The sequence below is a fragment of the Niastella populi genome (assembly GCF_002078015.1).
GTDB classification, from domain to species: Bacteria; Bacteroidota; Bacteroidia; order Chitinophagales; family Chitinophagaceae; genus Niastella; species Niastella populi.
Genome location: NZ_LWBP01000002.1, coordinates 1 through 230,686, shown reverse-complemented (window position 1 = coordinate 230,686; position 230,686 = coordinate 1). Strand labels below are relative to the sequence as shown.

The window sequence follows — 230,686 nt, the reverse complement described above, 5'->3', positions numbered from 1 at the left end:
CGATGAACAGGAGTTAAAAACCTGGATGCAGCAATTGCTTACCGAAAGACAGCAGGAAACGAGAATGCCGTTCACGGTGATCGACAAACATACACATGAAGTGTGCGGCGGTACCAGTTTTCTCAATATCTCATTTTACGATAAACGGCTTGAAATAGGCAGTACCTGGCTGGGCACGCCATTCATAGGCACCGGCGTGAACCGCGAGGCTAAATTTGCATTGTTGTCCTTTGCATTTGATGTAATGAAAATGGAAAGGGTTGAAGTAAAGACCGACAATTTAAACGAGCGCGCCAAGGCGGCCCTGCTTAAAGTTGGGATGAAACCCGAGGGCGTATTGCGCAGCCATATGCAAATGCATAGTAACCGGCGAAGGGATTCAATTTTTTTCAGCATTATCAGAAGTGAATGGCAGGAAAGAAAACAGCATTTTTTTTCTGAAATGTTGTAGGCTACTCCATATCGAGCTCCAGCTGGGAAGAAGTACATTGGAACGAGCGGCGGTGATAAGGTGTTAAACCAAACGCTTCGATGGCTTTACGATGCTCTTTGGTGCCATACCCTTTGTTGGTGATCCATTTATATGCCGGGAATTCGGGGTGCAGGTTGCGCATAAAATCGTCGCGGTAGGTTTTCGCCAGAATGCTGGCGGCCGCAATAGAGGCGTAATGTGCGTCGCCCTGTATAATGCACGCATGGGGAATGCGTTTGTATTTGGTGAACCGGTTCCCGTCAATGATCAGGAACTGGGCTTTCTTTTTTAATTTTTCAATGGCCAGGTGCATGGCCTTGAAAGAAGCGTTGAGGATATTGATGCGGTCAATTTCTTCATGATCTACCATGGCCACCTGGTAACAAATGGCATTTTCTTCAATATAGCCCCTCAATTCGTACCGGTCTTCTTCGGTAACCTGTTTCGAATCGTTCAGTTTTTCGTGGTAAAACCCTTCGGGAAGAATAACTGCTGCTGCAAACACGGGTCCGGCCAAACAGCCGCGCCCTGCTTCATCGCAGCCGGCTTCAACGAGTTCAGTCTGGTAAAATAGTTTCAGCAAAGGGAGGTTGGTTTGTCGGCCCAAAAATAAGGGATGCCCGTATTTAAATTTTATTTATCAACTTTGTTTTTTTACACATCACATTCCCAATATGGAAATAAGCACAATACCCCAGCTATTCCCGGCTTTTGAAAAGGAACTGCAGCGTGAGATCGAGGAGCAGGGTGAGATCCGTTCGTTCAAAACCGATGAGCAGCTGATGCGCACCGGCCAGTATTTCCGTTCAACCATGTTAATCCTTAACGGATTGGTTAAAATATACCGGGAAGACGATGACGGCAATGAATTTTTCATGTATTACCTGCAACCCGGCCAGGCATGTGCATTATCGATGGTGTGCGCAGCCGAACATAAACGAAGTGCCATTATGGCAAAGGCGGTAAAGGATACCGAAATCATAGCCATTCCTCTTCATTTAATGGAAGAATGGATGGGAAAATACAGAAGCTGGAGTTATTTCGTGATCACTACATACAGGGCGCGTTTCGAAGAATTATTAAGCACCATCGATCATATTGCCTTTCGCGGCATGGATGAACGGCTGGAGTTCTATTTAAAAAAACACCAGGAAACCATGCGTACCAACCATATTACCATCAATCACCAGGAAATTGCCAATGAATTGAATTCTTCGCGTGAGGTTATTTCGCGCCTGTTGAAAAAAATGGAGCAGTTCGGAAAGTTGAAGCTGCACCGCAATGCTATTGAAATTATTCAATTATAGCCGAAGAATATTAAACACTATTGACAATAATGCCGGTTGTTTTAATGCAACTGCTGTTTATTGTTGAAAGCATTAGAAATGCTGTTGCCGCCTTTTGCCTGCGAAAACATTTTTGACCACAATCATGCTTATTGTGACCTTCGTCACCTACCGGAGTTATAATTTCCCGCACCTTCACCTTATGATTGCATGGTTCAGTATGCCAATACCCGGTTAACTGTTACATGATCATTAAAACTTGTCTGTAGTTGTTTTACCGAATTATTTATTATTAAATGGAAATAGCCGGTTATTTATCAGCCGTATTGATTGGCGTATCGCTAGGTTTAATAGGTGGAGGAGGATCGATACTTACTGTGCCCGTATTTGTGTACCTGCTGCATGTGCAGCCGGTGTTGGCAACAACGTATTCACTTTTTGTAGTAGGCAGTTGCAGTTTAGTCGGCGGCGCCCGCGCATATTTTAAAAGATTGATCGATTTCCACGTAGTGCTTTATTTCGGCCTGCCTTCGCTGTTATCGGTTTTTGCGGTTCGCCGGTTCGTTTTACCGGTGATACCCGAACATTTATTCACCATAGGCAATTTGATAGTAACAAAAGGTGTTTTCCTGATGGTGCTGTTTGCCATGTTAATGCTGGCTGCAGCTGTTTCAATGATACGTTCGGAAAGTAAAACGCCCGTGCCTGCAATTGGCAAAGAACGAAGAGGCGGATTGTTAATACAGGGTTTACTGATTGGCGCAATTACCGGTTTACTGGGCGCAGGCGGCGGATTTTTGATCATTCCCGCATTAGTGCTCATCAGCAGGCTGCCCATGAAAATAGCGGTTGGCACTTCACTGACCATTATGGCCCTCAGTTCTTTTTTTGGGTTTTTCAGCACCCTGTCGCATTATACCATTAACTGGGCGCAGTTACTGTCATTTACCGGCATTGCCGTATTGGGCATTTTTGTGGGAACCGCTTTTTCTGATAAGATACCGGGAATGTTGTTGAAGAAAGGATTTGGCTGGTTTGTGATGGCAATAGGGTTGTTTATTCTGATACATGAATTATGTTGTATTTAACAGGCACTGCTTATTATTAGCCTGTTCTGTGATAAATGTCATATTCTTTTAAAACCATTATTCAGAAATTACGTTGATTATTAAACTAGACAGACAATGAAGATTGAACAAATTTATACCGGTTGCCTCGCGCAGGGCGCTTATTATGTAGAAAGTGAAGGTGAAGCTGTGGTAATTGACCCTTTGCGCGAAATAGACCCATATGTACAAAAAGCTACGCGTAATGGCGCCACTATAAAATACGTTTTTGAAACCCATTTTCATGCCGATTTTGTATCGGGTCACGTCGACTTGGCTAAAGCAACCGGTGCAGGCATTGTATATGGCCCTACTGCTACGCCTTCATTCGATGCGCATATTGCCACCGATGGCGAAGTATTTAAACTGGGTAAAATAACGTTCACGGTATTGCATACCCCGGGGCATACCATGGAAAGCACCTGTTACCTGCTCAAAGACGAACAGGGAAAAGAAGTAGCATTGTTCAGCGGCGATACGCTGTTCATTGGCGACGTTGGCCGTCCCGACCTGGCTCAAAAAGCTGCGCATCTTACCCAGGAAGACCTGGCCGGTTTGTTGTTCGATTCATTGCGTAATAAGATAATGCCACTGCCCGATTCGGTAACTGTGTACCCTGCCCATGGAGCAGGCAGCGCCTGTGGTAAGAACATGAGCAAGGAAACAACCGATACTTTAGGCCATCAGAAAGAAACGAATTATGCGCTGCGGGCGAATATGACCAAAGATGAGTTTGTGAAAGAAGTGACAACCGGCCTGATGGCCCCGCCTCAATATTTCCCTTTGAATGTGCAGCTGAACAAACAGGGTTATGAAAGTATAAATGAAGTGATCAGGAAAGGCACACACCCACTGGGCGTTGAAGCCTTTGAAGCGGCAGCCAATGAAACCAATGCACTCGTTCTCGATACCCGCGACCCGCAAACTTTTGCAAAAGGATTTATTCCCAACTCAATAAATATTGGCATCGACGGCAATTTTGCGCCCTGGGTAGGAGCACTGATCCCCGACATAAAACAGGCTATTTTAATTGTTGCGGAAGAAGGCCGCCAGGAAGAAGTGGTTACCCGTTTGGCCCGGGTTGGTTACGATCATGCAATAGGATATCTGCAGGGCGGTTTCGAGGCATGGAAAAATGCAAACAAAGAGATCGATAGCATCACCTCTGTTTCTGTTGCAGAAATGGCCGCGGCAGCTGAAGCCGGTTCCAACATCAATGTGCTTGATGTGCGCAAGCAAAGCGAATACGATTCTGAGCACGTTAAAGGGGCGGTAAATGCCAGTCTTGACTATGTGAACGACAGCATGCAACTGGTTGATAAAAACAAAACCTGGTATGTACATTGTGCCGGCGGGTACCGGTCAATGATCTTTATTTCAGTTTTAAAGGCCCGTGGTTTCGATAACCTGATCGATATTAAAGGCGGGTTCAAAGCCATAAAGGAATCGGGAAAATTCCCGGTTACCGATTATGTATGCCCTACCACCATGCTGTAATGGTAAGAGCGCACCGGGTAAGCCGATAAACTAAAATTTAATTAACTTATAGCTGTGTGATTTATGTCGCACAGCTTTTTTTATGAAAGAACCATTTTTACAAAAATTTATACAACATGCAACTCTGGGAATGGATCAAACAGCCCTGGCCCTGGTATGTGGCCGGACCGCTGATAGGGTTAACGGTGCCGTTGCTGCTGATTTTGGGTAATAAAACATTCGGCGTTTCCTCCTCATTACGGCATATTTGTGCGGCATGTGTTCCGGCTAACATTCCATTTTTCAAATACGACTGGCGTAAAGAAAGCTGGAACCTGTTCTTTGTAGCAGGGATAGTGCTGGGTGCCGCTATGGCAACCCAATGGTTGAGCAGCGGCGAACCGATAGTGGTAGATCCCAAACTGGTGAACGAACTTCAGCAATATAACATTCACGACTATTCGTCCATTATTCCGGTCGACCTGTTCAACTGGCCTTCGCTGTTTACGCTGCGCGGCTTTTTATTGATGGTTGCCGGTGGTTTTCTGGTGGGCTTTGGTACCCGGTATGCCGGCGGCTGCACATCGGGCCATGCCATTATGGGGCTTTCCAATTTGCAATGGCCATCGCTGGTGGCAACCTGTTGCTTTATGGCCGGCGGCTTTGTTACCGCTAACCTCATTCTTCCAGTCATCTTAAACCTGTAAAGACCACACAATGGAAGCGAGAGAAAAAAAACAACCAACGATCATAAAAGAAGCCAATACCGATTTTGAAGTACGCTCACTGGATACCATTTGCATAAATGAGTCGCAGATCAGGCATCCGTGGTGGCATTCAATAAAATACCTGGTGGCCGGTTTGCTCTTTGGAATTCTGTTAATTAAATCGGAAGTGGTTTCCTGGTTCCGGATACAGGAAATGTTCAGGCTGCAGAGTTTTCATATGTACGGGGTTATAGGAACCGCTGTTGTAACTGGTATCATTTCGGTTTGGCTCATTAAAAAATTCAAAGTGAATACAATATATGGCGAACCCATTGAGTTGCATTCCAAACAATTCAATAAGGGCCAGATCTATGGCGGATTGTTATTTGGCGCCGGTTGGGCTTTAACGGGCGCCTGCCCGGGTCCTTTGTACGCATTGATAGGGACCGGCGCTACCGTTATCATAGTCACCTTGTTAAGTGCTATTGTGGGCACCTGGGTATATGGCCGCCTGCGTGAAAAACTGCCGCATTAGCGTTTTTTCGAAGCCCGTCCACTTCAATTTCCACACAATTCAATTGAATTACCCGTTTGTTTAATTCAATTACCGCACAGTTGAATTGAATTACCACACGGTTCAATTGAATCACCGGTTCAATTGAATTAGAAGTCCGGCTAATTCAATTACAAAGCCGTTCAATTGAATTACAAAGCCGGAAAATTCAATTACAATAACAGATAATTTAATGGGACAACCCTTCTTTTAATAAATTTGGCTGCTAATACGTAATATAACTATCTTTAATATGGATTTAATGTAGCCGCGTATTTCATATCTACAGAACGGATATTCCTTCCTTTAAAAACGATATTGTATGCAGAACCTTTTCCTTTCTATTATGTAAGCAGTTCCGGTAGCACCCAACCCTCACCAATTGACTGAATAACCACAGGGGAATTGATTTATACCCGGGGATTCTTATTAGCAGCATCATCAGGAATGTAACGAAGTATTGTACCTACTCCATGAATGAGTTTATCCAGCCCCATGCCGGTATGTTAACCGGCCCATACCTGTTTGGGTTCAATGAACACGTAGTGTAAGAAAGTGCAGGTTCAATTATATGATTCTTCATTCTCTTTTCTATAAACTAAAACCTGGCAGTATATGCAAACCAACAATTTAAACGCCGAATCACGCCGTAACTTTTTGGGAAAAATTGCCGCTGGTGCAGCAGCGCTTGGTACAGCTTCTCTTGCTCCTTTTGAGGCGCAGGCAAACCAGGCTTTTGCCGATCATGAATTTGGCGATGTGGAAGCATGGTTCAATAAGATAAAAGGAAAACACCGCATTGTCTTCGATGCTACACAACCGCACGAATTGATGCCATTTGCCTGGCCAAAGGTTTTTTTGTTAACAAATGCCGCCACCGGAACACCTGAAAAAGATTGCAGTGTGGTGGTTGTGCTCAGGCACGATGCCATTCCATATGCCCTGCAAAGCGATCTGTGGGCTAAATACAAAATGGGTGAATTGTTCAAAGCCCATGATCCTGTAACAAAGGAATGGGCAACGCAAAATCCATTCTGGAAGCCAAAAGAAGATTATAAAATACCTGGTGTTGGCGCTGTGCCCATTGCTATCAATCAATTGCAGGATACCGGCGTTATGTTCTGTGTATGCGACATGGCTATGACTGTGTATAGTGCAGTGGCTGCCGATATGATGAAAATGGATGCTGAAACAGTTAAGAAAGAATGGGTGGCCGGCGTATTGCCCAATATACAGGTTGTTCCATCGGGCGTATGGGCATTGGGCCGGGCGCAGGAAAAAGGCTGTTCCTACTGCTTTGCCGGTTAAGAACAATTAAACAGGTTGCCACACTTTCGAAGCGCAGCACACCTGGTAGCGACAAACTTTATTTTTAAACCCCTTATTTATACGGGTTACATGTTGCATGCCGGTAATGCCCGGTATGCAGCATGAGCCTTCATGCACCTTGCCTGCTTTATCATGAACCGTAATTGGGTATATGGATTATTGGCAATAGCAGTGCCTGTTGCCATTTGGCTGAATGTTAGCCCGCGTAAGAACGGCAACCCTGCAATAGCTAAACAAACGGCTAACCTGCAACCACGTGATGTGCCGGAAATGCCCTGGCAGGCACCCGATTCAAACAGTATACCCCATACTGCTGCGGGTGACCAGGTACGTTATGGCCGCGATCTTATTGCCCGAACATCCTACTATTTCGGTCCCAAAGGAAAAGTAGCTCATATTTCAAATGGTATGAACTGCCAGAACTGTCACCTGGCGGCGGGCACCAAACCCTGGGGAAATAATTACAGCGCGGTAGCTTCCACTTATCCGCGCTACCGGGATCGCAGCGGTACAGTTGAATCGATTGAGAAACGCGTGAACGATTGCCTCGAAAGAAGCCTCAACGGAAAACCACTGGATAGCAACAGCCGCGAAATGCGCGCCATAGTAGCGTACATGCACTGGCTGGGGGCAAACGTGGAAAAAGGCAAAAAGCCATTGGGCGTTGGCATTTCTTCATTAAAGAGCCTCAACCGCCCGGCAGACCCTGAAAAGGGGAAAATTGTATTTGCAGAAAAATGCGGTTTATGCCATGGTGCAGATGGCGCCGGCCAACCCGATACCATAACCAATGTGGGTTACCTGTATCCGCCCCTGTGGGGGCCCGGTAGTTATAATATTGGTGCCGGATTGTACCGGTTGTCGAGGATGGCCGGTTACGTAAAAGATAATATGCCGTATGGCGTTTCTCACGGTAATTCACAGTTGACCGATGAGCAGGCCTGGGATGTGGCGGCATTCATAAATGCGCAGCCGCGCCCCGATAAAGATCTTTCGAAAGACTGGCCGAAAATAGATGCCAAACCCATGGATTACCCTTTTGGCCCATATGCCGATACTTTTTCTGCACAGCAGCATAAGTTTGGCCCGTTCGATCCTATTCAACAGGCAAAAGCGGGCAGGAAGAACTAACCGGATTTTCTTTTTTGAATTGTAAAACATCGATATGAAAAAGAACAGTATAATTATAGCCGCACTGGTATTGATACCGGTGTTTTCAATGGCGCAATCAAACGCATACAAAGTGATCTTCGATATAACCAGCGACGATACGGCTGCACACAAAACCGTTATCAGGCAAATGCGTGGTATTTCACAATCGCGCCCCGATGCGCAACTGGAAGTGGCCATCTATGGCAATGCACTGTCCATGGTAATGAAAGATAAATCGATTATTGCGGAGGCCGTGCAGGAATTGAGCCGTAATAAAAAGGCGAGTTTTAAAGTATGCGCCGCCACCATGAAGCGGCATAATATTGATAAAAGCCAGTTGCTTCCCGGTGTAGATGTGGTGCCCGATGCCATTTTTGAAATCGTGAGCAAACAGCACGAGGGATGGGGGTACATTAAAGTAATGTGATAATTTACCGATGTGATAATGTGATAATGAAATACAAAATACAAAGGCAAAAAGGCAATGATCTTCGGGCGGCGCAAGGTAGGTTATCAGTCCCGGATGTAGCGAACCTGTATTCAATTATCACATTATCAAATTAGGCTTCCTATCTTTGCGCCGCGATGATTACCATATCTTTTGAACAACGGGCCAACCGGGCGGTATCCAACTGGATATTTTTAGGCGTGATCATGTTATTGGTGCAGGTGGTTTTGGGCGGCGTTACCCGCCTCACCGGTTCGGGGTTATCAATTACCGAATGGGACGTAGTTACGGGCGCATTGCCCCCGCTGAACGAACAGCAATGGACCGAAAAGTTTGTCAAATACCAGCAAACGCCTCAATACCGGTTACTGAATACCGATTTCACCCTCGCTGATTTTAAATTCATCTTTTTTTGGGAATGGTTCCACCGCCTTTGGGCGCGCCTGATTGCCGTGGCATTTGTAATAGGATTCGTGTACCTGCTGGCAAAAAAATATATAAAAAGGGAATTCATCAATTCCCTGCTCTTCCTCTTTTTCTTTGGCGCTTTTCAGGGAGCCATCGGCTGGATCATGGTTGCCAGCGGCCTTACCGGCGATGCGGTGTATGTGCGGCCCACCAGGCTGGCCATGCACTTCATTTTTGCCCTTGCTTTAATTGCCTACGCCTTCTGGATCGGGCTGCGTATTAAAATTCCGGCGCGAAAACGCCTGGATCTTCCAAACCTGAATAACTGGACCTGGGTGCTTATCGCCATCGTATTCGTGCAACTGATGTTCGGTGCGTTGATGGCCGGTCATAAGGCAGCCACCGCGGCGCCTACCTGGCCAACCATCAACGGTAGCTGGGTGCCTGCCGGAATGTTAAAAGAAGAGCCTGTAACCCTCAATTTTTTTGAGAATAAAACCACCATACACTTTGTGCATAGGGGACTGGCATATACGTTATTAATATTGATAATAAGTTATTCTATAAAGCTTTTTCGCGCGCCTACTTCCAGCGTGCTCTTCAGCAAACTTCGCAGCTGGCCGCTCATTTTCGTAATTCTACAGGTAATACTGGGAATTTTCTCCGTGTTAACCAGTACGGGAATAGTTCCCAATCGCTGGGGAACCTTCGAGTGGATGGCACAATTACACCAGGTTACCGGAATGTTGTTGTTGCTGAGCCTGGTTGCCATGTTATTTCTGACCCGAAACCCATCTTTTAAGCAATCATCATAATCTTGGCACTGTCTTTTCGTTTATGTAGTATATTGGGGAAAGCCGTTCAAAAAGCGCCTTTTGCTGCAAGAATAATACATTAATGCCTGGGTTAGTATGAAACTTTTTTGGAAGGGGTTATATCATTCGTTTCCTGTTCAGTTGCTCATGTTGCACTTTAAAAAATTTCAGGTGCTGCTGATCTTCTGGTTCGTGTTGTTCAGTACGGTGAATGGTACTTTTATGAAGACATTCGGCGCCGACTCGCTGTACCTGGCCCCCGAATACCTGGGCAATGTAAGTATACTGGCCTCGCTGTTCGTTGGAATGGCCATCGGCGTTTTCATCATGAGCTGGAACATTACCACCTTCATTTTGTTCAGCCGCCATTTCAGGTTTTTGGCCACCACTTCCAACCCATTCTTAAAATATTGCATCAATAACGGCGGCATACCCGCCATTTTCCTTGTTTTCTATTTCATAAAAGCGGTAGCGTTTGAACGTAACAAGGAACTGATGACGTACGGAGAGATCACCTTGCTGGTGCTGGGTTTCCTGAGCGGTTTGATCCTCATCATAATGTTTTCGCTCTTTTATTTTTTCAGGGCCGATAAGAATATCATCCGGCGGCTTACTCCCGTTATCAGCAACCCGCAATTGTTCAAGGCCCAGTTCAAAAAAGATGAAACCCGGCTTAACCAAAGCCGCCTCATAAAAGTGGAGTGGTATCTGAACGCCATGTTCAGGCTTAAAAAGGTACGCGACGTATCGCACTACAGCCGGGAATTTATTGAAACCATTTTCAGCCGGCACCACTTTGCCGCGGTAGTTTCCATTTTCATTGCTTTTATAGGGCTCATACTACTGGGTTTTTGTTTAGATAATCCACTGTTCCAGTTGCCCGCCGCCGCCGGCATTACCCTGTTCTTTGCTATTTTGATCGCCGTTTCGGGCGCTTTTTCGTATTTTCTGCAAAGCTGGAGCATTCCGTTTGTCATTGTGCTGTTCCTTCTCACCAATGTATTATACCGTTATGAAATAATTGACCCCAGCAATAAAGCATACGGGTTGAATTATAAGAACAAGGATCAGCGGCCGCTTTACACATCCGAATCCTTGCTATCGCTGTGCACGCCTGAAAAAATACGGAACGACAAACAACACATGATCTCTATTCTGGAGAACTGGAAAAAGAAACAAACCAGTGAAAAACCGCTGATGTTCGTGATCACCACAAGCGGCGGCGGTAACCGCAGCGCCACTTTTACCATGAATGTGCTGCAGCGTCTCGATAGTTTAACGCATGGGGAACTGATGAACAAAACGGTGCTCATTACCGGGGCCTCGGGCGGCATGCTGGGCGCTTCCTATTTCAGGGAGCTGAGCAGGGCACGTGCGGCCGGACAAAAGATCGATTTGCAGGATAAAACCTGGCAGAACGATATTGCAAACGATCTGCTGAACCCCTTGTTCACTTCCTTTGTGGCCCGCGATCTGGCGGCGCCGGCGCAACGGTTCAAAGTAGGGCCGTATGAGTATATAAAAGACCGGGGCTATGCCTTTGAGCAAAAGCTGAATTCGAATACCCGCGGCATGTTGAATAAGCAGTTGAAAGACTGGTACGACGATGAAAAGAATGCACGCATACCGTTGATGCTCTTCAATTCGGTAGTCACCCGCGATGGCCGCAAAATGATCATCAGCACCCAGCCCATGAGCTTTTTGATGCGCCCGGCCTACGATACAAATCATGTGCTCGATGCCGATCCCGATGCGGTGGATTACCAGGCATTGTTCTCAAAACAGGACCCCCTGAACCTTCGCATGCTCACCGCCCTGCGCATGAATGCAACGTTCCCGTATGTATTGCCAAACGTATGGCTGCCCAGCGATCCTGTTATCGATGTAATGGACGCCGGTATACGCGATAATTACGGCCAGGAAACCGCGCTTCGGTTTATTCAGGTATTTCAGCAATGGATCCGGGATAATACATCGGGCGTAGTGCTGATCCATATCCGCGACCGGAAGACCGGCGGCTGGGAGCATCCGTATGAATCGACCAGTATAACCGAAATAGCCACCAAACCTATGTTGTTACTCGAGTACAACTGGTTCAAAATGCAGGAGTATAGCCAGAACGATCTCATGGGGCTGGCGCGATCGATGATGGGGAATTATTTTTACAGCTTTTGTTTTCAATATGTACCTGAAAAAAGCGACGCCCGCGCTGCTCTGAATTTTCACCTTACCAAAAGCGAGAAAAAAGATATTGCCGGGGCATTGGGCAGCGCCGGTAACCAGCAAACATTTACCCAGTTCACCCGGCTCATAAGCAAACCTCACCCGCTTACTATCCGTTAGCGGCGTGTATCAGTTTAAAGTATTGCGGTAAAACCCTGATATGAAGTTGCCGTTGACATTCCCACGGCTCCCCGTCGATATGGATGGGCGCTTCGGCGGGATTGCTGATAAAAAGTTCGCTGGTTTGAAAGTAAATGACCGGCGAATTCATCGAATTCTCTATCCGTCTTATACGGCCTGCCAGCACCTGTTGCATAACTGTAAGTAACAGCAATGGCTTGGCAATCTTTTTTACGATCACCACATCGAGCAAACCATCGCTTAAGATAGCCTGCGGGGCAATGGTAAAGTTGTTTCCGAACTGGTTGCTGTTGGCGATACTCAGAAAAAAAGCTTCCGTGCTGAATTCGAGTTTATTGGCAATTACCCTGAACGGGTATGGTTTGGCATTGAAGAAATGCCGGGTGGTAAGCGAGGCATAAGTGCCCAAACCTCTTTTGGGCTGATCGGCAAACTGGTGAGCCACCTGGGCGTCGAAACCCAGGCCGCACAACATACAGGCAAAATGTTCATTCACCATAAAACCGTCGGTTAAAACGGCCTTTCCTGTAAATACGATCTCCAGGGCTTTTGCACTGGCTTTTGGAATACCGGCCGCCAGCGCCAGCCCGTTGCCCGAGCCCATGGGAATAATGCCAAATTGCACATTGGTAGCCGCCAGCGCTTTTACTACCTGGTTCACCGTACCATCGCCGCCGCAAATAACCACATCTGTAACATGTTCCAACTCTATTTTATGTTTTATTGAACTGTAATCGCCATCTGCAGCCGTAGGTAATATCTCAAAGGGGATGTGGCGATTGGTTGTTTCAGTGGCAATCAACTCTTTCAAAGAAGATTTTCCTTTGGTACCGGAAATGGGGTTAATTAAATATATGATCTTTCGCTGCATGTTATCAGATTACAAAAGGCAAAGATAACGTTCATGACAGGTTAACCTGTATATGATTATGCCTGCTTTCAATTTTATCTTTTTATTACCTCCCGGCCTTGGCTTCTTTTCCTGATACCCTCAATTTCGACAAACGACCATTTTCCCGGTCAAACGCCATAATTGCCGTTTTTTATACGGTTGCCGAAAAGCCGTTGGGTTCATCTAATTTAAAAAAACAGGTGGCCGATAATTAAGTTGCTTTGTTGCAAAGAACGCAGATCATATACAAAAAAATACAGCCATGAAAAATGTAATTTTAACAAGTATCACTGTTGTGCTGCTTTACGGAGCGGCAACAGCGCAACAAGCCAGCCGTCCTGCGTTAACTGATAATTTGCATTCGTTGCACATGAACAGCCTGCCCATCAACAAAGTTCATGTAAAGGCTATGCGCGATTTTCTGAAGCGCGATAAAGAAGCTTCCAATGCCGAATGGATGCTGATAGAAACCGGGTATGTGGTAAAGTATACGGGCAAAAACAACAGCCGTTGCAGAACCGTATACAACAGCAGGGGAGCGTTTGCCTATACCATCAGGCAGTATCACGAAAACGTTATGCCCCGCGATGTACGGGGCATGGTAAAAAGCCAGTATTACGATTATGCCATTACCCTGATTGAGGAAATTGAAGCGCGCATGAAACCATTGGTATACGTAGTGCACCTCGAAGACGCCACTACGTTAAAGAATGTTCGTGTATGCGAAAAAGAAATGGAGGTGGTGGAAGAGTATAAAAAGACCTTTTAGAACAACAGGTTCAGAACAGGCATAGGGTAGTTACATTCAGGATGCAGCTGCAGGCTGCAAGCCATCGGCGCGGGTAAATACGTTTGTGTTGCTTACGGCCTTTAGCTTGCAGCCTGTGGCTGTATTCTTTATTTGCATTCATCAGGCGCTTGTTATTTCCTGATGAAACTGGCATTGCCTACCGGCCATAACTCCTGCTGCATGCGCCAGGTAGTGCTTTTACCGTTAAACCGAATTGCTGAAAGCGCCCTGCCTTTCGGCAATTGTTGCGCATAATAAACGATGTTCAGGTTTGAACCCGAATAATTTTTCTCCAGTTGTAACAAATCCTTTACCGGTATCGTCATACCCTTTTTAGAGCCGGATGCATCAGCAAATTTCCATTCTTTAATGGTATTGCCTTTATCGTCTTTAATAACAATAGTTCTGTCTTTACCGGTATGCCCGCAATGGTGGTAATAGATCACCAGCTGATCGTTCTTATTGGCTTTATCTAACTGTAAACTCTGCAGTGTAAAAGGTTTATGTACTGCCTGCGAAATTATTAGTTTATTGTTGAGATAGATCTCAAATACCTCGCCTCCTGCTATTGTAAATGATTGCAGGCACGCCATTGTGGTTGTAAGAAGCAAAACCAATAAGGTTTTAAATGAGCTGCTTTGCATAATGAATGTTTTAGGTTATGAAAAATTGTGTGTTTACCATAACAAAGCAATACAATACCGGCGGCCCTACACTATTTGTTACACGACGGGTGCAAAATCCTTGATGTAGCGCAGTTTTCAGCGTACCGGTTTCAGGGTGGTGACCTTACATGTAAATAAATGGCGGGAGTTTTTCAATATAGTCTGCCATTGTACGTTTGAGGACTTTGAAAAATAATAAGCGTTTGTTGTACATATTATGCAGGTGCAGTGAGGTTTTCCATAATTCCTTATTAACATAACCTTAACCGTAAATCAGTAACGTGGCGAAACATTTCGCAAATGCTGTTCAGGAGTGGATATGCTGCATATACCTGGCGGATATTTTCCGGTCAACTATTCTAGCGTGTTTGGCAGAGCTTATCATGTGACCGGCATAAATACCAATTTATAATAATTGCTTATGTAAGCGAATATATTGCGTTGGATTGTTTAATTCTAAATAAAGTATAGCAATGAAAAAATTATTGATCGCCACGGGCATCACCGTCGTGGTACTAACTGGCTGTGTTTATTCGCAGCAAAGCGCACATGCGCTGGCAACCGCCAATGTAAAGTCGAACGCCAATGCTACATCAGAAGCTGCCGTTAGATCATTGAAATCGAAAAGCGATTATCTGAACGACATCAATGTGCGGGCCATGCGCGATTTCGTGGGCCGCTATGGTGATGCGGAAAATGTAAAGTGGCATAACACCAATAGCAGCTTTATTGCCGTGTTCTTCCGCGACAGTGTTCAGCACCGCGTGGTGTACACCAGCCGCGGCGATCTGAACTTTATCATGAAGTATTATGAAGAAAAACGAATGGCCCGCAATATACGCGCACAGGTAAAAAGCACTTACTACGACTATAAGATCTATGTGATACAGGAGATAGAAATGCCCGACAGGCCCGCTGTATACATCATACATCTGCAGGGAGAAAAAGACTGGAAGAAAGTAAGGGTTTGCCAGGGTGAAATGGATGTGCTGGAAGAGTTTAAAAAAGGATAACAAGGCGTGTAAAAGCTGCCAAAGGATGGTTAAGGGCAAAGGTTAACAAGTGTTAGTTCTTTAACATACCGTTTGTAAACGGCATTAACTGTTTTCAATCTATTACTGTATAAAAACAATGGAGGAAACAGTATATGAAAAGAATCTTTACACTTGCAGCCATTTTGTTCAGCGTAACAACTTTTGCAGCTAACGGTAACCCTCGCCCCGATGATAGTAAGTTAGCCATCCGTAGTAGCAGCGACGCCTTCATACAGGTGTTCATCGATGGTAAGCAATATAACATTAACCGGAACGGTTTTGTAATTGATAACATTCGCTCGGGCCGTCACCGCATAGAAGTGTACAAAATAGATAACTACGGAATGTTCAGGAAAAGACCGCAGCGGGTGTACAGCAATGTAATGGTTGTTAAACCCTGGGAATCTTTGAACATTGGCATCGATCGTAGGGAAAGAGTTTGGGTAGACACCCGTTTCGATCATAACGACCGCAGACGTAATGCCAGGGATTATGGCCAGGGACGTGACTACAGACCCGACTATAACGATCGTGACCGCGATGGCCGGTATTACAAATAACAAGCGCTAAACGCTATACCAGGTAGCAATGGCCTCTCCACAACGGAGGGGTCATTTTTTTGCATAATACGCGATTAAAGGAATTGTGTAAACCACTGCCTGAAGCCGTATTCGGATTTACGTTCGGCTTATGGCGTTCGGCTGTATTTGTATTTGCGTTCAGCGTTCTCCTCTTTAACACCTCCTTAGTAAACGTGCTGCCTTAAACGCAATCTATTACTGTATAAAAACAATGGAGGAAACAGTATATGAAAAAGATCTTTACACTTATCGCGGTATTGTTTAGCATAACCACTTTTGCTGCTCCCGGCCCAAGAACTTCTAAAATAGCCATCTCAAGTAACGATCGTGCAATGATGCAGGTGAAGATAAACGGTGTGATGTATAATCTGAACAATACGTTTGTACTGGATAACATTCGCTCAGGTAACCACTCGATCACTATCTACAAAACGGAAAGTTTCGGTTTTAGAAAAAAGACACAGGTGATCTACAACAGCACGATGTTTATTAATGCTGCCCAGTTGGTCAATATCGATATCAACCGTTCAGGCAAGGTAGTGGTTAAAACAACATCGAACTACGCCTTCGATCGTAACAGCCGTAACAACAGGGGGAATGATGGCCGGTACGATAACGACAGGAACGACAGAAATAACAATGGCAGAAATAATAACTACGGAAGATACTAACAGCAGGGTTTCATTAATAAAAAGGGTCCCGCTTATGGCGGGGCCTTTTTTTATGCAGGTAAGTGTGCCACACCCCGAAGGTGTGGCACACTTTATAATTTATATGGGCTTTATGCCAAGCACTTCGGTCATGAACAACGCTATTTCTTGTTCAACACCCGGTATATCTTTCGATCTTATCCACGAACCAATGACATGATTGCCGGTATTGGGCATGGCTTTTTCGCGTTTCTTATCAGCCGGTGTGCCCAGCTGGCTGAACATTTCCCTGATGGCGCTTACTTTCACTGTGCTGTCCTGGTGAACTTCATTTTTATAATAATATAATACAAGCGTAGGTTGCTTAACCCGTTCAAATGTTTCTTTATTCATGCTCGTTTCAACCAGTTCTTCCAGGTTTACCGCAGCTTCAATCCGGTAGTGGTGTGTCCAGTATTTACGATAAGCCTCGCGGGTGTCCTCTGAATCGAGGTATTTCGATCCGGTAACCAGCCGGGCTATCTGCAGCCCCCAGGGGTTGTTCAGTATCCAGGCTGTAGGATCGTTGATGGCAATATTGGGCGACATCAGGATCAATGCATGAATATTGGGGTATTCGGCAGCCAGTTTCAATGCCAGCGTACCGCCGGTGGAGGTGCCCACCAGAATCACTTTGTTACCGATCTGTTTGCCAATGGCCAGCGCCTGTTTCGCTGTTTCCCAAAGATTATCGGCGGTAAGGTTTACCATGGGCTCCGTTGTATCTATGCCATGTTCGGCCAGCCGGGATAAATATAAATTACAACCGAACTTTTTGGCCAGGTTGCGGTGAACGGGGTCGCCTTCGCCCTGCGAAGCCGTAAAGCCGTGCAGGTATACCAACGCGTACTCGGTCTTGTTGTTTACAGAATCATTGGCCCATACAACCCGGGCTTCATTATCGGGTTTAATGCTGTGGGCGGCTTCCTGTTGTTTAATATAGTTTACAAGGGCGGTTGGTTCGGCCGGAACAGCCGGCATAGTGGTTGAATATACCGGGGTAGAGGGGTTTGGTCCTAAGAGATAAACAATAGCTACAATTGCCAGAGCGATCAGGACCCATTTTATTTTACGCATGTCGTAAATTTGGTGTTGAAATTAACGGCTTTTTATTACCTGGGAAAGCATTGCAGGCTAATTTTAAAAATAATTTTTATGAATTCCGATACCGGCAAATACATCATGCTCATCGGGGGTGCGGTGGTAGTTATTGGGTTGATCATCTATTTCTTTCACGATAAACTGCATTGGATAGGTCATTTGCCGGGCGATATCCGCATCGAAAAGGAGAACTTTCGCTTTTATATTCCCATAACCACTATGATCCTGTTCAGCGTTCTGCTAACGGTAATTATAAGCCTGATCCGCAGGTTCCTGTAAAAGGTGAATACAGCTGAACGCTTAACGCTTAACGCTGAACGCCGAATGCTTAACGCCAAACGCAAATACAAATACAGCCCAAAGCCCAAAGCAAATACAAATACAGCTGAACGCCGAACGCTTAACGCAAATACAAATACAGCCGAAAGCTGAAAGCCGAACGCAAAACGCGCAACGCTTATGGCCGCAGGTGCTGCATGCCTTCCTTATCAATGCTTCCAAACAGGCAGCAGGTAATAAATCTCAAGTCGCTTTCCGCGTTTCGCTGTTAGCTTTCCGCCTTGAGTCTCCTGCCTTGAGCCTTCAGCCTTCAGCTTTCAGCCTTTTGTTACCTGGTTGTTAACCAGGCTGCCGCACAGAGTTTCTTTATTATACTTTTGGTAATTTTTCAATTCCTTTGTAACGCCTTAGCGGGCCTTATTTATAGCGTTTATGATGGCAACCAACCGGTTCATTGCGTTGGATGTATTTCGTGGTCTTACCATTTGTTTAATGATCATCGTAAATACACCAGGCAATCATGATACTATCTATGCACCCTTGCAACATGCTGCCTGGCATGGCTTTACGCCGGCCGACCTGGTTTATCCTTCCTTTCTGTTTGCGGTAGGCAATGCATTGTGTTTTGCCGCTGAAAAATGGGCAAAGATGACACAGGCGCAGGTGCTGGTCAAAATTTTCAAACGCAGCCTGCTGCTGTTCCTGCTCGGGTTCCTGTTATATTGGTTTCCATTTGTGCAAAGGGGAGAAAGCGGGATCGTATTTAAATCTTTTGCTGAAACAAGAGTATTGGGTGTATTACAGCGGATTGCTTTATGTTACTGTATAGCCGCTCTGCTGGTGTATTACGTAAAAGCTACCGGCGCGCTCATTACCGCCGTGTTTTTATTGATCGCCTACCAGTTCATTTTATTTTGGTTTGGTATGCCGGGGCAGGAGCTTACGATGGCGGGCAATGCAGGTACCCGGTTAGACCTGTGGTTGCTGGGGCCCGGTCACATGAACCATACCGAAGCAATTCCTTTTGAAGCGGAAGGCTTGTTGGGCACCCTGCCCGCCGTTGCGAATGTAGTTGCCGGTTACCTTACGGGGCGGTTCCTTCAGCAAAAAGGAAAAACCACAGGTATGCTGATGCGCCTTGTATCGGTGGGCTCCGGCCTTGCCATCCTGGCTTTGGGCTGGAACGAGTGGCTTCCTATAAACAAGAACCTGTGGACAGGTTCATTTGTATTGCTTACGGTTGGGCTCGACTGCCTTATTCTTGCCGGCGTTATTTACGTAAATGACTTTTTGCGGCAAGACCGCCTGGCTTACTTTTTTGAGGTTTTTGGAAAGAACGCCCTCTTCATTTACCTGCTGTCGGAAGTAGCGGCTATCCTGTTACGGGCTGCGCATGTTTATGGCCGCATCTATGATCACATATTCAAATTTGCCGGCATGTATCTGGGTTCCCTGCTTTTTGCCATTTGTTTCACGCTCTTTTGCTGGCTGGCGGGCTGGTATATGGATAAAAGAAAAATATATATCCGCGTTTAACAGAGGATTATTATATTACAACATCTGACATTGCCTACTGCAAGGTCTTTTTTGCACATTTGCGGTTATAAATCTGTGACTGCTATCTGTTTAGCATGCTGCCATAAAAAATTAATTCGTTGTATCAGGGTTTATAAGGGATTATGCACCATAAAAACCTTTATAAGCCCGAATTAATTGTACATAAAGTTTCCGCTTTTGCTTGCCCCGCCCATTGATTTGGCGTACCTTTGCGCCTCGTTTGCCATTGCGAAAATTAAAGCATAGTAAGGCATTCATTATTAAGAAATTAAAAAAACAATTCCTGTCAGGGATAAGGATTTTATGGATATCAGAAATATCGCCATTATTGCCCACGTAGACCACGGAAAAACAACCCTGGTAGACAAGATCTTACACGCTACCAAAGTGTTTCGTGAGAACCAGGAAACTGGTGATCTGATCATGGACAGTAATGATCTGGAAAGAGAAAGAGGTATCACCATCTTCAGTAAGAACGCAGCGGTAACATACAAAGATGTAAAGATCAATGTAATTGATACCCCGGGCCACGCCGACTTTGGTGGTGAGGTTGAGCGCGTACTGAAAATGGCCGATGGTGTGTGTTTGCTGGTGGATGCCTTTGAAGGCCCCATGCCACAAACCCGGTTCGTATTACAAAAGGCGTTACAGCTGAACCTGCGCCCGATTGTGATCATCAACAAAGTGGATAAGCCTAACTGCCGTCCCGATGAAGTACACGATGCGGTGTTTGAATTATTCTTCAACCTCGATGCTACCGAAGAGCAGCTCGATTTCCCTACCTACTACGGTAGCGGCAGAAACGGCTGGTTCAACGATTCATTAACACCCAGCGAAAATATTAACCCGCTGCTCGATGGTATCCTGAAACATGTACCACCACCAAAAGTAAGCGAAGGCACCCTGCAATTGCAGATCACTTCACTCGATTATTCATCGTTCCTCGGCCGTATTGCGGTAGGAAGGGTATCGCGTGGAGTTATAAAAGAAAACCAGCCCATTTCCCTGGTACAGGGCGATGGCAGTATAAAAAAGACCCGTGTAAAAGAACTGTATGTGTTTGAAGGCATGGGCAAGAAAAAAGTAACCGAAGTAGTTGCCGGTGACCTGTGCGCCGTTGTAGGTATTGAAGGATTCAATATTGGCGATACCATTGCCGATTTTGAAAACCCCGAAGCGTTACCGGTTATCAGTGTTGATGAGCCAACCATGAACATGTTGTTCTCGATCAACAACTCACCTTTCTATGGTAAAGATGGTAAGTTCGTAACGAGCCGCCACCTGCGCGACCGTTTGATGAAAGAAACTGAAAAGAACCTCGCATTGAGAGTGGTAGATAGCGATGGCGGCGATGCATTCGTTGTATATGGCCGCGGTATCCTGCACTTAGGCGTATTGATAGAGACCATGCGTCGTGAAGGATATGAATTAACTGTAGGACAACCTCAGGTTATCGTAAAACAGATAGATGGCAAAAAATGCGAGCCATACGAAATTCTGGTGGTAGATGTACCGCAGGAGTTTGCTTCAAAAGTAATTGACCTGGTAACCCGCCGTAAAGGTGAAATGCTGATAATGGAAACCAAAGGCGAAATGCAGCACCTGGAGTTTGAGATCCCTTCACGCGGTTTGATCGGCTTGCGTACGCAAATGCTGACCAACACACAAGGCGAAGCTGTAATGGCTCACCGCTTCAGCGAATATAAACCCTGGAAAGGTGTAATTCCCGGCCGTAATAACGGCGTGTTGCTGGCAAAGGAAAATGGTTCTTCAACCGGTTACTCACTCGATAAACTGCAGGATAGGGGTTCATTCTTTATCGATCCGGGTGAAGAAATATATGCAGGCCAGATCATTGGCGAGCATATTAAACCAGGCGACCTGGTGGTTCAGATCACCGAAGGAAAAAAACTCACGAACATGCGCGCAAGCGGTAGCGATGCTGCAACCAACATTGCTCCTAAAATTCAGCTTACCCTCGAAGAATGCATGGAGTACATCCAGCACGATGAGTGTATTGAGGTTACGCCTAACTTCATTCGTATGCGTAAAACCATACTCAATGAAGAAGAAAGAAAGAAACAGGCTAAGTCAATGAAAGCTGAAGCATAAGAAAGTTCAAAACATTCTTTATATAATGGAACCGTTTTCAAAAGCGGTTCCATTTTTATTTAAGGTAGCTGGTAAAATAGCTGTTTGAACGATGGGGAGAAGGCGTTTGATGGAGCGGATGAGAAGGTGAATTAAGATGATATCAGCCTGCTTTGGTCAGTTGTTTGCGGGTGTTCACAGCGCTTGCATTTTTCAAATTTCGGAGTGTCATGCCTTTTTTCGGCACCGGCTTTTGTTGTATTTTTGTATGGTAATTTGAATTACCATGAGAGGATGCGTGATATTATTTGTACTGTTAATGCTGTTTTTCGTGGTTCCGGCAGATGTTTCGGCGCAATGTAGCATCTGTACCAAAACAGCGCAGCAATTAGGTGAAAAGCCTGCAAAGGCGTTGAATATGGGCATTATCTACCTCGGCCTTACCCCATTGATCGTTATGGGTTACATTGGCTATCGCTGGTGGAAAAGCGAGCATTAAAAAATTGCTTCTGAATTAGTTATAACTGTCACCCAGCCATTTTTTTCTTCCCGGTTGCCAAAACGGCCGGTTTGATGTATTGTTTTTTTTGTATACCTGCTCAAATTTGCAGGAAGGCGTTTTTTCAACTTATCTAGCCTTCCGGCAGTTTTTCCAACCCGCATCACATGTTCTTTTTTACATACTGATGATTTCTTGGCGGGAAAAGCCAGTCAACGGCACGGTGCCATTTTACCGCGGTATATTTTCTTTTAATGATCACCGGTACCTGGCTCAGATCGAGCCCGGCAAAACCAGCCAGCATTTCTTCAAAACTTTTGCCTTTGAACTGTTGCTCGGCTATCCATTCTAGTATGAACGGGTTCCAGTCTTCCTTGTTGCGCCAGTAATGTGCGATCCAGGGGGTGGCATCGCCAAGGGTATAAATATGGTTAAGGGCCAGCGAAAGCGAATATTGTTCAACTAACCTGAACGGTACGCCGCCCGCACACATCTCATCACAGATCTGCAGCGCCAGCGCTATGTCTTTTCCGTTTTGGTTATTTGGCGTTGATACCACACCGGCATTGTACATATGATCGGTAGGTTGCATGGTCAATCCGCCAAACTGCCTGCCCTTCAACGCCCGCCACGTTCTTTTACTGGTTTTGTCTTTCAGGGTCGACAATGCGCCTTCGTCCTCATGCATATAGGCTTTACCGCCCAGCAGTTCGGCTTTCAGCGAAGAAATATTGCTGTACAGAAAGGTATCGGTATCGCAATAGATAACCGGGCTGCCATTATACATTTCGGTTATGTGTTGGATGGCTTTTATTTTAACACGCCAGAAGAAATCGTGCGGGCCCTTCCATTCCTTAATTTTTTCAGGCGTAACGGCAATTATATTGGCATGCTTCGCCAGGTGTTGATAGAATGGCGCCGCGTCGGTTATTATATTTACAGACTTTACTTCATCAGGCTGTTGCAGGAACGACATGGCTGAGAACGCCGCCTGCAGGTGATTCGAAAAACGGTTTCCAAATGTGCAATACAATATATGCATATCTACTTCTGTCGGGTTTTAATAAAACCTGGTTATAAACGAATAAACGTTAGTGATATTTTCTTTTTGAATAACGGCCAGCAGGGCTTCCCTGGTAAGGTCCTTCATGCGGTGCTTTTGCAACAGGTAATACGCTTTATCGGCCAGTAGCCTGAATTTCTTATCCGTTGTTTGCACCTGCTTCAATTGTTTACCGATGGCTTCATATAGTTCGGCTATACCTTTCCTTTGCGAGGCCACCGTTTTTATAACCGGGATGTCTACTGCAGTTGCATGAAATGCGGGCTGCAGCATGAGTTTCAGGTTGCGGAAAAAAGTATCGGCATCGGGGCGGTCGGCTTTGTTCACCACGAAAATATCGGCAATTTCCATAAGGCCGGCTTTCATGGTCTGTACTTCATCACCCGCTTCGGGCACCAGCACTACTACGGTCACATCGGCCAGTCCGGCAATTTCCACTTCGCTTTGTCCCACCCCTACGGTTTCAATAATTATATGATCAAAAGGCGCGGCCTTCAATACTTCAGTGAGCTCGATGATCTTAGGGTGCAGTCCGCCCAGCGAACCTCTTGTTGCCAGCGAACGGATAAACACATTGGGGTGGCTGTACCATTCGCTCATCCTTATGCGGTCGCCCAGCAGAGCGCCCAGGTTGAAAGGTGAGGAGGGGTCAACACACAATACGGCCACTTTTTTTTGCGCTGCCACCAGCTCGCCAATGAGGGCATCGGTTAAAGTGCTTTTGCCGGCGCCGGGCGGGCCGGTTATACCAATGATCTGCGTATGTTCATTAATGGGCAGGCCGGCCAGGAACTGCGCATAACCGGGCACTTCATTTTCAACCAGTGATAAACACCGGGAAATGGCTTTTTGCGATCCTTCCTTTATTTGTTGCAGCAATTGCTGCCAGTTGGCGGGCGCCTGCGTATGCATGTTATTATTCTATTACAAATATTGAGCAACTCCTTTTTCGCACCAGGTAAGTTTATTTTCAATGGCCTCTTGCACCACTTCATCGTTCTTCAACACGCTGGTACGGTCGTATTCCTTATGGTACAGGTGATATACGATACCCTGTAATTTAAAAAATACCCGTTGTATACCTTTGTTGTACAACCGAATTACGAGCTCGGTATCTTCCCGGCCCCAGCCGGTGATCTGTTCGTTGTAACCATTTACAGCCAACAGGTCTTTTCGCCAGAACGACATATTACAGCCGCGTAAGTTGTACAATCCTTTTTCTTTTTTGAACAGTTCAATGAACCGGGCCACCGCGGGGGCGTGCAGGGCATTGAACTTATTGCGCACTCCTTTGTGAAAAAGAGAAATGCCGGCCTGTTTGCTTTTAAAGATCTCCTGCGATAAGGCTTCACTCAGCAATACCCGGCTGCCACCGATAAAATGATTGGGGCGTGCAGCGTGTACATGATCTTTTACGAATGAAGGGTGCAGTATAAGGTCGCCATCGATCTGTATTATATATTCTCCGGTAGCGGCGGCAATGACTTTGTTACGGATCTGGCCAAGCTTAAAGCCTTCATCGGGTTGCCAGATGTGGCGCAGTGGTACGGGAAACCCGGTTTGGTAAGCGGCGATCAGTTTCGTTGTTTCTTCTTTTGAACCATCATCGGCAATGATCACCTCACTGGGCAACATTACCTGCCGCTTTATGCTCAACAGCGTTTGCTCCAATGCCGCGGGCCAGTTGTAAGTGGCAATTAGTAATGTACAGGATGGCGTATGCTTCATTTCTTTTTTTCGTTATTTAACATCCACAGTTTGGTATACTTCATAAATGCGCCATAGGCATGGAATACGGCTACGATAAATCCATGTCTGCCATCGAGAAAACCTCTTTTTACAATATAGGCCTGTATAAAGGTAAAGAGCGGACTGAACAGTATTTTAAACCACGAAGCCCGTTTTCCTTTTTTGAAATTCAGTTCGGCGCCAAGGTCGGTATACTTATTGGCCTTGGCCACGTGCTCGCGAATGGCAAAATAAGTATAATGCAACAAATGGCCTTTCAGCCTGTTTTGTTGTATGTTCTGCGATATTTGTAAGGTTTCGTGTACCAGTTCATCATTCCACCGCACTATGCTTTTGGGGAACAGGCGGATCTTGTAATCGGGATATTCAACCCCATGCCGTAAGAATTTACCATAGTAAAAATTTAACCGGGTAAAGTCGTACATGCCCTGCAGGCCCTGTTGTTTGGCGGCCAGGATGCTTGCCTGTAATACTTCATCCAGGGCTTCATCGGCATCGAGCGAGAGAATGTATTCATGTTTTGCCAGTTGAATGCCAACGTTCTTTTGCGGGCCGAACCCAAGCCATGCCTGTTGTTTTACAATGGCGCCTTCGCGTTCGCAAATGGCTACGGTATCGTCGGTTGAGAATGAGTCTACCACAATTATTTCATCGGCTACTGTTTTGAGTGATGCCAGGCATTGTTGAATATTGCGGGCTTCATTATGGGTGATGATCACTGCTGTAACCGCGCTCATTGAATTGTTTTTATGTTGGAAGTTGCTCAACAGGTATTGGAATTATTTTAATATTTTATAGTTCTTATAATCGAACAGGCGTTTGCCGGTTGCTTTCTCGATATAATACAACAGGCGGTTTTTGAAAGAAAAGCGTTTGCGGCTTATATCCATTTCAATATTCCAGTTCTGTTTTTTAATGCGGTCGTGCATGACCGCGGGATGCGTTTCGGTAAATTTTGCCAGTGAGTCGAACTCATTGCTGAAATCCCAGAAATCCGACTCTGAAAGGAACTGTTGCCACTCTTCATCGCTGCGCCAGAATTTACCGAGGTTCTTTTGCTTTTGCAGCATTTGTTTGGGGCTTTTTACCCAGCCATAATGGTATATGTATGCGTCTATGAGTTTTACGTTCAATTTGCGGCCGTCTTTGCGAAAGCCCTGCGCATCTTTATAGGAATGAATACTTTTATCATTGCGTATCAAACGGATCTCGCGGTTGTACCACTTACGGCTGTCGCCTACATAATTGTAGGTTCCATAAAAATGGGTGTATTTGAATAACAGGCCTTCCACTTCTTTTTGGTCTTTGTATTTTCTGGCAGCTTCCAGAATAACGGAGTGGTATTTTTCATGCACCACTTCATCGGCCTGAATATAAAAAGCCCAGTCGGAATCGGGTGAAATGTGTGCGAATGCCTTGTCGGTTTCTGCTGCCAGCACCGCACCGCCTTTGCGCAAAGCGGGGTCCCACACAGAGTGTACGATCCGGATCTTGTCGGAGGAAATAGACTGAATAAGGCCGGAGGTATCATCTTCACTATCGCCAATACTTACTATCATTTCATCGACCATCGGTAATACAGAACGTATAGCTTCCGTTACGGGATAATCATTAATTACTGCGTTTCGTATAATAATAAATCCCGAAATTTTCATAACTTTTAATTAAATACGGTGTTAAAGAGTGATACAATATGCCCTGCAAATGTAGCTGAATGTGGAATATATTTTACAGGTTTAAAAACATTGTGGTAGATTGCAAAACGCGTATTTTATATGACTAATTTCATTCCGATTTTCCCCCTGAGTATTGTGGTTTTTCCCGGTGAAAAAGTGCATCTGCATATCTTCGAACCCCGCTATAAACAACTGATAACTGAATGTTTCGAAGCCAAAAAATCATTTGGTATACCTTCGGTGGTAAATAACCGGCTGCAGGAAATGGGCACCCTGGTGCAGGTGACCGAAATTGTGCAAACCTATGAAAATGGTGAAATGGATATCAAAACCGAGGGATTGCGCATTTTTCGCATTCTGGAGGTGATAAAGCAGATCCCTGAAAAATTATACAGCGGCGCCATTGTAAATTATCCTGAAAACGATGACTACGGCAATCGTGAGCTGATGCAGAAAGTGGTGATGGGGGTAAAACAATTGCACCGGCTGCTGAACATATCGAAGGACTTTAAAAAGCCCGAAGAGCAGCTGAAAGCGTATGATGTTGGCCATCATGCCGGTTTATCGCTCGAGGAAGAATATGAATTGTTGGGATTGATGAAAGAGATACAGCGACAGGAATACATTAAAAGGCATTTGCAAAAAGTGTTGCCCATGCTGCTTGAAATGGAACAATTGAAGGAAAAAGTAAAATTGAACGGGCATTTCCGCAATTTATCAGCGTTTGATTTCGACCTTGGATTGTAGTCATCATTCATCACTCACCGTCTAATCTTTTTTGGCAGAAACAAAAAAAACACATTTCTTCATCCGGTAAACCGTTAAAATCTATATAGATTGGTTCAAACAACATTATGTTTTGATTTCGGCAATACCCGGTTGAAATGTGGCATTTTTAATAACAGGGATTTACAGGAAGTGCTGATACTGGAAAATGATAGTGATGACACTTTTAAACACCTGATCGAAAAATACAAACCAGCCAAATCAATTCTTTCTTCTGTAATTGATCATAATCCCGGCCTTGAAATGCTGCTGGGCGCGGCTAGCCGCTTTCATAAATTGAATCATTTGTCGAAGCTGCCCATAACTACCCCGGTGGGTAAGCCGTCGGATATAGGGGCCGACAGGCTGGCGCTGATGTCGGCGGCAGTTGATCTTTTTCCCGATCATAATAATCTGATAATAGGATTGGGAAGCGCGATCACCTATAACTTCGTTAATAAATACAGGGAGTTTTTAGGCGGCGGTATATCGCCGGGTATGGAAATGCGGTTCAAATCGCTGAATATCTTCACCGCCAAACTACCGCTGGTTGAAAAGGACTGGAACCTACCATTGATAGGGTACGATACCCGCACCAATATACTCAGCGGCGTTATACTGGGGATGGCCAAAGAAATTGATGGAATGATCGATGCCTATGCCGACCGGTACGGGAACTTTAACGTGGTGTTAACCGGGGGCGATGCACCCTATTTTGTGTATCATTTGAAAAACAGGATATTTGCAGACCCTGACCTGATCTTCAAAGGGCTTTATGCTATCAGCGAGCACAATAATGTGTGAAGGAACCAGGTTATAGCAGGTGAAATATGCGCAAGAAAAGAACACGATATTACTTGTATGCAGCAGCCTTTTTAATGGGTTGTTTTTTTATGTCCTGCGAAAACGACCAGGCAGTAGTTGATTCGTTGTTCAAAAAGAAAGTGGCAATAGAAGAGGCCAAAGATATTGTGAGCTACCTGAGCCAGGGCGGCACGGTAAAGGCAAAACTTACTTCGCCGTTTATGTTACGCTACCAGGCCGATTCGGCCTATATGGAGTTTCCCCGCACCCTGCATGTTGATTTTTATGACGACAGTACCGTTGTTGAAAGTACGCTGGATGCCCGCTATGCAAAATATGTAGAGTACGATCATAAAGTATTGCTGCGCGACAGCGTGCTGGTGCAAAGCATTAAAAATGGCGATACCCTGCGTACCCAGGAGTTGTGGTGGGACCAGGACAAGCAGGAATTCTACACCGATAAACCCGCGCATGTATACCAGCGCGACAAAATAATTTTTGCAAAAAATGGTTTGCGGGCTGCGCAAAATCTCACTTCCTATACCTTCTACAGCAGTTCAGGCCCCATGCTGGTGCCGAGCAACGGAATGCCGCAGTGACAAGTTGGAAAGTTGACGGGTTAACAGGTAGACGTGTTGACAAGGAGCCCCCGATTTTTAACGGCTCCACGAATTGCCATACTGATAACCTGGCCAGTTAAATGATTGGCTGACTGTGCTAATGTTATTCGAAAAATGTAATTCTCTGCTATTATTTGTTATGACGCACAGGAAGACTAGTCAACCTGTTAACTTGTCAACCAGTCAACTTATATTTGTTATCCTAAATACATTTTTATGGAATATAGAAGACTTGGACGATCGGGATTACAATTGAGTGTTCTTTCCTTTGGCAGCTGGGTAACTTTTCACAAACAAATTGACGACAGTATAGCCGATGCATTGATGGGCATGGCCTACGATGCCGGTATTAACTTTTTTGATAATGCGGAGGGGTATGCATACGGTGAAAGCGAGCGAATGATGGGCCGGGTATTGAAGAAAAAGAACTGGGACCGCACGTCATATGTTATTTCGTCGAAAGTGTTTTTCGGCTGGCGAAAGAACAACAAACCGAACCAAACGGGTTTAAGCAGGAAACATATTGTAGAAGCCTGCCATGAGGCTTTGGAACGTTTACAACACGACTACCTCGATCTTTACTTCTGCCACCGGCCCGACCCGGCTGTGCCTGTTGAGGAAGTGGTATGGACCATGCACAACCTGGTACAGCAGGGTAAGATCCTTTATTGGGGAACCAGTATGTGGAGCGGCGCTGAAATTATGGAAGCCCACCGGGTGGCGCAACAGTATTGTTTAATAGGGCCCGTTATGGAACAGCCCCAGTACAATATGTTCGAGCGGCATAAAATGGAAATGGACTACCTGCCCGTATTCAGGAATGTTGGTATGGGTACAACCATCTGGAGCCCGCTGGCAGCCGGCTTTTTGACCGGTAAATATAATAATGGTATACCCGAAGATTCGCGGCTGGCCATCAAAGGCTTCGACTGGTTAAAGAACAGGTGGCTGCAGGAAGAAAAGCTTAACAAGGCAAAACAACTGGGTGAGCTGGCTAAAAAGCTGAATGTTTCGCTGGCGGCATTGTCAATTGCCTGGACAGTAAAAAACCCGAATGTGACCACAGCCATACTGGGCGCTACCAAAACAGAACAACTGGAAGAGAACCTGAAAGCCACAGCCGCATTGCCCTTATTGACGGCAGAAGTGATGGAAGAGATAGAAAAGATATTACAGAACAAACCATTTTTGGACCTGCAATAGCCGGTTACAATAAATATTTGTACGAAAAACAATTAACCCGCTGCTGCTGCAGCGGGTTTTTTTATTGGGATTGCCAGATAACGGCTCAACATCGACTGCAAGACGTATTGGTAGTTTTTATTTGTGTATAACTGAAGCATGCGGTTACACGGTATTTATCTTTAATACATTTTTTATTTCTAACGTTAACAGTTGGGTTAAATGCGATTACAGGTTTATTAATTGGATTATTTAATTGAGTAAGGGAAGCTTTTGTTATATGAGCGGCAACGCGTGTTTGTACACGCTGGTAAATTCATCAACTAACGGTGACATGTACGTAGAATGCTCCTAAGTAATAATGCTATTGTGTGGTATTTGCTGGTTAAATATCTTTGGCAATGAAAGGAAGCGATAATGAACGATGCTTCCTGGCAAAGAAATCCGTTGACCAATGAAAACTGATAAAAACCTTTTCCTGTATTTGTTGACCCATTGTACCCTGGCCACTGACCATTGCCTCTCTGCACTTAATAGTATAGCACAGCCCCTTTTATTACTGAAAAACAAACAGGCCGCCCAGGGCCATCTTCAACTCATGCCGGAGTATAATTCCCGATTACGAATCAGCGCATGCATACAGGTACGGTTTTCAAAAGTGCTATAAAAAGGTATTTAATAAAAATATTTTGGATTGATGTAGTCAGCACCTCCGGCGAAAGTCGGGCGGTGGTATGATTCACAAAAGATTGAAAAGACTATTAAGAGTTTCTAATAGGGGTTAAATAGTGCATAGGGCAAAAGGCCGCCCTTTTTTAAGGGCGGCATATTTTTTATGCTAAATAATATTAGCACTATTGCCGGTTGAAGTGAACGTCAATGTGAAGAGGGCATAAAATAAGAAAACCGGCTTAGAGAAGCCGGTTCATACCCTGATATTATTAAATGAGAACTAAGTGACTGAATTATAACCTTTCGCTCCGCTCTTACTTTCTGCCTTCAATAGCCTTAAAACAGGTTATAGATATTGGCATGCAGTCAACAGAACTGGTCTAAATCTTCAATGAAACGATATTATGTATCGTTTATTATGTGTTATTACCTAAAATTTTCAGGCAATATAAAAAAGTTGCAAACAATGTTCATGCGCCGACTGGGCGGGCGTTTGCGGCGATCGCAACATCTATAAAGGTGGCCTGCCTCGTTGTCGTGAAACGTGAAACGGCAAACGTCAAAGGATTTCCTTCATTCGGGATTACCGTTTAAACGGCTGACGTGAAATGGCAACTCCTGCATATCCCACCCCGGCTATCGGCCCGAAATTCGGGAAGCGTAAGATCAGTGGTTATCTCAGCAAGTCGGAACCATTCACCATTGACCATTCTCCACTTTGTTATTTAATTGTTATTGGAACACCTGATACAATTTCTTTTTTTCTCCTTCGTCATTCCCTTCGAACACTCCCGATGTGCTTTGCAATCAATAAAATATCATGTTTAACGAATAACTGTTAGTAAAAGATCGGTGCTCGTTATTTTCAACCGGGTGCACAAATGCCGTGCACCAAAATTATTTAAACGTTTGTTTAATTTAAACGTTTGTTTAATTTTGGGGCTCCAAACGAAAAGATTGTATATGTCACTCACGGAAAAAGTTGATAAAAGGGCACACATTCTGGCAGTTGCCGAACAGTTGTTTGCCGACAAGGGATTTGATGGGACTTCTGTGCGGGATATAGCGCAACTCGCTAACGTAAATCTTGCCATGATATCTTACTACTTCGGATCAAAGGAGAAGTTACTGGAAGCATTGATCGAAGACCGGGCCGGTTATACGCTGGGAATAATTGAAGAGCTGGCCAAGAACCAAACGCTCACTCCCTGGGACAAGATCGATAAGCTGGTTGACTTTTATGTAGAAAGGATATTCAACAACTTCCGGTTCCATTGTATCATGTCGCAACAATACAATCATGCCCGGTCGCCCGAAATAAAAGAGTTAATAATAAATATAAAGATGCGCAACCTCGAGCAGATCAAAAAAGTGATCGCCGACGGTCAAAAGAAAAAGATCTTTTGTAAGGTAGATATAGAACTCACCATGGCGAGTGTGTTTGGCACGTTGACACATATAACGAACTCAAAAAGCCTGTATTGCCGCCTGATGAAGGTCGATGAAACAGATGATCTTACTTACCGTAAGAAGATCGCTCCCCGGTTAAAAACACATTTAAAGCAAATGATGCGGGCTCATCTGGATTTCAAAAACGAAGAATAACATTTAATATATAGAACGCATGAACCTGAAAAAGAAAATAGTATCCGGATTGGCCTTATTACTAACCATTTTTTCTGCTGAAGCACAGGTCAGAACCATAAGCCTGGAGGAAGCCGTTCGCCTGGGTGTGCAGAACAGCAAACAACTGAAGCTGGCACAAAATAAAATAGAACAGGCTGTTTCGCAACTGGAACAGGCAAAAGATGAAACACTGCCTACCGCCAAAATAAGCGGCGGCTACAGTCACGCCCTGATGCTGCAGCGCTCCTTTGCCCTGCCTTCATCTGATGGCACTGACCCTAAAAGCATGAAGTTCCCATTCGACAATACGTTGTACCAGGCAACCCTGAGCGTTAACCAGCCCATTATTGCGGGTCACCGTTACCGGTATGCACGCGAATCGGCCAACCTGCTGATCCAAAGCAGCAAGCTGAATGCTGAAACAGACAGGGATGAAATCGTATACAATGTCATCGGAGCCTATATCAACTTCTATAAAATTCAGCAGAACCAGAAGATCGTAGCGCAGAACCTGCAGGATGTTGAATCGAAACTGGCCGAAGTGAAGAAATTCGAAAGCCAGGGCCTGGCCACAAAGAACGATGTATTACGCTTTCAATTAGAGAAATCGAACATACAGGTACAGGAAATTGAACTGAACAATAACCTAAAAGTGGTGAATTATAACCTGAATATCTTGCTGGGTCTGCCAGAGAACACAACAGTACAGGTACAGGACGTTGTTTACAAACTGGATTTGAATGACAGACCGGATGTTTACATGAAGCAGGCCCTGCAAGATAGAAAGGAATTCAGCTCGCTGAATTACCAGGACAAGCTGGCGGAAATAAATGTAAAAAAGGTACATGACGAAAAACTGCCAACCGTTGGCGTAGGCGGCAACCTTTATTACATCAATCCTACAAAAGCATTGTTCCCCAAAGGCGCAACCTACCTGGCGCCATTCGTAGTAGGTGTAAATGCAAGCTGGGACATTACTGGTTTCTTTAAGAACAAGAACAAATTAACGGAGGCCAACCTGCAAAGACAGGAAGTGGCTGCCACCCGCGAGTTGCTGACCGACCAGGTGAAAATGGATGTAAACAGGTCTTACAACCAGTATCAGCAATCGCTCGAAAAAATTAAATTATTGAATGACGCAGTGGTGCAGGCTACGGAAAACGAAAGGATCACAGAATCGAAATTCAAAAATAACCTGGCTACCACCACTGACCGTATCGATGCACAAACCCTGTTGTACCAGTCGCGTTTGAATCTCGAGCTGGCAAAAGCAGATGCTACCGCCGCTTATTATACCCTTTTGAAATCAACCGGACATATTCAACCCTAACACCATTTAAAAAAATAATTAAAGAGATATTGTATGAGCGAAGCAAAAAAGAATAAAGGAAAAAAGATCATCTTCCCTGTTATCCTCGGTCTGGTATTGGTTGGCGCACTGGCTTTCACCGCCAAAGAATATTTCTATGGCAAAAGCCATGAAGAAACCGATAATGCCCAGATAGACGCAGACATCAGTCCTGTTGTTACCCGGGTAAGCGGTTACATAAAAGAGATCCGGTTTAAAGATAACCAGTTCGTAAAAGCAGGCGATACCCTCGTTGTGCTCGATGACCGCGATTTTCAGATCAAATTGCAACAGGCCCAGGCTGCACTGGCAGTGGCTAAACAATCGGTGAACGTACAGCAGTTTGCCGTGAATGAGGCAAGAACCGGTATTGCAACCGCACAGGCCAATATAGAAACCGCGAGGGTGCGTGTGTGGAAAGCAACCGAAGATTTTAAACGGTATGAGGCCCTGTATGAAGACCATGCCATCACCAAGGCGCAATACGATGCCGCCAGGGCTGAAAAAGATGCTGCTGAAGCAACATTGCATGCCGCTCAAACCCAGGTTCCGGTTGCAACTGAAAAAGTAAGCACCAACCGGCAGCAGGTACAGGCTACGGCTTCCAACATAGGTTTGCGTGAAGCGGATATCGAGTATGCCAGACTGCAATTGAGCTATACTGTTATTACGGCTCCCGCTGATGGCATCGTTTCCAAAAAGACCATTCAACCCGGTCAGTTGGTACAGGCCGGTCAGTCATTGTTCTCAATTGTAAACGATGGCAATTTGTTCCTGACAGCCAACTTCAAAGAAACACAGATCGGGAATATTAAGATCGGACAAACCGTACACATCGATGTAGATGCTTTTGAGGGTCACCCGATAAACGGAACCGTAGAATCGTTTGCAGGTGCAACCGGCGCCAGGTTTTCCTTGCTGCCGCCTGATAACGCTACCGGCAACTTCGTAAAAGTGGTGCAACGCATTCCGGTTCGCGTGAAGCTCGATAAATCGGATGCTGAGCTTTTTACCCGCCTGCGTCCCGGGATGAGCGCCAAAGTGGTGGTTGATACTAAGAAATCATAATACAGCTGTAGGCTATAAGCCTAGAGCTGTAAGCAAATACAGTTTTGCGTTACGTTTACCATGCGCCTTTTGCTTATGGCTTACGACTTTTAGCTTTAGGCAGATAATAGCGAGGTAAACTACAGACGCGAGCTTAAAAAGTAAATTATTTAAAATGGCAGAACAAGGTTTTAGGAAATGGATCATCACCATTACCGTGATCATGGCTTCACTGCTGGAGTTGATCGATACCACCATTGTGAACGTGGCCCTGCCTGATATTATGGGTAACCTTGGCGCTACGCTGGAAGATGCCGGCTGGCTGGTTACCGGTTATGCGGTGGCTAACGTGATCGTACTTCCCATGTCGGGCTGGCTGGGCGACCGTTTTGGCCGGAAGAATTATTTCCTGGCTTCCATTCTCATATTTACAGCCGCCTCTTATTTGTGCGGTCAGGCGGGCTCTTTAACCGAGCTCATTCTCTTCCGCCTGTTGCAGGGTTTGGCCGGCGGTGGTTTGCTGTCAACAGCACAGGCCATTTTGATGGAAACCTGGCCCCGCGAAGAAATTGGTATGGCAACTGCGCTGTTTGGTTTGGGTGCGGTGGTTGGCCCAACCCTGGGCCCCACCATCGGAGGTTACATTGTTGACAATACCAACTGGCGGTATATTTTCTATGTGAATATACCTGTGGGCGCCATCGCCGCCTTCCTGGTATCGATGTTCGTGCGGGAGTCGCCGATGTTTGAAAAGGGAAAACCCATCGACTGGTGGGGCATCCTGTTGCTGGCAATAGGCGTAGGTAGTTTGCAGGTAGTGCTTGAGAAAGGAGAAACCGAAGACTGGTTCCAGACGCCCTACATCGCCTTCCTTACAATAACGACCTTATTGGCCGGTATTGGTTTTATCTGGCGTGAATTAAGCACCAATCACCCGGTAGTGGATTTTCGCATCCTGAAGAACCGCAGCTTCGCAATAGGCATTATAACCTCATTTGCGCTTGGCTTCGCATTGTATGGGTCGGTATTCATATTCCCGGTATTTTGTCAGAACCTGTTACACTTTACCGCCCTGCAAACCGGGCTGATCTTATTGCCCGGTGGTTTGGCAACCATTTTAATGATGCCTTTCGTAGGCGCCATGTTAAAGAAAGGAGTGCCGGCCCAGTTTATGGCAACCGGGGGTTTTATCCTGTTCTTTGTGTTTTGCTGGATGTTGTCGAACAGCACGCTGGAATCGGGCACCGGCGACTTCTTCTGGCCGCTGATCATTCGCGGTATAGGTATGGCCGTCCTGTTCGTTCCATTGACCACGCTGGCGGTTCAGGGGCTTCAGGGCAAACAAATTGGGCAGGGAACAGGTTTGAACAATATGATGCGCCAGTTGGGCGGGTCCTTTGGTGTGGCCATTCTCACAACGCTTATCCATGTTAAATCGGGCGAGGTGCGTACCGCGCTACTTGGAAATGCAAACCAGTATAACCCCGCTTATGTTGAGCGTAAGGAAGGCCTGGTGCGGATGTTGATGGGCAAAGGATATAATTTACTCGATGCCCAGCAGGCGAGCAATCAAATGATGGAAGGAAATATCATCAGGCAAACCATGCTGGTAACCTACGATCATATGTACATGCTCATAGGTGTATTTGTACTGGCAGCCATCCCGGTAATTTACCTGCAGAAATTTAAAAAGAAACCGGTTATCGTTACCGACGCGCATTAATGCCGGAACCGGAGCAAAAATAATCAGCCTGAAAAACCACCCTGCCTGAGTACGGAAAAACCACAAAGTGAAAGGGGGTTTGGCCTGAAGGAGTGTGGGTAAAGTAAGATGAGGGTGAGGGTCCGGAAGAAGTAAAACCGTCAAAAGCGGCCAGCTTCTTCCGGACTTCTTGTTTTTTGTAAATTGGGACAGGTATAAAAAGAAACAATCCCGGGAAGAACTCCGGGATTGTTCAAAAAGTTTGTACTAAACCTTACCAAGAAGGAACAGGGTTCATCAGGAGGTACAAATTTTACTTCATTTTCAAAGGATACCTGGACTTAGGTTTTTCGAATCTGGATTTTTGGCGTCATCAATTGAATGATTCAGGAACCTGGTTTTACATGAACATCGGTTTTTGAACTTTGGTCTTTCGTTGGATCTGGATTCACCGGTTGGACGGCCGGTTGGTTTTTCTGGATTTTTTCGGTTTTTCTTTGGATCGTTGGTCCCGATAATTATCGGGAGGTTTTTGTTTGGATATTGGTGTTCTTATGAATCGATCAATCTGACGTATACAAACATATTGTTAAAATTTTGTGTTTGCAAGCGAACAAACGCTTGATTTATATATTTCAGAAATTACCCATTAGCTAGTAAATATACGAGCGCGCTGATGTGCTTATACTTTTAGTTTTTGTTTGATACTGAATTAGAATAACTTGTAAACGCGCTTCCATTTGATTCACCCGAATAAAAAATCAACATACTATGCAGTTCAAAGGAAAGAAAGTACTTATTACCGGAGGTTCACGCGGCATAGGAAAAGCGATCGCATTGCGTTTGGCAGCTGATGGTGCCGATATTGCCATAGTTGGAAAAACAGCAGAACCGCATCCTAAGCTTGAAGGAACCATTTACACCGCAGCGGAAGAGATCTTAAAAGCCGGCGCGGGCAGCGTACTTCCTATTCAGGGAGATATACGTTATGAAGAAAGCATCGAGCAGATAGTGAAAACAACTGTTGACCAGTTTGGCGGAATAGATATCCTGATCAACAATGCAAGCGCCATTAATTTGTTGCCTACCGAACAAATGGAACCCAAACGCTGGGACCTGATGCACGACATAAATGTTCGCGGCACCTTTTTTATGAGCAAAACGTGTTTACCCGCGTTGAAAAAAAGCACCAACGCGCATATCCTCAATCTATCTCCGCCGCTGACATTAAATCCCGAATGGTTCGGCCGTTTCCTGGCTTATACTATCAGCAAGTTTGGAATGAGCATGATCGTATTGGGGCTTGCTGAAGAATTAAAAGCACACCGCATTGGGGTAAATGCACTGTGGCCGAAGACCACCATTGCTACTGCGGCTATTCAAAATATTGTTGGCGGCGATATTATGGTGCAACGGAGCCGCAAACCGGAGATCGTAGCCGATGCCGCATACCATATTATGCAACGCCCGGCGGCGGAGTGTACCGGTAATTTCTTCATCGATGAAGAAATACTGGTACAACAGGGAATTACCGATTTCACACATTATGCGGTAAATCCCGGTCAAAAGCTGATGCCCGATCTATTCTTATAGTAAATTAAAAAGCCCCCCGATTGATCGGGGGGCCCGATATGTACCAGTCATGGCTTCTAATGTGATTGTCGTTACCGGAAGGCTATAATAAAAAACCCCAACAGCTGGTGCCACTGGGGTTGTAGAGAATATTATGATGCTGTTTCAGCGCAACTATTGTTCTGTTTTTTCAGTTGTTTTCTCTCCTGTTTTCTCAGGCCGCATTTGCGGGAACAGCAATACATCCTGGATGGATGGCTGGTTGGTCATGAGCATAACCAGGCGGTCGATACCAATACCGATACCCGATGTGGGCGGCATACCGTATTCAAGTGCCCGCAAAAAATCGCCGTCGATAAACATGGCTTCATCATCACCGCGTTTCAGTAGCTCGGCCTGTTCTTCAAAACGTTCGCGCTGATCGATGGGGTCGTTCAGCTCGGTGTAGGCATTGGCGATCTCTTTCCCATTAACCATCAGCTCAAAACGCTCAACCAGTCCCGGTTTACTGCGATGCTTTTTGGTAAGCGGGCTCATTTCAATGGGGTAGTCGATGATGAATGTAGGTTGCACATAATGACCTTCGCATTTTGTGCCGAACAGTTCATCGATCAGTTTCCCTTTACCCATGCTTGCATCGGTATGAATGTTCAGCTTTTTACATACCTCGCGCAGTTGTTCTTCATTCATTGCGCTTACGTCGATGCCTGTATGTTCTTTAATGGCATCGTATATGCTAATGCGCCTGAACGGCGCTTTGAAGTTTATTTCTTTATCACCTACCTGTACGGTTGTGGTGCCATGAAGCGCCAGCGCTATTTTTTCAAACAACTGTTCTGTGATCTCCATCATCCAGAAATAATCCTTGTAGGCGGTATACCATTCAAGAACGGTAAACTCGGGGTTATGGGTGCGGTCCATACCCTCATTGCGGAAGTTGCGGCTGAATTCATACACCCAGTCGAACCCGCCTACGATAAGGCGTTTCAGGTACAGCTCATTGGCTATACGCAGGTAAAAAGGCACATCGAGCGCATTGTGATGCGTAACGAACGGACGGGCGGCGGCGCCACCGGGAATGGATTGCAATACCGGGGTATCAACTTCCAGCGCGCCCTGTTCATTCAGGAAATCACGAATGGTATTGATGAGCCTGGTGCGTTTTGTAAACGTATCCTTCACCTGCGGATTGATGATGAGGTCGGCATATCGCTGGCGGTAGCGGAACTCGGGATCGGTTACTTCGTCAAAAGCTTCCCCGTCTTTTACCTTTACGACAGGTAATGGTTTCAACGATTTGGTAAGGAAGGTAAATTCGGTAACGTGTACAGAGGTTTCACCGGTTTTGGTGGTGAAAACATATCCTTTAACCCCAATGATATCTCCCATATCGGTGAGGTGTTTCCAAACTTTGGCATACAGCGTTTTGTCTTCACCGGGGCAAATCTCGTCGCGTTTAATGTATATTTGAATTCTTCCTGTGCTATCCTGCAACTTGGCAAAAGAAGCCTTGCCCATATCGTTGATACTCATGATACGGCCGGCCAGGCATACATTGGCAAAGTCGGCTTTATTTTCTTCACCCTTATAATGCTCCAGAATGTAGGCAGCAGTAGTGTTAACGGGGTACAATGGCGCGGGGTAAGGATCGATACCCAGCTTTTGTAATTCCTGTAATTTTTCGCGTCGAATGATCTCCTGTTCTGACAAATGTTGTGTACTCATAAAATTGCAAATGCGGCTGCAAAGGTACTTGTTACGGGGCACACAAACAACCGGGGAAAGGTTACCCGGTACAAGGGGCCGGTTATCGGAAGAATAGCACCGGTTACGAGTTGCCGGTTACCGGGTAAATGCCCTGGCAACAGGCAGCCGGTAACTGGTAACTAGTTAAGCGCCAGCAACACCTGCCAGGCTTCCTGTACTTTGCCTGCATTCAGCAGTTTTTGGGCATACGTATGTAATTCGATTTCCATATCGGCGGGGTTTACCGCGTAATACTGAAAAATGTTTTTTAGTTGGGCATCGTCAAAAGCCGGATCGATAACCGGCATTTCATGCACATTGCCTAGCTGGCCGAGGTTATTACCGGTAAGAATTTTACTGTTTTTGATGGGCGCGGGCAGCGCATCTACTCCAATACCCAGTTGGGTATTGGGTTTTTCAACCTGGAAAAGATTGGTTTCATCAACTTTGCAATACCAGTCGCCGCCCAGCCTTGCCACGTGATGCAGTTTACGCTGATCGATCATTTTGTTTTCATTCAGCAGTTCATCGGCAATATGCATACGCAGTACTTCGCAAATGACCAGGTTGCCTGCGCCGCCTTCGGCACCGAGGGGTTTTACTTCCTGTACCCGGCATTCCATTTTTATTTTGCTTTCCTTTACCATCGGCGGTTTTACCAGTGTTGCCGCTTCGGCTGTAAAACCTGCCTTGGTGAATTCATTCACTTCTTTAGGGAATTCGCAGCTGGCCAAACTGGTTTGGTACACCATGTCGTAATCGACAATATTGATCACCACTTCGGGCACTTCCAGTACATTTTGCAAACTGTGTTTGGTTGTATTGTCACGTACCCGGCGGGAAGGTGAAAAGATCACTATCGGCGGGTTGCTCGAGAATAAGTTGAAAAAACTGAACGGGCTCAGGTTTACATTGCCCGCTTTGTCAATTGTACTGGCAAAACAGATAGGCCGCGGCGCAATAGCGCGCTGCAGGTAATTCTGCCGCAGCACCGGAGTTAGTTCTTTAAGATCTAAAACCATAATACTCTAATGTGATAATAAATGTCAGTTAATTGTTTTTACCATCCGCAGGCGCCTGGGATTTCTTTATGGCCAGCAGTGAAAAATCGTCTTCTTCCTGCACAATGGTGTTGGTGAGAATACCCAGTCCGTCAATTTCCAGTTCAACCACATCGCCGGGCTGCAGCCATTGTTCCTGGTAATTGGGGTCGTTCAGTTTGCCCGTGCCATTCAGTTCAAGAAAACATCCGGTGCCAACGGTGCCACTGCCAATTACATCGCCGGGGTACAGGTCAACTCCATAAGATGCACGCTCGATGATCTCGGCAAAGGTCCAGTTCATATCTTTCATATTGCCATCGCTCACCTGTTTGCCATTTACGCGGCATTGCATACGCAGGTTGAAGTTTTTGCCGGTATGTCCGGGCTGGGCCGGTACTTCAAACGGGGCCAGTTCATCGAGGGTTACCAGCCAGGGACCAATTACCGTACTGAAGTCCTTTCCTTTGGCAGGACCGAGGTTCAGCAGCATTTCTTCCATTTGCAAACGGCGGGCGCTCATATCGTTCATGATCATCAGTCCGCCAATATATTCATCTGCCTCTTCCGCCCTGATGTTGCGGCCCTGTTTTGAAACGACAATGGCTACTTCCAGTTCAAAATCGAGTTTTTCGAAATGGTCGGGCATGCATTGGATATTGCCTGGCCCCTGTATACTGTGATGATTGGTAAAATAAAAGATGGGGTATTGATCGAACTCGGGGATCATGGGCGCTTTGCGGTTGCGGCGGGCCGCTTCCACATGCTGGCGGAAAGCATACCCGTCGCGGCAGGAGGTGGGAAAGGGAACCGGCGCCAGGATAGTGACGCTATCGTACGCAAAACCTTTGCTTTTGGGGATCTTTCCTTCCCTGATCATCATTTCTCCGCCAAGCGCCATGGAATAAGCGTCTTCCCAATAGCTTAGGAACATACTCATATTCTGTGGCAGATCGGGGTGCAGCACTTCGGCATCATATAGTAATCCATCAACCAGGATGGCTACACGGTCGTGACCTTCGCTGAGATAAGAAACAAGTTTCATGTATGGCAGTATTTTAGAGGATGCAATGTAGTTGAAAAGTTGATATGGTTGATAGAGGGAGTTTTTCAGTTATTGAGTTATTCAGTTGTTAGCGGAAACCCGTCAGTGCTGGCGCCTGGTGGCGGATTGCTCAGTACTTGTCGGTAAGCAGGCATTTAAAGCCCTTAACAACCTGTTAACTTGTCAACTTTTCAACCGCCTTGCAAGATTCTGCGTTGTAAAAAATTATCCCGCGGTTTATTTTGTTTGTAACTTTTGCCCATGAAACAATCTGTGTTAATAACGGTTTTGTTGGCAACCGCATGTGTGGCTTTGGCGCAAAGCAAAACCGATACATGGCTTGAAAAAATGATCAGGCAGCAGGCGTCGCCGTTTTTGAAAGAGATATTGAACCAGCCCGACACATTTCATTACCAGTTCATCTATACCAGGATCGACCGCGACAGAAATAACCAGCCGCATTTCACCAACTATTATTTCAGGCTCAACCGCAATGAATACTTTAACCCGGCATCGATGGTAAAGCTGCCGACCGCCGTACTGGCCCTGGAAAAAATAAATACCCTGAGTAAGTATGGCGTCGATAAATACACCACCATGTTTACCGATAGCGCTTACAGCCGCCAGACAAAAGTGCGGTACGACAGCAGTGCGGCCAACTATTTACCCTCCGTTGCCCACTATGTAAAAAAGATCTTCCTGGTAAGCGATAACGATGCCTATAACCGCCTGTATGAATTTGTTGGTCAGCAGCGATTGAATGAGCGGTTATGGCAAATGGGTTATAACGATACCCGCATTACCCGCCGTTTTGTGACCATGAATGAAGATGAGAACCGCCATACCAATCCAATTAGGTTTATGCAGGGCGATAGTTTGTTGTATGCACAACTGGCGGGTTTTAGCCCGGTTCCGTTCAATTTTAAAAAGAAATTACAGGTAGGGCGGGCGCATTACAACCGGCACGACAGCCTTATAAGATCACCCATGGATTTCACCACGCATAATAATTTTCCGCTGGAAGATATGCAGCAGGTATTGCAGTCGGTTTTATTTCCCAATTCAATTCCTGCTGAAAAGCGTTTCCGGCTGCAAGCCGATGACTATACTTTTCTGCATAAGTGCATGAGCAGGCTGCCATCGGAAAGCGATCACCCGCATTACGACACTACCGAATTCTTCGACAGCTATACCAAGTTCTTTATGTTCAAAGCATGGCGAAGTAAAATTCCATCTTACATCCGCGTATTCAACAAAACCGGCTGGTCGTATGGTTTCCTTACCGATGTGGCGTACATCGTTGATTTTAAAAACAGGATCGAGTTTATGGTAAGCGGCACCATTTACGTAAACAGCGATGGGGTTTTAAACGATGATAAATACGAGTACGTTGAAACAGGCTATCCCTTTTTCAAAGAGATGGGAAACATCATTTATCAGTACGAGCTGAAAAGAAAAAGAAAACATATGCCTGATCTGAGCGCTTTTCAGTTCGATTATAATAATTAAAAAGATTATCAGGAATGCAGCAAATGAAAAAGGGTATTTTGTCGCTGATAGTGGTTTTACAGTTGAGCATAACCGGGTTTACCGTAAACGCACAAACCAATAGCTGGGTGCGTATAAATTTATTAGGTTATAAGCCCGGTAGCAGCAAAGTGGCGGTATGGTGCAGTAAAGCGCAAACGCCGGTAACAGATTTTTCCATTGCCGATGCCGTTACCGGTAAAACGGTGTATACCGCAAAGGTTGAAAAAACCTTTGGCGGTTATGGCCCGTTTACACTTACCGCCCGGTTGAACTTTTCGAACTTTACAAAACCTGGCCGGTATATTATAAAAGCAGGCGCAGCCACTTCTTCTGCATTTACCATTGGCGCCGGGGTGTATAAAGGATCGGCCGATTTCTGTTTACGTTATCTGCGCCAGCAGCGCAGCGGGTTCAACCCGTTCCTGAAAGATAGTTGTCACACCCACGACGGTTATACGTTATATGGTCCCATGCCCGATAGTACGCGTATCGATGCCAGCGGCGGCTGGCACGATGCATCGGATTACCTGCAATACGTTACCACTTCGGCCAATGCCACCTGGCATTTGTTAGCAGCTTATCGCGATTTTCCGAAAGTATTTGGCGATGGTCACCAGGCAAATGGTTTGCCTGGCAGCAACAACCGCGCCGATGTGCTGGATGAAGCACGGTGGGGATTGAACTGGTTATTGAAAATGCATCCGCGCAGCAACTGGATGTTCAACCAGATTGCCGATGACCGCGATCACCAGGGTATGCGGATACCCAAAGAGGATAGTTTTTATGGCCGCGGGTATGAACGGCCGGTTTATTTCTGCACCAGCACACCCCAGGGGTTTGGAAAATATAAGAACCGGTCAACCGGGCTGGCTTCTACTGCCGGAAAGTTTGCCAGCGCTTTTGCATTGGGGTACCAATTATTTAAAGATCCGTTGTTACAGGATCGGGCTTTATCGGCCTGGGCATTGGGAGTTGATAAACCGGGGGTGTGCCAAACCGCACCGGGGCGCTCACCCTATTTTTATGAGGAAGACAACTGGGCAGATGATATGGAGCTGGCTGGTGCATCCATAGCCGCAATGAACGGTTCTAAAAAACATCTGACGGCGGCATACGCTTATTCAAAAGAAGAAACCATTACTCCCTGGCTGGGTAAGGATACGGCCCGGCATTACCAGTGGTACCCGTTCATTAATCTCGGCCATTACGAACTGGCCAAACAACTACAGGGGCAGCAGCGAAAAGAACTGATTAGTTATTATAAACAAGGTATTGAACGGGTATGGCAGAAAGCCAGGCAAAATGCCTTCTACCGGGGTGTACCGTTTATCTGGTGCAGTAATAATTTAACCACTTCTTTTGCCATGCAATGTTACTGGTACCGCAAACTCACCGGCGATGTAAGCTATAGTGAGCTGGAGCAGGCATGTTTCGACTGGTTGTTTGGCTGCAACCCCTGGGGAACGGCCATGGTGTATGGGTTGCCCGCATCGGGCGATACGCCGGTCGATCCGCATTCGGCTTTCACCCATTTAAAACAGTATCCTATCGATGGCGGACTGGTTGACGGCCCCGTATATGGCGCTATTTATAAAAGCCTTATTGGTATTACCCTGAACGAACCCGATGAATATGCGGATTTTCAAAGCGACCTGGTAGTGTACCACGATGATTACGGCGATTATTCAACCAATGAGCCAACGATGGATGGCACCGCAAGTCTTGTTTACCTGCTTGCTGCAAAAGAAGCCGACCAGTCGAAAATGTATAATGGGCCATCTGCAATACATAAAGCTGAAGGAGATACCTTCACGGCTTTTATCTATGTTCATGGCGGTATAACGCGGGGTGATGCGCGGCAAAAACAACTGGCCATCGTTTTTACCGGCGATGAGTATAACGGGGACATTCATAATATCGGGCGCACCCTGCAGATCAATAAAGTAAAAGCCTCTTTTTTTCTTACCGGCCGGTTTTACAGGAATAAGGAGAATAAACAGCCAATTTATACTTTGAAAAAGCAGGGCCATTACCTGGGCCCGCATTCCGATCAGCACTTGTTGTATTGCGACTGGAGCAGGCGCGATAGTTTGCTGGTGACCAAAGAACAGTTTGTACAGGACCTGGATAGTAATTATGCGGCCATGCAGCAATATGGTATAAGCAGAAAAAATGCGCGTTTCTTTTTACCGCCATTCGAATGGTACAATGATTCAATTGCCGCCTGGACCCGCCAACAGGGATTGCAGCTGGTGAATTTTACCCCGGGTACATATAGTAATGCAGACTATACGACTCCCGATATGAAAAACTATAGAAGCAGCATTGCCATAATGGATTCGATCAGGGCATTTGAAAAGCGTAATAAAACAGGGTTGAATGGTTTTATTTTATTATTTCATGTGGGGGTGCATCCATCCCGCACCGATAGGTTCGCCCGCCAGTTACCAGCCCTTATTGCATGGCTTCATAGTGAAAAATATATACTCACGACCATTGATAAATTAATAAAATAGGTGTCGGATTGTAGAAAATTTTGCCCCATAAGGGGCGCCTTTCTATTATAAAAATCAATTATTTTAAGGTTTTTTTAAACTTCTTTGAACCATTTTTGTCTAGCGTAGTATAATATAGGCTGTACCAACTTTCAATCTTTCCCGGTACCCCTGGCAAGCATTTATCTAATAAATATCTGATGAGAAAGCTACCTGATGACGGAGTGCATGGCGCCCATCGACAGGATAATGCATATTTGGTACACAACCGGGTATGTTACCCCGGCTGATGGAACTATGTAGGCTCTTGTGAGATAAGTAAGTAAATGATTTTTGTATTTTTGTACCAATTATATGGTTATGAAATTTGAGAAGATACATAACAAAGGCCAGGCAAGGTTGTTTCAGAACCAATATCTCGAAATGCTCACTAAAACACACCCTCTTGTAATTTGGGGTATGTACGTGCCGGTGATCATTTACCTGCTGTATTACAGCCAGGATCGTTATGGCTTTTCGGCCTTGCGTATTACACTTACATTTTTTGCCGGAATTCTTTTCTGGACCTTCTTCGAATATATTGCGCACCGCTTTTTATATCATTGGGTAAGCGAAAACCCAAAGATCCAGAAGTTTGTATATACCATGCATGGAAACCACCATCATTATCCACGCGACAGGCAACGGTTATTTCTGCCCCCCGTACCCAGCATCATTATGGCTGCTGCCATTTTTGCTTTGATGTACCTGGTTATGCATGCGTATGTATTTATGTTCTTTCCCGGTTTTGTTCTGGGTTATCTGTTATATGGCACCATGCATTACGCCATTCACGCCTGGAACCCGCCTTTTAAATGGATGAAACCGCTTTGGCGCAACCATCATCTGCATCATTATAAAGATGATAATAAGGGATATGGCGTTAGCACCACTTTCTGGGACAGGGTCTTCGGCACCATGTTCGATCTGAAGAAAGAAAAGGAAGATAAAGAGAAGGTAAAGGAGTTGATGTTCAAAGGATAATTATTTACTTAAAACACAGTGCGGTAGGAATTAAATAGTTGACGAGTTAACCAGTTAACTCGTCAACCAATTAACTGAATACCAACCGGTAGGTCCGGTGTATCTTATCCTGCCTTGCCCCTGTGGCTTCGTGCAGTGCGATCATTTTATCGTTAAAATCGCCCACCCAGGCCAGTTCAACGCCCTTAATAGTATTGCGGGGCAGCACTTCCTGCTGCAGACAACGGATAAGCGCCGATTCAATACCATGGTTCTGGAACTTTTTCTTACAACCCATAATAATGATGCGCAGGCGGTCGACGGTAGTTGTTTTCGAATACCAGAAGAATTTTAGTTTACCCCAAAGGTTTAGTTTACCATGAACGTGTTTCAGGATCTGGTTCACATCGGGTAAACATAACACAACGGCTATGGGCTCATTTTTGTAATAGGCAAACCAGATGATCTTCTCATCCATAATGGCCTTCATTTGCCTGAAACTTTCTTTGATGGTGCCCATTTCAATGGGGGTAAAGTTTTCGAAATCGCTCCATGCATCGTTGTAGATCTCACGGAAATCCGCGGCAAATTTGTCGAACTGCGATTTGTCGAAATGCCGGAAGGAATAGTCGGGTTTTTTCATTACCCAATCCGATATTTTAGTGAACCTTTCCGGAAGGGGGGTGGTGGCGTCTAAAAAATTGGTAAGCTGATCGTACAACTTGGTGAAACCATACGATTCAAAAATATCTTTATACCAGGCGGGGTTATAGTTCATGCCAAGGCTGGGTGGTTTAAACCCATGAATGAGCAGCCCCCAGTATTTATCGTTCTCGCCAAAATTAATAGGGCCGTCCATTGCTTCCATGCCCTTGCTTTTCAGCCATGCTTTTGCCGTATCGAGCAGTAAAAAAGCGGCTTTTTGATCCTGTATACATTCAAAAAAACCTACGCCGCCGGTTGGCTGCGGGTTTTTATGCGATTTTTCGTAATTGATAAAAGCGGCAATACGCCCAATGTACCGGCCATTTTTATCGGCCAGCAGCCACCGGTTCAATATACCATGCGAAAAAAAAACGTTACGGGAAGGGTCGAATATGGCTTCCACATCACTATCCAACGGACAAATCCAGTGCGGATCATTTTCATATAGTCTTTTGGGCAGGTCAATAAAGTCACGGGCCTGCTTTAAAGTTGCTACCTCTGTCAGGTTCATGTAGCGAACTTAGGAATTATTCACCACTTATCGTCATCCGGAATATTCTGCTGCGGTTTGAATTGTGCCCGCATCTTTTGTTTTTGAAGCTGCCGTTCAATGATGAGGTCGGCTATCAGCAGCCCGGCATCTTTATCGGCCTGCTGTTCGAGGGTTTGTTTCAGGGTTTGTTCTGAAATATCGATCCGGTAAAGAATGTTCAGCAGGCGGCCAAAATCGGCCTGTATAAGGTAATTTATGCCTTCTGCCAGGGCCTCGATGAGTTTTTGCCTGTCATTTGTGACAGGAAGGTTAAAATCGCCGCTCAATTCCTGTTGTACGAAGGGAATATTTTCGTCAGGCTTTTGCATACTTGTGAATATAAATTCGTTTTACATAAAAAAAATATTCAAAGCAACCGGTGGGCTTCTCCGCTCCAGTAAATTTGTCACCGGTTCATTTCATGTGGCACCAATTAAGTATTTTTACAGCAGGATGCGCCAGGAGCGAATGGCGTATTTAAAGCATTCATTGACCCTCACTTCATGTAACATTTTAACCTTATTCTCAGGATATGCGTTGGAGTGCCGGGATAATTGTATGCTTTTTATTGTTACTTGGTACCTGTGCACAGGCACAGCGAACCCGTTATGGGACCATCAAAGGTACGGTTCTCGATTCATTAAGCCGGCGTACGCTCGAATCTGCCTCTGTTGCCGTCTTCCAAACTTCAGATTCTTCCCTTGTCAATTACGCTATTACTACCCGTAAAGGTGAATTTACTATTGGCGGTGTGCCGCTCAATACCCCTTGCAGGCTTGTTATAACGAACAGGGGTTATGAAGAACTCTCCAGATCGGTTATACTTCCGGTTGATGTAAAAGAATTGCGGCTCGACACCATCCTGCTTGTAAAATCATTCAATGAGCTGAAAGCGGTGACGGTCACGGCGCTTCGTCCGCCCGTTACTGTAAAACCCGATACGCTCGAATTCAATGTGTCTTCTTTCAAAACCATGCCCAATGCCATGATGGAAGACCTGTTGAAGCAATTGCCCGGGGTCGATGTCGATAAGGATGGCAACGTTACCATCAACGGTAAAAAGGTTTCGAAGATAACCGTCGACGGGCGGGAGTTTTTTGGCGGCGACCCAAAGATCGCCCTCAAAAACCTGCCCAAGGACATTATTGATAAATTGCAGGTGGTTGATAATAAAACCCGCGAAGCCCGGTTCAATAAAACAACCGATGGGAATGAAGACCTGGCCATCAACCTTACCTTGCGCAAGGAGGCGCAAAAGGGATGGTTTGGCAGAATAAGCGCCGGTTATGGTACCAACGAACGATATGAAGGCGCCGCAATGGTTAACTTTTTCAATGGGGCAAAACAATTCAGTATTCTTGGCAATGCCAGCAATACCAACCGCGGCAGTGTTGCTGGTGGTGATTTTAATATCGCTACCAGCCGAAGCACGCTCGATGGGGGCGGGGGCGGTTTAACCCGTGCCGCTTCGGGCGGTTTGAACTTCAGCGATAATATAGGAAGACAAATAAAAATGAATGGCAGCTATTTTTATAACAACAGCCATACAGATAACGTTTCAAAGATCCAGCGACAGAACATTTTGCCCGATACCTCATTTTGGTATTATTCAGATAACAACAGCATTAACGATTACAGCAACCACCGGTTAACGCTCAACGCCAGTTATACCATCGACACGCTCACCGAAATGCACATCAATTCAAACCTCGGCACCACCCAAAGCGATGTAGTTAATATAAATCAGGCCAGATCTACCACGGTCGATGGCAGGTTGATCAACACCAGTGAAAACACTTATTCCACCGATGGCACCGGTAAGAATATTAGTACAGAGTTCTTTTTTAGCCGGCGGTTCAGAAAACAGGGCCGGGGTTTTACAATCGGGTTGAACTATAATTATTCAGATCAGTCCTCGGTGAATGACAACGTGGGACAAAACGAGTTTTATAAAAATGGCGCACCCGATAGCCTCGACGTGGTCAATCAGCGCAGTGATGCAACAAGCAATGGAAAGGTGGTGTCATTCACCGCTTCTTATTCAGAACCGGTTACCAGCAACCTGAACGCGATATTCAGGTATAACTATACCCGTAACCTGAATTATTCAGATAAGATCACCAACCGGTATAATGCCGTAACCGGCAAGTACGACCTGGAAGACACAGCGTTCACCAATGCATTTCGCAACATCAATGAAACGCATACCCCCGATGTAAGCCTTTCGTTCAATAAGAATAAATACCGCGCTGCCCTTGGTACGGGGGTACAGTTCTTACAGCAGGACAATCTTACCATTACCAACGGTAATCTGTTGCAACAGTATTACATCAATGTAACGCCTTCGGCCAACCTCGGTTATCACTTTAGTAAAACCGGTAGCGTATCGATATTTTATAATGGCCGAAACCAGCAGCCATCTATTCAGCAACTACAACCGGTACCTGATAACAGTAACCCTTTGTATGTGAATTTAGGTAACCCCGATCTGCGGCCTTCGTTCTTTCATAACATAAATTTACAGGTACGCGAATCAAAGGGGAACAGCTACTGGTTTACCGGCTTTACTTACAATACGACACGAAACCAGATCATTTATCAAAGCTGGTTCGATGATGTGGGCAAACAGTATAGCCAGCCTGTAAACGTCAATGGTAATTTTGGTATGTCGGGCAACCTGCAATACAGCCATACCTGGAAAAAAAGGGATATGATCTTACGCATGAACCTCGGTTCAAATGGTTACTTCAACCGTAACCACACTTTTACCAACCAGGTAAGCGTAACATCCAATGCATACAGCCTTTCGCAATCGATAGGGTTGAACTTTACATATAAGCAGGTGCTGAGCATTATGCCTTCTTTCAACGTTCGGTTTAACAAAACACAGTATTCGCAATCGCTTCAGGATGCGGCTTTCAATACCAAAACATTTTCGGTAAGCGCATTCTGGAACCAGCCCAAATGGCTGATACTGGAAAATAACCTGCAATACAGTTATAACAGCCAGATAGCGCCTGGTTTCAATAAGAGTGTAACAATGTGGAGCGCTGCTGTCAATTGCCTGTTGTTCAAAAAACAGCAGGGCATTTTGCGGTTGGCGGTATACGATATTCTACGGCAGAATGTGGGTGTTTCGCGCAGCATTACCCAAACCTATATTGAAGACCGGCAAACACAGGTGCTGCAACAGTATTTTTTGCTGAGCTTTATTTATAACCTGAGGAAGTTCAATGGAGCGAAAGGAAATTAGGGCAAAGGTAGGTCGGCTTGCCGGGTGGCTCACTCGTTAAAACTTTTCCACAACGCCAAGGCCAAATAATGCGAAATCATATTTTACAGGGTCTGCTGCATCCAGTTTGCGCAGGCATGCCGTTAGTTCAAGGGCTGCCTGCCAGTCGATCTGTTTACGGGGAAGCAGGTTGAACCGTTTGGCAACACGCGCCACGTGTACATCGATGGGGCAAATAAGTTGTGCAGGGGAAATGGTTTTCCAAATGCCAAAATCAACGCCGCCGGTGTCGCGGCGCACCATCCAGCGCAGATACATATTCAGCCGTTTACAGGTTGAATTTCTTTCAGGGGTTGCAATATGTTTTTTGGTACGGGCCGGCACATCTTCGAGCGAAAAAAAATAGTGATGAAAACGGGCCAGCCCGTTTTCGATGGTGGCGTCGGATGCATCCATGCCCAGTGTAAAGGCCGTTTCGAGGCTTTTGTGTTTTGAATAATGGAATTTAAGGAACCCGATGAAATACAACAGGTCGGTTGGGTTAAAGGTGCGGTGTTTGAACGACAGCAGTTTTTTCAGGTCGTTATCATTGTGTTGCAGCACGAACTGATGCGGCGCCATGTCCATGGCCTGCATCAGTTCGTGCGATTTTTTTATGATGGTGGTGCGGTTGCCCCAGGCAAACACCGCGGCAAAAAAGCCGGCTATTTCAATATCCTGTAACCGGGTAAATAAATGCGGTATGGAAACTGGGTCATCTTTAATGAACGAAGGTTGATTATACTCCGCCGTTTTGCGGTTCAGAAAGTCTTTTAAAGATGGTTGTTTCATATATTATAATGGTTAGATGTGTCCCTCCTTCAAGGTTTGGCACATCTGATCAGGCTATTGCTGCTTTGAGATCGTCGGTGAGGTCTTCGGCATCTTCGATACCCACGCTTAGCCTGATAAGTGAATCGCTAAGGCCGTTCTTAATTCTTTCTTCGCGGGGAATGGAAGCATGCGTCATGGTTGCCGGGTGGTTGATCAGCGATTCTACGCCGCCGAGGCTCTCGGCCAGGGCAAATACTTTGGTTGACGATAATAATTGCATGGCTGTTTCAACACTGTCATCTTTGAGGGTAAAGCTGATCATGCCGCCGAAACCCCGCATTTGTTTTTTGGCAATGGTATAACCGGGATGGTCGTTGAACCCGCACCAGTAAACATGTCCTACTTTAGGATGCTGACGCAGAAAATATGCTATCTTTTCCCCGTTCTCGCAATGGCGTTCCATACGTACGTGCAGGGTTTTTATACCGCGTAATACCAGAAAGCAATCCATGGGGCCGGGAACGGCGCCACAGCTTTTTTGTATAAAGTACAATTGGTCGCGCAGGGCCTGATCGTTCATCACAAGCGCACCCTGAATAACATCGCTGTGACCGCCAAGGTATTTGGTTGCCGAGTGCATAACGATATCTGCACCGAGGTCGAGCGGATTTTGCAAATAAGGCGAAGCGAACGTATTATCAACACAAAGCAGCAGGTTATGGGCTTTGGCAATGGCCGCAACAGCCGCAATATCAACGATATTGATCAACGGGTTGGTGGGTGTTTCAGTCCAGATAAGTTTTGTGTTGCTGTTGATGTAAGGCTTTATGTTTTCTGCCTGCAACATGTTCACATAATGAAAACGGATGCCGAATTTTTCGAAAATTTTAGTAAATAAGCGATAGGTTCCGCCATACATATCATTGGCTGCAATTACCTCATCGCCGGGTTGTAACAATTTAATGACGGCATCGGTAGCGGCCACACCACTGCTGAATGCCAGTCCGTATTTTCCATTCTCAATAACTGCCAGTGCTTCTTCCAACGCAAAACGCGTTGGGTTTTGCGAGCGGGCATATTCAAACCCTTTATTCTTTCCCGGCGCTTCCTGCACAAACGTCGATGTTTGGTATATAGGCGTCATAATTGCCCCGGTTGATGGATCGGGTTCTGCACCGGCGTGTATACATTTTGTTCCTGGTTTCATCTGTAGTTTTTGTATATGATTAATGTATGGCCTTCGACCGGGTACAAAGATGCGGATTATTGATAAAACTAGTTCATTCCTGCGTTGGGAATACAATTCATACGGAAACATGATCCGGATTTCCAGTTTAACAAAGGCTTAACCCGGGGGTTGAAATTATCTGAAACATTCTGCAAACCCTTGCTGGTACTATGTTTCACGCGTTGGATAAACAGGCTTGCCACTTCAAAATGTGCGAAAACATTCGTACATCTTGTCATGAACCCCCCGCCGGTACTAATTGTCTTGACTTCGGCATTTGTTCACTATACTTTTGGCTCATCAATTCACGTATTTAAAAAGTCAGCCATGAAAAAAGTGATAGCCATTATGTTCGCAGCTCTGGTTACAGCAGGAGCTTATGCATTCGATCCATTTGATCCAAACGAAAAGGTATTAAAGGCCTTCAATGAAACATTCAGCAGTGCCGAGGATGTACGCTGGGAAGAGTTCCCCAATTACTTTGCGGTTAGTTTTGTAAGCGGCGGAATACGTTCTAAAGTCAACTATGATAAGGAAGGGAATATGATGAGCTCGATTCGTTATTATGCTCCGCAATTACTTCCGTTGTATATTTTAAACAGGATTACCCGCGAGAATTCAAAGAAGAAAATGTTTGGAGTTACTGAGATCACCTATAACGGGATGATCGCTTATTACATCAAGATGGAAGATAAAACACACTGGTATACCATAAAAGTAGATGTTGACGGCAACAGCCAGCAGGTTGAAAAGTATAAAAAAGTATAGAGGCCAATGTTGGTTTTAACGCACCCCGGGTGTTTGGCTTTTTGTAAATAGTCAGCGCACCGGGGTGTTTTTTTATAGATTTTAGCTCAGTAACTGACCGGCTACCAGGTAGCGCCAGTCATAATTATCAGCCGCATGGGCCTCCTGCGGCTGAATTTTTTTATGCAGGGCCTGCGCTTTCAGCATACCGTGTTTTACCAGGATTCGTTTTGCTTCATGTATATACTCCTGTAACCGCTGGTTGTTCATCCACTGTTGTTGCGGCGGTTCAAATCCTATTTTATCGGTTCGCCAGGCCAGGCCGGCCGGAAGTTTATCTTCCATTCCTTTTCGCTGCAGCCATTTTGTATAGCCGTCTTTGATCTTGTAACAGGCGGGGGTGGAGAATAACAGCTTTACCAGCTCGTGGTTCAAAAAAGGCAGGCGCACCTCGGTTCCATGCGCCATCGAGTTACGGTCGGCGTACCGCAACAGTTCTTCCAGCCCGTTCACGAATGTATTGTAGTAAAGAATATTGTTCAGTTCATCAAAGTGAGCAATGTCGTAATACGATTCGCCATATTCTTTTACAAAGGAGGTATTGAGATCGTGCACCCGCAATTGCTGATTGGCTCGTTGGCGCCGCAGGTACCAGCCCGCATAGGATGGAAAGGCGGCAGCCAGTTTGTTTTTCAATCCCCAGGGTTCTGCAATGCCTAACCGGCGTGCGCTGCCAAGTTCATGCTGCAGCCTGTTCTTGTTCTCCCTGAACAACTGCTGCCAGTACCAGTGATAGTACTTATGATACCCGGCCAGTATTTCATCGGCTCCCTGGCCGTCGAGCAATACGGTAACCCCTTCCTGCTTTGCCCGTTCATACACATAATATTGCGCTAATACACTGGCCGATTGAAAGGGCTCCTCCTGGTGGTAACATATTTTTTCAAAATCTCTGATGGCCTCATCGGCATTCGGTTGTACGGTATAGTTTTGGGCGGAAAAATGATCGGTCACTTTTTTTATCCATGCCGATTCATCTTTTTTAAAACCGGGAAATATGGCTGAAAATGTTTTGTATTGCCGCGGGGCCATGGATTGAATACTGGCCAGCACACAGGAACTGTCGAGCCCGCCGCTTAATGAAGTGCCAATGGGCACATCGCTGCGTAACCTGCGTTGAACCGATTGATGAAATAAATGATTGAACTGTTCAACAGCCTGTTCGGCGGTTATAGATTCATCAACAAAATCAACATCGACGTTCCAGTACAATGAACGGGTTAAACGTTGTTGTGGTAAATGATACAGGATAAATGATCGGGCGGGCAGTTTATTGATGCCGTTATAAAACGTTTCTTCGCCATTAGCGGGGTTTTGGGTATAGCCCAGCGTGAAGTAATTGAAAAACATTTTTTCGTTGAACTGTTTTTCAATTCCTATTGTCCATAAGGCTTTCATTTCACTGGCAAATACAAACTGGTCGCCATCGAAATAATAATAAAAGGGTTTTTCACCAAAGCGGTCGCGGGCGGCAAACAACGTTTGCTCCTGTTCATCCCAAATGGCAAAGGCGAACATGCCATCGAAGTATTGAAGGCAATCGGATCTATAACAATCGTATGCCGCCATTATCACTTCGGTATCTGACCCGCTGTAAAAGGAATAGCCCTTTTGCAGCAGCGTTTCTCTTATTTCAATGTAATTGTAGATCTCGCCGTTGTGAACAATGGTATAACGGCCCAGGTAGTGCATGGGTTGCGCACCGGCGGCGCTGAGATCGATAATAGCGAGGCGGCGATGGCCAAAGCCGATGGTACTGCTTTCATTTATCCAGTGCGCTTCGCCATCGGGTCCGCGATGGGCCAGCGCGCCGGTCATTTGTTGTAGGCGAGGAACGGATACCTGTTCAGCCTCTCCTGATATAATACCTGCAATACCACACATAGCGACAAGATAGGGAAAAAAGCCAGTAGTAAGTAAGGGGTGGCCAGTGGGGCTGCTAACGCCGGCAGTGCTATATTCTCCAGGCCTTAAATACATTCCGGATCTCGTTTGCCAGGCACATGCTGTATTCCTGCCTGCCAATAACCACCCGCTACCAGCCTACCATGTAATTGGCAAACTTGCTTTCAGGCTATCCCATTCCATATTCAGCTTCATGCCTTTTTCGGCCTCTTCAAATTCCATGGTGAAAAGTTCGTAAGGAAAGCGCGTTTTGGCTACGGGAATAGTGAATTTGTATTGATCTTTTGTAGAATCGATCTTAAGGCCCCAGGTATACAGATCGGTATTGAACACTATCGTCCAGTCATTTACCTGCGGAATGCAATAAATAACATAACGTCCTTTTTGTACCTTTTTGCCGGTGATGTTCACATCTTTAAAAAATTCAATCTCGGAAGCCTCATTAGCGCCAAGGCGCCAAACCGAACCATATTTGACGAGGTTGCCAAATACTGCGCGGTTGTTTTTTTGCGGTCTGCTGTAAATAATACGGGCGATAAGCGGTTCCTTATAATTGCCCGACATTTTCATCTTAGGATAATCAACCGGGTAATAGCACATATCCATGGGCGATTTATCGAGCCCCGGCTGCAGGTCTCTTTCACCAGGCTGCGTATTGGCAACGGATGGGGGGGTAACAGTAACTTTATTGCTGCCTGAAGAATGCTGATCGCAACCGGAAGCAACGGCCAAAATCCATACTAAAGAACAAATCTTAAAAAAAAGCCTGGTCTGGTACATGATCTTATTTTATAATGGTGATCGGCAATGTTGCTTTTACATTGTCCCAGGCCATTATCATATTGGCGCCGGAATTGGTTTTGTCGAAAAGCAGGGTGAAAGTCTCAATCGGTTCCTGCTGTTTTTCCAGTTTTACCTCGGTGCGCAGCACATCTTTTTTATCGTCATATTGAAAAGCGCCCCAAATATCGGTTTCTCTATTGAAGATCAGCGTCCATTTATCCTGGAAGGGAATGGCGTACATACTGTACCGGCCTTTCTTCAACCTGGTATTATCAATTTTTACATCTTTATACAGTTCAATTTCAGTACATTCGTTAGCGCCCAGCCGCCATATCTTACCATATTCAATAAGGTCGCCAAACACACTGCGGCCATTTTTTTGCGGCCTGCTGTATAACACCCGGGCCAATAGAGGGTCACTGGCTTTATTCTGGACCTTCAGAATAGGGAAATTGGCCGGATAATAGCTCACATCCATGGGCGACTTATCGAGTGCCGGTGCTTTGAACTGCGCTTTTACGACTGCGCTCACTAATGTGAATCCAAAAAATAAAACCACCAACTGCTTCATTATCGTAATATTTGAGTTGTAAGACGATCTTTTTAAGGGGATGCGTTGTACAAGCGTTTGCATTCCTTTTGAAAAAGAGTGCAACATCCCCCTGTGATGTAATTAATCGGCAAAAATAAAAGTTACACAGATTAAACGATCAGGAAGCAAAAAATCCTTCGGTGCAAATCACTTTTAAAAGGATTTTAATTGGTAACAATAAGATGATTTTGGAAGAATGAACCCCTATGCCGGCTTACATATTCTCTAAAGTTTTGCGGGCAAACTTGTGCATGGCGGGAAAGAAATCGGTGTAATACTGCTGCAGTTTATGATAGTTGTCTTCAAATAGCCTGAATGCCGTTTGGCTTTCAGTTAAATAGGCCGAGCGGTGTACCACGCCCTCGAAGCTTCTTTCAATACCCGACCGGTTGCGGTAATTATACAACCAGTTATACTGTTTCATATAAGGATACATTTGCCTGAAAGGCTCGGGGCAAACATCGAGGTATTTAGCCAGCGAGGTATACACTTCCTGGGAGAAGGTTGACAGGGAGTCGTCGATGAAATGTTCCGTATCATTTGCCAGAAAATGGTCGTAGGTAACATCGATAAAGGCTGAACTGTATAACCGGTAATGGGGTTTGAAGATGTTTTTGGCTTCCCTTGTTGCGGGATGCTCATCGGTATAGGAGTCGATGGCCCGGTGTAATAAAATTCCCCTGCGCACATCAGCCGGATACTGATCAGACTGTTTCCCTTTCACAAAGTCGCTGAAAAGGTTGCCGGCCAGTATAGCTGGTTGATTAAAAGACAAATATGCATGCGCCAGGTAGTTCAATGGTCTTTGATTTGGTGTATTTACAATATAATGTTTTACGACGGCTTTTAGGTGGAAAGCTGAAAAAAGAATTTATAAAATTCTATTTTTTTAGTAACGGTCATTTCCACAATTCCATTTTAACGATGGCTTAACCTTGTTTTGTGAAATATTTAAAAAATTGGCTGCAACCCTTAACCAGCGCAGGTTGTGGGATGTTTTGTAACAATCGTCACCGCGTTTTGTTTAACCTGTTTTAACATACAACGCCATTAATCATAATTTTCGCGTTACCAGTGTAACCTCTTTTACTTTTGTGTCGACTAATGAATAAACAACCAGATCAGTCACGTTTAAAAGTATAGCCATGAAATTAATTTTGCTTCGCGTATAATTTGGGAAAGTGGTAATGTAGCTTTCAAAAAAAGATTCTTCCGTTACCTGTAATAATTTTCAACAGCCAGCTACATATAGTTCATACCGCTTCGATCAATAATTTAAAAATTAATAATTAAAAAACGGGCAATGGCATCCAGATAGCCAGGATGCATCGTTATGCCCATATTCATCAAAAACAAGTAAAAAATAGCATCATGAAAAACAAAGTCCTCATTGGCGTATTTATTTTTATAACTGGCATAAGTAGTGCCTTTGCCAATGACAATGAAGAAGTGAACGGCAGAGTTGTAAGCTCGTTTAATAAAGAATTTGCCGGCGCACAAAATGTACAATGGGTAATTACCAAAGAATTTGTAAAAGCAACCTTCACATTGAATGAACAGGTTGTATATGCGTATTATGGCCAGCAAGGCAACCTGATGGGTGTAACCCGTAATATTTTATCTGGCCAGTTGCCAATCAGTTTACTTACCGACTTTAAGAAAAATTACAGCAATTACTGGATCACCGATCTGTTTGAAATGGCTGTCAATAGTGAGAATGCTTATTATATGACGGTTGAGGACAGCGATCACAAGATCGTGTTGAAATCGAATGGAACCATTGGCTGGGATGTATTCAAAAAAGAAAGGAAGCAAAATTTATAAATAAAGATTTTTCTTATAGTTGGTTTTAGTTGGAAAGAAAGGGCTTCCCGATTCATCGGGGAGCCTTATTTTTTTGTTACCGGATACCGGTTACCGGGAAATACAAAATACAGGTTACAGGTTTCCTGTTGCAGGGCGTTAAATGCGATATTACCTTTAACGTGTAACGGGTTTTCCCGGTAACAGGTACCTGGCAACCGGTAACTTGTGAGCTATTGCCAATTGATCTTCATTTCCCTACCTTTGCCGCCACAAAAAAACTGATCATGAGCAAAGGACCCATTTCACAATTTATACAACATCATTACCGGCATTTCAATGCAGCCGCCCTGGTAGATGCCGCTAAGGGGTATGAAACCCATTTACTGGAAGGTGGGAAAATGATGGTTACGCTGGCAGGCGCCATGAGTACTGCCGAACTGGGTGTTTCTCTGGCCGAAATGATTCGCCAGGACAAAGTGCATATCATTAGCTGCACGGGTGCTAACCTGGAAGAGGATGTCATGAACCTGGTAGCTCATGATCACTATAAACGAATTCCCAATTACCGCGATCTTACGCCACAACAGGAGTGGGAGTTGCTCGAGCAGGGTTTGAACCGCGTTACAGACACCTGTATTCCCGAAGAAGAAGCATTCCGCAGCATTCAGCATAACATTGTTAAACTGTGGAAAGATGCCGACGCCAAAGGCGAGCGTTATTTTCCCCATGAGTTCATGTATAAACTGTTGCTGAGTAAGGTAATGGAAAGCAATTACCAGATCAACACCAAAGACAGCTGGATGATCGCCGCTGCTGAAAAGAACCTGCCCATTATTGTGGGTGGCTGGGAAGACAGTACGCTGGGTAACATCTTCGCTTCTTATATCATCAAAAATGAAATGAAGGCTACCACTATGAAGAGTGGTATTGAATACATGGTTTGGCTGGCCGACTGGTACCGTCAGAATAGCACAGGCAAAGGCGTAGGCTTTTTCCAGATAGGCGGTGGTATTGCCGGTGATTTCCCTATTTGCGTTGTGCCTATGATGTACCAGGATCTGGAATGGCATGATGTGCCTTTCTGGAGCTATTTCTGCCAGATCTCCGATTCTACAACTTCCTATGGTTCTTATTCTGGTGCGGTGCCCAATGAAAAGATCACCTGGGGTAAATTGGATATCAATACGCCTAAATATATTGTTGAAAGCGATGCTACTATTGTGGCGCCGCTGATCTTCGCTTATATATTGGGATTGTAATTACCTTCACTACGATATATAACTAAAAAGATCGCCCCGGCCAGCCGGGGCGATCTTTTTATATAAGTGGTATTAAGCTGCTGTTGAATCTTTGCGGAGGCGATTGTCTCTTTTGTCTTCTCTTCTATCGCGACGGTCTTCACGTTTATCTTTGCGGTCTTCCTTTTTATCGGCCCGGTCTTCCCGTTTGTCACGGCGATCTTCAGCCTTGTCTAATTTATCTTCTGCTTTATCGAGGCGGCCGCCCTGCACTTTGGCATCGCGTTTATCTTCCCTTACATCCCGGCGGTCTTCGCGTTTGTCTTTGCGGTCTTCTTTTCTGTCGGCATTGGCTTCGCGTTTTTCGCGTCGATCTTCAACCTTGTCCCGTTTATCCTCACGGCGGTCGCGGTTTGCCTGTTTTTCGGTGGCAGCGGGATTGGCATTGGCATCCTGGGCGCTGGCGTTTTGGGTAAGAGCAATGGCCATAGTGAATGTAACGCTAAAAACGGTCGTTTTAAGTAAACGGTCGATCTTCATAAAAACGGATTATTTGGTTTGGAATAAAAACGGGCGATAAAAAAATATTGTATAACTTATTAATATGGATGGGGTTCTGAGAATTTAGGATCTGGTAACTTATTTGAACCGTGGTTCGACTTATTTTTTTAATGCGGGTTTAATTTTCGGGATTGAAAAAATTCAAAAGGGAGGGTAGATAAAAAATGCTGCCAAAGTTTTTGGTGTACATGCAGGAATACAAAAAGCCGGAAAAGAACTTACCTGAGCTCTTCTTCCGGCTTCATTAAACACTTTCAATAAACTTATGCGCAGGCTATTTTATTCACCCTGGTCTGGTGGCGGCCGCCCTCAAACGGGGTTTCAATAAACAGCGTTATCATTTCTTTGGCTACATCAAGCGATACAAAACGGGCGGGTATGCCTATAATGTTAGCGTCGTTGTGCTGGCGGATCAACCTGGCCACTTCGGGCTCAAAGGCCAGTCCGGCCCTTATGCCCTGGTGTTTATTGGCGGTAATGCAAACACCGTTGGCGCTTCCGCACAACAGAATGCCAAATGCCGATTCGCCCTTTTCTACCGCATCGGCTACGGGATGCGCATAGTCGGGATAGTCAACCGATTTATTCTCATCAACCCCCTTATCACTTACCTGGTATCCTTTCTCGGTCAACCATTTTACGATTGCCACTTTATAGTCGAATCCCGCATGATCGCTGCCGATGGCAATGGGTTTTGAAAGATCGAACATATATGCTTTAGTTATCTGTTTATAAGATTTTATTATTGCCAGTTATTCTGCTCTTCCTGGTCTTTTTTATACACGCGTTTTGATACGATAACGCTTAACTCGTACAGTAACACCAACGGCAAAAATACGATCATCTGGCTGGTCCAGTCGGGTGAAGGCGTAATGATAGCCGCCACCATCAGGATGGCCACATAGGCGTATTTACGATACGTTGTCAGAAAACGGGGCGTAACGATGCCGATTTTGGTGAGCACATAGGAAAGGATGGGCAGTTCGAACGCAATACCGCAACCCAAAATAATATTTACCAGGTTGTCGATATAATCGTTCAGCGAAGGTTTGTATTCGAACATTCCGGCCTTACCGAGGTTGAAGTTGGCAAGGAAATTAAAAGTGAAAGGTCCCAATACGAAATAGCCGAACGAAGCGCCTATAAAAAAGAAAAGGGATACAAAAAATATAGCGTAACGGCTGTATTGCAACTCTTTAGGCGATAATGCCGGTTTTACAAATTTCCAGAATTCCCAGAAAATAAAGGGGAAGGCTGCTATTAAACCGCCTACAATGCCGATCTGAATGGCCGACATAAAGGGACCACTTACCGTAGTGCCCAGCAATTTATATCCCGGCGGAATGGGTGGCATGCACAACGCATCGCCAATATGAAGGGCATGGCTCAGGTTACATAATGCCCGGTATGAGACAAAATTATTACGCACGGGGCCCATTACCACGTTATCGAAAACCCAGTCGATATTTAAAAAAATGACTACCGCCGCCACCATAATTGCTATCACCGATCGCATAATATGCCATCGGAGCGCCTCCAGGTGGTCAACAAAGGTCATTTCGCTATCATTGCTCCTTCTTTCAAAAAAGGTACTCGCCATAGGATCGCATAAAGTCTGAAAAATAATAGTAAAAGCGCGGCAAATTTAAGGCTTAAACGGTAGGTAGCAACTAAAAGCTTGTTAAGGGGTTGAAATGGTTGCCGGTTACCGGCGCAAATTGCCAGTTACCAGCTATGCGTTGCAGGATGTTAATAATTTACCGGGGAGGTACAAAACAGACAGCCGGTATCTGGTACCCGGAAACCTACCTTAAGATCTTCAGCCTTACCATTTCAATTCTGGTATCGCTTACGTTCATCACCTCAAATTCATAATTACCGATGATGATGCGTTCTTTCAGGCGGGGAATGGTTTCATGCTGGTGTATGATAAAACCCGAGAGGGTTTCTGAATCGTTCTCAGGGAATTCGAGCTTGTATTTTTCTATGAGGTAATCCAGTTCGAGCCGGCCCGATAAGATATACTCATCTTCAGAGATCATTTTCTCTTCAAATTCTTCCACATCATATTCGTCCCGGATCTCGCCAAAGATCTCCTCCAGCAGGTCTTCCATAGTAACAATGCCTGCCGTTCCACCAAATTCGTCAACAACCCAGGCGATGCTTTTACGTTCGCGGGTGAATTTATTAATGAGGTCGGTGGCGCTCATACTTTCTGGTATAGCGGGTATGGGCAGCAGGATTTCCTTTATATGGTCGGGTTGTTTGAACAGATCGAGCTGGTGAATATAACCCAGAATGGCGTCGATGTTGCCGCCGTACACGATCAGTTTGCTCAACCGGGTTGAAATGAATTTTTTGCGTGCCTCCTCAACGGTGGTATTCAATTCAATGGCCTCAATTTCCTTACGGGGCACCAGGCATTCGCGCACTTTTATTTTGGGCAGCGAAAGGGCGTTCTCGAACAGCTCGGTATTCATATCGGAACCCTCGCTGTTGTATTCGCTGGTTTGTTGAAAGAAATGGTCGAGGTCGCTGCGGGAAAACGGTTCCTTGCGCTTATCGATGCGCATATCGAAGATCACGTTCAGGATAAAAATGGAAAGCTTTACAAAGGCAGCGGCTATCCAGTAGAACAACTGGTCGAAAAAGCCAAGCAGGCCTATTCGGGCCGAAAAAGACAGCAACGAGTCGCTTTTGGCTTTGAAAATGGCTTTGGGAATGCACTCCCCAAAGAGTATTATCACCGCCCATGCCGCTAAGATCTTAAGGAGAAGCAGAAAGAAAGAGATCCATGAACGGGCGCTGAGATCGAGCAGCATCCGGTTTACCAGTTCATCCCAATAAACGGAGGCCAGTAAAACAAATACGGTAAGAAAAAAACTGAAACCGACAACGTTGGTGCCGATAAAGCGGGAAGGATTGTCGAAAAGGTTCGACAATAAGATACCGCTGCTGGCGCCCTGCTTCTTTTTCAATTCAATATTCAGCCGGTTGGCAGCCGTAAAAGCCACCTCGATGCCGGCAAAATAAGCGACCAACAAAAAGGCAATGCCGATGCAAATGCCTAAAATGGTAACAAAACTCATAGTCTGGTACGAAAATATATAAAAAAAGCGGGAGATCAACTATCCAAAAATTCCCCCACTACCTGTTCGGCTTCCTGGCAGGCATGATCGAGGTTGTCGTTAAGGATTATTTTGCTAAAATGGTGTTTGAACGAGATCTCGTAAGAGGCTTTATTTACCCGGGCCTGTAAACTTTCTTCGGTTTCGGTACCCCTTGAGCTTAACCGCCGTTTCAATTCATCGACGGAAGGCGGTTCCACAAAGATCGACAGGATGGTGTCGGGGTATTGTTGCTGAACGTGAATGGCGCCTTTTACATCGATATCCAGTACGGGAACCTGGTTATTGTTCCAGATGCGTTGTAATTCAGATTTCAGGGTACCATAATATTTACCCTCATAAACCATTTCCCATTCCACAAATTCATTATGCTGGATCTTACGGGTAAAATCTTCTTCAGAAATAAAATAATAATCAAGCCCATTTTTTTCGTGCGGGCGGCCTTTGCGGGTAGCGGCTGATACCGAAAACGCCAGCTGCGGGAATTTCTTCAATAGAAAATGGGTAATGGACGTTTTGCCCGCTCCGGAAGGGGCGGTGATGATTATTATTTTGTTCTTCGGTTGAAACATGGATCAATAGGTAGTTTGTGGGTTCTATATATGGTTCCCGGTTACCGGTTTCCGGTTGCCGGGAATTTTGAACTTCGATCAGTGAGCAATTTATAGGAGTCACCAAAATTTTTTTTGCCCGGAAAACCGGGAACAGGAAACAGGCAGCTGCTTTAAATCCGTTTTATATCGGCGCCCAATGCCTGCAGGCGTTTGTCGATATACTGATAACCGCGGTCGATCTGTTCAATGTTCTGGATCACGCTTTTTCCATCGGCGCTCAGCGCTGCGATCAGCAGCGATACGCCTGCCCTGATATCGGGGCTGCTCATTTGAATGCCGCGCAGTTTCTGTTCGCGGCCGAGGCCAACCACTGCTGCGCGATGGGGATCGCACAAGATGATCTGGGCGCCCATATCGATGAGTTTGTCAACAAAGAACAAGCGGCTTTCGAACATTTTTTGGTGTATAAGCACACTGCCACGGGCCTGGGTGGCCACCACCAACACAATGCTTAGCAGGTCGGGGGTAAAACCCGGCCAGGGATGATCGTAAATGGTAAGTACGCCGCCGTCGAGAAAGGTTTGAATTTCATACACCTCCTGGGCGGGTACATGAATATCGTCGCCTTTAAAGTTCAGCTGAATGCCCAGTTGTTTAAATTTTTCGGGTATTATGCCGAGGTGTTCGATGCCGGCATTTTTTATGGTGATATCGCTTTGTGTCATGGCCGCCAGCCCAATAAAAGAGCCGATCTCGATCATATCGGGCAGCATACGGTGCTCGGTTCCGCCCAATGACTGTACGCCTTCGATATTAAGCAGGTTGCTGCCGATGCCGGTGATCTTAGCGCCCATGCGGTTGAGCATTTTGCATAACTGCTGAATATAGGGTTCGCAGGCTGCGTTGTAGATAGTGGTAGTGCCTTCGGCCATTACCGCCGCCATAATAATATTGGCGGTACCGGTTACGGAAGGCTCGTCGAGCATAAGGTAGGTGCCCTTTAAATTTGGCGCCTGCAGTTCGAAAAAGCCATCGCCACTGTAATTGAAGGAAGCGCCCAGCTTTTCGAAACCAATGATATGAGTATCCAGTCTTCTGCGGCCGATCTTATCGCCGCCGGGTTTAGGAATATAGGCCTTTCTGAAACGGGCAAGCATAGGACCGGCCAGCATAACAGAGCCGCGCAGGCGGCCGCTTTTTTGTTTATAGGCATCGCTGCGCAGGTAATCTACGTTCACGTCATCGGCCTGAAAAATGCAGGTATCGCGTTGCGGGCGTTCGATCTTTACGTTCAATTCCCCCAGCAATTCAATAAGCAGGTTTACATCCAGGATGTCTGGAATATTGGTAATAGTTACTTTTTGTGAGGTAAGCAATACGGCACTGATTATTTGCAGTGCTTCGTTTTTTGCGCCTTGCGGAACTATTTCACCTTTTAATTTTTTACCGCCGATGACTTCAAAAGAATTCATAGTTACTTTTTCCTGGTTTTTTTGACCCGTGGGTTGTCCCCGGTTTTAGTTGATTCGGGGGGAACGGTTTTGATCAATGGTACGTTAAAATAAGGTGCAAATATAAAACCCCGACAATAGGTTTTACTGTCGGGGTTCTATTTATTATTTAATCTTTATCCTCGCGCCTGACGGCAGAGGGCTGACGTTCGATTTTTGATTTTGAGATTTGCAGATTTTGGGATTTCAATTGGTTAAAGCTTTCTGACAAATCTCAAAATCACGAAATCCCGAAATCGAAATCCTTATTTGTATCTTTTCTTGAACTTGCCGCCGCGGTCGTTGCGGTTATCACGTCCGCCGCCACCGCCGCCGCGGTTATCGCGGTCGCCACGGCCCTGAAATTTCTGGCCACCCCGTTTATTGCGGTAATCGCCGTAGCCGCCACGATCGCGGTCACGGTCGCGGTTTTCGTTGGGGCGATGCTGGCGCACATATGGCGTATTGGTAAAGGTGAGCTGGCCGCTGGTAATATTGGTAAGCTCGCCCTGAATGGCGTCATCATGCACGGTTTCCTTGTGCCAGTTGTTATAGGCCAGTTTCATGTAGTAGGCAATGGCATTGGCAAAACCCTGGCGTTTTTCAGGCATTTCTTCATGCAATGCCTTATTGATCACCAGCTCGAGGTTTTTACCCAGGTGCGAGAATTTAGGATAGCGTTTGGGATACGGCAATGGTCCTGGTTTCGATTTCAACGTTTCCCGGGTGGGAATGGGGTAAGGTGAATCAACTGCCAGTTTAAAATCAGAGATCAGGAACAGATGATCCCATAATTTATGTCTGAAATCTTCAACGTTTTTCAGGTGTGGGTTCAGAAAGCCCATCAGCTCAATTACAGCATAGGCGTTTCGCTGCCGGGTTTCCTGGTCCTCGATCGTCAACAGATATTCGATCATTTTCTGTATATGCCTTCCATACTCACGCATTGCCAGGTGGTTCCTGGTCGTATTATACTCCATTTTTTCTATACTGTTCATTCTATAAATATAAGGTTAACAAAAGTAACAAAGTAAGTTTACAAAAAGAAAAGGCCTTTGTTTAGGCCTTTTCTATAGAGAATTGGTTTTTCCACAGGTTAATGATGTTATGGCATTGCCGCACCAACTTTTGGGGCAGGCAGGCTATTGATAATGGTTAAAAAAACAGATCAGAGGTCTTTTGGAAATGTGCTTTATATTAAATGTAAGAGATTAAAACCCCAACACAAACCCTTCATAAATAATTATAATTACAAAACACCTATAAATGGCAGTCTGGCTTTGACAGAGGTAAATTTCTAAGGATACCGATTTTTGCTATGGGTAGGGTTTCTTAAAAAAATTGAGGATTTTCAAGCGTATGCCCCAAATTATCAAATAATCTTGTATTTGCCAACAAGTTAGTGTGTTATTTTTTCAAAAGGCTGTATAGTTAAAAACCTGAATGTGTTGTAACTTTTTTTGCCGGAAAGTGGTTTAATATACATTTACAGTGTTCTGCCAATAATCAGACACTAAAAACTATAAAATCGGTGTACTTTTGCGGTTCAAAATATAAAAAACTGATAATCAAAATAAAATGAGGCAATCGACTATTACAATTGATGTGTCGCTGGACGAGAAAAATATTCCAGAACAAATATTGTGGAAGGCGACTGATAGTACGCAGGACCAGGGCCAGAAGGCCAGAGCCATGATGTTGTCGTTTTGGGATGGCGCCGATAAATCGGCATTGCGAATGGACCTGTGGACCAAAGAAATGATGGTAGATGAAATGGCTGATTTTTATTATCAAACCATCATGACGATGGCAGATAGCTTTGACCGGGCAACCCATCAGCAGGAACTGGTTGATATGATGAAGAACTTTGCGAAGGACTTTTATGCTCGTTTTCGCGATATTCAATTGAAAGAAAATAAATTATAATTCCAAAAATAGCCACGGTATGAGCTTAGAACAAAAGATCCAGGCTGACCTGAAAACAGCCATGCTGGCCAAGGATGAAAAAACGGTGCGTAGTTTGCGTGCCATTAAAGCTGCCATTATTCTGGCTAAAACCTCAGAAGGTGCAGCGGGTGAGATCAGGGAAGAGGATGAAATAAAATTATTGCAGAAGCTGGTTAAACAGCGAAAAGATTCGCTGGAGATCTTTCAGCAGCAGAACCGGGCCGATCTGGCACAAAAAGAGCAGGAAGAAATTGAGGTGATAGAGAAATTCCTTCCCAAACAATTGAGCGCCGAGGAGCTGAGGAGCATCGTTGCGGGTATTATTGCCGAAACGGGCGCTTCATCACCTGCCGATATGGGTAAAGTGATGGGGGTGGCTACCAAACAATTAGCGGGTAAGGCCGATGGAAAGGCCATAAGTGCGCTGGTGAAAGAGCTGCTGGCAAAGTAGTTGCGAATAAGAGCCTATCCTGAAATTCGTGTTCTTAGATTTTGAAGTAAGAGATGTGAAGTAAGCGGTAGGAGGTTCAATATCCTATGTACAGCCCGTATACTTCAGAAACTATGATCATAGATGTATTAGTTCTAATATTTCTGGTTCTGGCCATTATCAAAGGATTACGGCGGGGCCTTATTGTTGCAGTATTCTCCATTTTTGCGTTTATTGCAGGTATTGCTGCGGCCATGAAATTATCGGTAGTTGTAGCAGATTATTTAAAAGATTCCGTTAATGTATCTGCGAAGTGGCTGCCTTTTATTTCATTTGCTGTTGTTTTTATTGGGGTGGTCTTACTGGTACGCTGGGCGGCCAGCCTGCTGGAGGCAACGGTTGAAATGGCCATGATGGGCTGGGCCAACAAAATAGGCGGCATTATTTTATTCGCTATTTTGTATATGTTTACACTCAGTGTGGTGCTGTTCTTTGTTAATAAGGTAAAGCTCATTAGCGATGAAACCATCGCTAATTCGGTTACCTGGCCTTTTTTACAACCGATGGGCCCCTGGGTAATCGATGGCTTTGGCAAACTGATACCAGCCTTTAAAAATATGTTCACTGAGCTCGGAAACTTTTTTGACGGGCTGGCAAAACAGCAGCAGGTACAGCCGGAAGTTACGCCTTAGTTTGGGGGTTGTACCGGTATAAAAACGTAAAAAAATCAGTAGCTTACATTAAAATTGCAGGGTGAAAACTGCAAGGGTGTATTATTTGCATTAAAACGTTTATTTTAGCGATTAATTGACTGACTTGAACAGACATAGCTGATGAATTATACGATCAAACAAGTGGATAAATTCAAGTATATTGAAGAAGGTGAAGGCGAACCGCTGATACTCTTGCATGGATTATTCGGCGCCCTCAGCAACTTTGGTGATTTGATCAATTACTTCAAGAACCACAACAAAGTAGTGGTTCCCATACTCCCTTTGCTTGATATGGACCTGCTGCATACTTCAGTTGGAGGCCTGCAGAAGTTTGTACATAAGTTCATAGAATATCACGATTTTCACAACGTACACCTGCTCGGAAATTCTTTGGGCGGCCATGTAGCCATTTTACACGTGCTGAAACAGCCCGAACGCATAAAATCGCTCATTTTAACCGGCAGTTCGGGTTTATTTGAGAATGGTATGGGCGACACTTATCCCAAACGCGGTGATTATGATTATATAAAAAAGAAAACGGAACTTACTTTTTACGATCCCAAAATTGCCACCAAAGAACTGGTTGACGAGGTATACGAGATCGTAAACAACCGTTTGAAAGCCATAAAAATAATTGCGCTTGCAAAAAGTGCCATTAGAAATAATCTGGGCGAGGATATCAATCAAATCAAACAACCCACATTGTTGATCTGGGGTAATAATGATGCCATTACCCCGCCGTTCGTAGGCCGGGAGTTTCATCGGTTAATTCCAAACAGCGAGCTGCATTTCATTGATAAATGCGGTCATGCGCCAATGATGGAAGTACCAGACGAATTCAACCGCATTCTCCATAAATTTTTGACAAAATTAAATGAGCCTGCAGCGGTAGCCTAAATGCTATCGTCATAATTGATTATATTTGGTTAAGGTAATAGCCTCACTATTTGCTAAGGTTAATACCTATTTGTTATTTTATTTCTTTTTGGCGATAATACAAACCGGTTACACGTGTTTATCGTATAACACTATTATAGGACAGGTAAACTCTGATTCAGTGCTTAATAAAGAATTAATATCAGCCACGATTCCCACACTCAATTTGAGTGACACGGTTATTCAGGCGCTGGACCTGATGTCGGAGTTCCATGTTATGCAGTTACCCGTAGTAGCCGAAGAAAAGTACCTGGGTCTTGTATTTGAGGAAGACCTGCTGAATCTCGACGAACGCGCTACTCTCCAATCTTTTGATACCCACTTTTCAAAAGTGGCCGTACACGCCCATACTCACTTTATTGAGGCGGTACAAATTTTGAATGATTATAATCTTTCCCTGGTACCGGTTGTAGACAAAGAGAAAAATGAATTTGTAGGGTGCATTGCAGCCATCGACCTGTTAAAAGAGCTGGGTAAAACCACAGGGGCCAGCGAGCCTGGCGGGTTGATCGTGCTGGAAATGGAACAACGCAACTTCTCTTTTTCGGAACTCAGCAAACTGGTAGAGACCAATGACGCACAGATCACGCAGTTAAATAGTTATTGGGATAATAACACCAGTTCCTTTTTTGTAGCAATAAAAATCAATAAATTCGAGATTTCCGATATTGTTGCTACATTTCAGCGGTATGAATACAATGTGAAATACTATTTTGGCGAAGAACTATACGAGAACGAACTGCGGAACAATTACGACCACTTGATGAATTATCTGAATATTTAGCACAACAGTAGGATCAGGGCAGCATTATTTTTAAAATTTTGAAAACACAAGCAACTGCTTGCCGGGGCATGTGAATGGGAAAGAAATTTTACTGTATACTAGCAAACTTGTTGTGTTGCGTGGCACTGGGATATGCACAACCCTCCCAGGTGGATTCCGTACATTCCACTTCAATGGCTGCGCCTGAATATGCTAATAACAACTCTCCCCGAACAATTGTTGCCCCGGATTACAATAACAACTACTCTACACCATTTGTTGTAGGCGAAATAATAATTGAAGGAAATAAACGAACCAAGCCTTACATTATTCAACGCGAGTTGCCATTTAAACCCGGCGACTCCATTTATTTGCCCGACCTGGTAAAAGGCTTCGAGATCTCGCGCCAGCAGCTCATCAATACCACTTTATTCAATGAGGTCATTATTTCGCTGAAAGCATTCCGCGGTTATGAGGTCGACATTCTCATACAGGTAAAAGAACGCTGGTATATTTTCCCCATTCCCTATCTGAAACCGGTTGACCGAAACCTGAACGAATGGGCCAAGCAGGGGTATAGCGCCGATCGCATCAACTACGGGTTTAAATTTACCTACAACAACTTCACCGGCCGGAACGATAAACTGAAACTGTGGCTTATTACCGGTTACACCCAGCAAATACAATTTCAGTACGATCAGCCTTATGCGAACAAATCGCTCAAGCACGGTTACAAGATCGGTTTCTCGTATTCGTTCAATCGCGAGATCAATTACGCAACTATCGACAACCAGCAACGTTTTGTAGATTCATTGCAGGGCGGCATAAAAGTATGGTCGGGCCATATAGATTACACCTACCGGCCGGGCCTGAGAACTACGCACCTTGTGTCATTATCTTACACACGCCAGTCGGTTGACCCACGTATAAACGAACTCAATCCCAAATATTACGGTTACCACCGGAGTACCATCAGCTTTCCTGAATTGTTATACAGCATCAGCTATGTAAATGTCGATTACAAGCCTTTCCCTTTGAAAGGCTGGCTGGCCGACGCTACCATAGCAAAACGAGGTTACAATAAGGAAATGAACCAGTGGCAGATCAGCGGCCGCGCAACCAGGGGGTGGGAACTGACCAAAAAAGATTTCTTCAGTTTGCAAACAGTGGGAATGTTGCGTTTTCCATTCAGCCAGCCGTATATAAACCAGCGGATGTTCGGCTATGGCGATATGTACCTGCGTGGGCTGGAAGACTATGTGATAGATGGCGCAGCCGGTTTACTGGTGCGGAACAGCTACCGGCACCAGTTATTTAAATTCAGTGTGCCTACTTATATCAAATCAAAATCGCACGATCGTATTCCATTCCGCATTTACGCCCGCATATTTGGCGATGCAGGATATTCCTATAATAAGAACTTTACCAATAACTCCCTCACGAACCGCATGTTGTATACTGGTGGGGCAGGGCTCGACATTGTATCTTTCTATGACTTCGTTCTGCGGCTCGACTACAGCTTCAACCAATTAGGACAAAACGGATTATTTTTACACATCAAGAATGATTTTTAACCGATAGGTAAATTTTTTAACCGCATAGTATGAAGGTAGCCATTTATAGCCGGGTTATTGATGATGACCAGTATAACAAAGTGCAGCAGTTGCTCGATGAACTGGCCAAGGAAAATATTCATCCGGTTATATACAAGCCTTTTTATGAAATGATACAGTCATCGGTTCGTTTTTCAGAAAAAACAACCGTTTTTTCCGATTCGGGCGATCTTACCGAATCTATCGACTTTGTAATAAGCCTTGGGGGTGATGGTACTTTACTGGATACCGTTACCTTGGTGCGCGACAAAAATATTCCGGTATTGGGGATAAATTTTGGCCGCCTCGGGTTTTTGGCCAGCATCGGCAGTAAAGAATTGCACATTGCGGTACAATCCCTGGTCAAGCGCACAATACTAATAGACAAGCGATCGTTAATTCATTTGGATGCGAGCAAACCATTGTTCGGCGATGTACCATACGGATTAAATGAATTTGCTATTCATAAAACAGATACATCACCCATGATAAAAATTCACACGTACCTGAATGGTGAATTTTTAAATACATACTGGGCTGATGGCGTTATTGTAGCAACACCTACCGGTTCAACCGGTTATTCGCTAAGCTGTAATGGTCCCGTGGTTTTTCCTGAATCCTCCAGTTTCGTAATTACCCCCGTAGCCCCACATAACCTGAATGTTCGGCCTATTATAGTGCCTGATGATAATATAATATCCTTTGAAATCGAAGGCAGGACCGACCACTTCATTTGTGCCCTTGACTCCAGAAAAGAACTCGTAGATAAAAAAGTACAGCTGGCCGTACGTCGCGAATCGTTTACTATTAGCCTTGTACGGTTGAATGAGAACAACTTCCTTCAAACCCTGCGTAACAAATTATCGTGGGGTTTAGACACGAGGAATTAACTTTTATTACAAAGAAAATTTACCGGCAAATCCGGTTCTTAATGTTAAATTGCGAATTATGAAGAAATTGGTTGTAACAGCACTACTCTTTAATTCCGTACTATGTGTGCAAAAGGTTACTGCCCAATATGAAAGTATTGTACAGCAAGGTGAGTTTGGCATATCGGCAGGTGTTGGACATTATTTTGGCGACCTGAACACAAGAGCAAAACTCAACAGGCCCAAACCGGCTGTTGGTGTATTTTTTCGTAAACAATTCGGCAACTACACTGCATTACGTATTGCCGCCCACTATGCCCGCCTTGGTTATTCAGACGTTTACAATACCCAGAATGATTATCAGCGTCGCCGCAACCTGAGCTTCAACTCAAATGTATTTGAGCTTACCCTGCAGGGCGATTTCAACTTTTACAAGTTTATTCCCGCTGATCCTTATTACAACTTCACTCCATATGTGACGCTGGGAGCCGGTATTTTCAGCTACGATCCTTTTGCTTACCTCAACGGCCAGAAATATTTTCTTCGCCCGTTGGGAACGGAAGGCCAGGGCACAGGTGCCTATCCCGACCGCAAGCCCTACAATACCATGGCGCTTGTATTTCCCATTGGCGTTGGGGTTAAATATGCCATCAACGATCGCATGAACCTTGGTTTTGAAGTAGTGTACCGGTATACCACTACCGATTATCTCGATGATGTGAGCAAAACCTATGTAGGTTCCGATAAATTTCCACCATTACCCGACGGTACACCCTCGGCAGCCCAGTTATTACAGGACCGTTCTTACGAAACCGGCGACATTATCGGCATCGAAGGCCGCCAGCGCGGTTATTCAAAACAAAAAGACGCTTACGTGTTAGCCGAGATAACCCTGTCATTTAACCTTACTTCATATCGTTGCCCGTCTGCCAATTAATCAATGGGCAATAGACAATAGGCAAGGCTTGCGATTTACCGGCTGTTCTATTACCGCCTTCCTGTTGTCAATTATTTAACAAATTATGCAAAGCAATAGGCAATCTGAACTTTCGGATTGCCTATTGCCTTTTTATTTAATCCACTGGTAATAAGCAATTAACAATTGGTAAACCCGTATTTTGAACGGTATTGGGCATTGCCTGTTGCCAAATGCCAATTGTCTATTGCCAATTGCCCATTGTCTGTTGATTTCCGTACCTTTGTGCCCTTCAAAAAAAGGGTATGCAGAGCCTACGGGAGCAAATTGACCTTCAACGACTTCCTCGCCATATAGCAATTATTATGGACGGGAATGGGAGATGGGCGAAAGAAAAGGGACAGGATCGCCTCTATGGCCATTTTCATGGCGTGGAGAGCGTGCGCAATATAGTAGAAGGATGCGCCGAACTGGGCGTTGAATACCTTACACTCTATGCATTTTCTACCGAGAACTGGGACCGGCCTCAAATGGAAGTAACGGGTCTTATAGAACTGTTGGTAGAAACCATTCGCAAGGAAACCGAAACACTCAATAAGAACAACATTAAGCTGCATGTAATAGGCGACATAAAGATGTTGCCCGAATATGCACAAAAGGAACTGAACGAATCGCTGCAGATAACCAGCCGGAATACCGGTTTGAACCTGGTAATGGCATTGAGTTACAGCAGCCGGTGGGAACTGGTACAGGCCGTACAGCACATAGCTGAAGATGTAAAAGCAGGGAGAATAGACCCTGCGGCCATCACTCAAAACACCCTGCAACAGTACCTGGCCACCAGCAATTTCCCCGATCCTGAATTAATGATTCGAACCAGCGGTGAATACCGCATCAGTAACTTTTTATTATACCAACTAGCTTATGCAGAATTGTATTTTACCAATGTTCGCTGGCCCGATTTCCGGAAGGAGAACCTGTACGAAGCCATCCTGGATTTTCAAAAGCGTGAAAGAAGGTTTGGAAAAACCGGCGACCAGGTTAATAAGGAGCATATAAACGGATAATTACGAATTGGTCATGAATATTTTATGATTCCGTCGATTAGTGTCCTTTTTAACAAACCCTTTTAATAAATCCCCCTTAATTTGCTCCACTTTAAACTCCCCGGAATGCAGCGTTCGCGTACTTTTAGTATTTTTTTACTGGTATTTGCATCATTAACAGTCGGTTCACTCCGTGCCCAGGTAGTTACCGACACTGTTCCAACGTCTATTGATCCGGAATTAGAGAATATAGTTACCTCAAAAGTTCCCAAAGAATATTATATCGGTGGCATTGTTGTTACCGGTACAAAACGGTACGATCAGCAGCTGCTTATTTCCATTGCAGGCATTAATGTAGGCGATAAAGTAATGATACCGGGGGGCGATAACTTTAGCAAGGCCATCATTAACCTGTGGAACCAGCACCTGTTCTCGAACGTTCAGATCTTTTTTACCAAACTCGAAGGCAATAAATTATTTATAGAGATCCAGGTTTCAGAACGGCCGGCCCTGTCAGATTTCCATATTATAGGGGTTCGAAAAGCCGACCAGGACGAACTGAAAGGAAAGATCGGTCTGATAAAAGGCCGGGTGGTTACGGAAAACACTAAACGCACAGCCGAGGAAGCCATAAAGAAGTTCTATACCGACAAAGGTTTTCAAAGCGCCTCCGTTCGTATAGAAGAAGCTACAGACCCTGCATTGCCCAATTCAATTGTCCTGAACCTGTATGTTGAAAAAGGCCATAAAGTACGTATCGATAACGTGAGCTTTTTTGGCAACGATCAGGTAATTGAATCAAAACTGAAAAAACAGCTGAAGGGTACCAAGGAAATGACCAAGTTTACCCTCTATGCCGATACCACACAAAGCCCGTTTGGTACCAATACCAGCGGCAAGATATTGTTCAAAGATTACCTGAGAGACGCCGGCTTCTTATCGCTAACCAAAACCAAGGAGTTTCTCGATCCTTATTTCCGCTTTAAACTATTCAGCTCGGCCAAGTTCAATGAGAAGAAGTATGAAGAAGATAAGGAGAAAGTGCTGGAATACTACAACTCGCTCGGTTTCCGCGACGCTGCCATTGTAGACGAAAAAAAATATTATAACCAGAAAGGTAACCTGCGTATCGATATAAAAGTAGACGAAGGCCATCGCTACTATTTCGGTAATGTTACCTGGAAGGGAAATACCAAGTTTACCGATACGGTGCTTACCGCTATGTTAGGTATTTCGAAAGGTGATATTTATAACCTCGAGATCCTGAACAAAAAACTGGGTAAACAAATGTCGCAGGAAGGCGGCGACATCAGTAGCTATTATATGGACGACGGTTATCTGTTCTTCCGGATTGAACCGGTGGAAACCGCCGTTTACAACGATACTATCGACTTCGAGATACGTATACAGGAAGGGCCGCAGGCCACTATCAAGAACGTTACCATTTCAGGTAACGAAAAAACAAAAGAGCACGTTATCCGCCGTGAGTTGCGTACCCTGCCCGGTGAAAAATTCAGCCGTCAGGACCTCATTCGTTCACAACGTGAAATTGCACAGCTGAACTTCTTCAACCAGGAGAAGATCGGCATTAATCCCGTTCCCAATCCTGAAGACGGAACGGTGGATATACATTATAGTGTTGAAGAAAAATCTTCTGATCAGCTCGAGCTGAGCGCCGGTTGGGGCGGTGGTATCGGTTTAACCGGTACGCTGGGTGTATCGTTCAACAACTTCTCCATCAAAAATATTCTCAACAAAAAAGCATGGGACCCATTACCTACCGGTGACGGGCAAAAGCTGAGTATGCGCATACAATCGAACGGCCGCGCGTACCAGTCGTACAACTTTTCATTTACCGAGCCCTGGTTGGGTGGCAAGAAAAGGAATTCGCTCACCTTCAGCATGTATAAGAGCGTATTCCGTACCGGTGGTATCGATGCGAGCGGAAGATATTTCTTCAGCGATACCAACAGGCTGAAAAACTTCGGCGCCAGCATTTCATTGGGTAAACAATTGAAATGGCCCGATGACTTCTTTACCCTGGTATACTCACTCAGCTATACGCAATATAAATTGCAGAACTATACCCTGTTCACCCAGGATTTCAAAAACGGAACCTCAAATAACCTGAGTATTAAGGTTGCCCTTAACCGAAACTCGGCAGGCCCCAACCCGATCTTCCCGGTAAGTGGTTCAAACTTCTTACTGAGCGGTCAGTTTACGCCACCGTATTCATTATTTAAAACGAGTACTACCAACCAGGATGCCTATAAATTACCTGAGTTCCATAAATGGCGGGTGAATGCCGAATGGTTTATTCCCATCGGCCGGCCTATGGGCGCCGACAGATCGCGCCAGTTCGTACTGCGTGCTGCTGCCAAATATGGTTTTATGGGCCGCTACAACCGCGACCTCGATTACTCGCCATTTGAGCGCTTCCAGGTGGGTGATGCCGGTTTGGCAAACGGTAGCTTTATTTTGGGTTATGATATCATTGCGCATCGCGGTTATCCCGTGTATGAAAGCTCTGATCCCAAATTCAACCCCGATCAGCAAAACGCACAGCGTTTCTTTACAATATTCAACAAGTATACGCTTGAAATGCGTTATCCGTTCACAACCAATCCAAGCAGCACCATCTTTGGTATGGTTTGGTTTGAAGCCGCCAACGGTTGGTTCGATTATAAATCCTACGATCCGTTCCGCCTGCGTAGAAGCGCCGGTGTGGGTATGCGTTTCTTCCTGCCCATGTTCGGATTGCTTGGGTTTGACTATGGCGTAGGTTTCGACCGCGTTACACAGGGCGGCAGGTTACGTGATGCTACCCGCTTTACGTTCATGCTGGGTTACGAACCCGAGTAAAACCAATTGGCAACAGGCAATTGGCAAAGCATAAAAAGAATATAATACCATTTACGTATAAAACGAAACACCATGAAGAAAGTAATGTTCATTGCCTGCCTGATGGTGCTTGCCTTAGCCTCGCAGGCCCAACGATATGCAATTGTAGATACCAAATACATTCTGGATAAACTTCCTGAATATAAAGAAGCGCAAAAAAAGCTCGACCAGTTCAGCGAACAGTGGCAGAAAGAAGTTGATGGCAAACAAAGCATCCTCGACAAAATGTACAAGGATTTTGAGGCCGAACAGGTAATGTTGAGCCCTGAGTTAAAGAAAAAACGCGAAGATGAGTTGTTCGTACGCGAAAAGGAAGTGCGCGACCTTCAGCGTAAACGCTTTGGTTTTGAAGGTGATCTGTTCAAAAAACGGCAGGAGCTCGTGAAACCCATACAGGATAAGGTATACAACGCAATACAAAAGCTGGCCGTTAACCGTTCACTGGATTTTATTTTGGATAAAAGTGAAGGAATTACCGTTATCTTTGCCGACCCCAAACTAGACCGTAGCGAGGATATTTTAAAAGACCTGGGCGTTAAATAAATCCTAAGATAAAAAGGGGAAACAACCACCAAGAGGTTTTTTTCAACTTAAACTAAAAATAACCGTCCACCCACAGGCAACAGAAAACTGGCTAAGGGTGCTAAACAAAATTGAAAATTAAATGAAAAAGTTTCTTTCCGTAACGTTGTTCGCCCTGAGCCTTGTAGCCGCTGGTGAAGCAAAGGCTCAATCAAAGATCGGGTACATTAGTTCACAGGAATTAGTGAGCGTAATGCCTGAAACCAAAAAAGCCGATTCTACCCTGCAGGAACTGCGTAATGCCCTGGTTCAAAATTATACCGATAAACAGAATGCATTTTATGCAGCTGTTGAAAAATACAACAAGGATTCCGCTACTTTAACCACTGCAGTTAAAACCGTAAAAAGAAATGAACTCACTAAAATGGGTCAGGAACTGGGCAGTGAGGAAGAGCGCATTCAACAGCAATTACAACAACGCCAGCAGGAACTGCTGGGGCCCATCAACAAAAAGGCTTACGATGCGGTACAATCAGTAGCTAAAGAAAACGGTTACGGATATGTATTCGAAAAAGAGGCCCTGCTTGTAGCCCCTCCCGGCGACGATATTCTGCCGCTTGTTGCTAAGAAGCTGAGTATCAAATTGCCCACAGCAAATACACCTGCTGCAGCGCCTAAAAAATAATAAGCACAAGGAGAACAGATAAAATACTTATAAAAGCCGCTTCGTCTGGAGCGGCTTTTTCTTTACCGTTGATGATTCAATCGCGTCAAATAATCTTCCTTCTTTAGGGGGATAGGGGGTAAATTTGTTTATGGTTACAGCGCAACCCATTGGCATTTTCGATTCAGGTTATGGCGGGCTTACGGTTATGAAGGAGATCGTAAAAAGGCTACCCCAATACGATTATATCTACCTCGGCGATAATGCCCGGGCTCCCTATGGTAACCGGTCATTTGATACAGTATACCGGTATACGCTGCAGTGTGTCGAATGGTTCTTTCAACAGGGCTGCCCGCTGGTGATACTGGCCTGTAATACCGCATCGGCCAAAGCGCTACGCACCATACAACAGAACGATCTGGAGAAACTTAGTCCCGATAACCGGGTGTTGGGCGTCATACGGCCAACAACCGAGATCATCGGTAACTTTACCCGGTCGCGCAAAATAGGCATCCTCGCTACCAACGGAACGGTGCAATCGGGTTCTTACTTAATTGAGATCGAAAAGTTCTTCCCTGATATCACAGTTCACCAGGAAGCATGCCCCATGTGGGTGCCAATTGTTGAGAATAATGAGCACCAGCAACCGGGCGCCGATTATTTCGTAAAGAAGCATATAGACCATATTATGAGGGCCGATGCAGGTATAGATACTTTGCTGCTGGCCTGCACCCATTACCCGCTATTACGGGATAAAATACTACAGTTTTTGCCGGCCGGGGTTACCCTTGTGTCGCAGGGTGAAATAGTGGCCGGTAGTCTTACCGATTACCTGGGAAGGCATACTGAGCTTGAAAACCGGTGCACTAAAAACGGCGGGCGGGTATTTTATACTACCGACTCAACTGAAGACTTTGATAACCATGCAAGTATATTCTTCGGGCAACCGGTGCGTTCAAATCATGTCGATTTGGATAATAGTATTCCGGTAGTGGACCATATTTATTGAACATTTTTGTTCTTTCACGTTTCATACTTCAGTTTTCATTCTTTACCTTTGCGGTCCTTTCATCCGCTTATGGCGGGGCGGGCATGGTGGCTCGTCTGCAAAACTGGAACCTGATCCGCTTCTCCCGGATCATATTTCAAATTGTGTAAAAAAGAAATAAATTATGAAACGTACATTTCAACCGCACCGCCGTCGTCGTAAAACTGTTCACGGTTTCCGTAAGCGTATGCAAGATGCCAATGGCCGTAAGGTACTGGCAGCACGTCGTAAAAAAGGACGTAAAAAGCTGACTGTTTCCGACGAAAGAAAATTGAAATAGTCTGTTTGCCCTACCCGTATTGGGCAATGGCCGACAGTTCAAATAATTAATAGTCCCGTTTTGGTTAAACCGAGGCGGGACTATTTTATTTTTGGGTTAACCCGATGGAGAAAAAGTATACATTAAATAAAACCGAGCGGTTAAAACGCCGCAAGATCATTGAGCAGTTGTTTGGTGAAGGCAGGGCTGTTGCTGCATTTCCCATACGGGTTCAATACAAAATAGTTGATGAGTTGCTGGCGGTTCCCTTGCAGGCGGGCTTCAGTGTGAGCAGTCGTAACTTCAAAAGGGCCGTTGACCGCAACCGCATAAAGCGCCTGATGCGCGAAGCGTACCGGTTGCAAAAAGCGCCGCTGGAACAGGCTTTGCAAACAAAACAGCGAAGGCTTGCGTTATTCTTAATTTATACGGGCAAAGAGCTTCCCGAATATGCGTTGATAAAGGAAAAAACAGAGGTAGTGTTGGCGAAGCTTATACGCACCATAGCGGAAGTATAACAGCCTTTTGTTATTTGAGTAATGTTTAATCAACAGCCAGTGAAATGAAAGTATTGCTTCGCATCTTAAGTTTACCCTTTATTGCATTGATAAAATTTTATCAGTGGGTAATTTCTCCCCTCCTTGGGCCAAAGTGCCGGTTCACGCCAACCTGTTCGCAGTATTCTCTTGAAGCGTTTAGAAAGTATGGTGTATTTAAAGGGTTTTGGCTTACTGTAAAGCGGTTAAGCCGCTGCCATCCGTGGGGCGGGCATGGATATGATCCGGTGCCCTGAAATGAAGAATGAAAAATTAAAAAAGGAATACTGGCAAGTTTCAAAGTCTGTACAGCGCTTACATAAAATGAAATGTCGAATGCCTTGGTTATTACCCTTCGACATTCGACATTCAGTATTACTATTCAATCTTAATTAGTGTTCCTGCCCATTCGTATTATTAATTCATTCAATGTTTCTCTTTTTTGCTTGGCGGTATTGAATTTATAGATCTCAGGTGTTTTACCGTCTTTATCTACACTTACTGAGCCGGGAATATTGTTATATGGGTTTATCAACTGGGCGTTTGTGTTGGATGTAAGCTTTTTGATGGTTTTGGGCAGGAGGAAATAGGTTTTCTTTTCGTCGCTTGCATTCTGGCCGTTGATCAACTGCTGGGTGCTGTCGATGATTTGGTCGAGTTGTTCGTTGGTGAGTGAGGAAGGAGCGCCGCTGTTTCCAAAATTCACCATATTGCCGATGAGGGTATCGGTTTTCAGATTCAGAATGTACGTGCCACCATCGGGTGTTTCATATACATTTTCGCCTTCGGGGCTTTTTACGGTAACACCTTTATCTTTTTCAGAAAGAACGATGTCAGCTTCATTGTGTTGGGTTCCGGGGGTAAGGGTAACTGTTTTTGTAGCTTCATCAACCGCGATCTTTCCGCTGGCCATAATTTTCACTTTCTTCTGAACGCCAGGTGAACAGGCTGCAAAACACATCACGGCAAGCATCGTACTAAACAAGGTACATTTCATTGGGCTATATTTTGAAAGGTTAAAAAAAAGAATCCCGGTAAAACCGGGATTTAATATAATAGCAAAGCTTGTTATTTCGCAGCTTTTGCGAAGTTTTCGGCTACTTTGTTCCAGTTAATAGCATTCCAGATGTTTGTCAGGTACTCGGGACGACGGTTCTGATATTTCAGATAATAAGCGTGTTCCCAAACGTCGATACCTAAGATGGGTGTGCCTTTTACTTCAGCCACATCCATCAGGGGGTTGTCCTGGTTAGGAGTAGAAGTAATTTGCAGGGTGCCATTGTTGATGATCAGCCATGCCCAACCGCTTCCGAAACGCGTAGCGCCGGCGGTATTGAATTTTTCTTTAAAGCTATCGAAAGAACCAAAAACATCGTTGATGGCATCGGCCAGTGCGCCGGTGGGCTGTCCGCCGGCATTGGGGGCCAGCAATTCCCAGAAGAAAGAGTGGTTCCAGTGACCACCGCCATTATTACGAACCGCAGGGCTGATAGCGCCGGCAGATTTTAACAGTTCTTCCAGCGATTTATTTTCATTGGGAGTACCCGCAATAGCTTTGTTCAGATTGTCAACGTAAGCCTGGTGATGTTTGCCATGATGAATCTGCATCGTCAGTGCGTCAATATGCGGTTCCAGTGCATCGTGTGCATAAGGAAGCGCCGGTAGTGTAAATGCCATAACACTAAAATTTTAAATTGTTGAAGATTTATGGTTGTTCTTTCAAAAGGTAACAAAAGTACAGGTCAATGGTTGATTAACCAATTCATTCTCTTTACGAAACGGAAAATTTTGGTGCCGCCGGAGGCATTTTTTTAGTATTTTAGATATGAATAGAGGCCTGCAAATCCTTATCAAATCAATCAAAATGTTGAATACCATTACAACAAAAAAGTTGATGCTGTTTTCTGCAACCATATTATCCAGCGCATTTTTAGGGGCTTCGCACCCCGAACAGGAAAAAAACAACGTTCTCACGGCCCAGGAGCGGCAGGCCGGCTGGTTTTTATTATTTAATGGCCAAAACACCAACGGGTGGCGGGCCTATAATAACAAACCCTACGATAGCTGGGAAGTGATAAACGGACAGCTATACTGTAAATCGAAAGATGCCAAAGAGCGTGCCGACCTCATTACGGTAGATCAATACGATAATTTTGAACTGTCGATAGACTGGAAAGTGGACAAAGGCGCCAATAGCGGCATTATTTATCGCGTGGAAGAAACCGGCGGGGCCAGCTATGAAACCGGCCCTGAATACCAACTGATCGACGATGAAGGCTACTCACAGAAACTGGAGGCATGGCAAAAAAGCGGTTCCGGCTATGCCATGTATCCGCCCCTTGAGCTCGCCGCAAAACCGGCCGGCGAATACAATCACACCACCATTCTGGTAAAAGATGCACATGTTGAGCACTGGCTGAACGGAAAGAAAGTGGTGGAGTATGAGTTCTGGACCCCGGCCTGGAAGGAATTGAAAGAAAACGGTAAATGGAAAGAAGCAAAAGCATATGGTATGGCCAAAAAGGGGCATATCGCTTTACAGGACCATGGCGGGGGCATATGGTTTAAAAATATAAAGCTGCGGAAGATTAATTAGCTGATCTGATAATTCGATATTCCCGACAAAAGTCGGAACGGGTAGTGATAATGAAATACTGGTTGTATTGTATGCTTACGCGTGAGCTTTGTGTTTACAGGATGGCCATTAATTGAATAGTTATCAAATTATCGAATCATCACATTATCACATTCGGCAATGAATGAACTTATTTCAAATAGGAACGATAACAGCGAAGAGCACGCTTTGGAACTCCTCTTTGCCGATCTTTTTAAAAAACACGAATACAGGCTGCATACCCTTGTATTGAAGCTTACGCGTTCTGATCAATATGCAAGGGATATCATTCAGGAAGTGTTTTTGAAATTATGGGAGAACCGGTTTCAGCTACAGTCTATTCACAATATAGAAGCCTGGTTATACCGGCTTACAGAAAATAAGGTGATAGATTTTTTACGCAAAGCGGCAGCCGACAGCCGGTTGAAAGAAGCCATCTGGAAAAATCAACCCGAACAATTAAACGAAACCGAAGAAAAGGTGTCGGCGCGTGAATACAACCAGATCATTCACAAAGCGGTGGATCAGTTACCCCCTCAGCGCAAGCTCATCTACTTTCTGAATCGCGAAAAAGGCCTCAACTATCAGGAAATAGCCGATCACCTGGCTATTTCAAAGCATACTGTCAAGAATCAGTTGTCAACCGCATTGCAATCCATACGGTTATTCCTGCTTAAAAGCGCGCGTTTCTTAATGCCGTTTTTCTAAAAAAAATTTTACTCCCGAATAGGAACCTGCTTCGGTTGCTTCGTCTAACATTAATAGGACAACCATTTTTCAATGGAAGAAAGGATCAAATATTTATTCAGGCAATACCTGAACAATAGCTGTACGAGAAAGGAATTTGACGAATTCTTTTCCTACATCAACGAAGCCGGCCATAATGAACTGATAAGGGAACTGATCAAAAAAGCATACGAGGAAACGGGCCATTCAGACCCATCATCCCTTACCTATGTAAATGAAAGTGGCCGCCTGGTGTTAACGGAGCCTGCCTGGCATGGTCAACAGGTAGCCGGCGTAAGACCACAAAAACGAAGCCCCCGGTTAGTTGTTGCAACGGCCTGCGTTGCAATGGTGATTGCAGGTTTTGGCTGGTTTATGTTCAGCACAGTTCAACAAAAACAGAAAAATAAAAAACAGCCATTAGCCGCAAATGTCACCGGCCGTTCGGAGAACAAATACATGTTGTTGCCCGATAGTACCCAGGTATGGCTGAATGCCGCCAGTACGCTGGAGTATCCACAAACATTTGGTACAGATAAAAGAGAGGTTTTTCTTACGGGCGAAGCATATTTCGATGTAAAGCATGCCGATAAACAACCCTTTCTTATTCATTCGGGAAAGGTGACCATCAGGGTGCTTGGCACTGCATTCAATATCAAAGCATATCCGGACAGGGAAAATGTCGTAGTATCTGTAAGCCGCGGTAAAGTACAGGTGAACTATGATGAAAAGGAAGTGGCCACGCTGATACAGGGACAACAGATTAAAGTTATAGATGCAAATAAACCGGTAGTACAAAAGAATATCACCGCTACAGAGGCGGCGCCCTGGCAGCAGGGGAACCTGGTTTATGATGATGAACGCATTAGTGATATTGTTGCCGACCTCGAAAGAATATATGATGTAACCATCAGGATACAAAATAAAACACTGGCCGGCGAACGCATATCGACGTCATTCCGGCGGGAGATAGGCATCGGGCGGGCATTACAGGTGCTTTGCAATTTGACCGACACCCGGTTAAAGCTGGTGAACGATATGTATGTGATTGAATAAATTAAATAATACCAAAACACAACTGCAATGAATACAACAACATATTCACCCCCATAATTATTGGAAAAAAAGAGAACCGCCCCAGTTGCGACCTGGAAGCGGTTCGGCGTGTTTAAAATAATCCTGTTCAAAGAATTACTTAAAAACAATTCAAAGCTATGAATTTGTATGTAAAAACGTACAGGCATAGTACGTTATGCATTTCTGGTGCATATCAACCCGGGCATTTGCTTTTGAAAAACAAAGCACTTATCATGAGAATTTCCATCCTGGCCATATTACTCACTTTTAGCAGTCTTCTGATGGCGCGGTCGGGGAGCGGCCAGGATCTGAACAAGATCATGATCTCTCTCGATCTTAAAAATGCTTCCCTTAAGCAGGCGCTCAAAAAAATAGAATCCCTTACGCAACTGGCGTTCACTTACCGTACGGCAGATGTGGTCAATGTAGATCATATCAACTACCATGCAACCAACGCATCGGTAATGCAGGTGCTGGAAGAGCTGCTGCAACATACAGGTTTGAGATACGATCAGCTTAACAGCAACATCGTCATTAAGAAGATCAAAAAAAGCGAACAGGTTGCGGATGTGAGTATTGCTGAAGAATTTCCTTTCGATGGAGGCATACGAGGCCGGGTAACTGATGAAACCGGTTCGCCGTTGCCCAATGCATCCATCGTTTTAATAGGCACCGATAAGGGAACCGCTGCCGACAATAAAGGTGAGTTTGTAATAACAGGAGTAAAAGCGGGCAATTATCGCCTGCAAATTTCAGCTGTGGGTTTTCAAACAATGATAAAAGACGTAGTTGTAAAAGACGACGCAGTGACCGACGTGAGCTTTGAGCTAACTGCCGGCAATAATAAACTAGATGAGGTAGTGGTAACCGCCCTGGGCATCAAACGGGAAAAGCGGTCGTTGGGTTATTCTACCCAGGAAATAAAAGGGGAAGACCTTTCTAACACCAAACAAACCAATGTAGTGAATGCCATGCGGGGTAAAGTGGCCGGTGTGCAAATCAACAGCGGCGGCGGTGCGCCGGGACAGGGAACGAGGATCATTATCCGCGGTATAAAATCCCTTTCACCTACCAAGGACAATCAGCCTTTGTTTGTGATAGATGGCATTTTGATCGACAACAGTACAATAACGGCAGGTGATGCAGGCGCCATCCGCGGATTATCGAACCGGGCATCCGATATAAATCCCGATGACATTGAATCCATGTCGATCCTCAAAGGCGGGGCAGCAACTGCCTTGTATGGCCAGGCCGGTTCAAATGGTGTAGTGGTGATCACCACCAAACAAGCCAAAGCCGGTAAAATGCGGGTTAATTTTTCGACAACCTATGGTATAGATGAAGTAAATAAATTTCCAAAAGTTCAAAAGAAGTTTACCCAGGGATATGTTGGCGCCACTTCTTTTGTGCCCGAATACGACCCTAAAAGTTTCTGGCCAAGCTGGGGGCCTACTGTAGAAGAGGCAAAAGCCATTGACCCAACCCATCCTGAAGGTATTTATCATCATTATAAACAAGGGTTTAAATCAGGCAACCAGTTTCGCACCAGCATTAATTTGTCGGGTGGTACAGAGAAGGCATTGCTTACTTCTTCGGTTTCTTACTTTAAACAGAATGGCGTTCTGCCTAATTCAGATTATAAGAACATTTCTGCCCGGCTGGGCGGACAGTTCAGGTTCAGTGATAAATTAAGGTTCAACCCCGGGTTATATTTTATCAATTCAGGCGGTTACCGCGTAAATGCCGACCGTTATAATGAAAGTTTAACTTATTGGTCGCCCCGGTGGAATGTAATGGATTATATAAAACCCGATGGTACACAAAATGCCTATGGTAATGATAATCCGGTATATGGTACCGCTACCAACCGCTTTAAAGATAATGTGAACCGTATCATTGGTAATGTGGCTTTCACTTACTCTCCTTTACAGTGGCTCGACCTCGATTATAAGTTCGGAATGGATTATTATTCTGATTTTCGCCGCCATGCCGCCCCGGGTCCTAAAGGACTGCCCGGAGAACAGGTTTTTGGCGATAATAACCTCGGTTTTGTGAATGAGTATCGCATTGGCAACCGCATTCTGAACTCAAACGTAATGCTCAGTTTTAAAAAGGAATGGTTTGAAAAACTGAATACTGTGTTGCGTGTGGGTAACGAAGTGCGTGACCGGAAAACCAGCCGTTTGACCGCTACCGGTAGCGAGCTGGATATTCCCGATCTTTTAACGTTGAACAATGCGAAAGTGCGGAGCGCCAATCAGTTTGAAGAAAGATATCGTATCGTAAGCGCTTATGGCGATCTTACCCTCGGCTGGAAAAATTATTTATTCCTGAGTTTAACAGGCCGGAATGAATGGTCCTCTGCGCTGGCCATAGCAAACCGCTCATTCTTTTATCCTTCTGCCAGTTTATCCTATGTATTCTCCGATCATATTGTGCTGCCGGGCTGGTTGAATTTCGGCAAGGCGCGAGTATCGGTAGCAGAAGTAGGTAAGGATACCGACCCTTACGAGATCAATACGTATTACGGTTCGAGTGTAATTACCTCAACCGGTCAGCTTACATGGACGCGCAGCGATATAGCAGGCGACCCTACATTGAAACCTGAACGTACCTCCACCATTGAAGCAGGGGTTGAATTGAAATTGTTCGATCGTATTGGTATTGATTTCAGTTGGTATAAATTAAACAGCCGCGACCAGATCATTCCCGTAAGCCTGTCGCCTACCACCGGCTTTACCGGTTTTATTCTCAATGCCGGTGAACTGGAGAATAAGGGTATTGAACTGGTGATAACTGCAACCCCGCTTAAAACAAAGGATTTTACCTGGAACACTACCCTGAATTTTACCCGTAACAAGAACAGGGTAGTAAGCATACGGGAAGGAATTACTGAAATTGTAGTAGGCAGCCATTTTGGTTATTCAAGTTCGACCGCCACTTTTAAATATGTGCCTGGCTCTGCGGTAGGCGATATGTACGGCACCTCTTATCAACGATACTATGGTTCAAAAACCGATGATGGCGTTACCGTTGATAATAGTCTGCCGATCGTTATCGCAACTTCAGGAAGTAATGCTGGTTTTCCGCTGCGCGATACCAAACAACGTGTATTAGGCAATTCGCAACCAAACTGGTTAGGGGGTATTACCAATACTTTTACCTGGAAAGATCTTTCCCTGTCGTTTTTATGGGAAACCCAACAGGGGCTCGAACGCTATAACCAACTGGGTAATTTTATGAGTGCATTCGGAATTGCCAAATATACCGAGAACAGAACGGAAACCATTGTCTTCAATGGAGTTCTGCCGGATGGCACGCCCAATACACAGGCTGTTTACCTCGGCATGGGAAAAGTGAACGGCACCGGCCGTGATTACGGCCAGGGCTTTTACCGCAATGTGCATCGCGGGGTAACGGAGAATTTTATTGAAGACGCCAGTTGGGTACGTTTGCGTAACGTGAGCCTCGGATACTCAGTTCCCACAAAATTCTTTAAAGGAACGCCTATACAGGGCATTACGGTTTCCTTCACCGGTAATAATCTTTTGTTGTTTACCAATTACAGCGGGTACGATCCTGAAAGCAGCAGCACCAATGCAGGAAGTAACGCCGATGGTTTTTCTGGCTTTACCTATCCGCAGCTCAGATCGTATTTGTTTAGTGTAAACCTTAACTTTTAAATCGGAGCAACATGCGAAACCTATTATATACTACCGCCATAATTTTATTTGCCGTTACAGCTACAGGTTGTAAGAAATACCTTGATATAAATACCAGCCCCAACCAGCCTACACAGGCAACCATAAACGGGTTGCTCACCCGCGGCACATTGAACACTGCGCTGAATGTGTACCGGGTATCGACCAACGTTACGTCATATTATGTGCAATACCTGGCATCTTCCAATACCGCATCGCCGTTGGATACCTATGACGATGTGGATATAAGTACTACCTGGACCAATTTGTACGATAATATGACGGATATATACGACCTGGAAAAACTGGCTGCAGAAAAAGGAGCCACACAATACCAGGGGGTAGCCAAAATATTAATGGCCATGAACCTGCAGTATATTCACAGCCTGTGGGGCGATGCGCCGTACAATGCTGCGTTTTCAGCCGAAACCCTTACGCCGTCATACGATAATGCACAGTCTGTTTTTCAAACCTGCATCAAACTGCTCGATGACGGTATAAGTTTGTTAGGGCAAACCGGCTCAACCATTACGATACCAACTTCAGCAACCAATAATCCTGATCTTGTTCACAAAGGAGCAACTGCGGCATGGGTTCGTACGGCGCATGCATTAAAGGCGCGCCTGCTGAACCAGTTGAGCAAAACCAGCCAGTATAATACCGCGAATATTTTTGCCGAGCTGAGCGTTGCTTATACTTCCACAGCACACGATGCTTTTATTACCACATTCGATGTGCGTAATCCCTGGAACCAGGTGGCGTTGAATAACCGTAACCTGTTGCTCGACGGCTGGTTATCGGAGCAGTTTATCGATGCTATGAATGGAAAGACCTATGGGATTTTCGATCCGCGGCTGCCGCTTATGACCGATACCACAAAGTACGGTGATTACCGTGGCACGCCAAACGGAAAAGGACGTTCGGGATCGGGTGTAAGTTTTGAAGAAACATATATCAATTTGACCGGTTATTATTCCAGTACTAATTCGCCATTGTTTATTGTAACATATGAAGAGTTGAAGTTTATTGAAGCAGAGGCGGCATTCAGATCGAACGATAAATTAAGGGCTTACGACGCGTACCTGGAAGGGATAAAGGCGAATATGAATAAAATGGGAGTGTCAGTTGCCAGTCGCGATGCGTATGTTAGCCATGCATCCGTTTCGGTAGGATCGGCTAATATAACCCTCGATCTTATCTTCAAAGAAAAATACAAAGCGCTGTTCCTGAATCCTGAAACATGGAATGATGCCCGCAGGTATAATTACCAGTATAAAGATTTCGAATTACCCCTGAACCGGGTAGTGAACAATTATATCCGCCGTATGGTATATCCCAGCATCGAGATCAGCCGTAATGGGGCCAATGTGCCGCCGAATGTAACCGATGTTACGCAAAATCTTTGGTGGGATCAGTAAGAGAATAAACTTTTTTGCGGCAGGGGCACATGAGTAAATTGAGCCAACCATTCAATTACCGGAGAGGTGGTATCCGGAAGCACTGAAGGATTTGTAATAATTCTTCACCGCTTCCGGATCTTATTTTGGCGTTATCGTTTGCTGCGGAAAAAATTTTTCATCAGTTCGGCACATTCATCTTTCAAAATGCCTTTTGTGACCTCGGTTTTGGGATGGAACGGCCAGTTGGGCTCCGTGATGCGTTTATGGCCGTTCTTTTCATCATCGGCGCCCCAGATGATCTTGCCGATCTTACTCCAGTATAACGCGCCGGCGCACATGAGGCAGGGTTCTACCGTAACATAAATAGATGCATCGGGCAAATATTTACTGCCCAGATAATTGAAAGCGGAAGTGAGGGCTATGATCTCAGCATGAGCCGTAGGGTCGTTCAACCGTTCAACCTGGTTATGGCCCCGGGCAATTACCCGGTTATTCATAGCAACCACCGCGCCTACCGGCACTTCACCGTCTTCATACGCTCTTTGCGCTTCTTTCAGTGCCTGTTGCATAAAATATTCGTCGTTCATAATATATTCTGAATTTCTTTCTAATCAGGTTTCAACGCGTTAAGGTACAGAATTGCCGGCAGATGTTACATGTGAGGGAAGCCCATAAAATTTAAACCCTTGCCAATAGTAGCAGGTTTGTTATCTTAGTTGAACATCATACTAACGGTTGACCTATGACAACATCCTTTGTACAGGTAATGCTTTTTTTGGCGCTGGGTATTGGCATTATTATTCTGCTTACTGCCGTATTTCGCATACATGCTTTTTTTGCTTTGTTAATTGCCTGTTTTGTTGTGGGATTGGGCGTACAAATGCCTGTAGCAACGATCATCAATGTAACCAAACAGGGCTTTGGCCACATTATGCAGTCGCTGGGCTTTATAATTGTATTAGGTACCACGCTCGGAGTTACACTGGAGCATACGGGCAGCACCCGGGTAATGGCCAACTGGATATTAAAGCGAATTGGCGAGAAGAAAGCGCCGCTGGCAATGAGCATTACCGGGTTTATTGTTGGTCTTCCCATTTTTTGCGATTCAGGATATATTGTGCTTAACGGTCTCAACAAGTCGTTAAGCAGGCGAACAGGTATTTCAATGATCATTATGTCAACCTCGCTGGCAACCGGATTGTATTCGGTGCACTGTTTAATTCCCCCCCATCCCGGAGCAGCTGCTGCGGCCGGTACTATCGGTGTTGATTACGGCAGGCTGATATTGATAGGTATTGTAGTGGCCATTCCTGCTATGTTGGTGGGTTACGCATGGGCACGTTATGCCGGAAAGAAATTTCCAACTGATGGGCCGGCTGAAGCGGCAGTTGAAATGCCTTCAAAGACCGCTCCTTCAGTGATCAGTTCCTTTCTTCCGGTGATAGTACCTATTATTCTGATTGGCATAAAGTCTTTTCTTACCATTGAAGCAGGCGAAACAATACCGGCATGGATGCAACTTTTTTTAATAACCGGCGATCCGGTGATCGCGCTCACTATCGGTGTTGTGCTGGCATTGGTTGCAATTCGTTCCTGGAAGAAGGGTGATATAGGTAAGCTGCTGCAGGAGGCTGCAGAAAAGGCTGGTGGTATATTGGTTATTATCGGGGCGGGCGGCGCCTTCGGGGCAATACTGGCAGCCACCCAGGTAGGCGGGCACGTAAGCAAAGCATTTAATTTACAGGCATTGGGTATTTTTTTTCCTTTTATGTTAACGGCTGTACTTAAGACGGCACAGGGGTCTTCTACTGTTGCAATAATTACCGCGTCGTCTATCATTCTGCCATTACTGCCTTCATTGGGTTTGCAAAGCGAAACAGGAAAGTTGCTGGCAGTATTGTCAATGGGTGCCGGCTCAATGACCATCTCACATGCAAATGATGCCTACTTCTGGGTAATATCAAAATTCAGCGGGCTTGAAATGAAACCCATGTTGCAGGTGTATACCGTTGCAACGCTATTGATGGGCCTGGTTACATTATTAGTAGTGTTCCTTTTGTCATTGATATATGTTTAAATAAATGCATTGTAAAGCTTTCTATTTTAGGCGGAAGAAATTGTAAAAAAATACTAAAATATTTGGGAAACCGAAAGGAATGAAATATCTTAGTGCTGTGAATGAAGGTAGCGATAACCGTTACTACAGCAAGGTCCTTACATACATATCTCCAAACTACATTGGCTCCGGAAACCGAACACCGAACACATAAACGCCATCATCAGGGTAATTTGCTTTAATTGTTTCTTGGCATTAAAGGTTATTTATTGTTGAATAGCTACAACTGAGTTACTGCCATTTATCTGTTATTGTATTATGCTATATGGCGTAAAGGAAAGTTATTGCTGTTACTTATAATTGTTAAATGCTGCATTGGGATGCCGCTATGCTATGTCATGGCCAGGGAAAATATGATATGGCGCCAACAAAAGGTCCGTTGCCCGTGAATTGCAAAAAGCATTCGAAATATAAACCTGAAAAAACATTTTTATGAGAACGAGTAACCATCACCCGCAGTGGCATAATCAGCCATTACGTTTAACTGAAGAAGAAAGAAAAAATCCGCTGTTGGTACTTAAAGATTTTTTTGAGTGTTATCATTTAAACGATGTTCGTGACATTAACTGGAATTGGCTGGTAGAAGTTTTATCCAGTTCCGGTAGCATTTCCAGTGAGGCTATTGAGCGAAACAATCATATTTTCTTCTATGAAAAGCTGGAGGCGCTTATTGAAGCCTGTTATTTAATAATAAAAGCCCCCGAACTTTTAAAAAATCTTGAACTGGCAACCCCGGCTATAGCGGTACCGGCGGGCCAAATAATCTGTACTCTATAATACTGCGAAAGAGGCAGTTCCAAACCAACATGGGCAATGTAAAAGAACCAGTGCCTGCATTGCGTTCTTTAAGTTCATTGCTCATGTTTTGTTTTGCGTATATGCCGTTTGCAACAGAAAATTTGTTTCGGCGCCTTATTTTCCTGATAACGTTATCTACTTCGATTGAAATTTGTAACTTACCAATACAAATTATTCCCGGCAAATAGCATACATATGAACCCTGAGATGATGCAGCAGAAACTGCAGCGATTGCGGGCCTTTTATGAAAGCGGTGCAACGCGAACGCTGGCATACCGCATACAGCAATTGCAATTGCTGAAAAAAGCCATATTGCAATATGAACAATCATTATATAATGCATTACATGGCGATCTGAAAAGAAGCCCGGAAGAAAGCTGGGTAACCGAGCTTGGAGTAGTCATGGCGGAAATAAATCTGGCATTACGCAGCCTGCCAACGTGGATGAAACGGAAAAAGGTGAAGACCAACCTGGTAAACCTGCCTTCATCAAGTTACATAATCAGCGAACCATTGGGCGTTGTATTAATCATTAGTCCGTGGAATTATCCGTTACAATTATTGTTAGCCCCGTTGATAGGGGCAATTGCTGCCGGCAATTGTGTAGTATTGAAACCGTCTGAGCTGGCGCCTGCGACGGCCGGGGTAATGGGTGCTCTGATAAAAGAATTATTTTCGGAAGAATATGTTCTTTACGCAGAAGGGGATGGTGCACAGGTGGTGCCTGAATTGATGAATAGTTTCCGGTTCAATCATGTTTTTTACACTGGCAGCACGGCCGTTGGTAAAAGTATTTATCAAATGGCTGCCGCACAATTAACGCCGGTTACACTGGAGCTTGGTGGAAAAAGCCCGTGTGTGGTAGAGCGTGATGCCAATATCACGGTTGCTGCCCGCCGGATAATTGTAACTAAATTTTCCAATGCCGGCCAAATGTGCATCGCACCTGATTATCTATTGGTGCATGCTTCAAAAAAGGATGAGCTGATCAATGCCTTAAAGGAATCGATTCGGGCTTTTTATACAACTGCTCCTGCAAACAGTTACAACTATGGCAAAATAATTAATGAAAGGCAGTTTCGCCGGCTTGCCGGTTATTTAACACAGGGTACAATTGTACATGGCGGCCATACCGACATCGGCGAATTATACATTGAGCCAACGATCATTGAAAATGTTTCACCCGATGCGCCGGTGATGAAAGAAGAGATATTTGGTCCCATTTTGCCGGTGATCACCTTTAATACACTGGAAGAAGCCAAAAAAACTATTGAGAACAATCCCGATCCATTGGCTTTTTACTTATATACAGCCGACGCTGAAAGGGAAAAGGAATGGTTGCAGGCTATTCCTTTTGGCGGAGGATGTATAAACAATTCAAGCTGGCATTTTACCAACCATCATTTGCCTTTTGGCGGGCGTGGTAACAGTGGCATTGGCAAATATCATGGCAAATACAGTTTTGATGTGTTTAGCCATGAGAAGGCAATAATGAAAACCCCTGTGTGGTTCGATCCTGATATTAAATACCCTCCATTTAAAGGCCGGCTGCGGCTTTTTAAGTGGATTATCAGATAAGAATTATAACAGGCAATACCGGTACCTTTGCGCAGGTTACAGCCAAAAAGCGTTAAAGTGTAATAAATATTTTTATGACAGGCCGACAAAGAATACTGAAGATCGTTTATCCTTTATGGATCGTATTTACCAAATTGTTAGGTAAGAATACCCAAGTACTGACAAATACCAGGAATGTTCGGCCTATACAATCCATCTATGATCTTAGTGTGCCTTTGAACAATGGGAATGTTTTACAGTTGAATACCTATAAAGGCAAAAAATTATTGCTGGTTAATACCGCCAGCAACTGCGGATATACCAACCAGTATGACGATTTGCAAAAGCTGTATCAGCAGTTTGATGATCAGTTAGAGATCATTGCGTTTCCCGCAAATGATTTTAAAGAACAGGAAAAAGGAAGTGATAGCGATATCGCACAGTTTTGCAAGATAAATTTCGGTGTAACCTTTCCCCTGGCTAAAAAAAGTGTGGTAGTTAAGTCGGCAGGTCAAAACAACATCTTTGGGTGGCTCACCAGTAAATCAAAAAACGGCTGGAATGAAAAAGCGCCTTCCTGGAATTTCTCAAAATATCTCATCGATGAACAGGGTTCACTTACTCATTATTTTGATCCTTCCGTTTCGCCGTTGAGCGATGAATTGGTAAAAGCGGTAAAAAAATAAGGGGTACGCTACTACCCCTTACAAAAATTTTATTATTTAACGAATTTGATCGAGAACGGATATTTATAAGGCTCTCCGTTATTGGCTTTTATTCCTGCAATTACGGCAAGTATAATGGCTACAAGGCTAATAATGCCGAGGATGCTAAGTAACCCGAAACCGCCACCGACAAACGCAAAGGGGCTTCCCCAAAGTACCCCGATGCCGAAAACTGCGCCAACTATAATTCCTAAAATAACGCGTGCAATAAGATAAATGATCAAAATAGTTAATTGAAAGTTCACCGCTTCCTTACCGTGCGGGTCAATTTCGGGTAATTCGTTCTTTTTTATTTGCCATACAATCAGCGGTGCCAATACCGCACCCGGCCACCATAATAAGCCAGCTAAAGCAGATAAATGACAAAGCATTGACCAGGTGCGTACATTTTGATCGCGAGTAGTCATGATAATGGTTTTTGGTAAGATAAGAAAGATTGACCAATGTATAAACTCCCTTTTATTGTACCGCCTCAGGCCGGTCTAACAGCGAAGCAACTGCGGTTATCATGGTACAAACCTGGTAGTAAAAACGCTTATTCACCTTATCGAACGTATCACCGGGACGGTGGTAGTCTGCATGATCTTCTACGCCAAAATACAAATAGGGGATATTGTGTTGGTGAAAGGGAAAATGGTCCGATTGATTGGTCCAGTCGTGTATGCCCGGCTTTTCCCCGTCGTGCCCAAACCGGATATTTACGGGCGTGAACGCTTGTACACTGTCGACATACTTTTTTAAAAAAGGATAATGATAAATGCCGGTAGCATAGATCTCGTTGCTATCGTTTCGGCTGATCATATCCATATTCACATTCAACCCGATAGCGTTTAATGGTACAGGGCAATTTGCAACAAAATATTTTGACCCTACGAGGCCTTTTTCTTCGGCATCGAAAGAAACCAGTATCAGCGAATGTTTTGGCGGGTGTTGTTTAAAGTATGCAGCCATTGCGAGGAGGGCTGCTGTTCCTGAGGCATTGTCATCGGCTCCGTAATAAATATCCCCGTTACGCGTACCAAGGTGATCGTAATGGGCGGTGATGGCAATATAATTATCTGCGAATTGGGAGCCTTTGATAACCCCGATGATGTTAGTGCCCTGCCGGTTATCATTACCAAAAGGAAAAGGCTGTAACCAGGAATCGCCGATTTTTTCAATTTTGAGCGAGTCGAAAATTTTTACAATGTATTCGCGCGCCAGTTGGTTACCCGGCGTTGCCGTTTCTCTTCCTTCCATTGCTGCGGATGAGAGATAAGCAAGGTGTTTGATGAGTGCTGCGCTATCGATATTGTTAAGCACGTCTGTTTTTGCCGCATTCTTTTTCTTTTCCGTTGTGGGCGGGCATCCTGTAAGCAATACCAGGCCGGCGGCAATTGCCATTATTGCAATTGCTGCCAGCGTAATTTTTTTTGCCCGGGACATATATAAATACATCATATGCGGAAAATTAAAATGCCGGTTAACAGGCACAGGCAGGCAGCTGATCTTCCTGAATTGGAATCACCTGTCTTTCCAACACGATGCCATTGAATTTTTCTTTAACCTCATTCAGAATGTCGTCCACTTCCGCAATCGTTTTTACGGTTACCAGCCGGTTACGGTATTCTTTAACGTGAGGCAGTCCTTTAAGATAATTGGAATAGTGGCGTCGCATTTCGAGAATTCCTACTATTTCCCCTTTCCATTCAATTGATTTATGGGCATGGGTGCGGCATACTTCAACGCGTTCATCGATGGTTGGGAGGGGAAGCATTTCACCGGTTTGTACATAATGTTTGATCTCCCTGAAGATCCAGGGATAGCCGATAGCTGCCCGGCCAATCATAATTCCATCTACACCATACCGGTTTTTATATTCAAGCGCTTTTTGGGGCGAATCGATATCGCCGTTACCAAAAACCGGGATTTGAATTCGTGGATTGTTCTTTACCGCGGCTATCAATGACCAGTCGGCCTCGCCTTTATACAACTGGGCCCGGGTACGGCCGTGAATGGTAAGCGCTTTAATACCAACATCCTGCAGGCGTTCAGCTACTTCTTCAATGTTCTTGCTGTTATCGTCCCAGCCAAGCCTTGTTTTAACGGTAACCGGTAATGAGGTTGATTTTACCACTGCGGCGGTCAATCGCACCATGGCGTCAATATCCTTTAAAACGGCAGCCCCGGCGCCCTTGCTTACCACTTTTTTTACCGGGCAGCCAAAATTGATATCGACCAGGTCGGGTTGAACGGTATCTACTATCCTGGCACTCAAAGCCATAGCTTCTTCATCGCCGCCGAATATCTGAATACCAAAAGGACGTTCAAATTCGTTAAAGTCGAGTTTTTGTTTGCTTTTAATGGCATCGCGAATAAGTCCTTCACTGGAAATGAATTCGCTGTACATGAGGTCGGCCCCGTTCTGTTTGCAAACAAAACGGAATGGTGGATCGCTGACATCCTCCATAGGAGCTAAAAGAAGTGGGAAATCAGGGAGCGATATGTTAGCGATTTGTACCATTTTTATTGAATATTAATGAAATGCGCTGTGCCCGACCTGATGTTACATATAATTTGAAAGCAAATCACAACACCTTATCTTGCACCCTTTACAAGGATTTGCGCGGCAGCAAATTTACACACTAATCTTTGTTTTTACCAGCCTATGAGAGGTCATTTACATTTAGAATCACCCTGGCGTCAACTCGGATTGTTCACCGGACTGTTCTGTTTGTCGTTTCTTTTCACAATATTCTTATCGTTAATAATTTACAACGTTAATGGTATTGAAAAGATCGACTGGGCCAACAGCCGGATGATCGGTGTAGCCAAAATGGTACAGGCCATTTCTTCAGTGCTGCTATTTATTTTACCCGTTTACTTATTTGCCCGTTTCACTTTTTCCGGTAATTATGGCTATCATTTAGGTTTCAAAAAGGCCGGGAAATCGAACATGTATGTGTTGGCGATCGTGGGTATTTTTCTGGCCTTGCCATTTGTATTCTGGCTGGGCGATCTCAACCAGCACATCCCTTTGCCTGAAAATTTAATAAAGATGGAAGAAGAATCTTCCCATCAAATGGCGGCTTTTTTAAAACTGAGAGGCCCGCTTGATATTGTTATCAATGTTTTCATCATAGCCCTGCTGCCTGCCGTTTGCGAAGAATTATTCTTTAGAAGCGGTTTGCAAAGGATCATCATTCAAATTACCCGCAATCCCTGGGCAGGTATTGTTTTAACATCCGTACTTTTTTCCGCCTTACATATGCAGTTCATGGGATTTTTGCCCCGGATGTTTCTGGGTATTGTGCTGGGCGCTTTTTACTGGTTCAGCGGTAGCATATATACAAGCATGATCGCGCATTTTGTAAATAATGCAGTGCAGGTGATCGGTGCTTCCTATGCGCCGAAGTATATTGAAAAAAATCCTGAAACGCCGGTGCTGGCTGCTATTGTAAGTGGAATAACTGTTTGGGCTATACTGTGGTATTTTCAAAAACAATCTACCGTCACCTGGTCAAAAGTGTATAATACCGATGAACTGAACGGCAACGATCAGTTCTTAGCCTAAAATATTTGTTTTTGTCTATGGCGCTCAATGTACAGACATTTAAAACCAGATCGCTTACCGCCGTGGTATTTGTAGTAGTTATGCTTACGGGACTGCTATGGAGCCACTGGAGCTTTTTTATATTGTTCAGTATAATTCATTTTGGCTGCTGGACTGAATACCAGAAACTGATCGGGTTAATCGATCCTGACTATAACACTATTACTCCGTTTCATAAGTATGGTGTGAAACTGGCAGGCTGGTGCATCATGCTTTATTTTACCGGCGACCAGATCGCACTGTTTGGTATGCATTTGCATGAAATAGGCTGGTGGCTGGGGTTATTGTTCTTTTTTATTTTACCGATAGTGGAATTGTTATTCGCCCGGGAAATAAAGCCAAAAAATATCGCCTACTCGGCGTTGGGCCTGCTTTATATTTCCGTGGCCTGGGGCCTGATGATGAGCCTGCGCAGTTCATTCATTCCTCCGATAAAAGACAGTTTATCGCTATCGCCCGATAGCTGGGGTAAAGTGATACCCATTGGGCTAATATGTTCTATCTGGATCAATGATACCATGGCATATATCGTTGGCTCACTGATCGGCAAAACACCTTTTTCAAAGATCTCACCCAAAAAAACATGGGAAGGAACTGTAGGCGGAGCAATACTTTGTATTGTGGTTATAGCGTTATTGGGATATTTTACAGCCCCGGCTAACGGATATCATGTAATGCACTGGATCGCCATTGCCGCAATTGCAGCGGTTGTTGGAACAGTGGGTGACCTGCTGGAAAGTAAATTGAAACGTGTTGCCGATGTAAAAGACAGCGGCCATATTATGCCAGGCCATGGTGGGTTTTTAGACCGGTTCGATTCATTACTGTTAGCAATTCCGTTCGTTTGGTTATATATTCAACTGGCACTAAAATGAAATTCCAACTACTGATCATTATCCTTTTAACTTCATTATTAAGCTGTACCGCATCACCCAATGAAACAACGGTACCCATGCTGGAATTCAAGTCAAGCATGATCAATAAGAAATTGTACAAAGGCCAGATCAAAGAAGGCAAAAGATGGAAAGATAACCGGGGTGAGAACATTGTAATACTTACCCAAACCGGCGTTTACTGGGCAAGTGTGTACGATGCCACGCGGGGGGCAAAACTATTTGCCTATCATTTTATAAAAACCACCGACAATACGTTTAAAGAGATCTGGAAAATAAGCGAAGTAGTTGATGATTGCGCTTTTGATGTACGGTGCGATTTTTTCAGCAATTCCCTTACCGTAACCGACCTCGATGCCGATGGAATAGCCGAAGTGGGATTTGCATTGGTTAAGGGTTGCCGGCTTGAAAAGGCGCCTGACGAAAAGAAACTGGTGTTTTATGAGGGCAAGGACCTGTATATGATAACCGGAACCACCTCTATAGTAAAAGGATCCCAAAAGCTGGGTGGCGATAAGAATATGGAAAAGTTTGATGAAGCGCCCGATGCATTTCTTGAATTTGCCAACAGGCAATGGAATAAATATGGGGTTGTCAAAGCCGCCAAATAAAGAATATCGTGATGCAATACTATTTTGTAATTTTAACCCCTTAAAATTTTTAAATGACCATTCATAAAGAAGGCTATAAAAGTATATTGATCAGCGCTATCCTGTTTGCTGTTATTAACGTGGCATCTTTTAATTTCCTTAGTTTTCATATGGCCTGGTTAAGCTGGCTGATCTTTATAGCTACGCTGATATTGTTGTTGTTCATTATTTCTTTCTTCAGGGTACCCCGCCGTAAGCTGATGCTGGGCAGCAACCTGGTTATTGCTCCTGCCGATGGAAAAGTGGTTGTAATTGAAGAAGTGTACGACGAAGAATATTTTAAAGATAAAAGACTGCAGGTTTCTATTTTTATGAGCCCGGCAAACGTGCACCAGAACCGTACTCCGGTTACGGGCGAAGTAGTGTACAATCAATACCATAAAGGAAAATACCTGGTGGCATGGCATCCCAAGTCATCTACTGAAAATGAACGTCACTCTGTGGTGATCAGGCATCCGAAAGCGGAGATTCTGGTAAAACAAATTGCCGGCGCCCTGGCCAAAAGAATTGTGAACTACCTGAGTGTTGGACAAAAAGTTGAGCAATGCGCCGAAATGGGGTTTATTAAGTTCGGCAGCCGGGTAGATGTATTGTTGCCGCTGGATGCGAAAGTGAGTGTGAAACTGAACGAAGTGGTACAAGGTGGTGTTACCGTGCTGGCAGGATTATAGTATAAGGTTATAACTTTAATAGAAGGCGGGTCTGCGGTTGCAGGCCCGCCTTTTTTGTAATGCTTAAAAAATATTTTCCAGCTCTTTCAATGAATAAACGGTGTAGGTGGGTTGAATGACTGGTGCAATGTTCAGATGGTTCATGTAGACCTGGTCAATGCCGGCATTGATAGCGCCCTGAATATCTACTTCAACATTATCGCCTATCATAATGCTTTCTGCAGGCAATGCCTTTGTTTTTTGAAAGGCATATTCAAAGATCTCCTTATTGGGTTTAATGTAACTGCTGCCTTCGGAAGTGATTACCTCAATAAAATAACTATCGATACCCGCATATTTTAATTTCATGTGTTGTACCTGTTCGAACCCGTTAGTGATGAGGTGAAGCTGGTATCCCTTGTTGGTTAAGTAGCTCAATATTTCAACTGTATGGGGAAATAATGTTTTGCGGGTGGGCAGCAGATCGAGAAAACGTTTTGCCATGTCGAGTGCCAGGGTTTGATCGCCGATCTTAAAATCGAGAAGGGTAAGCCACATACGTTTCCAGCGCAGTTCGTCAATTTTGATAAATCCCTTTCTGAAGCGATCCCATAACTTTTCATTGTGCAGCAGGTAATTTTTGTAAAAAAGTTCAAAGCTGTGAACGCCTCTTGATTCCAGGTTATAGGCATGAAAAAGTTCCTGAAGTGTCTGAATGCTATTGGTTTCAAAATCCCATAAAGTATGATCGAGGTCAAAAAAGATGTGCCGGTACTTCATTCCGCAAGTTACGAAAATAGCCTGTTACGGTGCTGATGCCTGCCTTCTGACCGAGTATAGGTCTGAAATTGCCTATATACCAGCTAATAATGCTTTGCCCACACCGGTTTTGTATTTAATTTGCATTTATGAATGTTGTAATTACCGGCGCATCGCGGGGATTGGGCAAAGCCATTGCTCATTTATTTGCACAGAACGGACACGATCTGATCCTTACTTCCAGGAACGAAGTGGCATTGTACAATGCGGTACAGGAGATCATGACGGCTTACGACGGCATATCGGTAAAAGCCAAAGCATTTGATCTGTCTGTAAAAGAAGAAGCGCAGGCGTTTGGTAAATGGGTACTTGGTTTGCAGGTTTCAATAGATGTTCTGGTAAATAATGCAGGGCTGTTCGACCCGGGAAGTGTTTATAATGAACCCGATGGAACGCTGGAACATATGATGGCGGTGAATTTGTACAGCGCTTACCATGTAACCCGGTCGGTGATCGGTCATATGATAGCGCAGAAAAGCGGCCATATTTTCAACATGTGCTCCATTGCCTCTTTTAAGGCTTATGCAAATGGGGGTGCGTACAGCATTAGTAAATATGCCCTGGCCGGTTTTTCAACCAACCTGCGTGAGGAGATGAAACCCCATGGTATAAAAGTAACTGCTGTTTATCCGGGGGCCGCCTACACCGATTCATGGGAGGGAAGCGGTGTAGATCCCAAGCGAATTATGGAAGCTGACGATATTGCCCGCATGATCTTTACCGCCGCGCATTTATCTCCCCAGGCCTGCGTTGAAGAAATTATACTTCGCCCGCAACTGGGGGATCTGTAAACTCAGCATTGGGCAGTAAAATAGTTGTATACACTGTCCGTACATCCCTGCCTATTGCCAATTGTCATTGTGTATTGGTTTAACGCACCTTTAACGCTAACATTATTACCGGCCTAAACCGTCAAAATTTATATTTGTCAGGGGGAGATAATATGTGAACCATATAAATAAGTAAAGCATCAGGAAAAATATACATATTATTTTAACAGGGCTGTTCTTATGCCTGTTTACCGGGTCGTTACATGCACAGGTAAGATTTTATGCACTGGTTAGTGAATCTACTATTTCTGTGCGGCAAACGTTTCAGGTGCAGTATATCATTGAAGGCGCCAGTAATATTCGCCAGTTCAAAATTCCCCGTTTTAAAGATTTCCAGGTTGCTGAAACTTTTGATTACAATCCCGTAACATATGGTCAGCGGCCCGATTCCTATTCGAAAATTGTGGTGCTGATCGCCCGGAAAAAAGGGCGGTTTACCATTCCTGCCGCAACTGCAGTCGTCAATGGAAAACAAATTCGTTCCAATACAGCCGGTATTGCGGTTGTGTCGGGCATACCGGGTATGAATAACATCGATCCCGATGATATTGATACAGAGGAGGAATCAATATTATACCCCGGTGATAATATCCGCGAGAAAATAGAAAAGAACCTGTTCCTGCGGGTTGAAACCAGCAAGAATACCTGTTTTGTTGGCGAACCCCTGATGGTTGTGTACAAGGCGTATTCAAGATTGAATGCGAATTCGCAGGTAGTGAAGCGGCCTTCCCTAACCGGTTTTAGTGTTATGGAAATGGTAGATGCATATGATGGAAAACCTGAAATTGAAAAGTTGAATGGCCGGTCCTATTATACGAACCTGGTGCGGAAAGTTCAGTTATTCCCGTTACAGGAAGGAAAATATACGCTTGACCCGGCCGAAATTGAAAGTGTGATCCATTTTATTAAAACCGATGAACCGTCGGGTAAAAAAGCTTCAGGCGGGTTATCAAACAGGAGCGCCACGCCAATGTTTCCTTCGGCTATCAATCACCGCACTATTTTACGTACCGAGCCGCATACCATTACCGTAAAACCTTTACCAACAGCCAATCAGCCCGATGATTTTGCCGGAGCTGTGGGCCAGTTTATAATTAACGTTAAAGTGCCGGCCACCGATATTCATAAGGGCGATCTGGTTAAAATACAGGTAACTATCAGCGGTAGGGGCAACCTGTCGTTGATAACACCGCCGCCCATAAAATGGCCAAAGGGGGTTGATACGGCCGAACCTTTTGTTAGGGAAAATTTTAATAAATATAATTTTCCTTTAAGCGGTTCCAAAACATTTGAATATTCATTTGCCGCACCGGATACCGGCGATTATGTGATCCCGGCCATTAACTTTTCGTATTTCGACCCTGATGAACAGAAATACAAAAAGGCAAAAAATGACTCCATTACCCTGCATGTTTTGCCGGCTGTTAAAAAAGAAAATGTGGAAACCGATGCGGTTGCCAGGCAGGGAACCGGCATTCAGCCGAAATATTATTGGTTTGCCTGCATAGTGCTGGTAATTATTGGCAGCATAGTATATCAGGTGATCTCTTTGAAAAAGGCGAAAAAGAGATCGGCTGCAAAGGTTTCGGTTCCTGTACCGGTTCAGGAAACGCCTTCACCGCAAAAAATAGCCACTGAATTGCTGGCAAAGGCAGGGCTTGCCATTCAACACCGGCAGGCAACCGTCTTTTATCATGAAATTGAACAGGCGTTGTGGAAAGTGGTTGGCGATAAATGGAATGTATTGCCTTCAAAATTGAATAAATTTCATATTACCCGCCTGCTGGCTGAAAAGAATATCCCGGCTGAAACCATCCATAATTTTATTGCGATACTGGATGAATGTGAATGGGCGTTGTATACTCCCGGTCGGTCGGTAAGCAACATGGAAACATTGATCGGTAAATCGGAAAGGTTATTGACAGAATTAATTGAGACAAGAAGCTAAGGCTTTTACTCGGTGTATTTATAACCTACGCCACGTACTGAATGAAAATACCGGGGATTGCGGCTGTCGTGCTCGAAATATTTACGAAAGTTCAATATGAAGTTGTCGATGGTGCGGGTGGTTGGATAAACGTTGTATCCCCATACTGTTTGCAGAATTTTTTCCCGCGGCACTACATCATTCTTGTTTTCAAATAGCAACTTCAACAACATTGCCTCTTTTTTACTGAGCTGAATGCGTTGTCCTTCTTTCGTTACCGCTTCCTGGGCATTGAAATCAATTGTATGACCGCCAAACTCATAGGTTTCGCCCACTGAATCCTTGTCCTGCATCTTTTTGTTCTTTTCGATCAGTTTTTGAACCCGCAGCAACAGTTCTTCCAGGTTGAAGGGTTTGGTAAGATAGTCGTCTGCTCCTTTTTTAAGACCCAATACCCGGTCGGAGCTGGTATTTTTTGCGCTAAGAATTAAAATAGGCACCTGGTTGTTTTGAACGCGGATGGTTTCGGTTATGCTAATGCCGTCTACATCGGGAAGCATAACATCGAGTATGATGAGATCGAAGTATTCGCTTTGGATCTTTTGCATTGCCTCGCTGCCGGTAAATGCGGAAGTGATCTCATACCCTTCGAGCTCAAGATTCAGTTTGAGTGCTTCGTGCAGGTTTTCTTCGTCTTCAACCAGTAATATCGATGGTTTATTGCTCATGGGTATGTTTTACGGTAAAACTTACCATAAAATTACTTCCTCTATTCAAATTATCAGCCACCCTGATATGCCCATTGTGATCTTCTACAATCTTTTTACAAAGGTAAAGGCCCAAACCGGTGCCTTTGGCCGTGCGGGTGGTTTCATTGCCGATGCGGTAGAACTTTTCAAATATCCTTTTCTTCTCATCTTCGGGTATGCCGGGGCCTTCATCTATCACCTGGAACTGAACGGTTTTATTCTTTTGGAACAGTTTACAGGTTATAAGGCTCTCTTTGGGTGAATATTTGATGGCATTTTCAATTAAATTATTCACCAGTATTTGTAACAGTAAAGGATCACCGTTAATGTCTATTTCAGGCTCAATGTCACATTGCCAGAGGCGTTCGGGAAACCTGTTCTTAAAATCGTTGATCGCTGTTTTTATGAGATCAGACAGGTCGAGTTCTTCTTTGGCTGTACGGTAGCGGCCGCCCTCTAGTTGAGATGATACCAGAATATTACTGGCCAGGGTATTCAGCCGGTTTGTTTCCTGCAGGGTTGCCTGAAGCATCTTTTGCTTTTTTTCTTCTGAGAGGGAATACTTCAGCAGGGTTTCGAGGTTAAGTTTGGCAATAGCGATAGGCGTTTTTAACTCATGCGTTATGGCCATCATAAAGTTTTCCTGCTGGTGCTGTAGCCGGATCTGCCGCCGTACGGCCTGGTAAACAAATATGGATGCTATCAATATCACTACCAGGAAAATGCTGCCCTCGCCAATGTTGCGGAAGTCGTGCCGCCGCTTTTCATCGACTATCTCCATGTATTTCGACTGGAAGGCGGGGTCATCCATTTTCAGTTCACTGATCTTGTAGTTTGCCATCTGGTGGTTTTGCCGTTGAAGGGCAATAAACCACCATACCAGCGCTACCACTATGTAGGCCAGCAACAGCCAGTATGTGATACTGGCCACCTGAAGCCGTTTTTTAGTAAATACATCCATTGGTCAACAGATAAGAGCCTATGGTGCTTTTTCAAGGCGGATACCAACGTTCATCACATGTTTCAGGGGGTCTTCACGCATAATGTTTTCCAGTTTAAAGCGATACACTCCCGGACTTAACCGTTGCGGATCATGCGGATTGGTAATGAGGATACGGTGCTCGAATATATCATCCATACCGCTGCCCAGCCACCCTTTGTTATCGGTTGCCAGTTGCAGATTCAGGGGTTGGTTGTTAACCACGCCGCCAGGCGATTCGGTTTGAACGTTTAGCCAGATATTCTTATACCGGTAGGCATCGGTATGCCTGATAACGATAAAAATGTTATACCTGGCCGTATCATTGGGAGCTATGGTGAAAGTGATCTCGGGCTTAAAGCTGCTTTTCCAAACCTGTTTGGGAATGGTGGCGTTCTTTTCAAAAACATCTACGGTACCACAGGAAGGAAGAACGAGGTACGAAGTAAGAAGTACAAAGAAAGAAATATAATTAAGGATACCTTTTTTCAAGCGAAATTTTTTACAAAGATAGGGATCGAGGTAAAAGAAGCAAGGTATGGGCCAGGGTTCATCGTGCATGTCTGTGAACCCTGGTGCCGGTGCCTTTACAATACGTTTAAAACCTGTTCTTTGGCTTTTTCCAGTTCATCCTTCATCAGCACTACGCATTTTTGAATGGATGAATCATATGCTTTAGCGCCTGTTGTATTGATCTCACGGCCAATTTCCTGTAATACGAAAGAAAGTTTTTTACCTTTTCCTTCCTCGGGTTCGTTCAATATGGCCTTGAAGTATTCGCAATGCGATTTTAAACGTACCTGCTCTTCACTGAGATCTATTTTTTCGATATAGTAAATAAGCTCCTGCTCAAGGCGGTTAGGATCGTAGTTTTCTTTACCCACATTTTCTTCCAGTACCTTGGTTAAGCCTTCCCTGATCTTTTGTTTGCGCAAAGGTTCCAGGGTGGCAATTATATCCTGTTGTTTTTGAATATTGCTAATGCGTAATAACAGGTCGTTTTCCATAATTTTTCCTTCCTCGAGCCGGTGGGTAGTGAGGTTTTCCATAGCGGCTTCTATCACTCGCTGAAATTGCGCCCACTCATCGTCGGTTAATGTTTCACCGGTAGGGGTTATCACTTCCGGTAGTTTAATGAGGGTGCTTAAGATATGGGAAGGGTCGAGGTCCAACGCCTTCGACAGTTCGGCAATAGGTTGGTAATAGGCTTTTGCAAGATCGGTATTGATGCTTACCGGCTTGGCGGCGCCGCTTTCTTTAAGGCTTATGGTACAATCAATGGTTCCCCTGCCCAGCTTTTTAGATAACAACGATCGTATGTCGAACTCAAAGGGCTTTATAAAAGCCGGGATCTTCAACGATAGTTCAAATTGTTTTCCATTCAGTGATTTTATGTCAACCAGGAAGGTTTTATCTCCCACGGTCTGTTCACTTCTTCCAAAGCCGGTCATTGATTTCAACATAACGTACCTTTTTTTAGCAAGGTAATGAATAAGTTGCAGTATAAGTCAGAACGTTCGGCGCGTAAAGTATAAGAATAGGGGTATAAAAGCAGGTATTTGGGGAGTTATGCGCCCCATACCATGAATTGGGGGAAATAAACCTATAACGTTACCCGAATAATCGGGTATAGATGTCATTTTTATTCATTTCACGCATATCCCCGGGTAATAATCCATCTAAAGTAATGCCACCGATCCGGTACCTTATCAAACGAAGGGTAGGGAACCCCGATTGAGCGGTCATTTTTCGAACCTGCCTGTTCTTACCTTCGGTTAAAATCATTTTGATCCAGGCAGTGGGTATCTCTTTACGAAAGCGAACAGGTGGATTGCGTTCCGGAACTTCCGGTGTGTTGGGGAAACGCGTTGCCTTGCATGGCTTCGTTCTGTATTTTGAACCGTTGATCGTAATTGAAACGCCTCTTTGCAGTTCCCGGATCGCGTTTTCGGAAATGTCGCCATCAACCTGTACCCAGTATTCCCGTTCGTGTGCAAAAGATGGGTTTAGTAAACGATGATTGAGAGATGCATCATTGGTAAGAAGCAGTAATCCTTCACTGTCATAATCTAACCGGCCAACAGGATATACATCTGAAGGCACATTGAAGTGAGCTTTCAATGTTTGTTTACCTTCCTGGGAAGTAAACTGCGATAATACCTGGTATGGTTTGTAGATGATAAAATAGCGATGCATACAAAAGAAAATCTCCCGGTGAGCCGGGAGATTCATTATGTGGATGGGTTAGTAAGTACCGGGAAATAAATTTCCCTCCACAATATTAAAAATAATTTTTTCTATCTAAAAAAAATTTCTAATAAATTTTATTCACATTTTTTTTATGTTATGGGGAAAAGCGAAGCCTTAATTCATCGTTAAGTGCAATGTTGAACATGTTTTTATATCCTTTTTATCATTTCAACATGTTTGTCGCGTTTTATATCATCAGCTGAAACATGCAATGGCAGCGGATTGTACGTTATGCTACAGTTTATCTATAATCAAAGGTATAGTTCTATACAAGTTAAGCGAACAGGAAATCTGTGCATGTATCACAGTAATAAAATCCATTGATGAAGCCGGCAGCGATCATTTATTTTTTGGCAAAAAGATCATCGAACCGGTTAAATAATGTCCATAAAACCAGCTTTTGATGATATAACAGGTTGATGACGCCAAGGTGATCATCGCTTTTAAGTAATAGCGCCATGTTATCATAGAAAAATCACGATGCTTGTCGTTACCCTGTACGGTAATATATCAGAAAACATGAAACTGACCTGGATAATTACTCCATCAGAGTGCCTGTCGTGCGTTACTTTTGCGAAAACTTAACGGATATGAAATTTCCTGCTCCCGTTTCGGTAAAATGGATAGCCAATCTGATAGGCGCTGAGCTTACAGGCAATACAGAAGGAATAGCAACAGGCATTAATGAAATACATAAAGTAGAGCCTGGCGACCTGGTATTCGTTGATCATCCCAAGTATTACGACAAGTGCCTTCATTCTGCAGCCACCTTTATCATCATAAATCAGAAAACCGATTGTCCCGAAGGAAAAGCATTGCTGATAGTTGATAAACCATTTGAAGCTTATCAAACAATTGCCCGTCATTTCCGGCCTTTCAAACCTGCCGATAAACCCATCAGCGATTCGGCCACTATCGGCGAGGGCACTTATATAGCGCCTAACGTTTATATCGGACATGAGGTAACCATAGGAAAGAATTGTTTTATCGCTCCCAATGTTACCATACTCGATCATTGCATCCTTGGCGACAACGTAATTGTTCAGGCCGGTACGGTTATAGGGTCAGATGCTTTTTATTACAATACCAAAAAGGACAGGGAAGTATGGTATAAGAAAATGGAAAGCTGCGGCAGGGTTGTTATTGAAAGTGATGTAGAGATCGGCGCCGGTTGTACCATCGATCGCGGGGTTTCGCATGATACCCGGATAGGACGGGGCAGTAAACTCGACAATATGGTACATATAGGACACGATACCGTATTAGGTGCAAATTGTTTGTTGGCAGCCCAGGTTGGCATTGCCGGCGCTACTACGCTTGGTAATGGCGTTATATTATGGGGGCAGGTGGGAGTTTCAAAAACCCTTACCATTGGCGATAATGCGGTAGTACTGGCGCAAAGTGGCGTGGGCGGCACCCTTGAAGGTGGTAAAATTTATTTCGGTACACCGGTTGAAGATGCATCGGTTAAAAAGCGGGAACTGGTATGGGTAAAACGGATTCCCGAGATCTGGGAAAAGATAAAATCACTTAAATAAAGTAAGTTGAAATGTAAACAGGTTGAAATGTTGACAAGATTAAGCAACAAAAATGACTTGTGAACCTGTCAGCCTGTTTACTCTTCATTCATATTTTTCCGGTATTACCTGAACTTAGAAAGAAACTCATCTTTCTTACGCATAGAAACTTCGATGGTTGTGCCATCTTCCATCTCAATCGTTCCGCCCCTTCCCCGGTTGTATTTTTTTATAAAGTAATGGTTGATAATATACGATTGGTGTACCCGGGAAAAGGTTTCAAAGGGCAGAATGTCTTCAAATTCCTTCAATGTACGCGACACCATTATTTTCTGCTGGTCCTGCATATACACAAACGTATAACTTCCTCTCGCTTCAAGCCAAACCAGTTCATTGATGTTTACGAAAACCAACCCGTCGAGGGTGGGAAGCGCCACTTTTTGCAAAACAGGTTTGCTTACCGACAAATTGTACAATAACGTATCGATCTTTCTGGTAATATTTTTTGTTTTAATACGTTCGGCTGCTTTTTGAACTGCATGCTGCAGCTCTTTAATATTTACCGGTTTTAATAAATAATCCAACGCTGAATATTTAATGGCGTTGATGGCGTAATTGTCGAAAGCCGTAACAAAGATTATTTCAAAGTTAACCGGCGACAGGTTATTCAATAATTCGAAAGCATTGCCAAATGGCATTTCAATATCAAGGAAAACCAGGTCGGGCTGGGAATCAAGAATAAGTGCCTGGCCGGTGCGAATGTTTTCGGCAACGCCTGAAAGTTCTATAAGCGGACAATACTTCAGCAAAAGCTGTTTCAGCGCTTCTATATTGTTAGGCTCGTCATCGATTATTATAGTGCGTATCATTTTTTCACAGGTTTTAAGTTAATGGAATAGGGAAAACGTATAATAATTCTTGTACCGAGTGCCTTTTCATTTTCATTGATGAGATCGTTTATTTCAATGGTTATGGGTTCAATTAACTGGCGGTTTAAAATGTTTATCCTTTCGGCTGTCAGCGACATGCCTTTTGACTGATATTCTACCCGTACCCTGGATTTAAATTCATTGGCTTTTTTTCTACCGATGCCATTGTCCTGTATAATGCATATAAATCCGCCTTCACTTTTTTGAAATTTTATATCTATGCGGCCACCGCCGTTCTCTTTGTACCTGATGCCGTGGCGAATGCTGTTTTCAATGTATGGCTGTAAGATCATGGTGGGTATGCTAACCACATCGCAATCCAATTCCGGGTCAGCTTCAATATTGTATTCGAAAGAATGGCCAAAACGCATCATCTCCAGTTCGAGGTACCTTTTCAGGTACTTTATTTCATTGGTGATGGATATGGTACTTTTTTCACTGTTATCGAGCGTTTGCCTGATAAGATGGGCAAACTCTGTCAGGTACCAGTTGGTAGCTTCAAGATCGTTTGTTATTATAAAATTTTGTATACTATTCAGGCAGTTGAAGATAAAATGCGGATTCATTTGCGCCCGTAAGGCCATTTGCTCCAGTTCATTTAATTTTTGCTGTATAGACGACCGCTCCTGTTCTTTTTTTCGCAGGATACTAAAACGCCAGGCAACCAGGATCCAGGTAATGAGTATGGCAACTGCAATGATCGATACCTGAAAAGGCAGGGTTTGCCAGAACGGCGCCTCTACCATAAAGGAGATCTTTGCCGGATTGCTGATAATTCCCTTTTTGTTTACCGCTATTAATTCAAATTCATAATTGCCGGGAGGAATGGAAGGGTATTCCAGCACATTTTGACCGGTTGAATCCCATATATTGGTTAAGCCTTTTAGGCGGTAACGGTACGATACATTGCCTCCCGAGTTGAAAGAAATACCGGTAAACGATATTTTCAGGCTGTTTTCCCGGTAGTGTATCCGGTAACTCTCCTGCAGTGGCTGTGATTTGTTGCCTATTGAAATATCGAGAATGCGGAGGTTGCATTTTGAGTAGTTGGTTACTTTGGTTTCATCGAAATAGGTAAGCCCGGCCGGCGAACCTACATAAATGGTAGTACCATCTACATACAGCGTATTGATAATATCAGAAGGTAATCCGTCTGACGTACTATAAATAGTAACGGGGTATGGGGTTTGGCTGATGTTTACTTTATTAAGGCCCTTATCGGTGCCCACCCACAGGTAATTATTATTTACGAAGAGGGTTCGGCATATATTGCTTGAAATGCCTTCCCGCGTGGTTATGTTGTTGATCACTTTATCGTCTTTCATGCAAATGACACCTGCGCCATAAGTGGCGATCCATAAACGTCCATCGGGCGATTTGGCGAAATAGCTGATGCGTTGACGTAAAGGGGGATAGTCATCCCCTAAAAAACGCACCTTTTTATCTTTAGTTACAATATATAAACCGTTAACTGTGCCTATATAATAGGAGTTATTATAGAAGCATACACCGGTTGAACGGTAAGGCCAGACGGTATCCTGTACAACCAGATACCGTGGCTCAACAAGCATCGTTCGTCTTGCAGTGCCTACTACCAGCAGGCCGTTTTCCAACTCATCAAACGATTTTATTGCATACAGCCGGGGCGTGAAAATCTTTCCGGCAGGTGTATTTTTAACGAGCAGCCCATCGGAGCCCATTAACAGGCTGCCGTCCTGTATTTTTTTTAAACAAACGACCCTGTTCGTGGAATTATAATTGATCGATTTCTCAAATTCTTTATTCGCATTGAGGGTATCGAATGTGGAACCGTTCCAGATATATACCCGGCCGAACCCGGTGCCTGCATATATTTTATCATTTATCTTTTCCAGTGAAAAGATCTCCGATGTTATATTCTTTTTGAAATAAAAGGTTTTGAATTCCCTGGATGCCAGTTTATATACGCCCCCGCCGAGGGTGGCGAACCAGATGTTCTTTTCTTTATCTACGAAGGCATGGCTTATTTGCTTTCCTTTAAGGAACCGTTCTTCATAACGGTCAAATGTGGTGGTATCAACCATCCACGACCCGTCGTAGGTGTTCGAGAATAATAAATTGTCGATGCCTGGTGTAAAATCTTCAGCGGTTATTTTTAATGTGCTCCTGACCTTATGCAGGCGTTCGTTAAAATGAAGCGACCCGCCGACGGTAGAGCAGGGCACATTTTTCATAGACCTGCCGGCCATTATAAAACATGAATCATTGATGTTTATTTGAAAACCTTTGCCAAACGGACCGGGTCGTATAAAAAGTTGATTAAGCTCAAACCGGTTTCTTCCGATTTTTATTACCGTATCGGGTTCGATAATGGTAATGTCAACATCCGTTTTCAAAGCGATATGATGTTCTTCGCTTTCCTGAATGTTGGTTACAACTGACGACAGGACTATCTTCTTTAAAATCGGGTCGTTTTCCTGGTTGTATATTTTGCCCCGGTAATAATAACAGATATTGTTTTTAAAGGGGGCCATCCAGATCCTTCCTTTTGAATCTGAGAAAAGTTTCAATATTTCCGTTTCAGGAAGGCCATCGGTTGTTGTAAAGTTTTTGAATCGGGTACCATCGAACCGGCTGATGCCGGCTTCCGTTGCAAACCAGATAAAACCGTCTTTATCCTGGCAAAGATCATACACCGTAGAGCCAGCCAGCCCATCTTTTACATCATAATGAATAAAGTTATATTCCTGGGCATAAGATGTGCCAACAGTTAGTAAACCGGTTATAAGTATGAATGTGCCGATAAAACGTTTGAAGGTCATAGAGAGTCGATCTGCTATGATGGCAAGGGTCCCCATAAGCGAATGGTTATTCTCATAGCGCGATAATTACAATTACCTGCTTTTCTGAATTCGGTTTGAAGGTATAAAAAAGGTTTGAGGCGGATAGTTAAAAATCCGCAAAGATTTATAACGCCTAACAGGCATATAAATAAAAAACCGGCAGGAATTCTAACTTATCCCTGCCGGTTACATGTTGGTAGATATCAATTATCGATATTCGTAATCGTATGGAAGCAGTTCGGCCAGCTTTTTCCAGGCCCAATAACCTGAGTTTATAACATCGTATTGTTCATAGAAGTACCCGTTCTTTTCAATTACAAAACCGTCGGCCACATCGAGCACCGTTATCTGGAAACGGGTATTGGCGGGTAACTTATAGTCTTCAAGAAATTGTTTATCGGGTTTAACATTTCCATAGCTTATGCGGTAACGCCCGCTCCAGGTCACTTCTACATTACCGCTATCTGACAGATATTCCTCTTCATTATACGGGTTGGTTATAAATGTGCTTTTTACGCTTTGGGCGTCGTCGTTGAGCTTTTCTATTATAAATCCCTGTTGTGACAGGCTGCTGTCATAAAATGAACGCATAAAGTGCAGGCGTGAACCCAAATAAGTTCGCGCACGGTTCTTTATCCACTGGGTTTTTACTTCTTCGGTGCTGTCCATTTCCTGGAACAGGGGAGAGCCTGTGTATTGAGTGATATTGCTGCCATAATCATAGCTGAATGAATCGAGCTGGTACCTGATCTTATAGCCCAACGAATAATTGTTAATAATGAGGTCTTCTTTGGCCATGATCTTTAACCGGTTCCTTTTTTTGGAGTAGTAAAACTTCAATACCTCGGGGTTTTGGATGGCAACCTGGTCTGCGCCATTGGTTTTGCCTATAAAGTTTTCCGAAAAGAATTTTCCATATTTGGTAAGGCCTTCGGGGTCTTCCGTGCTGGCCACTACGGCTACTTCAGACAAGGATTTGTTTTCCTTTCCCAGCTCTATCATCATGGTATCAACTTTGGGTTGGTTGTTGCTTATGCGCATCACTTTCTTTTCATAACCTGTATAAGTAACCACCATATCGTATCCCCCGTTGGGCAGGTTCATATAAAACAATCCCTGGTTGTTCGAAACGGTTCCCTGTGTAGTGTTTTGGCAGTAGGCCGAGGCGCCTGCCAATGGTAGTTTCGTTTCTGCGTCGAGTACTTTTCCCAATACTGAAAATGATTTTTCCTGTGCCTTAAGTGCAAAACATACGGTAACGGATAACAACAGGATCATTAAATTTTTCATCTTGAATATTTATTTTTCAAAAGATGGATACAGATTTATGGCAAAACCCTGTACCACACAAATGTAATATCAGTAATTAAAATGCATGAATATTAGCAAATTCTTCATATACGGCCAGGTCTGGTCCTTTTAAAACGTTTTGCCAGCGCTGAAAGTATTGGCCGGAAGGCTTTCGATGACCGGTTCAGGGTTAAATTTTTTAACATATCATCGGGCCACGCATGTATAACAAGTTTTTTGCCAGTTATAGCGGTTGCATATTGGCAAGGTATTGTTCGCAGTTCTTTTGAATGGCTTTTTCGAGGGGAGTAAAAGAAAACCCGGGCAGGGCTTTCAGGAGTTTACTGTTATCGAAATAGGTTACGCTTTGGGCTACACGGGCGCTTTCGCGGGTGAGTAACGGCCTTTTGCCTGAAAGCATCGATTTCAACTTTTCCATTCGCCAGGCAATACTGCCCATGAATGGAGTTGCTTCTTTTTGGGGGTGTTTTTTACCAAAGCCATCGGCGATGGTATTGAATAGTTGTTGAAACGTCCAGTTATCACCGTTAACAATAAACCGTTCGTGCGAGTGCTCGCTTTCCATCAACAGCACAACGGCCCTGGCTACATCCGTTACCGCTACAAACCCGTTTATTCCTTTAGTGTACCAGGGGAATTCTTTGTACACACTTTTGAAGATAGCGCAGCTCGATGTGCTCCAGTCGCCATATCCTATAACGGTGCTTGGGTTCACTATCACCACATCCAAACCTTCGGCGGCGCCACGCCAAACATGTAATTCAGCATGGTACTTGCTGAGCGCGTAGTTTGTATGTTGTTTTCCGGGCTGCCATTTTTTATCTTCCGTTATCGTTTCTCCTGTAACCGTGCGGCCTATGGCTGCTACGGAACTGATGTGCACAAAACGCCTGATATTATTCTCGAGCGCTATGTTCACAACGTTAGCCGTGCCATCTATATTGATCTTGTAAAGTGATCTTACGTCATTGTCGTTGAAGGAAACTTTTGCGGCGGAGTGAATTACCGCATCTACTCCATCCATTGCCTCATCGAGCGATACCACATCCAATACATCGCCCTGCACCCATTCAACTTTATCGTTAATGTGCGCAGGAATAAAGAACGGCGCGTTGTTACTGTGCCGGAGTGCCCGTACAGCATAGCCTTTTTCCACCAGTTCCTTAATGATGTAAGCGCCTATAAAGCCCGAACCGCCTGTAACGAGTATTTTGGTAAACAAGTGCAATAATTAACAGGGCACGAAGATAACCTTTCTCACACAAAACGTGTCAGTATAAACACGTAATGCATGTGTCAAATTAATTTATGTGCCTGAAAGAACCGATCGTTCAATAATTGTAATAGCCTTTACCGGTTTTTCGGCCCAGTTGTCCCGTTTCTACTTTTTCTTTCTGAATGGGAGATGGTTGCAGCCTGCCGGGTTTGCCAAGGGCTTCATACACCTGGCAGCTTACGGCATAATTGATGTCATTGCCAATGAGGTCCATAAGGCGGAAAGGGCCCATTTTAAAACCCGATGCTTCGAGCAGCGTATCGATGGTCTGAAAATCGGTTACTCCCTGTTCTGCCAGTTTCAGGGCTTCGAGATAGTAAGGGCGGGCAACGTGATTTACGATAAAACCCGGCGCATCCTGGCACAGAACCGGCGTTTTATCCATTTGCCGGGCGGTTTGTACAATGGCTTCAATGGTTTGTTCATCGGTGAGCGGGGTGGCCACTACTTCTACCAGCTTCATGATGGTGGCCGGGTTAAAAAAATGCATACCCGCAACCCGCTGCGGGCGCCTTACTTTTTTGGCTATTTCGGTAACCGATAAAGAGGAGGTATTGGTTGCAAAGATCGTGTCGCTATGGTTTACTTCGGCCATTTGATTAAACAACCCCACTTTAGCTTCGGGTTTTTCCACAATGGCTTCAATGACCATGTCGGCCAGGCAATAGTTGATGTCAGATACAAACTGAATACGGCTGAGGATGGCCGAACTGTCCTCAGCGGTCATCTTGTTTTTCTGTACCAGCGTTTGCAGGTTGTTTTGCATAGCCGTTTTGGCTTTTCCGAGCATGTCGGTACTTACATCGTACAGAATAACATGAAAGTTATGCTGGGATGCAGCCTGGGCAATGCCACTGCCCATTGTTCCTGCACCGCAAACGCAAATAGTTTGAACCATAATGGTGAATCGTGAGCCGGCAATCGTGTATGGATTGTCGCGGTTTTTGGTTATTGAATAATGTCGGAAGGGCCGAATTGAAAGCAACCACAAACCATAAACCACAAACCGGCTAAGTGGCGCTTGTAAACTGCCGCAGGAACCTCACATCATTTTCGCTGAACAGGCGAATGTCGTTGATGCCGTATTTGAGCAGGGCGGGCCGTTCAATACCCATCCCAAACGCAAAACCGCTGTATTTTTCGGGGTCGATATTACAGTTTTCAAGCACTTTCGGGTGCACCATACCGCAACCCAGTATTTCGAGCCAGCCGGTACGTTTACAAACGGCGCAACCTTCGCCATGGCATAACTGGCAGCTGATGTCCATTTCGGCGCTGGGCTCGGTGAATGGGAAATAAGAGGGGCGGAACCGCACCTTCACATCTTTGCCATACATTTCCTGCACAAAAAAGTACAGGGTTTGTTTCAGGTCGGCAAAGGAAACGTTCTCATCGATATACAAACCTTCTATCTGGTGAAAGAAGCAATGGCTGCGGGCGCTGATGGTTTCATTGCGATATACGCGGCCGGGGCAGATGATGCGGATAGGCAACTGTTCTTTTTCCATTGCCCTGATCTGGGTGTTGCTGGTATGGGTACGCAGCAGCCAGTCGGGGTTTTGCTGTATGTAAAATGTATCCTGCATATCGCGGGCCGGGTGATGTTCGGGCAGGTTCAATGCAGTAAAGTTGTGCCAGTCGTCTTCAATTTCAGGCCCTTCGGCTACCGAAAAGCCGAGGCGGTTGAAAATGCTGATCACATGATTTAAAAACAGGTTGATAGGATGACGGGTACCCAGGGGCAACGCATCGCCGGGCAGGGTTACATCAATAGCGGCGACGGTGGTTGTGCCGGTGCCTTCCAGTTGCTGTTTCCAGTTCTCGTATTTGGCCTCGGCCAGTTGTTTGAAGTCGTTCAGGATTAACCCGAATTCTTTCTTTTTATCGGCCGGAACGTTCCTCATTTCGGTAAAAAGGTTCTTAACGATACCCTTTGTTCCCAGGAATTTAATACGGTAAGCTTCCAGTGAATCAGCGCCATTGGCTGGCTGGTTCTCGATCTCCTGCCTGTACGCGGCTATTTGTTGCAACAATTCGTCCATGCGGCAAAGATAAGAATAAGTTGAAAAGTTAACAGGTTCACAAGTTGACAAGTCTTTACCGCGGCCTTCCCTGAAAAAATTCGGTTAACTAATAAATCCTTGATAAGGCCAGGGATAAAAAATTAGTTGGAGGGTTGGAATTGAGGGCCTTGTCAACCTGTTAACTTTTCAACATATCAACTATCTTGCACCCCTATGTCGGATACATTATATATCGGAGATTTTTTGCAACCGGTAAACCGGTACATGATTTCGGATGATGAAGGGTACAAAGATGGTCAGATCGGCAAAAAGATCGTAGTGTATGAAGATGAGGAGGTGCCCGATCTGCGGGGCGCCGATATTGTTTTGGTGGGTTGCAATGAAACCAGGGGGAGCGGACAGGTACAGTCGGGCATTTCCGCGCCTGATGCCATTCGCCGCCAGTTCTATTCATTATACCAATGGCATTCAGAGGTTAACCTGGTTGATATTGGCAATATTATCATTGGCGCCGGCCTGAACGATACCTATGCGGCGCTGAAAACGGTGCTGGCCGAACTGACGGATGCCGGCAAAACGGTTGTGGTGCTGGGTGGGTCGCACGATCTTACCCTGGCCCAATATCATTGTTATACAAGCCGGAAATATATTGTTGAAGCTACCTGTGTCGATTCGCTTATAGACCTCAGTATGGAATCGCGCCACCGGTCGGAAAATTTCCTGATGGAAATGCTTACCGGCGAACCCAACTTCATAAAACATTATAATCATATTGCGTTTCAGAGCTACTATGTGCACCCGCATATGCTTGAAACGATGGATAAATTACGTTTCGACTGTTTCAGGGTTGGGCATGTTAAAGAAGCTATTGAAGAAATGGAACCGGTGATCCGCAATTCGCACATGTTCAGCTTCGATATAACCGCTATTGCCAATGCCTATGCGCCGGCCAGCCAGGTTACGCCAAACGGACTAACCGGAGAGGAGGCCTGTGTACTGATGCAGTTTGCAGGGTTGAGTCCAACCATCAATACGGTTGGTGTTTATGGCTATACACCTAACCGCGACAGGGACGATCTTACCGCCAAACAGATCAGCCATATGTTATGGTACCTGGTTGATGGTTATAACCGCAGTTTGCGCGAAGCCAAACTGGAGGAAAAGGATTCATTTAACGAATTTCATATGGCCTTTGCCGAAATCGAGACCGTTTTTCTGCAAAGCAAAAAAACCGGCCGCTGGTGGATGCAGTTGCCCGATAAAAAATATATTGCCTGTTCGTATAAGGATTACCTGCTGGCAAGCAGTAATGAGATCCCTGAAAGATGGCTGCGTGCGCAGGAACGCGAATAAGCTAATGTGCTGATTTGCTGATGCGCTGATTTGCCAATGGAATATATACCCGATACTTCGCCGTTGTTTGCAGGCCTGCGTTAATTGTAAAAGGATGATTGTGCGGCGCGCCTGCAGCTTCACGCAATTATAACGGTTTGCTGCCCGTTATGAGAAAAGATAAATGCCAATTGCTACTGCCTGTCATAATAATCTTTAAATTTCAGCATGAACAACAGAAGCAGCTTACCGGTCAATTACCCATCTATTACCAATAATCCTGTATTCAAAAGCTTTTTGTTATTTGCTTTTAGCTTTCTGCTTTTTTCCTGTTCAACCCAACGCCAGATAAACAAATCGGCCAGTGCCGTTCTTTTTCAGGATTCAACCGTGCAGCATGCACACGTTGGTATCAGTGTGTTCGATCCGTCAGCCAATAAATATCTCTACAGTCATAACGCCAAAAAGTATTTCGTACCGGCTTCCAATACCAAACTGTTCAGTTGTTATGCCGCTTTAAAATACCTGGGCGATAGTTTACCAGGTATTAAATATTGGGAAAACGATACGGCGGTATACCTGATGGCTACCGGCGACCCCAGCCTGCTTCATACCGATTTTAAAAAGAACCCGGTCATCGATTTTCTGCAAAGAACAAAAAAGCCGGTTTATATAACTGATGGCAATTGGAAAGAGACCGCCCTTGGCGCCGGCTGGTCGTGGAATGATTATAACGAAAACTACATGGCCGAGCGCAGCGCGTTGCCCGTATATGGCAATATGATCCATTGGGTACAGGAAATAGCGGAGGGGGTTAGCAATGAGGCCCAGGAAGATCAAACACCTTCTGTTTATTCTATTCCTGAAATAAACTGGAAAGTACGTTTCAATGCAGGTATAATGCGTAAGGCGTTTTTTGTACAGCGGAACCGCGATGAAAACGTATTTATGATCACCGAGGGTAAGGAAAAGAAAAAAGAACAGGATGTTCCGTTTATTACCCATGGCATTCAATCAGCCCTTGAGTTACTGCCCGATACAATTGGCAAACAGATCACATATTTGCCCGAACCCTTAAAAACGCCGGGCCGCTTCACCACCATTTATTCGCAGCCCACCGATTCGCTTTTGCAATCCATGATGTACCGCAGTGATAATTTTTATGCTGAACAATCACTGATGATGGTGAGCCAGGTGAAACTGGGTGAAATGAATGACGGAAAGTTGATCGACACGCTACTGAAAACCGATCTCCGCGATCTGCCGCAAAAGCCGCGTTGGGTTGATGGCAGTGGGTTAAGCCGTTATAATTTGTTTACTCCCAACGACTTTGTGGCACTTTTGCAGAAAATGCAGCGGGAATTCGGAATGAAAAGGCTGCAGGTGATTTTGCCCACCGGGGGCAGGGGAACACTGGGCAATTTGTACAAACAGGATAGTAATTATATATTTGCTAAAACCGGTACCCTGTCGGGCGTTGTAGCGTTGAGCGGATATTTGTACACTAAAAAGAACAAGCTGCTGCTCTTCTCGGTTCTCATCAATAATCACACAGGCAGCGCAGGTATCATCCGCCGGAGTGTTGAAAGCTTCCTGACCGGTATCAGGAACCGGTATTAACAAAGTTTTTAAATTTTCTCTGATCTTCCCCAACCGTAGAGGCATCATACCCCGTATTATTATCAGCAACTGGCAATTGGCCGTTAAACTAAAGAGCAATTTTGCATTCAAAGTAGGATTCAGGTTTAACAGGATACCTGTTGGAACAAGTTTATAGAAAAGCTAATGCGTTATGTACCTGTTCGTCAACTGCATGGGTTAAAAAGACTGCTTTCCATGAGTATTACCGGGTATAAAAACGGGAAAAGAACAACCAAATAACAGGCTTGATTGTCCACCAATGCTACTGATATAGAACTCATAACCGGTTGTATAAATAACAACCGCAAGGCCCAGGAACGCTTGTATAAGAAGTTCTACGGACCTATGGCATCCATTTGTCTGCGATACACCCGTAACCAGGAAGATGCAATTGAAGTATTGCATAATGGCTTTTTGAAGGTTTTCAAGAACATTCATATGTATGATATGGGCCGGGCATCTTTGTATACCTGGGTTAGAACCATTGTTATTAATTCAGCCATTGATTTTGTAAGGCAACGCAGCAAGTTTCATACGCATATTGAACTGGAGAAAGTAGATGAGCCAGCCATCGATGCAGATGCAATACAACGAATGTCTTCCCATGAAGTTTTATTACTCGTACAGAAATTATCACCGGCTACCCAAACGGTGTTTAACCTGTATGTAGTTGAAGGATATAATCACAGAGAAATAGCTAACCTATTGGGTATTAGTGAAGGCACCAGCAAATGGCACCTGAGCGAGGCCCGCAAACAATTGCAAAAACTTTTACAAACATTGCAAGTGTAAATGAGATGAACTTTAAACATCCATACGAAAAACACTTAGCGGAGAAACTGGTGCAGCATCCGCCACCTGACGATCCCGACCAAAACTGGCAGCAAATGAAAATGTTGCTTGATAAAAACATGCCTCGGGGTGGAGGCGGCCCATTTGGTTCTTACCGCTGGTGGGTTGCCGGCACTATAATTTTTGCGATAGTGGCAGGTACATGGTTCGGGGGTAAAACATTACTTTCCAAAAAAAGTAATGAGTCCGTTGCAGGCACCATTAAAACCGTTAACAGCAAAAATGTTCCTTCCGTTGCTTCAACCGAAAAAAATGTTGAACCGGGGGGCGCTTCGTCATCGGCCATTGAACCAAACGGCGGTGGAACTACAAAGCCAGATAATAATTTGCCCGGCGCTGCTTATACATCCACTTCCGGCACAGCCGGCAAAAACCCGCCCGTTACCAACGGTGAGTACACTGAAACTGATAACAGTACGGGATCGAAAAAAGATATTGCCGCTACCAATAAGGCAAACCAGCGTAATTCCTTAACTATTGAGGAAGCCGAAAGAGCCAGAAGCAGCGGTAATAATGAAAATGCTCCCAACCTGTTAACCGGTAACAGCAACAGCAAAGGAGCAACCGAAACCCCATCAGACTTTAACAACAAAACTTCCGTAGATAGAAACAAAATTTACACTTCAGGATCAAAGAACGGTAAAGTAAAAACAGGTAACAATACCGGCAACAATAACCGCACAGCCAATAACCGCACAACCGGTAACCGGCCCGGCAGAAATCTCATTGCCGGCAATGAGAATGATAATCGTGTGGCAGAGAATACCGGCAATTCCGCGAATAAGGGTAAAAATACCAGAAGAAGCAAACCGCAGCAAGGCGCTGCTGCTGATATATATAAACCTGAAAGGGATCATAAGGCAAATAACAGGGGTATCTATGTTCCCAAAATAACGCTGCCTTCGCAACCTTCTTCAGGGTCTGAATTAAAAGAGTCGCCTGTAATTTACCATATCGATTATACAGGGGCGTCTGTTATTGCTCCTTCGGGTGTGTTGCAACGGGAGTTCACTTACTATACCGAAGCTGACCTGTTTCCCGATAAGGTAGCAAAGAACAAAACTTCCAAAAGTAAGTCGTCGCGAAATGCACATTCACAGGAGGATAAAATGTTTGCTGTGGGATTGTCGTTACCCATGGGATTTCCGGTTGGCGACCAGGCGCCATTGGGCTATAACAGGAATGGTGGTGCAAATACCATTTCAGATTATATTCCCTCACCGCATTTTCAGTTCCACTTCAATAATAAAACCTATGTGCAGGCCGGTTTGCAGTTTTCGGCGCCTCAGTTTATAAGACCGGTTTTAATGTACCAGGATAAACAATTTCAACCGGGACCGAACTGGTTCGAGGAGATCACTTCTATCACTGCCCGTAAGTTGTATTACTTCAACCTGCCGCTCACGATCTATCACAGTCCGTTGAAGAACTTTTATATGGGAACCGGTTTGCAGTATTCTTCCCTGTTAAGCGGTATTGCCCATTATGAAAAGGTCAAACGCATAGTAACTCCTGTAGGGCCGGCACAGGAATATGTGGTAGAGGATTATTATACAAGGTTCAGGAACGACTCGCTTTCACGCCTGTTGAACGGCAATGAATTGCGGCTGCTGGTAGATATGAGCTATTACTGGAGCCGGTTTACGGTGGGCCTGCAATACAGCCAGGCTTTCAATAACTATGTAAGCTTTCAGGTTACACCTGCTTCGGCCTACCAGTTCGATAAAAATAAAAGCCTTCAGTTTTATCTGCGATATAACATCTGGGAAGACAAAAAGAGAAAAAAGAGTAAAGGGCAATCGTTGTTAACGCTTAAATAATTGCTCGAGGTAGTCTTTTTTAAACTCAATATAAGTTGGATTGCCGCTGGCAGTAACATTCGGTTGCCCGCATTTGAACAGGTCGGTTGTGAGTGCGCGCATTTCATCCAGCGCAAGCGGCGTACCGGGTTTTATTGCCTGCTGCCAGGCCAGTGAGCGAATGAGTTTTTCGCGGCGCGAAAATTTGAGGTCGCTGCTGAAATGTTTGAATTGTTCCAGAATACTTTCTATTGCCAGCTTTTCATTGCCGGTTGATACATCGGCCGGGGTTCCCTGTATTACGAATGCATTGGAGCCAAACGGCTCAATATGATAACCCAGCTGGTTAAGATCACCGGTCAATTCCTGCAGCAATACTGCATCGGAAGCCGATAATTGCAGGGTAACCGGAAACAGGCTGCGTTGGGTTGCAATGCTTTTACCATTTGTGGCTGCCGCAAAACGTTCGTACAGGATACGCTCATGCGCCAGTTGCTGATGTATAAGCATAAAGCCGCGGGCTGTTGGCGCCACTATGTAAGTGCTTTGCAGTTGAAAAAGCAGGGCATTATCATCTACCAGTTGTTTCGCAAACGGAGTATAATTATGGGCAGGTATCTGCCTGTCACCGCCGTCCTGTTTTTTTAGTTTATCAAGTAGCGACTCAAACTTTTCTTCTTTTTGTGAATTGAAGGAAAAGCCGCCGTAGTCTGGGTGCTGTTTTTCATTTGCCTGCCTGTCGCCTGTTGCCGGTTGATCTGCCCCCGGTTCATAAAAATCTTTCCAGTGCCTCAATTCGCTTTTATCGGTAGGTTGAATAAAATGGGCCGAGTTCTTATGTGTAAAGTCTTTGGCAAGGCCGGAAGAAAGTGCGGCATCCTTTTTATCGTCGGTAAATGGCTTATTTAAGGCGTCGAGCTTTTGAATATTGGGATCGAGATCGAATTCGAGTGTAGGGGTAATGCTGAACTGGGCCAGGGCGTGTTTAACGGCTGCCTGCACAAATGCATATACGATCTTTTCATCTTCGAACTTGATCTCCTGTTTGGTAGGATGCACGTTTATATCAACCTGAGCGGGGTCGAGATCAATGAAAAGTGCATACAGCGGAAAACTATCGGCCGGAATCATTTCCTTGAATGCGCTCATTACCGCATGGTTTAAATAAGCGCTTCTGATGAACCGGTTATTTACAAAAAAGTATTGATCGCCGCGTGTTTTTTTGGCCGTATCGGGTTTGCCTACAAACCCGTAAATGTTCAGGTAATCTGTTTTTTCCTGAACGGTTACCAGCCGGGCATTATAGTGCTGGCCCAGCACCTGTACTATACGTTGTTTCAGGCTCCCTTTTTCGAGATGGAATATCTGCTGGTTACCGCTGGTAAGCGAGAAGAAGATATTGGGGAACGACAGGGCCACCCGCATAAACTCATCAACGATGTGCCGCATTTCGGCGGCATTGCTTTTTAAAAAGTTTCGGCGGGCGGGCACATTGAAGAACAAATTCTTCATGGCAATACTGGTACCATTGGTGGCGGCCACCGGTTCCTGCGTTTTTACCATGCTGTTCTCAATTTCTATATAGGTGCCTGTTTCATCATCGGCACGTTTCGATTTCAGTTCAACCTGGGCTACGGCGGCTATGGAAGCCAATGCCTCGCCCCTGAACCCCATGGTCTTTATGTGAAACAGGTCGTCGATATTGCGGATCTTGGAGGTAGCGTGGCGCTCAAAACACATGCGGGCATCGGTTTCGCTCATGCCTTTCCCATTATCAATTACCTGTACCAGTGATTTACCGGCATCCTGGATAATTAATTTAATTTCACTGGCGCCGGCATCAACGGCATTTTCCAGCAACTCCTTTACGGCGCTGGCTGGCCGCTGAATCACTTCGCCGGCAGCGATCTGATTGGCAATGTTGTCGGGCAATAATTGAATGATATCGGCCAATGGCTACTCCTGGTTTTTGGTGGGGCAAATGTAAGATTATTTGATTGCATATTCCAGCGCTCAAAAGCCTGCAGTAAAACAAGTCCTTAATACAGCGAACCTGGCAGGCATTTTGGTTACAACATTCAGCTTTTCTGCTGTAAGATCAATGGGTTACAGCCTTTCGCGCGCATAAAAACGCACGCAATATTAGAAGAATTTTAATGGATCCAAACCCTTATTAACACTAAATTTGGTGCTCATTTCTGCCTTATTAAAATCACTTCATGTACATGAGGAATATGTTCAAAACTATTGGTTCTTTTCTATTGGTCAGTTTGGTTTGCAGTCAGGTTATGGCACAGCGTTCTTCGGGTGATCCGGCTGCCGATCGTTGGGTTGACAGTGTTTTCAGAACGTTATCAAAAAATCAGAAAATAGCCCAGTTGATGGTGGTGCGGGTTTCGTCGATCGGTGCCGACCGTACGATCGTATTTTACGATAAAGAGGTTGAAGCGGCCATTCGCAAATACAATATTGGCGGGTTATGTCTTTTTCAGGGTGCGCCGGTTAAACAGGCTACCATCCTGAACCGTTTACAGGCGGTTGCCAAAACCCCGTTACTGGTGACCATAGATGCCGAAAATGGGGTTGGCATGCGTATGGACAGCGTTCTTGGCCTTCCCCGGCAAATGATGATGGGCGCAGTTCAGAACCAGTCGCTGATTTATGAATACGGCCGGGTGGTGGGCGAACAATGCAAACGAATAGGCATTCAGGTGAATTATGCACCGGTGGTTGATATAAACAATAATCCCAATAACCCCGTTATCAACGACCGCTCATTCGGGGAAGACAAATACAAGGTAGCCGAATACGGTATTGCCTATATGAAAGGCATGCAGGACGTTGGGGTTATGGGATGCGCCAAACACTTTCCCGGTCATGGCGATGTTGATGTTGACTCCCACTACGATCTGCCTGTTATCAATAAGTCGAAATCTGAGCTCTATTCCATGGAGCTGTATCCTTTTGAACAGATCTTCAAAGCCGGCGTCGGCAGCGTTATGGTGGCGCACTTAGCCATACCCTCTATTGACAGTAGTATGCACAGGCCTACTTCCATCTCATATAACAGTGTTACGCAACTGCTGCGTAAGGAGCTTAATTATAACGGCTTAACATTTACCGATGCCCTTGAAATGAAGGGGGTGGCCAAATATTTTCCCGATGGCGAGGCCTCGCGTGAGGCGTTGATCGCCGGTAACGATATGCTGTGCCTGCCCGGCGATATTCCCGGCAGTATTAAAAAAGTTCGTAAGGCCATTCGCAAACGAAAATTACACTGGAGCGATATCAATGAGCACGTAAGAAAAGTGTTATACGCCAAGTACCGGTATGGACTGGCTAACTGGCGCCCGGTCGATACGGCTAACCTCACGGCCGATCTTAACAGCAAGGTAGCTGCAACGCGCCGGGCCATTGCCAAAAACGCGCTTACCCTGTTACGCAATGATGACCCGGCAATTTTCCCTTTGTTCAAAGGACAACGGGTTGCTTATGTTGGTGTGGGCTTAACACAGGATAATGTTTTTGCCGAACATGTTCGCCGTGATTATAATGCGCAGGTATTTTATTTCGATTATAAGAAAGACAGTTCTGCAGTGGCGCCAATGCTGCAACAATTGAAAGAGCAGTATGATGTTGTGATCATTGGCGTGCATAAGTTTGCCCGCTATCCTGCCAACAACTTCGGCATCAGTAAACCTGCGCTGTATTTGATGCAGGGATTGCAACAACAACAAAAGACCATCACTTTTGTATTCGGCAACCCCTATGCTATAAAAAATATGTGCGATGCACGGGTTTTGGTAGCTGCTTATGAAGATGATGATATTACCCAAACAATAGCCTGCGACCTGCTGCACGGCCGTTTTATGGCCGGTGGTAAATTGCCGGTAACCGTTTGCCCTTCTTTTAAATTTGGCGATGGTATTATTGCAAAACGGCTGCTGCCTTCCATTCCTGCCAGCCAGTTGGGTTTTAATGAGGCTAAACTCACCACCTCTATCGATTCTATAGTAAATGACGCAATTAAACAAAAAGCCATTCCCGGCGCAGTAGTGCTGGTGGCAAAAGATGGTAAAATAGCCTATGAAAAAGCATTTGGTTATCTTACCTACGACAGCATAGAACCGGTATATCCTGAAACCATCTACGATCTTGCTTCGGTTACCAAGATCATGGCAACTACCTTATCGGTAATGAAGTTATACGATGAAGGCAAACTCGATCTGCAAAAGACGCTGGGCGATTATTTACCCCGCGTGCGCGGCAGTAACAAAGCGCCATTGAAGTTGTGGGATATCCTGTTGCACCAGGCCGGGTTGAAATCATTCATTCCTTTTTACCGCGAAACGCTCGACGCCTCGAACGGCCATCTGCCGCTTTCTGCATTATACCGTTCTTCGCCCGATTCGGTATATAATGTTCCTGTAGCTGCGAACTTATATATCAGAAAAAATTGGGAAGATACCATGATGAACCGCATTCTGAAAAGCGAGCTGGCGCCGCATGGTAAATACATTTACAGCGATAACGATTATATCTACCTCGGCAAGATCGTGGAGGCCATTACGCATATGCCGCTCGATCAGTATGTAAAGAAAACGTTTTATGATAAACTGAACCTGGCTACAACAGGCTTTAACCCGGCGCAGCGGTTTCCGCTCGATTATATTGCACCAACCGAGCGCGAAAAAGAATTCCGCGCCCAGCTTATACATGGTTATGTACATGATCCCGGCGCAGCCATGTTTGGCGGCGTGGCCGGGCATGCCGGTTTGTTCAGTAATGCCTATGAAGTGGGTGTGCTGGCTCAAATGCTGATGAACGGCGGCGTATTGAACGGACAGAATTTTTTCAGCCGTAAAACCGTTGAATATTTCAACCAGTATCATAGCAGCATCAGCCGCAGGGGTTTAGGTTTCGATAAACCTGAGAAAGATAACGCAAACCGCCCGGAGCCATATCCCTGTACTTATGCTTCGCCGCAAACCTTTGGCCACACCGGTTTTACCGGCACCTGTTTCTGGGTTGATCCTAAATACAACCTCATATTCGTATTTCTTTCGAACCGGGTTAACAGTGCCGATGTAAACAAATTCCTGCGCATGAGTGTTCGCCCTAAAGTGCATGATGCAATTTATCAGTCGTTGAAGCCTTATTAAGATCATAGCAAACAAATATAAAAATGCCGTTCCGCGTTACCGGAACGGCATTTGCTTTTTTAGAAGAACATGGTTGTACCTTTATCGTCTCATTTTCCCACTATGGCAAAAACGAATCAACCTGAAGTTTGGCTGCGCGGTGCATTGGACGGTATACCCGCATTGCTGCAGCCGGTAGCTCATGCTTTATTACAGGCAAAGGAAGAGATCCATGAAATGATGAACGACTTTCCTGTTGACCTGCTTTGGCAGCGCCCTGCAGGGGTAGCATCGCCCGCTTTTCATTTACAACACATAGCAGGCGTGCTCAACCGGTTATTTACCTATGCAGCCGGCCGGCAGCTGACTTCGCAGCAACTGGAATACCTGAAAGCGGAAGGCGTGCAGGCAGAAGGCATCAACATTCCATTGCTGCTCAATAAGCTGGATGAGCAAATACATTCATCAATTGAAATGCTGAAGACCATTGATGAAACCAGGCTCACCGAGCCAAGAGGCGTTGGCCGTATGCAACTGCCGTCGACCGTTTTGGGTTTATTGTTCCATGCTGCGGAACATACCATGCGCCATACTGGTCAATTGAATATTACCGTTCGGATATTGAAAGGATAGTATAAATCACTGCGGTGCTTTAACTCCCGGATACTTACTGGCAACCACCAGTTCATATTCTTCCCGTTTTTTTAAGGTTTTGATAAGCTCGTGCAGTTCGCAACTGTCATCGGGGTCATCATATACCTGATCGTGGGCCAGCACCACCAGGTGTTCGGGTACTTTTGTTCTGTTATGCGCGAACAGGCTGTCGATCTCCTGCATGAGGTCGGCCGATCTGTTTTTAAGCGTGAATGTTTTGTGATCGTAATGCCATTCAAGGTCCCAGCCCATAATGGTAAACCCGGCCTTTTGTAACGAATCGGCGGCAGCGGCGCTTTTTTTCAGATCGGTAAATGTGAGCGTATCAACACGCCAGATATTTCTGCCCGGCGTTCGTACGATCGTGTTGTTAAGATCGAGGCTGTCGTGGCAGCGCATGAAATCTTTTACAACGGAATCGGGTTGCCGATAAAAGCGTTCATAACGATTATGTGCATGGGTGTAGCTGTGGTTGCACAACTCAATGGAGTCGGCTATTCGCAAACTATCGAATGTGGCATGTTGCGAAGTGCTGGCAAATACATGCTCGCCAATGATAAAGAATGTAACCGGAACCAGTTCCTGCTGGGCGATGCTTAAAACTTTTCGGGTGCCTCTGTTGGGGCCGTCATCGAAGGTGAGATAGATCTTCTTCTTTTTCTTTTTGGGTGGCGATGCCCTGACCGTTTCTTCTTTAGGCTGGTCGTTGGGCACATTGTTTTGTAGATGGTTTAATTTACCCTCGCGGGTGGTTTTGGTGGTTGTTATCAATACCAATAAGAGCATAAGGGGCCGATAAAAGAAGGCGGCGGTATTAGAATCGCCTTCCTCAGCATTTGTTTCCATAATTGTTGCGGGGATTTTAGTTGTATGAAATTATAATTAGCGCAGCGTATTTAAAAAGCGGTTTGGGTTAAAGAATGTGTAAATCGTGAATGGTGAATGGTCAATGGTGAATGGACCACCGAATACGCAAAAAACCTAATATTTGGGCTGCTTAATAAATGGCTGTACGGGTGGGTTGGGTGGCGGAACCATCAGAAAATCAAACCGCTATATCATTTTCCGCTTATCGTAAACCGGGCGCAAACCTTGCCGGGCGTGCATTAGGGCAAAAAGAGTCGTTGCGAAAGCCTTAAACCAGGGACAATAAAGTCAACAATCTGTCTTAACTTATACTAATTTTGCAAACTAACTAGAACAACAGACAAATGATTCGTAAAGAACAGGTCCTGCAGGATGTAGTGATCAAATTTGCCGGTGATTCCGGAGACGGGATGCAGTTAACCGGTACTCAGTTTACTAACAATACTGCGTTGCTGGGCATTGACCTTGCCACTTTTCCTGATTTTCCGGCCGAAATACGCGCTCCACAGGGTACCCTGCCTGGTGTGAGTGGTTACCAGTTACGGTTTTCGAGCGACCGGGTATTTACTCCCGGTGATGAATGTGATGTACTGGTTGCCATGAATGCAGCGGCATTGAAAGCGAACCTGAAGGCCTTGAAGAAGGGCGGTAAAATAATAGCCAATACCGATGGTTTCGATACCAAGAACCTGCGACTGGCCAACTATCCCGATGGCATAAACCCGCTCGAAGATGGCAGCCTTGAGAATTACGAGGTCATCAGAATGGATGTTACCAAAATGACCCGCGAAGCGTTGAAGGAAATTACCATGGGCACAAAAGAAAAGGACCGTGCCAAGAACATGTTTGTGCTGGGTTTCCTCTACTGGATGTATAACCGCGATATGGAAAACACCATCCGGTTCCTGACCGACAAGTTTCATAAAAAACCTGAGATCCTCGAAAGCAATGTAAAAGCATTACGCGCCGGTTATAATTTTGGCGATACTACCGAAACCTTCACTACCCGCTACAAAGTTGATAAAGCGCGGATGGAAGCAGGCGAATACCGTTCCATCATGGGTAACCAGGCAACGGCATATGGCTTAATTGCAGCTTCCCGGAAAAGCGGTTTGCAATTGTTCCTCGGTACTTATCCCATTACACCCGCTTCCGATATTTTACATGAACTAAGCCGTTATAAAAATTTTGGAATAAAGACCTTCCAGGCCGAAGATGAAATTGCCGGTATCACATCGGCCATTGGTGCAGCCTATGGCGGCTCACTGGGTGTAACAACCACATCAGGCCCTGGTATGGCATTGAAAGGCGAAGCAATGGGCCTGGCTGTAATGCTGGAAATTCCATTGCTCATCATCGATGTTCAACGTGGCGGTCCCTCCACCGGGTTACCTACCAAAACCGAACAAAGCGACCTGTTACAGGCTTATTATGGCCGTAATGGCGAATGCCCCATGCCGATCGTTTCGGCCAGTACGCCGAGCGATTGTTTTGGCGCGGTATACGAGGCGGTGCGTATCGCTATACAGCATATGACGCCGGTGATCTTCCTGAGCGATGGGTATATTGCCAATGGCGCTGAGCCCTGGCGTTTCCCCAAAAGCGATGACCTGCCGCCGATAACTGTTAAATTTAAAACGGAACTGGGGCATGGAGAAGATAAATTCCAACCTTATCTGCGCGATGAGAAACTGGTACGCCCCTGGGCTATTCCCGGTGTGCCGGGCCTCGAGCACCGCATTGGTGGTTTGGAAAAACAAAACAATACCGGTAATGTTAGCTATGATCCCGAAAACCACCAGTTAATGGTGAAGATAAGACAGGAGAAAGTTGATAAAGTTGCCGATCATATACCTGAACAAACGTTAGACAGCGGACCAGAAACCGGTAAAATACTGGTGCTGGGCTGGGGTAGTACCTATGGCGCCATAAAAAGCGCTGTAGCTGAAATGCAACAGCAGGGTTATGCCGTTAGCCATGCGCATTTACGGTATGTACGGCCCTTCCCTAAAAACCTGGGCGCCATTTTGAAGAATTTCGACCAGGTACTGATACCCGAGATCAATAACGGACAATTGATCAAGATCATCCGTGATCAGTATTTTGTAGATGCCAAGGGTTATAATAAGATCATGGGCGTGCCTATTACCAAAACAGAACTGGTAATGAAGTTGCAGGAAATGCTGGGTAGAGTTAATTAAATCATTCACACATTATAAACAGCAATCCCTCCAATTCATCGGAGGGATTGCTGTTTATATGACATACCAGATGAGCATATTTTTACGCTACGTGTATTGTTAATCATTCTTTGACTTCATTCGGCCATCATCCATCTTTTTCTTCATATCATCGCTCTTCATTTTAGCGTCTGTGCTATCTGCTTTAACTTTCATATTTCCATCCTTGATCTTCATTTCGCTTTTATCCATTTTCCATTTCTTATTGCCGTCCTTGATCTTAATTTCTTTTTTATCGATCTTTACTTTGCCTTCATCGAGCTTGTAAGAGCTATCAGCTGATCTAACTATATAATTGTTTACAACATACCTGCCTCTTCCATAAATGGTATCGCCTGAATTCATTTCGACATAAAAATCCACCGGTTCATTCGTAATTAACGAGTATGTTATTCTTGTCTTTGGATCGTAATACAGATCAACCGGTTGTCCCGTACTCAGATCGGTGTACCTGCTGGCTGTTGACATGGTATCGGCTGCGGTTGTATCGCTCCCTGGCATTGAGTCGGGTCTGTTACCTTTAGGAACTGTGTCGCCAGGTTTTTTGGGTACTGTATCAACAACGGCAGGATATTTTGCTGATGCGATATAACTTATATCGCTGGTATTGCGGAAGCTTGCCATTACCAGCATACAGCCCGCAATTGTTAAGAGTTGCTTTATGGTATTCATGGTTTGTTTTTCATATTATAAGCAATAATTATGCGATGTTAAAATGGCATTAATATGAATTAAGATGTGGAAAAGCGGCACCAATTGAAAATTTGAGTCTAGCCATTGATCCATGAAATCAAAAGCCGGTGGTCTGGTAGTATGATTGCAGGAATGCCGGAAAAGGTACATTTGTATTTATAGAGGTCCCACCAAAAAAAAAAGACGCGCCACACTCTGATAAGTATGACGCGTCTTTGATTAATACAATACAAAGCCTGATTGGCTGCATTGGCGTTGCGTTTGGCGCTAAGCGTTCTGCGTAATTAGTCTTTCTTTGTCTTTGTTTGTTCTCCCTCTTCTGTTTTCGTCTTCATATCTTCTGTTTTCATCTTCATTTCATCTGCATCGGCTTTCAGCTTTGTATCGCCATCCTTTATCTTCATTTCACCTTCTTCTATTTTGAATTTCTTATCGCCTTCCTTGATCTTGATCTCATCGCCATCGATCTTTATTTTCCTGTTGTCGAGTTTATATTTACCGTCTTCTGTTTTAACAATATAATTGTTTACAACATATCGGCCTTCGCCATAAATAGTATCGCCTGTTGCTACGTTTACGTACAGGTCAACGGGTTCATCGTTGCCTGCAGAATAGGTTTTCTTCTTTTTTGAATCATAATACAGGTCAACCGGTTGGCCGCTATTCAGGTCAACATATTTTGTATTGTTGGTTTGTGAGTTATCAACTGCTGGTTGTTCTGTTGCCATAGAGTCGGCGTTTATACTATTTGTGTTGCTGGCTTCCTGGCAGCTTGCAATGATGAACGCGCTGCCGGTAATTGTTAAAATCTGTTTGATCATATTCATAATAAACATTTATAGAACTATAAGCAATTATTATGCGCCTTTACATTTTTTTGTGTTTATACAGCCAATGGGGAAAAATGGCAACAGCTTTATCCATGTATTTAGAATTTAAGCGCGAATAGTTCCATGGCAGACTCTTTTCCTTTCAGGTCTATCTGGCCTAAATTCACTGCATTCCAGTTCTTTAAATTTGTTTGAGCTGCAAAGTCTTTCGAGATGATCACTTTTTCATTCAGTTCGCTGGTTGCGGAACGGAGGCGGGCTGCGGTATTCATGGTATCGCCGCTCATGGCCAGGTCTTTTTTAATGACGCCAATTTCACCAATGGTAACTTCACCGGTATGTATACCTGCTCTGAACTCAGGTATAACTCCATACTGTTTTTTAAAGTAGTTTTTATTGCGTTGTAATATGCGTTTGCAATCGAGCAGGGCCTGCAGGCATTTTCTGTTGGCATTCGGCTTTTTTACTGTCCAGCTTACCACTACTTCATCACCTACGTACTGGTATATTTGCCCGTCGTTCTCAAGTAACGCTACTGAAATAAAATATATGAAGTCGCGGATAAACCGGAAATATTTTTTGTGACCCAGCTGTTCGGCAATAGCGGTTGAATCGACCAGGTCGATGAACATGACCGTTCTTTTCTCATTTTTGGGCGTTAAATACCGGCCGGCGAGAATATCGAAGAAAACACCGGGTGAATATTTTTCATTCACTTCAATTATCAGGATCGTAATTAAGAAAATGATCAGCCAGCGGATCATCTGGCTCACGAAAAGAGATGTTTGAAATATCTTGTAATACGATTGGCCCAGTTCGGTTGTCAGCGGTTCTTTTTCAATTAGCCAGATGTAGGTGAAATGTAAAATGTAGTTGAGTAAAAAAGCTGCTGCAACCATTATAATGCTTTTTATTACCAGGCTTAACCATAACGGCAGATTTCTTACCAGGTGTTTTAACTGGTATGTAAGCAGGTAGGCCATTAACAGGCAAATGCAGAATATAAGCCCCGAGCGTAACAAGAGTACCACCCATGAATGCATGTCGTACGGGCGAACTGTTTCATCGATATGATCGTTGTAAAATTTATACAAATAAATACCGGTATCGATGATGGTCCACAGTAAGGCAATCACCAGCACCTGTTTGATACGGTACTTGCTGATGACGCCCATTCTGATTATTACACGCCCAAAGGGTTTCATATATTAACTGTATGGTGAAACGGTTGAATTTATTACCGGTTGTTGGGGGGTATGCATCATTATGGCTAACATGAAGGCCAGCACCGAAATAAATAAACCGATCATAAATACAGTATACGCCAGCCTGATAAGTTTGTATTTTCTGGCCAGCACAACGCCCAGCTGATGAATATCCATGATCAAAGAACTGTAAAGGTAATCGGGGTCGCGCATCATGGTATTCATGGCCCACTGGTATTCGTTCACTTTTGTTTTATAAAAGTTGCCAAAGAATAGCAGGTTGGTAGATTTATTTAAAATGTCTTCCCGGCTGAAATTACCTGTAGATACTTTTGGCCGCGTAGCCATAATGGCGATTATAATGGTTGCCAGTGATGACGCCAGGAAAATAAAAGTGGGAATGGTTAAATGGGTGTCTACTTCAATACGCCGGATCAATACGGAAAGAATGACGGAGATGATAATTGCATTCACGCTGATCAGTATGCTCGCTTTCCCGTCTGCCATGTTACTTAACTCTACATGATTTTCCGATGTTAACCGCAACATGGTTTGAATGCCTCTTGCTACAAATGAGTTTTTTCTTTTGTTGGCTTCTTCTTTGTCTTCGGTTGCAGGGATCAGCGTATGGCTTACGTTCTTACCTTCAAGGGAGCCTATCTTTTTATGTAGCCGGCGAATGTTTTTTTCTTTACCTTTTTGCAGCAGCTCAATGCAATACGCGGTGTAAAACTGGTGCTTTTCCAGTAGTTCAAGGCTGTTGTGTTCCCAGTCCATTACCAGGGTGTTCATGTTGCGCAGCACCAGTTCCTTCTTCATGGCCTTGTTGGTTTGTTTAAAATCGTCGAGGCCGAAATGATAGGTGTCGGCATCGCAAATGATCATTTCGGGTAATGACTGCGGAACAGGCGGAAATTTAGTGATGCGTATCAGATTGGCTATATTGGTTGCCAATTCTTCATCATCGGTTCTGCTATTCAGGAACGCTTCCATCAACTGCACACTTTTTTCTTCATGACCGGCAGGGTCGGCCATTAAATGACCCGTATCATGAAACCAGGCGGCAATAGATAATTCAAGCAGCTCTTTATCGGGTAACTGGTAATGCGAGGCTATTTCCCGAACTCTTTCAACAACGCTTTCTGTATGTTCGAGATTATGAAAAACCAGGTTCGACTGGTTATGTTGCTTAAACAGGCCTTTTACATAATTTTCCGTATCTATCAACAGTGCATTATATGTGGACATACCAACAGTATTAAAATGTTAAATTCAATTTGGTGCCCAATGTAAAATTCACCAGGCGCTCTTCATTGGATAAGGCAACAGTAGCAGATACCAGCACCATGTTGTATGGTACGTAATAAAACCCGCCGCCATATGCATAGTGCCATAAGCGGCTTCTTTCTCCCTTCAACCAAACCCGGCCGATATCGTTAAATGCTACCAAACCTACCTGCCCGGGAAATACATACGATTTGCTGTCGAAGAGTTTTACGCGGAACTCGAGGCTTGCATAGGCCAGTCCGGTACCGGCGAAACGATTTTTTCTAAAACCCCGCAGAAAGTTGTTTGCACCTAAAGTGAGCGCCTGAAAATATTCGAGGCTGTCGCTGTAAATGTGGCCGCCGCCAACCCGTAAAACAGTTACCCATCTTGCCGGAAAGCTCATGCTTGCATATACTGTCATGTCAGATTCCAGTTTGGTCAATGGCGAACTGTTGTCATTGAGCGGCTGCATTTGCGTAAACGTCGATAACCAGCTTATACCCCGCGTGGGAAACAACTCATCGTTGAGGTTATTTATATAGAAGCCCAGTTTGGCGCCGGCATAGGATTTTACGGAATAGATATTTGATGAATCGAGGCCAACGAGAGATGGCTTACCGAGGATATAATCTTTATTCCTGTCCTGTTCGTTCCAGTAATGGTAAAACGAAGGGCCGGCAAAAACACTGAACACACCGGCAATCTTTTTTCTGAAAAGCACATCCGCAGCAACGTTCTTAAATCGTGCTCTGTAGTATCGTATAGTAGTGTCTTCGCTTACTTTAGTGTTATTGCCAAAACCGAAAAAATTATTCAATGCCGGGTTCATCAGTTCTGCATTCACAACGATATCCCATTTGGGAAATACATCCACAAACAAGCCGCGGTATTTAACCTGGGATGCACGATGTGCGGCCGCAAAGAGTGCCGATAACCGTTGTTCTGATGAATAAGGCTTTTTACGCCAGCCATAGCGGCGATACCATAAACCAAAGCCAAACATAAATCCGTCATCGGCATTCCAGCCAACGTTTATACGGGGGAAGTGAAAAATATCGTACTGGAATTCATTGATATCATAATCATTCACTTTTGTGTCGGTGCTGAAACGGGGTTTTGTATTACCGCCCTTTGCTAAAAAATTCTTTTCGGTGCTCAGGTCGTATACATAACTTTTGATATTGCTGTTTATATGAAAGGTATCATCGCCTTTTCCGCCAATAATTCTAAAGAACGTTTTGTCGGTGGTTTTGGCATTTATATCGAATTTATCGTTTCCCCGAAAACCGTAAAACCGTAATTCTTTCGTTCTATTGGGATCGAATAAACGGTCGTACATGACAAAGCCGCTGTCTTTTCCCTGGCGGGACAATACCTGTACGCGAATGTTCTTTCCTTCATTAAAAACTTTGAACAGTTCCTTTTCATTACTTCCCAATATGTTAACCTGTTTGGCGAGAAAGTCATAATACTTTAAAGATGCCTTGCCAAGTTCATTACGGCGGCTAATGAGTTTGTCAGTGATCTTTTTGCCATTGAGCGCATAGATCTCGGGCGGCATTTTTTTCACTGCATCGATAATGACGGTATCGGGTAGTTGTTTCCTGAAAACGGTGGTTACCGAATCCCATTCTTTGCGGTCGATATCGTTCAGGAACAGGCGGTCGAAATCTTTTGATACTGCTGTAAGGTGAATTACATCGGGTATTTTGTAACGCAGCCCTTTTAAGAAAGGCAGGCGCTTTTTCGATACATAATCAACCAGCCAGCCTTCGGAACGAAAGAAAGCCTGATCGCGGTCTTTTGGAATAGGATAGTACAATTTCCCTTCACCGGTGTCACGAACGCCCCATTTAAACTGATCGAAGTGGCGGTCCCAGTCTGCAATGAGAATATCGAGCAGGCGAACCTTCAATACTTCGTTTTGCACTACGCGTTTGTCGTTGTCTTCGATGATGTTGTTGAAAACGGTGATGGTGCTTTTGGTATCGCTTCCATCCCAGGAGGCGTCTTTTTCCTCGAGCATGCAAACTTTGTTGGCAAATACGGGGCGGTATCTACCAAAGTCAACATCATTGGGCACCAGGAAGAATTCGGGCTTGGCATGCGGGATGTTTGCAGCTTTAGCCAGTGCTGCAACCGGCAGCGGCGCATAAGGATGCGCTGCAGAGATCATGTCCTGTATTATTTCCGAAGCTACCGTATTGCGCAGGTTTTCGGGCAACGCCATTTCGGGGTCTTTATCAATTGTGCGGAGCGACCACAGTTTGCCGTTTTTATCTTCCAGCGTAAGTGATTTGGTTTGTTTACCGCCACCCATGGCTTTTATCTTAAAGCCGCCGTGCTCTTCTTTCAGCCTGAAAACTTTCAGTTTTACCGGCTGCGACCAAACATCACGGTAATTTTTTCCCAGGATCAGTTTCCTCATGGTTGAGGGATTTGTATACTGTTTGCTGGCAGTTGCTACGTAATAATCTGTGTAGGGCGGTATTTTTAATTGAGCGGTATCTTTAGCAAGAGCCGGCGGTTTGGAAAAGTCGATTATATTTTTTGCGAATGTTTCCGTGGCGGTGGCCGAATCGGCATTGACAGAGTAAAACTTAGCCGTTACGTTCTTGTTCTTCGACACCTCCAGTACCGCAAACCCCAAAACCGCTTCTGTAAATAGAGAATTTTTGCTGTTTTCAACCCGGCTGGTTTGGCAACCGCTGCCGCTCACTATGTAGTAATGGCTGGTATCCTGTAATAATTGTAAACTATGATCGTGGCCGGCAGCATAGATCACATTTGGGTGCTGTCTTGTTTCTGCCCGAATTGTATTTACCATGTTGGTATAGGCGGGGTAACTGATATCCTGCGGGCTGCCGAACACACTGCGGCTGATAGGATAAATGGAGCCAATTACCGGAAGCGGGATGTATAATTTCTTTCTTAGATCGGTGAAGGGGAAAATATGTTGTTTTATACCGAAGTAACCGCCATGGATGCCATTGCTCATGAATGGGTGATGGCAGGCCATTATTATAAGTTTGTTATAGTTCTTTTGCAGTATTTCCTGCAGCTGTAGTTTGAATTCGCTTTCCGTTTTGCATGGGCAGTCCCATTCAATACCGGGTTTGTCGTGCGGGTGTAAGAACCACTGGCTGTCGAATACGACCATAACCACATCGTTTCCAATAGGAACTTCTACCGGTCCTGGACAACCTTCACTGGGAAGAAACTCAACATTCTTTTCCCGCATCAGGTTTACATAGGCTTCCTGGCGCAGCAGCGATGCCCAGCCATCGGCTCCGCCGTTCGACCAGTCGTGGTTGCCGGGGATCATATAAACATGTGCGGGTGTGTTGGCGGCTACCGCTATTTGCGAATCCAAAACGGTTCTCGATAGTACATAATTCACATTTCCTTCATCGGGCAGACCGTGACGGTATAAATTATCGCCCAGGTAAACGATAGTTGTTTTTTTATCGGGAAGAAGCTGGTTTTTAACAGCGGACGCAACCGGGTGTTTGCCGTTTATCAATGCGCCTCCATCGCCAATTAAGATAATGCGCGCAGTAACTGAGTCGTTAGTTTGAGCGAAAATAACATGGGCAGCAAATACCATTATAAAGCCAAACAGGTATTTCATGATTTCGGTTTCTTGTTGTATTTAAAAAATAAGAGGTTGGCCGCTCCGCGATCTGCCGCTTCATTTGAGATGATCAGATCTCCCTGCGGTGTAAATGTAATTCCTTCCGGTTGTTTAAAAAGGGTTGCATCGATAGGGAATGTTTGTTTCGGATTGCCTTTCCTGTCGGTTATTACCAGCAACTTGTTGATTGATGAAATAATATATAGTTCATCGGTAATGGGGTGTATGGCTGCGGCGGAGGGTTTGAACTTGATCTTTTTTTCTCCTACCATATTGGCGATGGCCGTTACATTGATGGAAGAAGAGTCGTCGAACTGTTTATTAAGCAAATTGAAATAGAAAGCTGTAAGGGCTTTCTTTTTATCGGTTCCACAGTCTTTGCAAAGCAGTATGAGTTTAAAGATATGGGGGTCGAAGTATAAGATCTCAAACTCATTACCGCTGGCCGGAAATTCTTTTAACTGGGTGAGGATCTGATTATGATCATCGAATGTAAAGGCGGTGATATTGCCATTGCTTTGCAATACATAAAATACTTTGTCGACCATAACCAGGTCTTCATAATCGCCGAGGCTCGAGAACTTCCATTTTTGAATGGGGTTGCCTTTGGTTAGCGGTATTTTGTATAAATAGCCAAACTCATCGCCAATGGCGAAAACGCTGGTGTCGCGGCCGTAAAATGCCACGCCCGAGATCTCATCCAGCTCTACAGGTAATTTCAATAAGTAAGGTTTGTTGAGGTCGTATCCATCGGGGCTTTTATAGGGAATGCCCGCATCAACCGACTGGGTGCAGCGGCTGTTGGTAAAAGCGATGAACACGAATATGAAGCAGGCGTATCTGTAAAGCATAGCATAAATGAATGGCTCTTAGGTTATATGTCAAAATCTGGTGCCATACCAATGCATTTCCGGAATTTAATGCTGCTACATTCAATTTGAATCTGGTAGCCAGTGTTTTTTATTGGCAAAGTGTAGAAAAACGTCTACAAGGGGAGGAAAGAGGGGGCGCGGGACCGGTTTAGAGAAGTTATGGGTTCGAATCCATTTGCTCTATCTGATTGTAATTCGAAAATAACCTGGATCTGTTGGCGCGGGATCAATGCAGACGGAAAATGTGTCATTGCAGATAGAAAACGGTCGAAATCTGTCAGCGCGATACTTGCGCTGACAGAAAATGGCTTAAATCTGTTAGCGCGATGTCCGCGCTGACAGAAAATGGTCGAAATCTGTTAGCGCGATGTCTGCGCTGACAGAAAATGGTCGAAATCTGTTAGCGCGATGTCCTCGCTGACAGAAAATGGTCGAAATCTGTCAGCGCGATGTCCGCGCTGACAGAAAATGCATCTGCGCTAACAACAAATGACGGAAATCTGTTAGCGCGGTAGCTGCGCAAACAGAAATGAAGTGCGATCTGACATTGCCTGCGCTCCGCTAACAGAAATTTTAAAGGGTAATATACCTGTACGGTATTAACAGTAATGGGCTTTCAGGTTTTCAGCCTTCCGTTTTGGAGTTTACTTTTTAACCGCCACGTTCTTCTGATAATATTTGCAAACGGCCGTAATACCGCATTTTTCGCATTTGGGATTGCGGGCCACGCAAACATACCGGCCATGTAAAATAAGCCAGTGGTGGGCAATATGGATCAATTCTTTGGGAATGTGCTGAATAAGCTGTTTTTCGGTAGCGAGGGGCGTTTTGGCGTTGAGGGTGAGGCCAATTCGGGCCGATACGCGGAAAACATGGGTGTCAACGGCCATATTGGGCTGCTGGTCGACCACCGAGGTAATTACATTGGCCGTTTTACGGCCTACGCCGGGCAATTGAACAAGCTCTTCAACCGTAAGCGGAACTTCGCCATTGAACTGCTCCTGCAGCATTTTGGCCATTCCGATCAGGTGTTTTGTTTTGTTATTGGGGTAAGAGATACTTCTTATAAACGGGAACAGTTCATCAAAAGTGGCTTTTGACAAACTGTCCGCGTCCGGGTATTTTTCAAAAATAGCCGGCGTAGTCATGTTTACCCGCTTATCGGTACATTGTGCCGATAAGATTACCGCAACCAGTAACTGGTAGGGATTATCGTACAGCAGCTCTGTTTCTGCATCGGGTGCGTGATGCAGAAAATAATCAATAACGTACTGGAATCGTTGTTTTCTGGTCATTCTTTTACGTAGAATGACTGCGAAATTAAGGGAGTGGATTAATGTAGCCCAATGATTGTTAAATTATTGCAGGCTACGGTTTCTGCCTGAAGCTTTAAGCAGTTGCAATGGCCGATTCACGGGCATATTGCAAGATGTTCATAATAACTTCTGTTCTGGGTGATTCTACGATCTTGTCCAGGTTGCGTGCAGATGCTTTCAATACCTCTAATTTTTCGCGAAGCGTCCAGTCTTCCTCCAATGCAGCTTCAATTGCGGCATTCATTGCCGGTGAGGTTTCTTTGTACAAATAGCGTAAAAGGTCCTCCGGTGTAAAGAGAATAGTCATAGGCAAACCATTTATGTCCTTATAAAATTCCGAAAGAGTCAATTTCGGAGTCCGTCCGAGTTATAAAACGATATTAGGTTTCTCTTATTGTGCGGAAATTGGATGGGAGAGGGCTATTTCGGTGGAAAGATAAAAAAAGGCGTTGAATGATGCAATAGGAGGCCCCAAACAACTTATTCAGGTAATATGAACAAATCTTCGTTATCCTTCTTCATCCAGTATTTTTCCCGGGCGTATTTTTCAAGCATTTCGGGGTTCTGTTTCAGGTCGTCCAGCTCTTTTCTGGTGGTATCTATCTGCTGCAGGTAATAGTCGCGGCTATGCTCTAACTGCCTGAGTTCGTTGCGATGTTTGAAGTGAGTGGTAATAATATCGCGGTCGTCGAAGAATAACAACCATACTGAAAATACCAGCAGGGTAAGGAAATACTTGTTTTTAAGCCAGGATGGTATGTTCTTGAAGATCTTCAAATGCTAGTCAGATTTCAATGTTACAGGTTGCAGGTTACAGGTTGCAGGGCTGTTAAAACATGATTCCCTGAAACTTGTAACCTGTAACTTGCAACTATTCGTTATTTACCAAATTTAATTCTTCCTTTGGGATAAATGGCGTTCTCACCCAGCATTTCTTCGATACGGAGAAGCTGGTTGTATTTTGCCATACGGTCGGTACGGCTGGCAGAACCGGTTTTGATCTGACCGCAGTTCAGGGCCACAGCCAGGTCGGCGATGGTTGTATCTTCTGTTTCACCGCTACGATGGCTCATGATAGAAGTATAACCATTGGTTTGCGCCAGTTGCACTGCATTGATGGTCTCAGTTACAGTACCGATCTGGTTCACTTTAATAAGGATACTGTTGGCAATACCTTTATCGATACCTTCCTGCAGGCGTTTTACATTGGTTACATACAGGTCGTCACCTACCAGCTGGCATTTGCTGCCGATTGAGGTAGTGTGGTTTTTCCAACCTTCCCAATCGTCTTCGGCCATACCGTCTTCAATTGAAACTATGGGGTATTTTTTAACCCAGTCGGCCCAATAAGCCACCATTTCATCGCTGCTGATGGTTTTGCCTGAGCTTTTATAGAATTTGTAGGTTTTCTTTTCTTCGTCGAACATTTCGGTGCTGGCAGCGTCCATTGCAATGCCTATTTGGGTGCCGGCTTTGTACCCTGCAGCTTCAATGGCCTGCAATACGGTTTCAATTGCTTCTTCATTGCTTTGAATATCAGGAGCATAGCCGCCTTCGTCACCTACATTGGTGCTGTAACCTTTCTTTTTAAGAATGGTTTTCAGGTTGTGGAAGATCTCCACGCCCCAACGCAAGCCTTCGCTGAATGAGGGAGCGCCGATAGGAACGATCATAAATTCCTGGAAATCAATTTTGTTATCAGCGTGTGCACCGCCGTTGAGGATGTTCATCAGGGGCATTGGCAGAACGGTAGCGTTTACCCCGCCGAGATAACGGTACAAAGGCAGGTTGCTTTCTTCTGCTGCAGCTTTGGCAACGGCCATAGAAACGGCTAATGTAGCGTTGGCGCCCAGTTTGGCTTTATTTTCAGTTCCATCGATCTTGATCAGGAGGTCGTCGATGTGTGCTTGTTGTACTACTTCAATACCAATCAACTGGTCGGCAATAATTTCATTTACATTTTTTACTGCCTGCAACACGCCTTTACCCATAAAGGTTTTCTTGTCGCCGTCGCGCAGTTCAACTGCTTCGTGTTTACCGGTTGAAGCGCCGCTCGGAACGGCAGCTCTTCCCAAAAATCCGTTGTCAGTAACTACATCTACTTCAACAGTGGGATTGCCGCGACTGTCTAAAATCTGGCGGGCATGAATGTCTGCAATGTAACTCATGATTGGTATTAGTTTAATTGTTTGTCTTTTATATGTATTGGTTACTAACTGATGCTGGTATTGAGATCTTCCAGTACTTTGGTCCACGCTTCAAGATCTTCCGTTTCTTCCCAAAGGGCCTTAAGTTCTGCATTGGGTTGAACGCTGTCAATAGCCTGTTTGCTTTTAGCGATCCAGGCTGTTTACCGAGGTGCAAAGAAACAAAGTTTGCAGTACAATCTTCTTTCTCCGGCCTTATTTTTAGCGAAGAAGAAGAAAGCTGCTCTATGCGGTTGCTGTATTGGTTAAACTTCTAAACACATCTTCAAGGCTTTGTCCACCAGATTGCAGGGAAACAATATTGAGGTTATGCTGAAGGGCCAGTTCAAGCAATTGCCTTTTGGCGTCACTGGCATCGCGGCATACCAGTTCCCATTCATAAGTGCCGAGCTTGTTTACCGATTGAACGCTGTTCAATCTTTCGAGCCAGGCGGCTTCCAGCTGTTCTTTAAACGTAACCTTCAACAGGTTGTTGTTATTTACCTGCTGGCGCAGATTACTTAATTTATCATTGGCTACCAGTTTGCCGCGGTTGATAATGATAACGCGGTCGCAAATGGCTTCCACTTCCTGTAATATGTGAGAAGAAAAGAGAACGGTTTTGTTTTGTCCAAGGGTTTTTATCACTTCCCTGATCTCGATGATCTGGTTGGGATCTAAACCGGTGGTGGGTTCATCGAGGATCAACACTTCGGGGTCGTGAATAAGGGCTGCTGCAAGACCCACACGCTGTTTATAGCCTTTTGATAGCTGGCCAACTTTTTTTTTGCTTTCAAGGCTCAGGCCAACTGTTTGTATCACCGCTTCAATACGGTCTTTTTTCGACCTGGGCGCCACATGGTGCACATCGGCGATAAAATCGAGGTATTCGCGAACATACTGATCGTAATAAAGCGGGTTGGCTTCGGGCAGGTACCCGATAGAGGCCTTGGCCTGCAGGGGTTGCTTTTTTACCGGAATGCCCGATACTATGGCTTCCCCTTCATCCGGTTGCAGATAACCGGTGATGATCTTCATAGTGGTGGATTTACCGGCGCCGTTAGGACCTAAAAAGCCAACGATCTCCCCTTTAGTTATGGTAAAGGAGATATTGTCGATCGCTTTTTGCTCACCATATAGTTTGGTAAGGTTGTTTACTTCAATTGACATATGTAAATGTGCAAATTATGCCGATGTGAGCGCAAAAACGCAAAAGTGCAGCTGCACCCGGCCATCGGCCAGGCACAAATATAATGCACCAGTAGCTAATTGGCTAATTGTCAAATTGCTAATTTGGGTAAGGTGTCGATTTAAAACGGGTTAACGGTCGTTTGTAATATGTATAAGCAGTTGAACTAAATTCAGGCTGTAGTTTCAACAATGGGTTTATAATCCGGGTTTCCTGGTTATATTTAAAAGAGCGTGATTAATTAATCTTCATCCTTATTGGGTAAAGATGCTGAAATGCGATTTTTTGTGATCATAGCCGCTATACTGCTCTTTGCTGAATACAGTAACCTGAACCAGTTATTCAACGTAGCTGAAATGGAAACCGTTTTATTCTGCGAAGAAGCAGAATCTGAAGAAGAGAACAAGCAGGAAAAAGACAATAAAAAATGCAAATTCGATAAACACTTCTATTACTTCGATTATTCAGGCCTGTTAATTTCCATCGCTGAACAAAAACAATCCTTTCATAGGTCGGGCCTTTGTCTCAAAGGTCATTGCGCGCTTATAGACCAGCCTCCCGAAGCATGATAAAAACGGATCATCTTTTGTATTGTGCCGGAATGAAAAGCGGGAATAATTGCTTTTTTCTAAAAATATACCGCTGCGTGTTTAATACCGATATGTATAACCCTGCACTATACCTGTATTATGTCGTTTATGGTTCCGTTAGTATTGGTTCGCTGTCATTATAAGAATCGTTTGCAGTTTCTGAAATATAACACACTTTGTTATGAAAAGCACGCATACCGGGTCTGAGAGTAAACTTAGCCGTATCGCTTTTTTTATGAATCCGATCGACGGACGTTACGAAGACCTGTTGAAAGGAAACAAAAAGCTCAATATCATCAAGGACCTTACCGCGGGTTTAATAGTTGCCATGGTGGCAATTCCGCTGGCTATGGGATTTGCCATGGCTTCGGGTTTAAGGCCCGAACAGGGCATCGTTGGAGGAGCCGTGGCGGGTTTGCTGGGAGCCCTGTTCGGTGGTTCAAAATATCAGGTATATGGCCCAACGGCTGCTTTTATTCCGGTTATAGGCGGACTGATGGCAACCTATGATCATAGTTTTCTTGTGCTGGTTTCAATATTGGCTGGCGGGCTGCTTATGATCTGTGGGGTTGTTAAGTTTGGCCGCATAGTGACGCTGGTGCCGCATTCAATTGTGGTTGGCTTTACCATCGGTATTTCGATTGTGATCGCTTTTTCTCAACTGGGAGAAATATTCGGGTTTAAAGAAAAAATAGGATATGGCCTTTTGCGGCAGATAGAACGTACCGTAAAATATTTACCCGATGCCAACTGGTATGCGTTTGCCCTTGCGCTGATTACGTTTGCGCTTTGTAAAACCTTAATAAAGTTGTCGGCATTTATTCCGGCCCCGCTTATAGCACTGGGGTTTGGCTGGCTTGTAAGTTCCACTTTGTTGAAAAACAACGGGCTTATTCTTATCGAAGATAAATACGGCGCCATACCAACCAATTTTGCGGTATTCACAACGCCGCAATTGCCGGCCTTAACCGTTCCTGTAGTATACGACATCGTATATTACGTGCTGGCGATATTTATTGTAGCTGCCATTGAAAGTTTATTATGTTCCCGGATGGCCGACAGGCTGGCAAACAATACCGGCACCCCTTACAATCCCAATAAAGAATTATGGGGCCAGGGTATCGTAAATATTATAACGCCTTTGTTCAACGGTTTTCCGCATACCGGGGCTTTGGCAAGAACGGCGGTTAATATAAAAGCAGGGGCCGTTTCGCCGTTATCGGGTATTGCGAAATTTACATTCAAATTACTGATGGCTGCTTTTCTAGCCACTTATCTCGAGCAGGTGCCTATGGCCTGTATTGGCGGAGTACTCTTATATGTGGCAAATGGAATGGTGAAACGGGGAGAGATCAAAGAAGTGTACAGTTCGCGAAATCCGTTTCATATCATATTGATGATCTATACGGCTGCTGCAGTGCCCCTTTGGGGGTTTATGCCGGCGGTTTTAACGGCGATCATGATTTTTGTAATAATGGTAATGCTGGGCTGGGTAAAGAAACCGGTGATTCAGGATGTTCGTGTATCTGTGTAAGTAACGAGCCCGGACCAGGGGCCCAGGCTCGTTAGCCGATATCTTATTAAAATGGTGTGCACAACCTATAGGTTATCGTATTCATATACCGGATCGATATGCGTACCGGCTTTCATTTCAAATACGGGTTTTATAAGCCCGTCTTTCAGGCCATATACCCATCCATGTAAGTCGGGGGCGTTATTTTGTTTCCATGCCCGTTGAATGATGGAAGTTTTAGCAAGGTTGTTCACCTGTTCACGTACGTTCAGCTCAACCAGTCGGTCGGTGCGCTGTTCTTCATCTTTTATCTTGTTCAGCTCTTCGCGGTGGAGGCGGTATACGTCTTTGATATTACGTAACCACATATTCAAAACGGGTTGGAAGTCGCTTTGAGTGGCTGCCGCTTTTACTCCGCCACAACCATAATGGCCGCAAACGATCACGTGTTTAACTTTGAGGTGATTTACTGCATAATCGAGTACGCTCAGCAAATTCACATCGGTGTTTACTACCATGTTGGCAATATTGCGATGTACGAATATTTCGCCTGGTTGTGTACCCGTTATTTCATTGGCCGGTACCCGGCTGTCGCTGCAACCGATCCATAAAAACTCAGGTGTTTGTAAATGAGCCAGCCGGTTAAAATATTCCGGATCTTCACTAACTTTCTCCGACGCCCAGGCTTTATTTTCCAGCAATAATTTTTCGTATGTTTCCATGTTCTGTCCTTTTGATCTTATAAAATTAATCAACCTCTGGTTATCGATCGAATGGTTTAGCTAAAAAGCGATGGCCATTGATGAATGGTAAAGGTTACACTGCTACCGGTTCTTCCTCTACAAACGGTTTAGCGTGTACTTTAACATTAGACCCATTGCTTGAAAAGCCCTGGTCTTTATGATTGCTTTTTTTCAGTTCCACCGTTATTCCCTTCAATGGAGCGTGTTTCAGGAAATCTTCAATTACTTCAATAATATCCTTATCAATAAAATCGGCCCGGGTTGCATCGATAAGCACGGATGAATTTTCCGGAACCTTTTCAAGCCTGTTCTTGATAATTGGTTTGTTCAGGAACGATACGTCTTTACGCAAACGGAACAAATATCTGTTGGCATCGCTTACCACCAGAACGGCAGATCTGAAGTTACTGCGAATGACGAAGAACATGCCAACAACACAGCCGATCAGAATACCCTTTAACAGGTCGGTAAGCAAAATGGCCACTATGGTAAGGGCGAAGGGCAGAAATACATCCCAGCCTTTCTTATAGAAACTCACGAATAAAGACGGTTTGGCCAGTTTATAACCTGTAAATATCAGGATAGCTGCCAGTGCCGATAAGGGTATAAGGTTAAGTAATTTAGGTATGAATGCCACAGAAAGCAATAAAAGCACACCATGGAAAATGGCCGACATCTTGGTTTTGGCGCCCGAGTTGATATTGGCTGAGGTTCGTACAACCACAGACGTTATAGGAAGGCCACCAATTAAACCCGATACCATGTTACCGGCACCCTGGGCCATCAACTCGCGGTTGGTTGGCGTTACCCGTTGATAAGGGTCGAGGTCGTCGGCTGCTTCAATGTTCAGTAAGGTTTCAAGGCTGGCCACTATGGCAATAGTTAAAGCGGTGGTCCATACTACCGGATTCGTGATATAGCTGAAGTCGGGGCGGGTGAAGAATGAAAGGAACCCTTCCAGAGACGTAGCTACCGGTATTTTCACCAGGTGCGATTCTTTGATGGCAAACCCCGCTGCAGATGTTTTAAATGTTTCATTTATTATTACCGCAACCAATACTACGAGTAATGGGGCGGGAATCAGTTGCAGGATCCTGGCTTTGGGGGCAATGATTTTTTCCCAAACCACCATGATGGCCAGGGAAACAAGGCCAATGATAAGCGCTCCGGGAAGAAGATGGCGTAAAGCGTCGTAAACTCCGCTGAAAGTGTTGTCGCCATCGGCCTGGTTAAAACTTTCGTCACCGGGAGGATTGGCGTCATAACCAACCAGATGGGGGAATTGTTTCAGGATCAGTATGAGACCTATGGCGGCCAGCATGCCTTTGATAACGCTGGAAGGGATATAGTCGCCGAGGATACCGGCTTTTATGATACCCAGTACAATTTGAAATACGCCACCCAGCACAACGGCTAACAGGAAGGCTTCAAATACCTGTAGTTTACCGATGGCCACTATCACAATGGCTGTTAAACCGGCTGCAGGTCCGCTAACGCTTAACTGCGAACCGCTCAAAGCACCGATAACGATACCACCTACCATACCGGCGATGATACCTGAGAATAAGGGAGCGCCAGATGCCAGGGCAATACCCAAACACAGGGGAAGCGCAACGAGAAATACTACTACAGAAGACGGTAAATCATTTCGCAAGGCGCTTGCGGATTGTTTTACTTTTTTAACCATATAAAATGTTTTATGAGAAGCACATGGCTTGCCCGGTTTGACAATAAGATACCAGGTTGAATACAAGGTCTGCATCTGGAAACAAATGCTATTTAGCCAGATGTACAAGTCATATCAACAAGCAAAATCGTTCCCCGTACGGCGGGGATGAACTTAAAGAACATTAACTGCAATGGGAAAAATAATGATATGGTTAAATTTCCGGAGGGGGGGAAAAGGATTCCGGATGAAAAATGCAAAGTTTTTCAGCTTCATGAACTTTATGCTGAAAGAACATATTGATCCAGTCTGGATTTACAGGACTGTGATAAATGTGCAGGAATTCTTCAGAGATAGAGACAGGCGCATCGGGCGATTTTTCATCGGGGCCGGCCGGGTTGCCGCCGTTGCAGTCAACCCCCGTTTCCTCATCACAATCGGCGTCGATGCACGAAATTAGTACCGTGCCGGCATCTTTCGACAAATACAAAAAATTTATACTGGTTATCCATACCAGCAAAAGTATCATGGCACCAGCCACGATCCTCTTCGCAACGGACACCGTATATTCTTTTTGTATCTCTTTATTCATGCCTTTTGTTAACGATGCAAAAATAGCTTTTCATTTCTAAGGGGACAAACGTTAAATTTTGTTAACAATTGTCAGTTTAGTCCACAAAAACTGTGCAATAAGGGTAATTGACAGGCAATAATGTATATTATATTATTGCGTGGTTATCGGGTTCATTTTTCAGCCTGTAACAGGCTAAGTCGTTCAGGCCCGTGAAAAAGTTGCGCCTGAAATTATTCCCTTATATTTCTTTCGAATTGACGGGTAAGTGGTCATATTCACCCTTTAACGAATAATACCCAAAAATTACCATGCCAATGGCAATGGGTAAGAAAATTATTACGAATACCGCCCACTGGATAATGGTATTGGTATCGGGACTTTTACCAATTTCACCGGCGGCTGTTTTAATAAGATAGAGTATAGCGAATGGGCCAAGCAGTATCCATACAATTCCCAGCCATTTTTTTACCTGATTCATTTGGTTCGCTTTAAATATTATTTAATCGTTAACGTCGGGATCGATACGGTTCGAGATATAAATAGCGCCTATTATAAAACACACGGCGCCGATAATGATGGTATACCATAAACCCGACAACTTATCCGATAAATGGATAGTTGTTAAAAGGGTTGCAATGAATGGCGTTAAGCCGCCGAACACGCCATTCCCGATATGGTAGGGCAGAGACATGCTCGTGTACCTGATGCGGGTGGGGAACAGTTCCACCAAAAAGGCAGCAATAGGCCCGTACACCATGGTCACATACAGTATTAATACAAACACCCATCCTATAAGTTTACGGTAGGTCCAGGTATCTACCTTTTTTTCGTCGTAATACGTGAATTGTTTTGTAACGGCGGCCCGGGCCGGGTCTTTAAATAGCGAATCAACTTTCACTTCATGAAAAACAGCGCCATCGCTGTAATGAACTTCCCAAATGCTTTTATGAACCGAATCGGTGGTTGTCTTTTGTTTGGGTATCAGTTCTGTTTTTTCGCCGATAAACTTCCGGTGGTCAGTTAATTCTGTTTTCCCTGTTGGCTGCGTTAAAGTGAGCATTTGTTTAAAAATAAACTGATAACTGCATATCGCCACCAGCATACCTATCAACATGATCCATTTACGGCCGATCTTATCGCTCCAGCCGCCAAACACCACAAAGAACGGCGTGGCGAACAGGATACCCCAGATAAGGATCGTTCGCGACTGATCGAAATTTATACGGCAAACGTTTTCGAGAAAAGACTGCGCATAAAACTGGCCGGTATACCAAACAACGCCTTGTCCCATGGTGGCGCCAAACAGGGCTAGTAAAACCATTTTAAGATTGGCTTTATGGCCAAAGCTTTCTTTCAACGGGTTTTTTGAAACTTTGCCCTCCGATTTGAGCTGGGCGAACAAAGGCGATTCGTTCATTCGCAATCGAATGTATATAGATACGCCTACCAGTAAGATGGAAACCCAGAAGGGTATGCGCCATCCCCAGTCGTTAAAGCGTTTGATGGACGTTTCGAGATCGGGCGCAAGAAAGTGGCGGGTTATTAATATTACACCCAGCGAAAAGAAAAGGCCGAGGGTAGCGGTTGTCTGGATCCAGCTGGTGTAATACCCGCGCCGGTTCACGGGCGCATGTTCGGCTACATATGTTGCAGCGCCGCCATATTCACCACCCAACGCAAGACCCTGTACAAGACGAAGCAACAGTACAAGCAAGGGGGCTGCAAAACCGATAGTAGCGTACCCGGGTACCAGGCCAATGGCGAAGGTAGAACCGCCCATAAGGATCAGCGTCAGCAAAAAAGTATATTTCCTGCCAATAAGGTCGCCTAAACGGCCAAATACCAATGCACCAAAGGGCCGCACGATAAAACCGGCTGCAAATGTTGCCAGTGTTGATAAGAGAGCGGCCGTTGGATTTTCTTTGGGGAAGAACTGATCGGCAATCACAGTTGCCAGACTACCGAAAATGTAAAAGTCGTACCATTCGATCAAGGTCCCTACTGAAGAGGCAGCAATCACCTGCCAGATAGTTTTGGATGCTGAAACTTGCGTCATATGGGAAGCGGTTTTTCACCTGTTTAAGCTATAAATATAAGGAACAGGTTTGAACATACAAGAGCGAAGCAGTAAGATTCAGAATAAAGGAATACATGTTATACAATTAACTAACAAGTGTAAGGTTCACAATTCACAGTTCATAGTTCACAGTTCATAGTTCACAATTCATAGTTCATTGTTCATAGTTCTCAGCTTATAGTTCACAGGCAAGGCGCAGGCGCAGGATACGAGGTACAAAGTGCTATGTGTGCGCGTGAATATGCTAGGCCTCAATAATAAATCATCAATCGATTGCGCAGGAGGCAGCCATAAAAATAATTTTCAATTACATGATTACAGTTTGTACGCACTTAGCCCCTGTATATGTGAATAAGAGCAGCGATGAAAATGTCAGACCTTGTTTCCTGTGCCTTTTTTCTTGAAGCTTGTTCCTTTTTCTTCGTATTTTAACGCCCTAAATTTTTAAAGGGGTTAAACCAGATTGTTATGTCATATCCTTATCAGGTAAAAACAGCAGACCAATACAAGGCCGCGTATGAAAAGAGCGTTAACGATCCCGAAGGATTTTGGGGTGAAGTAGCTTCCGGTTTCTACTGGCGTAAAAAATGGGATAAAGTGCTGGAGTGGGATTTCAAACAGCCCACTATAAAATGGTTTGCCGGCGGCAAACTGAATATTACAGAAAACTGTCTCGACCGTCACCTCGACACCTTAGGCAACACTCCTGCCATTATATGGGAATCAAATGATCCTGAAGAGCACCACCGCATACTGACCTACCGCGATCTGCATACCAAGGTGATGCAATTTGCAAACGTGTTAAAGAACAACGGCGTTAAAAAAGGCGACCGGGTTTGTATATATATGGGCATGGTGCCCGAACTGGCGGTTGCGGTACTTGCCTGTGCACGCATCGGCGCTATTCACTCCGTCATTTTTGGCGGATTTAGCGCACAAAGCATTGCCGATCGCCTGCAGGATGCGAAGGCCGAATTTGTTGTTACCTGCGATGGCGCCTTCCGCGGCAATAAGGAAATTCCGCTTAAAGGTGTAATTGACGATGCGCTGGTACAATGCCCGTTCGTGAAACGCGTGATCGTATTGACCCGTACCCGTACACCTGTTTCGATGATCAAGGGCCGCGATGTTTGGTGGGAAGATGAGATCAGGATCGTTGAAACACAGGGCAGCCCCGAATGCGCGGCTGAAGAAATGGATGCGGAAGATATGCTGTTCATATTATACACTTCCGGTTCAACCGGTAAACCCAAAGGGGTTGTTCATACCTGCGGCGGATATATGGTGTATACCAATTATAGTTTTGTGAACGTGTTCCAGTACCAGCCCGGCGATGTGCATTTTTGCACGGCTGATATCGGCTGGATAACCGGTCACAGTTATATCGTGTATGGTCCGTTAAGCGCCGGCGCCACTTCGCTGATGTTTGAAGGTATTCCTACCTGGCCCAATGCCGGCAGGTTCTGGGATATCGTTGACAAATTCAATGTGAATGTATTGTATACTGCGCCAACGGCCATCAGGTCGTTGATGGGTTTTGGCCTCGATCCGTTGAAAGGGCATAGCCTCGATTCGCTGAAAGTATTGGGAACCGTGGGTGAGCCTATCAATGAAGAGGCATGGCACTGGTACGACGAGCATATCGGTAAAAAGAAATGCCCCATTGTAGATACCTGGTGGCAAACGGAAACCGGTGGCATCCTTATTTCGAACCTCGCCGGCGTAACACCTGCCAAACCGGCCCATGCCACATTACCGCTGCCCGGCGTACAGCCGATACTGGTAGATGAAAATGGAAAAGAAGTTACAGGCAATTCGGTTAGCGGTAATCTTTGTATCAAATTCCCCTGGCCGGGAATGCTGCGCACTACCTATGGCGATCATGAGCGCTGCCGCCTGAACTATTTCGCTACTTACGAGAATTTATATTTTACCGGTGATGGTTGTTTACGCGACGAGGATGGCAATTATCGTATAACCGGCCGGGTTGATGATGTGTTGAATGTAAGCGGCCACCGTATTGGAACTGCCGAAGTGGAGAATGCCATCAATATGCATGCGGGTGTTGTGGAAAGCGCTGTGGTAGGTTATCCGCACGATATTAAAGGGCAGGGCATCTACGCTTTCGTAATATACCAGGGAACGCATGGCGACGACACGCTGGCCCGCCAGGATATCACCAAAACAGTATCACGGATCATTGGCGCCATTGCCAAACCCGATAAGATACAGTTTGTAAGCGGCCTTCCAAAAACAAGAAGCGGTAAAATTATGCGCCGGATCCTGCGTAAGATCGCCGAAGGGGAGGTTGATAAATTAGGTGATACAAGTACGCTGCTCGATCCTGCTGTTGTGGAAGAGATCAAAAACGGAAGATTGTGATTCACAGAAGATTCATAGTAAAAAGTCCTGTCACGGCTCATCCGTAGCGGGACTTTTTCTTTAAGATATGTTTTAGTTGTGCTCCATGGTGCGGTGCTGGGCAGTATGCCTTTTAAGTAGTGCGGTATGTGTTGCTGTGGAAAAAGAAAACCCCACTGGCTGGAGATTGTGGGGTCTTCATAGAGACGGAAACATTGACCGTTTTCTAGGAGCCAATGTCCTTTATGGATTGTTTTGTCTCACGTGTTCGTGATCCCGCAAGGCGGGATAGTTGTTCATGCAATATACGGTTCAAATAGCAAACAGGTTGGTCAATGCCTGTTATTAATATCAACATGACAATAAAAAGCCCTGGAAAGTTGCGGCTGTATGGAAATTATAAGGCAAGCTGGTAATAACACTATTGTGTTATAAGTAAAAACCAGCAGATTGTTTGAGGAAAAAACGCCATGATGTAGTAGGTTTACGAACTGCAGCAGCAAATAAAAAGCGATGCGCGGTGCTGCGCCCGATCGTTGGTTCCAACGTTCGCTGGCTGTTCACCAGTCACCACTTTTATCTTTTAATGGTAACCTTTGTTCCTACGGTTACAATTTGATCCAGTTCGTCGAGGTCTTCGTTTTTCAGTGCAACACAGCCATTGGTCCAGTTGGTAAAATCGTCAACCACAAGGTCGTCATTAGGCCATGTGCCGTGAATGGCAATGCCACCGCCTATTTTGGCGCCTTGCGGAATGATGCCTTTGGCTTTGCGTTCTTTGAATTTGCTCCAACTTTCCTGGTTAGGATAGTCGAGCATAAGCATCTTGTGCCATTTTTGGTGAGGTTTTCTGGAAATGATCCTGAATGTGCCTTCAGGCGTGCGGCGATCCCCTTCTCTCATTTTATCAGAAAGGTCTTTGTTGCCAAATACTACCGGATACGTGGCGTACCAGCCTTCTGCATCAAATACCTGCAACTCATAATCCGACTTATCTACAACGAGATACACATCCCCTGCAGGCTTCGATCGCAGTACGTCCTTTTTAATAACCCTTTTTTCAATGGTTTTAAAAGCCGCCAATCCTGAAACCGTAATAATAATTACAACAGCAAAGAACCACTTTGATTTCATAAGTAAACCTGGTTTTAAGCGTAAAGACCAAGCAAATGATTAATGGGTTTAAAAATAAAAAAATTTGTTTTGGTTATCCCAATTGTGGAAAAACCGGGATGTTCACAAAACAAAACGCAAAGATGTCCCCACTTATTTTTTTGCGAATGGCCTTTAACAGTTTTTTTTATCAACAGAAATGCCAAAGTTTATTGAAATTGAAAATCAGTGGTTGAAACAGGCATTTTTTATAAAAAAATAAACCGGCATTTTTCAACACCGGTTCACATTCATGGCTATGTTACTCAATCTTTATCAATATCCCAGGCGGAACCCGAAGTTGTACGGTGTTTGATCGAGGCCTTTTTCAAACATGCTTTGCGAGGCAAGCGATCCGTATAATTTAACCCATCCCAGGTTTAACTCACCTATATACGATAGCTTCCAGGGGCGCAGGTCAAAATCATCACGATTCTTTTGTTTGCCATCGGTATTGGTGATCGTTTTTTGGCGGCTTGCATACAGGTAACCCGCGCTAACGCCCGCACTAAAACCAAATCCCCTTTTTTTATGCGGTGTAAAATTGAAATTCAACATCATGGGAACTGTTAAATAATCGGCCGCCAGTTTATTCTTTGAATAATTCCTGGTATTGTCGAGCGCTACACTGGTAGGACTGGTGTTGTATTTTATCGGCTCCTTGTACCTGTAGTTGTTTAGTTCGAGCCCGATGCCATATTTCAGGTTAACCACGCCTTTGATGACATTCAGTTTTTGCATGAACGCCCAGATGTTTACGTTCACCGATTTGCCGTTGCGGAGTTTAAACTGGTCTTTACCCAAACCGTGAGCGAAGTCGTTTACCGGATAGTTTGTGTTGTCGGTATAATTATTGAAACCAAGGTCAACGATCCACCAGTTGGTGGTTACGCGGGAATTTTTTTTGCGTTTGTGAACTTCAACCTTAACCTCTACTTCGGTGCTTTTTTCGCTTTTATCGGTTTTTGTAGAAAGGATCATGCCGCCTACTTTAATGGTATCGGATTCACTTTTGGTTGAATCGGTTTGGGCCAGGCCGGTTATGAACATAGTGATCCCTGCCAGGAGTGTAATTGCCTGTTTCATGTTTCTTATTTTAACTTTTTTATGGTATTAATTTAAGGCTATCTCGAGGTTGGCTATGCGGATACCTTTTTTCCCATTTTCTTCAGGGTTGGTAACCTTGTCAACTACCCGTGATACTTTGCGGAAAAAGCCCCGCAATGGTGTTTTGTTTATTGGAGCATTCAAAACGTAGTGTGATGACAGATCAGGTTCATCTTCGGTTTTTACTGCTACTGTATGAACAGCCAAAGGTTCAGCGATCGTTTGTTTTATAATACTGGTTTTAACAGCGGGTTCTTCATGTGTATTGTCAACAGTCACTTCAATCAGTTTGGGTTGAAAAGCGATATCGTTCTTTTCAGAATGCTGCACCGGTGTTGGCATGCTTACCTGTTGTACGTATGAGGGTTCCTGTTTGTTACTGTTTTCTACAATATTTTTTTTGCTGTTGCTTACTACTATATTTTCAGCCGGTTGTTCGCTGGTGGTAGTTGTTTTGGCCAGGGCAGGCGTTGCAATATTGTCAATACCCTTGCCGGTAGTTACCGGTTCCGCATCTACGTAACCGGGCGTTGCCACCTGCGGTTCTTTTGTATTACCGGTTACAGATCCCGGTGAATTTGTATTACCGGCAAATTCCGGTTGGCCGGTTTTTATATTATTGGCCATGTACAGGGCAAGGCTGCCAATTACAAGTAATGCAATGGCTGCAGCCGACAGGCGCCACCAGGGGAATGCTATTACCCTGTTATCATCTTCTTCGGTGCGGTACAGGTTTGTTTTGCCGGGGAAACTGAGGCTGTTGTCAGGCATTAATTTCACCTGTTGTATCAATTCAAATTCAGCCTGGTATTGCGGATGATGATATACGAATTGTTCCACACTTTCTTTTTCCGCATTCGTTAATTCGTCATCGCCGTATAATACAAAGTATTCTTCGCAGTTCTGATCGTTTATTGGTGATCGTGCTGCGGTGCCTTTGAAGAGGATTTCCTTTGGTTCGAACACGATGTGGTCGTTGGGGCGTAAAACCGATTGCTGCAGCATCACCATTTCTTCCTCGAGATCGGGGTTTGCTGCTATGAACTGTTCAACCGCTTTACGCTGGGCGCCGTTCAGTTCGTCATCAACGTACATTACAAAATACGCCTCGTAGTTATCGCGGGTGATAACCAGTCCCTGTCCTCCGCCTGTGTGGGCCGGAAAGTCGTCGGTTCTTATATAGTAATAGTTAAATGACATTTTCAGGTTTTACCAGATAGTTTTTTAATTGAATACGGGCCCTATGCAAATACACTTTTACCTGGCTTTCATTGAGCCCGGTAATTTGTCCGATCTCTTCATACGAATAGCCCTCATAATCTTTCAGCAATACCAGTGCACGGCTTGTTTCGTTTAACCGGCTCAATGCGTCCTCCAGAATTTTCCGGGTGTTGTATACGGGTTTGTCGTACACCTGTGTTTCTTCCTGGAATGCCGGGCGCAGCTGAACCCGCTTCACTTTTCGCAGGTGATCTATCATTTGGTTATAAGCCACCGTAAACAGGTAGCTTTTACATTTGGCGTTATCTACATCCGCTCTGTTCCGCCACATTTTTTCAAACGCCCCCTGAACAACATCCCGGGCATCCTCTTCATGACGAAGATTTTTAAGGATGAACCGGTACACGTTGTCGGCATACTCAGTAACGCATTGATTGTATTCTTTTTCGGTCATAAGCAGAAGCTGCTGTAGTGCTGTTTGTAGTGATACGTTCGGGGATAACGGATAGTTACAAAAATTTAAAAAAAATAAAAAAGACCCCATTTAGCGGAGTCTTTTATAATGATATGTTGATTGTCATAAAGTTAGAATTGGGCATTCGATGCAAACGCGCGGCTTAACGACTCCCAGATGAGGAAATCGCTGCTGCTTTGTGTTTTTCTGTTGCTGCATTCTTTATCCGACTGGGAACACTCCCGGCTTATCCGTTTTTTTGAAGTATGCGTTGTGGCAAAAACGAATATACCTGCCAAAGCCACTGCTAATATGAGGGTTGAACGGATAAAGGTTTTCTTCCACATAATGAGTCATTTTGTATTATAAGACGAAGTTATTGGGATTTTGTTACAGTTTTTATAATAAAAAGTTAGAATTACCACAAAGTGGTATTTGCCATTTATCAAATGTGAAAATAACTAATGCTTTATGAATTAGTTAGGTGCTTGCTGTTAGAACAGGGAACAGGCCGGCGGGAAAAATAACATGGATGGAGGTGGAAAAACACCGGATGAAAATTGACTGGAAACAGGACCGGCTGCTTTCTCCGGTTACCGGGTTGCGCCCGCCCGTCGGTTGCCGTTTCGCATGTATTCCATTATCGGATTATCTCATTATCGAATTATCACATTGACTATTATTACATTTGTGGCATTACAAAAACTACATGCTCCATGAACGAAAAATTAGTAAAACGTCTGGCCGTTGAGCTGGATGAGATAAAAGCTGCCGGTTTATACAAAACAGAACGCATTATTGAGTCGCCGCAGGGCGCTGAAATTACGGTGAATGGCAAAACGGTGCTAAACTTTTGCGCCAATAATTACCTTGGTCTGTCGTCACATCCCCAGGTAGTGGATGCTGCTAAAAAATACGTTGATCTGCGGGGTTATGGTATGAGCAGTGTACGTTTCATATGCGGTACACAGGATATTCATAAAGAACTGGAAGAAAAGATATCCGCCTTTTTGGGTACTGAAGACACTATTCTTTACGTGGCTGCTTTTGACGCCAATGGGGGCGTGTTTGAGCCTTTGTATAATGAACAGGACGCCATTATTTCCGATGAATTGAACCATGCTTCCATTATCGATGGCGTTCGCCTTTGTAAAGCGCAACGCTTCCGTTATAAGCATAACAATATGGCCGACCTCGAAGAGAAGCTGAAAGAAGCGCAACCGGCCCGTAACCGCATCATTGTTACCGACGGCTCCTTCAGCATGGATGGCACCATTGCCCAGCTCGACGCTATAGTTGCGCTGGCTGAGAAATATGATGCGGCCATCATGATCGATGAAAGCCATTCAAGCGGCTTTTTGGGTAAAACAGGCCGCGGTACGCATGAGTACAGGGGGGTAATGGGTAAGATCGACATCATTACCGGTACCCTCGGCAAGGCGCTGGGTGGGGCTTCGGGTGGTTTTACCAGCGGACGTAAAGAGGTTATAGAAATGCTGCGCCAGCGTTCACGGCCCTATCTGTTCTCCAATACGCTGGCTCCCGGCATCGTTGGGGCATCCATTGCCGTGCTCGACCTGCTGAGCGAAACCACCGAATTGCGCGATAAACTTGAATACAATACCAAATATTTCCGCAGCAAAATGACGGAAGCCGGCTTCGATATTAAACCGGGCGATCATCCTATAGTGCCTATCATGCTGTATGACGCCGTTATAGCCCAGAATTTTGCCGCCCGCCTGCTCGATGAAGGTATTTATGTAATCGGCTTCTTTTATCCTGTAGTGGCCAAGGGGCAGGCCCGCATACGTGTGCAGCTGAGTGCAGCGCATGATCAAAAACACCTCGATAAGGCTATTGCCGCATTTGCAAAGATCGGTAAGGAGCTGGGGGTGTTGGGGGGTGTGGAAAAGTTGACTAGCTAACAGGTTGACTTGTTAACAGGTTGACAAGGAAGGTACCGGCAGGTGCACAGGTTGGCAAGCTTATGAGCCGGCCGGATATATATTGAAAATGACCTGTAAATTGATTCCGGGAGGAGCCTCAGTGAAGGCGCCTCCCGGATTTTTTTTATCTGGCGGTCCCTGCGTAGCATGCCTGCCGATCATCAGGCCGTTCGGGTTATGCGGGACCAGCGTTTTACGTTAAGCGTTTATTTCGCTGCTATCATACTTATTTCAACGTTCACATTTCTGGGCAGTCCTTTCACGGCAACGGTTTCCCGGGCGGGGAAATTACCGGTGAAGTACTTGCCATACACTTCATTTACAGCATTGAAAAGCGACATATCGCTCAGGAAAATAGTGGTTTTAACAACATGGCTGAAATCGTAGCCTGCTTCAGTTAACACCGCGTTCAGGTTCTTCATCACCTGTTCGGTTTCACCGGCCACATCTTTGGCTTCAACAGTGCCGGTAGCCGGGTTAATGGGTACCTGGCCTGAAATGAATAACATGTTACCGGCCTGTACAGCCTGGCTGTAAGGACCTATGGGAGCAGGCGCCTGGGTGGTTGTGATGATGTTTTTTTGCATGCATCAAAGGTAAGGGAGGTCAATGTGATAATTTACCAATACGCCAATTAGCTTAAAGAAGTCGAAGGCTGCTGCTTTTACTTTGGGATCCCCAACATGCAGGAACTATGAACTAAAAACCGGGAACTGGGAACTAATTGTTTTCTTTGCGGGTAAATTCAGGAAACCCATGACAGTGGCCATTTTAGCCGATGATGTATTAAAACATGACCTGCTTGCAAGGAAACAACCCGACGATATATCGTTTGTTTGGGTAGACTCAGTACGGGCATTGACAATTACCGAAGCCGATGTGTATATAGATCTGTTGTTTGAACCGGATGTGGAAAGAACACAACACCTGAAAAAATTATTGCCCAAGCCGGTTATGGTAAATGCCGTTAGTGTAACAACTGAAAGGATAGGGGCCGGCTTTATCCGCATCAATGCATGGCCCGGTATGTTACAACGAACAGTGATGGAAGTGGCGTTGCCGGCTGCTGTTGACGAAACTGGTATGAAGGATATATTCAACCGCCTGCAATGGAATTATGTAGTGGTGCCTGATATTGCGGGCATGATCACAGCAAGAGTATTGGCTACTATCATAAACGAAGCCTATTACACATTAGGTGCGCAGGTAAGCACCCGTGAAGAAATCGATATAGCAATGAAACTGGGTACCGGCTATCCTTACGGTCCATTCGAGTGGAGCGCAAAAATAGGGCTGACGCATATATATGAACTGCTCACTGAATTAAGTAATGAAGATAAACGTTATACACCCGCGCCGTTGCTTATACAGGAAGCTGGTGGTTTGTTAATAAGTTAACGGGTTTACTAGTTGACGAGTTGACTGGTTGAAGTTAACGTGTTGACAAGGGCGTTTTGAAAAGGCCGGTATTATAAGGTTAAACACCTGAAAAGTATTGACTGGCTGTATTTTATTGCAGGTTATATAGAAGAAGTAAATAAAGAAATGCGGAGTTCAGTGTTTAGTTAGTGGTTTAGAAGTAAGCGCATTTGCCGATTCACGAAATCTTCGTTAAGATCCGGAACAAAAACAAAGTACATAAGAACAAGAGAAATGATTTTAAGTATAGATACCGCTACCGATGAGGCCATAGTAAGTTTATCAAAAGACGGGCGTGTAATTGCTACGTTAGAGAACAATGCACAGAAAGACCATGCAGCATGGATACAGATGGCTATCAACACGTTAGTACAGAAAGAAGGTTATACCATGGAGCAACTGCAGGCTGTAGCCGTAACGGCCGGACCAGGCTCCTACACAGGCTTACGTGTGGGCATGGCAACGGCAAAAGGTTTATGTTTTGCCTTACAAATACCACTCATAACAATTAGTACATTACAGGTAATGGCAGGCGCAGCCATAGAACAGTGGTTATTTAAAGCTTCGCATATGCAAGCCCCGCTGTGTTTTTGCCCAATGATAGACGCGCGCCGGATGGAAGTTTTCACTGCGGTATACGATGAGAACCTGCAGGAGATCATTGCCCCTAAAGCGATGATACTTGACGAATTATCTTTTAAAGAAGCGTTAAATAACCGATCGCTCATATGCTTCGGAAATGGCAGTTTGAAGTGGAAAAATGTAAGCAGGTATCCTAACGTTCTATTTATAGAGGAAAAAATAAATATTGCTAAAAGCCTTGCTAAACTGGCGTCCAGCTTGCATTTACGCCAGAATTTTGCCAACTTGGCGTATGCTGAACCCGTTTATCTAAAAGAATTTTACACTTATATCAAAAAATGACCAAATGAAACTTTTATCCTCCTTTCATCCCTAGCATATCAATTTTCTTGTAAATTTGATTTTTAGCGTTATCCTATTAAATATCTTAAAAGCTCTGATGTGCACATGAACGTAACAACCAATTACTCCATGGTCTTAAATGCAGATGGTGGGGATGGTGAATCGGTAAAAGTTGACTTCCTGAACCTGAAAAAGGCTGCGATGATACTTCGTGCCTTGAACCACAAGCTGCGTCAACAGATCGTCAAACTGATCGATGAGAACAAGCGTCTTACCGTGACGGAAATATATGTTCGTCTGCGGTTAGAACAATCCGTTGCATCCCAACACCTCGCCATTTTACGTAGAGCAGGCATCGTTAAAACTGACCGTGATGGTAAATTTATTTACTATTCCGTTAACAGTTCGCGTGTTGCTCACATCATGAAATGCGTGGACGACCTAAACATCTGATAAGACGGAGACGACAAATTTTGTAAACAGTTAACCTGTAGTCATTATGGCTACGGGTTAACTTGTTATGGTGTACTTTTGCCTAAAATAGAACTACATGTTTATAAAGCAATTGTATACCGGCTGCTTGAGCGAAGCCGCCTATTACATTGAAAGTGATGGTGTTGCGGCTATTGTTGACCCGCTCAGGGACGTTGATGAATATGTACAGTTAGCCCGGGAACGGAATGCTGCGATCAAATACATCTTCGAAACCCATTTTCACGCCGACTTCGTAAGCGGCCATCTCGATCTGCAAAAAGCTACCGGCGCTCCCATCGTTTACGGACCCGATACCGAAACCCAATTTCCCATTCACCTGGCAAAGGATCGTGAAACGTTCCCGCTGGGAAAGGCTTCTATTGAGGTAATACATACACCCGGCCATACGGTTGAAAGTACCTGTTACCTGCTTCGCGATGAAACCGGTAAGCCCCATGCGATATTTACAGGCGATACCCTTTTTGTTGGGGAAGTTGGCCGCCCCGACCTTAGCAGCGGTGAAATGAGCAAGGAAGAACTGGCTTCAATGCTCTACGATTCGTTGAATAACAAAATAGCATCGTTGCCCGATGAGGTGATCGTATACCCGGCTCACGGCCCCGGCAGTAATTGCGGTAAGAACCTGGGACCCGGCACCTCAAGCACCATAGGCGAAGAAAAGGCCAACAACTATGCCCTTCAGCCTCAAACGAAGGAAGCGTTCATAAAGGCGGTTACAACCGATCTGCCGGCGGCTCCTTCCTATTTTCCTATCAATGCAAGGATCAATAAAGAAGGCTACGACAGCCTTGAAAAAATAATGGAAACAGCATTAAGACCGTTAAACGTGGCCGAATTCAAAAAATGGATGGAAGATGAAAATACCATCATCCTCGATACCCGTAAGGCCGGCGATTTTACAAAACAATTTGTTCCGGGTTCAATAAGTATCGGTCTCGAAGGGCGTTTTGCCGAATGGGCCGGTAGTTTATTACCGTTCGATCAACCTATTATACTGGTAACCGAAGAAGGCCAGGAAAAAGAAAGTATTGTGCGCCTGGCGCGGGTTGGATTTTCTCAAATACATGGTTACCTCGAAGGTGGGGTAGCAGCCTGGCAAAAGGCCGGGGAAGAGATCGACCTGATCATCGACGTTGAAGTAGATGAACTGGCGATGGACCTGCCTTATGACGATCACCTGATAGCGGTAGATGTGCGGCGCGAAGCGGAGTTTGGCGATGGCCATGTGCGCGGCGCGGTGAACATTCCGTTGAACGACCTTACCGATCCCGGTTCCATGGCCAATATCGAAGAGCATCAGAACCTGTACCTCTACTGCGGCAGCGGTTACCGAAGCGTTATAGCAGCTTCGCTGATGAAACGCCAGGGTATTCACAACCTGCGTAATGTATTGGGTGGCTTCAATGCTATCAGAACTCAGGAAGGCATAGAGATCGTAAAAGATAACAGTGTGTTGAATTAGGTGAATGGTGAGGGTAAGGTAAGTGGGTATCCGAACGATCAGCGGGTTGATTAAATGCCTGACTGATAAATGTTGAAAGGCAGAAAGCCGTAAAGCATTATTCAGAAGCTATAAATCAAGAACCCTATAAGGTGTAAGCTAACGCTAAAACCTTATAGGGTTTTTAGTTTAAAATGCCGCTCACTATAATCTGTTCGCTCATTTCCCTCGCCTTCCTGTTATAGTTACACGTTGACAATGTTATTCTTAATAGCGTACAGTACAAGGCCTACCCTGCTTTTTACATTCAGTTTTTCAAACAGGGCGTCGCGATAACCATCGATAGTGCGGGCGCTAAGAAACATTTTTTCCGCTATTTCCTTATAGGTCATTTCAGTGCAAACAAGTTTCAGGAATTCAGTTTCGCTTGGTTTAAGTTGGCCTGGTGGTTTGGGCGTGTTATCCGGTTCATCCATTTTACTAACGGCATGGATCAGTTTTCCGGTAATAAGTTCTGAATAATAGAATCCATTGCCCATCAGTGAGTCAAGCGCCCGGTGAAACTCCATGGGATCAATGTCTTTCAGGATATAACCTTTTGCACCGTTCTTCATCATACGAATGATCGAGTTCTCATTGTCGTACATAGATAAGGCCAGGATCTTGATACCGGGATAATTACGTTTGAGCCAAAGGGCAGTTTCATAACCATCCATCTCCGGCATATTGATGTCGAGCAATACGATGTCCGGTAAGAGCCTGGGTTGTAATTGTTTGATAAAATCTTTTCCGTTGTTGGCTTCGAATAGAACGGCATACGTTTCTAGCCCCCGGATAAGATTGGCAAGTCCATTGCGTAGCAGAATGTGGTCATCTACAATTGCCACGCTGGCATTAGTGCTGGAATTGGTCTTTAGCATAATGGTTAAGGGTTTATGGTGAGGAAAAGGGTAGGGAAAGAATAACTGTAGTTCCTATTCGGGGGATACTGGTAAGGTTGAATTGTGCACCGACTAATTGGGCCCGGCTATGCATATTCCGCAACCCTAATCCAAAATTAGGATTTTCATTTATATCCTGCAACGTAAAATCAAAACCCTTTCAATTGTCCGTTATAGTTATTGTTACAACCCCAGGTAAAAAATTGATCTCGATTAAGAGTTCTGTAGCTTCATCATGTTTGATAATGTTGTTGAATACTTCCTGAACAATTCGAAAAAGTATCAGTTCTTTTTGTGTATCCAGTTTTACCGGTGTTCCCAGTGTATCAAAACGGGTTATGAAAACACCTGCTTCAGATGGGTAGCAGCATTTTAATTTAATAAAGACGATTAACGTTCAGTATTAGGGCCTTCATTGGGGCAGGTGTTGGGCGGGCAAATCGAACGTGAAAAACACCTTTAAAATACCGTTATAATACTGTTGGTTGCTATTCAGTGAATTACTTGTTGAAAGGAAAAAGCCCTGACGAAATGAATACGTCAGGGCTCAATATGGTAAATCGTTCTTCCCCGGTGAGCGATCACTCTATCCAGAGGGCTTTATATTCTTCTTTCCAGGGCCGTTTCCAGCGGCGGTGGCTCCACAGCCACATATCAGGTTGTTGTCTTATTACATTCTCAAGGTAACGGGCATAACGCAGGGTAAGTTCACCCCGCTCAACGGAGCCGGGCTGTTCTTCGGCCAGGGTAAACACAACCTTGTAATAGCCGCGCCGCGGTTTTTCAATATTGGCAAATACAACAGGGATATTGCCTGCACGTGCCCCGGTTTCGGGACCGGTTACAAATGCGGTAGGTTTTCCAAAAAAGTTAAGCCAAAAGCTTTTTTCAGGATTGGCGGGCGCCTGATCGGCAACCAGCCCTATACAATACTGCCGGCTGCGCCAGGGAAGCATGGCCTTACGCATGTCAGTGGCTGGTATTAAAACAGATCCCGACTTGGCCCGCAGCTTACGGAACAGCCTGTCGAAGATTCTGTTTTTGATAGGCATGTAAACACCCAGAAAGGTATATGGCATTATTTTGGCGCCGGCGAGGTTGGCCCATTCCCAGTTGAAGGTATGCCCGAGGTGTATTTGACAACTGCGGCCTGTTTTATGCAACTGGCTCAATACTTCCCAATTGCCGCCAACCCGTTTTTGAATATAGGCATCGCTGGCCGATACCATTTTCAGGCTTTCTATAATGCTGTCAATAAAATTGTGGTAGAATTTCCGGGCGATCTTTTTTCGTTCGGCCGGTGTTTTTTCGGGGAACACCATTTCAAGGTTCTCCAGCACCACTTTCCGGCGATACCCCAACAGGCGATATACAATTAAATAAAGGCCATCTGAAATAATGTATAATACGCGCAGCGGTAATAATGAAACCAGGTACAATAAACTATAAACTATGTAATACATGTAGCACAAAGATAATGATTTACCTCCCGACCCAATTCTCACTTCGCTTCGTTCACCCAATTTTTGGCTTCCTGTTCAACATGTTTTAGTTCTACTTTAACCTTGAATTTATTACGCAGGTGACGGGCCAAGGCATCGGCTGCATAAACGCTGCGGTGCTGACCGCCGGTGCAGCCAAAGCTTACAGAGAGGTGATCAAAGCCACGGCGGATATAATCTTCAACCGAAATGTCTACGATGTCGAACACGCTGTTCAGGAACTCGGCCATGCGGGTTTGCTGTTCCAGGAAATCCTTAACGCCTTTATCGCGGCCGGTTTGCGTTTTGAATTGCTCGAGCCGGCCCGGGTTAAGGATACCGCGGCAGTCGAACACATACCCGCCGCCGTTTCCCGAAGTATCGGCGGGTATTCCTTTTCTGAATGAAAAACTTTGAACGCTAACGGTTAGCGGAGTTTCCTCATCGGCGGTCAATGGGGTGAACCGGTCAATGATCTCATCACTTACGCAAACCTGTAAAACTTTACTGAATTCGGGAACTGCAATGCCGAGGTTATGGTCGTTAATGAACACGCGCAGGTTTTTCAGGGCCTGCGGAATGCTTGTAAGGAATTGGGCCTTCCGTTCGAACAGTCCGCGAAAACCATAGGCGCCCAATACCTGTAGCAGCCTGATGAGCACATACCCATTGTACTGGCTTTTGAACAGGTGGCGGTTTATCTGTTCGTTTTTTATTTGTTCAAAAGAATCGATGTAATCGTTCAACAGGTTTTCCTTCCAGTCATCGGGCAGGTTGGCGCGTGCCTGCCATATCATACTGGCCACATCGTATTGTGGTGCGCCCTGCATACCGCCCTGGTAATCGATAAAGTGAACCGTATTAACGGGCGTTACCAGAATGTTGCGGCTCTGGAAGTCGCGGAACATGAAATATTTATATTCAGTATGCGTGAGGTAGTTGCTCAGCGCTTCAAAATCGTCGATAAGTTTTTGCTTGTCGTAGGGTTTACGCAAGGCATCGAGGAAATAGTATTTGAAATACAGCAGGTCGGCCATAATAGCCTGTTTGCCAAATTCCTGGTTGGTAAGGCAGCGGCTGTAATCAAGGCCATCGTGCCCTTTTATCTGCAATAATGCCAGCTGATGCAGGCTTGCTTTAAAAAGGTTATATATATTATCGCAAAACCCTTCTTCTTCGAGGCGGTTAAGTAACGACACATCGCCAAGGTCCTGCTGCAGGTAAATGGTTTTGTCTTCGCTCAGTGCGTAGATCTCGGGCACCGGAAGCTGCTGGTTATAAAAGTGTTGGGAAAAGTAAATAAAGGTTTCGTTTTCTGGAACGTTATGGCCATGGGTGGCAATGCATGTTCCTTTTTTGGTATGGATACGAAAATATCTTCTGTCAGAACCAGATTGAGGCAGGATCTCTATACGATCACAGGCCGAGCCGCTCCACTCAGCATAGAGTTTGTTTATTCCGTCGATTATTGATTGCATAGTTGTTTATAGGTCAGTAAAAGTAATGTAATAAACTCATGCCGAAATGCAAAAAAACGCAGTTAAATTTTCCCCATCCGGGAGTAGGAAAATAGAGAAAGGGCGGTCGTTTTCTGACCGCACGGGAAGGGTAGGCCCGAACCCCTTTTAGTGGGCAAACAACTGTTCTGCCTGCGCCACCGAATCGGGTTTACCTACATCTATGAACCGCGAACCGCTATGATCAAATCCTTTTATGATATGTGTGGGCGCCAGTTCGAGGTAGGCATCTACAATGGAGAATTTTCCCTGGCGCTGAATAAGTGATAATAATTCTTTACTGATAACATGAATGCCGCTAAAGGCTTTTGAATGGTAGGTAGCCGCCTGCCGCGCTATTTTTTCTTCCCCCGTTTTGGTATTGCGCCAGCCGCAAAGCGTATCCTGCTCATTGAATAAAAAGTACCGCGAGGTGGTGCGGTTGGTGACAGCCAGGGTTGATACGGGCTGGTGTTGCTGATGATAGCCTATGAGCCTGCCCAGATCGAGATCAGTAAGTATATCAACGTTAATGATTACTATAGTATCGGCCGTGAACAACGGTTCCGCTTTCTTTATTCCGCCGCCGGTTTCCAGCACTTCTTCGGTTTCATCGCTGATGGTTATGGTACTGCCCCAGCCTTTGTTCTTTTGCAGTACGTCAACGATCTGACCGGCGAAGTGATGCACATTTACCACTACATTGGTTATGCCGTATTGTTGCAGGTATTCGATATTGTGTTGCAATAAACTTTTACCGTTTACGACAGCCAGCGCTTTGGGATGTTTGTCGGTCCATGGTTTGAAGCGGGTGCCCAAACCGGCGGCGAAGATCATGCCCTGGAGGCTGGCATTGGGTGGATTGTTCATCGGTTGAATGATTTTATAAAACAATATTCTGCACCAGCGTACTCTTGTACGGGTAATCGGTATTGAAATGCAATCCACGGCTTTCTTTGCGGAAGGCTGCGCATTTTACGATCAGGTAACCTACCGTTATCATATTGCGCAGTTCACACAGTTGCGGTGAGAGGGCGGTTGTCTGATACAGCGCTTCTGTTTCTTCCCACAACAGGTCGAGGCGTTTGGCTGCGCGTTCCAACCTGATGTTCGTTCTAACGATACCTACATAATCGCTCATTACCTGTTGCAGTTCTTTGAAGCTTTGGGTTATGAGGATCATTTCCTTTGGTAAGGTGGTGCCGGTGGCTTTCCAGTCGGGTACCGATTGGGCCAGTATCGACCCGTTGATGGTTTTTATTTTCTCCGCCGCATCTATGAAACAGCGATGGGCAAAAACCATTGCTTCCAGCAGCGAGTTGCTGGCAAGGCGGTTGGCGCCGTGCAAACCTGTGCTGGCGCATTCGCCGGCAGCGTATAGGTTCTTTATTGATGTGCGTCCCCATTCATCGGTCTTGATGCCGCCGCAGCTATAATGCGCTGCGGGCGCTACCGGTATGTAATGTTTCGATACATCGATGCCGATCGACCGGCATTTTTCGTATATGTTGGGGAAATGCTCTATAAATTTTTCGGCAGGAATATGGGTAACGTCGAGGTATACATGTTCGGTACCCGTTATTTTCATTTCGCTATCGATGGCGCGGGCCACAATATCGCGGGGGGCCAGGTCTTTGCGCGGGTCGTACCGTTCCATAAACGCTTCCCCTTTTTTATTGCGCAGGATGCCGCCATCGCCGCGTACCGCTTCGGTGATCAGGAATGATTGTCCCAGTACGCCCGGTTCATACAAGGCGGTAGGATGGAACTGGATGAACTCCATGTTCTCGATACGGCCTTTTGCCCGGTAAACCATGGCAATGCCATCGCCGGTAGCTATATTGGGATTGGTGGTGGAGCGGTATACCTGTCCGTTTCCGCCACTGGCCAACACCGTTATTTTGGCAATGATCTTTTCGATCTGGTTGTTTTGCAGGTTCAATACATACACCCCGTAACATTCAATATGAGGGGTTGATTTGGTTACCAGGTAGCCAAGGTGGTGCTGGGTAAGCAGGTCAACTACAAAACAATGTTTAACTATTTCAATGTTGGGAAAGCTTTGGGCTGCCTCCAGCAGCGCCCGTTCCATTTCTTTGCCGGTAATATCTTTATGATGAAGGATGCGGAATTCGCTGTGTCCGCCTTCTTTTCCCAGTTTATAATCGCCGTCAGATTGTTTATCGAATTGTGCGCCCCATTCGATCAGTTCCTGAATACGGTCAACGCCTTCTTTCACCACAATTTCAACCACCTGTTTATTGCAAAGGCCGTCGCCGGCAATCAGGGTGTCTTCAATATGTTTATCGAAGCTGTCTTTTTCAAAATCGGTTACACCGGCAATACCGCCCTGGGCGTATTTGGTATTGGTTTCATCGGCCTGTGTTTTGGTAATTACCAGTACTTTTTTATCGGGGTAACGTTGCGCTGCCTTGAGCGCAAATGTCAATCCGGCTATACCGGAACCGATAACAAGAAAATCAGTTTGCATAATATATTGGGTTCCAAAATCTAAACCTTGTTAAAAATGCTGCTAATCCAATGTTTACTTTAGGCTCAATATTGAATTGTATAAGCAAATTTTTCGGGGTTCTCCAGTAACTCAAGCAGGTTGTACCTCATGGTCACTGTTTTTTTGTCGTCAGATAATTTAATGAGGGGGTTATCAGCTTTTTTGGCAGCGCGTGGTAATTTGATGGTAGTAGTGTACAATATTTCCATGCCTGAGCTGGCAAGCTGTTTCATTTGCGCCATTTCGGGGCGGTCCATGAATTCCTTGTACTTTTCGGCGTTCACCTTTTTTTCAATGAGGCCATTTTTGATCGTTACATTATAAATAGCGGCAAAATCACCCATATCGGGCCCTTTGGGGGCAGCTGGTTCCTGCTCACCTTCTTTTTTGCCGAATACATTTTTCAATGCGGAAGTCATACCGGTTCCACCGGCTTTGCCGCTCATTAATTGTTGCAGGCTGTTCAGGTTTTTGTACGGGAAGCTCAGGTCGAGTTTGAATACCTTTTCCCTGATATTCATTTGCATTTTCATTTTCCCGTCTTTCATCAATTCTTTTTGTTCAGCGGTAGCATCTTTGGCCGAATCGATCAAAGAATTGAAAAGTATGGTAGTATCGAGCGCTCTATCCAGTCCTTCCTTTTTTAATTCTTCCTCACCGGCATACGTTTGCATCATTTCTATCAGCTGGCCCATATCCATTTTGGTGACATAGGAACCGCTGCCATCGGCATTGATCTCTATTTCTTCATTTACTTCATAGCAGCTTACAAAAAAAATGGCGAGCGCTACGGTAAGAACATATTTGAAATACTTCTTCATTACAGGTTGTTATTTACGGCAAGTTAATCGTTTTCAGCCACTCCCGCCTGATACCAAACGGTAAAAGTTTGGGAGGCGTTGGGGGCAAGCATTACCAGGCCAATTCCATTGTTGAAACAGTCGGGCGCGGCGCTGAGGTTTTCGATGGCGATGCTTTTGCGGTGCAGCGGCGTATAAAGTTGCAGGTAGGGGTAACGGGGACTGTTGTAGATCGAAAGATATACGCCATTAGCAGGGTTTAGCATCAGTACGGCGGGATTTTGCTCTACCGGTTGTATCACATAACAATTATCGAGTTCCCGGTTGCCGATGCGCCCGGGCCGGGAAAAAGAATCGTCGGGCACCAACTCACCGGTAGGAATGAGGTTTTTATCGAATTCAACCAGGGTGTTGGTAGCAATCTGGATCTCATAATCGTCGATAATGCCGCCCAGTTGAAAATAGGGATGCCAGCCGTCGGCCAAAGGAATTTCTTCTTTATCGAGGTTGAGAACAATTGTTTCTACCTGCAAAAGGCTTTGCTGCATCAGGGTGTAGCGAACTTCGCAAACATAATCGTAGGGATAGCCAGGGTCTTCCCGTTTGAAATGGTACCTGAGCGTAATGCTGGCCTGCCGCTCGTCGGTAAATTCATCGACTATCCTGAAAGGTTTGTTGTACAACAATCCATGAATGGCATTGCCGTCGTTGTATTTTTTGCTGAACTCAAAAGCTTCGTCGTCAATTTTGTATTTACCGTTGCGCAGCCGGCAAACGAAAGGCGATAACTTACTGCTTTTGTATGATAATGCCAGTTCCTTTTCGAGCTGTTCTTTGTTGGAATAATTGTCTATGATGTTCAGGTGTTCCCCATTTACCGGGATCTCAAAACCATGTAACAGGGCGCCGTATTCAGGAAGAATGGTAATGATTGTATTTGTTGCATTATCTTGCAGCTTTACCAACGACAACCCATTTTGGTTGGTGCGGGAAACATTAAAACTCATGGTCTCAAATTAGGAATTACGGAAAATTTTTTAAAATTAATTCAATCTAACGATAGCAATGATCAAAAAATTACAGCAGGTTTTCAGGGAGAAGTATAATAAAGAAGCCACTATCATCGGAGCGCCGGGAAGGGTTAATCTTATTGGCGAACATACCGACTACAATTTCGGTTTTGTTTTACCCGGTGCTGTGGACAAAAAGATCTATGTTGCAATTGCTCCCAATGGAACTGACACCGTAAATGTATTTGCCAACCAGTTCAATGAATCATATTCATTTTCTTTAGATGTATCGGAGCCGCATAAAGGCTGGATGAACTACCTGCTGGGAGTAACGTACCATATTCAGCAAAGAGGTAAAAAGATCGGCGGGGTCGACCTGCTTATCGATGGCGATATTCCCGTTGGCGCCGGTATGAGCTCTTCGGCCGCTCTGTGTTCAGCTTATGGATTTGCGTTGAATGAACTGTTTCAGTTGGGACTGAGCCGGATGGACCTCGCATTCATTGGGCAAAAAACCGAACATACGTTTGTTGGTTTGCAGTGCGGTATCATGGACCAGTTTGCCAGTCTTCATGGAAAGAAGGGGCATGTAATGAAGCTCGATTGCCGCAGTCTCGAATACGAATATATTCCGTTCGATTTTCCCGGTTATAAGATCGTGCTGGTGAACAGCATGGTTAGCCACTCCCTGGCCAGCAGCGAATACAATGTGCGCCGCCAGCAATGCGAGGAAGGGATTGCCATTCTGAAAAAGCATTACCCCAACATTAATTCATTGCGCGATGTGGAGCCTGCTCAATTGCTGCAACACAGGGACGAGTTACCGCCCATTGTGTTCGATCGTTGCTCGTATGTTGTTTATGAGAAAGAAAGATTACTGGCCGGCTGCGAAGCGCTTAAAAAGAATGACCTTGCTACCTTTGGAAAATTGATGATAGCAACCCATGAAGGGTTGAGTAAAAAATATTCAGTGAGTTGTACCGAGCTTGATTTTCTGGCAGAATGCGCCCAGCACATTACCGGTGTGGCCGGTAGCCGCATGATGGGCGGCGGTTTTGGCGGCTGTACAATCAATATTGTTCAGGCAGATGCGGTTGAGAACTTTACGCAAAAGATACAGGCTGCATTCAATGGCCTGTTCAAACAAACGCCCGAGGTATATGTAACGCAGATTGAAGATGGAGCGAAAGTAATTAGCTAATGTGATAATGTGATAATGGAATACAAATACAGGATGTAGGCCCGGCAGGCAGGCTTTACTCAGCTAAAGCCTCGCGAATGCGCAGCGGTTTAAAATAAAAACGCTTAACGTTTAACGCCTGTATTGGCGTTTTGCGTTAAGCGTTTTGCGTTCTGCGTTGAGCCTTTAAATGTATACCGGAAACAGCCGCCTTTTTGATGCGGACCGGTTTTGTGTTTTTCCTGGCGATACCCCTATTTGTATTTCGGTCATATTCTTTTCCGGTTGCGAGAAGTCGATATTTAAAAATACCTCCCTGCACTCATTGGTAACCGGTATGTTGTGCTCGGCCAGGCGTTCCATGATCTGCGCATGACTGCCGGGCAAATGTTCCCACAACCCTTCGTGCGGGAACGTAATAGCTTTAAAAAAGTCAAGCTCCCTCACTTTGAATTTTGTTGATTGAAACGCCTTCCTGATGGGGATGGCGATCTCCAGGGTAAATACCGTATCAGGGTTTCCATCCATTCCATAATAGATCCAATGCAGCGGTCCATTGATAAAACTTTTTCGTCCGGCTACTGCGTATAATTCAGCCATAACCGGACCAAACTGCTGTAATTGCGACATGGTGGTTTGATGTATACTGCTTAAAACCGTTAGCGGCGGATATGTTTTGATATGCATATGGAAGTCTTTTGGTTGTGACGTTTGATCCTGGTGAGATCAGACAAAATATGAATATGTCCGGTACGGAACATTATCATGAGGTACGAAGTCAGCATTGAGGGGCATGAAGGAGGAAATATGAAGCAGGAAGTAAGTTGACTGGTTAACAGGTTGACAAGGGGCTGTTCAAAAAATCGGTATCACCGGGTTTGCCCTCGCTAATATTTAGTTTTCCCGTACTTCTTACTTCCTGATTCGGCGCCTTTGGGCCACCTGATATTTGCTTCCAGCAGCAGCCACCTGATAGCCAGCTCTATGGAAGCGCCGCCTCCCCCCATGCTTCCCACTCTTCCTTGCTGGGGCCGTAAATGCCGGGCACTTTCAGTCCGGCCATGCGCATCAGCACCGTCATTTGCCCGCGGTGATGTGTTTGATGTATGATCAGTACCCATAATGAAAAACCTTTCTTCCAGGGATCGCCGTAGAGGTTGTTTTCTTCTTCCAGCATATCATCGTCCCAATTGCTGATGATAGCCCCTATCAGCTGATCGCTGTATTTTTTATAATTTGTAATAAGCTCCTGAACAGTGGAATAGTTGCCGTATTGTTCTTTAATGGGCAAACCGAGTTTGCTGGGCAGCTCGGTAACTGTTTCTACAATGTGATTGGCCAGCCGGCCCAATGTGCGGCCATTGGGAATGGCAACCTGCAGGCTTTCGTCGGTTAAACTGTTGAAGATCTTTAAAGTAGCTTGTGTTTCTTCTTTCCAACGATCGAGAAAATCATGAATGCTGCGTATCATTTGATCTGGTTTTAATTTGATAGTTACTAGACCAAAGTAACAGGCAGAATGTGACAGCAGTATGTCAGTAGGAAACTGTCGTTCGTCGAATTTTTTTGAAATGCGGAAGGCAGAAGGCGGAATGCTAAACGCCTGGTGCCGAATTTCGAAATAACTGAGTTTATTCGGACTGAACCCATTTCGGGAGGCAGCGTTAAGCCTTTAGCATTAAGCGTTTACCGGCAGATAATGCTGGCGCACTTCTTCGGTAAGCTCTCTCATGATGTTTACCAGCGCTTCGGGCGATTCAATGGTAACATGATGGGTATACATCAACAGCCAGCGGGCAATGTATTCAAGATGGGAAGTAACATAATACATATATACCTGGTCGTCTTTCACTTCTTCGCGAACATACCCGTAATAATATTTCTGGCTACCGAGGTAGCGGGCCATCGATTTGGTGAACCTGATACAAACCTCCTGCAGTTCGGAGGTGTTGATCATCGACTGCAGGTATTCCTGTAATGAGGGATGGGCGTCGGGTTCAAATGTATTTTCAAGTATTTGCAGTTGTTGTATACGGCTTACCCTGAAATCGCGGTAACCGTTGCGCAGTTTGCACCAGCCGATCAGGTGCCAGGCCTGGCCGTAATGGCAAAGCCCGATGGGCTCAAGCGTTCGCTCGGTAACGGCATCCTGCCCGCTCTGGTAGCGGATATGGATCTCTCTTTTATCGCCCAGCGCTTTTTGCAGGTCTACCAGGAAACGGCCTGCGGAGTCATCGGACGGCAGGCGGCTAATCACGGCAATATTATCGTTCAGCTGGTCCATGTGCTCTTTGTCGGTTGAGCGCAGTACCGCTTTTATTTTAAACAGGGCCGCATTGAAATGTTTTTTGATCGATTCGTCGGAAAGGTGTTCGGCCAGTTTGGCGCCGAGGAGCAGGGCGGAAGCTTCTTCCTGCGTGAACATTACGGGCGGCAGGCGGTAGCCTTCCATTATGGTATAACCGCTGCCTGCTTCGCCGATCACCGGCACGCCGCTTTCTTCCAATGCCTTAACATCGCGGTACACGGTGCGTAAGCTGATGTTAAAGCGATCGGCCACCTCCTGCGCTGTAACTCTTTTTTTACTTTGCAGGTGGGTGAGAATGGCGTGTAGTCGGTCGATGCGGTTCAATGCAACTTTGGTTGTAAGTTTTGAATTTTGATATCTTTGTTGGAGGCTGTAAGCTTTAAGCCGTAAGCTTTTAATTCGGTATTTGCTTACAGCTTAAGGCTTATGGCTTTAAGCTAGGCTTTCTCAATCCACGCATTATTTTCCTTCAACAAATTAATCAATTCTTCAACAGCAATGGCGCTGTCAACATTTCGTTTCACAATTTCTTTTCCTTTATATAAAGTGATCTTACCCGGGCCGCTGCCTACGTAACCAAAATCGGCATCGGCCATTTCGCCGGGACCGTTCACTATACATCCCATAATGGCGATCTTTACGCCTTTCAGGTGATGGGTCACCGAACGGATCTTCGCCGTGGTTTCCTGCAGGTCGAACAGGGTTCGGCCGCACGAAGGGCAACTGATATATTCGGTTTTCGAAATACGCGTACGGGTAGCCTGTAATATAGAGAAGGAAGTATTATTGATGAACTGGTGATTGTTCTTTGTTTCGAGGTACGTACGGCCGCTCACTTGCTGGTTCCGGATCTTTTCTGGTTCATTCATAAGCCAAATTCCATCACCCATTCCATCGAGCAGCAGCGCGCCGCTATCGGTTGAAAAGTGGATCAGCTGTTCATCGATGGTAGTATCCTCGCTTTCCACCGCCAGTATTACCGGGCAGTTGATGCCCTGGTTCATTAACTCTATAATGTAACGGCGTACCGATGGCATGGCATGTGCGTTCGAAGAATACAAACACAGCACTATGGTTTTGTCTTTTCGAATAGCCTGGAGTAACTCCAGAGAAGCCGGTTCATTTACATCAGCGGCCACAAAGTTCAGCACTCCCGAACGATCGGTGCTTTTGAGGTATTCTGTCGACTGGAATAACGGGTAATATTTTTCTTTATCAGGCGCATTCAGCCAGGTGCTATGATCGCAAATAACTTTCAGCGTGCCGGGTAAGGGAAAGTCGAGCAGCTTTTTGCCGGTGTAAATATAATCGGCAGCAGCATCTGCTATAGTGAATTTATCAGTTCCGGTATTATAGGTATAACCAATGGCCTGCAGGTCTTCATGGCGAATGGTTGCCGCTTTCATAAAATCGGCAACAACTACCGGTACCTGTTTGCCACCGATGTTTGAAACGGTGTTGGTATTCCGTTTGGTATATTCAAACGGTGAAAACGGAACTTTTGTAATGGCGGGTATAGTTTCCTTTATTGCTGTTTCGCGCGAAGTGTATCGTTTTACAAGATCGCGGCAAACCGGGATCTCGAATTCAGGATCTTCCGTTAACGACACGCGGATGGTATCGCCGATGCCATCTTCGAGCAGGGTGCCGATACCGATGGCCGATTTTATTCTTCCATCTTCGCCATCGCCGGCTTCCGTTACGCCGAGGTGCAATGGATAGCATTCATTAAATTCATCCATCATTACATTCACCAGTAACCGGTAGGCCTGCACCATTACCTGCGGATTGCTGGCCTTCATGCTCAGTACAATATTATGATAGCTTTCGTTGCGTGCTATGCGAAGGAATTCCATGGCGCTTTCAACCATGCCCATAGGCGTATCGCCATAACGGCTCATTATACGGTCGCTGAGCGAACCGTGATTGGTGCCAATACGCATGGCGGTGCCATATTCTTTACAGATCTTAACGAGCGGGGAAAACCGTTCGCGAATGCGGTCGATCTCTTCGGCATATTCCGCATCGGTATAATCTATTTGTTCAAATTTCTTTTTGTCAACATAATTGCCCGGGTTTACCCGCACTTTCTCAATGATGCGGGCTGCTATTTCAGCGGCGTTGGGTGTGAAATGGATATCTGCAATAAGCGGCGTTTTATAACCTCTTTTTTGCAGTTCGTTCTTTATGTTGAGTAAGTTTTCCGCTTCTTTTTTGCTGGGTGCGGTAATGCGCACCATTTCTGCGCCTGCTTCTATACAACGGATGCTTTGCTCTACGGTAGCCAGGGTGTCCATGGTATCGGTGGTGGTCATGGTTTGCACCCGAATAGGATTGAAGTTGCCCAGCAGCAGGTCGCCAATTCGTACTTCGCGGGTTGTCAGTCTTTTATATTCGGTCAATGAGTCGCAGTAAAGCTGCATTGTATTGCTAATGATTTTAAGATTGGTAATTGCCGGTTAAAACGGCAAAATGTCTGCAAAATTACGATAAAGTAATAAGTAGTAAGTGTTAACTAATAAGTACGGTAAAAGTCTGGTGTTGAAGGGTTAATGCAGCAGGAGGAATAATTTGACAGGTTAACAGGGGCCTGTTGAAGGTAAATATGTCCGCAGTTAAAGCGTGAAGAACAATTGAAGGGAAGACTAATTTAAATATTACCCCGAACCCCAACCTTAAAACTTATCACTTAAAACTTATAACTTATAACTTATAACTTCTACCAGTCCTTCTCCGGCTGCGTTACGGAACGGGAGCGGTTTTGTTGTATTTTCCGCTGCACTTCCTGTTCTTTTTGCTCAAGCGATTTCAGGTATTGTTCAATCTTTCTTTTATCGAGCTTGTTCTGTTGAGGCTGTTTTTTCTGCTGCTGTTTTTGTTGCGGTTGTTTTTGCTGTTTGCCCTGGTTTTGTCGTTTCAATTCGGTTAACGCTTTTTGCAGGTTGAACCGGGCATCTTCATCGGTTGGATCGAGTTTTAAGGTTTGCTTATAAGCATCGATGCTTTCCTGCAGCTTTTTTTGTTTGGTTAAGGTTACTCCTTTGTTGTAATAACCTTTTACTTTATAATTCCTGTCATTTGTTTTTTCTATCAGTTCATCGAACGATTTTTCCGCATCGGGCAGGTTGCCGGTGCGGTAGCGGGCATTGGCCAGGTTAAGGCGGGCGGTTGAACTTTGCGGGTTCTGCTCAATCGCTTTCTGATATGCGGGCAACGCTTTATCGAACTGCCGTTCGTGATACAGCTTGTTGCCTTCGCGGATAGCCGCATTTTCATCCTGTGCCTTTACCACAGCGGGCAATGCAAGGAACAATGGCATCAGCCATAATATGTTGATCGGGTTTGTCACGCTGCTTTCCATTTCCGTTCAGGTAAAAAGAATTCTGCCATCAGGAAAACAAAGGCAATTACCAGAAACCACTGGAAATAACTTTTGTAATCTCTGAAGGCATTATCATCGAGGACAGTTGATTCAATGGTGCTTAACTGTTTGGTGATGGCATTCACCGCATCATCTACATCATTCAGTTTTACATAAATGCCCTTGGTAGCACCGGCCAGTTGCTGCAATTCGGTTTCGTTCAGCCGCGATACTACGGTATTGCCGTTTTCGTCTTTTTTGTATTCGTTGGTAGCAGGGTCCATAATAGGCGCACCTTCTGCCGAGCCAATACCAACGCTATTGATCATGACGCCATCTTCGGCCAGTTGTTGCGCCAGCGGCACGGCCTGCGGGTCATGGTCTTCACCATCGGTGATCAAAACTATAGATTTGAATTTTCTCTCCTTGCTATTGAATGCCGAATTACCGGCGCGTAAAGCTTCTGAAATTATGGTGCCCTGGGTTGGCACTACTTCGGGACCAGCCTGTTGAATATACATACGGGCGGCGCCGTGGTCGGTGGTAAGCGGCATTTGCAAATAGGCCCTTCCTGCAAAAAGCACCAGGCCCACACGGTCGTTCGGTAACTGGTCAATCAGTTTATATACGAGCTGACGGGCCCGTTCTAACCGGTTGGGTTTTATATCTTCAGCCAGCATGCTTTTACTTACATCCATGGCGATCACCACATCTACACCTTTGCGTTGTACATTGTCCCTGGCGCCCGGTTTTTGCAAATTGGCGGAAGCCACAATAACGGCTGCCAGCGCCAGGGCGAAGAATATAAATTTGAGCAGAAAGTTGATGGGCGAATAGTTGGCTATAAGCGCCTGCACCAGCTTTGCGTCTCCGATCTTTTTAACGGTGTTCTTTTTCCAGTACATTAACTGGAAGTACAGAACAACTATCAGCGGGATAGTGGCCAGGGCGACGAGGTATTCGATATGTTGGAAACGGAAATTCAATGTGCTAATGTGCTGATTTGCTAATGTGCTAATGGGAGTGCAAGAATTAAACCAAATTAATATTCGTTACAAATTAAGCACTTATGACCGATTTTCATAGTTAAAATACGTGGGGGTTATACCAATTGATTAGTTGACGGGGGTTGCCAGGTTGACAAGGGTAGAGAACCGGACTCAAAACGAAAGCCCGCCGGAGCATATGCGACGGCGGGCAGGCATTTGTAAGGTATTAAATTTTATATATTCGGCAGCCGGCAAGTACCCAGCCGTTCAAATTGTATTCATTATCACATTAGCAAATTAACCTACTTCTTTCCTTCAAAAAAGCCATAACTTTTCAGGATCTCCTTCAACATGTTTATTCTGATGGTTTTAAAATCCACATTCGGATCGGGGCTTTCAACCTGTAATGAGAAGAAGTATGGGTGATTATTCTCTTCTATCCAGCCGATAAGCCAGCCAAGTTGATTGCCTTTGTCGGTAGTGTTCCAGCCGGTTTTATAGCTCAGTTTGTAATTGCTGTTGTTTTCCCACAGCATCATGCTGCGTACAATGCGTTGGGTCCTTTTCTGAAAAGGCAGTTGATCGAAGTATAATTTCTTCACCAGTCCCAATTGCTCATCGGCGGTTACTTTGGCAGTGTTATCGAGCCAGAAGGTATCGAGATTGTTTTTTATTTGAAATGTATCGTAGCGGCGCGAGTAGCCGAGGGTATCGAGCCAGTGCTGCATTTTTTCTTTACCGATACGGCGGGCCAGCTCCTGGTACCATGGCGGACAGGAAATGCGGAAGGCATCCCACATGGTCATGTCGCGGTTGCACTCAGTGCGCTGGCGTTGCACGCTGTCCCATTTCAATACGGTATTGGTATCGTTTACCATCCCTGTTTCCAGGCCAATAAGTGAGTTAACGATCTTGAAAGTAGAGGCAGGCGTATAGGTGCTGTCGCTATACCGGGGCAGGTTATAAATGGTAAAACTTCCCTGTCCGTTATCGAAAAGGCCAAAGCAGCCGGAAACTTTATATTTATCGAAATATTTTTTCAGGCTGTTATCAACTGTAACATTATTGGGTGAGCAGGCAAAAACGAGAATAACAAACAGGCTTCCGGTAATCCATTTAAGCATAGAGGAAATTTGGCGCAAAAGTAAATCGTTAATGTGACAATTAGCTAATTTGCTAATGAGCTGGTGAAATACAATCGACAACCGGCAAATGTGAAGCGGCAAACCTCAGCGCGGCGTATGTCGGCAATCGGCTCGAAATTCGGGCGGCGCAGGGGCGTAATTAAACCTGAATAATCGCGAGCCATTGACCATTGACCATTGACCATTCACCTACTTCGGCAACCCATATTTATTGATCAGGGCCAGCAGCACCCCGTTCGTCCAGCCGAAGCCATCCTGACCGGGGTATTCGCCGCCGCCGGCTTCCGCGTTAAGGTCAACTACATTATATTTCTCCATCAGTTTGCCGGTGCGTTTATACACATCCACATTCAGTTTTACCCAGCGCTCGGCAATATCGCGCGCCAGTTCCCGCTGTCCGCAACGATCGAGTCCCCAAATGGTCATCCATTCCAGGGGCGCCCATCCATTGGGGGCATCCCATTGCTGGCCGGTATTGAATGGAGAAGCCGTTACGCCGCCCGGTTGTAACAGTTTTGATTTTACCTGTTCAGCAGCCTGCCGTGCCAGCAGGCTCATATAATCGGGGTTTCTGGTGAAAACGCAGAACGGGTACATGCCAGCCGGGGTTACGATGTCCGAGGTCTTGCGGGTGCGGAAATTATAATCGGTGTAATATTTCAGGGTTTTGTTCCAGCAATATTTATCAATGGCCAGTCTTCTTCTTTCAGCCTTCCGCGCATAGTCGGCCGAAGCCTTGCTGTCGTGCGCAATGAATTTGGCCTGAGAAAGCACGGTTTCGAGAAAATACAATAAACTGTTGAGGTCAACGGGTACCATATCGGTAACGTTGATACTGGTGAGGCTCTTTTTATCTTTGAACCAGCGGCTGCTGAAATCGATACCGCTTTCGGCGCCGGCGCGCAAATGCGTGTACATTTCTTTTTTATTGCGGCCCGAACGTTGTGCGGTTTCCACATCTTCCTTATAGCTTTCCTGGCGGGGAAAAGCATAATCATCCCAATAGCGGTTCAATACCAGGGTATCGTTCAGCTTTACCACCCGCCTGAATGCCTGGCCGGTTTTTAATTTAGCTGAGCCATCCATCCAGAATTCGTATTCCTTTTCCAGCGCAGGCATATACGTTAGCAGTATGGAATCGCCTTTGATATCGGCAAGCAGATCGACCATCAGTGCAAAGAAGGGTGGTTGTGAGCGGCTGAGATAATAACTTCTGTTACCGTTAGGGATATGGCCGTAGATCTCGATCATCCAGGCAAAGTTCTTTATCATGTTCTCCATCAGCTCCCCTTCGCCGCTTGCCTGCAGCCCCAGCATGGTGAAATAGGAATCCCAGTAATAGATCTCGCGAAAGCGGCCTCCCGGAACTATATAGGGGTTCGGCAATGCCAGCAAAGAACTGCCGATAACAACGGTATCGGGGTCGCGGCGCAGCACGGCCCAAAGGTTTTTGATATGGGCGGTCACGTCTTTTTCCTGCGTTATGTAGTTGAACTGCGGCGGCGGGGGCGGCAGTTCAAAATTGTTCTGCACAAATTGTTGCAGATCGAATTTGGCAGCGCCTTTCTGTTGCAGGTAGTCGGCAACAATATGTTTGGGGTTCCTTTTGGGAACGCAATCAACGAACGTTTTTCCATCGGGAAATACCTTGCTTAGCTGCACATCGCGGAATAATTCGCCATAGATCTTGTCGGGGGTGGCAGGTGGTTGAGCAATCGTACTAACAAACTGCCAGCTTACCAGTAAACACAGGAACAGTTTTTTCATCCTTACTACATTTAATTATCAGGGGTTTCCGGAATCAAATGTAATAAATAAAAAAACCGTTCCGATAGAAATCGGAACGGGATGATTTGACTTACTATTTATGCGCTATTGAAAAAGGTTGGTCATTTTAGTGTGCGTTTCACCCTCAGGGCGTTCAATGCTTAATTCCCCCTTCGACTACGCCCGGCCCCATTTAAAACCTGCTTCCCACGGTTATGTACAGTGAGCGGCCATCCGGGGGGCCAATATGGGTATCTGGGTAAAAGGTGGGCCGTTTTTCTGAAATATTGTTTGCCGGCCATATTGTTAATGCCGCCTTTATAATTTCATCCACCTGTCATTTTTTGGTATTTAGTTTAATTGCCTGCTCCATCGTTTTGCGCCCGTTGAATGGCATAGTTGCCCACTTTCTTTCCTGTTTCCAAACCCACTTCACAATCGGCCCGAAAGTGTATTCCCGCATATAATCTCGACAATGCTGCTTCCCGGGCCATTTCATTGTATGCTATTGCGCGTTCTGGAACAATGTGCGATAGAATGGCAGCGGCTGAACTGCTGAATGTTGCGTGGCCCGAAATATAGGACGGGAAATTAGGCACGCCGGTGAGTGTTTTTATTTTGGGGTTCAGTTGCGATGGGCGCGGGTTGAAATAAAACATTTTGGCATCCCAGCATACAATGGCCGCATCCATCAGCGCCATGTTCAGTAAAGCCATATTACGGGCCCAGCGTACTTCACTATAATTCTTTTTAATAAAATCTTCAGCGGCTATAGCGTCCCAATGACCGGGTGGGGTAGAAGTGCCAATGCCATCGGCCCAAAAATGCACAATGCGGTAGTGATCGCGCGAATCGTCCTGTATGATTTTATACACTTCCTCCGTTTCGTCTTTCATTTTGGCGCTTGCGGTAAGCGGCGGCGGGCCGGGGCGTAGGGAAACAGCCGTTAAAGAATCAAACAGAAAAGTTTTTACTTTTCCGAATGCAGAAAGCATGGGCGGGCGTTTAGGTATTTCAAGGCTGCTCCATGGAATTTCACCCCGGGCAATACAATCGTTTTCCAGCTTTGTCCAGTCGGCCTGAGTACCTGCCGCTGACCCGGCGCGGTCGCCGCGGGCCCGGGTAACGAACTTTTGGGCTACTGCTTTACCCAGCGCTTCGCCGGCTTCAAGATCACTGCGCACATTGGCGCCGGCAATTATGCGTGCACGTTTATGTTCTTCCGCTTTTTGCTGAATGAAATCCTGGTCGCCGGGGAATAGCAGTTTCATCATTTCCACGGCCGCGCCAATAACGGCTGCGTCTTCCGATGGATACGATGGCAGGTCTGATTGTGGTATCAACGTTTTAATAGTGGCGTTTACCTTATAAGGAGCCGGTCGGTTATATAATTTTTTATAATAGTGGGCGGCTACCAGTGCATCGTACTGGGCGGCGCTTACGTAGGCGTAGGCACGTGCTGCGTAAGGCGGGTTGGCAAAGGGAAATTGCGGGTAGGCCAATGGGTTATTGGCATTGGGGCCCGGATACGTGCCGTCATCGTTCTGGTAAGGCGCCAGGTTGTATTTGGCTACCAGTTCGCGCAGGATCTCGTTCCAGCGTAGGATAGCGCCGGCGCTCCAGTATTTCACCATATTCTTTTCATCCTCGGTTAACGACGCCTGCCAGCTTTTTATCTCGTTCATCTGCGCAATGTATTCCGGTGTGTTGGTGGCCACCGGCGCCGATACAGCAAATTCATTGGCTGAAGTGAGGAGAATGGGTTTCCAGCTTCCGGCATCGATATCGGTTTTACCGGGTTGCAGTGCCGGCAGGTCATCGGTTCTACCGCCTGTTTTTTTTGAACAGGCAAAGGGAATGGCGCCAGCTGCGATCACAAATGCAGGTATTATGATGTAGAGTAGTTTTTTCATTGTTTCATTTTTTTAGCGATGAAGAGGCGGGTTTCTTTTTGTTGAAATCAATGATCTGGAATATGCCGCCCCCGATGGTGGTCGCCTGACCCACATTCCTTCCTGACACTACGTAGTTACCGGTGGCAATAAACGACAAACCTTTCGGTTTGTTCAATTCATATTTCAACCAGGCGCCCAGGCGCATCGCATTCATGGTATTGCTGGGAAAGGGCATATTGTTACGTGTAATATCGAACCCGCCCTGCGTGATCATGTTATCCAGAAAAGCTTCTGCTATAAAATTGAGGCTGCGGTATCCGGCGCGGATGTTGTAAGTGAAAACATTGGGCATCGACACCTCATTGGTATAGTGCATTTGTGTAGTGTAATAGGCGTCGCGGTCGATCCTGATATTGTCCCTGAACACATAAGTGGCCGATGCCGTTACAAAGAAATTTCCTAACTGGTAGTCGCCCATGGCCCTTAATGAAAATGTTTTGCTGCGCAAACCTATCGACAGCGGCAGGTAATCGGCAACATATTTTGAAAGCGGTGCAGAAACCCCGGCAATACCATACAGGGAGAGATCGCCGTTGCCGAGTTTTCGTTCTACGGGCATCCATTTTAACCACAGCGAACCATCCTGAATGCCTTTCTGGCTGTGCAGCGTACCCGCAGATGCTTTAGTGGTTATGTACGGTGCGCCAAACAGAATGTTCAGCTTGTTGGTGATACCGTAGTTACCCATTACGCTGATCATTTGGGTAGAAACGGTGCCCAGGTTCAGGTTTTCCCTTTTCAGGGTTCCTTCCCAATAATTCTTCCAGCTGCTGTAACCATACATGGGACCTATACACAAATTGTTTTTGGCCATCATAATGCCATCGATCTCTGTTTGGGCATTAACAGAAAATGCGACCTGAATACAGAAAATAAGTAAAATGCAATACCGCCTGCAGGCCTTCCGGAATTGTATCATAAACAATTAGGTTTTGTATAGAAAGTTTGCCACACCTGCACACCTTCGCAAAAGAGGTGTGGTACACTTTTTTGGTTAAAATTTAAAAGCGCAGCCGATGTTAACGAGGTAATCGGCAAAGGCTGCATCGCCCTGTGCATGTACGCCGGTTGCTTCCGTTCTCAGCATATCGGCAACGCTTTGAATGCGGTTACGTTTTACTGCGAAAGGAACGTAGGCGTATATGGTAGCTTTTTTGAACTGGTAGTTCAGGCCCGGTTCAATGGATACGATATAACCCGGCCGGCGAAAACCCATACTGCCGCCGATAAGGTCTTTAGCGGGCTGGCATTCTTTACGCACACCGGCAGATAAGGTGAAGTTTTGCCAGGTAGCATTTACTCCGGCACGTATCATCCACTGGTCGGGTACGCTCATTACCGCCGTGCCATATTGAACGGCAGTGGCAGAAGGCGTTCCTCCCCGCGCTGTTGATACGCCGTTATGTTCTCGCGGGTTGATGAGGTAATATAAATTGGTATATGCACCAATAACGGAATTGAAATTATAGTAAGCATTTAATTCGGTAGTGAACCCGGTTCCGCCATCGCCTAACTGAATTGACTGATCGACATAGCCCAGTACTTTGGTGGAATCATTTTTTACAAAATAATCCTGGTAGCGGTAATCGCCTGTTGGCAGTTTGAGGCCCAGCCCAACCTGGATATTACCCTTTGGCATTTTGGTTTGATCTAACAACCACTTATAGCCCACTATGCGAATATCGCCCAGGCCAAAAGAACTGGTAAAATGGCGGGCGCCTTTTCCACCGTTGTTGCCGCCATGCTCATACAGCGAGGAGCGGTCGTTTGATATAACCGGAACGTCGAGCGCTAAAGACCAGCCGTTCTTAAAAATACGGGTGAGCACCAGATCTAACGTGTATGAATAGTTAATTACTTCGGTATTCTGTTCGGTGCGGTGTTTTTGTTCTTCTTTACCCACAAAGTGGCGGAACGATTTAAAATAGCGGTTGTTTACCGACAGCATCCAGTTGTTCGACCCATGCTCCATAGCCTGATCACGGGTGCAAAAGCCGCCGGTGCTTCTGATTGCCACGCAACCCTGTGATTGCGCATGGTAAGTTAATAACAGGTATAGAAACGATATAACAATAGTCTTCTTCATGATAGTTGTTTTGGTATAGGTGTTTAAGTGTGCCACACCTTGATTGCGAGTGTAAAGCAGGTGTGGCACACTATGTATTTTATTTGCTTGCGAGCTGCCCTTTTTTCATCTGTAGTTTCGACAGTACATAGTTTCCTACATTAATGCCCTGTTCTCTTGCTACAATTACGGAAGAGCGATAGTGTATGCCGCCGTAAAAGCGGCTCATGCCCGCTTCGTCGGCTGCCTGCCTGGGCGTTTCAAAACTTCTGTCGGCAAAACCCCAGGCACGTTCAGTGCTGTCCCTGAACGGTGTTTGTTTACCGTAAATATGTTCTAGCACAGTAGCGGCGGCCGTTGAAATAATGGAATGGCCGCTGGTATATTCAGGAAAAGGCGGTGTTTGCAGAAATGGTTTCCAGTTGGCATCAATATATTTATTGATCACCGTTTCGGGCCTGATGAGGTTGAACGTGAATTTCGCGTCCCAGCAGGCAATAAAGGCATCCATCAGGGCAAAAGAGACGGTGGTATAGGTATAAACCGTTTTGTTGAAATCGGCTTGCTGATTCTTGCAAATAATGCCGGTAATGCCCATCCAGTGGCCCCCGGGCGTCATGGCCTTGGTAGCGTACATGGTGTGACCAACCACGTTTAACTTAAAACCATTACAGTCCCAAAAACTGGCTATGGCCTTTTGTTCTTCGGTTAGGTTCGAAACGGTGTCCTGAACCTCTTTGGTTATTTTATAAAACGAGCAGGCGGGGTCTTTGCCAAATGCACAGGGCGGCGGTGGAGGAAACTGGTTGCTGCTGTCGAGCGCTATGGTGCGAATGGTTCTCCATGCCGGTTCTACGGCCTGAAAATATCCCGGCGGGGTAGGCACCCATTTGCCTTCATCGGTAGGCACGGTGTATTTGGCGGCTGAGCGGGTTTCGGCATAGTTGTCTTTCTTGCTCCAGCCCAGCACGGCTTTTGCCACTGCAATCCCATAAGCTTCGGAGTTTTGTTTTATTTCGGCAGGCATTCCATGATCCAGTGCCAGCGCCTGCAGAGAGTCAACGATCTTGTCGGTCATGTCTTTCGAAAAGGTGAGTGTTCTGCCCACTTCCATAAACGACATAAGCGCCGCATATCGATAATCGATGGCCTTGCCGGCGTCCGGTGCGGGCACCCCGGCAAAATCTTTCAACTGGCCCTTCAGCGAGGTATAACTGCTATCGCCACGCGCCATGGTTTCATATGCCGCCAGGTGGGCGTAGGCATAAATGCGGCTGGCTACCGGTGGCGTAAAAATATCGTAGGTAATGACCTCAGTTAGCAAACCGGTTACTTTACTGTAAAGAACAGGATCATGAAGAACCTGCTGGTAATCGTTCTTCTGTTGCGAACAAGAGATGGCGATCACCATAATAATGGCAAACAATAATGGACGCATGATATGGCATCAATTTTTTTAAATCAAAAATTGCCTGATGATATGAAACTGGCTAAGACTTTCCCTTAAAACCAATAGCGATCAGCATTCGGGAGGCTGGGCTGGCGTAGTAATGAGTGGAGAGGGGGGAATAACAATGGCATAGCCGGTATATCGATGCTGTTGCGCTGTCAGTGCTTCCAGCCGCCAGTTGTTTTCTTCCTGCCAGTATTCGGTAATGGGATTTTTGATGGAGCTGGCGGGCGATGAATTATTTTCCTGCGCGTTTTGCAGATCGTTCACCAGTTTAAAGAACTCCTCACGGGCGTTCTGCAATTTCATTCTGGTTTCGTTGGGTAAACATAATAATACCAACTCACCGTTAGCCACTTTGCGTTTTACGTATTTATAGTGGATGCCTTTGTATTCTATTTCGCCATCGTACCGTTCAAAGCCGGAGGAGATATTCTGGTATGGCATGTTGAGCGGAACGCGTATTTCTATAAGGCTGGCTTCATTGTATTGATGTTGATCGAGTTGTGATTCCAGTTGGGTGTCAGCCCGGTGTTGCATATAATCGGACAATAACCGATATCCAAACCAGTTAAACAGGAAGATGATCAGCAGCAATATGGCAGCAGCGCGTTTCATCCGTGGTGCAATAGCTTTGAGTTACCACAAAATAAGACAATTCGGGGTATGAAAATGCTGTAAGCCAAAATAATTTAGCTGTGTTTTGGTTATGAAAGCAGTTACAGGCTATATAAACAAGTGCAGTATAACGGAGGGTTTGTAATCAAAAAAGAGCGGAATTAAACAAAACTGTACTTCAATCTTCCGCACATTTTCCTTTCTCTTTTAAAAATAAAGCTATACAGGGCAAAGCGCAGGTATTGTATCAGCAAGGTCTGTTACCGGCCTTTCCCTGGTCTGTGGTTCCTCTCATCTTAGGGTCATCCTGGGGTCATCTTAGGGTTTTCCTGGGGTTTTAACCCTAAGATGACCCTAAGAATACCTTAAGATAACCCAAGGATGAAAGGCAGATGATAGGTTTCAGCCAGGTTACCGGCAAAAAAAATGCGAAGCCATAAAGACTTCGCATTGCATAATGTATTGAATTACTATTAATTAGTTGTTCAGCTTGGTGAACCCGCCGTCTATGGGGTAATCACAGCCGGTGATGAAAGACGCTTCGTTTGAGCAAAGGTATAAAGCCAGGTATCCGATTTCCTCCGGTTTACCCATGCGGCCGATGGGCTGGGTCTTCGACAGCTTTTCAAACATTTCGGCTTCATTGCCCGGGTAGTTCTTAGCCAGGAACCCGTCAACGAATGGGGTATGTACGCGGGCCGGTGAAATACAGTTGCAGCGGATATTGTATTTGAGGTAATCTTTTGCAACGGATAACGTCATGCCTACAACAGCACCCTTGGTCATAGAGTACGCGAAGCGGTCGGGTATGCCCACCAGTGAGGCAATGGAGGCCATGTTTAAAATGGAGCCGCCATTTTGCTTCATATGCGGTAACACAGTATGTAAACAGTTATACACGCCTTTTACGTTTACGCTTACCAGGCGATCGAAATCCGCTTCGGCAGTAGAATCTGCGGTGCCGATGTGGGCAATGCCGGCGTTGTTGATGAGAATATCGATTGCGCCGCCGGCGGCAATACCGTCAACTATCTGTTTAACTTCTGCCTGTTTTGAAACATCGCATTTATAGAAATGCGCTTTGCCGCCATCGGTGGTTATTTCTTTTACTACACTGGTGGCGCCCTGTTCATCCATATCTAAAATATGAACCCTGGCGCCCTGGTTTGCAAATACTACGGCGATGGCTTTTCCTATACCGCTTCCGCCACCGGTAATGATGGCCGTTTTATTATCGAGTCGAAACATGGGTGCAAGTTAAGTTGATAAGTTAATAAGTTGAAAAGTTGACAGGGAAAACTCACAATTTGCAACGCCTGTTAACGGTCGGGCGTTGCTAACTTTTCAGCTTAATAAAGTATCCGGTTTAAACTGTTTTTACTTTATAACCTTTCCAGCCGAAGTAGAATATCACAATAAAGCAAATCAATGGAATGATATAACCGTTCTGGATATTTTTAGTGATATCGGCAATACCGCCCATGGCAAGTGGTATCAATGCACCACCTACAATAGACATAATGATAAGGCTGGAACCAATTTTAGTGTCAACGCCGAGGCCCTGAATGCCCAGTGAGAAAATGGTTGGGAACATGATCGACATAAAGAAGCCGACACCAATCAATGCATATACGGTTATCATGCCGCTGCTTACAATGGCTATGGCTGATAATACAATATTTATAGCTGCATAAATTGCCAGCAGTTTATTGGGGCTGATAAATTTCATAAAAAAGGTGCCGGCAAAACGGCCTATCATGAAAGCCAATCCATAACCTAAGCCAAGATAAACCGATGCCGTTTGTTTGTCGATATGAGCGGCATCCATTGCAATATTTATAAAGAAACTGGTAACACAAACCTGTGCGCCTACATAAAAGAACTGGGCTACTACTGCCCAAATAAGGTGTTTATGCCTGAATGCGTTGGCGAAACTGGATTGTTTACCTTCTCCTTCTTCTTCCTCCTTTATTTCAGGCAGCTTTGTAAATGCAAAGATCAGCGCCACAGCAAGGATGATGATACCTAAAATTAAATAAGGCCCTTTTACTGTAGATGCCTGGGCCGCCAGATATGCATCCAGCGCCTGCGGCGTCATGGAGGCTTTTTGCGCTTCAGTTAAAGTTGCTCCCGACAAAATGAATTTACCACCAAGTATGGGGGCAAGTACAACTGCCAGTCCGTTGAATGACTGTGCCAGGTTTAACCGTTGGGTAGATGATTCTTTTGGCCCCAGCAAGGCCGCATATGGGTTTGCTGCGGTTTCTAAAAATGTAAGTCCGCTCGCTATAACGAACAGCGCGCCCAGGAACAATACATAGGCACGGGTATTGGCTGCCGGTATGAATAATAATGAGCCAATACCAAATAATAAAAGCCCTAATAATATACCTGACTTATAACCATATTTTCGCATTATGAACCCGGCAGGCAGCGCCATAACAAAATAAGCAATGAAAACGGAAAAGTCGACCAGCGACGCCTGCAAAAAGTTTAATGTAAATGCTTCCCGCAAGTGTGGTATCAATACCGGGTCGAGATTATGCACAAAGCCCCAAAAGAAAAACAGGCTGGTAACCAGAATAAAAGGAAATAAATATCCTTTAACCTGTTGTGTTTTCAGGGAGGAACTACTGGATGATGATGGAAGGGCCATGCAATCGGGAGTTATTAGTTTGTTGTTTGTGGTTTGTTGTTTGTGGTTCTACGTCAGTGAACGATCGAGATGCGTGTAACCGCCATCTACATAAATGATCTGACCGGTTGTATGGCTCGAGCGGCTGCTGAGCAGGAACACCGTCATATCGGCGATCTCCTCCGATGTAGTGAATCTTTTCTCAAGCGGTATTTTCGAAACGATCTGCGCCAGCTTCTCTTTCGGGTTGGGCAGCGTGTTGATCCAGTTCTCATACAAAGGCGTCCATACTTCAGCCGGGATAACTGTATTTACGCGAATGGAGTAAGGCAGTAATTCAACGGCCCATTCACGCGTAAGGGCATTGATAGCGCCTTTTGAAGCCGCGTAACCCGAGGTATTGCCCTGGCCGGTATCGGCGACTTTAGAACCAATGTTTATAATAGTACCTTTTGTTTCTTTCAGGTACGGCAACCCATAATGCGCCAGGTTATAAAAATGGCTCAGGTTCTTCTGAAGCGATTGAAAGAATTTTTCGGGCGAACCGCTTTCCAAACCTACGCCATCATTTACACCGGCATTATTGATAATGCCATCGATACGGCCATATTCTTTCACCGTGAAGTCGATCACTTCCTTACAGGCGGCCGGGTCAGCCAGTTCAACCGCAATGCTGGTGGCCCTGCCTTTTGCTTTTATAATTTCATCAACCTTTACCTGATTGTCTTCTTTTTTTCTTCCTGCTATAACAACAATACCGCCTTCGGCTGCAATGGAACTGCTAATGGCTGCTCCTATTCCCTTGGCACCTCCGGTAACAATAAACACTTTGTTGGTGAGATGTAAATCCATGTTGATTATAAATTATAAAATTGAATGGCATTGAGGCCGAATACTTTTTCGCGGTCGTCGTGCGAATAGTTCTCCATGTATTTTTCAAGCAAACTTTTCCATTGCACATAAATGCCGCTAAGCAACATTACGGGCCAGTCGCTGCCGAACAGTAACCTGTTCGGGCCGAACGCTTCAAACACTACATCGAGGTAGGGAAAGAAATCAGCCGCGCTCCATTCCTTCCAGCTGGCTTCGGTGAACAAACCCGATAACTTACAACATACATTCGGGAACTTTGCTATTTCCTTCATGTTTGTTCTCCATTCATCTATGTTCTTATGCCTGATGTCGGGTTTGGCGCAATGGTCAATTACAAGCGGCATATCGGGGAATGCCCGAACGAAATCGATGGCCGGCGGCAACTGGTTATGGAAGATGAGAATATCGTACGTATAGTTGTACGCCTTTAATGCCGCAACGCCGCGGCGGAAATTTTCCCTGGCCAGAAAATCGAGCGGTTCGCCCTGCACTACATGGCGGTACCCTTTTATAACAGGGTATTGGGAAAAGTATTGCAGGCGGTCGGCAATATTATCAGCCTGCAGGTCTATCCAGCCAACAACGCCTTTGATAATGTTATGTGTTTTGGCCAGCTCAACCAGGAAATGGGTTTCCATTTCTGTTTGGGTTGCCTGTACGGCCACAACGCCATCGACATTATTTCTTTTTGATACCAGCGACAGGTGTTCGGGCAGATAATCCTGTTGTAAGGTCTTCATGGATTTATCTATCCAGTCGTAGGTTTTTTTATCGTATTTCCAGAAGTGAACGTGTGAGTCGATCACGGCAGTGCGGTCTGTGTCGCCACCAAAGGCTTCGTCAGGGGCAGCATCGTAATATTTTTTCATGTTCATAGCAATACATTTACTTGTTTCAGGTAAGACTGAAGATCTTATCCATCAATATCCATTTTTCGCCGGGTTTGGCCCAGGGGAGCGCCTGCTGAAACTTCCACATAAGCGTTTCCCATTCCTGAACTTTAGAATTGGCGGCATCGGCCTTTGCTTTTTCTGCATGTGAATACCGATCATTTGTTTCCATGATCATGAATAAGCGATTGCCGGTGCGGTAAATGTCGAGCACTTCAATGCCTGAGGATCTGATACTCTCCACGATCTCGGGCCAAATATGATCGTGATGGCGCTCGTATTCGGCAATCAGTGCAGGATCATCTTTCAGATCCAGGGCAAAACAATATCTCATTTCAGTTTCTGGTTTTTTGTTTCTGGTTTATAGTTTCTTTATTTCAGGATTTCCTGACTGTTTCGGTTCTCGCCATTTATCAGGCGTTATGAAATTGGGCAACCATAAACCATAAACTATAAACAATAAACTATTTGTATGCTACTGCAACCTGTTTGCTTTTTCCCAGGCCATCGATACCAAGTTCAATTACATCACCTGGTTTTATGTAAAACGGTTCAGGCTTTTGTCCAAGACCTACGCCTGCAGGTGTACCGGTGCTGATGATATCGCCCGGGAGCAGGGTCATGAACTGGCTCAGGTATGAGATCAGATACGGGAGCTTAAAGATGAGGTTAGATGTATTGCCATCCTGCATTGTTTTTCCGTTCACGGTAAGCCATAGGCGCACGTTATGAATATCGGCAATTTCATCTTTTGTAGCCAGCCAGGGGCCCAGCGGTGCAAATGTGTCGCAGCTTTTACCTTTCACCCACTGGCCGTTGCGCTCCAGTTGAAAAGCACGCTCACTATAATCATTGTGCAGCATGTAACCTGCTATATAGTCCATGGCGTCTTTTTCTTCTACGTAAGATGCTTTTTTACCAACCACAACAGCCAGCTCCACTTCCCAATCGGTTTTTGTGCTGTTCTTTGGGATCACCAACTGGTCGTTGGGACCGCACATGGCAGTAGTAGATTTAAAAAATATGATCGGCTCGGCAGGGGTTGCAGCACCGGTTTCTTTCGCATGGTCAACATAATTTAAACCAATGCATACGATCTTTGAAGGGCGGGCAAGGGGAGCGCCCAACCGCTCATCAGGGTCAACTGCAGGGCATGCAGACTGGTTTGTTTTTAACCATGCCGCCAAACGGGCAATGCCATCGTTGGTCAAAAATTGCTCGGTATAATCTTCGCCAAAAGCGCTGGTGTCAATTCTTTTTCCATCGGGCAATTCAACACCGGGCTTTTCCTGCCCTGATTTTCCAAAACGTATAAGCTTCATTTTACCAGTATAATTTTTTGTTGGCCGAAACTATTTCATTTTCACTGCAAACCAAACGAAAAATTCCGGAATCGTTCCCGGAAGTTTAGCATTTTATTCAGTTTTACAAGCAGATATGCATGGAATACTAACAAGCATTAGCTTTTTTGAACTAACTTTAGCCCGATTTTGTAATGCTTGAATTATGAGTAATACGCCAGTTAATAAAGTAAGGATAGTTACTGCCGCTTCCCTGTTTGATGGTCATGATGCTGCTATCAATATAATGCGGCGCATATTACAGTCGAAGGGCGCCGAGATCATCCACCTTGGTCATAACCGGTCGGTAGCAGAGATCGTTGAATGTGCCATTGAAGAAGATGCCCAGGGCATTGCCATTACCAGCTACCAGGGTGGTCATGTGGAGTTCTTTAAATACATGAAAGACCTGCTCGATGAAAATGGATGCGGGCATATAAAAATATTCGGCGGCGGGGGCGGCACCATTTTGCCGCAGGAGATCACCGAATTGCACAGTTATGGTATTACGCGGATCTATAGTCCGGATGATGGAAGAAGGTTAGGGTTGGAAGGGATGATCGAAGATGTGATAAAGCAATGTAGCCCCCTCCCTGCTCCCCCCGGTGGGGGAGGAGAAGGTCAGCAGTCTGATTATTGGCTGGCTTTCCGTAAGTGGAATGGGAAATTGCCGTTGGGGGAAAAGAAAGATATAAGAAGGATAGCCCGTGCAATTACATTGGCTGAAAATAAGATTAGGCCGGAAACCATATATGATGGATCATCGATCACGGTAAACCAGTTCAAAGCCGATCCGTCATTATATGGAATGCTTAAAGAATTTGCTTTGTCACATAGAAACGAAGCTACAGTTGCCGAAGAAATATTATGGGATAAACTTAGAAATAAAAAAGAAGGGTATAAATTCAAAAGGCAGCATATAATCGGAAGCTTTATTGCTGATTTTGTTTGTTTGAAAAAGGGATTAATCATAGAGGTTGATGGTAATTACCATCAATTACCTGACATGAAAATCAGTGACAAAGAAAGAACTGATGTCCTTAATAAATTAGGCTTTCAGGTAATCCGGTTTACCAACGATGAAATTACTTACGAACTCGAAAAGGTTTTGGATAATATACAAGACTCACTCTCTAAACTGCCCGATAAAGAGATTGACGAGAATAATAGCGAGGTATCTAACCCCTCCCCCACCGGGGGAGGCCGGGAGGGGGCCGTATTAGGCATTACAGGTACCGGCGGCGCCGGCAAATCATCCGTTACCGATGAAATTGTACGGCGCTATTTGAATGCATTTCCTGAAAAAACGATAGCCGTTATTTCTGTTGACCCATCCAAAAAGAAAACAGGCGGCGCCCTGTTGGGTGATCGCATTCGAATGAACAGCATTCATTCGCCCCGCGCTTACATGCGCTCACTGGCCACCCGCGATAGCGATGTTGCGTTAAGCGAACATGTACAGGACGCCATCGATGTATGTAAAGAAGCCGCTTTTGATCTTATCATTCTTGAATCGGCCGGGGTTGGACAAAGCGACGTCAGCATTCTTGAATATTGCGATGTGAGCCTGTATGTGATGACGCCCGAATATGGCGCGGCCTCGCAGCTGGAAAAGATCAACATGCTCGATTATGCCGATGTGATCGCCATCAATAAATTCGATAAAAGCGGCGCACTCGATGCCTTGCACGATGTGCGTAAACAGTTCAAACGCAACCATGGGTTATGGTCGGCCAAAGAGGAAGAACTGCCGGTGATCGGCACCATTGCCGCCCAGTTCAACGATGCGGGCATCAATGAGCTGTTCGAAAAGCTGATGATCACCATTAAAACAAAAACAGGCATTGAATTCGGACAGGTGGAAGTGCATGCGCATCTTAAAGACACCACCACCAGATCGCAGATCATTCCGCCCAAACGCGTACGCTACCTTTCTGAGATTTCGGATGCCAACCGCGGTTATGATGAATGGGTAAAAGAACAATGCGCGCTGGCCTCCCAATTATACCAGGTGCAGGGAACGCTTTCTGCCGTTACCGCATTGTCTGCCGCCGTAAAAGACGAACTTGGGTTAATAAAGAAATCGCTTGAAGAGAAAATACATCCCGAATGCAGAAAACTGATGGAAGAATGGCCCGGGGTTGTTGCCAAATACAAAGCCGATTTCTTTGAATACCAGGTACGCGATAAAGTTTTTAAACAACCAATGACCACCCGCTCGCTCAGCGGAACAAGGATACCTAAAGTGGTGCTGCCCAGGTATACTGACTGGGGCGATATTCTGAAATGGCAATTGCAGGAAAATATCCCGGGTGAATATCCATATACTTCGGGCGTGTTTCCGTTAAAACGCGAAGGCGAAGACCCTACGCGCATGTTTGCCGGCGAAGGCGGTCCCGAACGTACCAACAAACGTTTTCACTATGTGTCGCTCGATCAGCCGGCGCGCCGGTTGTCAACCGCCTTTGACAGTGTGACCCTGTATGGAGAAGACCCGGCTCACCGGCCCGATATCTATGGTAAAGTAGGCAACAGCGGGGTAAGCATTGCCACGGTTGATGACGCCAAAAAATTATACAGCGGTTTCGATCTGTGCGATCCTAAAACATCGGTGAGCATGACCATAAACGGTCCGGCCCCGATAATACTTGCGTTCTTTATGAATGCGGCCATCGATCAGCAATGTGAAAAATGGATAGCGGCAAATGGTGAATGGTCACGGGTGGATGGTGAAATGGCAAAGAAATTTCAGCATCTTACAAAACCCACTTATTACAATCCATCAGCTCCTGAACGCCTGCCCGATGGCAATGATGGTTTGGGTTTGAAATTACTGGGCGTATCGGGTGAAGACGTATTACCGGCTGATGTTTACGCAAAAATAAAAGCCGAAGCGCTGGCCCAGGTACGCGGCACCGTGCAGGCCGACATATTGAAAGAAGACCAGGCACAGAACACCTGCATCTTCAGCACCGAGTTTGCATTGAAGCTGATGGGTGATGTGCAGGAATATTTCATTCAGCAAAAGGTGCGCAATTTTTACAGTGTAAGTATCAGCGGGTATCACATTGCAGAAGCCGGCGCCAACCCCATTACGCAATTGGCGTTTACCCTGGCCAATGGGTTTACGTATGTAGAATATTACCTGAGCCGCGGCATGCATATCGATGAGTTCGCTCCCAACCTGTCTTTCTTCTTCAGCAATGGGATGGATGCAGAATATAGTGTCATAGGCCGGGTAGCGCGGCGTATTTGGGCCAAGGCCATGAAGTATAAATACAAAGGCAACGACCGCAGCCAGAAACTGAAATACCATATTCAAACCTCAGGCCGCAGCCTGCATGCCCAGGAGATCGATTTCAATGATATTCGTACTACGCTGCAGGCATTATACGCCATTTACGACAACTGCAACAGTTTACATACAAACGCCTATGATGAAGCGATCACTACGCCAACGGAAGAAAGTGTACGCCGCGCCATGGCCATTCAGCTCATCATCAACCGCGAGCTGGGCAGCGCGAAAACCGAAAACTTTATACAGGGTTCTTTTCTTATTGAAGAAATGACCGACCTGGTTGAAGAAGCGGTGCTGGCAGAATTTGACCGCCTTACCGAACGGGGTGGTGTGCTGGGCGCTATGGAACGCATGTACCAGCGTAATAAGATCCAGGAAGAAAGTTTACATTACGAAAGTCTTAAACATAATGGCGACCTGCCGATTATCGGGGTGAATACTTTTCTTAATAAAAAGGGGAGCCCTACGATTTTGCCGGGTGAAGTAATTCGCAGTACAACCGAAGAAAAAGAACAGCAGATCCAGAACCTGCATGCATTCTGGAAAAGGAATGAGAACAGATCGGAAGAGATGTTGAACCGGCTTAAAAAGGTAGCCGTCAACAATGGGAACATTTTTGAAGAGCTGATGGAAACCGTGAAGTATTGTTCACTTGGCCAGATCACTCATGCATTGTTTGAAGTGGGGGGACAGTACAGGAGGTCAATGTGATAATGTGATAATGGGATAATGTGATATTGGGATAATACCTGGGTGCGACATGGATGTGCGGTACGCTATTAAAAATAACAGGAGTGAGTTGCTTTCACAGGCGGCTCACTCTTTTTTTATGAATGAATTCCTTTTTTGAAATGCCGTTCAGCATTTAAGATAGCTATTATTTCTTCGCTTTTGATTTTGAGTTGCCGCTACGGCTTACGGCTCGCTGCTCATGGCTTGCATTATTTACGTATGCCGTTTGCCGTTTCACTTTTGCCACTGCAGGTTTTTTCTTTGCAGGCGGTTTTTGCCTGCCGGTTGTGTACAGCACCTGGCAGTTTTCGCAAAAGAAAGTGCGGCGCCTGGTTTTGCCCAGGTATTCTTTTATGAGTGGAATATTACAACGCGGACAGGTTTTCTTCGTATGCGCCAGCCAGTGTTTTTTGAGAACAAAGGCTTTTTTCCAGTCGAGAAAATCATAGCTGTAATTACAGGCTTCATTTACAAGTTCGGTGAGTTTACGTGGTGGCAGGTCTTTTATTTTATTTTCGGGATGAATGCCGATGCGAAATAGTACTTCATTCTTGATGATATTACCTGAGCCGGCAAAAATATGCTGATCTAACAGGGCATCGCAGGCAAGTTGATCGGGCTGCGCTTTCAATTTCTTTCTGGCCTTTTTAGCGTCCCAGTTTTTATTGAGCAGGTCACCGGTCCAGTCGTAGATGGTATCGGGATCTTCTTCAATAAATTTAACGGAGCAGGCGTAAAAGTACAGGTCGCCATTACTGAAATGCAGATGAAGCCGCGGCGTTTTTTTGGTTTGTTCATTTATGCTGTAGGAACCGAAAAGCATAAAATGAATGCGCACGGTGAAGTTGGGAAAACAAATAAGAAAATGTTTTCCCCAGCTTTTAAAGTCGGTCACTTTTTGATTGGCCAACCGGTCGATATCAAGGGTAGAATTACCGGCTACAGCCAGTACTTTTTTGCCTTTGAACAACTGAACCGCTTCTTTTAAAATGACAATGCTTGGCCCTTCAGGCATAGGTAAACCGGGTATTAGTGACAGGTTATATACTTAATACGCAGGAAAAGAAGTGGTAGCCGTGTACAGAATTCCACATTCTGCTATGTTGCCCTGTCGCGGGTATTGCGAATAAGGCCAACACCGGCAAAGAAAAAAATGGCTCCCAATACGCCGTAAAGAATGATTTGCTTAATGTTATGTGAGCCCGAACCCCCGTTGATAAAGTTAACGCCGGCAAGTATAAGTCCCACAATGCCAACAAGTGCGAGAATCATTCCCAAAACTCGTTTTTCCATATGAATGCTTTAGGGTCAATAAGGCAAAGGCTGTGCCCGGGGAGGGGCTGCTGTACTTTATTGATTAACATGCTCAAATTCCATTATATTTGCTATATATAATTTTTATCTGCAGGACCATGCTCCGCAAACACCTAAATACCATTTCATCTTGCGCTTTACAGAATTCGGTTTCCACCCTGACTTATTAGAAGGCATTGAAGCCTCCAACTACGAAAACGCTACTCCCGTGCAGGAGAAGGTAATTCCGCCTATTCTTGCCGGAAAAGATATAATTGCCTCTGCCCAAACCGGCACCGGCAAAACCGCCGCCTTTTTGCTTCCGGTGATCAACCGGTTACTGAGCCATCGCATTGAAGGCCAGGTTGGTGCGCTGGTAATTGTGCCTACCCGTGAGTTGGCGATCCAGATTGCCCAGCACCTCGAAGGCCTTTCCTATTTTACCAATCTGAGCTCCATTGCAGTATATGGCGGAAATGACGGAAGTAACTTTGTGGCCGAGAAAAAGGCGTTGCAAACGGGCACTGATATCGTCATTTGTACCCCCGGCCGCATGATCGCCCATCTGAACATGGGTTATGTGCAATTCAAGCAGCTGCAGTTCCTGGTGCTCGATGAGGCAGACAGAATGCTTGATATGGGTTTTTCCGATGATATCAACAAGATCATCGGCACGCTGCCGGCTAAAAGGCAAACCCTGTTGTTTTCGGCTACCATGCCCGATAAGATCAGGCAACTGGCAAGGAAGATCCTGGTAGACCCTACCGAGATCAATATTGCCATCTCAAAACCTCCGGAAAAGATAGTACAGAAAGCTTTTGTTGTTTTTGAACCCCAAAAGCTTCCTTTGCTGAAAGATATTTTAAAGAACGTTCAGTTTAAAAGTGCGCTGGTATTTTGCAGCCGTAAACAAAGCGTGAAATCGCTGGCGCGCGAACTGGAACGCGCCCGGTTTAAGATCGCCGAGATCCATAGCGACCTGGAGCAGGCGCAGCGCGAAGATGTGTTGAGTGGTTTTACCAGCGGCCGCATTCCCATTCTCGTAGCTACGGATATATTAAGCCGTGGGATCGATATCGATACCATTGACCTGGTTATAAATTACGATGTACCACGCGATGCGGAGGATTATGTGCACCGGATTGGCAGAACGGCACGTGCCGAGGCCGATGGTATTGCGTTCACGCTGGTTAGTCCGGCCGAACAAAACAAGTTTGCCGTCATTGAAAAACTAATCGGCAAAGCGGTTGAAAAACCGGCTATACCGGAAGAGTTTGGGCCCGCTCCTGAGTATAAACCGCAGTTCCGTCCAAAGAACAGGGGTGGCGGCGGAGGCGGTAGAAGACATCATCAGGGAAGATCAAATAATAATGGCAGGCAAAGAGGGAATAAGGCGTAATAAGTAATGTGATGATTTGCTAATGTGATTATGAAAATACAGAAAGGCAATAGAATTTTTTGGCGGCGTAAGCTCGTTAATTGATCATAAAGATCGCGGTACATTCACCACCCGGTGACCCATAAATATTATTGAGGCTGTTCAAAAGCAATTTTGGCAGCCTTTATTATTATAACAAGCATCAAAAATTTTTTTGGCCGACGATAGTTATTAATCTCAAATATCGCGAGCTATTTCACGTTTCACGTTTGCCGTTTCACGATATTCCCATTTAGAACAGCCGCAACTGTACTCCTTTCGACCTTTTGGAAGGCGGCTTTTCAATTCCCATTACGGTTCTGCCCCCATAACGCCACGATTCGTTGCGCTCCTTTTCAATAAGTTGTTCGAAGTTATTGTTCGGTATGAAATCCTCTTCCGCTTTTTGCGAAAGTTCGGTCAGCTTTTTAATAGCAAGCAGTTTATCGCTCTCACCGATCTTTGCTTTTTGAACAGCCTGGTGCAGGGTATCGATGGTTTCATCATACACTTTTGTTGGAACCGGGAATGGATGTCCGTCCTTACCGCCATGCGCAAATGCAAAACGGGCCGGGTCTTTGAACCGCGAATTAGTACCATGAATGACTTCGCTTACCAATGCAAGTGACTGTAGTGTACGCGGGCCCATTCCTTCAAGCATTAATAACTCTTCAAAATCAGCGGGCTTTCTTTCATGAGTAAGCCATAACATGGCGCCAAGCCTTTTAAGGTCAACATCTTTTGCCCGAACATCATGATGCGCCGGCAAAATAACCTGTTGTTGTATTTCAGGTAATAAATATGATGGCGATTCCTTAGATAGGGAAACGATACCTGAACGGGTAGCTGCGGCATCTTTATCGACCAGGTTTAGAATATTGCCCGATTGCAATCCACAGATAGCTGTATGCGGTTCGTTTACGAATGATTGTAATTGTTGTGAATGCCAGTGATATCGTCTGGCGGTGCCGGTTGCATCATTCAAACCCTGTTGTACAACCGCCCATTCGCCTTCATTGCTTACGATAAAAGCGTGCAGGTATAATTGAAATCCATCCTGTATGGCGGTGTTATCAACCTTTGCGCTGAGTTTACTGCAGTGAACAAGCTGTTTCGCATTCAGACCGGTTTTCTCGCCGATAGCTAATAATTCATTTGGCACCTGGCGCGAATGTTTGCCTTTGCCGCCACAGATATAAATACCCAGTTCCTTCGAAAGCGGGTTGATGGCCTTTTTTAAAGCACCCAATACTGAAGTAGTGATACCCGACGAGTGCCAGTCCATCCCCATTACAGCGCCAAGGCTTTGAAACCAGCAGGGATCGCTCATGCGGCGAACCCAATCGGCCTTTCCATATTCCATCAGGATCACCTCGGTAATGGCAAGACCCAGCCTGGCCATGCGTTCTGCCAGCCAGGGCGGAACCGCGCCATAGTGCAAAGGTAGATCTGCTGTGCCGGAGCGCTCTGCGGATTTGTTCCGCGTTAGAGGAAACAGTGCCGAAGCCTGTCCGGGGGAAGAAGATGGTGCCTGTGGCGGTTTCATTGGGAGACAAGTTACGAAATCGGCGGCTGGAATTGCGTATGACACAACATGAAGTTGCTTCCCATTTTGGGGTTTTCTACAACACCATTACCCTGTGGGAGAAGAACAAAACCGAGCCGGGGGTTGAGCGGTATCCGGCCATAACTGTCTTTTTGGGGTACTTTCCCTGGGAGGTGGATACCAGCACCTTGGGCGGGAAAATAAAGGAATACCGGTACCTGCACGGGTTAACCCAGGAAGCGTTTGCGAAACTGGTGGGGATAGAGGAAGCGTTGATTAATGGGTATGAACGGGGGAGGAAGAAGCCGCTGCCGAAGACGGTGGAAAGGTTAGAGCACTTTTTAAAATCTGTACCTGATTAGCAATGCAAATCACTTAAGCCTGTTTATACAGGCTTTTTTCTTTTCAATAAAAAAAGCCTGAACATTCAGGCTTCTATATCATGTTTCAGGGGGGATGTTGAGTATGTAATTCACGGCAGCTTGAGCGGCTTTGCCGGCCACAATCGCAAACTGGTTGTGTGTCCGAAACCGATACAGCCAGCCTTCAGCATCAAAGTAGTCATAGCGCAAATGCGTTTGCTCTATGCCGCCTATGCCGCATAAATACGTTGCACCCATTTCAGCGATCAGGTCATCCGTACTGTACATGCGAGGCGTCGCAAGCCGCTTGGCCTGCAATAGTTCTTTCCGATTCAGCCTGATTTCATGGCCGGTTGAACACATGAGGCCGTAAAAGAGGCTGCTGAAAAAGGAGGCTCTGTCGTGAAAAAACTCAGGGTCAGGCATGTGCACGGTGTCGTCCTGGTAGCTGTAGAATACGTGGGCGCCGCCGACATCAATAGCCGGATGCTTAGGCATTTCTTCAGCAATTCTCTTGCATTTTTTTATCGGATCCGAAACCTCGAATTGAGGGGGAATCGAATCCGGTGGTATATTCTCGCATTGAGCGATATTGAAGACGTGGGAATACCGCAGCTCCTTTTCGGGCGTGTAGTATATCGCTAGGTGCCCTTTTTCTCCATTCTTTATGGTTGCTCCCATTGACTGCGCCTGCTGCTGAGTCAGAAACACGTTATGCGCATAGTTAAGTGCAGCCAGCAGCCAGACGTTCAGGCCGGAATATGGTTTGCCGCTGATGAGGTTCTGCGGCAATCCGCCTTTTGCAAATGAAACATGCCAGGGAATCACTTTCTTTTCGAGCTGTGCTATTAGGTGATTGGAAACAATATTGTATACCTCCTGCGGGGTAGGGGAATGGTGTATTCCATTCATAACTGAAAATTTTAGGTGAGAAAATTCTTTTGATGGGCACGTGCTATGGCGTGTATACACCTGTTTGAATAGGGTTTAGCATCGGATTGCGATTGAGGATGTAGTTAATGGCCTCTTGTGCGTACATAGCGGCCGTAATAACCATTTCCTTGTCAGTCTCTATTTTCCGGAGCCAGCCGTCGCAATCGCTGTGGTATCTAATCAAAAACGACGGAGCGATACTTGCATAATTGCACAGATAGCCCGCAGTCATTTCAGTGATTAAATCCTCAAGGGTATGGGTTTTCGCATCATCGGGGTGTCGAGGGACGGCACATTCCCGGTTCATACGGGAGCGGTGGCCGGTACATTGGGCGAGGACGTAAAAGAGGGAGCTGTAATACAGCTCTTCGTTTGCAAAGCGTTCCTTGTCGGGCATGCTGATCGTGTCAGCGGACAGGCTGTAATATGCCGGCGAGGTATCGGGGACGATGCGCGGCAGCTTGGGCATACCAGCAATGATTTTCTCACACGCTTTAATCGGGTTGCGGACAATCTTTTCAGCCGGCAACAGGTCATCATATTCCGCTTTTAGATTAATTGGATGGTACACCGTCGTGCAGTACAGGGACGGCCGGGTTTTCGAATGTCTGATGCCGAGAATGGTAAACCCTTTTTCACCCCGCTTGGTGCTTACGTTATTCCGCCTCATTTGTTTGGCGGTAAAAAACACTTTGCGCGGGTACGGCAGGATTCCTAACAGCAGGACATTGATGTAGTCCATCGGGTAGCCGTTCATGTATTGGGGGTGCTCGCTCCTCCACTCTTCTTGCCACGGAATGATGCCAATGGTTAGTTGTTCAATTATCCGGGAGGTAACGAAAGAGTGGACGTCTTGCGATGCTGACTTTTGTGCTACGTTCATACTGGTGATGGCTAATTGTGAAAGAGGATTGTTTCAGAAGGGAGTGTATGAACAAAGGCAGGACGAGATAAGGGAGAAAGAATTGCCAGAAATGGAAAAATAGAGACCAGGAAAAAGCCCGATACTGCTATCGGGCTCGCACACAACACACACTGCTGCAAACATGCAAGGTTTTCAAAGGACAATGTCCTTCTCAACGACTGGATACATGGTTCTCTGGTTAACTGATATTTGGTTGTAAAAGAAGGTTCAGGGAAAAGTGTATATGGAGAAGATTGGCGGAAGAAGCGGGAAAGAATTGCCAGAAATGGAAATGTTGAAAATAATTATTTCAAAAGTCGATTAAAATCAAGTCAGAATCGGGGGTATTGTTGTTTTAATTAATATAGGATATATACAATACTGTAATTAAATCGGCTATTTATGAGAAAAGTATTAACTGCTGTAGGGGCCCTGGTACTAATTGCTGTTCTTATTGTTTTAGCCTGCAACAAAAAAAGCAACCAGTCTTTTGATCTTTCTGCTTTCAGTGATGAAAAAATAATTTCGGAAGTGCAGCCAATTCTCCAAAGCTATTTGGATGGTCAGTATAATTTGGCGACCGGAAAATCTACCAGCACTGATTGGTTAAACTATCAGGAAAATCCGAGTGATACAACCCTTGCCAATAAGATTTTGGCCTTTAAGAAAACGCACTCGGAGCATGGTGTTATATATACTGATTATACGAGTGCTGTGAAAATTGATAGTTTCCAGAAGAGGAAAGATTCGGTTGTCCTTAGGGTTCTACATCGCTTTACGATGACAGATAATATTAAAGATTCATTAACCGGAAAATATATGGTTACTGAAGGTGGTAATTACTACGACGTAATAATGAAGCAAAAAAGCGGTGTTTGGATTATTTCAAGATTCTCATATTCAGGTTCCAGTGAGTTCGAACCTTGGTATGTGAATTACGCATCACAAACTGGTTTGTTCGATAAGGAAAGGCTGAATAGAATCCAAACAGAGTTAGGGGTAAATGATTTACCACCGCCCTATAATTCACAAAAAGCAATAAAGTACGCACTAGAACACTGGGACAACCCCAGTGAATTTTATTGTGATTTTCAAGAACATGGTGATTGCACTAACTTCTTATCCCAGTGCTTACTTTTTGGCGGATGGACGAAAACCAAAGACTGGTGGGCAGATGGAAGACCATGTTGTGATAATAATCTTGGGTGTTTAATACAAAAATGCTTTTCATGTAGTTGGGCTGTTGCGCAGTCATTCTCCGAGTATGTGGTAAAGTCCGGCAGAATATATCCAGCATGTTTCAGTGATTCCGAACTTTATCCAGGAGATATTGTTCAGTTTGGTCGTTTAGATGGAAGCAGGATTACTCACAGTGCTTTGGTAACAGAGAGGAAGGTTGTTGGAAGACTGGTCGAAATTCGAGTTACATACAGAAACTGGGAACGTGATTTGCCTGCAGGTAATAAACGGTTGTCTGAAATCGGCGGTATTCACTATGGCTGGAGGGTGCTTAATAAGGCTATTCAACCTGTGAGTGGAGGAACGCAAGGCGGTACTGATATGAATGCAAATGATCCCTTGCTTCCGAAAGACTGGTTCAGTGGTAAATAATTTTATCTTATGCAAAACTCCGCTAAAGTGATGAGGTTTAGTTATACATTAAATCATGAGATATGCCTTATTGCGCTTCAATCCTGTCAGTGGTTCAGAAATGGTGGGCGCGCAGCCACAGGGAGAACACTCTGCTTGATGGTAATCTGTTCAACATAATAATCTTCAAGAAGGAATCTGCAACAACTGCAGATTCCTTCTTGAAGATTAAGTAGTAAATTATTATTTAATTACATTTTCTATTTCCTTTATCAAGTCTGCTTGTGACAGTTTGGGGGCTGTTGAATCGGCTTTTGAAAGAATTAAATTGAGTTCTTTGAGAATGTCTACCTTGTTTTTTACCACTTCCGTATTCGATTCGGCTAATGATATTTCTTTTGCTTTTTCAAGCAGTAGGGTATAGAGGGTTACGGTGTTAGCATCTATTGTTGTATTGTTGTTGAGCAATGCTTCAATTCTAAACCCAATATCGCGAACAAAATTGATTGCTACCGTTCTCTTGCCCAATTCTGCCACGGATTTCACGGCTGAAACTTTGGCTTCTGCTTCTACCTTGTCTTTTACATTGGTTTTGGCAAGTACATCCAGCATTTTATTGGTTGCTGCATCAGGCGGTGGTTCTGATATAACTTTTACCTTGTTATCGGGAGTAATCAGATAGAGTCCGCTTCTTTGTGTTGCATCATAATGTGACCAAAAGAACGTCGGTTCAATAGCGGCTCCATTTTTGTATAGCCCTTGTTTAGAAATTCCTGCACTCTTTCTGGATGTGTTTACTACCCTGCATCCGATAGCCAAAAGACTAACAAGAATGACGAATCCTGAAATTTGTTTCATAAAAGCAGTTTATGTTTTACGGTTTAATGAATAAGTGAAAGTATGTGTTCAATGGGTCAAAAAAATCGTGAAAAACACCCAAAAAATAATGATTAATTTATGATAGTTTATTCGGCACAAAAAAGCCCGATACTGCTATCGGGCTTGCATGGCTATGCCATGCTCATTCTTCACACTACATGCGTGTTTTTCAAAGGACAATGTCCTTTTCAGTAGTTGCACGCTAAATTTGAAAGAAAAGATCTAGTCGAAGTGTATCGGCAAGATATTGGTCAAGTAAGGGGGAAAGAATTGTTACAATCGAAGCCGTTGATATAGGGCACGGGCAACAGCGATCGCTTCGAATAGCTTTTCATAATGAGCTGACTTATTTTTCATTTCCTGTTCATACTTGCTTTGCAAGGGAGGGAATTGCTCAACTAATAATCGCATGCATTTTTCTTTATTTGCCCGTTTATGCAAGCCAAGAGCCTGCTTGCACTCTGCGACTGTGTAGGTGTGTATTTCTATTCCTTTTTCTTTTGCCCAGTCTTTAATAGTTGCCTGGAGTGCCGATAGTTTCGGTGATTCGACCGTGACCCGCGGCGTTTTAATAGCAATCCAATTTATTTGGAACTTCGAAACATATCGGTCAATAAGTGAAAGAATCCTTCGAGGTTTCTTTTCAGACCATGCTTCAAGAAATGCTTTGGAAGCAAAGTACGGTACCCGATCGCCTTGCACGACAGCAATGCCGAGCTTGCGAGTGCCCAGGCTAATCCCGAGCACTCTTTTCGACTCCATAGGCTTTTACCCGTGAATTATAAATTGCTGCCCTGCTTTTTCGCACTTCGTTATCTGGAACAGCTAACGCTTCTTCCAGCTCTTTTCGTAAAGACCATAATTCGTATTTTCTGACGAGCGAAAGATGCCATTGAATTGATTTATGGTCATTTAATGCGTCTGCGAACTTATACGCGAGGTTTTGCTCCTCGGGACTGTAATCATTCATTGCTTTACCTGTGGATTAAGTTGTTAATAAGCGCGTGCATTAGTTGGAACGCTCGTTACGTCGTACGTTATTATTAATAAAACGTTCGTTCGTACGTTATATACGCTTCATTCCAACCAGAAAGAAGTTGCAATGCCAAAGCAAATAGATTATTTGCCGTCTATTATCTGTTGGCTATTCACCTAAAGGACAGTTAGAAAAGTAATGTCCTTTATAGGGAGGAACTAATCAGTAAAATGAGGTTTGTTTTTTCTTGCAAGAAATTCCTTTTCAGCAGCATCGGTTTCTGCCACCGCCTGCTTATATAATTCTTCAAATAGATCCTCTGGCATAGTCTTTTGAAGTCTGCTTAATTTGAAGGCGTCGAATAGATTGTTCTTTCTGGGGATAAATTCGGTTTTGGAAGCATCTGTTTCAATTATTGCCAATTTATATAAGTCTTCAAATAAATGAGCTGATGAGGTTCTGCAAAGCCTGCTTAATTTAAAAGCAGTGAACAAATTAGGGATCACGTTTCCCGTTTCCCAGTTGGAAATACTGCTGGTGCTAGTATGTCCCAACAGTTCTGCAACGTCTTTCAGGCTATACCCATACGATTCGCGATACCATTTTAAATTGTTCGCTATACCTGTCCTGGGCTTCGCCATATAAAAAAAATACCAATCAATTTTTTATTCAATAAGGGGGAAAGAATTGTGAATAATTCTTTCCCCCTTTAGTAGTCAAAATATTTTTTCAATAATGATGGAGTAACGGAAAGTATAGCAATACTGCATGAAGAAAGACCTGCAACAACTGTTTAATGAATTCATGTACGAATGTGAATATGTACGCAAAGTGCGGCCTGAAACGTTACGTGGATATAAACAAACATTTGATACTTTTTATAAACTAATGCCCTCTATTGGAATTGAATCAATTACCCCTTCATCCATGATTCAATTTTTCAAAATTCTGCAAGAAAGAAAAAGAGTAGTTGGGCGTGGATTAATTAAAGTCGGAATTAAAAAATCCACAGCAGCTACTTATTGGAGCAAGCTAAATAGCTTCTTTGAATGGCTTAAGGTAAGGAAGTATATAAAGAATAATCCGTTTGAAGTAATGGAGTATCCGGTCCCGGAGTATGTAGACAAGAAATTTCTAAAAAAAGAGGAGATAGAAAAAATACTTGCGGCAGTCCATAATCAAGGTAACAAAAACATACTCCTGCTAAAAAGAAATTTATCAATCTTTTACATCTTGCTTTTTTGCGGATTAAGACGCGAAGAATTAATCCTGTTGCAAGTTCGCGACATTGATTTTGAAAGAAGGATAGTAACCGTAAGAGGGGAAACTTCAAAATCAGGTCGAAGTCGACAATTGCCGTTGCATTCGATAGTCGCAATGCATTTAAAAGATTATCTACATGAGAGAAGGCACTATGTAACTCCTTATTTAATTGTATCTGCAGTAAGAGATGATAAGTTAAGTTATGACGGCTTATTACACTTCGTAAACAGGATTAAAAAAACTTCTGGAGTAGAATTTCACCTACATCGGTTCAGACACACTTTTGCTGTGAATTTTTTACAAACAAGTAATAACATCGCTATGCTTAAACAATTGATGGGGCATAATGATATACGAATGACTATGGTTTACCTGCGTTGCCTTCCAACGGACGAAATGCGTGGGGATATTGAGCAAATGAGTGTTGATAGGCTTATTTGACGAGAGTATCAAAAGGCTTAATATTATCCTATTAGGATTGAGTTTTAGTTGCAATTACCTTAAGCTGATTTGGATATCGAAGAGCATGAAAAAAATATACTATTTAATTAGAAGATATGAAAAAGAAATAGTGGCGGCTCTACTTGGAACCGCAGTCGTCTATGCAGGTTGGCAATTATGGCCTGGTTATGAAGATATAATTTCTCTGATCGGAATTTTTATTACCTTACTTTTCACCATTTATTTTCTTTCAAAGGATAGACAGTTTGTTTTTTCTTCCCTAACAAGAAGAAAAGATATAGAGGACTGGATGGGATACGGTACTTTTCAACTGTCCCGAATAAAGGTGTAGTCGGCAACCAACAGTGCATAGAAATTGGCAATTAAGGATGTAGTATGATGTGGCGGGATATGTGCATAATTTTAAAAGGGAACAGGTGCATGACTATTTGCCAAAATTATCGGTTTTTACTTTGCTTTTCCAAAGATTGTTTTTCTATTCTTGAGGCGGTAACTTTCTCCAGAAAGTTTGATGATTTCACAACGGTACAGTAAGCGGTCCAGAATAGAGGTAGTGATGACCTCGTCTCCGATGGTTTCCACCCATTCTTTGGGTGATTTATTGGTGGTAATGACAAAGGATACTTTTTCATGCAGGGCATTGATAAAATGAAAAAAGGCGTTGGCTTCGTTTCTGGCAATGGAGATCATCATAATGTCATCAATAACGATAAAATGTGCTTTACAAAGCCTCCTGTAATCGGTCATAGCAACTTTAGAGATACCTTTGGTTTTGAGTATAGTCATAATATCCTCCATTGTTCTAAAATAGGCCCTGTACCCTGCTTCTATAGCGTGGTAACACAATCCCGCCGCGAGCATTGTTTTTCCGATCCCATTAGGTCCCATGATAACAAGGCTAAAGTTCTGATCAAGCCAGGTTAATTCTTTAAGCTGTTCCAACCGGCTGCCAGGCATGCCTTCCACTGCAGTGCAATCATAATGCTTCAGGTCATAGTTAACCGGTAGTCGCGCAATACGTATCTTGTTTAACATCTCTCGATCCTGGCGGTGTTTGATTTCTACTTCCAACATCCTGGCAGCAAAATCTAAATAGCTAATGCCTTCATGCGATGCATTATCTGCAAGCGATTGTATCTGTTCCCCGATTGCATTTAACCTTAAGTACTTGCAATGGCTGGCGATTCTGTTTTTGACGTTCATTTGTTTTGTATTGTTTGATTAAAAAATAGAGAGGTAAATGAGGCATACATTGTAAACAAAGAGGGCCGCTACCAACGCAAGTTGATTTTGCGGCCATCTTCTGGGATCACGAGTAATTAACTGCTAAAAGCTTGTTCATATGCATCCAGATCACTTTTATCGGGTTGTATCTGGGCTTTTAAGGTGTTATCAGGGTCAAGCAATATGATTTTGGCTTCTCCGCCATCAGCGTGCCTGTTTTCCGCTTCAAACAGCGATAAGAGCTCCTTAAACATGCCCGCGCTTAAAAAACGTTCTGCAACACATTTCTGAAGCACCTCTGCCACCAGCGCCTTATTACGACCTTGTACAAGGTCACGTATAGCCTGGACCTGGTCACGCAGGTACCTTTTTTTATCCTGTCGTATCAATTCAAAGTAATGGGTGGCCAGCTGTGGGTCTGAAAACAGCGCTGCGGTGCTTGCAATCAGGTCATTTATCTTCTGTGATTTATCACGCTTATGATCGGCATTGATAATTTTAAGACCCTTTCTTTCGATAATAGTATGCTTGCAAAGAAATGATCGCTGCATATCATTGTTGTGGATATGTAGCTCTTCATCTTTCAGATATACAAACACGATGCTGTCTTTTTTCTTATACGTACCTTTAGGGACAGAATAGAAGTTCCCATTGTAGGAAAACGTATTATCCTTACGTACAAAACGGGCCAGGTAAGACGGGAGTAACTTTACAGTGCACCATGACCTTAGATGAGTTTGTTCAATCATCCATTCCTGCAAAGGTATCTTACGTGTGGTAGTATGCGGCATTCCATTACCAGTACGCTGCAGCCACTGCAGGGCTTGTACTTGCAATGTATCAATGTCATAATAGACCCTGCCATATAGAAAGTTCTGCTTCACGTACTTTATCACATTTTCTACTTTGCCCTTACTTTCAGGATCCGATTTTCTACAAAAGTGAACTTGAAAATCCTGTTCAAAAACATAGGTTTTAAAATCCTGTGTCATTAATAAATCACCCAGGCGTTCATCTATCAAAAACAGCCGGTCCTGATCATACACAACTTCTTCTGGAATGCCTTTAAAAAACTCAAAGGCTTCTTCATGTGCATCAATGGCAGAAACAGTAGTGAAAGGGGTTTCAGAGAAACGAAGGAACTTCATACGTGAACGTGATAACATCATTGCAAAGAAGTAAACTTTTTTACGCTTCTTTTCTGCATGACGCATGATATACTGACCAAAATCAGCCTGGCCTTGAAAACCATATGGCAGTTCCTCTACTGCAAAATATTGACGCGTTGTTTCTTCCTTTGCAATACCATACTTCTGCCTTACATTCATTACAAAATTATACACGGTCCTGGGAGCTACAAGAGGAAAATCAGGATGATGTTCTTTCAACCAATCGTGCACCTGTGCAGCACTGGCTGCTGGGCTTTGGGTTAGCTTGTCTTTAATGAACCCTTCGTAGAGATTTAACAAACGGGGCCTAATGCTTCTTTTTTCCAACTCTGCCGTAAAATCAGCTTCACTCATCCTTGCATACCTTTTTACGGTACGGGGATCCATGTTGATGGCTTTAGCAACTGCGTTCTGGCTACATCCTTCTCGTAGTAATCTTTGAATTTCGTAATACATGATCCAATCATTAATTGTTTTATCCATATTTTTCTTGCCCTTTTATGGCACTCAAATATGGAATTATTGTTATTGATTGTCATGCATTCCTGTTTGCCGAAATTATGCATCCTTATTTGCCGAACTTCTACATCCTTAATTGCTAATTTCTATGCATTGTTAATTGCCGATCACAAAAGGGTGCTTATGAAATTACCGATGCAAGTACAGGCTTTATCTATTCAGATATCCTTAATTGGAACAACTATAAATTATCTTTTGATTTCCAAATTGCTAATTGGGGAACAAATGATGATGGTGGACTAGGAATTATTATAAGAGCTAATGATCTTGCGCAATACGGCATGCTACAGATAAAACGGAGTGGCATTGGGCCTCATTTATATATAAATGGAGGATGGAAGGTATGGCAACCTAAAGACGTCAATATGGTTTTTGATGAACCGGTAAAAGTTGATTCATGGTACAAGTGCGAGATTTCTTGTGATAAGAGTACAGTTAATATAAAAATATTTCTGAAAAGAAGGAGGATTTTTGATCGCATTTGGGTAATACCCGCTGGTGTATTTATGTTTAAGTTCGATTATAAAGATGAGAATAATAAAGATCAAAGTAGTTATATGCCATTTTCCCTTACCCCTGAATACGGTTCGATCGGCTTTCGGGCATGGGGCCCTGAAAAAGCCTTTATAAAAAATGTGGTCGTGAAAAAGATTTGAATTATTTATGTATTGCGTGATTGCTTTGTAGGTACTTTATAAAACACAAAAAATGTAATAGAGTTAAACCAGCCTGTTACCTTACAAATAACATATCTTTCGCAGCTACTTTTTGTATATTTTTTTAAAAGATATATCCGACATAAACAGGTAGTTCCAACGGTATATATATCTGAAGCATGTTTCTCATTTTTCCCTTTGTTTCCAAGTGATTTTTAGAAATTGGTACGTTAGTGTTTAATGGTAATAAACACGGAGTATTGGTAAAATGAATATTCCTTGTCAAATAAAGAGAAAATGACGAAAAATGCGACATCGCTACTACTACCAGCGCAAAACTGGTAGCGGGCGATATGTGAATTATGCATGCCGTTGTAGCTCAGTTGGTAGAGCACCCCCATGGTGGGACGCACAATCCCTGCCCATCCGAATAGCAATGTTCTGATGAATCCCGAATTACGGTCAATAGCCTGGATAGGCCAAGACCGTGGCGGATATATCCGCCCGAACGACTGACAAGGGTTTCCTGAAAGGGAAAAAGATACAGTCTAGCCCTCTTGAATATGTGAAGAAGAGGTACAAGCGAAGGGGGAGGTCGCCGGTTCAATCCCGGCCAACGGCTCAAGAAAAGCACTGCGGAGATAGAGAGTGTGCAAGCATGGATATTAAGCTCTTAGCAGAAAGGTTTTATGATTATTCGTTATTCATACGGGGTTATTCAAAAGAAACAATCAAACGGTATCGACAGGTTATTCAGTTTTATTGCCAGTGGGCAGCAGTCGAGAAGATTGAGGATGTAACGAATGAAAATGTCCGCTCCTTCTTGTTCTATGGCCGAACAAAACGCCAATGGAAGGCCAATACCTTTATTATTTACCACAAGACGTTTGTCGTGTTTTTCCGCTGGTGCCAGGCAGAAGGATATTTGAAAAGCAGCCCGGTTGGAGATATTGAAGTTCCCAAGCTTGAAAAGCGGTTGCCGAACAAGTTTACAAAGCAAAATGCGTTGCGGTTGTTGGAGGTTGTTTTTAATTATCCCTATAAGTACCGGTTCGTTCGGTATAGGAACCATGCGATGTTTTCAATGTTCATTTTCGCAGGGTTGCGGTTCAAGGAATTGCTGAAACTAAAGTACACAGACGTTGATATTGAAAATCTGACCATATTTGTTAACCAGGGAAAGGGAAGCAAAGACAGAATAGTGCCGATGAGTTTGGCTTTAGCGCAAACCTTGAAGCGTTACTTAGATGAACGGAAACGGCTCAATAAGACGTGTCCTGAGTTCTTTACCTCATTAACCTTGAACCGTGGCATTACAAAGGATGGGATAAAGCACATTGTCACTGAAATGCGAGCCGCATCGGGCTTGAAGTTCACCATTCACAAACTCCGCCACACCTTCGCTACGCTCATGCTCGAAGGAGGCTGCGACATATACAGCCTTTCGCAGATGATGGGGCATAGCGACATAAAAACGACAACGATCTACTTATACGCAAGCCCACAACATTTGCGATCTCAGATTACCAAGCATCCGTTGAATGATTTGGTGTAGCTGGTTAGCAATTCTGTCTCTCTTACGTGCTCATGCCTTTATAGGTAGCCTTATAAATGTGGAACCCAAAAATGGTACGGACATTTCACTTACGCCAGTTGGAATAACTGATTTCAGAGGAATGCACCGTCCCTTTTACATTAAGGATAAAGACCGTCTCGCCCATTTATATTGCCTCGGAAAAAGCGGCGTTGGCAAATCCACTTTACTGGAGAACATGGCTATTTCGGATATTGAGAAAGGGAAGGGTATATGCCTAATAGATCCTCATGGAGACGTCGCTGAACACTTGCTTCACTATATTCCTTCCTGGCGCACCCAGCAGGTAATCTATTTCAACCCTGCCGAATATGCTATTGCCTTTAATCCGCTAGCCGGTATCCTGCCGGATCAATATCACCTTGCTGCTTCCGGCCTCATTTCAACATTCCAAAAAATGTGGGATTCCTGGGGGCCGAGATTGGAGCACATACTTAGGTATTGTTTAATGACCCTGCTAGAGTTCGGTCAAGGAACCTTGTTAGACATTCAACCGCTCTTAACGAACCAGCTATACCGAAACAATATCCTGGCACGCGTACGCAGCAAACATTTGCTTGATTTCTGGTTTTTGGAATTTGATAAGTATGCGCCTGCATTCAGATCAGAAGCCATAAGCCCGATCCTAAACAAGCTGGGAGTATTCCAGGCGAGCGCGCCGCTGCGTAATACGGTCGGGCATCAAACATCCAGTTTTGACATACGGCAGATAATGGATGAAGGAAACATGCTCATTTGCAATTTAAGCAAAGGCAGACTGGGTGAAGACACGAGCGCCTTGTTGGGTTCTCTGCTTGTCAATGCCATCCAGCTTGGTGCGCTTTCCAGGGCAGGGCAGGATGTAGAAACAAGACGGCCGTTTTATCTGTATGTCGATGAATGCCACAGCTTTTTGAGCGAGGCATATATTGGGGTATTGGCAGAGTGTAGGAAGTACTCATTGTCGTTGTTCTTAGCTCATCAGTACCTTGAACAGTTGGATGAAAACATCCGGGCTGCCATATTCGGGAACGTTGGCACGATGGTCTGTTTTCGTGTTGGTGCCAGTGATGCCGAATGCTTGGCAAAAGAGTTTTATCCCGTTTTCACTGAAAGCGATTTGGTAAACCTGCCGAAGTATTCGATGTATTTAAAGATGCAAATAGATAGCGCCACCAGCAAGCCGTTTAGTGCGAGGACGGTGGCGATAAAGCCGTATGGGAAATCAAATAAGGAAGCAATAATCGAAGACACAGTAAGCAGATATGAGATAGATTTTAAGAAGCAGGAAAATGGGGTTGAGGTTCTGTCGGAAGAAAATATTATAAACAACTTTCCTCAAAAGAAACTCTTTTAATGTTAATGGATTACTTTATAAAAAAAACCGATCAATTCGGTTTTTAAAGAAAAATATTTAGTCTAGACAAAGCCAATTCTTCATTGGCAAGAATGAAATGATAAAGCATATAATAGATGAAATCCCCCAAATGATGATCCCAAGATTGATGAGGTTATCTAACATACAGATGCCCAAACATGCAGACAGCGATGTAATTGATATAAATCTAACTACAAACCCCATAGTATTATTTTTAGGTGGCAATTTTTTAATATTACCCTACTATGAGGTACCTGATTAAGTCAATAGTAATTAAGTGGCGTGAAAATTATTGAGACAAAGGATTGATTTAAAGAGTTAAGAAATTAGAGATTATACTTTGCAATTATTTTTTGTAATTTTTTTGATTGCTCTTCTGATAATACCAGAGCTGGCAATGTGTTAACATTTCCATTCTCATCATTGATAGCTATTAGTGACCAATCTTCTAGAGGCGAGGTGTTTTTGCAGGAATTAAATTTTTCTACAAGCTCTTTTTTTTGCGAAGAATCTATCTCTTTAAATTCTGTGGGAATGTCATTACCATGAATAATGATAATCTTTATTACTTTTGACGCATTCTTATACTTTGTATATTTTATTTCATGTAGGCGAGTATGAAGGCCAAAAATCTCTCTTAATAGGTCTGTTATTAAAATAAGTGGAGTCAAGAGCGAGAAGTTAATTCTGCCTTTTATTTTTTTCCTCATCTTTTTTTAACAGTTTGAAGAGAATATCAATTTTATTATATAATCCATCAGCTATTCCTTGAAGAATTGCTGTGTCAACTTTTCTATTAAAGGCATTAACTTTTGGTGAATCAAGACATAAAAACCCTCGTAACCCATCAATAGTTTGCTCATCCTTAACAAGTGGAAGAAGAGGTACCACGATTATACATTTATAATCCAATGGCCAACTTAATTGACGGTAAATTCTATCAAAAAAACGGATTTTTAATTTTCTAGGAGGCCAATTGGGGCACTCGTCTAGCCTGGAATTGGAAAAAGGTTCTTCGAGTGGTAGATTCCCGCAAAAATAATATCCTTTATAACTTGGGTTTCGATTAGCAATAGAATCAATAATAAGCTTGAAGTTATCATTACGTATTACTAAGTGTTGTGTTTTTTCCCTCTCTTTACTTATTCTTTTTGCTTTTGATGTTGAATCGCGAATAAATGTTGAGACTTCCAGCATTTTGTTGCTATTTTCAGAAACATATTTAATGCAGATTGCGCATTTAGAATTAGTCAAGTTAGAAAAAGCCCCTACAAAAGCGTCTAAACCATCCTTTAACATTTCCGACATGAATTTAATATGCAATTCATAATTGTCATCATTGATTGCATTGCAATATCTGTTAATCTTATGTAAATGTGCAAATGCCAAATTTATATCTTCAAATAGATTTTTGTATCGTATATCTTTTCGATATTTCGATATAAGGTACAAATTGTGGCCCATAAACCAAAGTACAAGTATCCCCAAAAAAATCACACCCCATTTACCTTGATCGTTGAGGCTGGGGCCAACTATCTGATAAAAGCCAATAATGCCGGTAATACTCGCAACCAGAGAGAGTAAGTAGACTAAATAATCAAAAAGGTCTCTTTTCATTGTAGAAAAGTAGAATCAGTTCATGGGTTTAAGTGTTGAGAATGTTAAAACAAATATAACAGAAATGACTTTATTACTAGGATGTCTCTTGTCATTTCATGTCTAAGATCAATTTTTTGCTTCTTTCGACTTTGTCAATTATACACATTTATACTATTGAATCTGTGTATTGTATTCCACACACTTCTCCCATGCCACTTCCCTTTATTATGAAATGTCGGCACTTTCCGCCGGTTCAGTTCATCCGCTAGTTTCCGCACACTGGTGATCCCAATATTGCGCAATTCTTCAAACGTGGGAATGAGTTGTTTCGCAAAGGCATCGGCATCCCGTTTATTCTTCTCCGCCAACACTTTCCCATGCTTGCCTAAGACGCTCCCGCGCTTCTTTGCCGCCTGCAGTCCTTCTTTGGTGCGGATGCTTATTTGATCCCGTTCAAATTCCGCAAACACCGCCAGCATATGCAGCATGGTTTTGGAAGCATCCGGGTAATCGGTAGCGACAAATTGCACCTTGCTTTCCATCAGGCCGGAAATGAAGGCGACATTTCTGGCCAGCCGATCCAGCTTGGCAATGACCAGCACGGCATTATGCTTTCGACAATAAGCCAAGGCCTCTAATAATTGCGGCCGGTTCGTATGCTTTTTGCCGCTTTCAACTTCCGTAAACTCTTTTAGGACGTGCCACTTCTTAGCACTCAAAAAGCTGTGTACCGCTTCCTGCTGTACCTCCAGGCTTAGTTCCTGCTTGCCGGTGGACTTGCGGTAGTAGGGACAGGCATATCTCATGTCTGGTGGCTGGTTTGTATCGTTGATGGGCATACGAACAAATACTTTTCCACATTATTGACAAAAAGTCAAGTTTTTGATCTAAGTCAAGCCTTGAGAATATTGGGGTTTCCCATTTTGAACCTTAACAAAACAACCAAATAGCGTTGATGGGTATACGTTCGTTTACACATCAACAAATATTTTTCCCTCTTATATTTATGCTGCTCTTTAAAAACCTCTTTTATATATCCGTTTTTTTAAAACTTGCTATATGAGAAAAACACTGCTCCCTGCGGTTTGCCTCGTGCTGCTGTTTGCCTGCTCGAAAAGCGGCAGTTCGCTCTCAAAAGCGGATCTGCTCACCGCCCAGCCCTGGAAAATAGTGGCCGATTCCATTCTCCCGGGCCGAAATCTCAACGGGGTACTCGTTACGGACATGTACAGCACCTACAAACCCTGCGAGAGAGATAATTATTACGTGTTCTCTAAAGACGGCACCCTTGAAGCGAACAACGGGCCAACAAAGTGCTATCCTTCCGACCATCAATTCTTGAAGCTCACCTGGTTTTTGGAGGATGGGGAAACGAAGCTGCGGCTCTCTCCCGACAATCAGGTATTTATAATCGGCATCGGCACTCCATCTGACATTGTGGAACTCACTGCAACGGCAATGACCTTACGGTCGTATGACTATAATACGGACGGCAGTATTTCCAGGATCCATACCCTGCAATTCCGCCACTGATGAAAAACCAAAGAGTGTCCTGCATGCTGCAGGCATTCTTTGGCTCATAGATACAAAACCCGTTAAACCTATCAATGCCGAAACTATGAAGAAGAAGCGAGTGGTTACAAAGAAGAGAAAGGCTTCAGCAGCAAAACCAAAGAAGGTGCTGCTGCCCTGTGATCCAGAAGAAAAAACGGTTCCGTATAGCGGACGAGCTGCCGTTGGTTCTATCATACTTAAAGAAGGAAAGCTGGCCGTGGTTGCCCTTGCCCAGGAACCAGGAGACCACCACCTTACCGAAGGATATATTTTTGTCCCTGATGACCGGATGGAACCAAGCTACAAGAAAGGCGACAGAATCGGCATCTGCCGAAAGGTACAAATGCAGCCCTTTTTCTGGGGATGCGAATATTATGTTGTTGACCAGAGAAGAAAGGGCGTACTGTGCAGGATATACCCATCAATGAAAGGACACGGCAACATTATATTGAGATTCAAGAACAAGAAATACCGGCTCCGTGAGCCGCGAACCAGGAGCTTGCTCGGGTTCTTTTTGGTGGAACCGCTTGCGGGCTGGCCAAAATATTAGGTATTGTTTGCGTTCCTATATTGATTACCAAACGACGTAGCTGATGGAAAAGGAATTGACGAAGCAAAACGATGTGCATTGTGACGATTCCCATAACGCACAACGATTCATAATGGTATGGATACCGTTTGCCGCTCATCTTAAAGCTGGAGTCTTCTATTTAGAAAAGTATCCAGGGAGCGTTCATGTGGTTGACGGGCAGCCGGGGGTCCTGCTCAGGACTGTACGATTTAAACATACCGGCCTCATACACGGATATGTCCCGGTGCTCGATGATCGGAATAGTCCGGTGTATAGGAAAGGGGACTGGATTGGAGTGAAGCGATTACCCCACCTGCACCTTATCAATTACGGATGTGAATACCTTGCTTTCAACCAGGATAACAAAGGGGTACTGTGCAAGCTAATGCCGCATAAAGCGGAAGAAAAAGTATTGTTGCAATTTGAGAATGGATGGTATCGTCCCCAAGTTTGGAAGCGAGCGCAGATTCAAGCGCTATTTGCAGTTGAGCTACTTGTACCTGCGCTTCCGTAACAAAGGATTTCGGGAGAGAGGCTGATAAGATACGCAAATCCTGATAAAGAAAATCGCATTTGTTTAAATTCAATTTTGTTAGCAGCACTTGAACTTTGATACTTCTTCCGTTGTGTCGCATACTTCGGCGCCTGTACTTGCTTCATATTTTCCATCCACGCAGCACCCACGCACCGAGCTGCAGTGCAAAGCCCAGCAGCAGGTACAAATCGTTGCCCAGGGTTCCAGATCAAAAAAGAAATATCGGTAGGCCATTTTTGTAATATCTCACATAAAAAACAGTGTTTTTCCGGTTTTTTGGGTTTTGAAATTTTTTAAACTTCGCAACCCGATTACCATTTCCCAACTCCCAAAACCCTGTTGCATGAAGAATTTTTACTTGCTCTTTATGTTGTCTACTTTTATCGGTGAATTAAGTGCGCAAAATTTATTTTTCCCTATACGAAAGGTAGAAAATATCCAATTAATGGATAACTCTCAAATATCCAGTGACTACAAAAAATATCCTTATGCCGACATTACCGTAGTAATAAGACGCGCTGATAAGTTGACTTCTCCGGAATTTGTTAAAAGTCGTTTCAAGTCAATAAAATATTTCTATGGGGAATTGGAGCTTGCAAGTGAAACTGCAAACCAGAAAATTCCGCTTTTTTTATTTGAAAAAGGGAAAAATAATAGTTTTAACACTTCAACGATTGAAGATCGAACAATACTAAAGAAATACCTATACAAACCAGAGGAGAAAAGAACATTAGATGCAATTATTACTACCCAAATCACGATAAATAATCGTGCACTTTCGATCCTGAGTTCCATGTCAGATATTGTTTCTCCCCTTATCACCAATCCGACCGGCTTGGTGAGCGTGGATGTGGCCAAGAAGACGTATACTTTCTTTTCGAGCCTCCTTAAGCAGGCAGCGGAAGATCAGAAGCTTGAGGCAAAAGTTTTATTTGAACCCTTCAAAAACCAATATAAGAAGATATTATCCTATAACATCTACTTTTTTGCGCCAACGGATGCGGAGCTTCCGAAAGCTGAAAATTTGAGGCTAAATAAGAGTGCTTCAGGTTATTTTTCGCTTTTAGAAAACGGTACCGAATATGAGGAATTTCCATACTTGATCGTATTGCAAACCCTCAATAATTATTATGGATTGGAAGGCATACCTTCCAAAAGAATTGAAAGAGCGGGATATACTACGATAACTGATGGCGAAATTAGGGCATTAGATTCCATTTTAATTGTCAACAAAAGTAGCATATCCGACCAGCAAAATTTTGCAGAAGCTGTTTTGCTAGATTATTTGAAGATTATTAATAAAATTGAAAAGGCCTTATCCTCCAATGATGAAGAACCCTTAACTAATGCGTACAGTGCTATTTTGAAATTTGAGGATATAAAGAAAAAGGCCAAAGAGATTGAGCCTGCTTTATATACTGATGCAAATAGCGGGTATGCACCAGTGACCCGAAAATTAAATGACCAAATTGATATATATTTTAAACGGCTGACATATTACAGTGACCTTCAAAAATTGAATGTTTTCAATGCCGGCGGGAATAATGTATCAAATGACGCGCTTGGGTTATATTCCGCCATTATCGCTAAAGTATCTGCCATTTCTTTTTTGAAGAATAATTTAATAGTAACTAATGCAAAACAAAAATTAGAGGATCTCGAACAGGCGCTCTATAACAATAAGTTTAAAGGGTATTGTGAAAGATTGAATGCCGCTGATGACATAACCGACGAATACAATGCGATAAAAAGTAGCTTGCAGAATATGGTTTCGACTTATAGCAATTGCAGTAAATGCGTTAATGAAAGTAAAATAGCGTTAAACAAATATTTGGACTTAGTCTCCATAGAAGAAGACAGGAGGCTAATAAGGGCAGTTAACGATACTATATTTTATTGCACAGAAACAATAAAAACGTATCGGAGGAAAATTGAAACTTTTAATTCTTTCTCTGATTCGATAAAAGCAACAATTAATCTGGGAACCAATATCAATTCGGTTATTTCCGAGGCCAGTCACATTGAAGACGAAATAAGAAGTGTTGCCGCAAACAATAAGACTAAATTTACAAGAGCGGAAAGGAGAGCCCTAAATGACTCCCTCAAAAATTTAAAAAAAGCGGTTGAAATATTTGATAGTAAATACAGGGTAACTTTTGAAAAAATTAGTGAAGGTAACAAAATATAACCTTGGAATGTTTGAAAGCCCTGTTACCCGGTTGTCTATAATCAGTGATTCTCTGCGTATGGCCTGCAGTACAAAGCCCAGCACCTGTGCAAATCATTAAGCGACATAGCAAAGCCACGCTGGCGCAAAATGTCACGGCATTGCGAGGTTTCCCTAAATTTATGCCATATACCTTCAAACCTTATCTGAACCGTTAAACTACAAATAATCATATGTGGCATGGCTTTTCACCCCGTTCTTACCTGGTTCAACTCTGTGGCTCTTTGCCATGTAGCCGATAACTTGCACCTTTGCGCGGCAAACAATTTTCAAACCAACCGTGCCCGGAAACAGTTGATCCATTATGGTATTGCAGACAGCAAAGGGATACGCTGAAGTACAGCTCTTAGGCGCATGCGACGTTGCGCTCTTTTATAAAACGGCGGACTGGCTCCGGCAAAAGATGGGCATCACCTTTACAAACAAGGCAGAATACGCCGGAAGTATCGACTGGCAGTTCCAATTTGCCGGCGCAGCATTGCTGCTTCGATACCTGCTACCCACCGGCATATTCCTCTGTCCGGCAGCAGGTGCCCAGGCGACGGATCAGGAGAAGGCAGGCTTCAAGAAATTCATTGAAACCTTGCAATCCGAGTGATTGCCTTTCGCACGGCCATTAAAAGTATTGTTCCGCTTCCATAGCTTCCGCGTCGTACTATGGCACGAAGTTTTAGCGCAAAGCCCAGCACCAGTGCATGCCATTGAACGCCAGAACAAAGCCCAGTAATTTTCGATAATGTGTAGAAATACTCTACAGCCCACTAATAAGATGCAGAACCAATGTTAGGAAAGAACTTACATTAAATTTATGAAACTTTTGGAATTTCGAATGCAAGCAATGGTAAAGGAAGTAAACAAATAAATTATTTTGATTTTCATCAGTAAGTATGATATCGTGAAAACAATTCTTTTTTGACATGACATTCAAAAAGAGAAGTGGCCGGGATGTATAAATTTCTTCCCGGCTTTTTAATAAAAGGGAACTGTTAGCAAAATTACTACCTTAGCATTTTCAATGATTCTTCCAGCTTTTGCCTATAGATACTTAATATATAACCAATAGGTTTATCGTCTATGGTATCTAAATCCCGTGTAATGATTCTTACAAAATCATTAAATTTTTCCATGCTTTCAAATTTTCCTTGACACAATAAAATTCTACCTACATCTTCAACCGAGCTCCGAAGGTCTTCTCGAATGCCTCGTATCTTTTTTGTGGCTCTATTTAAGTAATAATTTTTTGTGAGGTCCCAAAACTTTAAAGCATCCTCATTCTCATATAACGTTTTTGATAAGTCGAATTTTGAATCTTTTAAAATATATTCTATTTCATCAATTGATTTTTGAAGATTGACTGCTGCATCTTGGGTATCGCATGCTAGGGTGTCAACAACTTTTGTTAAAGTAGACGACGACTCAGTCTTTTTAATGTTTTTGATAACATTAATTACTGTAGGAATGAATTCCAGGACTTCTTTTAGCGTTTTGATTGCTGCAGTTATAAACATAATAGTTGGTTTTTATAATTATTAGCGGGTGCTACAGTAATTCAGCGCCTTTTGGAATACAGTATTCTATTGTTTGTGAGGAAAAAAATAATAAATGCCCACTATAACCTTTGACATAATTTAGAGTAAAGATGGAGATAAATAGCTTTGTAAATTAGGGCGTTTTTCACGTTTTTAAGATGATCGATATTTCTTATATTGCTTATATTCATTTATTGCAATCAGTATTTACAAAGCCCAGCACCACAACAGATCATTAGGCACTACTGCAAGGCCATGCAGACCAGTTTAAAGAATTTCTTGAGATCTTATTCCGATAATATTATCTGGCTTGACAGAAATTGAAGTGTTTGCTATACTGTTAGCGTAAAGTTCTTTACACCCTTCCGCCAACAATGACGATGCTTTCGGTCGTTGGAATCACGGAAACAGAAAGCCCCCGAACGTTTTAAGTATTTCTAACCTAAGGGGAGCGAAGAAATGCAGCCGGCTTCTTATGAGCCGGCTTTTTCTATACGGGAAAAATTGAAAATTTTATACCATGGATTTTCGCAAACTGGATAACAAGCTTCGTGTTTTGGCTGAAAAGACATCGAGCTACTTACTCCTTCCCTTAACTGCCGATGAGTGGAAAGACGTTTTTGATTTAATAAGTGAAATCAAAGAAGGGTTTAAAGAAGTGCGGTACCAGACGATAACTGAAAAAAATAGCGCTTGGCAAAACTTTTATGCCCTAAGGGAAAAAGCATATCGGAAGCGCCAAGAAGATTTTGAAAATAAATCAAAGGAACATTTTCGGAAAATTTGGCACATGCTTGATGGATTGGAATATAGCCGATTGGAAGATTTTATCATTTCCACCTTGTCCTTTCAGGAGCTAAAAATCACAAAAGAAACCATGCGCGAGCGAGGTAAAGAACTGAATGAAGCTGCACAGTATTTTTCATCTGTTAAGGGAGAAATGACGAAAGAACATAAAGCAGAAATACACGAACGAATAATTAAAATAAGAATAAATCACGATGAATTTTGGAAAGAAACAAAAGATAGAGAACAAGAATTAGCGCAAGTAAGAAAAGAAAAGCAAGAGGCATGGGAGGAAAAAAGGGAAAAAAGCCTTCAAATAAAAGAAAGGATCAAAAATAATCTCAATAACAATCGGGATAAACTTGCGAAGGCTGAAGAAGCCTTACAGCGATTTGAATCCACAAAAATGAAATTGGAAGAAAAAGTAGAATCTGCCTATACGGAAAGATACCGAGAGCAACATCAAGAATGGTTGGAAGAAATCGAACAAAAAATCCGGAGTGTAAAAGATCAAATAGAAAACTTGGAGCGGTGGATACAAGAAGATGAGCAAAAATTAAATAATTGGAGTGACTAATGACGTTAGACCAGAAGAAGATAAGGGAACCGGCTTTAGAACAACACTCGCCTTCGTTGCGTCGCACACTTGTACGCCTGTAGATCCTTCATCTTTCCAATGGCACAGTACCCACGCACCCAAGCTGCAGTGCAAAGCCCAGCACCAGTACTAACCACAAGGCACCAGTGCAAGCCCACGCAGGTCAATAAGGACTCGGCGGCGCATCAAACGCAAAAACCACGCCTGGCATCAACACAAGACCTGCAACGCCCTTTTCATTAATTTGTATTTTTAGCTCGGGCGTTGCAGGACATGTGTTGCCAGATGTCGAATTTTCCAACTCCGCAGGCTCCATTGGAAAATTCGACATCCGGACTGCTGGCATGGTTTTGTGCAAAGTTTGATGCGCCGCCTCGGGAAGCTCCCGGATCCTTTGCAAAGCTGCCTTGTTTTACTCCCTCATTCCGCTTCATTGCACCTGCGTTTCGCAGCTCAACAATACTTCAAAAGGGCAGTGGCCTGCATCCATGCACAAAGCCATACGCGCCACCGCCCTTTTGAAGTATGCCGTCCACACGGCTCCACTCCGGCTCCATTACGCTCCATTCCGGTCGCAAAATCAAGGCAGCCTTGCCAGGCTCCTCCGCTTCCTGTTTTTTCGCGCGTCGCCCTGCAATGAAAAACTCTATAAAGGCTAAGGAGTATAGTGAGTTTTCCATTGCTGGGGCGACGCTTATGCGCCCCTGCGCTGCCCCGCCCACCTTTATTTAATAAGCATAGCCTCCGCTGTCGCTTCGGCTAATTTAATATGGCCGTCACAGCGGTTTGCAGGTCACCCGCGCTTCGCGCTCCTGCGCCCTGCAGTGGGCGGGGCGGGCGCAACGGGGCGCGGCCAAGTCTATAGTGCATACTTCAGCAACAGGTTATAGCTATGGAGAACAGTAATTCTATTCGACACGATCAATTAAAAAATAACAACCGTTTTAAAAAGAGTTTAGTAAGACTTTGTGCTCTTAGGGAGGTATATATAATTCATAGGGGCTTTAAATAAAATTTAGAATCTCAACCCCTGACTGGTGGCCCACATTTTTAAGATGAGGGAAAAGAACAAAAGAATTCAAGCTTTTGAACACAAAAACAAGGCAATCTCACTTGAAAAAATGCATCTAGCTAATTATGCTGATTGTTCTTCAAAAACGGCTGTCCGTACCTCAATCATCATACTATTAACGACAAGAATCAGATTTTTAATTACTTCGTTAGGGTCATTAGTCAGTGAAAATTCATATTCTTTATACTCATTGCTCTTCCGGTCACGATAACTAATGACTATTTCATTTTCTTTATTAAAATGAGCCAACAAACTATAGTCCTGTTTTCCAAAAATACTTTCAATATGGGAGTCTAATTTTTCAATGTCGAAATCAATAAATTTTGGAGTAACCACATAATCTTTTGAAAATGTATCTTTATCATTTTTATGCATCTCACTTACTTCAATATGCTC

At 44.6% G+C, this 230,686-nt stretch carries 209 protein-coding genes (1 of these 209 cut by a window edge); 98 read left to right on the top strand and 111 right to left on the bottom strand.

Translation table 11 applies throughout. The features are described from left to right. A protein-coding gene (locus tag A4R26_RS03405; protein WP_081160329.1) for a GNAT family N-acetyltransferase crosses the window boundary here: on the top strand, window positions 1-451 show its 3' portion. 152 nt of this gene lie to the left of the window's left edge; 451 of the gene's 603 nt are visible here — the last part of the coding sequence; its start codon lies beyond the left edge, outside the window; its stop codon occupies window positions 449-451. A 1-nt stretch (window position 452) separates the two neighbouring features. On the opposite strand, the gene rnhB is transcribed toward A4R26_RS03405, so the two are convergent. Beyond that, window positions 453-1,055, bottom strand: a complete 603-nt coding sequence (rnhB, locus tag A4R26_RS03400; protein WP_081160615.1) for a ribonuclease HII — start codon at window positions 1,053-1,055, stop codon at window positions 453-455. 91 nt (window positions 1,056-1,146) lie between these two features. Here rnhB and A4R26_RS03395 point away from each other — a divergent pair, with 91 nt between their 5' ends. The 10 genes from A4R26_RS03395 (at window position 1,147) to A4R26_RS03350 (ending at window position 12,095) form a co-directional block, all read left to right on the top strand. Further along, window positions 1,147-1,779 carry a Crp/Fnr family transcriptional regulator gene (locus tag A4R26_RS03395; protein ID WP_081160319.1) on the top strand — a complete coding sequence of 211 codons (633 nt, stop codon included), beginning with the start codon at window positions 1,147-1,149 and terminating at the stop codon, window positions 1,777-1,779. A 275-nt stretch (window positions 1,780-2,054) separates the two neighbouring features. After that, window positions 2,055-2,846: a sulfite exporter TauE/SafE family protein gene (locus A4R26_RS03390; RefSeq protein WP_081160315.1), complete on the top strand. Its 792-nt coding sequence runs from the start codon at window positions 2,055-2,057 to the stop codon at window positions 2,844-2,846. Window positions 2,847-2,942: 96 nt separating this feature from the next. Further along, window positions 2,943-4,361 (top strand): MBL fold metallo-hydrolase, encoded by a 1,419-nt coding sequence (locus A4R26_RS03385; protein ID WP_081160311.1) that lies wholly within the window; start codon window positions 2,943-2,945, stop codon window positions 4,359-4,361. A gap of 116 nt (window positions 4,362-4,477) precedes the next feature. Further along, window positions 4,478-5,047 (top strand): YeeE/YedE family protein, encoded by a 570-nt coding sequence (locus A4R26_RS03380; RefSeq protein ID WP_081160307.1) that lies wholly within the window; start codon window positions 4,478-4,480, stop codon window positions 5,045-5,047. Between the two features lie 10 nt (window positions 5,048-5,057). Beyond that, window positions 5,058-5,582: a DUF6691 family protein gene (locus A4R26_RS03375; RefSeq protein WP_081160302.1), complete on the top strand. Its 525-nt coding sequence runs from the start codon at window positions 5,058-5,060 to the stop codon at window positions 5,580-5,582. Window positions 5,583-6,215: 633 nt separating this feature from the next. Next, a complete protein-coding gene (locus A4R26_RS03370; RefSeq protein WP_081160297.1) occupies window positions 6,216-6,908 on the top strand; it encodes a twin-arginine translocation signal domain-containing protein in 693 nt (230 codons plus the stop codon). A gap of 153 nt (window positions 6,909-7,061) precedes the next feature. Beyond that, window positions 7,062-8,060 (top strand): c-type cytochrome, encoded by a 999-nt coding sequence (locus tag A4R26_RS03365; RefSeq protein WP_081160613.1) that lies wholly within the window; start codon window positions 7,062-7,064, stop codon window positions 8,058-8,060. A 34-nt stretch (window positions 8,061-8,094) separates the two neighbouring features. Next, window positions 8,095-8,508 carry a DsrE family protein gene (locus A4R26_RS03360; protein ID WP_081160293.1) on the top strand — a complete coding sequence of 138 codons (414 nt, stop codon included), beginning with the start codon at window positions 8,095-8,097 and terminating at the stop codon, window positions 8,506-8,508. A 158-nt stretch (window positions 8,509-8,666) separates the two neighbouring features. After that, the gene (locus tag A4R26_RS03355) at window positions 8,667-9,752 is read left to right on the top strand and encodes a COX15/CtaA family protein (RefSeq protein WP_081160289.1); all 1,086 of its coding nucleotides are present in this window, start codon (window positions 8,667-8,669) and stop codon (window positions 9,750-9,752) included. Between the two features lie 96 nt (window positions 9,753-9,848). Beyond that, a complete protein-coding gene (locus A4R26_RS03350) occupies window positions 9,849-12,095 on the top strand; it encodes a patatin-like phospholipase family protein (protein WP_081160285.1) in 2,247 nt (748 codons plus the stop codon). Here the strand turns inward: A4R26_RS03350 and A4R26_RS03345 are convergent. Further along, on the bottom strand, window positions 12,085-12,987 hold the full coding sequence (locus A4R26_RS03345) for a diacylglycerol/lipid kinase family protein (protein ID WP_081160280.1): 903 nt from the start codon (window positions 12,985-12,987) through the stop codon (window positions 12,085-12,087). The two genes, A4R26_RS03350 and A4R26_RS03345, sit on opposite strands and share 11 nt — an antisense overlap. Window positions 12,988-13,270: 283 nt before the next feature. On the opposite strand from A4R26_RS03345, the gene A4R26_RS03340 reads away from it, so the two are divergent. Next, on the top strand, window positions 13,271-13,777 hold the full coding sequence (locus tag A4R26_RS03340) for a hypothetical protein (protein WP_081160275.1): 507 nt from the start codon (window positions 13,271-13,273) through the stop codon (window positions 13,775-13,777). A 152-nt stretch (window positions 13,778-13,929) separates the two neighbouring features. On the opposite strand, the gene A4R26_RS03335 is transcribed toward A4R26_RS03340, so the two are convergent. Beyond that, the gene (locus A4R26_RS03335; RefSeq protein ID WP_081160270.1) at window positions 13,930-14,442 is read right to left on the bottom strand and encodes a hypothetical protein; all 513 of its coding nucleotides are present in this window, start codon (window positions 14,440-14,442) and stop codon (window positions 13,930-13,932) included. A 494-nt stretch (window positions 14,443-14,936) separates the two neighbouring features. On the opposite strand from A4R26_RS03335, the gene A4R26_RS03330 reads away from it, so the two are divergent. From A4R26_RS03330 to A4R26_RS03320, 3 genes are all read left to right on the top strand, one after another. After that, the gene (locus A4R26_RS03330) at window positions 14,937-15,476 is read left to right on the top strand and encodes a hypothetical protein (RefSeq protein ID WP_081160265.1); all 540 of its coding nucleotides are present in this window, start codon (window positions 14,937-14,939) and stop codon (window positions 15,474-15,476) included. A gap of 134 nt (window positions 15,477-15,610) precedes the next feature. After that, a complete protein-coding gene (locus tag A4R26_RS03325; protein WP_081160260.1) occupies window positions 15,611-16,057 on the top strand; it encodes a DUF8447 domain-containing protein in 447 nt (148 codons plus the stop codon). 248 nt (window positions 16,058-16,305) lie between these two features. Then, window positions 16,306-16,749: a DUF8447 domain-containing protein gene (locus tag A4R26_RS03320; RefSeq protein ID WP_081160255.1), complete on the top strand. Its 444-nt coding sequence runs from the start codon at window positions 16,306-16,308 to the stop codon at window positions 16,747-16,749. A gap of 99 nt (window positions 16,750-16,848) precedes the next feature. Here the strand turns inward: A4R26_RS03320 and A4R26_RS03315 are convergent, their stop codons facing one another. Then, window positions 16,849-17,844: an alpha/beta hydrolase gene (locus A4R26_RS03315; protein WP_081160251.1), complete on the bottom strand. Its 996-nt coding sequence runs from the start codon at window positions 17,842-17,844 to the stop codon at window positions 16,849-16,851. Between the two features lie 78 nt (window positions 17,845-17,922). On the opposite strand from A4R26_RS03315, the gene A4R26_RS03310 reads away from it, so the two are divergent. The 4 genes from A4R26_RS03310 (at window position 17,923) to A4R26_RS03295 (ending at window position 22,294) form a co-directional block, all read left to right on the top strand. After that, window positions 17,923-18,147, top strand: coding sequence for a DUF2905 domain-containing protein (locus tag A4R26_RS03310; RefSeq protein ID WP_081160247.1), 225 nt, complete (start codon window positions 17,923-17,925; stop codon window positions 18,145-18,147). A gap of 432 nt (window positions 18,148-18,579) precedes the next feature. Next, on the top strand, window positions 18,580-19,683 hold the full coding sequence (locus tag A4R26_RS03305) for an acyltransferase family protein (protein ID WP_081160243.1): 1,104 nt from the start codon (window positions 18,580-18,582) through the stop codon (window positions 19,681-19,683). Window positions 19,684-20,007: 324 nt separating this feature from the next. Beyond that, window positions 20,008-21,816, top strand: a complete 1,809-nt coding sequence (gene typA / locus A4R26_RS03300) for a translational GTPase TypA (RefSeq protein ID WP_081160239.1) — start codon at window positions 20,008-20,010, stop codon at window positions 21,814-21,816. A gap of 265 nt (window positions 21,817-22,081) precedes the next feature. Then, on the top strand, window positions 22,082-22,294 hold the full coding sequence (locus A4R26_RS03295; protein WP_081160235.1) for a hypothetical protein: 213 nt from the start codon (window positions 22,082-22,084) through the stop codon (window positions 22,292-22,294). A gap of 163 nt (window positions 22,295-22,457) precedes the next feature. Here A4R26_RS03295 and A4R26_RS03290 read toward each other — a convergent pair whose 3' ends face one another. Genes A4R26_RS03290 through A4R26_RS03270 form a run of 5 tightly spaced genes read right to left on the bottom strand, consistent with a single transcriptional unit; the run spans window position 22,458 to window position 26,761 of the window. After that, on the bottom strand, window positions 22,458-23,336 hold the full coding sequence (locus A4R26_RS03290) for a hypothetical protein (protein ID WP_081160231.1): 879 nt from the start codon (window positions 23,334-23,336) through the stop codon (window positions 22,458-22,460). 18 nt (window positions 23,337-23,354) lie between these two features. Beyond that, complete coding sequence (meaB, locus tag A4R26_RS03285; RefSeq protein WP_081160227.1) at window positions 23,355-24,269, bottom strand: methylmalonyl Co-A mutase-associated GTPase MeaB; 915 nt, start codon at window positions 24,267-24,269, stop codon at window positions 23,355-23,357. Window positions 24,270-24,281: 12 nt separating this feature from the next. Continuing rightward, window positions 24,282-25,085 carry a glycosyltransferase family 2 protein gene (locus A4R26_RS03280; protein WP_081160222.1) on the bottom strand — a complete coding sequence of 268 codons (804 nt, stop codon included), beginning with the start codon at window positions 25,083-25,085 and terminating at the stop codon, window positions 24,282-24,284. Next, window positions 25,082-25,843: a glycosyltransferase family 2 protein gene (locus A4R26_RS03275; RefSeq protein WP_081160217.1), complete on the bottom strand. Its 762-nt coding sequence runs from the start codon at window positions 25,841-25,843 to the stop codon at window positions 25,082-25,084. The genes A4R26_RS03280 and A4R26_RS03275 overlap by 4 nt, the downstream gene beginning before the upstream one ends. Before the next feature lie 42 nt (window positions 25,844-25,885). After that, entirely contained in the window at window positions 25,886-26,761 is an 876-nt protein-coding gene (locus tag A4R26_RS03270) for a glycosyltransferase family protein (protein ID WP_081160212.1), read from the bottom strand. A gap of 120 nt (window positions 26,762-26,881) precedes the next feature. On the opposite strand from A4R26_RS03270, the gene A4R26_RS03265 reads away from it, so the two are divergent. From A4R26_RS03265 to A4R26_RS03225, 9 genes are all read left to right on the top strand, one after another. Then, entirely contained in the window at window positions 26,882-27,529 is a 648-nt protein-coding gene (locus A4R26_RS03265) for an LON peptidase substrate-binding domain-containing protein (RefSeq protein WP_081160207.1), read from the top strand. Between the two features lie 90 nt (window positions 27,530-27,619). Then, window positions 27,620-28,351: a type III pantothenate kinase gene (locus tag A4R26_RS03260; protein ID WP_081160203.1), complete on the top strand. Its 732-nt coding sequence runs from the start codon at window positions 27,620-27,622 to the stop codon at window positions 28,349-28,351. A gap of 26 nt (window positions 28,352-28,377) precedes the next feature. Beyond that, the gene (gene lptC / locus A4R26_RS03255) at window positions 28,378-28,950 is read left to right on the top strand and encodes an LPS export ABC transporter periplasmic protein LptC (protein WP_081160198.1); all 573 of its coding nucleotides are present in this window, start codon (window positions 28,378-28,380) and stop codon (window positions 28,948-28,950) included. Between the two features lie 237 nt (window positions 28,951-29,187). Next, on the top strand, window positions 29,188-30,174 hold the full coding sequence (locus A4R26_RS03250; RefSeq protein ID WP_081160193.1) for a potassium channel beta subunit family protein: 987 nt from the start codon (window positions 29,188-29,190) through the stop codon (window positions 30,172-30,174). A gap of 1,614 nt (window positions 30,175-31,788) precedes the next feature. Beyond that, window positions 31,789-32,430 carry a TetR/AcrR family transcriptional regulator gene (locus A4R26_RS03245; RefSeq protein ID WP_081160189.1) on the top strand — a complete coding sequence of 214 codons (642 nt, stop codon included), beginning with the start codon at window positions 31,789-31,791 and terminating at the stop codon, window positions 32,428-32,430. A gap of 49 nt (window positions 32,431-32,479) precedes the next feature. Continuing rightward, window positions 32,480-33,781 carry a TolC family protein gene (locus tag A4R26_RS03240; protein ID WP_165760128.1) on the top strand — a complete coding sequence of 434 codons (1,302 nt, stop codon included), beginning with the start codon at window positions 32,480-32,482 and terminating at the stop codon, window positions 33,779-33,781. Between the two features lie 33 nt (window positions 33,782-33,814). Next, entirely contained in the window at window positions 33,815-34,867 is a 1,053-nt protein-coding gene (locus A4R26_RS03235) for an HlyD family secretion protein (RefSeq protein WP_081160179.1), read from the top strand. A gap of 154 nt (window positions 34,868-35,021) precedes the next feature. Then, complete coding sequence (locus A4R26_RS03230) at window positions 35,022-36,569, top strand: DHA2 family efflux MFS transporter permease subunit (RefSeq protein ID WP_081160174.1); 1,548 nt, start codon at window positions 35,022-35,024, stop codon at window positions 36,567-36,569. A gap of 750 nt (window positions 36,570-37,319) precedes the next feature. Next, on the top strand, window positions 37,320-38,141 hold the full coding sequence (locus tag A4R26_RS03225; RefSeq protein ID WP_081160170.1) for an SDR family oxidoreductase: 822 nt from the start codon (window positions 37,320-37,322) through the stop codon (window positions 38,139-38,141). A gap of 153 nt (window positions 38,142-38,294) precedes the next feature. On the opposite strand, the gene lysS is transcribed toward A4R26_RS03225, so the two are convergent. The 3 genes from lysS to A4R26_RS03210 form a co-directional block, all read right to left on the bottom strand. Beyond that, on the bottom strand, window positions 38,295-39,845 hold the full coding sequence (gene lysS, locus A4R26_RS03220) for a lysine--tRNA ligase (RefSeq protein ID WP_081160166.1): 1,551 nt from the start codon (window positions 39,843-39,845) through the stop codon (window positions 38,295-38,297). Between the two features lie 161 nt (window positions 39,846-40,006). Continuing rightward, a complete protein-coding gene (locus tag A4R26_RS03215; RefSeq protein WP_081160162.1) occupies window positions 40,007-40,888 on the bottom strand; it encodes a flavin reductase family protein in 882 nt (293 codons plus the stop codon). A gap of 28 nt (window positions 40,889-40,916) precedes the next feature. Beyond that, window positions 40,917-41,951 (bottom strand): fumarylacetoacetate hydrolase family protein, encoded by a 1,035-nt coding sequence (locus A4R26_RS03210; RefSeq protein ID WP_081160158.1) that lies wholly within the window; start codon window positions 41,949-41,951, stop codon window positions 40,917-40,919. A 261-nt stretch (window positions 41,952-42,212) separates the two neighbouring features. Between A4R26_RS03210 and A4R26_RS03205 the strand changes: the two genes are divergently transcribed. From A4R26_RS03205 to A4R26_RS03195, 3 genes are all read left to right on the top strand, one after another. Further along, window positions 42,213-43,460 (top strand): serine hydrolase, encoded by a 1,248-nt coding sequence (locus tag A4R26_RS03205; RefSeq protein ID WP_081160153.1) that lies wholly within the window; start codon window positions 42,213-42,215, stop codon window positions 43,458-43,460. Between the two features lie 14 nt (window positions 43,461-43,474). Beyond that, a complete protein-coding gene (locus A4R26_RS03200) occupies window positions 43,475-45,997 on the top strand; it encodes a bifunctional glycoside hydrolase family 9 protein/polysaccharide deacetylase (RefSeq protein WP_242674807.1) in 2,523 nt (840 codons plus the stop codon). Between the two features lie 339 nt (window positions 45,998-46,336). After that, on the top strand, window positions 46,337-46,999 hold the full coding sequence (locus A4R26_RS03195) for a sterol desaturase family protein (RefSeq protein ID WP_081160607.1): 663 nt from the start codon (window positions 46,337-46,339) through the stop codon (window positions 46,997-46,999). Between the two features lie 70 nt (window positions 47,000-47,069). Here A4R26_RS03195 and A4R26_RS03190 read toward each other — a convergent pair whose 3' ends face one another. Continuing rightward, on the bottom strand, window positions 47,070-48,194 hold the full coding sequence (locus A4R26_RS03190; protein ID WP_081160149.1) for a GNAT family N-acetyltransferase: 1,125 nt from the start codon (window positions 48,192-48,194) through the stop codon (window positions 47,070-47,072). A 20-nt stretch (window positions 48,195-48,214) separates the two neighbouring features. After that, on the bottom strand, window positions 48,215-48,544 hold the full coding sequence (locus tag A4R26_RS03185; RefSeq protein WP_081160145.1) for a hypothetical protein: 330 nt from the start codon (window positions 48,542-48,544) through the stop codon (window positions 48,215-48,217). Between the two features lie 203 nt (window positions 48,545-48,747). On the opposite strand from A4R26_RS03185, the gene A4R26_RS03180 reads away from it, so the two are divergent. After that, entirely contained in the window at window positions 48,748-51,468 is a 2,721-nt protein-coding gene (locus A4R26_RS03180; protein WP_081160140.1) for a TonB-dependent receptor, read from the top strand. 36 nt (window positions 51,469-51,504) lie between these two features. Here the strand turns inward: A4R26_RS03180 and A4R26_RS03175 are convergent, their stop codons facing one another. Together A4R26_RS03175 and A4R26_RS03170 are read right to left on the bottom strand one after the other, a co-directional pair. Continuing rightward, the gene (locus tag A4R26_RS03175; protein ID WP_081160136.1) at window positions 51,505-52,278 is read right to left on the bottom strand and encodes a TIGR02757 family protein; all 774 of its coding nucleotides are present in this window, start codon (window positions 52,276-52,278) and stop codon (window positions 51,505-51,507) included. Window positions 52,279-52,327: 49 nt separating this feature from the next. Then, window positions 52,328-53,467, bottom strand: a complete 1,140-nt coding sequence (locus A4R26_RS03170) for a cystathionine gamma-synthase (protein WP_081160131.1) — start codon at window positions 53,465-53,467, stop codon at window positions 52,328-52,330. Window positions 53,468-53,815: 348 nt separating this feature from the next. Here A4R26_RS03170 and A4R26_RS03160 point away from each other — a divergent pair, with 348 nt between their 5' ends. Further along, the gene (locus A4R26_RS03160) at window positions 53,816-54,256 is read left to right on the top strand and encodes a hypothetical protein (RefSeq protein WP_081160122.1); all 441 of its coding nucleotides are present in this window, start codon (window positions 53,816-53,818) and stop codon (window positions 54,254-54,256) included. Window positions 54,257-54,337: 81 nt separating this feature from the next. On the opposite strand, the gene asnB is transcribed toward A4R26_RS03160, so the two are convergent. From asnB to A4R26_RS03140, 4 genes are all read right to left on the bottom strand, one after another. Further along, window positions 54,338-56,275, bottom strand: coding sequence for an asparagine synthase (glutamine-hydrolyzing) (gene asnB / locus A4R26_RS03155; RefSeq protein ID WP_242674806.1), 1,938 nt, complete (start codon window positions 56,273-56,275; stop codon window positions 54,338-54,340). A 63-nt stretch (window positions 56,276-56,338) separates the two neighbouring features. After that, window positions 56,339-56,980 (bottom strand): DUF2911 domain-containing protein, encoded by a 642-nt coding sequence (locus A4R26_RS03150; RefSeq protein WP_081160113.1) that lies wholly within the window; start codon window positions 56,978-56,980, stop codon window positions 56,339-56,341. Window positions 56,981-56,984: 4 nt separating this feature from the next. Continuing rightward, window positions 56,985-57,554 carry a DUF2911 domain-containing protein gene (locus tag A4R26_RS03145; protein ID WP_081160109.1) on the bottom strand — a complete coding sequence of 190 codons (570 nt, stop codon included), beginning with the start codon at window positions 57,552-57,554 and terminating at the stop codon, window positions 56,985-56,987. Window positions 57,555-57,789: 235 nt separating this feature from the next. Beyond that, window positions 57,790-58,374, bottom strand: coding sequence for an acyl carrier protein phosphodiesterase (locus tag A4R26_RS03140; protein ID WP_081160104.1), 585 nt, complete (start codon window positions 58,372-58,374; stop codon window positions 57,790-57,792). A gap of 572 nt (window positions 58,375-58,946) precedes the next feature. On the opposite strand from A4R26_RS03140, the gene A4R26_RS03135 reads away from it, so the two are divergent. After that, window positions 58,947-59,399 carry a hypothetical protein gene (locus tag A4R26_RS03135; protein WP_133054518.1) on the top strand — a complete coding sequence of 151 codons (453 nt, stop codon included), beginning with the start codon at window positions 58,947-58,949 and terminating at the stop codon, window positions 59,397-59,399. A 266-nt stretch (window positions 59,400-59,665) separates the two neighbouring features. After that, on the top strand, window positions 59,666-60,640 hold the full coding sequence (locus tag A4R26_RS03130) for a deoxyhypusine synthase family protein (protein WP_081160095.1): 975 nt from the start codon (window positions 59,666-59,668) through the stop codon (window positions 60,638-60,640). Window positions 60,641-60,712: 72 nt separating this feature from the next. Here A4R26_RS03130 and A4R26_RS03125 read toward each other — a convergent pair whose 3' ends face one another. From A4R26_RS03125 to A4R26_RS03095, 7 genes are all read right to left on the bottom strand, one after another. Next, a complete protein-coding gene (locus A4R26_RS03125; protein WP_133054517.1) occupies window positions 60,713-61,159 on the bottom strand; it encodes a hypothetical protein in 447 nt (148 codons plus the stop codon). 284 nt (window positions 61,160-61,443) lie between these two features. After that, window positions 61,444-61,890: a ribose 5-phosphate isomerase B gene (gene rpiB, locus A4R26_RS03120; RefSeq protein ID WP_081160089.1), complete on the bottom strand. Its 447-nt coding sequence runs from the start codon at window positions 61,888-61,890 to the stop codon at window positions 61,444-61,446. Window positions 61,891-61,922: 32 nt separating this feature from the next. Continuing rightward, the gene (tatC, locus tag A4R26_RS03115; RefSeq protein ID WP_081160087.1) at window positions 61,923-62,780 is read right to left on the bottom strand and encodes a twin-arginine translocase subunit TatC; all 858 of its coding nucleotides are present in this window, start codon (window positions 62,778-62,780) and stop codon (window positions 61,923-61,925) included. Between the two features lie 205 nt (window positions 62,781-62,985). Beyond that, complete coding sequence (locus A4R26_RS03110) at window positions 62,986-64,269, bottom strand: hemolysin family protein (protein WP_081160084.1); 1,284 nt, start codon at window positions 64,267-64,269, stop codon at window positions 62,986-62,988. A 35-nt stretch (window positions 64,270-64,304) separates the two neighbouring features. Further along, the gene (gmk, locus tag A4R26_RS03105; RefSeq protein ID WP_081160082.1) at window positions 64,305-64,880 is read right to left on the bottom strand and encodes a guanylate kinase; all 576 of its coding nucleotides are present in this window, start codon (window positions 64,878-64,880) and stop codon (window positions 64,305-64,307) included. Between the two features lie 152 nt (window positions 64,881-65,032). After that, window positions 65,033-66,334, bottom strand: coding sequence for a UDP-N-acetylglucosamine 1-carboxyvinyltransferase (murA, locus tag A4R26_RS03100; protein WP_081160080.1), 1,302 nt, complete (start codon window positions 66,332-66,334; stop codon window positions 65,033-65,035). Window positions 66,335-66,618: 284 nt separating this feature from the next. Next, window positions 66,619-67,350 carry a DUF4290 domain-containing protein gene (locus A4R26_RS03095; RefSeq protein WP_278248398.1) on the bottom strand — a complete coding sequence of 244 codons (732 nt, stop codon included), beginning with the start codon at window positions 67,348-67,350 and terminating at the stop codon, window positions 66,619-66,621. A gap of 580 nt (window positions 67,351-67,930) precedes the next feature. On the opposite strand from A4R26_RS03095, the gene gldC reads away from it, so the two are divergent. The 16 genes from gldC (at window position 67,931) to yidD (ending at window position 81,751) form a co-directional block, all read left to right on the top strand. Further along, window positions 67,931-68,278, top strand: coding sequence for a gliding motility protein GldC (gene gldC / locus A4R26_RS03090; RefSeq protein ID WP_081160076.1), 348 nt, complete (start codon window positions 67,931-67,933; stop codon window positions 68,276-68,278). Between the two features lie 19 nt (window positions 68,279-68,297). After that, window positions 68,298-68,750: a GatB/YqeY domain-containing protein gene (locus tag A4R26_RS03085; RefSeq protein ID WP_081160073.1), complete on the top strand. Its 453-nt coding sequence runs from the start codon at window positions 68,298-68,300 to the stop codon at window positions 68,748-68,750. A 113-nt stretch (window positions 68,751-68,863) separates the two neighbouring features. Then, the gene (locus A4R26_RS03080; RefSeq protein ID WP_081160600.1) at window positions 68,864-69,421 is read left to right on the top strand and encodes a CvpA family protein; all 558 of its coding nucleotides are present in this window, start codon (window positions 68,864-68,866) and stop codon (window positions 69,419-69,421) included. Window positions 69,422-69,562: 141 nt separating this feature from the next. Beyond that, on the top strand, window positions 69,563-70,339 hold the full coding sequence (locus A4R26_RS03075) for an alpha/beta fold hydrolase (protein ID WP_081160069.1): 777 nt from the start codon (window positions 69,563-69,565) through the stop codon (window positions 70,337-70,339). Between the two features lie 160 nt (window positions 70,340-70,499). Next, window positions 70,500-71,162 carry a CBS domain-containing protein gene (locus A4R26_RS03070; protein ID WP_242674805.1) on the top strand — a complete coding sequence of 221 codons (663 nt, stop codon included), beginning with the start codon at window positions 70,500-70,502 and terminating at the stop codon, window positions 71,160-71,162. Window positions 71,163-71,281: 119 nt separating this feature from the next. After that, window positions 71,282-72,715, top strand: coding sequence for a POTRA domain-containing protein (locus tag A4R26_RS03065; RefSeq protein ID WP_165760127.1), 1,434 nt, complete (start codon window positions 71,282-71,284; stop codon window positions 72,713-72,715). A gap of 29 nt (window positions 72,716-72,744) precedes the next feature. Further along, on the top strand, window positions 72,745-73,623 hold the full coding sequence (locus A4R26_RS03060) for an NAD kinase (RefSeq protein WP_081160060.1): 879 nt from the start codon (window positions 72,745-72,747) through the stop codon (window positions 73,621-73,623). A gap of 58 nt (window positions 73,624-73,681) precedes the next feature. Further along, window positions 73,682-74,539: a type IX secretion system protein PorG gene (gene porG, locus A4R26_RS03055; protein ID WP_081160055.1), complete on the top strand. Its 858-nt coding sequence runs from the start codon at window positions 73,682-73,684 to the stop codon at window positions 74,537-74,539. Window positions 74,540-74,823: 284 nt separating this feature from the next. Next, a complete protein-coding gene (uppS, locus tag A4R26_RS03050; protein WP_081160050.1) occupies window positions 74,824-75,585 on the top strand; it encodes an undecaprenyl pyrophosphate synthase in 762 nt (253 codons plus the stop codon). A 105-nt stretch (window positions 75,586-75,690) separates the two neighbouring features. Beyond that, window positions 75,691-78,426, top strand: coding sequence for a BamA/OMP85 family outer membrane protein (locus tag A4R26_RS03045; RefSeq protein WP_081160046.1), 2,736 nt, complete (start codon window positions 75,691-75,693; stop codon window positions 78,424-78,426). Between the two features lie 72 nt (window positions 78,427-78,498). After that, window positions 78,499-79,008 (top strand): OmpH/Skp family outer membrane protein, encoded by a 510-nt coding sequence (locus A4R26_RS03040; protein WP_081160042.1) that lies wholly within the window; start codon window positions 78,499-78,501, stop codon window positions 79,006-79,008. Between the two features lie 121 nt (window positions 79,009-79,129). Further along, window positions 79,130-79,672 (top strand): OmpH/Skp family outer membrane protein, encoded by a 543-nt coding sequence (locus tag A4R26_RS03035; protein WP_081160037.1) that lies wholly within the window; start codon window positions 79,130-79,132, stop codon window positions 79,670-79,672. 130 nt (window positions 79,673-79,802) lie between these two features. Beyond that, the gene (gene murI / locus A4R26_RS03030; protein WP_081160033.1) at window positions 79,803-80,660 is read left to right on the top strand and encodes a glutamate racemase; all 858 of its coding nucleotides are present in this window, start codon (window positions 79,803-79,805) and stop codon (window positions 80,658-80,660) included. Between the two features lie 163 nt (window positions 80,661-80,823). Beyond that, complete coding sequence (gene rpmH, locus A4R26_RS03025; protein ID WP_081160029.1) at window positions 80,824-80,979, top strand: 50S ribosomal protein L34; 156 nt, start codon at window positions 80,824-80,826, stop codon at window positions 80,977-80,979. 104 nt (window positions 80,980-81,083) lie between these two features. Further along, window positions 81,084-81,476, top strand: a complete 393-nt coding sequence (locus tag A4R26_RS03020) for a ribonuclease P protein component (protein WP_081160023.1) — start codon at window positions 81,084-81,086, stop codon at window positions 81,474-81,476. Window positions 81,477-81,520: 44 nt separating this feature from the next. Continuing rightward, the gene (gene yidD, locus A4R26_RS03015; protein ID WP_081160019.1) at window positions 81,521-81,751 is read left to right on the top strand and encodes a membrane protein insertion efficiency factor YidD; all 231 of its coding nucleotides are present in this window, start codon (window positions 81,521-81,523) and stop codon (window positions 81,749-81,751) included. Window positions 81,752-81,882: 131 nt separating this feature from the next. Here yidD and A4R26_RS03010 read toward each other — a convergent pair whose 3' ends face one another. Then, window positions 81,883-82,491 (bottom strand): hypothetical protein, encoded by a 609-nt coding sequence (locus tag A4R26_RS03010; RefSeq protein WP_133054516.1) that lies wholly within the window; start codon window positions 82,489-82,491, stop codon window positions 81,883-81,885. A 71-nt stretch (window positions 82,492-82,562) separates the two neighbouring features. Next, complete coding sequence (locus A4R26_RS03005) at window positions 82,563-83,171, bottom strand: superoxide dismutase (RefSeq protein ID WP_081160011.1); 609 nt, start codon at window positions 83,169-83,171, stop codon at window positions 82,563-82,565. A 187-nt stretch (window positions 83,172-83,358) separates the two neighbouring features. Between A4R26_RS03005 and A4R26_RS03000 the strand changes: the two genes are divergently transcribed. The 5 genes from A4R26_RS03000 (at window position 83,359) to A4R26_RS02980 (ending at window position 91,030) form a co-directional block, all read left to right on the top strand. Next, window positions 83,359-84,090, top strand: coding sequence for a 3-keto-disaccharide hydrolase (locus A4R26_RS03000; protein WP_242674804.1), 732 nt, complete (start codon window positions 83,359-83,361; stop codon window positions 84,088-84,090). A 159-nt stretch (window positions 84,091-84,249) separates the two neighbouring features. After that, entirely contained in the window at window positions 84,250-84,816 is a 567-nt protein-coding gene (locus tag A4R26_RS02995; protein WP_081160007.1) for an RNA polymerase sigma factor, read from the top strand. Between the two features lie 72 nt (window positions 84,817-84,888). Then, window positions 84,889-85,890, top strand: a complete 1,002-nt coding sequence (locus A4R26_RS02990) for a FecR family protein (protein WP_081160002.1) — start codon at window positions 84,889-84,891, stop codon at window positions 85,888-85,890. A gap of 254 nt (window positions 85,891-86,144) precedes the next feature. Continuing rightward, window positions 86,145-89,594 (top strand): SusC/RagA family TonB-linked outer membrane protein, encoded by a 3,450-nt coding sequence (locus tag A4R26_RS02985; protein ID WP_165760126.1) that lies wholly within the window; start codon window positions 86,145-86,147, stop codon window positions 89,592-89,594. 11 nt (window positions 89,595-89,605) lie between these two features. Next, window positions 89,606-91,030 (top strand): SusD/RagB family nutrient-binding outer membrane lipoprotein, encoded by a 1,425-nt coding sequence (locus A4R26_RS02980; RefSeq protein ID WP_081159997.1) that lies wholly within the window; start codon window positions 89,606-89,608, stop codon window positions 91,028-91,030. A gap of 131 nt (window positions 91,031-91,161) precedes the next feature. On the opposite strand, the gene A4R26_RS02975 is transcribed toward A4R26_RS02980, so the two are convergent. After that, window positions 91,162-91,599, bottom strand: a complete 438-nt coding sequence (locus A4R26_RS02975) for a nucleoside deaminase (protein WP_081159992.1) — start codon at window positions 91,597-91,599, stop codon at window positions 91,162-91,164. A gap of 155 nt (window positions 91,600-91,754) precedes the next feature. Here A4R26_RS02975 and A4R26_RS02970 point away from each other — a divergent pair, with 155 nt between their 5' ends. The 4 genes from A4R26_RS02970 to A4R26_RS02950 all read left to right on the top strand — a co-directional run bounded on the left by A4R26_RS02970 (window position 91,755) and on the right by A4R26_RS02950 (window position 96,169). Then, complete coding sequence (locus tag A4R26_RS02970; RefSeq protein ID WP_081159988.1) at window positions 91,755-93,089, top strand: GntP family permease; 1,335 nt, start codon at window positions 91,755-91,757, stop codon at window positions 93,087-93,089. A 471-nt stretch (window positions 93,090-93,560) separates the two neighbouring features. Continuing rightward, on the top strand, window positions 93,561-93,905 hold the full coding sequence (locus A4R26_RS02965; RefSeq protein ID WP_207625665.1) for a hypothetical protein: 345 nt from the start codon (window positions 93,561-93,563) through the stop codon (window positions 93,903-93,905). Window positions 93,906-94,121: 216 nt separating this feature from the next. After that, window positions 94,122-95,504 carry an aldehyde dehydrogenase gene (locus A4R26_RS02955; protein WP_207625664.1) on the top strand — a complete coding sequence of 461 codons (1,383 nt, stop codon included), beginning with the start codon at window positions 94,122-94,124 and terminating at the stop codon, window positions 95,502-95,504. Window positions 95,505-95,578: 74 nt separating this feature from the next. Next, window positions 95,579-96,169: a glutathione peroxidase gene (locus A4R26_RS02950; protein ID WP_081159980.1), complete on the top strand. Its 591-nt coding sequence runs from the start codon at window positions 95,579-95,581 to the stop codon at window positions 96,167-96,169. A 32-nt stretch (window positions 96,170-96,201) separates the two neighbouring features. Here the strand turns inward: A4R26_RS02950 and A4R26_RS02945 are convergent, their stop codons facing one another. Genes A4R26_RS02945 through dusB form a run of 3 tightly spaced genes read right to left on the bottom strand, consistent with a single transcriptional unit; the run spans window position 96,202 to window position 98,711 of the window. Further along, the gene (locus tag A4R26_RS02945) at window positions 96,202-96,615 is read right to left on the bottom strand and encodes a DUF4870 domain-containing protein (protein WP_081159976.1); all 414 of its coding nucleotides are present in this window, start codon (window positions 96,613-96,615) and stop codon (window positions 96,202-96,204) included. A 52-nt stretch (window positions 96,616-96,667) separates the two neighbouring features. Beyond that, window positions 96,668-97,648, bottom strand: coding sequence for a M28 family peptidase (locus tag A4R26_RS02940; RefSeq protein ID WP_081159972.1), 981 nt, complete (start codon window positions 97,646-97,648; stop codon window positions 96,668-96,670). A 22-nt stretch (window positions 97,649-97,670) separates the two neighbouring features. After that, on the bottom strand, window positions 97,671-98,711 hold the full coding sequence (dusB, locus tag A4R26_RS02935) for a tRNA dihydrouridine synthase DusB (protein ID WP_081159968.1): 1,041 nt from the start codon (window positions 98,709-98,711) through the stop codon (window positions 97,671-97,673). A gap of 144 nt (window positions 98,712-98,855) precedes the next feature. On the opposite strand from dusB, the gene A4R26_RS02930 reads away from it, so the two are divergent. Genes A4R26_RS02930 through A4R26_RS02915 form a run of 4 tightly spaced genes read left to right on the top strand, consistent with a single transcriptional unit; the run spans window position 98,856 to window position 102,014 of the window. Continuing rightward, the gene (locus tag A4R26_RS02930; RefSeq protein WP_081159964.1) at window positions 98,856-99,761 is read left to right on the top strand and encodes a CPBP family intramembrane glutamic endopeptidase; all 906 of its coding nucleotides are present in this window, start codon (window positions 98,856-98,858) and stop codon (window positions 99,759-99,761) included. Between the two features lie 17 nt (window positions 99,762-99,778). After that, complete coding sequence (locus A4R26_RS02925; protein WP_081159959.1) at window positions 99,779-100,675, top strand: phosphatidate cytidylyltransferase; 897 nt, start codon at window positions 99,779-99,781, stop codon at window positions 100,673-100,675. After that, window positions 100,672-101,304 carry a M949_RS01915 family surface polysaccharide biosynthesis protein gene (locus A4R26_RS02920; protein ID WP_081159953.1) on the top strand — a complete coding sequence of 211 codons (633 nt, stop codon included), beginning with the start codon at window positions 100,672-100,674 and terminating at the stop codon, window positions 101,302-101,304. Before A4R26_RS02925 ends, A4R26_RS02920 begins: the two co-directional genes overlap by 4 nt. 53 nt (window positions 101,305-101,357) lie before the next feature. Further along, window positions 101,358-102,014, top strand: coding sequence for a phosphatidylserine decarboxylase family protein (locus tag A4R26_RS02915; RefSeq protein WP_081159948.1), 657 nt, complete (start codon window positions 101,358-101,360; stop codon window positions 102,012-102,014). Between the two features lie 63 nt (window positions 102,015-102,077). Here A4R26_RS02915 and A4R26_RS02910 read toward each other — a convergent pair whose 3' ends face one another. Beyond that, entirely contained in the window at window positions 102,078-102,773 is a 696-nt protein-coding gene (locus tag A4R26_RS02910; protein WP_081159943.1) for a YjjG family noncanonical pyrimidine nucleotidase, read from the bottom strand. 128 nt (window positions 102,774-102,901) lie between these two features. Between A4R26_RS02910 and A4R26_RS02905 the strand changes: the two genes are divergently transcribed. After that, window positions 102,902-103,603 carry an SDR family oxidoreductase gene (locus tag A4R26_RS02905; protein ID WP_081159938.1) on the top strand — a complete coding sequence of 234 codons (702 nt, stop codon included), beginning with the start codon at window positions 102,902-102,904 and terminating at the stop codon, window positions 103,601-103,603. A 178-nt stretch (window positions 103,604-103,781) separates the two neighbouring features. Then, window positions 103,782-105,590: a BatD family protein gene (locus tag A4R26_RS02900; protein WP_081159933.1), complete on the top strand. Its 1,809-nt coding sequence runs from the start codon at window positions 103,782-103,784 to the stop codon at window positions 105,588-105,590. Window positions 105,591-105,595: 5 nt separating this feature from the next. Here A4R26_RS02900 and A4R26_RS02895 read toward each other — a convergent pair whose 3' ends face one another. The 5 genes from A4R26_RS02895 to A4R26_RS02875 all read right to left on the bottom strand — a co-directional run bounded on the left by A4R26_RS02895 (window position 105,596) and on the right by A4R26_RS02875 (window position 109,529). Next, complete coding sequence (locus A4R26_RS02895) at window positions 105,596-106,297, bottom strand: response regulator transcription factor (protein ID WP_081159928.1); 702 nt, start codon at window positions 106,295-106,297, stop codon at window positions 105,596-105,598. Then, window positions 106,287-107,249, bottom strand: a complete 963-nt coding sequence (locus tag A4R26_RS02890) for a sensor histidine kinase (RefSeq protein WP_242674802.1) — start codon at window positions 107,247-107,249, stop codon at window positions 106,287-106,289. The genes A4R26_RS02895 and A4R26_RS02890 overlap by 11 nt, the downstream gene beginning before the upstream one ends. Before the next feature lie 48 nt (window positions 107,250-107,297). After that, window positions 107,298-107,789, bottom strand: coding sequence for a gliding motility lipoprotein GldH (locus tag A4R26_RS02885; RefSeq protein ID WP_165760125.1), 492 nt, complete (start codon window positions 107,787-107,789; stop codon window positions 107,298-107,300). Between the two features lie 95 nt (window positions 107,790-107,884). Further along, window positions 107,885-108,760 (bottom strand): YicC/YloC family endoribonuclease, encoded by an 876-nt coding sequence (locus A4R26_RS02880; protein ID WP_081159915.1) that lies wholly within the window; start codon window positions 108,758-108,760, stop codon window positions 107,885-107,887. Between the two features lie 148 nt (window positions 108,761-108,908). After that, complete coding sequence (locus A4R26_RS02875; RefSeq protein ID WP_242674801.1) at window positions 108,909-109,529, bottom strand: pseudouridine synthase; 621 nt, start codon at window positions 109,527-109,529, stop codon at window positions 108,909-108,911. Window positions 109,530-110,137: 608 nt separating this feature from the next. On the opposite strand from A4R26_RS02875, the gene A4R26_RS02870 reads away from it, so the two are divergent. Next, window positions 110,138-111,085 carry a UDP-3-O-(3-hydroxymyristoyl)glucosamine N-acyltransferase gene (locus A4R26_RS02870; protein ID WP_081159906.1) on the top strand — a complete coding sequence of 316 codons (948 nt, stop codon included), beginning with the start codon at window positions 110,138-110,140 and terminating at the stop codon, window positions 111,083-111,085. A 104-nt stretch (window positions 111,086-111,189) separates the two neighbouring features. Here A4R26_RS02870 and A4R26_RS02865 read toward each other — a convergent pair whose 3' ends face one another. The 6 genes from A4R26_RS02865 to pheS form a co-directional block, all read right to left on the bottom strand. After that, window positions 111,190-111,933 (bottom strand): LytR/AlgR family response regulator transcription factor, encoded by a 744-nt coding sequence (locus A4R26_RS02865; protein ID WP_081159902.1) that lies wholly within the window; start codon window positions 111,931-111,933, stop codon window positions 111,190-111,192. Beyond that, a complete protein-coding gene (locus A4R26_RS02860) occupies window positions 111,930-114,830 on the bottom strand; it encodes a sensor histidine kinase (protein WP_081159897.1) in 2,901 nt (966 codons plus the stop codon). The genes A4R26_RS02865 and A4R26_RS02860 overlap by 4 nt, the downstream gene beginning before the upstream one ends. 192 nt (window positions 114,831-115,022) lie before the next feature. After that, window positions 115,023-116,105, bottom strand: coding sequence for a carboxypeptidase-like regulatory domain-containing protein (locus tag A4R26_RS02855; protein WP_081159892.1), 1,083 nt, complete (start codon window positions 116,103-116,105; stop codon window positions 115,023-115,025). Between the two features lie 244 nt (window positions 116,106-116,349). Further along, window positions 116,350-117,348, bottom strand: a complete 999-nt coding sequence (locus tag A4R26_RS02850; RefSeq protein ID WP_081159888.1) for an SDR family NAD(P)-dependent oxidoreductase — start codon at window positions 117,346-117,348, stop codon at window positions 116,350-116,352. Between the two features lie 109 nt (window positions 117,349-117,457). Continuing rightward, window positions 117,458-118,300, bottom strand: coding sequence for a 3-hydroxyacyl-CoA dehydrogenase family protein (locus A4R26_RS02845; RefSeq protein WP_081159885.1), 843 nt, complete (start codon window positions 118,298-118,300; stop codon window positions 117,458-117,460). Between the two features lie 112 nt (window positions 118,301-118,412). Then, the gene (gene pheS, locus A4R26_RS02840) at window positions 118,413-119,444 is read right to left on the bottom strand and encodes a phenylalanine--tRNA ligase subunit alpha (RefSeq protein WP_081159880.1); all 1,032 of its coding nucleotides are present in this window, start codon (window positions 119,442-119,444) and stop codon (window positions 118,413-118,415) included. Window positions 119,445-119,639: 195 nt separating this feature from the next. Between pheS and A4R26_RS02835 the strand changes: the two genes are divergently transcribed. The 4 genes from A4R26_RS02835 to A4R26_RS02820 all read left to right on the top strand — a co-directional run bounded on the left by A4R26_RS02835 (window position 119,640) and on the right by A4R26_RS02820 (window position 125,071). After that, window positions 119,640-120,779 carry a formimidoylglutamase gene (locus A4R26_RS02835; RefSeq protein ID WP_081159875.1) on the top strand — a complete coding sequence of 380 codons (1,140 nt, stop codon included), beginning with the start codon at window positions 119,640-119,642 and terminating at the stop codon, window positions 120,777-120,779. A 207-nt stretch (window positions 120,780-120,986) separates the two neighbouring features. Beyond that, window positions 120,987-122,378 (top strand): D-alanyl-D-alanine carboxypeptidase/D-alanyl-D-alanine endopeptidase, encoded by a 1,392-nt coding sequence (gene dacB / locus A4R26_RS02830; RefSeq protein WP_081159870.1) that lies wholly within the window; start codon window positions 120,987-120,989, stop codon window positions 122,376-122,378. A gap of 270 nt (window positions 122,379-122,648) precedes the next feature. Continuing rightward, window positions 122,649-123,191: an RNA polymerase sigma factor gene (locus A4R26_RS02825; RefSeq protein ID WP_081159866.1), complete on the top strand. Its 543-nt coding sequence runs from the start codon at window positions 122,649-122,651 to the stop codon at window positions 123,189-123,191. A 5-nt stretch (window positions 123,192-123,196) separates the two neighbouring features. After that, entirely contained in the window at window positions 123,197-125,071 is a 1,875-nt protein-coding gene (locus A4R26_RS02820; protein WP_081159861.1) for a hypothetical protein, read from the top strand. On the opposite strand, the gene mutL is transcribed toward A4R26_RS02820, so the two are convergent. Beyond that, a complete protein-coding gene (gene mutL / locus A4R26_RS02815; RefSeq protein WP_081159857.1) occupies window positions 125,057-127,003 on the bottom strand; it encodes a DNA mismatch repair endonuclease MutL in 1,947 nt (648 codons plus the stop codon). The genes A4R26_RS02820 and mutL overlap by 15 nt on opposite strands. A gap of 281 nt (window positions 127,004-127,284) precedes the next feature. Here mutL and A4R26_RS02810 point away from each other — a divergent pair, with 281 nt between their 5' ends. Together A4R26_RS02810 and A4R26_RS02805 are read left to right on the top strand one after the other, a co-directional pair. Next, window positions 127,285-130,212 carry a serine hydrolase domain-containing protein gene (locus tag A4R26_RS02810; RefSeq protein WP_242674800.1) on the top strand — a complete coding sequence of 976 codons (2,928 nt, stop codon included), beginning with the start codon at window positions 127,285-127,287 and terminating at the stop codon, window positions 130,210-130,212. Between the two features lie 102 nt (window positions 130,213-130,314). Beyond that, window positions 130,315-130,824 carry a DinB family protein gene (locus A4R26_RS02805; RefSeq protein ID WP_081159847.1) on the top strand — a complete coding sequence of 170 codons (510 nt, stop codon included), beginning with the start codon at window positions 130,315-130,317 and terminating at the stop codon, window positions 130,822-130,824. A gap of 6 nt (window positions 130,825-130,830) precedes the next feature. On the opposite strand, the gene A4R26_RS02800 is transcribed toward A4R26_RS02805, so the two are convergent. Next, window positions 130,831-131,691, bottom strand: a complete 861-nt coding sequence (locus tag A4R26_RS02800) for a polysaccharide deacetylase family protein (RefSeq protein ID WP_081159843.1) — start codon at window positions 131,689-131,691, stop codon at window positions 130,831-130,833. Between the two features lie 365 nt (window positions 131,692-132,056). Here A4R26_RS02800 and A4R26_RS02795 point away from each other — a divergent pair, with 365 nt between their 5' ends. Beyond that, window positions 132,057-133,913, top strand: a complete 1,857-nt coding sequence (locus A4R26_RS02795) for a 2-oxoacid:acceptor oxidoreductase subunit alpha (protein WP_081159838.1) — start codon at window positions 132,057-132,059, stop codon at window positions 133,911-133,913. Between the two features lie 99 nt (window positions 133,914-134,012). Here A4R26_RS02795 and A4R26_RS02790 read toward each other — a convergent pair whose 3' ends face one another. From A4R26_RS02790 to gldA, 11 genes are all read right to left on the bottom strand, one after another. Continuing rightward, on the bottom strand, window positions 134,013-134,624 hold the full coding sequence (locus A4R26_RS02790; RefSeq protein ID WP_081159834.1) for a hypothetical protein: 612 nt from the start codon (window positions 134,622-134,624) through the stop codon (window positions 134,013-134,015). A gap of 305 nt (window positions 134,625-134,929) precedes the next feature. Beyond that, window positions 134,930-135,466, bottom strand: a complete 537-nt coding sequence (locus A4R26_RS02785) for a hypothetical protein (protein WP_133054515.1) — start codon at window positions 135,464-135,466, stop codon at window positions 134,930-134,932. Window positions 135,467-135,573: 107 nt separating this feature from the next. Then, window positions 135,574-136,680 carry an adenylate/guanylate cyclase domain-containing protein gene (locus A4R26_RS02780; RefSeq protein WP_081159830.1) on the bottom strand — a complete coding sequence of 369 codons (1,107 nt, stop codon included), beginning with the start codon at window positions 136,678-136,680 and terminating at the stop codon, window positions 135,574-135,576. 3 nt (window positions 136,681-136,683) lie between these two features. Next, the gene (locus A4R26_RS02775; RefSeq protein WP_081159829.1) at window positions 136,684-137,928 is read right to left on the bottom strand and encodes a Pycsar system effector family protein; all 1,245 of its coding nucleotides are present in this window, start codon (window positions 137,926-137,928) and stop codon (window positions 136,684-136,686) included. A 10-nt stretch (window positions 137,929-137,938) separates the two neighbouring features. Further along, on the bottom strand, window positions 137,939-141,580 hold the full coding sequence (locus tag A4R26_RS02770; protein ID WP_081159828.1) for a BamA/TamA family outer membrane protein: 3,642 nt from the start codon (window positions 141,578-141,580) through the stop codon (window positions 137,939-137,941). After that, on the bottom strand, window positions 141,577-142,434 hold the full coding sequence (locus A4R26_RS02765) for an SdiA-regulated domain-containing protein (protein ID WP_081159827.1): 858 nt from the start codon (window positions 142,432-142,434) through the stop codon (window positions 141,577-141,579). Before A4R26_RS02765 ends, A4R26_RS02770 begins: the two co-directional genes overlap by 4 nt. A 665-nt stretch (window positions 142,435-143,099) precedes the next feature. Further along, window positions 143,100-143,750 carry an endonuclease III gene (gene nth, locus A4R26_RS02760; protein WP_081159823.1) on the bottom strand — a complete coding sequence of 217 codons (651 nt, stop codon included), beginning with the start codon at window positions 143,748-143,750 and terminating at the stop codon, window positions 143,100-143,102. Window positions 143,751-143,844: 94 nt separating this feature from the next. Next, window positions 143,845-144,078, bottom strand: coding sequence for a hypothetical protein (locus A4R26_RS02755; RefSeq protein WP_081159819.1), 234 nt, complete (start codon window positions 144,076-144,078; stop codon window positions 143,845-143,847). Between the two features lie 173 nt (window positions 144,079-144,251). Beyond that, window positions 144,252-144,548, bottom strand: coding sequence for an FtsB family cell division protein (locus A4R26_RS02750; protein WP_081159815.1), 297 nt, complete (start codon window positions 144,546-144,548; stop codon window positions 144,252-144,254). A 101-nt stretch (window positions 144,549-144,649) separates the two neighbouring features. Beyond that, entirely contained in the window at window positions 144,650-145,939 is a 1,290-nt protein-coding gene (gene eno, locus A4R26_RS02745; RefSeq protein ID WP_081159811.1) for a phosphopyruvate hydratase, read from the bottom strand. Between the two features lie 264 nt (window positions 145,940-146,203). Further along, on the bottom strand, window positions 146,204-147,127 hold the full coding sequence (gldA, locus tag A4R26_RS02740) for a gliding motility-associated ABC transporter ATP-binding subunit GldA (protein WP_081159807.1): 924 nt from the start codon (window positions 147,125-147,127) through the stop codon (window positions 146,204-146,206). 294 nt (window positions 147,128-147,421) lie between these two features. Here gldA and A4R26_RS02735 point away from each other — a divergent pair, with 294 nt between their 5' ends. Together A4R26_RS02735 and A4R26_RS02730 are read left to right on the top strand one after the other, a co-directional pair. Continuing rightward, window positions 147,422-147,715, top strand: coding sequence for a hypothetical protein (locus A4R26_RS02735; RefSeq protein ID WP_133054514.1), 294 nt, complete (start codon window positions 147,422-147,424; stop codon window positions 147,713-147,715). A gap of 202 nt (window positions 147,716-147,917) precedes the next feature. Continuing rightward, the gene (locus A4R26_RS02730; protein ID WP_081159801.1) at window positions 147,918-149,270 is read left to right on the top strand and encodes a SulP family inorganic anion transporter; all 1,353 of its coding nucleotides are present in this window, start codon (window positions 147,918-147,920) and stop codon (window positions 149,268-149,270) included. A gap of 65 nt (window positions 149,271-149,335) precedes the next feature. Here the strand turns inward: A4R26_RS02730 and A4R26_RS02725 are convergent, their stop codons facing one another. The 5 genes from A4R26_RS02725 to A4R26_RS02705 form a co-directional block, all read right to left on the bottom strand. Next, the gene (locus A4R26_RS02725) at window positions 149,336-149,971 is read right to left on the bottom strand and encodes a carbonic anhydrase (RefSeq protein ID WP_081159797.1); all 636 of its coding nucleotides are present in this window, start codon (window positions 149,969-149,971) and stop codon (window positions 149,336-149,338) included. Between the two features lie 94 nt (window positions 149,972-150,065). Beyond that, window positions 150,066-151,679, bottom strand: a complete 1,614-nt coding sequence (locus A4R26_RS02720) for a SulP family inorganic anion transporter (RefSeq protein WP_081159792.1) — start codon at window positions 151,677-151,679, stop codon at window positions 150,066-150,068. 193 nt (window positions 151,680-151,872) lie between these two features. Beyond that, window positions 151,873-152,250 carry a hypothetical protein gene (locus tag A4R26_RS02715; protein ID WP_081159787.1) on the bottom strand — a complete coding sequence of 126 codons (378 nt, stop codon included), beginning with the start codon at window positions 152,248-152,250 and terminating at the stop codon, window positions 151,873-151,875. A 220-nt stretch (window positions 152,251-152,470) separates the two neighbouring features. Continuing rightward, window positions 152,471-152,710, bottom strand: a complete 240-nt coding sequence (locus A4R26_RS02710) for a DUF6814 family protein (protein ID WP_081159783.1) — start codon at window positions 152,708-152,710, stop codon at window positions 152,471-152,473. Window positions 152,711-152,731: 21 nt separating this feature from the next. Continuing rightward, entirely contained in the window at window positions 152,732-154,288 is a 1,557-nt protein-coding gene (locus A4R26_RS02705) for an MFS transporter (RefSeq protein ID WP_081159771.1), read from the bottom strand. Between the two features lie 489 nt (window positions 154,289-154,777). Between A4R26_RS02705 and acs the strand changes: the two genes are divergently transcribed. Continuing rightward, the gene (gene acs, locus A4R26_RS02700) at window positions 154,778-156,691 is read left to right on the top strand and encodes an acetate--CoA ligase (RefSeq protein WP_081159768.1); all 1,914 of its coding nucleotides are present in this window, start codon (window positions 154,778-154,780) and stop codon (window positions 156,689-156,691) included. A gap of 555 nt (window positions 156,692-157,246) precedes the next feature. Here acs and A4R26_RS02695 read toward each other — a convergent pair. The 5 genes from A4R26_RS02695 to A4R26_RS02670 all read right to left on the bottom strand — a co-directional run bounded on the left by A4R26_RS02695 (window position 157,247) and on the right by A4R26_RS02670 (window position 160,951). Then, window positions 157,247-157,804 (bottom strand): L,D-transpeptidase family protein, encoded by a 558-nt coding sequence (locus A4R26_RS02695; RefSeq protein ID WP_081159763.1) that lies wholly within the window; start codon window positions 157,802-157,804, stop codon window positions 157,247-157,249. 294 nt (window positions 157,805-158,098) lie between these two features. After that, window positions 158,099-158,908: an outer membrane beta-barrel protein gene (locus A4R26_RS02685; RefSeq protein ID WP_081159754.1), complete on the bottom strand. Its 810-nt coding sequence runs from the start codon at window positions 158,906-158,908 to the stop codon at window positions 158,099-158,101. A 27-nt stretch (window positions 158,909-158,935) separates the two neighbouring features. After that, window positions 158,936-160,129: an anti-sigma factor gene (locus tag A4R26_RS02680; RefSeq protein ID WP_081159749.1), complete on the bottom strand. Its 1,194-nt coding sequence runs from the start codon at window positions 160,127-160,129 to the stop codon at window positions 158,936-158,938. Further along, on the bottom strand, window positions 160,119-160,604 hold the full coding sequence (locus A4R26_RS02675; protein WP_081159744.1) for an RNA polymerase sigma factor: 486 nt from the start codon (window positions 160,602-160,604) through the stop codon (window positions 160,119-160,121). The genes A4R26_RS02680 and A4R26_RS02675 overlap by 11 nt, the downstream gene beginning before the upstream one ends. Window positions 160,605-160,735: 131 nt before the next feature. Next, window positions 160,736-160,951, bottom strand: coding sequence for a hypothetical protein (locus tag A4R26_RS02670; RefSeq protein ID WP_081159740.1), 216 nt, complete (start codon window positions 160,949-160,951; stop codon window positions 160,736-160,738). 369 nt (window positions 160,952-161,320) lie between these two features. Between A4R26_RS02670 and kbl the strand changes: the two genes are divergently transcribed. After that, window positions 161,321-162,529 (top strand): glycine C-acetyltransferase, encoded by a 1,209-nt coding sequence (gene kbl, locus A4R26_RS02665; protein ID WP_081159735.1) that lies wholly within the window; start codon window positions 161,321-161,323, stop codon window positions 162,527-162,529. Between the two features lie 227 nt (window positions 162,530-162,756). Here the strand turns inward: kbl and A4R26_RS02660 are convergent, their stop codons facing one another. Beyond that, entirely contained in the window at window positions 162,757-163,137 is a 381-nt protein-coding gene (locus tag A4R26_RS02660; protein ID WP_081159730.1) for a RidA family protein, read from the bottom strand. Window positions 163,138-163,306: 169 nt separating this feature from the next. On the opposite strand from A4R26_RS02660, the gene A4R26_RS02655 reads away from it, so the two are divergent. From A4R26_RS02655 to A4R26_RS02640, 4 genes are all read left to right on the top strand, one after another. Further along, on the top strand, window positions 163,307-163,948 hold the full coding sequence (locus tag A4R26_RS02655; protein WP_081159726.1) for a 3-hydroxyacyl-CoA dehydrogenase family protein: 642 nt from the start codon (window positions 163,307-163,309) through the stop codon (window positions 163,946-163,948). A 255-nt stretch (window positions 163,949-164,203) separates the two neighbouring features. Beyond that, entirely contained in the window at window positions 164,204-164,893 is a 690-nt protein-coding gene (gene tsaB / locus A4R26_RS02650) for a tRNA (adenosine(37)-N6)-threonylcarbamoyltransferase complex dimerization subunit type 1 TsaB (protein WP_081159722.1), read from the top strand. Between the two features lie 105 nt (window positions 164,894-164,998). Beyond that, entirely contained in the window at window positions 164,999-165,346 is a 348-nt protein-coding gene (locus tag A4R26_RS02645) for an ArsR/SmtB family transcription factor (RefSeq protein ID WP_014222809.1), read from the top strand. A gap of 97 nt (window positions 165,347-165,443) precedes the next feature. Continuing rightward, window positions 165,444-166,850 (top strand): MBL fold metallo-hydrolase, encoded by a 1,407-nt coding sequence (locus tag A4R26_RS02640; protein ID WP_081159717.1) that lies wholly within the window; start codon window positions 165,444-165,446, stop codon window positions 166,848-166,850. Window positions 166,851-167,074: 224 nt separating this feature from the next. Here the strand turns inward: A4R26_RS02640 and A4R26_RS02635 are convergent, their stop codons facing one another. From A4R26_RS02635 to A4R26_RS02605, 7 genes are all read right to left on the bottom strand, one after another. Then, entirely contained in the window at window positions 167,075-167,749 is a 675-nt protein-coding gene (locus A4R26_RS02635) for a response regulator transcription factor (RefSeq protein ID WP_081159712.1), read from the bottom strand. 602 nt (window positions 167,750-168,351) lie between these two features. Next, the gene (locus A4R26_RS02630; protein WP_081159707.1) at window positions 168,352-169,233 is read right to left on the bottom strand and encodes a lysophospholipid acyltransferase family protein; all 882 of its coding nucleotides are present in this window, start codon (window positions 169,231-169,233) and stop codon (window positions 168,352-168,354) included. A 38-nt stretch (window positions 169,234-169,271) separates the two neighbouring features. Continuing rightward, window positions 169,272-170,729 carry a RapZ C-terminal domain-containing protein gene (locus tag A4R26_RS02625; RefSeq protein WP_081159702.1) on the bottom strand — a complete coding sequence of 486 codons (1,458 nt, stop codon included), beginning with the start codon at window positions 170,727-170,729 and terminating at the stop codon, window positions 169,272-169,274. A 147-nt stretch (window positions 170,730-170,876) separates the two neighbouring features. Next, window positions 170,877-171,617: a nucleotidyltransferase family protein gene (locus A4R26_RS02620; RefSeq protein ID WP_081159698.1), complete on the bottom strand. Its 741-nt coding sequence runs from the start codon at window positions 171,615-171,617 to the stop codon at window positions 170,877-170,879. 13 nt (window positions 171,618-171,630) lie between these two features. Next, a complete protein-coding gene (nadB, locus tag A4R26_RS02615; RefSeq protein ID WP_081159693.1) occupies window positions 171,631-173,238 on the bottom strand; it encodes an L-aspartate oxidase in 1,608 nt (535 codons plus the stop codon). A gap of 65 nt (window positions 173,239-173,303) precedes the next feature. Next, entirely contained in the window at window positions 173,304-174,080 is a 777-nt protein-coding gene (locus A4R26_RS02610) for a hypothetical protein (RefSeq protein ID WP_081159690.1), read from the bottom strand. A gap of 23 nt (window positions 174,081-174,103) precedes the next feature. Further along, the gene (locus tag A4R26_RS02605) at window positions 174,104-175,066 is read right to left on the bottom strand and encodes an aldose 1-epimerase (protein ID WP_081159686.1); all 963 of its coding nucleotides are present in this window, start codon (window positions 175,064-175,066) and stop codon (window positions 174,104-174,106) included. Window positions 175,067-175,124: 58 nt separating this feature from the next. Between A4R26_RS02605 and galK the strand changes: the two genes are divergently transcribed. After that, on the top strand, window positions 175,125-176,270 hold the full coding sequence (gene galK / locus A4R26_RS02600) for a galactokinase (RefSeq protein ID WP_081159681.1): 1,146 nt from the start codon (window positions 175,125-175,127) through the stop codon (window positions 176,268-176,270). A gap of 165 nt (window positions 176,271-176,435) precedes the next feature. On the opposite strand, the gene A4R26_RS02595 is transcribed toward galK, so the two are convergent. The 19 genes from A4R26_RS02595 to A4R26_RS02505 all read right to left on the bottom strand — a co-directional run bounded on the left by A4R26_RS02595 (window position 176,436) and on the right by A4R26_RS02505 (window position 197,627). Next, window positions 176,436-176,936: a GyrI-like domain-containing protein gene (locus A4R26_RS02595; RefSeq protein ID WP_081159677.1), complete on the bottom strand. Its 501-nt coding sequence runs from the start codon at window positions 176,934-176,936 to the stop codon at window positions 176,436-176,438. A 295-nt stretch (window positions 176,937-177,231) separates the two neighbouring features. Further along, window positions 177,232-177,720 (bottom strand): DinB family protein, encoded by a 489-nt coding sequence (locus tag A4R26_RS02590; protein WP_081159672.1) that lies wholly within the window; start codon window positions 177,718-177,720, stop codon window positions 177,232-177,234. Between the two features lie 207 nt (window positions 177,721-177,927). Then, on the bottom strand, window positions 177,928-178,881 hold the full coding sequence (locus tag A4R26_RS02585) for a helix-turn-helix transcriptional regulator (RefSeq protein WP_081159668.1): 954 nt from the start codon (window positions 178,879-178,881) through the stop codon (window positions 177,928-177,930). Between the two features lie 113 nt (window positions 178,882-178,994). Continuing rightward, complete coding sequence (ispG, locus tag A4R26_RS02580) at window positions 178,995-180,980, bottom strand: (E)-4-hydroxy-3-methylbut-2-enyl-diphosphate synthase (RefSeq protein ID WP_081159663.1); 1,986 nt, start codon at window positions 180,978-180,980, stop codon at window positions 178,995-178,997. A gap of 296 nt (window positions 180,981-181,276) precedes the next feature. Then, a complete protein-coding gene (locus A4R26_RS02575; RefSeq protein ID WP_081159659.1) occupies window positions 181,277-181,918 on the bottom strand; it encodes a tetratricopeptide repeat protein in 642 nt (213 codons plus the stop codon). Next, a complete protein-coding gene (locus A4R26_RS02570) occupies window positions 181,903-182,904 on the bottom strand; it encodes a VWA domain-containing protein (RefSeq protein ID WP_081159655.1) in 1,002 nt (333 codons plus the stop codon). The genes A4R26_RS02575 and A4R26_RS02570 overlap by 16 nt, the downstream gene beginning before the upstream one ends. 305 nt (window positions 182,905-183,209) lie before the next feature. Next, entirely contained in the window at window positions 183,210-184,031 is an 822-nt protein-coding gene (locus tag A4R26_RS02565) for a penicillin-binding transpeptidase domain-containing protein (RefSeq protein ID WP_081159643.1), read from the bottom strand. A 210-nt stretch (window positions 184,032-184,241) separates the two neighbouring features. Continuing rightward, entirely contained in the window at window positions 184,242-185,819 is a 1,578-nt protein-coding gene (gene treF / locus A4R26_RS02560; protein WP_081159638.1) for an alpha,alpha-trehalase TreF, read from the bottom strand. Window positions 185,820-186,175: 356 nt separating this feature from the next. Beyond that, window positions 186,176-187,732 carry a vanadium-dependent haloperoxidase gene (locus A4R26_RS02555; protein WP_081159628.1) on the bottom strand — a complete coding sequence of 519 codons (1,557 nt, stop codon included), beginning with the start codon at window positions 187,730-187,732 and terminating at the stop codon, window positions 186,176-186,178. A gap of 4 nt (window positions 187,733-187,736) precedes the next feature. Continuing rightward, window positions 187,737-188,693: a hypothetical protein gene (locus tag A4R26_RS02550; protein ID WP_081159624.1), complete on the bottom strand. Its 957-nt coding sequence runs from the start codon at window positions 188,691-188,693 to the stop codon at window positions 187,737-187,739. A 75-nt stretch (window positions 188,694-188,768) separates the two neighbouring features. After that, window positions 188,769-189,860, bottom strand: a complete 1,092-nt coding sequence (locus A4R26_RS02545; protein ID WP_081159619.1) for a hypothetical protein — start codon at window positions 189,858-189,860, stop codon at window positions 188,769-188,771. A 79-nt stretch (window positions 189,861-189,939) separates the two neighbouring features. Continuing rightward, window positions 189,940-191,277, bottom strand: a complete 1,338-nt coding sequence (locus tag A4R26_RS02540) for a vanadium-dependent haloperoxidase (RefSeq protein ID WP_081159615.1) — start codon at window positions 191,275-191,277, stop codon at window positions 189,940-189,942. A gap of 81 nt (window positions 191,278-191,358) precedes the next feature. Continuing rightward, window positions 191,359-191,907 (bottom strand): hypothetical protein, encoded by a 549-nt coding sequence (locus A4R26_RS02535; RefSeq protein ID WP_081159610.1) that lies wholly within the window; start codon window positions 191,905-191,907, stop codon window positions 191,359-191,361. A gap of 477 nt (window positions 191,908-192,384) precedes the next feature. Beyond that, window positions 192,385-193,155, bottom strand: coding sequence for an SDR family NAD(P)-dependent oxidoreductase (locus A4R26_RS02530; RefSeq protein WP_081159605.1), 771 nt, complete (start codon window positions 193,153-193,155; stop codon window positions 192,385-192,387). Window positions 193,156-193,273: 118 nt separating this feature from the next. After that, window positions 193,274-194,563 carry an L-fucose:H+ symporter permease gene (gene fucP / locus A4R26_RS02525; RefSeq protein WP_081159601.1) on the bottom strand — a complete coding sequence of 430 codons (1,290 nt, stop codon included), beginning with the start codon at window positions 194,561-194,563 and terminating at the stop codon, window positions 193,274-193,276. A gap of 48 nt (window positions 194,564-194,611) precedes the next feature. Continuing rightward, complete coding sequence (locus A4R26_RS02520; protein ID WP_081159596.1) at window positions 194,612-195,394, bottom strand: L-fucose dehydrogenase; 783 nt, start codon at window positions 195,392-195,394, stop codon at window positions 194,612-194,614. A 5-nt stretch (window positions 195,395-195,399) separates the two neighbouring features. Next, window positions 195,400-196,290 carry an amidohydrolase family protein gene (locus A4R26_RS02515; protein WP_081159592.1) on the bottom strand — a complete coding sequence of 297 codons (891 nt, stop codon included), beginning with the start codon at window positions 196,288-196,290 and terminating at the stop codon, window positions 195,400-195,402. Between the two features lie 19 nt (window positions 196,291-196,309). Further along, a complete protein-coding gene (locus A4R26_RS02510; protein WP_081159587.1) occupies window positions 196,310-196,639 on the bottom strand; it encodes an L-rhamnose mutarotase in 330 nt (109 codons plus the stop codon). A 130-nt stretch (window positions 196,640-196,769) separates the two neighbouring features. Beyond that, entirely contained in the window at window positions 196,770-197,627 is an 858-nt protein-coding gene (locus tag A4R26_RS02505) for a fumarylacetoacetate hydrolase family protein (RefSeq protein ID WP_081159584.1), read from the bottom strand. A 184-nt stretch (window positions 197,628-197,811) separates the two neighbouring features. Between A4R26_RS02505 and A4R26_RS02500 the strand changes: the two genes are divergently transcribed. After that, window positions 197,812-201,654 carry a methylmalonyl-CoA mutase family protein gene (locus tag A4R26_RS02500; protein WP_081159579.1) on the top strand — a complete coding sequence of 1,281 codons (3,843 nt, stop codon included), beginning with the start codon at window positions 197,812-197,814 and terminating at the stop codon, window positions 201,652-201,654. A 166-nt stretch (window positions 201,655-201,820) separates the two neighbouring features. On the opposite strand, the gene A4R26_RS02495 is transcribed toward A4R26_RS02500, so the two are convergent. Beyond that, on the bottom strand, window positions 201,821-202,690 hold the full coding sequence (locus tag A4R26_RS02495) for a DNA-formamidopyrimidine glycosylase family protein (RefSeq protein ID WP_081159575.1): 870 nt from the start codon (window positions 202,688-202,690) through the stop codon (window positions 201,821-201,823). A gap of 83 nt (window positions 202,691-202,773) precedes the next feature. Further along, window positions 202,774-202,968, bottom strand: a complete 195-nt coding sequence (locus A4R26_RS02490) for a hypothetical protein (protein ID WP_081159570.1) — start codon at window positions 202,966-202,968, stop codon at window positions 202,774-202,776. A 151-nt stretch (window positions 202,969-203,119) separates the two neighbouring features. Here A4R26_RS02490 and A4R26_RS02485 point away from each other — a divergent pair, with 151 nt between their 5' ends. After that, the gene (locus tag A4R26_RS02485) at window positions 203,120-204,367 is read left to right on the top strand and encodes a DEAD/DEAH box helicase (protein ID WP_081159565.1); all 1,248 of its coding nucleotides are present in this window, start codon (window positions 203,120-203,122) and stop codon (window positions 204,365-204,367) included. 271 nt (window positions 204,368-204,638) lie between these two features. Here the strand turns inward: A4R26_RS02485 and A4R26_RS02480 are convergent, their stop codons facing one another. Continuing rightward, complete coding sequence (locus A4R26_RS02480; RefSeq protein WP_081159563.1) at window positions 204,639-205,931, bottom strand: DUF763 domain-containing protein; 1,293 nt, start codon at window positions 205,929-205,931, stop codon at window positions 204,639-204,641. A 38-nt stretch (window positions 205,932-205,969) separates the two neighbouring features. Between A4R26_RS02480 and A4R26_RS02475 the strand changes: the two genes are divergently transcribed. Then, window positions 205,970-206,293 carry a helix-turn-helix domain-containing protein gene (locus tag A4R26_RS02475; RefSeq protein ID WP_165760124.1) on the top strand — a complete coding sequence of 108 codons (324 nt, stop codon included), beginning with the start codon at window positions 205,970-205,972 and terminating at the stop codon, window positions 206,291-206,293. 78 nt (window positions 206,294-206,371) lie between these two features. Here the strand turns inward: A4R26_RS02475 and A4R26_RS02470 are convergent, their stop codons facing one another. Then, window positions 206,372-207,205, bottom strand: coding sequence for an ArdC-like ssDNA-binding domain-containing protein (locus A4R26_RS02470; protein WP_081159556.1), 834 nt, complete (start codon window positions 207,203-207,205; stop codon window positions 206,372-206,374). 43 nt (window positions 207,206-207,248) lie between these two features. Next, window positions 207,249-208,109: a zincin-like metallopeptidase domain-containing protein gene (locus A4R26_RS02465; protein ID WP_081159552.1), complete on the bottom strand. Its 861-nt coding sequence runs from the start codon at window positions 208,107-208,109 to the stop codon at window positions 207,249-207,251. Between the two features lie 423 nt (window positions 208,110-208,532). Here A4R26_RS02465 and A4R26_RS02460 point away from each other — a divergent pair, with 423 nt between their 5' ends. Next, window positions 208,533-209,741: an amidase domain-containing protein gene (locus A4R26_RS02460; protein WP_081159549.1), complete on the top strand. Its 1,209-nt coding sequence runs from the start codon at window positions 208,533-208,535 to the stop codon at window positions 209,739-209,741. A gap of 222 nt (window positions 209,742-209,963) precedes the next feature. Here A4R26_RS02460 and A4R26_RS02455 read toward each other — a convergent pair whose 3' ends face one another. The 3 genes from A4R26_RS02455 to A4R26_RS02440 form a co-directional block, all read right to left on the bottom strand. Next, a complete protein-coding gene (locus tag A4R26_RS02455) occupies window positions 209,964-210,578 on the bottom strand; it encodes a hypothetical protein (protein WP_081159545.1) in 615 nt (204 codons plus the stop codon). A 294-nt stretch (window positions 210,579-210,872) separates the two neighbouring features. Beyond that, window positions 210,873-211,361: a RuvC family protein gene (locus A4R26_RS02450; protein WP_081159541.1), complete on the bottom strand. Its 489-nt coding sequence runs from the start codon at window positions 211,359-211,361 to the stop codon at window positions 210,873-210,875. A gap of 432 nt (window positions 211,362-211,793) precedes the next feature. Next, entirely contained in the window at window positions 211,794-212,216 is a 423-nt protein-coding gene (locus A4R26_RS02440) for a helix-turn-helix domain-containing protein (protein ID WP_081159534.1), read from the bottom strand. Between the two features lie 127 nt (window positions 212,217-212,343). On the opposite strand from A4R26_RS02440, the gene A4R26_RS02435 reads away from it, so the two are divergent. Both A4R26_RS02435 and A4R26_RS02430 read left to right on the top strand, forming a co-directional pair. Next, window positions 212,344-213,279, top strand: a complete 936-nt coding sequence (locus A4R26_RS02435; protein ID WP_081159531.1) for a tyrosine-type recombinase/integrase — start codon at window positions 212,344-212,346, stop codon at window positions 213,277-213,279. An 85-nt stretch (window positions 213,280-213,364) separates the two neighbouring features. Next, window positions 213,365-213,631 carry a hypothetical protein gene (locus A4R26_RS02430; protein WP_133054513.1) on the top strand — a complete coding sequence of 89 codons (267 nt, stop codon included), beginning with the start codon at window positions 213,365-213,367 and terminating at the stop codon, window positions 213,629-213,631. Window positions 213,632-213,747: 116 nt separating this feature from the next. Here the strand turns inward: A4R26_RS02430 and istB are convergent, their stop codons facing one another. Both istB and istA read right to left on the bottom strand, forming a co-directional pair. After that, window positions 213,748-214,503, bottom strand: a complete 756-nt coding sequence (istB, locus tag A4R26_RS02425) for an IS21-like element helper ATPase IstB (protein WP_081159525.1) — start codon at window positions 214,501-214,503, stop codon at window positions 213,748-213,750. A 116-nt stretch (window positions 214,504-214,619) separates the two neighbouring features. Beyond that, window positions 214,620-216,176, bottom strand: a complete 1,557-nt coding sequence (gene istA, locus A4R26_RS02420; protein WP_081159522.1) for an IS21 family transposase — start codon at window positions 216,174-216,176, stop codon at window positions 214,620-214,622. Window positions 216,177-216,304: 128 nt separating this feature from the next. Here istA and A4R26_RS02415 point away from each other — a divergent pair, with 128 nt between their 5' ends. The 3 genes from A4R26_RS02415 to A4R26_RS02405 all read left to right on the top strand — a co-directional run bounded on the left by A4R26_RS02415 (window position 216,305) and on the right by A4R26_RS02405 (window position 219,798). Continuing rightward, window positions 216,305-216,868 (top strand): 3-keto-alpha-glucoside-1,2-lyase-like domain-containing protein, encoded by a 564-nt coding sequence (locus A4R26_RS02415; RefSeq protein ID WP_107685792.1) that lies wholly within the window; start codon window positions 216,305-216,307, stop codon window positions 216,866-216,868. A 658-nt stretch (window positions 216,869-217,526) separates the two neighbouring features. Continuing rightward, window positions 217,527-218,423, top strand: a complete 897-nt coding sequence (locus tag A4R26_RS02410) for a tyrosine-type recombinase/integrase (protein ID WP_133054512.1) — start codon at window positions 217,527-217,529, stop codon at window positions 218,421-218,423. 58 nt (window positions 218,424-218,481) lie between these two features. Beyond that, the gene (locus A4R26_RS02405) at window positions 218,482-219,798 is read left to right on the top strand and encodes a type IV secretory system conjugative DNA transfer family protein (RefSeq protein ID WP_165760123.1); all 1,317 of its coding nucleotides are present in this window, start codon (window positions 218,482-218,484) and stop codon (window positions 219,796-219,798) included. Window positions 219,799-220,145: 347 nt separating this feature from the next. Here A4R26_RS02405 and A4R26_RS02400 read toward each other — a convergent pair whose 3' ends face one another. The 3 genes from A4R26_RS02400 to A4R26_RS02390 all read right to left on the bottom strand — a co-directional run bounded on the left by A4R26_RS02400 (window position 220,146) and on the right by A4R26_RS02390 (window position 222,257). After that, window positions 220,146-220,490, bottom strand: coding sequence for a hypothetical protein (locus A4R26_RS02400; protein WP_133054511.1), 345 nt, complete (start codon window positions 220,488-220,490; stop codon window positions 220,146-220,148). Between the two features lie 10 nt (window positions 220,491-220,500). Continuing rightward, the gene (locus A4R26_RS02395; protein WP_081159498.1) at window positions 220,501-221,436 is read right to left on the bottom strand and encodes a hypothetical protein; all 936 of its coding nucleotides are present in this window, start codon (window positions 221,434-221,436) and stop codon (window positions 220,501-220,503) included. Window positions 221,437-221,570: 134 nt separating this feature from the next. Beyond that, window positions 221,571-222,257 (bottom strand): recombinase family protein, encoded by a 687-nt coding sequence (locus tag A4R26_RS02390; protein ID WP_207625663.1) that lies wholly within the window; start codon window positions 222,255-222,257, stop codon window positions 221,571-221,573. Between the two features lie 220 nt (window positions 222,258-222,477). On the opposite strand from A4R26_RS02390, the gene A4R26_RS02385 reads away from it, so the two are divergent. The 5 genes from A4R26_RS02385 (at window position 222,478) to A4R26_RS02365 (ending at window position 226,903) form a co-directional block, all read left to right on the top strand. Further along, window positions 222,478-222,951 (top strand): PQQ-binding-like beta-propeller repeat protein, encoded by a 474-nt coding sequence (locus A4R26_RS02385; protein ID WP_081159495.1) that lies wholly within the window; start codon window positions 222,478-222,480, stop codon window positions 222,949-222,951. Window positions 222,952-223,036: 85 nt separating this feature from the next. Next, complete coding sequence (locus A4R26_RS02380) at window positions 223,037-223,522, top strand: hypothetical protein (protein ID WP_081159492.1); 486 nt, start codon at window positions 223,037-223,039, stop codon at window positions 223,520-223,522. A gap of 43 nt (window positions 223,523-223,565) precedes the next feature. Beyond that, window positions 223,566-224,057 carry a hypothetical protein gene (locus tag A4R26_RS02375; protein WP_081159489.1) on the top strand — a complete coding sequence of 164 codons (492 nt, stop codon included), beginning with the start codon at window positions 223,566-223,568 and terminating at the stop codon, window positions 224,055-224,057. Window positions 224,058-224,421: 364 nt separating this feature from the next. After that, window positions 224,422-226,266: a hypothetical protein gene (locus tag A4R26_RS02370; RefSeq protein WP_081159486.1), complete on the top strand. Its 1,845-nt coding sequence runs from the start codon at window positions 224,422-224,424 to the stop codon at window positions 226,264-226,266. 343 nt (window positions 226,267-226,609) lie between these two features. Then, window positions 226,610-226,903, top strand: coding sequence for a hypothetical protein (locus A4R26_RS02365; protein ID WP_081159483.1), 294 nt, complete (start codon window positions 226,610-226,612; stop codon window positions 226,901-226,903). A 400-nt stretch (window positions 226,904-227,303) separates the two neighbouring features. Here the strand turns inward: A4R26_RS02365 and A4R26_RS02360 are convergent, their stop codons facing one another. Further along, window positions 227,304-227,813: a hypothetical protein gene (locus A4R26_RS02360; RefSeq protein WP_081159480.1), complete on the bottom strand. Its 510-nt coding sequence runs from the start codon at window positions 227,811-227,813 to the stop codon at window positions 227,304-227,306. A gap of 541 nt (window positions 227,814-228,354) precedes the next feature. Here A4R26_RS02360 and A4R26_RS02355 point away from each other — a divergent pair. Beyond that, window positions 228,355-229,197: a hypothetical protein gene (locus A4R26_RS02355; RefSeq protein WP_081159477.1), complete on the top strand. Its 843-nt coding sequence runs from the start codon at window positions 228,355-228,357 to the stop codon at window positions 229,195-229,197. 184 nt (window positions 229,198-229,381) lie between these two features. On the opposite strand, the gene A4R26_RS02350 is transcribed toward A4R26_RS02355, so the two are convergent. After that, window positions 229,382-229,618: a hypothetical protein gene (locus tag A4R26_RS02350; protein ID WP_081159474.1), complete on the bottom strand. Its 237-nt coding sequence runs from the start codon at window positions 229,616-229,618 to the stop codon at window positions 229,382-229,384. 735 nt (window positions 229,619-230,353) lie between these two features. Beyond that, a partial coding sequence (locus tag A4R26_RS34735; protein ID WP_165760122.1) for a hypothetical protein occupies window positions 230,354-230,686 on the bottom strand: 333 nt, incomplete at its 5' end.

What these genes read in the sequence shown, in the direction of transcription:
- A4R26_RS03395 (WP_081160319.1), top strand. Translation starts at nt 1,147, where the DNA reads ATGGAAATAAGCACAATACCCCAGCTATTCCCGGCTTTTGAAAAGGAA.
- A4R26_RS03390 (WP_081160315.1), top strand. Translation starts at nt 2,055, where the DNA reads ATGGAAATAGCCGGTTATTTATCAGCCGTATTGATTGGCGTATCGCTA.
- A4R26_RS03385 (WP_081160311.1), top strand. Translation starts at nt 2,943, where the DNA reads ATGAAGATTGAACAAATTTATACCGGTTGCCTCGCGCAGGGCGCTTAT.
- A4R26_RS03380 (WP_081160307.1), top strand. Translation starts at nt 4,478, where the DNA reads ATGCAACTCTGGGAATGGATCAAACAGCCCTGGCCCTGGTATGTGGCC.
- A4R26_RS03375 (WP_081160302.1), top strand. Translation starts at nt 5,058, where the DNA reads ATGGAAGCGAGAGAAAAAAAACAACCAACGATCATAAAAGAAGCCAAT.
- A4R26_RS03370 (WP_081160297.1), top strand. Translation starts at nt 6,216, where the DNA reads ATGCAAACCAACAATTTAAACGCCGAATCACGCCGTAACTTTTTGGGA.
- A4R26_RS03365 (WP_081160613.1), top strand. Translation starts at nt 7,062, where the DNA reads ATGAACCGTAATTGGGTATATGGATTATTGGCAATAGCAGTGCCTGTT.
- A4R26_RS03360 (WP_081160293.1), top strand. Translation starts at nt 8,095, where the DNA reads ATGAAAAAGAACAGTATAATTATAGCCGCACTGGTATTGATACCGGTG.
- A4R26_RS03355 (WP_081160289.1), top strand. Translation starts at nt 8,667, where the DNA reads ATGATTACCATATCTTTTGAACAACGGGCCAACCGGGCGGTATCCAAC.
- A4R26_RS03350 (WP_081160285.1), top strand. Translation starts at nt 9,849, where the DNA reads ATGAAACTTTTTTGGAAGGGGTTATATCATTCGTTTCCTGTTCAGTTG.
- A4R26_RS03345 (WP_081160280.1), bottom strand. Translation starts at nt 12,987, where the DNA reads ATGCAGCGAAAGATCATATATTTAATTAACCCCATTTCCGGTACCAAA.
- A4R26_RS03340 (WP_081160275.1), top strand. Translation starts at nt 13,271, where the DNA reads ATGAAAAATGTAATTTTAACAAGTATCACTGTTGTGCTGCTTTACGGA.
- A4R26_RS03335 (WP_081160270.1), bottom strand. Translation starts at nt 14,442, where the DNA reads ATGCAAAGCAGCTCATTTAAAACCTTATTGGTTTTGCTTCTTACAACC.
- A4R26_RS03330 (WP_081160265.1), top strand. Translation starts at nt 14,937, where the DNA reads ATGAAAAAATTATTGATCGCCACGGGCATCACCGTCGTGGTACTAACT.
- A4R26_RS03325 (WP_081160260.1), top strand. Translation starts at nt 15,611, where the DNA reads ATGAAAAGAATCTTTACACTTGCAGCCATTTTGTTCAGCGTAACAACT.
- A4R26_RS03320 (WP_081160255.1), top strand. Translation starts at nt 16,306, where the DNA reads ATGAAAAAGATCTTTACACTTATCGCGGTATTGTTTAGCATAACCACT.
- A4R26_RS03315 (WP_081160251.1), bottom strand. Translation starts at nt 17,844, where the DNA reads ATGCGTAAAATAAAATGGGTCCTGATCGCTCTGGCAATTGTAGCTATT.
- A4R26_RS03310 (WP_081160247.1), top strand. Translation starts at nt 17,923, where the DNA reads ATGAATTCCGATACCGGCAAATACATCATGCTCATCGGGGGTGCGGTG.
- A4R26_RS03305 (WP_081160243.1), top strand. Translation starts at nt 18,580, where the DNA reads ATGATGGCAACCAACCGGTTCATTGCGTTGGATGTATTTCGTGGTCTT.
- typA (WP_081160239.1), top strand. Translation starts at nt 20,008, where the DNA reads ATGGATATCAGAAATATCGCCATTATTGCCCACGTAGACCACGGAAAA.
- A4R26_RS03295 (WP_081160235.1), top strand. Translation starts at nt 22,082, where the DNA reads ATGAGAGGATGCGTGATATTATTTGTACTGTTAATGCTGTTTTTCGTG.
- A4R26_RS03290 (WP_081160231.1), bottom strand. Translation starts at nt 23,336, where the DNA reads ATGCATATATTGTATTGCACATTTGGAAACCGTTTTTCGAATCACCTG.
- meaB (WP_081160227.1), bottom strand. Translation starts at nt 24,269, where the DNA reads ATGCATACGCAGGCGCCCGCCAACTGGCAGCAATTGCTGCAACAAATA.
- A4R26_RS03280 (WP_081160222.1), bottom strand. Translation starts at nt 25,085, where the DNA reads ATGAAGCATACGCCATCCTGTACATTACTAATTGCCACTTACAACTGG.
- A4R26_RS03275 (WP_081160217.1), bottom strand. Translation starts at nt 25,843, where the DNA reads ATGAGCGCGGTTACAGCAGTGATCATCACCCATAATGAAGCCCGCAAT.
- A4R26_RS03270 (WP_081160212.1), bottom strand. Translation starts at nt 26,761, where the DNA reads ATGAAAATTTCGGGATTTATTATTATACGAAACGCAGTAATTAATGAT.
- A4R26_RS03265 (WP_081160207.1), top strand. Translation starts at nt 26,882, where the DNA reads ATGACTAATTTCATTCCGATTTTCCCCCTGAGTATTGTGGTTTTTCCC.
- lptC (WP_081160198.1), top strand. Translation starts at nt 28,378, where the DNA reads ATGCGCAAGAAAAGAACACGATATTACTTGTATGCAGCAGCCTTTTTA.
- A4R26_RS03250 (WP_081160193.1), top strand. Translation starts at nt 29,188, where the DNA reads ATGGAATATAGAAGACTTGGACGATCGGGATTACAATTGAGTGTTCTT.
- A4R26_RS03245 (WP_081160189.1), top strand. Translation starts at nt 31,789, where the DNA reads ATGTCACTCACGGAAAAAGTTGATAAAAGGGCACACATTCTGGCAGTT.
- A4R26_RS03235 (WP_081160179.1), top strand. Translation starts at nt 33,815, where the DNA reads ATGAGCGAAGCAAAAAAGAATAAAGGAAAAAAGATCATCTTCCCTGTT.
- A4R26_RS03230 (WP_081160174.1), top strand. Translation starts at nt 35,022, where the DNA reads ATGGCAGAACAAGGTTTTAGGAAATGGATCATCACCATTACCGTGATC.
- A4R26_RS03225 (WP_081160170.1), top strand. Translation starts at nt 37,320, where the DNA reads ATGCAGTTCAAAGGAAAGAAAGTACTTATTACCGGAGGTTCACGCGGC.
- lysS (WP_081160166.1), bottom strand. Translation starts at nt 39,845, where the DNA reads ATGAGTACACAACATTTGTCAGAACAGGAGATCATTCGACGCGAAAAA.
- A4R26_RS03215 (WP_081160162.1), bottom strand. Translation starts at nt 40,888, where the DNA reads ATGGTTTTAGATCTTAAAGAACTAACTCCGGTGCTGCGGCAGAATTAC.
- A4R26_RS03210 (WP_081160158.1), bottom strand. Translation starts at nt 41,951, where the DNA reads ATGAAACTTGTTTCTTATCTCAGCGAAGGTCACGACCGTGTAGCCATC.
- A4R26_RS03205 (WP_081160153.1), top strand. Translation starts at nt 42,213, where the DNA reads ATGAAACAATCTGTGTTAATAACGGTTTTGTTGGCAACCGCATGTGTG.
- A4R26_RS03200 (WP_242674807.1), top strand. Translation starts at nt 43,475, where the DNA reads ATGCAGCAAATGAAAAAGGGTATTTTGTCGCTGATAGTGGTTTTACAG.
- A4R26_RS03195 (WP_081160607.1), top strand. Translation starts at nt 46,337, where the DNA reads ATGAAATTTGAGAAGATACATAACAAAGGCCAGGCAAGGTTGTTTCAG.
- A4R26_RS03190 (WP_081160149.1), bottom strand. Translation starts at nt 48,194, where the DNA reads ATGAACCTGACAGAGGTAGCAACTTTAAAGCAGGCCCGTGACTTTATT.
- A4R26_RS03185 (WP_081160145.1), bottom strand. Translation starts at nt 48,544, where the DNA reads ATGCAAAAGCCTGACGAAAATATTCCCTTCGTACAACAGGAATTGAGC.
- A4R26_RS03180 (WP_081160140.1), top strand. Translation starts at nt 48,748, where the DNA reads ATGCGTTGGAGTGCCGGGATAATTGTATGCTTTTTATTGTTACTTGGT.
- A4R26_RS03175 (WP_081160136.1), bottom strand. Translation starts at nt 52,278, where the DNA reads ATGAAACAACCATCTTTAAAAGACTTTCTGAACCGCAAAACGGCGGAG.
- A4R26_RS03170 (WP_081160131.1), bottom strand. Translation starts at nt 53,467, where the DNA reads ATGAAACCAGGAACAAAATGTATACACGCCGGTGCAGAACCCGATCCA.
- A4R26_RS03160 (WP_081160122.1), top strand. Translation starts at nt 53,816, where the DNA reads ATGAAAAAAGTGATAGCCATTATGTTCGCAGCTCTGGTTACAGCAGGA.
- asnB (WP_242674806.1), bottom strand. Translation starts at nt 56,275, where the DNA reads ATGTATTTAAGGCCTGGAGAATATAGCACTGCCGGCGTTAGCAGCCCC.
- A4R26_RS03150 (WP_081160113.1), bottom strand. Translation starts at nt 56,980, where the DNA reads ATGTACCAGACCAGGCTTTTTTTTAAGATTTGTTCTTTAGTATGGATT.
- A4R26_RS03145 (WP_081160109.1), bottom strand. Translation starts at nt 57,554, where the DNA reads ATGAAGCAGTTGGTGGTTTTATTTTTTGGATTCACATTAGTGAGCGCA.
- A4R26_RS03135 (WP_133054518.1), top strand. Translation starts at nt 58,947, where the DNA reads ATGAAAAACAAAGTCCTCATTGGCGTATTTATTTTTATAACTGGCATA.
- A4R26_RS03130 (WP_081160095.1), top strand. Translation starts at nt 59,666, where the DNA reads ATGAGCAAAGGACCCATTTCACAATTTATACAACATCATTACCGGCAT.
- A4R26_RS03125 (WP_133054517.1), bottom strand. Translation starts at nt 61,159, where the DNA reads ATGAAGATCGACCGTTTACTTAAAACGACCGTTTTTAGCGTTACATTC.
- rpiB (WP_081160089.1), bottom strand. Translation starts at nt 61,890, where the DNA reads ATGTTCGATCTTTCAAAACCCATTGCCATCGGCAGCGATCATGCGGGA.
- tatC (WP_081160087.1), bottom strand. Translation starts at nt 62,780, where the DNA reads ATGGCGAGTACCTTTTTTGAAAGAAGGAGCAATGATAGCGAAATGACC.
- A4R26_RS03110 (WP_081160084.1), bottom strand. Translation starts at nt 64,269, where the DNA reads ATGAGTTTTGTTACCATTTTAGGCATTTGCATCGGCATTGCCTTTTTG.
- gmk (WP_081160082.1), bottom strand. Translation starts at nt 64,880, where the DNA reads ATGTTTCAACCGAAGAACAAAATAATAATCATCACCGCCCCTTCCGGA.
- murA (WP_081160080.1), bottom strand. Translation starts at nt 66,334, where the DNA reads ATGAATTCTTTTGAAGTCATCGGCGGTAAAAAATTAAAAGGTGAAATA.
- A4R26_RS03095 (WP_278248398.1), bottom strand. Translation starts at nt 67,350, where the DNA reads ATGAACAGTATAGAAAAAATGGAGTATAATACGACCAGGAACCACCTG.
- gldC (WP_081160076.1), top strand. Translation starts at nt 67,931, where the DNA reads ATGAGGCAATCGACTATTACAATTGATGTGTCGCTGGACGAGAAAAAT.
- A4R26_RS03085 (WP_081160073.1), top strand. Translation starts at nt 68,298, where the DNA reads ATGAGCTTAGAACAAAAGATCCAGGCTGACCTGAAAACAGCCATGCTG.
- A4R26_RS03080 (WP_081160600.1), top strand. Translation starts at nt 68,864, where the DNA reads ATGATCATAGATGTATTAGTTCTAATATTTCTGGTTCTGGCCATTATC.
- A4R26_RS03075 (WP_081160069.1), top strand. Translation starts at nt 69,563, where the DNA reads ATGAATTATACGATCAAACAAGTGGATAAATTCAAGTATATTGAAGAA.
- A4R26_RS03060 (WP_081160060.1), top strand. Translation starts at nt 72,745, where the DNA reads ATGAAGGTAGCCATTTATAGCCGGGTTATTGATGATGACCAGTATAAC.
- porG (WP_081160055.1), top strand. Translation starts at nt 73,682, where the DNA reads ATGAAGAAATTGGTTGTAACAGCACTACTCTTTAATTCCGTACTATGT.
- uppS (WP_081160050.1), top strand. Translation starts at nt 74,824, where the DNA reads ATGCAGAGCCTACGGGAGCAAATTGACCTTCAACGACTTCCTCGCCAT.
- A4R26_RS03045 (WP_081160046.1), top strand. Translation starts at nt 75,691, where the DNA reads ATGCAGCGTTCGCGTACTTTTAGTATTTTTTTACTGGTATTTGCATCA.
- A4R26_RS03040 (WP_081160042.1), top strand. Translation starts at nt 78,499, where the DNA reads ATGAAGAAAGTAATGTTCATTGCCTGCCTGATGGTGCTTGCCTTAGCC.
- A4R26_RS03035 (WP_081160037.1), top strand. Translation starts at nt 79,130, where the DNA reads ATGAAAAAGTTTCTTTCCGTAACGTTGTTCGCCCTGAGCCTTGTAGCC.
- murI (WP_081160033.1), top strand. Translation starts at nt 79,803, where the DNA reads ATGGTTACAGCGCAACCCATTGGCATTTTCGATTCAGGTTATGGCGGG.
- rpmH (WP_081160029.1), top strand. Translation starts at nt 80,824, where the DNA reads ATGAAACGTACATTTCAACCGCACCGCCGTCGTCGTAAAACTGTTCAC.
- A4R26_RS03020 (WP_081160023.1), top strand. Translation starts at nt 81,084, where the DNA reads ATGGAGAAAAAGTATACATTAAATAAAACCGAGCGGTTAAAACGCCGC.
- yidD (WP_081160019.1), top strand. Translation starts at nt 81,521, where the DNA reads ATGAAAGTATTGCTTCGCATCTTAAGTTTACCCTTTATTGCATTGATA.
- A4R26_RS03010 (WP_133054516.1), bottom strand. Translation starts at nt 82,491, where the DNA reads ATGAAATGTACCTTGTTTAGTACGATGCTTGCCGTGATGTGTTTTGCA.
- A4R26_RS03005 (WP_081160011.1), bottom strand. Translation starts at nt 83,171, where the DNA reads ATGGCATTTACACTACCGGCGCTTCCTTATGCACACGATGCACTGGAA.
- A4R26_RS03000 (WP_242674804.1), top strand. Translation starts at nt 83,359, where the DNA reads ATGTTGAATACCATTACAACAAAAAAGTTGATGCTGTTTTCTGCAACC.
- A4R26_RS02995 (WP_081160007.1), top strand. Translation starts at nt 84,250, where the DNA reads ATGAATGAACTTATTTCAAATAGGAACGATAACAGCGAAGAGCACGCT.
- A4R26_RS02990 (WP_081160002.1), top strand. Translation starts at nt 84,889, where the DNA reads ATGGAAGAAAGGATCAAATATTTATTCAGGCAATACCTGAACAATAGC.
- A4R26_RS02985 (WP_165760126.1), top strand. Translation starts at nt 86,145, where the DNA reads ATGAGAATTTCCATCCTGGCCATATTACTCACTTTTAGCAGTCTTCTG.
- A4R26_RS02980 (WP_081159997.1), top strand. Translation starts at nt 89,606, where the DNA reads ATGCGAAACCTATTATATACTACCGCCATAATTTTATTTGCCGTTACA.
- A4R26_RS02975 (WP_081159992.1), bottom strand. Translation starts at nt 91,599, where the DNA reads ATGAACGACGAATATTTTATGCAACAGGCACTGAAAGAAGCGCAAAGA.
- A4R26_RS02970 (WP_081159988.1), top strand. Translation starts at nt 91,755, where the DNA reads ATGACAACATCCTTTGTACAGGTAATGCTTTTTTTGGCGCTGGGTATT.
- A4R26_RS02965 (WP_207625665.1), top strand. Translation starts at nt 93,561, where the DNA reads ATGAGAACGAGTAACCATCACCCGCAGTGGCATAATCAGCCATTACGT.
- A4R26_RS02955 (WP_207625664.1), top strand. Translation starts at nt 94,122, where the DNA reads ATGAACCCTGAGATGATGCAGCAGAAACTGCAGCGATTGCGGGCCTTT.
- A4R26_RS02950 (WP_081159980.1), top strand. Translation starts at nt 95,579, where the DNA reads ATGACAGGCCGACAAAGAATACTGAAGATCGTTTATCCTTTATGGATC.
- A4R26_RS02945 (WP_081159976.1), bottom strand. Translation starts at nt 96,615, where the DNA reads ATGACTACTCGCGATCAAAATGTACGCACCTGGTCAATGCTTTGTCAT.
- A4R26_RS02940 (WP_081159972.1), bottom strand. Translation starts at nt 97,648, where the DNA reads ATGATGTATTTATATATGTCCCGGGCAAAAAAAATTACGCTGGCAGCA.
- dusB (WP_081159968.1), bottom strand. Translation starts at nt 98,711, where the DNA reads ATGGTACAAATCGCTAACATATCGCTCCCTGATTTCCCACTTCTTTTA.
- A4R26_RS02930 (WP_081159964.1), top strand. Translation starts at nt 98,856, where the DNA reads ATGAGAGGTCATTTACATTTAGAATCACCCTGGCGTCAACTCGGATTG.
- A4R26_RS02925 (WP_081159959.1), top strand. Translation starts at nt 99,779, where the DNA reads ATGGCGCTCAATGTACAGACATTTAAAACCAGATCGCTTACCGCCGTG.
- A4R26_RS02920 (WP_081159953.1), top strand. Translation starts at nt 100,672, where the DNA reads ATGAAATTCCAACTACTGATCATTATCCTTTTAACTTCATTATTAAGC.
- A4R26_RS02915 (WP_081159948.1), top strand. Translation starts at nt 101,358, where the DNA reads ATGACCATTCATAAAGAAGGCTATAAAAGTATATTGATCAGCGCTATC.
- A4R26_RS02910 (WP_081159943.1), bottom strand. Translation starts at nt 102,773, where the DNA reads ATGAAGTACCGGCACATCTTTTTTGACCTCGATCATACTTTATGGGAT.
- A4R26_RS02905 (WP_081159938.1), top strand. Translation starts at nt 102,902, where the DNA reads ATGAATGTTGTAATTACCGGCGCATCGCGGGGATTGGGCAAAGCCATT.
- A4R26_RS02895 (WP_081159928.1), bottom strand. Translation starts at nt 106,297, where the DNA reads ATGAGCAATAAACCATCGATATTACTGGTTGAAGACGAAGAAAACCTG.
- A4R26_RS02880 (WP_081159915.1), bottom strand. Translation starts at nt 108,760, where the DNA reads ATGTTGAAATCAATGACCGGCTTTGGAAGAAGTGAACAGACCGTGGGA.
- A4R26_RS02875 (WP_242674801.1), bottom strand. Translation starts at nt 109,529, where the DNA reads ATGAATCTCCCGGCTCACCGGGAGATTTTCTTTTGTATGCATCGCTAT.
- A4R26_RS02870 (WP_081159906.1), top strand. Translation starts at nt 110,138, where the DNA reads ATGAAATTTCCTGCTCCCGTTTCGGTAAAATGGATAGCCAATCTGATA.
- A4R26_RS02865 (WP_081159902.1), bottom strand. Translation starts at nt 111,933, where the DNA reads ATGATACGCACTATAATAATCGATGACGAGCCTAACAATATAGAAGCG.
- A4R26_RS02860 (WP_081159897.1), bottom strand. Translation starts at nt 114,830, where the DNA reads ATGGGGACCCTTGCCATCATAGCAGATCGACTCTCTATGACCTTCAAA.
- A4R26_RS02855 (WP_081159892.1), bottom strand. Translation starts at nt 116,105, where the DNA reads ATGAAAAATTTAATGATCCTGTTGTTATCCGTTACCGTATGTTTTGCA.
- A4R26_RS02845 (WP_081159885.1), bottom strand. Translation starts at nt 118,300, where the DNA reads ATGGTTCAAACTATTTGCGTTTGCGGTGCAGGAACAATGGGCAGTGGC.
- pheS (WP_081159880.1), bottom strand. Translation starts at nt 119,444, where the DNA reads ATGGACGAATTGTTGCAACAAATAGCCGCGTACAGGCAGGAGATCGAG.
- A4R26_RS02835 (WP_081159875.1), top strand. Translation starts at nt 119,640, where the DNA reads ATGTCGGATACATTATATATCGGAGATTTTTTGCAACCGGTAAACCGG.
- dacB (WP_081159870.1), top strand. Translation starts at nt 120,987, where the DNA reads ATGAACAACAGAAGCAGCTTACCGGTCAATTACCCATCTATTACCAAT.
- A4R26_RS02820 (WP_081159861.1), top strand. Translation starts at nt 123,197, where the DNA reads ATGAACTTTAAACATCCATACGAAAAACACTTAGCGGAGAAACTGGTG.
- A4R26_RS02810 (WP_242674800.1), top strand. Translation starts at nt 127,285, where the DNA reads ATGTTCAAAACTATTGGTTCTTTTCTATTGGTCAGTTTGGTTTGCAGT.
- A4R26_RS02805 (WP_081159847.1), top strand. Translation starts at nt 130,315, where the DNA reads ATGGCAAAAACGAATCAACCTGAAGTTTGGCTGCGCGGTGCATTGGAC.
- A4R26_RS02800 (WP_081159843.1), bottom strand. Translation starts at nt 131,691, where the DNA reads ATGGAAACAAATGCTGAGGAAGGCGATTCTAATACCGCCGCCTTCTTT.
- A4R26_RS02795 (WP_081159838.1), top strand. Translation starts at nt 132,057, where the DNA reads ATGATTCGTAAAGAACAGGTCCTGCAGGATGTAGTGATCAAATTTGCC.
- A4R26_RS02790 (WP_081159834.1), bottom strand. Translation starts at nt 134,624, where the DNA reads ATGAATACCATAAAGCAACTCTTAACAATTGCGGGCTGTATGCTGGTA.
- A4R26_RS02785 (WP_133054515.1), bottom strand. Translation starts at nt 135,466, where the DNA reads ATGATCAAACAGATTTTAACAATTACCGGCAGCGCGTTCATCATTGCA.
- A4R26_RS02780 (WP_081159830.1), bottom strand. Translation starts at nt 136,680, where the DNA reads ATGAAACCCTTTGGGCGTGTAATAATCAGAATGGGCGTCATCAGCAAG.
- A4R26_RS02775 (WP_081159829.1), bottom strand. Translation starts at nt 137,928, where the DNA reads ATGTCCACATATAATGCACTGTTGATAGATACGGAAAATTATGTAAAA.
- A4R26_RS02770 (WP_081159828.1), bottom strand. Translation starts at nt 141,580, where the DNA reads ATGAAATACCTGTTTGGCTTTATAATGGTATTTGCTGCCCATGTTATT.
- A4R26_RS02765 (WP_081159827.1), bottom strand. Translation starts at nt 142,434, where the DNA reads ATGCTTTACAGATACGCCTGCTTCATATTCGTGTTCATCGCTTTTACC.
- nth (WP_081159823.1), bottom strand. Translation starts at nt 143,750, where the DNA reads ATGACCAGAAAACAACGATTCCAGTACGTTATTGATTATTTTCTGCAT.
- A4R26_RS02755 (WP_081159819.1), bottom strand. Translation starts at nt 144,078, where the DNA reads ATGACTATTCTCTTTACACCGGAGGACCTTTTACGCTATTTGTACAAA.
- eno (WP_081159811.1), bottom strand. Translation starts at nt 145,939, where the DNA reads ATGAGTTACATTGCAGACATTCATGCCCGCCAGATTTTAGACAGTCGC.
- gldA (WP_081159807.1), bottom strand. Translation starts at nt 147,127, where the DNA reads ATGTCAATTGAAGTAAACAACCTTACCAAACTATATGGTGAGCAAAAA.
- A4R26_RS02735 (WP_133054514.1), top strand. Translation starts at nt 147,422, where the DNA reads ATGCGATTTTTTGTGATCATAGCCGCTATACTGCTCTTTGCTGAATAC.
- A4R26_RS02730 (WP_081159801.1), top strand. Translation starts at nt 147,918, where the DNA reads ATGAAAAGCACGCATACCGGGTCTGAGAGTAAACTTAGCCGTATCGCT.
- A4R26_RS02725 (WP_081159797.1), bottom strand. Translation starts at nt 149,971, where the DNA reads ATGGAAACATACGAAAAATTATTGCTGGAAAATAAAGCCTGGGCGTCG.
- A4R26_RS02720 (WP_081159792.1), bottom strand. Translation starts at nt 151,679, where the DNA reads ATGGTTAAAAAAGTAAAACAATCCGCAAGCGCCTTGCGAAATGATTTA.
- A4R26_RS02715 (WP_081159787.1), bottom strand. Translation starts at nt 152,250, where the DNA reads ATGAATAAAGAGATACAAAAAGAATATACGGTGTCCGTTGCGAAGAGG.
- A4R26_RS02710 (WP_081159783.1), bottom strand. Translation starts at nt 152,710, where the DNA reads ATGAATCAGGTAAAAAAATGGCTGGGAATTGTATGGATACTGCTTGGC.
- A4R26_RS02705 (WP_081159771.1), bottom strand. Translation starts at nt 154,288, where the DNA reads ATGACGCAAGTTTCAGCATCCAAAACTATCTGGCAGGTGATTGCTGCC.
- acs (WP_081159768.1), top strand. Translation starts at nt 154,778, where the DNA reads ATGTCATATCCTTATCAGGTAAAAACAGCAGACCAATACAAGGCCGCG.
- A4R26_RS02695 (WP_081159763.1), bottom strand. Translation starts at nt 157,804, where the DNA reads ATGAAATCAAAGTGGTTCTTTGCTGTTGTAATTATTATTACGGTTTCA.
- A4R26_RS02685 (WP_081159754.1), bottom strand. Translation starts at nt 158,908, where the DNA reads ATGAAACAGGCAATTACACTCCTGGCAGGGATCACTATGTTCATAACC.
- A4R26_RS02680 (WP_081159749.1), bottom strand. Translation starts at nt 160,129, where the DNA reads ATGTCATTTAACTATTACTATATAAGAACCGACGACTTTCCGGCCCAC.
- A4R26_RS02675 (WP_081159744.1), bottom strand. Translation starts at nt 160,604, where the DNA reads ATGACCGAAAAAGAATACAATCAATGCGTTACTGAGTATGCCGACAAC.
- A4R26_RS02670 (WP_081159740.1), bottom strand. Translation starts at nt 160,951, where the DNA reads ATGTGGAAGAAAACCTTTATCCGTTCAACCCTCATATTAGCAGTGGCT.
- kbl (WP_081159735.1), top strand. Translation starts at nt 161,321, where the DNA reads ATGAACGAAAAATTAGTAAAACGTCTGGCCGTTGAGCTGGATGAGATA.
- A4R26_RS02660 (WP_081159730.1), bottom strand. Translation starts at nt 163,137, where the DNA reads ATGCAAAAAAACATCATCACAACCACCCAGGCGCCTGCTCCCATAGGT.
- A4R26_RS02655 (WP_081159726.1), top strand. Translation starts at nt 163,307, where the DNA reads ATGACAGTGGCCATTTTAGCCGATGATGTATTAAAACATGACCTGCTT.
- tsaB (WP_081159722.1), top strand. Translation starts at nt 164,204, where the DNA reads ATGATTTTAAGTATAGATACCGCTACCGATGAGGCCATAGTAAGTTTA.
- A4R26_RS02645 (WP_014222809.1), top strand. Translation starts at nt 164,999, where the DNA reads ATGAACGTAACAACCAATTACTCCATGGTCTTAAATGCAGATGGTGGG.
- A4R26_RS02640 (WP_081159717.1), top strand. Translation starts at nt 165,444, where the DNA reads ATGTTTATAAAGCAATTGTATACCGGCTGCTTGAGCGAAGCCGCCTAT.
- A4R26_RS02635 (WP_081159712.1), bottom strand. Translation starts at nt 167,749, where the DNA reads ATGCTAAAGACCAATTCCAGCACTAATGCCAGCGTGGCAATTGTAGAT.
- A4R26_RS02630 (WP_081159707.1), bottom strand. Translation starts at nt 169,233, where the DNA reads ATGTATTACATAGTTTATAGTTTATTGTACCTGGTTTCATTATTACCG.
- A4R26_RS02625 (WP_081159702.1), bottom strand. Translation starts at nt 170,729, where the DNA reads ATGCAATCAATAATCGACGGAATAAACAAACTCTATGCTGAGTGGAGC.
- A4R26_RS02620 (WP_081159698.1), bottom strand. Translation starts at nt 171,617, where the DNA reads ATGAACAATCCACCCAATGCCAGCCTCCAGGGCATGATCTTCGCCGCC.
- nadB (WP_081159693.1), bottom strand. Translation starts at nt 173,238, where the DNA reads ATGCAAACTGATTTTCTTGTTATCGGTTCCGGTATAGCCGGATTGACA.
- A4R26_RS02610 (WP_081159690.1), bottom strand. Translation starts at nt 174,080, where the DNA reads ATGAAGAAGTATTTCAAATATGTTCTTACCGTAGCGCTCGCCATTTTT.
- A4R26_RS02605 (WP_081159686.1), bottom strand. Translation starts at nt 175,066, where the DNA reads ATGAGTTTTAATGTTTCCCGCACCAACCAAAATGGGTTGTCGTTGGTA.
- galK (WP_081159681.1), top strand. Translation starts at nt 175,125, where the DNA reads ATGATCAAAAAATTACAGCAGGTTTTCAGGGAGAAGTATAATAAAGAA.
- A4R26_RS02595 (WP_081159677.1), bottom strand. Translation starts at nt 176,936, where the DNA reads ATGCATATCAAAACATATCCGCCGCTAACGGTTTTAAGCAGTATACAT.
- A4R26_RS02590 (WP_081159672.1), bottom strand. Translation starts at nt 177,720, where the DNA reads ATGATACGCAGCATTCATGATTTTCTCGATCGTTGGAAAGAAGAAACA.
- ispG (WP_081159663.1), bottom strand. Translation starts at nt 180,980, where the DNA reads ATGCAGCTTTACTGCGACTCATTGACCGAATATAAAAGACTGACAACC.
- A4R26_RS02575 (WP_081159659.1), bottom strand. Translation starts at nt 181,918, where the DNA reads ATGGAAAGCAGCGTGACAAACCCGATCAACATATTATGGCTGATGCCA.
- A4R26_RS02565 (WP_081159643.1), bottom strand. Translation starts at nt 184,031, where the DNA reads ATGCTTAAATGGATTACCGGAAGCCTGTTTGTTATTCTCGTTTTTGCC.
- treF (WP_081159638.1), bottom strand. Translation starts at nt 185,819, where the DNA reads ATGAAAAAACTGTTCCTGTGTTTACTGGTAAGCTGGCAGTTTGTTAGT.
- A4R26_RS02555 (WP_081159628.1), bottom strand. Translation starts at nt 187,732, where the DNA reads ATGAAAAAACTACTCTACATCATAATACCTGCATTTGTGATCGCAGCT.
- A4R26_RS02550 (WP_081159624.1), bottom strand. Translation starts at nt 188,693, where the DNA reads ATGATACAATTCCGGAAGGCCTGCAGGCGGTATTGCATTTTACTTATT.
- A4R26_RS02545 (WP_081159619.1), bottom strand. Translation starts at nt 189,860, where the DNA reads ATGAAGAAGACTATTGTTATATCGTTTCTATACCTGTTATTAACTTAC.
- A4R26_RS02540 (WP_081159615.1), bottom strand. Translation starts at nt 191,277, where the DNA reads ATGCGTCCATTATTGTTTGCCATTATTATGGTGATCGCCATCTCTTGT.
- A4R26_RS02535 (WP_081159610.1), bottom strand. Translation starts at nt 191,907, where the DNA reads ATGAAACGCGCTGCTGCCATATTGCTGCTGATCATCTTCCTGTTTAAC.
- A4R26_RS02530 (WP_081159605.1), bottom strand. Translation starts at nt 193,155, where the DNA reads ATGTTTCGACTCGATAATAAAACGGCCATCATTACCGGTGGCGGAAGC.
- fucP (WP_081159601.1), bottom strand. Translation starts at nt 194,563, where the DNA reads ATGGCCCTTCCATCATCATCCAGTAGTTCCTCCCTGAAAACACAACAG.
- A4R26_RS02520 (WP_081159596.1), bottom strand. Translation starts at nt 195,394, where the DNA reads ATGGATTTACATCTCACCAACAAAGTGTTTATTGTTACCGGAGGTGCC.
- A4R26_RS02515 (WP_081159592.1), bottom strand. Translation starts at nt 196,290, where the DNA reads ATGAACATGAAAAAATATTACGATGCTGCCCCTGACGAAGCCTTTGGT.
- A4R26_RS02510 (WP_081159587.1), bottom strand. Translation starts at nt 196,639, where the DNA reads ATGAGATATTGTTTTGCCCTGGATCTGAAAGATGATCCTGCACTGATT.
- A4R26_RS02505 (WP_081159584.1), bottom strand. Translation starts at nt 197,627, where the DNA reads ATGAAGCTTATACGTTTTGGAAAATCAGGGCAGGAAAAGCCCGGTGTT.
- A4R26_RS02500 (WP_081159579.1), top strand. Translation starts at nt 197,812, where the DNA reads ATGAGTAATACGCCAGTTAATAAAGTAAGGATAGTTACTGCCGCTTCC.
- A4R26_RS02495 (WP_081159575.1), bottom strand. Translation starts at nt 202,690, where the DNA reads ATGCCTGAAGGGCCAAGCATTGTCATTTTAAAAGAAGCGGTTCAGTTG.
- A4R26_RS02490 (WP_081159570.1), bottom strand. Translation starts at nt 202,968, where the DNA reads ATGGAAAAACGAGTTTTGGGAATGATTCTCGCACTTGTTGGCATTGTG.
- A4R26_RS02480 (WP_081159563.1), bottom strand. Translation starts at nt 205,931, where the DNA reads ATGAAACCGCCACAGGCACCATCTTCTTCCCCCGGACAGGCTTCGGCA.
- A4R26_RS02475 (WP_165760124.1), top strand. Translation starts at nt 205,970, where the DNA reads ATGACACAACATGAAGTTGCTTCCCATTTTGGGGTTTTCTACAACACC.
- A4R26_RS02470 (WP_081159556.1), bottom strand. Translation starts at nt 207,205, where the DNA reads ATGAATGGAATACACCATTCCCCTACCCCGCAGGAGGTATACAATATT.
- A4R26_RS02465 (WP_081159552.1), bottom strand. Translation starts at nt 208,109, where the DNA reads ATGAACGTAGCACAAAAGTCAGCATCGCAAGACGTCCACTCTTTCGTT.
- A4R26_RS02460 (WP_081159549.1), top strand. Translation starts at nt 208,533, where the DNA reads ATGAGAAAAGTATTAACTGCTGTAGGGGCCCTGGTACTAATTGCTGTT.
- A4R26_RS02455 (WP_081159545.1), bottom strand. Translation starts at nt 210,578, where the DNA reads ATGAAACAAATTTCAGGATTCGTCATTCTTGTTAGTCTTTTGGCTATC.
- A4R26_RS02450 (WP_081159541.1), bottom strand. Translation starts at nt 211,361, where the DNA reads ATGGAGTCGAAAAGAGTGCTCGGGATTAGCCTGGGCACTCGCAAGCTC.
- A4R26_RS02440 (WP_081159534.1), bottom strand. Translation starts at nt 212,216, where the DNA reads ATGGCGAAGCCCAGGACAGGTATAGCGAACAATTTAAAATGGTATCGC.
- A4R26_RS02435 (WP_081159531.1), top strand. Translation starts at nt 212,344, where the DNA reads ATGAAGAAAGACCTGCAACAACTGTTTAATGAATTCATGTACGAATGT.
- A4R26_RS02430 (WP_133054513.1), top strand. Translation starts at nt 213,365, where the DNA reads ATGAAAAAAATATACTATTTAATTAGAAGATATGAAAAAGAAATAGTG.
- istB (WP_081159525.1), bottom strand. Translation starts at nt 214,503, where the DNA reads ATGAACGTCAAAAACAGAATCGCCAGCCATTGCAAGTACTTAAGGTTA.
- istA (WP_081159522.1), bottom strand. Translation starts at nt 216,176, where the DNA reads ATGGATAAAACAATTAATGATTGGATCATGTATTACGAAATTCAAAGA.
- A4R26_RS02410 (WP_133054512.1), top strand. Translation starts at nt 217,527, where the DNA reads ATGGATATTAAGCTCTTAGCAGAAAGGTTTTATGATTATTCGTTATTC.
- A4R26_RS02395 (WP_081159498.1), bottom strand. Translation starts at nt 221,436, where the DNA reads ATGAAAAGAGACCTTTTTGATTATTTAGTCTACTTACTCTCTCTGGTT.
- A4R26_RS02390 (WP_207625663.1), bottom strand. Translation starts at nt 222,257, where the DNA reads ATGCCCATCAACGATACAAACCAGCCACCAGACATGAGATATGCCTGT.
- A4R26_RS02385 (WP_081159495.1), top strand. Translation starts at nt 222,478, where the DNA reads ATGAGAAAAACACTGCTCCCTGCGGTTTGCCTCGTGCTGCTGTTTGCC.
- A4R26_RS02380 (WP_081159492.1), top strand. Translation starts at nt 223,037, where the DNA reads ATGAAGAAGAAGCGAGTGGTTACAAAGAAGAGAAAGGCTTCAGCAGCA.
- A4R26_RS02375 (WP_081159489.1), top strand. Translation starts at nt 223,566, where the DNA reads ATGGAAAAGGAATTGACGAAGCAAAACGATGTGCATTGTGACGATTCC.
- A4R26_RS02370 (WP_081159486.1), top strand. Translation starts at nt 224,422, where the DNA reads ATGAAGAATTTTTACTTGCTCTTTATGTTGTCTACTTTTATCGGTGAA.
- A4R26_RS02365 (WP_081159483.1), top strand. Translation starts at nt 226,610, where the DNA reads ATGGTATTGCAGACAGCAAAGGGATACGCTGAAGTACAGCTCTTAGGC.
- A4R26_RS02360 (WP_081159480.1), bottom strand. Translation starts at nt 227,813, where the DNA reads ATGTTTATAACTGCAGCAATCAAAACGCTAAAAGAAGTCCTGGAATTC.
- A4R26_RS02355 (WP_081159477.1), top strand. Translation starts at nt 228,355, where the DNA reads ATGGATTTTCGCAAACTGGATAACAAGCTTCGTGTTTTGGCTGAAAAG.